213 protein-coding genes, 1 other RNA gene, 3 pseudogenes and 1 other annotated feature (1 of these 218 cut by a window edge) are annotated in these 230,686 nt (G+C 36.9%); of the genes and pseudogenes, 57 read left to right on the forward strand and 160 right to left on the reverse strand.

The features are described from left to right. Positions 1-261: 261 nt before the first annotated feature. The 5 genes from ctaF to cyoE all read right to left on the reverse strand — a co-directional run bounded on the left by ctaF (position 262) and on the right by cyoE (position 5,231). The gene (gene ctaF / locus OR571_RS21065; protein ID WP_142537616.1) at positions 262-597 is read right to left on the reverse strand and encodes a cytochrome c oxidase subunit IVB; all 336 of its coding nucleotides are present in this window, start codon (positions 595-597) and stop codon (positions 262-264) included. Between the two features lies 1 nt (position 598). After that, on the reverse strand, positions 599-1,225 hold the full coding sequence (locus tag OR571_RS21070) for a cytochrome (ubi)quinol oxidase subunit III (protein ID WP_142537615.1): 627 nt from the start codon (positions 1,223-1,225) through the stop codon (positions 599-601). A gap of 2 nt (positions 1,226-1,227) precedes the next feature. Next, entirely contained in the window at positions 1,228-3,090 is a 1,863-nt protein-coding gene (locus OR571_RS21075; RefSeq protein WP_282245779.1) for a cytochrome c oxidase subunit I, read from the reverse strand. A gap of 33 nt (positions 3,091-3,123) precedes the next feature. Further along, a complete protein-coding gene (coxB, locus tag OR571_RS21080) occupies positions 3,124-4,206 on the reverse strand; it encodes a cytochrome c oxidase subunit II (protein WP_282246326.1) in 1,083 nt (360 codons plus the stop codon). Positions 4,207-4,307: 101 nt separating this feature from the next. Further along, positions 4,308-5,231 (reverse strand): heme o synthase, encoded by a 924-nt coding sequence (cyoE, locus tag OR571_RS21085; protein ID WP_282245781.1) that lies wholly within the window; start codon positions 5,229-5,231, stop codon positions 4,308-4,310. A gap of 323 nt (positions 5,232-5,554) precedes the next feature. Between cyoE and OR571_RS21090 the strand changes: the two genes are divergently transcribed. Further along, positions 5,555-6,466 (forward strand): COX15/CtaA family protein, encoded by a 912-nt coding sequence (locus tag OR571_RS21090; RefSeq protein WP_282245783.1) that lies wholly within the window; start codon positions 5,555-5,557, stop codon positions 6,464-6,466. A gap of 640 nt (positions 6,467-7,106) precedes the next feature. Here the strand turns inward: OR571_RS21090 and pyc are convergent. The 3 genes from pyc to OR571_RS21105 form a co-directional block, all read right to left on the reverse strand. Then, positions 7,107-10,547: a pyruvate carboxylase gene (gene pyc / locus OR571_RS21095; protein ID WP_282245785.1), complete on the reverse strand. Its 3,441-nt coding sequence runs from the start codon at positions 10,545-10,547 to the stop codon at positions 7,107-7,109. 13 nt (positions 10,548-10,560) lie between these two features. After that, positions 10,561-11,727, reverse strand: a complete 1,167-nt coding sequence (locus tag OR571_RS21100; protein ID WP_282245787.1) for an FtsW/RodA/SpoVE family cell cycle protein — start codon at positions 11,725-11,727, stop codon at positions 10,561-10,563. 66 nt (positions 11,728-11,793) lie between these two features. After that, positions 11,794-12,075, reverse strand: a complete 282-nt coding sequence (locus OR571_RS21105) for an Fpa/YlaN family protein (protein WP_142537609.1) — start codon at positions 12,073-12,075, stop codon at positions 11,794-11,796. 177 nt (positions 12,076-12,252) lie between these two features. On the opposite strand from OR571_RS21105, the gene OR571_RS21110 reads away from it, so the two are divergent. Beyond that, positions 12,253-12,750 carry a peptidyl-prolyl cis-trans isomerase gene (locus OR571_RS21110; protein ID WP_282245789.1) on the forward strand — a complete coding sequence of 166 codons (498 nt, stop codon included), beginning with the start codon at positions 12,253-12,255 and terminating at the stop codon, positions 12,748-12,750. An 11-nt stretch (positions 12,751-12,761) separates the two neighbouring features. Continuing rightward, positions 12,762-12,965, forward strand: coding sequence for a YlaI family protein (locus OR571_RS21115; protein WP_142537607.1), 204 nt, complete (start codon positions 12,762-12,764; stop codon positions 12,963-12,965). A 140-nt stretch (positions 12,966-13,105) separates the two neighbouring features. Here OR571_RS21115 and OR571_RS21120 read toward each other — a convergent pair whose 3' ends face one another. Next, the gene (locus OR571_RS21120) at positions 13,106-13,432 is read right to left on the reverse strand and encodes a YlaH-like family protein (protein ID WP_282245792.1); all 327 of its coding nucleotides are present in this window, start codon (positions 13,430-13,432) and stop codon (positions 13,106-13,108) included. A gap of 22 nt (positions 13,433-13,454) precedes the next feature. Beyond that, positions 13,455-15,302 (reverse strand): translational GTPase TypA, encoded by a 1,848-nt coding sequence (typA, locus tag OR571_RS21125; protein WP_282245794.1) that lies wholly within the window; start codon positions 15,300-15,302, stop codon positions 13,455-13,457. 103 nt (positions 15,303-15,405) lie between these two features. On the opposite strand from typA, the gene OR571_RS21130 reads away from it, so the two are divergent. Further along, positions 15,406-15,591, forward strand: a complete 186-nt coding sequence (locus OR571_RS21130) for a YlaF family protein (protein ID WP_142537605.1) — start codon at positions 15,406-15,408, stop codon at positions 15,589-15,591. Positions 15,592-15,623: 32 nt separating this feature from the next. Here OR571_RS21130 and OR571_RS21135 read toward each other — a convergent pair whose 3' ends face one another. Both OR571_RS21135 and OR571_RS21140 read right to left on the reverse strand, forming a co-directional pair. Beyond that, entirely contained in the window at positions 15,624-16,415 is a 792-nt protein-coding gene (locus tag OR571_RS21135; protein WP_282245795.1) for an inositol monophosphatase family protein, read from the reverse strand. A 242-nt stretch (positions 16,416-16,657) separates the two neighbouring features. Next, positions 16,658-16,855: a hypothetical protein gene (locus tag OR571_RS21140; RefSeq protein ID WP_142537603.1), complete on the reverse strand. Its 198-nt coding sequence runs from the start codon at positions 16,853-16,855 to the stop codon at positions 16,658-16,660. A 156-nt stretch (positions 16,856-17,011) separates the two neighbouring features. Here OR571_RS21140 and OR571_RS21145 point away from each other — a divergent pair, with 156 nt between their 5' ends. After that, positions 17,012-17,641 carry a YktB family protein gene (locus OR571_RS21145; protein WP_282245796.1) on the forward strand — a complete coding sequence of 210 codons (630 nt, stop codon included), beginning with the start codon at positions 17,012-17,014 and terminating at the stop codon, positions 17,639-17,641. A gap of 40 nt (positions 17,642-17,681) precedes the next feature. Here OR571_RS21145 and OR571_RS21150 read toward each other — a convergent pair whose 3' ends face one another. After that, positions 17,682-17,951 (reverse strand): UPF0223 family protein, encoded by a 270-nt coding sequence (locus tag OR571_RS21150; RefSeq protein ID WP_282245797.1) that lies wholly within the window; start codon positions 17,949-17,951, stop codon positions 17,682-17,684. 10 nt (positions 17,952-17,961) lie between these two features. Continuing rightward, positions 17,962-18,921, reverse strand: coding sequence for an NAD(P)H-dependent flavin oxidoreductase (locus OR571_RS21155; RefSeq protein WP_282245799.1), 960 nt, complete (start codon positions 18,919-18,921; stop codon positions 17,962-17,964). Between the two features lie 296 nt (positions 18,922-19,217). On the opposite strand from OR571_RS21155, the gene OR571_RS21160 reads away from it, so the two are divergent. Then, positions 19,218-20,687, forward strand: coding sequence for an aminotransferase class I/II-fold pyridoxal phosphate-dependent enzyme (locus OR571_RS21160; RefSeq protein WP_282245801.1), 1,470 nt, complete (start codon positions 19,218-19,220; stop codon positions 20,685-20,687). 39 nt (positions 20,688-20,726) lie between these two features. Here the strand turns inward: OR571_RS21160 and OR571_RS21165 are convergent, their stop codons facing one another. From OR571_RS21165 to OR571_RS21195, 7 genes are all read right to left on the reverse strand, one after another. After that, a complete protein-coding gene (locus OR571_RS21165) occupies positions 20,727-21,404 on the reverse strand; it encodes an LrgB family protein (protein ID WP_282245803.1) in 678 nt (225 codons plus the stop codon). Next, positions 21,401-21,766 (reverse strand): CidA/LrgA family protein, encoded by a 366-nt coding sequence (locus OR571_RS21170; protein WP_282246328.1) that lies wholly within the window; start codon positions 21,764-21,766, stop codon positions 21,401-21,403. The genes OR571_RS21165 and OR571_RS21170 overlap by 4 nt, the downstream gene beginning before the upstream one ends. 320 nt (positions 21,767-22,086) lie before the next feature. After that, the gene (locus tag OR571_RS21175; protein WP_282245805.1) at positions 22,087-22,914 is read right to left on the reverse strand and encodes a polysaccharide deacetylase family protein; all 828 of its coding nucleotides are present in this window, start codon (positions 22,912-22,914) and stop codon (positions 22,087-22,089) included. 86 nt (positions 22,915-23,000) lie between these two features. Then, a complete protein-coding gene (locus OR571_RS21180; RefSeq protein ID WP_282245807.1) occupies positions 23,001-23,786 on the reverse strand; it encodes an SDR family NAD(P)-dependent oxidoreductase in 786 nt (261 codons plus the stop codon). Between the two features lie 197 nt (positions 23,787-23,983). After that, positions 23,984-24,853, reverse strand: coding sequence for a hydroxymethylglutaryl-CoA lyase (locus OR571_RS21185; RefSeq protein ID WP_282245809.1), 870 nt, complete (start codon positions 24,851-24,853; stop codon positions 23,984-23,986). Between the two features lie 15 nt (positions 24,854-24,868). Continuing rightward, on the reverse strand, positions 24,869-26,047 hold the full coding sequence (locus OR571_RS21190) for an acyl-CoA dehydrogenase family protein (protein ID WP_282245811.1): 1,179 nt from the start codon (positions 26,045-26,047) through the stop codon (positions 24,869-24,871). Positions 26,048-26,086: 39 nt separating this feature from the next. Then, entirely contained in the window at positions 26,087-26,869 is a 783-nt protein-coding gene (locus OR571_RS21195; protein WP_282245813.1) for an enoyl-CoA hydratase/isomerase family protein, read from the reverse strand. A gap of 159 nt (positions 26,870-27,028) precedes the next feature. Here OR571_RS21195 and OR571_RS21200 point away from each other — a divergent pair, with 159 nt between their 5' ends. The 3 genes from OR571_RS21200 (at position 27,029) to ytzI (ending at position 30,580) form a co-directional block, all read left to right on the forward strand. Continuing rightward, the gene (locus tag OR571_RS21200; protein WP_282245815.1) at positions 27,029-27,907 is read left to right on the forward strand and encodes a LysR family transcriptional regulator; all 879 of its coding nucleotides are present in this window, start codon (positions 27,029-27,031) and stop codon (positions 27,905-27,907) included. 685 nt (positions 27,908-28,592) lie between these two features. Then, on the forward strand, positions 28,593-30,368 hold the full coding sequence (locus OR571_RS21205) for a GGDEF domain-containing protein (protein WP_282245817.1): 1,776 nt from the start codon (positions 28,593-28,595) through the stop codon (positions 30,366-30,368). 59 nt (positions 30,369-30,427) lie between these two features. Continuing rightward, entirely contained in the window at positions 30,428-30,580 is a 153-nt protein-coding gene (gene ytzI, locus OR571_RS21210) for a YtzI protein (protein WP_282245819.1), read from the forward strand. Positions 30,581-30,848: 268 nt separating this feature from the next. Here the strand turns inward: ytzI and rlmN are convergent, their stop codons facing one another. Beyond that, positions 30,849-31,916: a dual-specificity RNA methyltransferase RlmN gene (gene rlmN / locus OR571_RS21215; protein WP_282245820.1), complete on the reverse strand. Its 1,068-nt coding sequence runs from the start codon at positions 31,914-31,916 to the stop codon at positions 30,849-30,851. Positions 31,917-32,138: 222 nt separating this feature from the next. Between rlmN and OR571_RS21220 the strand changes: the two genes are divergently transcribed. Further along, positions 32,139-32,507, forward strand: coding sequence for a hypothetical protein (locus OR571_RS21220; RefSeq protein WP_282245822.1), 369 nt, complete (start codon positions 32,139-32,141; stop codon positions 32,505-32,507). Between the two features lie 50 nt (positions 32,508-32,557). On the opposite strand, the gene OR571_RS21225 is transcribed toward OR571_RS21220, so the two are convergent. Both OR571_RS21225 and OR571_RS21230 read right to left on the reverse strand, forming a co-directional pair. Continuing rightward, on the reverse strand, positions 32,558-33,370 hold the full coding sequence (locus OR571_RS21225) for a sulfurtransferase (protein WP_282245824.1): 813 nt from the start codon (positions 33,368-33,370) through the stop codon (positions 32,558-32,560). A gap of 13 nt (positions 33,371-33,383) precedes the next feature. Next, positions 33,384-36,980 (reverse strand): dynamin family protein, encoded by a 3,597-nt coding sequence (locus OR571_RS21230; protein ID WP_282245826.1) that lies wholly within the window; start codon positions 36,978-36,980, stop codon positions 33,384-33,386. Between the two features lie 249 nt (positions 36,981-37,229). Here OR571_RS21230 and speD point away from each other — a divergent pair, with 249 nt between their 5' ends. Continuing rightward, positions 37,230-38,054 carry an adenosylmethionine decarboxylase gene (gene speD, locus OR571_RS21235; RefSeq protein WP_282245828.1) on the forward strand — a complete coding sequence of 275 codons (825 nt, stop codon included), beginning with the start codon at positions 37,230-37,232 and terminating at the stop codon, positions 38,052-38,054. 64 nt (positions 38,055-38,118) lie between these two features. Here speD and OR571_RS21240 read toward each other — a convergent pair whose 3' ends face one another. Beyond that, positions 38,119-39,468, reverse strand: a complete 1,350-nt coding sequence (locus tag OR571_RS21240) for an alkaline phosphatase (protein WP_282245830.1) — start codon at positions 39,466-39,468, stop codon at positions 38,119-38,121. Between the two features lie 516 nt (positions 39,469-39,984). Between OR571_RS21240 and OR571_RS21245 the strand changes: the two genes are divergently transcribed. The 4 genes from OR571_RS21245 (at position 39,985) to OR571_RS21260 (ending at position 43,367) form a co-directional block, all read left to right on the forward strand. Continuing rightward, positions 39,985-40,437, forward strand: coding sequence for a chemotaxis protein CheX (locus OR571_RS21245; RefSeq protein ID WP_282245832.1), 453 nt, complete (start codon positions 39,985-39,987; stop codon positions 40,435-40,437). 641 nt (positions 40,438-41,078) lie between these two features. Further along, positions 41,079-41,201, forward strand: a complete 123-nt coding sequence (locus OR571_RS21250; protein WP_142537164.1) for a cytochrome c oxidase subunit 2A — start codon at positions 41,079-41,081, stop codon at positions 41,199-41,201. Positions 41,202-41,221: 20 nt separating this feature from the next. Continuing rightward, complete coding sequence (locus OR571_RS21255; RefSeq protein WP_142537165.1) at positions 41,222-41,698, forward strand: cupredoxin domain-containing protein; 477 nt, start codon at positions 41,222-41,224, stop codon at positions 41,696-41,698. 1 nt (position 41,699) lies between these two features. Next, on the forward strand, positions 41,700-43,367 hold the full coding sequence (locus OR571_RS21260; RefSeq protein WP_282245835.1) for a b(o/a)3-type cytochrome-c oxidase subunit 1: 1,668 nt from the start codon (positions 41,700-41,702) through the stop codon (positions 43,365-43,367). A gap of 57 nt (positions 43,368-43,424) precedes the next feature. On the opposite strand, the gene OR571_RS21265 is transcribed toward OR571_RS21260, so the two are convergent. The 4 genes from OR571_RS21265 to OR571_RS21280 all read right to left on the reverse strand — a co-directional run bounded on the left by OR571_RS21265 (position 43,425) and on the right by OR571_RS21280 (position 48,297). Then, positions 43,425-44,168, reverse strand: coding sequence for a CsxC family protein (locus OR571_RS21265; RefSeq protein WP_373287581.1), 744 nt, complete (start codon positions 44,166-44,168; stop codon positions 43,425-43,427). Positions 44,169-44,424: 256 nt separating this feature from the next. Further along, entirely contained in the window at positions 44,425-45,186 is a 762-nt protein-coding gene (locus OR571_RS21270) for a CsxC family protein (protein ID WP_142537167.1), read from the reverse strand. A 140-nt stretch (positions 45,187-45,326) separates the two neighbouring features. After that, on the reverse strand, positions 45,327-46,067 hold the full coding sequence (locus OR571_RS21275) for a CsxC family protein (RefSeq protein WP_373287580.1): 741 nt from the start codon (positions 46,065-46,067) through the stop codon (positions 45,327-45,329). A 253-nt stretch (positions 46,068-46,320) separates the two neighbouring features. Then, on the reverse strand, positions 46,321-48,297 hold the full coding sequence (locus OR571_RS21280; protein ID WP_282245836.1) for a BC_2427 family protein: 1,977 nt from the start codon (positions 48,295-48,297) through the stop codon (positions 46,321-46,323). Between the two features lie 756 nt (positions 48,298-49,053). Between OR571_RS21280 and OR571_RS21285 the strand changes: the two genes are divergently transcribed. Genes OR571_RS21285 through OR571_RS21295 form a run of 3 tightly spaced genes read left to right on the forward strand, consistent with a single transcriptional unit; the run spans position 49,054 to position 50,901 of the window. After that, positions 49,054-49,431: a GntR family transcriptional regulator gene (locus tag OR571_RS21285; RefSeq protein ID WP_282245837.1), complete on the forward strand. Its 378-nt coding sequence runs from the start codon at positions 49,054-49,056 to the stop codon at positions 49,429-49,431. Next, the gene (locus OR571_RS21290; protein WP_282245838.1) at positions 49,431-50,312 is read left to right on the forward strand and encodes an ABC transporter ATP-binding protein; all 882 of its coding nucleotides are present in this window, start codon (positions 49,431-49,433) and stop codon (positions 50,310-50,312) included. Before OR571_RS21285 ends, OR571_RS21290 begins: the two co-directional genes overlap by 1 nt. Next, on the forward strand, positions 50,293-50,901 hold the full coding sequence (locus OR571_RS21295) for an ABC-2 transporter permease (RefSeq protein WP_142537171.1): 609 nt from the start codon (positions 50,293-50,295) through the stop codon (positions 50,899-50,901). The genes OR571_RS21290 and OR571_RS21295 overlap by 20 nt, the downstream gene beginning before the upstream one ends. A gap of 93 nt (positions 50,902-50,994) precedes the next feature. Here the strand turns inward: OR571_RS21295 and OR571_RS21300 are convergent, their stop codons facing one another. The 10 genes from OR571_RS21300 to OR571_RS21345 all read right to left on the reverse strand — a co-directional run bounded on the left by OR571_RS21300 (position 50,995) and on the right by OR571_RS21345 (position 62,440). Continuing rightward, positions 50,995-52,494 carry a carboxypeptidase M32 gene (locus tag OR571_RS21300; RefSeq protein ID WP_282245839.1) on the reverse strand — a complete coding sequence of 500 codons (1,500 nt, stop codon included), beginning with the start codon at positions 52,492-52,494 and terminating at the stop codon, positions 50,995-50,997. 24 nt (positions 52,495-52,518) lie between these two features. Next, positions 52,519-54,414 carry an ATP-dependent DNA helicase gene (locus OR571_RS21305; protein ID WP_282245840.1) on the reverse strand — a complete coding sequence of 632 codons (1,896 nt, stop codon included), beginning with the start codon at positions 54,412-54,414 and terminating at the stop codon, positions 52,519-52,521. 95 nt (positions 54,415-54,509) lie between these two features. Beyond that, positions 54,510-55,637 (reverse strand): THUMP domain-containing class I SAM-dependent RNA methyltransferase, encoded by a 1,128-nt coding sequence (locus tag OR571_RS21310; protein WP_282245841.1) that lies wholly within the window; start codon positions 55,635-55,637, stop codon positions 54,510-54,512. After that, positions 55,637-57,358 carry a putative bifunctional diguanylate cyclase/phosphodiesterase gene (locus OR571_RS21315; RefSeq protein WP_282245843.1) on the reverse strand — a complete coding sequence of 574 codons (1,722 nt, stop codon included), beginning with the start codon at positions 57,356-57,358 and terminating at the stop codon, positions 55,637-55,639. The genes OR571_RS21310 and OR571_RS21315 overlap by 1 nt, the downstream gene beginning before the upstream one ends. Before the next feature lie 115 nt (positions 57,359-57,473). Then, positions 57,474-57,858, reverse strand: an RNA gene (rnpB, locus tag OR571_RS21320) — RNase P RNA component class B. 63 nt (positions 57,859-57,921) lie between these two features. After that, entirely contained in the window at positions 57,922-58,215 is a 294-nt protein-coding gene (gene gpsB, locus OR571_RS21325) for a cell division regulator GpsB (RefSeq protein ID WP_282245845.1), read from the reverse strand. Positions 58,216-58,283: 68 nt separating this feature from the next. Continuing rightward, a complete protein-coding gene (locus OR571_RS21330) occupies positions 58,284-59,579 on the reverse strand; it encodes a ribonuclease H-like domain-containing protein (RefSeq protein ID WP_282245846.1) in 1,296 nt (431 codons plus the stop codon). Further along, positions 59,569-61,848: a DEAD/DEAH box helicase gene (locus OR571_RS21335; protein ID WP_282245847.1), complete on the reverse strand. Its 2,280-nt coding sequence runs from the start codon at positions 61,846-61,848 to the stop codon at positions 59,569-59,571. The genes OR571_RS21330 and OR571_RS21335 overlap by 11 nt, the downstream gene beginning before the upstream one ends. Further along, a complete protein-coding gene (locus OR571_RS21340) occupies positions 61,835-62,209 on the reverse strand; it encodes a YppE family protein (RefSeq protein ID WP_282245848.1) in 375 nt (124 codons plus the stop codon). Before OR571_RS21340 ends, OR571_RS21335 begins: the two co-directional genes overlap by 14 nt. A gap of 75 nt (positions 62,210-62,284) precedes the next feature. Beyond that, positions 62,285-62,440, reverse strand: coding sequence for a hypothetical protein (locus OR571_RS21345; protein WP_170206427.1), 156 nt, complete (start codon positions 62,438-62,440; stop codon positions 62,285-62,287). A gap of 648 nt (positions 62,441-63,088) precedes the next feature. Between OR571_RS21345 and recU the strand changes: the two are divergent. Next, positions 63,089-63,687: pseudogene (gene recU, locus OR571_RS21350) on the forward strand (Holliday junction resolvase RecU). Positions 63,688-63,708: 21 nt separating this feature from the next. Next, positions 63,709-66,435, forward strand: coding sequence for a PBP1A family penicillin-binding protein (locus OR571_RS21355; RefSeq protein WP_282245851.1), 2,727 nt, complete (start codon positions 63,709-63,711; stop codon positions 66,433-66,435). Positions 66,436-66,726: 291 nt separating this feature from the next. Here the strand turns inward: OR571_RS21355 and OR571_RS21360 are convergent, their stop codons facing one another. The 12 genes from OR571_RS21360 to OR571_RS21415 all read right to left on the reverse strand — a co-directional run bounded on the left by OR571_RS21360 (position 66,727) and on the right by OR571_RS21415 (position 77,238). Further along, positions 66,727-67,011: a YpoC family protein gene (locus OR571_RS21360; protein WP_282245853.1), complete on the reverse strand. Its 285-nt coding sequence runs from the start codon at positions 67,009-67,011 to the stop codon at positions 66,727-66,729. Beyond that, positions 66,998-67,654, reverse strand: coding sequence for an endonuclease III (gene nth / locus OR571_RS21365; RefSeq protein ID WP_142537182.1), 657 nt, complete (start codon positions 67,652-67,654; stop codon positions 66,998-67,000). The genes OR571_RS21360 and nth overlap by 14 nt, the downstream gene beginning before the upstream one ends. 11 nt (positions 67,655-67,665) lie before the next feature. Next, on the reverse strand, positions 67,666-68,376 hold the full coding sequence (locus OR571_RS21370) for a DnaD domain protein (RefSeq protein ID WP_348775074.1): 711 nt from the start codon (positions 68,374-68,376) through the stop codon (positions 67,666-67,668). A gap of 43 nt (positions 68,377-68,419) precedes the next feature. Further along, a complete protein-coding gene (asnS, locus tag OR571_RS21375; RefSeq protein ID WP_282245857.1) occupies positions 68,420-69,715 on the reverse strand; it encodes an asparagine--tRNA ligase in 1,296 nt (431 codons plus the stop codon). 27 nt (positions 69,716-69,742) lie between these two features. Then, a complete protein-coding gene (locus OR571_RS21380; protein ID WP_282245858.1) occupies positions 69,743-70,231 on the reverse strand; it encodes a cell wall elongation regulator TseB-like domain-containing protein in 489 nt (162 codons plus the stop codon). Positions 70,232-70,234: 3 nt separating this feature from the next. Then, positions 70,235-70,405 (reverse strand): YpmA family protein, encoded by a 171-nt coding sequence (locus OR571_RS21385; RefSeq protein WP_093273022.1) that lies wholly within the window; start codon positions 70,403-70,405, stop codon positions 70,235-70,237. 22 nt (positions 70,406-70,427) lie between these two features. Continuing rightward, entirely contained in the window at positions 70,428-73,184 is a 2,757-nt protein-coding gene (gene dinG / locus OR571_RS21390; RefSeq protein ID WP_282245862.1) for an ATP-dependent DNA helicase DinG, read from the reverse strand. A gap of 437 nt (positions 73,185-73,621) precedes the next feature. Next, the gene (panD, locus tag OR571_RS21395) at positions 73,622-74,005 is read right to left on the reverse strand and encodes an aspartate 1-decarboxylase (RefSeq protein ID WP_282245863.1); all 384 of its coding nucleotides are present in this window, start codon (positions 74,003-74,005) and stop codon (positions 73,622-73,624) included. Between the two features lie 3 nt (positions 74,006-74,008). Continuing rightward, on the reverse strand, positions 74,009-74,854 hold the full coding sequence (gene panC / locus OR571_RS21400; protein WP_282245864.1) for a pantoate--beta-alanine ligase: 846 nt from the start codon (positions 74,852-74,854) through the stop codon (positions 74,009-74,011). Then, a complete protein-coding gene (panB, locus tag OR571_RS21405; RefSeq protein WP_282245865.1) occupies positions 74,829-75,689 on the reverse strand; it encodes a 3-methyl-2-oxobutanoate hydroxymethyltransferase in 861 nt (286 codons plus the stop codon). Before panB ends, panC begins: the two co-directional genes overlap by 26 nt. Positions 75,690-75,976: 287 nt before the next feature. After that, on the reverse strand, positions 75,977-76,147 hold the full coding sequence (locus OR571_RS21410; RefSeq protein WP_282245866.1) for a hypothetical protein: 171 nt from the start codon (positions 76,145-76,147) through the stop codon (positions 75,977-75,979). A gap of 104 nt (positions 76,148-76,251) precedes the next feature. Beyond that, entirely contained in the window at positions 76,252-77,238 is a 987-nt protein-coding gene (locus tag OR571_RS21415; protein WP_282245867.1) for a biotin--[acetyl-CoA-carboxylase] ligase, read from the reverse strand. A gap of 172 nt (positions 77,239-77,410) precedes the next feature. Between OR571_RS21415 and OR571_RS21420 the strand changes: the two genes are divergently transcribed. Beyond that, positions 77,411-78,268: a manganese catalase family protein gene (locus OR571_RS21420; protein WP_282245868.1), complete on the forward strand. Its 858-nt coding sequence runs from the start codon at positions 77,411-77,413 to the stop codon at positions 78,266-78,268. Positions 78,269-78,483: 215 nt separating this feature from the next. Next, positions 78,484-79,023 (forward strand): MEDS domain-containing protein, encoded by a 540-nt coding sequence (locus tag OR571_RS21425; RefSeq protein ID WP_282245869.1) that lies wholly within the window; start codon positions 78,484-78,486, stop codon positions 79,021-79,023. 191 nt (positions 79,024-79,214) lie between these two features. Here the strand turns inward: OR571_RS21425 and OR571_RS21430 are convergent, their stop codons facing one another. Genes OR571_RS21430 through OR571_RS21450 form a run of 5 tightly spaced genes read right to left on the reverse strand, consistent with a single transcriptional unit; the run spans position 79,215 to position 83,088 of the window. Then, positions 79,215-80,414: a CCA tRNA nucleotidyltransferase gene (locus tag OR571_RS21430; protein ID WP_282245871.1), complete on the reverse strand. Its 1,200-nt coding sequence runs from the start codon at positions 80,412-80,414 to the stop codon at positions 79,215-79,217. 1 nt (position 80,415) lies between these two features. Beyond that, positions 80,416-81,546, reverse strand: a complete 1,131-nt coding sequence (gene bshA / locus OR571_RS21435; RefSeq protein WP_282245873.1) for an N-acetyl-alpha-D-glucosaminyl L-malate synthase BshA — start codon at positions 81,544-81,546, stop codon at positions 80,416-80,418. Between the two features lie 12 nt (positions 81,547-81,558). After that, the gene (gene mgsA, locus OR571_RS21440) at positions 81,559-81,966 is read right to left on the reverse strand and encodes a methylglyoxal synthase (RefSeq protein ID WP_142537195.1); all 408 of its coding nucleotides are present in this window, start codon (positions 81,964-81,966) and stop codon (positions 81,559-81,561) included. A 10-nt stretch (positions 81,967-81,976) separates the two neighbouring features. Then, positions 81,977-82,753 carry a 4-hydroxy-tetrahydrodipicolinate reductase gene (gene dapB / locus OR571_RS21445; protein ID WP_282245877.1) on the reverse strand — a complete coding sequence of 259 codons (777 nt, stop codon included), beginning with the start codon at positions 82,751-82,753 and terminating at the stop codon, positions 81,977-81,979. 2 nt (positions 82,754-82,755) lie between these two features. Next, a complete protein-coding gene (locus OR571_RS21450; protein WP_282245880.1) occupies positions 82,756-83,088 on the reverse strand; it encodes a nucleotide pyrophosphohydrolase in 333 nt (110 codons plus the stop codon). A 107-nt stretch (positions 83,089-83,195) separates the two neighbouring features. On the opposite strand from OR571_RS21450, the gene OR571_RS21455 reads away from it, so the two are divergent. Continuing rightward, positions 83,196-84,065 carry a YitT family protein gene (locus OR571_RS21455; protein WP_282245882.1) on the forward strand — a complete coding sequence of 290 codons (870 nt, stop codon included), beginning with the start codon at positions 83,196-83,198 and terminating at the stop codon, positions 84,063-84,065. Positions 84,066-85,117: 1,052 nt separating this feature from the next. On the opposite strand, the gene lpdA is transcribed toward OR571_RS21455, so the two are convergent. The 6 genes from lpdA to OR571_RS21485 all read right to left on the reverse strand — a co-directional run bounded on the left by lpdA (position 85,118) and on the right by OR571_RS21485 (position 91,349). Beyond that, positions 85,118-86,530, reverse strand: a complete 1,413-nt coding sequence (gene lpdA, locus OR571_RS21460; protein WP_282245883.1) for a dihydrolipoyl dehydrogenase — start codon at positions 86,528-86,530, stop codon at positions 85,118-85,120. Between the two features lie 3 nt (positions 86,531-86,533). Continuing rightward, positions 86,534-87,868 (reverse strand): dihydrolipoamide acetyltransferase family protein, encoded by a 1,335-nt coding sequence (locus tag OR571_RS21465; RefSeq protein ID WP_282245884.1) that lies wholly within the window; start codon positions 87,866-87,868, stop codon positions 86,534-86,536. Between the two features lie 29 nt (positions 87,869-87,897). Next, entirely contained in the window at positions 87,898-88,875 is a 978-nt protein-coding gene (locus tag OR571_RS21470; protein WP_142537588.1) for an alpha-ketoacid dehydrogenase subunit beta, read from the reverse strand. A 3-nt stretch (positions 88,876-88,878) separates the two neighbouring features. Further along, positions 88,879-89,991 (reverse strand): pyruvate dehydrogenase (acetyl-transferring) E1 component subunit alpha, encoded by a 1,113-nt coding sequence (pdhA, locus tag OR571_RS21475; protein ID WP_142537587.1) that lies wholly within the window; start codon positions 89,989-89,991, stop codon positions 88,879-88,881. Between the two features lie 426 nt (positions 89,992-90,417). Continuing rightward, a complete protein-coding gene (locus tag OR571_RS21480; RefSeq protein WP_282245888.1) occupies positions 90,418-90,549 on the reverse strand; it encodes a hypothetical protein in 132 nt (43 codons plus the stop codon). Positions 90,550-90,704: 155 nt separating this feature from the next. Beyond that, the gene (locus OR571_RS21485; RefSeq protein WP_282245890.1) at positions 90,705-91,349 is read right to left on the reverse strand and encodes a YkyA family protein; all 645 of its coding nucleotides are present in this window, start codon (positions 91,347-91,349) and stop codon (positions 90,705-90,707) included. Between the two features lie 133 nt (positions 91,350-91,482). On the opposite strand from OR571_RS21485, the gene def reads away from it, so the two are divergent. Beyond that, positions 91,483-92,040 carry a peptide deformylase gene (def, locus tag OR571_RS21490; RefSeq protein WP_282245892.1) on the forward strand — a complete coding sequence of 186 codons (558 nt, stop codon included), beginning with the start codon at positions 91,483-91,485 and terminating at the stop codon, positions 92,038-92,040. 131 nt (positions 92,041-92,171) lie between these two features. Here the strand turns inward: def and OR571_RS21495 are convergent, their stop codons facing one another. Both OR571_RS21495 and OR571_RS21500 read right to left on the reverse strand, forming a co-directional pair. Beyond that, the gene (locus OR571_RS21495) at positions 92,172-93,104 is read right to left on the reverse strand and encodes a carbohydrate kinase family protein (RefSeq protein WP_282245894.1); all 933 of its coding nucleotides are present in this window, start codon (positions 93,102-93,104) and stop codon (positions 92,172-92,174) included. A gap of 10 nt (positions 93,105-93,114) precedes the next feature. After that, the gene (locus tag OR571_RS21500; protein ID WP_282245896.1) at positions 93,115-93,888 is read right to left on the reverse strand and encodes a Cof-type HAD-IIB family hydrolase; all 774 of its coding nucleotides are present in this window, start codon (positions 93,886-93,888) and stop codon (positions 93,115-93,117) included. A gap of 440 nt (positions 93,889-94,328) precedes the next feature. Between OR571_RS21500 and OR571_RS21505 the strand changes: the two genes are divergently transcribed. After that, positions 94,329-94,538, forward strand: a complete 210-nt coding sequence (locus OR571_RS21505; RefSeq protein ID WP_142537582.1) for a DNA-dependent RNA polymerase subunit epsilon — start codon at positions 94,329-94,331, stop codon at positions 94,536-94,538. 4 nt (positions 94,539-94,542) lie between these two features. After that, positions 94,543-96,210, forward strand: coding sequence for a ribonuclease J1 (gene rnjA / locus OR571_RS21510; RefSeq protein ID WP_282245903.1), 1,668 nt, complete (start codon positions 94,543-94,545; stop codon positions 96,208-96,210). Positions 96,211-96,263: 53 nt separating this feature from the next. On the opposite strand, the gene OR571_RS21515 is transcribed toward rnjA, so the two are convergent. After that, on the reverse strand, positions 96,264-96,923 hold the full coding sequence (locus OR571_RS21515) for a potassium channel family protein (protein ID WP_282245905.1): 660 nt from the start codon (positions 96,921-96,923) through the stop codon (positions 96,264-96,266). 87 nt (positions 96,924-97,010) lie between these two features. Further along, the gene (locus OR571_RS21520) at positions 97,011-97,451 is read right to left on the reverse strand and encodes a TlpA family protein disulfide reductase (RefSeq protein WP_282245907.1); all 441 of its coding nucleotides are present in this window, start codon (positions 97,449-97,451) and stop codon (positions 97,011-97,013) included. 166 nt (positions 97,452-97,617) lie between these two features. Here OR571_RS21520 and OR571_RS21525 point away from each other — a divergent pair, with 166 nt between their 5' ends. The 6 genes from OR571_RS21525 (at position 97,618) to OR571_RS21550 (ending at position 103,611) form a co-directional block, all read left to right on the forward strand. Continuing rightward, positions 97,618-98,160, forward strand: a complete 543-nt coding sequence (locus OR571_RS21525) for a helix-turn-helix domain-containing protein (protein WP_282245909.1) — start codon at positions 97,618-97,620, stop codon at positions 98,158-98,160. Positions 98,161-98,495: 335 nt separating this feature from the next. Further along, positions 98,496-99,602, forward strand: a complete 1,107-nt coding sequence (locus tag OR571_RS21530; protein WP_282245911.1) for an ABC transporter ATP-binding protein — start codon at positions 98,496-98,498, stop codon at positions 99,600-99,602. Continuing rightward, complete coding sequence (locus OR571_RS21535) at positions 99,592-100,413, forward strand: ABC transporter permease (RefSeq protein WP_282245913.1); 822 nt, start codon at positions 99,592-99,594, stop codon at positions 100,411-100,413. Before OR571_RS21530 ends, OR571_RS21535 begins: the two co-directional genes overlap by 11 nt. Continuing rightward, on the forward strand, positions 100,400-101,203 hold the full coding sequence (locus tag OR571_RS21540) for an ABC transporter permease (RefSeq protein ID WP_282245915.1): 804 nt from the start codon (positions 100,400-100,402) through the stop codon (positions 101,201-101,203). The genes OR571_RS21535 and OR571_RS21540 overlap by 14 nt, the downstream gene beginning before the upstream one ends. Beyond that, positions 101,200-102,273, forward strand: coding sequence for an ABC transporter substrate-binding protein (locus tag OR571_RS21545; RefSeq protein WP_282245916.1), 1,074 nt, complete (start codon positions 101,200-101,202; stop codon positions 102,271-102,273). Before OR571_RS21540 ends, OR571_RS21545 begins: the two co-directional genes overlap by 4 nt. A gap of 150 nt (positions 102,274-102,423) precedes the next feature. After that, on the forward strand, positions 102,424-103,611 hold the full coding sequence (locus tag OR571_RS21550; protein ID WP_282245917.1) for an MFS transporter: 1,188 nt from the start codon (positions 102,424-102,426) through the stop codon (positions 103,609-103,611). A gap of 315 nt (positions 103,612-103,926) precedes the next feature. Here the strand turns inward: OR571_RS21550 and OR571_RS21555 are convergent, their stop codons facing one another. From OR571_RS21555 to OR571_RS21605, 12 genes are all read right to left on the reverse strand, one after another. Continuing rightward, entirely contained in the window at positions 103,927-106,527 is a 2,601-nt protein-coding gene (locus tag OR571_RS21555; protein WP_282245919.1) for a VWA domain-containing protein, read from the reverse strand. Next, entirely contained in the window at positions 106,511-108,268 is a 1,758-nt protein-coding gene (locus OR571_RS21560) for a vWA domain-containing protein (protein WP_282245921.1), read from the reverse strand. The genes OR571_RS21555 and OR571_RS21560 overlap by 17 nt, the downstream gene beginning before the upstream one ends. Positions 108,269-108,279: 11 nt before the next feature. After that, entirely contained in the window at positions 108,280-109,155 is an 876-nt protein-coding gene (locus tag OR571_RS21565) for a DUF58 domain-containing protein (protein ID WP_282245922.1), read from the reverse strand. Beyond that, complete coding sequence (locus OR571_RS21570; protein WP_282245923.1) at positions 109,152-110,144, reverse strand: AAA family ATPase; 993 nt, start codon at positions 110,142-110,144, stop codon at positions 109,152-109,154. The genes OR571_RS21565 and OR571_RS21570 overlap by 4 nt, the downstream gene beginning before the upstream one ends. A gap of 12 nt (positions 110,145-110,156) precedes the next feature. Further along, positions 110,157-111,551, reverse strand: a complete 1,395-nt coding sequence (locus OR571_RS21575) for a hypothetical protein (RefSeq protein WP_282245924.1) — start codon at positions 111,549-111,551, stop codon at positions 110,157-110,159. A gap of 13 nt (positions 111,552-111,564) precedes the next feature. Further along, a complete protein-coding gene (locus OR571_RS22865; RefSeq protein WP_348775075.1) occupies positions 111,565-111,729 on the reverse strand; it encodes a hypothetical protein in 165 nt (54 codons plus the stop codon). Beyond that, positions 111,729-112,406 carry an ABC transporter permease gene (locus tag OR571_RS21580; RefSeq protein WP_348775076.1) on the reverse strand — a complete coding sequence of 226 codons (678 nt, stop codon included), beginning with the start codon at positions 112,404-112,406 and terminating at the stop codon, positions 111,729-111,731. The genes OR571_RS22865 and OR571_RS21580 overlap by 1 nt, the downstream gene beginning before the upstream one ends. Positions 112,407-112,408: 2 nt before the next feature. After that, complete coding sequence (locus OR571_RS21585) at positions 112,409-113,338, reverse strand: ABC transporter ATP-binding protein (RefSeq protein ID WP_282245925.1); 930 nt, start codon at positions 113,336-113,338, stop codon at positions 112,409-112,411. Next, positions 113,335-115,743, reverse strand: a complete 2,409-nt coding sequence (locus tag OR571_RS21590) for a DUF7408 domain-containing protein (protein ID WP_282245926.1) — start codon at positions 115,741-115,743, stop codon at positions 113,335-113,337. Before OR571_RS21590 ends, OR571_RS21585 begins: the two co-directional genes overlap by 4 nt. Before the next feature lie 49 nt (positions 115,744-115,792). Beyond that, a complete protein-coding gene (locus OR571_RS21595; RefSeq protein WP_142537564.1) occupies positions 115,793-116,668 on the reverse strand; it encodes a LysR family transcriptional regulator in 876 nt (291 codons plus the stop codon). Positions 116,669-116,734: 66 nt separating this feature from the next. After that, complete coding sequence (gene cbpB / locus OR571_RS21600; RefSeq protein WP_142537563.1) at positions 116,735-117,187, reverse strand: cyclic-di-AMP-binding protein CbpB; 453 nt, start codon at positions 117,185-117,187, stop codon at positions 116,735-116,737. Positions 117,188-118,234: 1,047 nt separating this feature from the next. Further along, a complete protein-coding gene (locus OR571_RS21605; RefSeq protein WP_282245930.1) occupies positions 118,235-120,292 on the reverse strand; it encodes a GGDEF domain-containing phosphodiesterase in 2,058 nt (685 codons plus the stop codon). Between the two features lie 179 nt (positions 120,293-120,471). On the opposite strand from OR571_RS21605, the gene OR571_RS21610 reads away from it, so the two are divergent. Further along, positions 120,472-120,939: a YkyB family protein gene (locus OR571_RS21610; RefSeq protein ID WP_282245932.1), complete on the forward strand. Its 468-nt coding sequence runs from the start codon at positions 120,472-120,474 to the stop codon at positions 120,937-120,939. A 577-nt stretch (positions 120,940-121,516) separates the two neighbouring features. Here the strand turns inward: OR571_RS21610 and OR571_RS21615 are convergent. The 8 genes from OR571_RS21615 to OR571_RS21650 form a co-directional block, all read right to left on the reverse strand. Further along, positions 121,517-122,422 carry a chemotaxis protein gene (locus tag OR571_RS21615; RefSeq protein WP_282245934.1) on the reverse strand — a complete coding sequence of 302 codons (906 nt, stop codon included), beginning with the start codon at positions 122,420-122,422 and terminating at the stop codon, positions 121,517-121,519. Between the two features lie 68 nt (positions 122,423-122,490). After that, complete coding sequence (locus OR571_RS21620; RefSeq protein WP_282245936.1) at positions 122,491-123,360, reverse strand: NAD(P)-dependent oxidoreductase; 870 nt, start codon at positions 123,358-123,360, stop codon at positions 122,491-122,493. A 152-nt stretch (positions 123,361-123,512) separates the two neighbouring features. Next, a complete protein-coding gene (locus tag OR571_RS21625) occupies positions 123,513-124,184 on the reverse strand; it encodes a hypothetical protein (RefSeq protein WP_282245938.1) in 672 nt (223 codons plus the stop codon). 176 nt (positions 124,185-124,360) lie between these two features. Beyond that, the gene (locus tag OR571_RS21630; protein WP_282245940.1) at positions 124,361-124,741 is read right to left on the reverse strand and encodes a hypothetical protein; all 381 of its coding nucleotides are present in this window, start codon (positions 124,739-124,741) and stop codon (positions 124,361-124,363) included. Further along, complete coding sequence (locus OR571_RS21635) at positions 124,741-125,895, reverse strand: DUF58 domain-containing protein (RefSeq protein WP_282245942.1); 1,155 nt, start codon at positions 125,893-125,895, stop codon at positions 124,741-124,743. The genes OR571_RS21630 and OR571_RS21635 overlap by 1 nt, the downstream gene beginning before the upstream one ends. Next, complete coding sequence (locus OR571_RS21640) at positions 125,892-126,830, reverse strand: AAA family ATPase (RefSeq protein WP_282245944.1); 939 nt, start codon at positions 126,828-126,830, stop codon at positions 125,892-125,894. The genes OR571_RS21635 and OR571_RS21640 overlap by 4 nt, the downstream gene beginning before the upstream one ends. A gap of 21 nt (positions 126,831-126,851) precedes the next feature. Continuing rightward, positions 126,852-127,007, reverse strand: coding sequence for an aspartyl-phosphate phosphatase Spo0E family protein (locus OR571_RS21645; protein WP_282245946.1), 156 nt, complete (start codon positions 127,005-127,007; stop codon positions 126,852-126,854). Positions 127,008-127,075: 68 nt separating this feature from the next. Continuing rightward, positions 127,076-127,264: a hypothetical protein gene (locus OR571_RS21650; protein WP_282245948.1), complete on the reverse strand. Its 189-nt coding sequence runs from the start codon at positions 127,262-127,264 to the stop codon at positions 127,076-127,078. Between the two features lie 126 nt (positions 127,265-127,390). On the opposite strand from OR571_RS21650, the gene OR571_RS21655 reads away from it, so the two are divergent. From OR571_RS21655 to OR571_RS21665, 3 genes are all read left to right on the forward strand, one after another. After that, positions 127,391-127,579, forward strand: coding sequence for a YkvS family protein (locus tag OR571_RS21655; RefSeq protein WP_093264291.1), 189 nt, complete (start codon positions 127,391-127,393; stop codon positions 127,577-127,579). Between the two features lie 68 nt (positions 127,580-127,647). Then, the gene (locus tag OR571_RS21660; RefSeq protein ID WP_282245954.1) at positions 127,648-128,199 is read left to right on the forward strand and encodes a CPBP family intramembrane glutamic endopeptidase; all 552 of its coding nucleotides are present in this window, start codon (positions 127,648-127,650) and stop codon (positions 128,197-128,199) included. A 113-nt stretch (positions 128,200-128,312) separates the two neighbouring features. After that, entirely contained in the window at positions 128,313-128,963 is a 651-nt protein-coding gene (locus OR571_RS21665; RefSeq protein ID WP_282245956.1) for a hypothetical protein, read from the forward strand. A gap of 38 nt (positions 128,964-129,001) precedes the next feature. On the opposite strand, the gene OR571_RS21670 is transcribed toward OR571_RS21665, so the two are convergent. Together OR571_RS21670 and OR571_RS21675 are read right to left on the reverse strand one after the other, a co-directional pair. Further along, positions 129,002-129,445: a MarR family winged helix-turn-helix transcriptional regulator gene (locus OR571_RS21670; protein WP_282245958.1), complete on the reverse strand. Its 444-nt coding sequence runs from the start codon at positions 129,443-129,445 to the stop codon at positions 129,002-129,004. Positions 129,446-129,521: 76 nt separating this feature from the next. Next, complete coding sequence (locus OR571_RS21675) at positions 129,522-130,598, reverse strand: ATP-binding protein (protein ID WP_282245960.1); 1,077 nt, start codon at positions 130,596-130,598, stop codon at positions 129,522-129,524. Between the two features lie 175 nt (positions 130,599-130,773). On the opposite strand from OR571_RS21675, the gene OR571_RS21680 reads away from it, so the two are divergent. Then, complete coding sequence (locus OR571_RS21680) at positions 130,774-132,534, forward strand: B12-binding domain-containing radical SAM protein (protein WP_282245961.1); 1,761 nt, start codon at positions 130,774-130,776, stop codon at positions 132,532-132,534. A gap of 24 nt (positions 132,535-132,558) precedes the next feature. On the opposite strand, the gene OR571_RS21685 is transcribed toward OR571_RS21680, so the two are convergent. From OR571_RS21685 to OR571_RS21710, 6 genes are all read right to left on the reverse strand, one after another. Continuing rightward, on the reverse strand, positions 132,559-133,914 hold the full coding sequence (locus OR571_RS21685; RefSeq protein WP_282245963.1) for a TrkH family potassium uptake protein: 1,356 nt from the start codon (positions 133,912-133,914) through the stop codon (positions 132,559-132,561). A 92-nt stretch (positions 133,915-134,006) separates the two neighbouring features. After that, a complete protein-coding gene (locus OR571_RS21690) occupies positions 134,007-134,798 on the reverse strand; it encodes a TerC family protein (RefSeq protein ID WP_282245964.1) in 792 nt (263 codons plus the stop codon). A gap of 322 nt (positions 134,799-135,120) precedes the next feature. Next, entirely contained in the window at positions 135,121-138,201 is a 3,081-nt protein-coding gene (locus tag OR571_RS21695) for an efflux RND transporter permease subunit (protein WP_282245965.1), read from the reverse strand. A gap of 284 nt (positions 138,202-138,485) precedes the next feature. Then, complete coding sequence (locus OR571_RS21700) at positions 138,486-140,060, reverse strand: peptide chain release factor 3 (RefSeq protein WP_282245966.1); 1,575 nt, start codon at positions 140,058-140,060, stop codon at positions 138,486-138,488. Positions 140,061-140,085: 25 nt separating this feature from the next. Continuing rightward, complete coding sequence (locus tag OR571_RS21705; protein ID WP_282245967.1) at positions 140,086-141,195, reverse strand: M42 family metallopeptidase; 1,110 nt, start codon at positions 141,193-141,195, stop codon at positions 140,086-140,088. Positions 141,196-141,280: 85 nt separating this feature from the next. After that, on the reverse strand, positions 141,281-142,669 hold the full coding sequence (locus tag OR571_RS21710; protein ID WP_282245968.1) for an aldehyde dehydrogenase: 1,389 nt from the start codon (positions 142,667-142,669) through the stop codon (positions 141,281-141,283). A 318-nt stretch (positions 142,670-142,987) separates the two neighbouring features. On the opposite strand from OR571_RS21710, the gene OR571_RS21715 reads away from it, so the two are divergent. Both OR571_RS21715 and OR571_RS21720 read left to right on the forward strand, forming a co-directional pair. After that, complete coding sequence (locus OR571_RS21715) at positions 142,988-143,131, forward strand: hypothetical protein (protein ID WP_282245969.1); 144 nt, start codon at positions 142,988-142,990, stop codon at positions 143,129-143,131. 141 nt (positions 143,132-143,272) lie between these two features. Continuing rightward, the gene (locus tag OR571_RS21720; RefSeq protein ID WP_282245970.1) at positions 143,273-143,953 is read left to right on the forward strand and encodes a thermonuclease family protein; all 681 of its coding nucleotides are present in this window, start codon (positions 143,273-143,275) and stop codon (positions 143,951-143,953) included. A 118-nt stretch (positions 143,954-144,071) separates the two neighbouring features. Here the strand turns inward: OR571_RS21720 and OR571_RS21725 are convergent, their stop codons facing one another. Further along, complete coding sequence (locus OR571_RS21725; RefSeq protein ID WP_142537541.1) at positions 144,072-144,656, reverse strand: phosphatidylglycerophosphatase A family protein; 585 nt, start codon at positions 144,654-144,656, stop codon at positions 144,072-144,074. Positions 144,657-144,822: 166 nt separating this feature from the next. On the opposite strand from OR571_RS21725, the gene OR571_RS21730 reads away from it, so the two are divergent. From OR571_RS21730 to OR571_RS21740, 3 genes are read left to right on the forward strand one after another with little or no spacing between them, the layout of a single operon-like run. Then, positions 144,823-145,545 carry an alpha/beta hydrolase gene (locus OR571_RS21730; RefSeq protein ID WP_282245972.1) on the forward strand — a complete coding sequence of 241 codons (723 nt, stop codon included), beginning with the start codon at positions 144,823-144,825 and terminating at the stop codon, positions 145,543-145,545. 58 nt (positions 145,546-145,603) lie between these two features. Next, a complete protein-coding gene (locus OR571_RS21735) occupies positions 145,604-146,119 on the forward strand; it encodes a YjcG family protein (RefSeq protein ID WP_282245974.1) in 516 nt (171 codons plus the stop codon). Between the two features lie 3 nt (positions 146,120-146,122). Beyond that, entirely contained in the window at positions 146,123-146,551 is a 429-nt protein-coding gene (locus OR571_RS21740) for a GNAT family N-acetyltransferase (RefSeq protein WP_282245976.1), read from the forward strand. Positions 146,552-146,898: 347 nt separating this feature from the next. Here OR571_RS21740 and OR571_RS21745 read toward each other — a convergent pair whose 3' ends face one another. Next, on the reverse strand, positions 146,899-147,306 hold the full coding sequence (locus OR571_RS21745) for a hypothetical protein (RefSeq protein WP_282245978.1): 408 nt from the start codon (positions 147,304-147,306) through the stop codon (positions 146,899-146,901). 226 nt (positions 147,307-147,532) lie between these two features. Here OR571_RS21745 and OR571_RS21750 point away from each other — a divergent pair, with 226 nt between their 5' ends. Together OR571_RS21750 and OR571_RS21755 are read left to right on the forward strand one after the other, a co-directional pair. Then, the gene (locus OR571_RS21750; RefSeq protein WP_282245980.1) at positions 147,533-148,618 is read left to right on the forward strand and encodes a CotH kinase family protein; all 1,086 of its coding nucleotides are present in this window, start codon (positions 147,533-147,535) and stop codon (positions 148,616-148,618) included. A 15-nt stretch (positions 148,619-148,633) separates the two neighbouring features. Further along, on the forward strand, positions 148,634-149,008 hold the full coding sequence (locus OR571_RS21755; protein ID WP_282245982.1) for an SET domain-containing protein: 375 nt from the start codon (positions 148,634-148,636) through the stop codon (positions 149,006-149,008). A gap of 311 nt (positions 149,009-149,319) precedes the next feature. On the opposite strand, the gene OR571_RS21760 is transcribed toward OR571_RS21755, so the two are convergent. The 11 genes from OR571_RS21760 to OR571_RS21810 all read right to left on the reverse strand — a co-directional run bounded on the left by OR571_RS21760 (position 149,320) and on the right by OR571_RS21810 (position 157,293). Further along, complete coding sequence (locus OR571_RS21760; RefSeq protein ID WP_282245984.1) at positions 149,320-150,678, reverse strand: arsenic transporter; 1,359 nt, start codon at positions 150,676-150,678, stop codon at positions 149,320-149,322. A 416-nt stretch (positions 150,679-151,094) separates the two neighbouring features. Continuing rightward, on the reverse strand, positions 151,095-151,772 hold the full coding sequence (locus OR571_RS21765; RefSeq protein ID WP_282245985.1) for a DUF2642 domain-containing protein: 678 nt from the start codon (positions 151,770-151,772) through the stop codon (positions 151,095-151,097). Positions 151,773-151,829: 57 nt separating this feature from the next. After that, complete coding sequence (locus OR571_RS21770) at positions 151,830-153,293, reverse strand: hypothetical protein (protein WP_282245987.1); 1,464 nt, start codon at positions 153,291-153,293, stop codon at positions 151,830-151,832. 114 nt (positions 153,294-153,407) lie between these two features. Beyond that, on the reverse strand, positions 153,408-153,923 hold the full coding sequence (locus OR571_RS21775) for a hypothetical protein (RefSeq protein WP_282245989.1): 516 nt from the start codon (positions 153,921-153,923) through the stop codon (positions 153,408-153,410). Positions 153,924-154,104: 181 nt separating this feature from the next. Further along, on the reverse strand, positions 154,105-154,410 hold the full coding sequence (locus OR571_RS21780; protein WP_282245991.1) for a hypothetical protein: 306 nt from the start codon (positions 154,408-154,410) through the stop codon (positions 154,105-154,107). Between the two features lie 182 nt (positions 154,411-154,592). Beyond that, entirely contained in the window at positions 154,593-154,838 is a 246-nt protein-coding gene (locus OR571_RS21785) for a stage VI sporulation protein F (protein WP_142537535.1), read from the reverse strand. A gap of 33 nt (positions 154,839-154,871) precedes the next feature. After that, positions 154,872-155,009 (reverse strand): YjcZ family sporulation protein, encoded by a 138-nt coding sequence (locus tag OR571_RS21790; protein WP_142537534.1) that lies wholly within the window; start codon positions 155,007-155,009, stop codon positions 154,872-154,874. Between the two features lie 68 nt (positions 155,010-155,077). Continuing rightward, entirely contained in the window at positions 155,078-155,443 is a 366-nt protein-coding gene (gene spoVAE, locus OR571_RS21795) for a stage V sporulation protein AE (protein WP_142537533.1), read from the reverse strand. A 1-nt stretch (position 155,444) separates the two neighbouring features. Beyond that, on the reverse strand, positions 155,445-156,452 hold the full coding sequence (spoVAD, locus tag OR571_RS21800; RefSeq protein WP_282245995.1) for a stage V sporulation protein AD: 1,008 nt from the start codon (positions 156,450-156,452) through the stop codon (positions 155,445-155,447). Then, positions 156,446-156,901, reverse strand: coding sequence for a stage V sporulation protein AC (gene spoVAC / locus OR571_RS21805; RefSeq protein WP_282245998.1), 456 nt, complete (start codon positions 156,899-156,901; stop codon positions 156,446-156,448). The genes spoVAD and spoVAC overlap by 7 nt, the downstream gene beginning before the upstream one ends. Then, a complete protein-coding gene (locus OR571_RS21810; RefSeq protein ID WP_282245999.1) occupies positions 156,901-157,293 on the reverse strand; it encodes a hypothetical protein in 393 nt (130 codons plus the stop codon). The genes spoVAC and OR571_RS21810 overlap by 1 nt, the downstream gene beginning before the upstream one ends. Positions 157,294-157,426: 133 nt before the next feature. Here OR571_RS21810 and OR571_RS21815 point away from each other — a divergent pair, with 133 nt between their 5' ends. After that, the gene (locus OR571_RS21815) at positions 157,427-157,948 is read left to right on the forward strand and encodes a CotY/CotZ family spore coat protein (RefSeq protein ID WP_282246001.1); all 522 of its coding nucleotides are present in this window, start codon (positions 157,427-157,429) and stop codon (positions 157,946-157,948) included. Between the two features lie 356 nt (positions 157,949-158,304). Here OR571_RS21815 and OR571_RS21820 read toward each other — a convergent pair whose 3' ends face one another. From OR571_RS21820 to OR571_RS21845, 7 genes are all read right to left on the reverse strand, one after another. Beyond that, on the reverse strand, positions 158,305-158,706 hold the full coding sequence (locus tag OR571_RS21820; RefSeq protein ID WP_282246003.1) for a hypothetical protein: 402 nt from the start codon (positions 158,704-158,706) through the stop codon (positions 158,305-158,307). A gap of 50 nt (positions 158,707-158,756) precedes the next feature. Then, positions 158,757-160,115 (reverse strand): magnesium transporter, encoded by a 1,359-nt coding sequence (gene mgtE, locus OR571_RS21825; protein ID WP_481900427.1) that lies wholly within the window; start codon positions 160,113-160,115, stop codon positions 158,757-158,759. 230 nt (positions 160,116-160,345) lie between these two features. Further along, positions 160,346-160,912, reverse strand: a complete 567-nt coding sequence (locus OR571_RS22870) for an RluA family pseudouridine synthase (RefSeq protein ID WP_348775077.1) — start codon at positions 160,910-160,912, stop codon at positions 160,346-160,348. 28 nt (positions 160,913-160,940) lie between these two features. Next, positions 160,941-161,213: an RluA family pseudouridine synthase gene (locus tag OR571_RS22875; RefSeq protein ID WP_348775078.1), complete on the reverse strand. Its 273-nt coding sequence runs from the start codon at positions 161,211-161,213 to the stop codon at positions 160,941-160,943. A gap of 40 nt (positions 161,214-161,253) precedes the next feature. Continuing rightward, positions 161,254-162,063: an NAD kinase gene (locus OR571_RS21835; protein WP_282246007.1), complete on the reverse strand. Its 810-nt coding sequence runs from the start codon at positions 162,061-162,063 to the stop codon at positions 161,254-161,256. Next, positions 162,063-162,740, reverse strand: coding sequence for a GTP diphosphokinase (gene yjbM / locus OR571_RS21840; RefSeq protein ID WP_282246009.1), 678 nt, complete (start codon positions 162,738-162,740; stop codon positions 162,063-162,065). The genes OR571_RS21835 and yjbM overlap by 1 nt, the downstream gene beginning before the upstream one ends. A 19-nt stretch (positions 162,741-162,759) precedes the next feature. Then, on the reverse strand, positions 162,760-163,143 hold the full coding sequence (locus OR571_RS21845) for a UPF0738 family protein (protein ID WP_282246011.1): 384 nt from the start codon (positions 163,141-163,143) through the stop codon (positions 162,760-162,762). Positions 163,144-163,242: 99 nt separating this feature from the next. Between OR571_RS21845 and OR571_RS21850 the strand changes: the two genes are divergently transcribed. The 4 genes from OR571_RS21850 (at position 163,243) to OR571_RS21865 (ending at position 165,801) form a co-directional block, all read left to right on the forward strand. Then, positions 163,243-163,818 carry a CYTH domain-containing protein gene (locus OR571_RS21850; protein ID WP_282246013.1) on the forward strand — a complete coding sequence of 192 codons (576 nt, stop codon included), beginning with the start codon at positions 163,243-163,245 and terminating at the stop codon, positions 163,816-163,818. A 6-nt stretch (positions 163,819-163,824) separates the two neighbouring features. Beyond that, the gene (locus tag OR571_RS21855) at positions 163,825-164,475 is read left to right on the forward strand and encodes a lytic transglycosylase domain-containing protein (protein ID WP_282246015.1); all 651 of its coding nucleotides are present in this window, start codon (positions 163,825-163,827) and stop codon (positions 164,473-164,475) included. A 109-nt stretch (positions 164,476-164,584) separates the two neighbouring features. Next, the gene (locus OR571_RS21860; protein WP_282246017.1) at positions 164,585-164,980 is read left to right on the forward strand and encodes a globin domain-containing protein; all 396 of its coding nucleotides are present in this window, start codon (positions 164,585-164,587) and stop codon (positions 164,978-164,980) included. Then, complete coding sequence (locus OR571_RS21865; RefSeq protein ID WP_282246018.1) at positions 164,980-165,801, forward strand: ClpXP adapter SpxH family protein; 822 nt, start codon at positions 164,980-164,982, stop codon at positions 165,799-165,801. The genes OR571_RS21860 and OR571_RS21865 overlap by 1 nt, the downstream gene beginning before the upstream one ends. A 1,003-nt stretch (positions 165,802-166,804) precedes the next feature. On the opposite strand, the gene pepF is transcribed toward OR571_RS21865, so the two are convergent. The 12 genes from pepF to OR571_RS21925 all read right to left on the reverse strand — a co-directional run bounded on the left by pepF (position 166,805) and on the right by OR571_RS21925 (position 180,990). Further along, the gene (pepF, locus tag OR571_RS21870) at positions 166,805-168,625 is read right to left on the reverse strand and encodes an oligoendopeptidase F (RefSeq protein WP_282246019.1); all 1,821 of its coding nucleotides are present in this window, start codon (positions 168,623-168,625) and stop codon (positions 166,805-166,807) included. Between the two features lie 62 nt (positions 168,626-168,687). Then, entirely contained in the window at positions 168,688-169,842 is a 1,155-nt protein-coding gene (locus OR571_RS21875; protein ID WP_282246020.1) for a competence protein CoiA, read from the reverse strand. A 69-nt stretch (positions 169,843-169,911) separates the two neighbouring features. Next, positions 169,912-170,577, reverse strand: coding sequence for an adaptor protein MecA (mecA, locus tag OR571_RS21880; protein ID WP_282246021.1), 666 nt, complete (start codon positions 170,575-170,577; stop codon positions 169,912-169,914). Between the two features lie 208 nt (positions 170,578-170,785). After that, a complete protein-coding gene (gene spxA, locus OR571_RS21885) occupies positions 170,786-171,181 on the reverse strand; it encodes a transcriptional regulator SpxA (RefSeq protein WP_282246332.1) in 396 nt (131 codons plus the stop codon). Between the two features lie 385 nt (positions 171,182-171,566). Then, positions 171,567-172,775: a putative glycoside hydrolase gene (locus OR571_RS21890; RefSeq protein ID WP_282246022.1), complete on the reverse strand. Its 1,209-nt coding sequence runs from the start codon at positions 172,773-172,775 to the stop codon at positions 171,567-171,569. A 302-nt stretch (positions 172,776-173,077) separates the two neighbouring features. Next, the gene (locus tag OR571_RS21895) at positions 173,078-174,064 is read right to left on the reverse strand and encodes a sensor domain-containing diguanylate cyclase (protein WP_282246023.1); all 987 of its coding nucleotides are present in this window, start codon (positions 174,062-174,064) and stop codon (positions 173,078-173,080) included. 5 nt (positions 174,065-174,069) lie between these two features. Continuing rightward, positions 174,070-174,900: an alpha/beta fold hydrolase gene (locus tag OR571_RS21900; protein WP_282246024.1), complete on the reverse strand. Its 831-nt coding sequence runs from the start codon at positions 174,898-174,900 to the stop codon at positions 174,070-174,072. Positions 174,901-175,109: 209 nt separating this feature from the next. Then, positions 175,110-176,048, reverse strand: a complete 939-nt coding sequence (locus OR571_RS21905; protein ID WP_282246025.1) for an ABC transporter ATP-binding protein — start codon at positions 176,046-176,048, stop codon at positions 175,110-175,112. Next, positions 176,048-177,112 carry an ABC transporter ATP-binding protein gene (locus OR571_RS21910; protein ID WP_142537512.1) on the reverse strand — a complete coding sequence of 355 codons (1,065 nt, stop codon included), beginning with the start codon at positions 177,110-177,112 and terminating at the stop codon, positions 176,048-176,050. Before OR571_RS21910 ends, OR571_RS21905 begins: the two co-directional genes overlap by 1 nt. Before the next feature lie 15 nt (positions 177,113-177,127). Further along, complete coding sequence (opp3C, locus tag OR571_RS21915; protein ID WP_282246026.1) at positions 177,128-178,147, reverse strand: oligopeptide ABC transporter permease; 1,020 nt, start codon at positions 178,145-178,147, stop codon at positions 177,128-177,130. Next, on the reverse strand, positions 178,147-179,079 hold the full coding sequence (gene opp3b, locus OR571_RS21920) for an oligopeptide ABC transporter permease (protein ID WP_142537510.1): 933 nt from the start codon (positions 179,077-179,079) through the stop codon (positions 178,147-178,149). The genes opp3C and opp3b overlap by 1 nt, the downstream gene beginning before the upstream one ends. Positions 179,080-179,277: 198 nt before the next feature. Further along, positions 179,278-180,990: a peptide ABC transporter substrate-binding protein gene (locus OR571_RS21925; RefSeq protein ID WP_142537509.1), complete on the reverse strand. Its 1,713-nt coding sequence runs from the start codon at positions 180,988-180,990 to the stop codon at positions 179,278-179,280. A 237-nt stretch (positions 180,991-181,227) separates the two neighbouring features. Here OR571_RS21925 and OR571_RS21930 point away from each other — a divergent pair, with 237 nt between their 5' ends. Then, the gene (locus OR571_RS21930; protein WP_282246027.1) at positions 181,228-181,572 is read left to right on the forward strand and encodes a DUF3899 domain-containing protein; all 345 of its coding nucleotides are present in this window, start codon (positions 181,228-181,230) and stop codon (positions 181,570-181,572) included. Between the two features lie 40 nt (positions 181,573-181,612). Continuing rightward, positions 181,613-181,828: a binding site (T-box leader), on the forward strand. Positions 181,829-181,917: 89 nt separating this feature from the next. Beyond that, positions 181,918-182,902 (forward strand): annotated as a pseudogene (trpS, locus tag OR571_RS21935) (tryptophan--tRNA ligase). Positions 182,903-183,147: 245 nt separating this feature from the next. On the opposite strand, the gene OR571_RS21940 reads toward trpS, so the two are convergent. From OR571_RS21940 to OR571_RS21970, 7 genes are all read right to left on the reverse strand, one after another. Beyond that, entirely contained in the window at positions 183,148-185,013 is a 1,866-nt protein-coding gene (locus OR571_RS21940) for an oligopeptide ABC transporter substrate-binding protein (protein WP_282246028.1), read from the reverse strand. A gap of 70 nt (positions 185,014-185,083) precedes the next feature. Beyond that, entirely contained in the window at positions 185,084-185,989 is a 906-nt protein-coding gene (locus OR571_RS21945; protein WP_282246029.1) for an ABC transporter permease, read from the reverse strand. A gap of 31 nt (positions 185,990-186,020) precedes the next feature. After that, a complete protein-coding gene (gene opp4B / locus OR571_RS21950; protein WP_282246030.1) occupies positions 186,021-186,983 on the reverse strand; it encodes an oligopeptide ABC transporter permease in 963 nt (320 codons plus the stop codon). 1 nt (position 186,984) lies between these two features. Beyond that, the gene (locus tag OR571_RS21955; RefSeq protein ID WP_282246031.1) at positions 186,985-187,932 is read right to left on the reverse strand and encodes an ABC transporter ATP-binding protein; all 948 of its coding nucleotides are present in this window, start codon (positions 187,930-187,932) and stop codon (positions 186,985-186,987) included. After that, a complete protein-coding gene (locus OR571_RS21960; protein ID WP_282246032.1) occupies positions 187,929-188,942 on the reverse strand; it encodes an ABC transporter ATP-binding protein in 1,014 nt (337 codons plus the stop codon). Before OR571_RS21960 ends, OR571_RS21955 begins: the two co-directional genes overlap by 4 nt. A 399-nt stretch (positions 188,943-189,341) precedes the next feature. After that, positions 189,342-190,577, reverse strand: a complete 1,236-nt coding sequence (gene fabF / locus OR571_RS21965; protein WP_282246033.1) for a beta-ketoacyl-ACP synthase II — start codon at positions 190,575-190,577, stop codon at positions 189,342-189,344. 28 nt (positions 190,578-190,605) lie between these two features. Further along, entirely contained in the window at positions 190,606-191,541 is a 936-nt protein-coding gene (locus OR571_RS21970) for a beta-ketoacyl-ACP synthase III (protein ID WP_282246034.1), read from the reverse strand. Between the two features lie 168 nt (positions 191,542-191,709). On the opposite strand from OR571_RS21970, the gene OR571_RS21975 reads away from it, so the two are divergent. Further along, positions 191,710-191,898: a YjzD family protein gene (locus OR571_RS21975; RefSeq protein ID WP_282246035.1), complete on the forward strand. Its 189-nt coding sequence runs from the start codon at positions 191,710-191,712 to the stop codon at positions 191,896-191,898. A 71-nt stretch (positions 191,899-191,969) separates the two neighbouring features. Here the strand turns inward: OR571_RS21975 and OR571_RS21980 are convergent, their stop codons facing one another. Then, complete coding sequence (locus OR571_RS21980) at positions 191,970-194,096, reverse strand: ATP-dependent Clp protease ATP-binding subunit (RefSeq protein WP_282246036.1); 2,127 nt, start codon at positions 194,094-194,096, stop codon at positions 191,970-191,972. Positions 194,097-194,250: 154 nt separating this feature from the next. Here OR571_RS21980 and OR571_RS21985 point away from each other — a divergent pair, with 154 nt between their 5' ends. After that, positions 194,251-194,934, forward strand: coding sequence for a Crp/Fnr family transcriptional regulator (locus OR571_RS21985; protein ID WP_282246037.1), 684 nt, complete (start codon positions 194,251-194,253; stop codon positions 194,932-194,934). 250 nt (positions 194,935-195,184) lie between these two features. Here OR571_RS21985 and OR571_RS21990 read toward each other — a convergent pair whose 3' ends face one another. Beyond that, the gene (locus OR571_RS21990) at positions 195,185-195,493 is read right to left on the reverse strand and encodes a metal-sulfur cluster assembly factor (protein WP_142537496.1); all 309 of its coding nucleotides are present in this window, start codon (positions 195,491-195,493) and stop codon (positions 195,185-195,187) included. Between the two features lie 48 nt (positions 195,494-195,541). Then, the gene (locus OR571_RS21995) at positions 195,542-196,300 is read right to left on the reverse strand and encodes a prolyl oligopeptidase family serine peptidase (RefSeq protein WP_282246038.1); all 759 of its coding nucleotides are present in this window, start codon (positions 196,298-196,300) and stop codon (positions 195,542-195,544) included. A gap of 137 nt (positions 196,301-196,437) precedes the next feature. On the opposite strand from OR571_RS21995, the gene OR571_RS22000 reads away from it, so the two are divergent. Both OR571_RS22000 and OR571_RS22005 read left to right on the forward strand, forming a co-directional pair. Further along, entirely contained in the window at positions 196,438-197,259 is an 822-nt protein-coding gene (locus OR571_RS22000) for a Cof-type HAD-IIB family hydrolase (RefSeq protein ID WP_282246039.1), read from the forward strand. Between the two features lie 13 nt (positions 197,260-197,272). Next, positions 197,273-198,124, forward strand: coding sequence for a DegV family protein (locus OR571_RS22005; RefSeq protein WP_282246040.1), 852 nt, complete (start codon positions 197,273-197,275; stop codon positions 198,122-198,124). Positions 198,125-198,190: 66 nt separating this feature from the next. Here the strand turns inward: OR571_RS22005 and OR571_RS22010 are convergent, their stop codons facing one another. The 9 genes from OR571_RS22010 to OR571_RS22050 all read right to left on the reverse strand — a co-directional run bounded on the left by OR571_RS22010 (position 198,191) and on the right by OR571_RS22050 (position 211,510). Continuing rightward, the gene (locus OR571_RS22010) at positions 198,191-199,627 is read right to left on the reverse strand and encodes an alpha-amylase family glycosyl hydrolase (protein ID WP_282246041.1); all 1,437 of its coding nucleotides are present in this window, start codon (positions 199,625-199,627) and stop codon (positions 198,191-198,193) included. A gap of 229 nt (positions 199,628-199,856) precedes the next feature. Continuing rightward, a complete protein-coding gene (locus OR571_RS22015; protein WP_282246043.1) occupies positions 199,857-199,988 on the reverse strand; it encodes a hypothetical protein in 132 nt (43 codons plus the stop codon). A 22-nt stretch (positions 199,989-200,010) separates the two neighbouring features. Further along, positions 200,011-200,373: a YisL family protein gene (locus tag OR571_RS22020; RefSeq protein ID WP_282246334.1), complete on the reverse strand. Its 363-nt coding sequence runs from the start codon at positions 200,371-200,373 to the stop codon at positions 200,011-200,013. Positions 200,374-200,693: 320 nt separating this feature from the next. Beyond that, the gene (locus OR571_RS22025; protein WP_282246045.1) at positions 200,694-201,590 is read right to left on the reverse strand and encodes a fumarylacetoacetate hydrolase family protein; all 897 of its coding nucleotides are present in this window, start codon (positions 201,588-201,590) and stop codon (positions 200,694-200,696) included. Positions 201,591-201,663: 73 nt separating this feature from the next. Beyond that, a complete protein-coding gene (locus OR571_RS22030; RefSeq protein WP_282246046.1) occupies positions 201,664-202,833 on the reverse strand; it encodes a DUF418 domain-containing protein in 1,170 nt (389 codons plus the stop codon). 12 nt (positions 202,834-202,845) lie between these two features. Next, positions 202,846-206,553, reverse strand: coding sequence for a helicase-exonuclease AddAB subunit AddA (addA, locus tag OR571_RS22035; RefSeq protein ID WP_282246047.1), 3,708 nt, complete (start codon positions 206,551-206,553; stop codon positions 202,846-202,848). Next, positions 206,540-210,034 carry a helicase-exonuclease AddAB subunit AddB gene (gene addB / locus OR571_RS22040; RefSeq protein ID WP_282246048.1) on the reverse strand — a complete coding sequence of 1,165 codons (3,495 nt, stop codon included), beginning with the start codon at positions 210,032-210,034 and terminating at the stop codon, positions 206,540-206,542. The genes addA and addB overlap by 14 nt, the downstream gene beginning before the upstream one ends. Before the next feature lie 292 nt (positions 210,035-210,326). Next, on the reverse strand, positions 210,327-210,878 hold the full coding sequence (lepB, locus tag OR571_RS22045; protein WP_282246049.1) for a signal peptidase I: 552 nt from the start codon (positions 210,876-210,878) through the stop codon (positions 210,327-210,329). Next, the gene (locus OR571_RS22050; protein WP_282246050.1) at positions 210,875-211,510 is read right to left on the reverse strand and encodes a TVP38/TMEM64 family protein; all 636 of its coding nucleotides are present in this window, start codon (positions 211,508-211,510) and stop codon (positions 210,875-210,877) included. Before OR571_RS22050 ends, lepB begins: the two co-directional genes overlap by 4 nt. 112 nt (positions 211,511-211,622) lie before the next feature. On the opposite strand from OR571_RS22050, the gene OR571_RS22055 reads away from it, so the two are divergent. Beyond that, entirely contained in the window at positions 211,623-212,345 is a 723-nt protein-coding gene (locus tag OR571_RS22055) for an AzlC family ABC transporter permease (protein ID WP_282246051.1), read from the forward strand. A 4-nt stretch (positions 212,346-212,349) separates the two neighbouring features. Then, on the forward strand, positions 212,350-212,658 hold the full coding sequence (locus tag OR571_RS22060; protein WP_282246052.1) for an AzlD domain-containing protein: 309 nt from the start codon (positions 212,350-212,352) through the stop codon (positions 212,656-212,658). Positions 212,659-212,823: 165 nt separating this feature from the next. On the opposite strand, the gene OR571_RS22065 is transcribed toward OR571_RS22060, so the two are convergent. The 15 genes and pseudogenes from OR571_RS22065 to secA all read right to left on the reverse strand — a co-directional run. Continuing rightward, positions 212,824-213,078: a CsbA family protein gene (locus tag OR571_RS22065; RefSeq protein ID WP_282246054.1), complete on the reverse strand. Its 255-nt coding sequence runs from the start codon at positions 213,076-213,078 to the stop codon at positions 212,824-212,826. Positions 213,079-213,086: 8 nt separating this feature from the next. Then, the gene (locus tag OR571_RS22070) at positions 213,087-214,256 is read right to left on the reverse strand and encodes a PDZ domain-containing protein (RefSeq protein ID WP_282246056.1); all 1,170 of its coding nucleotides are present in this window, start codon (positions 214,254-214,256) and stop codon (positions 213,087-213,089) included. An 82-nt stretch (positions 214,257-214,338) separates the two neighbouring features. Continuing rightward, positions 214,339-215,763, reverse strand: a complete 1,425-nt coding sequence (locus OR571_RS22075) for a S41 family peptidase (RefSeq protein WP_282246057.1) — start codon at positions 215,761-215,763, stop codon at positions 214,339-214,341. Positions 215,764-215,834: 71 nt separating this feature from the next. Further along, a complete protein-coding gene (locus OR571_RS22080; protein WP_282246059.1) occupies positions 215,835-216,413 on the reverse strand; it encodes a redoxin domain-containing protein in 579 nt (192 codons plus the stop codon). Positions 216,414-216,550: 137 nt separating this feature from the next. Beyond that, positions 216,551-217,858, reverse strand: coding sequence for a murein hydrolase activator EnvC family protein (locus tag OR571_RS22085; protein WP_282246061.1), 1,308 nt, complete (start codon positions 217,856-217,858; stop codon positions 216,551-216,553). 39 nt (positions 217,859-217,897) lie between these two features. Then, positions 217,898-218,785, reverse strand: a complete 888-nt coding sequence (gene ftsX / locus OR571_RS22090; RefSeq protein WP_282246063.1) for a permease-like cell division protein FtsX — start codon at positions 218,783-218,785, stop codon at positions 217,898-217,900. Then, positions 218,775-219,461 carry a cell division ATP-binding protein FtsE gene (gene ftsE, locus OR571_RS22095; protein WP_282246064.1) on the reverse strand — a complete coding sequence of 229 codons (687 nt, stop codon included), beginning with the start codon at positions 219,459-219,461 and terminating at the stop codon, positions 218,775-218,777. Before ftsE ends, ftsX begins: the two co-directional genes overlap by 11 nt. A gap of 390 nt (positions 219,462-219,851) precedes the next feature. Further along, positions 219,852-220,211 (reverse strand): cytochrome c551, encoded by a 360-nt coding sequence (cccB, locus tag OR571_RS22100; RefSeq protein WP_282246065.1) that lies wholly within the window; start codon positions 220,209-220,211, stop codon positions 219,852-219,854. A gap of 53 nt (positions 220,212-220,264) precedes the next feature. Beyond that, a complete protein-coding gene (locus tag OR571_RS22105; protein WP_282246067.1) occupies positions 220,265-221,134 on the reverse strand; it encodes a YitT family protein in 870 nt (289 codons plus the stop codon). A gap of 171 nt (positions 221,135-221,305) precedes the next feature. Next, positions 221,306-223,111, reverse strand: a complete 1,806-nt coding sequence (locus tag OR571_RS22110; protein WP_282246069.1) for a carbon starvation CstA family protein — start codon at positions 223,109-223,111, stop codon at positions 221,306-221,308. Between the two features lie 130 nt (positions 223,112-223,241). Then, positions 223,242-223,979 carry a LytR/AlgR family response regulator transcription factor gene (locus tag OR571_RS22115; protein WP_282246070.1) on the reverse strand — a complete coding sequence of 246 codons (738 nt, stop codon included), beginning with the start codon at positions 223,977-223,979 and terminating at the stop codon, positions 223,242-223,244. Beyond that, a complete protein-coding gene (locus OR571_RS22120; RefSeq protein ID WP_282246337.1) occupies positions 223,957-225,738 on the reverse strand; it encodes a sensor histidine kinase in 1,782 nt (593 codons plus the stop codon). Before OR571_RS22120 ends, OR571_RS22115 begins: the two co-directional genes overlap by 23 nt. Before the next feature lie 142 nt (positions 225,739-225,880). Then, positions 225,881-227,344: a methyl-accepting chemotaxis protein gene (locus OR571_RS22125; protein ID WP_282246072.1), complete on the reverse strand. Its 1,464-nt coding sequence runs from the start codon at positions 227,342-227,344 to the stop codon at positions 225,881-225,883. Between the two features lie 89 nt (positions 227,345-227,433). After that, positions 227,434-228,537, reverse strand: a pseudogene (prfB, locus tag OR571_RS22130) (peptide chain release factor 2). A gap of 123 nt (positions 228,538-228,660) precedes the next feature. Next, positions 228,661-230,686, reverse strand: partial view of a preprotein translocase subunit SecA gene (gene secA, locus OR571_RS22135; RefSeq protein WP_282246075.1) — the 3' portion only. It continues 485 nt past the right edge of the window; only the last 2,026 of its 2,511 coding nucleotides appear in the window; the start codon falls outside the window, past its right edge; the stop codon is at positions 228,661-228,663.

Consider the following 230,686-nt stretch of genomic DNA (forward strand, 5'->3'; position numbering starts at 1 on the left):
GCTGGACAGTGGTAAATAAATTAAAGAGCTTTTTTGCATTTAATTATGGATTAGTCAGCAAGTTCTATTGATGGAAGCGCAAGGCGGCGACACCTGCTGGCTCACCGTCCGCCTGGAGCGGAAATCAATTACCTTTGCCGTATCTCTTTACCGCGCAGTTTCCCTAAACAGTTATTTCCTTTATAATATCTGAAACCATTCTCCTAATCAGAAAAAAAGCCGAGCCTAAGAATACTCTTAGACTCGACTTTTTAGTTTGGATTAACCCCACCAGATGATCGTTAAGAACGTAAGGATGAAGATAAATCCGAAGAATGCCCCAACAAATAAGAAATACATTGGAACGTTATGATTTTTTTCACTCATATGCATGAAGTAAAAAAGTTGTAATGCCACTTGAACTGCTGCTAGTAACAAAATTACAGGTGCTATTAAGTATTTAGAGAAACCAGCTGCAACAGTAGTGAATGCAATTAGTGTAAAGAAAATCATAATTGCAAAAGTTGTTATCTGGTTGCGCATATCTTGTCTTCTCTTTTGCTTAATATAATTAAATTCAGCATCAGACTTAACATAAACTTGAGCGTCGTGAGACATATTAACCAACAACTCCCATCAAGTATACTACTGTAAAGATGAATACCCACACAACGTCAATGAAGTGCCAGTATAGAGAAGCAGTATAGTATTTTGGTGCATTATACAAGCTAAATCCACGCTTCGCATTACGTACGATTAATAGTGTAATCCATACTAAACCAACTACAACGTGCAAACCGTGCGTTCCAACTAACGTAAAGAAAGCAGATGAAAATGCACTTTGACTATAATTAAATCCTAAATGTACATAGTGATTAAACTCATAAATCTCTAAAGCTAAAAACGCTAGCCCAAGAACAACCGTAATTCCCAACCAAAGCTGCATACCTTTAAAGTTATGGTTTTTCATATGATACATTGCATAAACACTTGTTAATGAAGAAGTAAGAAGTATCATCGTCATAACGAATACTAGTGGTAATTCGAATAATGACTGAGTAGAAAACTCCATACCACTTGGTCCTTTATTTTTAAGCGCTAAATAAGTAGCAAATAAACTTGCAAACAGTACAGTTTCTCCACCTAGAAACAGCCAGAAACCTAAAAACTTGTTCTTACCTTCCATTGTAACTTGTTCTGGGTGATCTGGCCAAGTTTGTGGGGTGTACTTTTTATTTAAGTCCATTATTATTTACCCCCTTTTTCATTCATCAAATCTTCTTTGTGAATATGGAAACCATGATCATCTTTTAATGAACGAACAGCCATTGAACCAAAAGTAATAGCGAATCCAAGTACTAATACTGGAATAGACCATTCTTTTTCACCGTGATAAAGAGCTCCGAAACCAGCGATAAATAAACCAACTGTCATTACGAAAGGAATAAATGAGTTGTTTGGCATATGGATATCAGAAAGAGGCTCTGCATATGTCATACCTTCTTTATTTCCTTCTTGTTTTTCAATCCAGAACGGGTCAAGTCCACGAACAAGTGGAGTTTGTCTAAAGTTATAAAATGGAACTGGTTGTGGAATAGCCCACTCTAACGTACGTCCATCTTCCCAAGGGTCATTGCCAACTGGTTCGTTTCTAACAGCCGTAACAATGATATTATATACAAGAATTATTACACCAATTGCCATGAATGCTGCACCGACCGAGCTGATTAAGTTGAATAAATCCCAACCTTGGTCTGCTCTAAACGTAAATACTCGACGAGGCATCCCCATTAGTCCTAAGAAATGCTGAATAAAGAATGTTAAATGGAAACCGATAAAGAAGAACCAGAAAGTCCATTTACCTAATTTTTCGCTTAACATTTGGTTAAACATTAAAGGCCAATATAGATGTACTGCTGCTAAAATTGCAAGCACAACCCCACCTACGATTACATAGTGGAAATGGGCAACGATAAAGTAAGAATCATGTAATTGATAATCAAGAGGAGCAGCCCCTTGCATTACACCTGTTACCCCACCAGCTACGAATGAAGGAATAAATCCTAAAGCATAAAGCATTGGAGTCGTAACTTTAATACTTCCTCCCCACATCGTAAGCAACCAGTTAAAGATTTTCATACCAGTAGGTACAGCGATTGCCATTGTAGCAACTGCGAAAATAGCGTTTGCTGTAGGTCCTAAACCAACTGTAAACATATGGTGAGCCCAAACCATGAATCCTAAGAAACCGATTAATACGGTCGCAAATACCATAGATGAGTAACCAAATAGACGTTTACGAGAAAAAATAGTGAAAATTTCTGAGAAAATACCGAAAGCCGGTAATATTAAGATATATACTTCAGGATGTCCAAATATCCAGAATAAATGCTCCCAAATAATTGTATTACCACCCATTGTATGGTCAAAGAAGTTACCTCCGAACATACGGTCAAGGATTAAGAAGAATAATCCGATTGTAAGTGGTGGGAAAGCAAAAAGAATTAACGCACTTGCAACAAATGTAGTCCATGTGAATAATGGCATACGCATATATGTCATACCTGGTGCACGCATATTAATAATCGTTACAAGGAAGTTAATACCACCTATGTAAGTACCAGCACCAGCTATCTGTAGTCCGATTGCATAAAAGTCAATACCATGACCTGGTGAAGCTAAAGATAACGAAGCGTATGAAGTCCATCCTGCGTCAGGTGCACCGCCCATAAACCAAGAAAGGTTAAGGAATAGACCACCAAATAGGAATAACCAAAAACCAAGTGAATTTAAGAATGGAAACGCAACGTCACGTGCCCCAATTTGAAGTGGCATAACAGCGTTCATAAAACCAAATAATATTGGCATGGCCGCAAGGAAAATCATCGTTGTTCCGTGCATTGTAATAATTTCATTAAACAGACCAGCACTAACAAAATCGTTATCTGGCTTCGCTAATTGAATACGAATTAGCATTGCCTCAATACCGCCGATTACGAAAAATAATCCACCAGCAATGAGGTACATGACCGCTATCTTTTTATGGTCGACTGTTGTTAAGTAGTCCCATAAAGTTGCGCCAAAGCCCTTTTTCTGTGCGATTGAACTCACAACTTTAACCTCCCTCATAATTATCTACTGAAATTATTTTTCAATAGACAGTCCCATTAAATATTCTGCAAGAGCATCTAATTGCTCTTCACTAAATTCTTCGCCATTGTTAAGTTGTTTTGGCTGAGGCATTAAGTTACCTGGTTTGTATTTCTGTGGATCAGAAATCCAGTTTTTAAGATCTTCTTCTGTATGATCCATAAATCCAGCAACACGGTTACGATCTCCAAATGTCGCTAAGTTAGGGCCAACTCCACCAGCAGTTCCTGCAGCAGAAGTCGCATGACATGCGATACAGCTTGTATTAAAGATTTCTTCTCCTTGAGTAGCAAGCTCACCGTCTGCAACAGCTTCAGTTGTTTTCGCTGCTTCTACCCAAGCATTAAAGTCGTCACGATTCAATGTTTTTACTTTGAAATCCATTAAAGCATGTGATGGACCACAAAGCTCAGCACATTTACCATAAAATACGCCATCTTTTAATCCAGCAGATTCTTTATCGAATTCTAAGTAGAATTGGTTGACATTCTCTACGTTTGTATCCATCTTACCACCAGCTGCCGGGATCCAGAATGAGTGTTTTACATCAGCTGCTTTTAAGTTAAAGTAAACTTTTTCCCCTGTAGGAACTACAAGTTCTTGTGCAGTTACAACGCCTAAATCTGGGTATTCAAACTCCCACCAATATAGCTTTGCAGTTACATTAACAGTAACAGCAGTTTTGTTTCCGTCTGCATCCACGTGATCCATAGCCGCTACATCCGCGTGCTTATAAGTATAAATTACAGTTGGAACAGCAAGTACAATCAATAGAAGAATTGGAATAACTGTCCAAATTACTTCTAGTGTATGACTTCCTTCTACTTGTTTAGGAATAACATTTTCTCCAACTTTTTTGCGTCGGAATTTCACTAGCGCAAGTACATAGATAATTACTACTACGATAACAACAAATGTCATGATAGCAGATGCTAAAAGTAGTAAATTAAATTGATCTCTTCCGACTTGTCCTGCAGGTGTAAGTGTCGATAGATATTCCTCGCCACAACCCGATAAGAAAATCGTTAGAGCTGCTAACAGTGAAAAAAGACGCCATTTTTTAAGCCCTTTCATCATAGCTAAATCAAACCCCTCTTTCATAGTTGTATTCATGTGCATTTAGACGGTCGTTCTGTTTTATATGAATTCTTATGGACTTTAAGAAAGAATTCCCGAAGTTAGATAAAGATAGAAAAGATAATCATTGATACAAACAGGATTGTCATATAATTTAACGAATAAATAAACATACGTGTGGCCCATTTAATATCATTTTCTGTACGAAAACCTTTAATAGATAGCAATAACCAGCCAATATTAAGCACTGTTGCTAAAATAATAAAAATTATTCCGAGATCCATTAATAAAAAGGGTAGTGGGAACAAAAGTAAAATCCATAAAAGCATCGATACTTTTGTACGTTTGAAACCCTTTACAACAGGTAACATCGGAATGTTCGCTGCTCTATATTCTTCCGTCCGCTTCATTGCAAGCGCATAGAAATGCGGAGGTTGCCAAGCAAACATTATTAAGAATAATGCAATCGCACCAAAACTTAATCCCGGTTCTACTGCTGCCCATCCGATTACTGGAGGTATAGCACCTGAAATACTACCTACTACCGTATTACTAACATGTTTTCTTTTTGACCACATAGAGTATAAAACAACGTAACTAATGATACCCGCCAGTCCCCAAACTCCCGCAGAAGTTGAAGCCATAAATAACAAGATTTCACCTACAATTAAAAACGAAAAGGAAGTTATCAGCACGGCTGATGGTGTAAATCTTCCAGTAACAGTAGGTCTACCTTTCTTACTTTTCATGACAGGGTCAATATCACGATCGATATAGTTATTCATCGCTGCAGATCCTGCAATTATAAGTGCTGCACCAAAAAGCGTATAAAATAACAAATCTAACTCATGTAGAAAGTTTCTGTTAGTAATTTGAAATGCTAGCCACAAACCAGTAAATGTCGTTACTAAATTGGAATTCACAATCCCAATCTTAATAAGCGACAGAAAATCTTTCATAAATGAACTGGATACTGGTTCTGTTTCAGTTTCGGTAGTAGCGGTTATTGAATGACCATTTGACATGCTGCCCCTCCTTTCATTTTTGTAAGCATATTCCGCTACCTTTTACTATAGCGAAAATCTTTCCCAATTTCTATAGTGAATAAAGATTTTCGCACAATAAGTTCTAAAAAAATGTAAATTATAATAGAACATATCAATAGTAAATCATTTTTTGTCACTATTTGTGAAGGTTCGGGCACGAATTTATGAACAATTTGTGAAATGGTAATTTCGCCTTCATGTGTTCAAAGTATATACATTGTAATTTTTCTCATGTTTCGATATTATCTAGTAGCAGATATCGTCTTACATAGACGAACAAGATACATAAAGTAGGTGGCGCATTGCACATTCATAAATATTTAAAAGCCCTTGCAATTGCCTCAACAGTTGGTATGTTACTTATCCTGTTAGGAGGAGCACTAGTCACGAAGACTGACAGTGGCATGGGTTGTGGACGACACTGGCCCGGTTGTAATGGACAACTTATTCCAGATGTTATTACGACAGAAGTATTAATTGAATTTTCTCATCGTCTTGTTACAGGAGCTGTCGGTATTTTTATTGTCGCTTTAGGAATTTGGGCTTGGCGTTCTTTAGGACATGTTCGGGAAACAAAATTCTTATCATTCATGGCAATCTTTTTCTTAGTATTACAGGCACTTATTGGTGCTGCACAAGTAAAATGGGGACAAGGAGATTTTATCCTCGCACTTCATTTTGGTATTTCTCTTATTTCATTTGCGGCCGTTTTATTATTAACTCTGTTAATTTTTGAAGTCGATCGAAAATTCGACACGGATAAAATTAGAATAGGTAAAACACTAAGATTTCATACAATTGGTATTACACTTTATTCATACGTAGTCATTTATACGGGCGCACTTGTACGACATACGGAATCTAGCTTAGTCTGCCGGGATTGGCCATTATGTCGAAATGACGAGTTCTCTTTACCTACTAACTTATATGAGTGGGTTCAAATGGGACACCGGACAGCAGCAGGATTAATTTTTCTTTGGATACTAATCGCTGCAATTCATGTTATTAAAAATTACAAATCCCAACGTGCAATCTACTGGAGCTGGATCATTGCACTTATCTTAGTAACATCTCAATTACTCTCCGGAATGTTCGTTATTCTAACTAAGTTAAACTTGTATGTTGCACTATTACATTCATTGTTTATATCCTTACTTTTTGGTCTACTATGTTATATGATTCTATTGTTATCTAGAAGTAGAGGAGAAAATTAAGTACATCATTGTTTTCAATTCCCTAAACACCAAAAGAATAAACAATTAATGGACACATCTTGTTTTAGATTAACAAGATGTGTCCTAATTATTTTGACTAAGACATTAAAGTTAATTGCTAGTCTTGGCGCATCCCGCAAGTCGTGTGCAAACTCGAGTTAGATACAAGTGAGTCTCATGGGGAGGATAAAATGGAATTACGCGCATATTGGGGAAACTGGAAGATAGTAAGTAGAATGAAGTGTCCGCTAGGATCCATAAGAAATAACGCTAGTTAATTAGCGTCACTGTTTATCATTAAAACTCCGGGGCTATTAGGACAAAGTTAATCAACCGGAAGCTCTTTTGAATAAAGTGAATGTATTAGCTTTAGTAAGTAATCCTAAATAACGCTCCCTTACTATTGTTGTCTCAGTCCAAGTAAACTTGTTTTATGAAAATTGGTTGCACACAAGATCAATTTGGTTGCTTTCAGTCTAGACTAGTTGCTCTCAACAGACTTTTGGTTGCTCTCAAACTAGAACTGGTACATGACCCTCCTTATGATTTTTGAAAATGTTTCCACATGACTAAATCTTCTATAGTCACCTAACACATTAGAAAAGGCCGTTTGACAAATGTTTGTCAAACAGCCTTTTTTCTATTCTTTGTCCATTACGATTAATAGATCACCAGTTGAGATTGCTTCTCCTGCCACAACGTGGATCTCTTTTATGACACCATTATATGGTGCCTGTACTGTTGTTTCCATTTTCATTGCTTCTGTAATTAGCAAATGCTGGCCTCTTTTTACTTTGCTACCAATATCTATAGCAACTTTTAATACTGTACCAGGCATAGTTGCACCAATATGATTTTCGTTAGTTACATCTGCTTTTTGTTTTGATAAATGGCTAACTTCAATATTCATATCTTGAATAATGATTTCACGTGGCTGACCGTTCAACTCGAAGTAGATGACGCGATTACCGTCTTGCGTTGGTTCACCGATAGAAACCATTTTAATGATTAACGTTTTTCCAACTTCTATTTCCACTTCAATCTCTTCACCAAGTCGTAAACCATATAAGAATGTAGGCGTATCTAGGACAGACACATCACCAAAATTCTTTTCTGTTGCACTATATTCTTCAAATACTTTTGGATATAAAGTATAGGCCAAAATCTCTTGGCTTGTTACAGGACGACCTAGTTGATTAAATAACAACTCTCGTACGGTTTCAAAATCAACAGGTTCTAGTAACTCTCCAGGACGAACATTAATTGCATGTCGATCTTTTAATATTACTTTTTGAAGCTCTTCTGGGAAACCACCATACGGCTGCCCAATATAACCTTCGAAAAACTCGATTACAGAATCTGGGAAGTCTATTGTTTTTCCTCTTGTGATGACGGATACTTCATCCAAATTGTTCTGAACCATGAACAAAGCCATATCCCCTACTACTTTAGATGAAGGTGTAACTTTTACAACATCACCGAATAATAAGTTCACACGAGAATACATTTCTTTTACTTCTTCCCATCTCTCGCCGAGACCTACCCCTTTTGCTTGTTGCTGAAGATTGCTATACTGCCCACCAGGCATCTCATGTACATAGATTTCTGTATGCGGGCTCATCATTCCACTTTCAAAATCCTGGTAATATTTACGAACATCTTCCCAGTAATAAGATAGCTTTTCAAAAGCGTCAATATCCCCGATGACTTCTCTATTAGATCCTTTCATCGCATAACTTAAACTACTTGCACTTGGTTGTGAAGTTAAGCCTGCCATAGAACCTAATGCAGTGTCGACTATGTCTACTCCAGCATCTATTGCTCTCGCATACATATAAATACCGTTTCCACTTGTATCATGGGAGTGTAAATGAATTGGCAAATCAACCGTGCTCTTTAGCTCGCTGATCAAACGATATGCAGCTTCTGGTTTTAGTAAGCCTGCCATATCTTTAATCGCTAAAATATGAGCTCCTGCCGCTTCTAACTCTTTTGCCATGTCTTTATAGTACTGAACTGTATATTTAGCTCTAGAATCATCTAAAATGTCTCCAGTGTAACAAATAGCTGCTTCTGCTATTTTTCCGGATTGTCTCGTTGCATCAATGGCAACTTCCATTCCTTTTATCCAGTTTAAGCTGTCGAAAATTCGGAATACGTCAATTCCTGCTTCTGCAGACTTTTGAATAAATTCGCGAATTACATTATCTGGATAGTTTTTATATCCAACCGCATTTGCCCCACGGAATAACATTTGGAACAACACATTCGGAATCATTTCACGCATTTTAATCAGTCGATCCCATGGGCTTTCTTTTAAGAAACGATATGCAACGTCAAAAGTTGCACCTCCCCACATCTCAAATGAGAATAGATTATTCAGTCCCTGCGCAGATTCTTTCGCTATACCAAACATATCATGTGAACGTACACGAGTTGCAAGTAAAGACTGGTGAGCATCGCGGAATGTTGTGTCTGTTAAAAGTACGCCTTGTTGCTCTTTGACCCACTTGATAACTCCTTCAACACCTTCTGACTCAAGGATTTGTTTCGTTCCACTCGGTGGTGCTTGAGAAATATCTAATGTCGGTTTTCTTGGAACGCCAAATACTGGTTTCGTTTGTTGCTGCACTCCCGGGAATCCGTTCACCGTAACATTTCCAATATAGTTTAATAATTTGGTTCCTCGGTCTTTTCTATTTGGGAACATGAACAATTCAGGGGTTGAATCTATAAAACTAGTATTAAACTGTCCTGAAAGAAAACTTGGGTGTTTGACAACTTTCTCTAGGAATGGAATATTCGTTTTAATTCCTCGAATTCTAAACTCCTGCAAGTTTCTGTTCATTTTAGCTGCTGCCTCTTTAAAAGACATACCCCATGTAGAAACTTTTACTAACAATGAATCGTAATAAGGTGTGATGACCGCGCCTTGGAAGCCATTACCTGCATCTAAACGAACACCAAATCCACCACCCGAACGATATACCATTAGTTTTCCTGTATCTGGCATAAAGTTATTTAATGGATCTTCTGTTGTTACACGCGATTGTATGGCGAAACCAAATAGAGGAATATTTTCTTGACTTGGAACTCCCATTTCTTCACTTGTTAGTGCTAAGCCATCTGCGATTTTAATCTGTGCATGGACAATATCGACACCCGTGATCATTTCTGTAATCGTGTGCTCTACTTGAATACGTGGATTTACTTCGATAAAGAAAAATTCCTCTTCTGTTACTAAAAACTCTACAGTTCCTGCATTTATGTATGATACATTTTGCATTAATTGAACAGCAGCTTGACAGATTTTGTTTCGTAATTCAGCACTTAATGAATTAGATGGAGCAATTTCCACTACTTTTTGATGTCTTCTTTGGATCGAACAATCTCGTTCATAAAGATGAATTAAATTACCATGCTTATCTCCTAATATCTGAACTTCGATATGTTTTGGTTGATCAATAAATCTTTCCACATAAACTTCGTCTGATCCAAAAGCAGCTTTTGCCTCTGATTTGGCACGTTCGTATGCACTTTCCAACTCATCTTGCGTTTGAACGACACGCATCCCTCGACCACCACCGCCAAGAGAAGCTTTAATCATCAGTGGGTAACCATGTGTCTCACCGAATGCCTGTACCTCTTCTAAGCTTTCAACTGGCCCATCACTACCAGGAATAACTGGAATACCTGCTTTTACTGCTTGCTCACGGGCCTTTACTTTATCTCCAAACATATCTAAATGTTTGGAAGTAGGACCAATAAAAATAATTCCTTCTTCTTCACAACGTTTAGCGAATTCTAAATTTTCAGATAAAAAACCGTAACCTGGATGAATAGCATCTGCATTGCTCTCTTTAGCAATTCGAATGATATCCTCAATATCTAAATAAGCGTCAATCGGCTTTTTACCTTCTCCGACTAGATAGGATTCATCCGATTTAAAACGGTGAAAAGAACCGCTATCTTCCCGTGAATAAATCGCAACGGTACGCAGATTTAACTCCGTACACGCGCGGAAGATTCGAATAGCGATTTCCCCTCTGTTTGCAACAACAATTTTTTTAATGTTCTCCATCCATTGGCACCCCTTATTCTTTTGTTTTTTCATGCTTAACAAACATAGATACATTCATTAATATCCCTATTGCAGCGGATAGTATAATGATAGATGTACCTCCAAAACTTATAAAAGGAAGTGTAACTCCTGTAAGTGGAATAATCCCTAACATTCCTCCTAAGTTTACGAATGTTTGAAAACCAATAATACTAGAAATACCAGCAGCAATCATACGAGCTTGTGGATCTCTTGTAGATAAGGCAATCATGATTCCCTTTAACACAATAAAAAACAATCCACATAAGACTATTAAAACTCCTATAAGCCCAAGCTCTTCCGCTATAATAGCCATTATAAAATCTGTATGTGGTTCAGGCAAGTATCCAAACTTCTGATTGGAATTTCCTAATCCTAATCCCTTTAAACCACCTGAGCCTATCGCAATATATCCATTTACTATTTGGAACCCGTAATCTAGCTCATAGTCGAACGGATTAATAAATGCCTCTAATCGTCCAAGTCTGCGCGGAGTTATCAAGGTATCCTTCATAAAATAGATCGCAAGTAGTCCCATTGTTATAACTATACCAATTAATCCGACAAGTTTGGAGAAAGATTTAAATTTTATGCCACTTGCAGCGATTACTGAAATCGCTACAAAGCTAATAATCATTGTATTTCCAACATCTGTTTCCATCATAATTAGTACAAAAACAAAGAACAATACTATCAATGGGGGTCCCACTGATTCATTCAATTTGTTCAACGTACCATTTTCATATTTTTTCGTAAAAATACCGGCAAAATATAATACTATTACTACTTTCGCAATTTCCGAAGGTTGAATATTACCAAAACCTAAATGAATCCAACTCTGAGATCCACTCGCCCCACCAGTTCCGATAAAATGAACGAGTATTAGTAAGGTAAACATAACAAAAAGCATCAGTTGCATCATGAAGCGTCTTTTATAATGTTTATAAGGGAAAAAGGCCATTAAAAAAAATACTGGGATAGCTAGTGCTAAGTTTATCTTTTGTTTGCCGAAAAAATAGTCTGGCTCCCAGCCATAATTGAGAACTGCCCACCCCATACTAGCACTATAAATCATTACTAACCCAAACAAACATAATGCTAAGTAAACAAAAAACAAAGCATAATCAAAATTTCTAAAAAATCGTTTCAAATATGGAATCATGTCAAAACCTCTATTTCTTCCGTTAGAAAAAAAACTCAAACAGTTAACTTCGTTTGAGTTTTATTATTATTTTTCTGTATGGATATCATGTAAAACGGATAACTCTTTTTCTAGTGAAGCAATAATTTCTTTTCCTTCACTTTTCTCTAAAAGTCCGAGTTTGACCGCAAAATCAATTTCGCGCGATAGTCCAAACATCTGAGTATCCAAAACCTCTTCGTAAAGTGGACATTGAGGCATCGTTAAGTTGTCCATTTGAACTTTTATTAATTGCGCAATCTTTTCCGCATCTTTTCTTAAAAGCTCTAATGCTTTTTCTTGATAGGAAAGCTGTATTTTAGTATCCATGAGGACGCCCCCATTATTATAATTTCTACTTATTTACCTCCCTAAAGTGTATCTTTTGATGAGCAAAATTGCAAGTGTTCTCTCATCATAGTTTATAAAAAAGTGAATTATTCTTTAGAAATTTCCATTTTAGCGATATACTAAGTTAGATTAGAAAGATTAGAGGAGGCAATTTCTGTGGAATTTATCATACCTGTTAAAGGTGCAGTTAAATTTACTATTACGCTTGATCCAACTGTTTGGATTTTTGATGATCGAAAAATTGATTTGGACGAATTTTTCTCAGGAGAATATGAGTATAAAGATGAATTAGAGGAGTATACAAAAGTGACGTCTGCCCATTGGTCACGTGAAATTATAGAAGGCGCTACTGTACCTCCAACTTTACAATCAGAGAAAAAATACGAACGAACAAAAGCACTGACTAGTACATTTGGTGTAGAACTACAACCATTTATTCAGAATGCAGAGCCTCTAGAAGATGCTTCAACATTAGTCATTGAAACAACAGAAGGTGAACACTCTTTCCCATTAAACGAATTAGATACTTTATTACTAAAGTTTAGTCATAAAGGAAAACCACTTCGTGAGGATGGTCCTGTGCATGTTATAAAAAAGGATGGTTCTAATATAAACAATCCGATCAAATTTGTTACTGCATTTCGCGTTGAATAGGAGTTGATTTTATGAAAGTACAATGTGTTATATGTGATCGAATAGACATACTCTCAGATGATCTACCATTAGCAAAAAAGTTAAGAAATCGACTTATTCACACATATATGTGCCCAGTCTGTCATGACCGTATCGAAGAAAAAACGAATGCCAGATTAGCAACAGGCAAATTCATCTTCTACAAAACATCTAAACTTATCGAAAACGAGTTTTAAAAAATACAGAAGAAAAAAATAGGACCCTTCTTGTTTTTCATCGAACAAGAGGGGTCCTATTTTTTGTGCTATAGAGATACTGGGACTTTGTGTATTAAATGAAGTATCCCTTTGATGCAAAAAACAAAGCTCATCTACAATTAAGTAGTTGAGCTTTGTTTCTTTTCAAGTCGTAAACGAATCTTATAAATGATTAAGATTAATGCTGCTACGATTAACCCTTCGACCACTGGAAGGAAAAACGCTAAAAACGTTAACATCAAACATCCTAAAAATAAGAAGACGTATATGACTATATTTTGTCCCACACGCAATTTCTTGGCAAATCCTAGCTTGTACACAAGCACAGATAGCAAGAAAATTATCAAAAATAATACATAACCCGCTATGTCGAAATTTGGCATAATTTCATAAATAAGCTTAGATATACTAGACATTCTACCAAATACGAATTGCTGTTCTTCCAAGGTTGTTCACCCTTTTCTGATTCTATTCAAGTTCTGCATTTTTTAATTTTTTCGTCACACGTTCACGTTCATTTTTCTCAAGAATCTGTTTACGCAGACGAATTGACTGAGGTGTTACTTCTAAATACTCATCATCACCTAGGAACTCGATTGCTTCTTCAAGCGTTAAAATACGAGGTCTTTTAATAACGTTTGTTTGGTCTTTGTTAGCAGAACGAATATTTGTTTTTTGTTTCATTTTTGTAATATTTACAGTGATGTCATTATCACGAGTATTTTCACCAACTACCATACCCTCGTAAATTTCAGTACCAGGCTCTACAAATAGTGTACCACGGTCTTCAATTTGCATCATCCCGTAAGTTGTCGCTTTACCAGTTTCCATAGAAACAAGAACCCCTTGGTGACGTCCACCAACACGACCAGATACTACTGGTTGATAGCTATCGAATGTATGGTTAATGATACCAAAACCTTTTGTAAGGGACATAAACTCTGTTGAATATCCAATTAATCCACGAGCAGGAACCATAAAGATTAAACGAACTTGGCCATTACCATTGTTGACCATATCTATCATTTCACCTTTACGTAATCCCATTGATTCAATAATAGAACCTACACTATCTTCAGGTACATCAATTTGTACTCTTTCGATTGGTTCACATTTTTTCCCATCAATTTCACGGATAATTACTTTTGGTTTAGATACTTGAAGCTCAAAACCTTCACGACGCATATTTTCGATTAAGATTGACAAATGAAGTTCCCCACGGCCAGAAACAATCCATGCATCTGGAGATTCTGTATCATCTACACGTAATGATACATCCGTTTGAAGTTGAGAACGCAGACGCTCTTCTACTTTACGTGAAGTAACCCATTTTCCTTCTCTACCAGCAAAAGGAGAGTTATTTACTAAGAAAGTCATTTGTAATGTTGGTTCATCAATACGTAATGGAACTAATGCTTCCGGATGGTCTGTAGGACAAACTGTTTCCCCTACATTAATTTCTTCCATACCTGATACAGCGATTAAATCCCCAGCTTTAGCTGATTGAACTTCTACACGTTTTAATCCGAAGAAACCAAATAATTTGGTTACACGGTAATTTTTAATAGATCCATCTAATTTCATTAAAGAAATTTGTTGACCTACCTCAATTGTACCACGGAATACACGGCCAATACCAATACGACCTACATAGTCATTATAATCTAATAATGCTACTTGGAATTGTAGTGGTTCGTCTGAATTATCGATTGGTGCTGGAATTGCTTCGATAATTTTTTCAAATAGACATTGCATATTTTCTTCTTGAGATGCAGGATCTGGATCTAAAGAGGCAGTACCATTTACACCTGAAGCGTAAACTACTGGGAAGTCTAATTGATCTGCATCCGCATCTAATTCTATAAATAATTCTAACACTTCGTCTACAACTTCAAGTGGACGTGCAGAATCTTTGTCTACTTTATTTACTACAACGATTGGTGTTAACTTTTGTTCTAACGCTTTTTTTAATACAAAACGCGTTTGTGGCATACATCCTTCATATGCATCAACAACTAGTACAACTCCGTCTACCATCTTTAAGATACGTTCTACTTCACCACCGAAATCGGCATGTCCAGGTGTATCAAGTATATTAATACGTGTACCATTGTAGTCTACTGCTGTATTTTTAGCTAAAATCGTAATACCACGTTCACGTTCGATGTCACCAGAGTCCATTGCTCTTTCATCAACATGCTCATTTGAACGGAAAGTACCCGATTGTTTTAGTAATTGGTCAACTAATGTCGTTTTCCCATGGTCAACGTGTGCTATAATTGCAATGTTTCGTAAATCTTGACGTAAATTTGTCATATTTCCACTCCATATTCTTTTTTCGAGTCCATAACTGTGTTATTATATCACAAGTGAAACTAAAGTAATAATATTTTTTTATCATTTTTTGGAGGTAATTGGATTGAGTAATATCAAATGGATTTTTGTTCTGTATTCTCTCGGCGCCATTTTATCGATGGCACTAATTGGAATCGCTGTTGCACTACGAAATATTCCACTCGTTTTCCTATTTCTTGTAATGCTTTTTATCGTAATGGGCTTTGGTTTCAAAACTAAGAAAAAAATGCGAGACCAAGGACTTTTGTAATCATGATCGGCAAGATCCTTCTTGCCGTTCTTTTACTTCAGTTTTACATAGTTCCCTAAAATCTCTTCATGTAAACCGGGTTTTGATACGATAAACGTATTTTGTCCCATTAAATTTATTGGCTCATTTGCAAGCGTTGTTACATTAGCTCCTACCTCATTTGCAATTACTATTCCACCCGCGATATCCCATGGCGATAAACGCATCGATACATAAGCATCTAATCTACCCATAACGACGTACAATATTTCAATTGCAGCAGATCCATATGATCTCGTTCCTCGGACTTTATTCAAGAGTTGAATCATTCCCTCATGTTCAATGTATTTATTCGGTACAACCCAGCTAGCATTAATACTGATAATAGATTGTTCCACCTTGGCATGCTCAACTCTTGGGATGCGCTGATCATTGAAAAATGCACCTTCTCCTAAGGCGGCAGAAAGTAAATCATCTCCCATTACATCATAAATATACCCGAGTATACCTTCACCATCCTTGAAAATACCTAAAGAAATGGCGAAATTCTTTTTTTGATGGATAAAATTCATCGTTCCATCAATTGGGTCGAGAATCCAAACATAGCCACTTAAATCTTGTATATCGTCACCAAACCCTTCCTCACCCATAATGCGGTGATCCGGAAAGTTCTGTTTTATATTTTTTATAAAAAATTGTTCTGTTTCTTTATCAATATTAGTCACTAAGTCATTTGCTTCTGATTTCGATTCAATGATTAGCTCTGTAGTAAAAGAAGCTCTGATTCTTCCTGCCGCTTCCTTAATTAATGATTTCGCAACTTTGTCCAATTTATGTATATTCACGTCAACAACCCTTTCTCTGCCTAATTTCCCCTAATCCGCTTCTCTACTGTCTAGCTACAGCGCCTTGCCCCTCGGGGTCAAATGTGAAAAAGCTGTGGTGGTTGGAGAGCTGCCTCCTCGCTTTTCCCCATTTGCCTGTCGGGGCAGACATAGGCGCTTTCGCTTTTCTACAGTATAAAGAAAAAAACACCGGCTGTCTTGCGATTAGCAGGTGTTTTTATGGATTACTTAAAAGTAAAGCATTAATCAAGTGCATCTAGTTCTTCCAAAAGGCGGTGAATTTCAGTCAATTGCATTTTCGCTTCAGTTATTTCTTTTTCATCTTGGTTACTTAATGCATCATATAAAGTAGCAAGCTGATAATCCAGTTCCAATTTTAGCGTTTGAATTTTTTCTTTTTCCATATCATTTTTACGAATAATGTGCACTACCTGTCTCATAACTAACACCCCTTCTTTTTATTATTCCGTAATTTTCAGAAGATTTTTAATATTTTATGCTGATAATGAAATATTGTCAACTGAAGGAATACTACTTACATGATTTTTACCCATATTTCCTATAAAATAAACATGGAAAGCGAAAGGAGTTTACAAATGAACAAAACATTTTGGGAAGCCAAAGACTTTGATGTATTCGAAGTGGATGGTTTAGAAAATAGAATGAATGCTCTTATAGAAAACGTTCGTCCAAAATTCGAAAAACTAGGAATGCATTATAGTCATTATTTTTCGGGTACTCTAGGGAACGAGTTCTTTCCACATGTAGCCAAACATGCTAGACGCTCCGTCAATCCCCCAAACGATAGTTGGGTCGCGTTTGCACCATATAAAAGAGGTTATAAAGCGTTACCACACTTTCAAATTGGACTGTGGGGAAGCCACTTATTTATCATTGTAGCTGTCATTTACGAAGCACCTGATAAAGTAGCTATAGCGGAAAAATTGTTAAAGAAGAAAAGCTTTTTCAATAAGTTACCGGATGATTTCATAGTTTCTGGAGATCATATGAAACCAGATGCTATTCCTTTGAAAAAAGCTAAAAAAGGGGAATTAAAGGATTTACTAACGCGACTACATGATGTGAAAAAAGCCGAATTTTTAGTAGGGCGTCATATCTCTAAAGAAGAGGCAATCAAATTCTCAGAGGACGAATTCTACCAGTTGGTTGATGAAACTTTCGAATACCTATTACCTATTTATAAAACGATGATTAATATGAAATAGAATTTTTCTCCTATAGCTTTCAAGCTATAGGAGAAAAGCTTTATCCTTTAATAATATTGAGATCGCTTTTTTCTTTCATCATTTTCACTATTGGATAACTTGCATAACCGCTTTCTTTTTCGAATTCTCGAAAATATGTTTTTTCTTCTGCCATAGATGGCACAATTTCTTTAAAGCGTCTGTATTTCATTAATAATTCTTCTCGCTTTACACCCTTTTCATACGCTTTTTCAATTGCTTCAAAAAATTGGACGACATCCACTATTTCCTCTGTAGACCAATCTATAGAAAACGGATATGTGTATTCCATTATTCTCCTCCTACTGTTGCCATTTTTGTCTTATTTCTATTGCTTCTTTTACCATTCGTTCTATTAGTTCTTCCGTTGAGGGTATATCATGTATCAGTCCAATAGACTGCCCAGCCCAGCCAAACCCTTTTTCTTCGTTACCTTCATAGATAAACTGCTTATTTGCTTTGCCGCTAATGTGTTCTTTTAATGCATCATATGTTGGATTTTCAGATTCAATACGTAAAATTTCTTGTGTCCATTCATTTTTAATCGCTCTGGCTGGTGCACCAATAGATCGTTTAATCACGGTAGTATCCGTCTCCTGGCTTGCGATTAATGCTTGTTTATATGCTTCTGAAGCATGAACACATTCCTTTGTTGCGATGAATCGAGTACCCATCTCAATTCCTTCTGCACCAAGTGCGTGAGCAGCCATCCAACCTCTACCATCTGCAATTCCTCCAGAAGCTATCACTGGAATTGACACTGCATCTACCACTTGAGGAATCAAAACGATCGTACCAATATCGTCCCTTCCTAAATGTCCACCACCTTCTTGACCTACAACCATCACAGCATCTGCTCCAAGCTGTTCCGCTTTTTGAGCTTGGCGTTTTGCAGCAACGAGCACTAATTTTTTTATAGAAGTGTTTGCAAGCTTTTCTAAAATAGGCGCTGGATTTCCTCCGGTCATGGAAATAGCTGGAACTTCCTCGTCTATTGCCACTTGTAGCATATGCTCGTAAGGTCTTCCAGTTTGCCCGATAGCGAAGTTAACTCCGAATGGTTTATCTGTTAACTCCCTTACCCTCCTAATTTCCGTTCTCAATTCATCCGGCGTTTTTAAGCTCATAGCAGTTACTTGACCTAGACCTCCCGCATTTGATACAGCTGCACAAAGATCAGAATAAGCCAAATAAGCAAGTCCACCTTGAATGATTGGATATTTTACTCCCAATAAATCGGATGCCTTTGTCTGAAAATTCATTCTCATCCCTCCTACTTTTCAGTATAGAAGAATTATCCATCTGATTCAATTGACAAATATTTTTTATAGTCATGAAACTGGGAAAGTGCTATAATTCATTTGTTTTAAGAAATGTGTAAGCGCCTATGACTGACCCGACAGGCAAATGGAAAAAAGCGAAGAGGCAGCTCTTCAGCCACCACAAGCGATTTTGTTTGCGACGAGCTTGCGCAGGAGCAGCTTTTTCCCATTTGCCACCGAGGGGCAAGGCGCTGAAGCAAGACAAAAAATTATTTTAACTAGAGGTGGTATTAGCGTTGTCACAATTAGAAACTCCTTTATTCGATGCCTTACTAAAGCATCGAAATCGTCATCCTATCCAGTTTCATATTCCTGGACATAAAAAAGGGAAAGGGATGGACCCAGCATTTCGTGAGTTCGTTGGAGATAATATACTTTCTATAGATTTGATTAATATTGCCCCTTTGGATGATTTACATTCTCCTAAAGGTGCGATAAAAAAAGCACAACGTTTAGCCGCAGAAGCTTTTGGGGCAGATGAAACTTTCTTCTCTGTTCAAGGGACAAGCGGTGCCATTATGACGATGATTCTTACAATTTGTGGTCCTGGAGATAAAATTCTAGTACCGCGGAATGTTCATAAATCTATTATGTCAGCAATCGTTTTTGCAGGTGCTATTCCCGTTTTTATCCATCCAGAAGTAGATAAAGAACTTGGTATATCTCATGGAATTTCCGTTGAATCTGTTGAAAAAGCATTAGACGTACATCCAGATGCAAAAGGGCTACTCGTTATTAATCCTACCTATTTTGGACTAGCTGCAGATCTAAAAAAAATCGTAGATATCGCGCATGAAAGAGGTATTCCTGTAGTAGTGGATGAAGCTCATGGCGTACATATTCACTTCCATAAATCCCTCCCTGTTTCTGCTATGGAGGCTGGTGCAGATATGGCTGCTACCTCTGTTCATAAATTGGGTGGTTCTATGACACAGAGTTCCATTTTAAATGTGCGGGAAGGTCTTGTTTCTACTAAACGAGTGCAATCGATATTGTCTATGCTAACAACTACATCTACTTCCTATCCTCTTCTAGCATCATTAGATACTGCTAGAAGACAATTAGCTATCCACGGTGAGGATTTGATCGGAGAGGCGATTAGAGTTGCAAATGATGCGCGTAGTCGCATTAACGAGATTCCTCATATTCACTGCGTTGGAGAAGAGATTCTACAAACATCCGCAACCTTCGATATGGATCCTACAAAGTTATTAATAAGTGTGAAAAACTTAGGTATGACTGGATACGAAGCGGAGATTTGGCTTAGAGAAAAAGCGAATATCGAAGTGGAGCTTTCCGATTTGTATAATATTCTTTGTTTAATCACAATCGGAGATACGGAAAAAGAAACGAACTTACTTATAAATGCCCTTTCTCGTATGGTGGAAGCGCATGAATCAGAGGCAGTTGTAATAGAGCCATCTGTTACATTACCAGATATTCCTGGACTTGCTATGTCGCCAAGAGATGCATTTTATGCAGCTACCGAGCAGATTCCATTAAAAGAGGCAAGTGGTCGTATTTCCGCTGAGTTCGTCATGGTTTACCCTCCTGGTATTCCTATTTTTATTCCCGGGGAAATAATTACACCAGGAAATATTAACTACATTACAATGAATTTAGAAGCCGGTCTACCTGTGCAAGGACCGGAAGATGATACTTTAGAAATGATTCATGTGATAAAAGAACATCAAGCAATTTTTTAACCATAAAAAAGGAGAGATTATACCTACATCTCTCCTTTTTTAATGAAAAAATAACGCAAAAATAGGACCCATAAAAGCTCCAATAATCGCACTCAATGTCATTGATACTGTTCCCATAGACAACGCTTTTTCTCCGTATTCCGTAAGTTTAGACACCCCAATTCCATGTGAAGCACTCCCCAAAGATATTCCTCTGCTCACAGACTTCTCTATATGAGCTATTTTAAAAATAGATGGACCGAGTAACGCACCAGTTATACCAGCGATAATTACAAATACAGCAGTTAAAGAAGGAAAGCCTCCAATAGCTTCACTAATCTGCATTGCTATAGGAGTCGTAATCGATTTTGGCAATAGAGATAATATATAATCGTTACTTAAATTTAGTAGTTTAGCAAAAATGATAATACTCACTAATCCTGAAAGCATAGCAACGACAACACTAGTTAAAATAGAAAACATATTTTGCTTAATAATATGTCGTTGGGCATATAATGGATAAGCCATACTAACTACAGCTGGCCCAAGCATTGCATCTATCCATTTAGCTCCAGTCATATATGTTGCATATGAGAAAGAGAAAGATTTTAATAAAATAATAATTAAAATAGTCGCTGTGAGCACTGGTAATAGAAGAGGAGTTGAAAATCTCGCGTTTAGTTTTCTCATGAGTAAAAAAATTACAATCGTTCCGATCATCATACTAATTGCTATCATTGTGCTTCTTCCTCTCCTGCTTTCCGACCTTCTAAGTACTGACATAATTTTCCGGTTACCAAAATCGTAAGCACTGTACTAATAATCACTGAAAAAACAAGTAATATACCGTTAATAGATATCAACTCTGGATAATTCATTACTCCGACAGTGGACGGTATAAAAAATAAAGCAAGTATTCCTAATAAGAAACCTGCACCTTCTTTTATCACTTGAATATGAATTATTTTTAAGTGCAAGCACCCTAGAAGTAATAATAACCCTACGATACTTCCCGGAAATTTAATATGTAGCATTTCGACAATAAAATTACCTAAAAAAGAAAATAAATATAATATACAAATTTGAAGAACTATGCGAATATATTTTTCATATGGTTGCTTTAAAAGGCTATTCCTTTAAAGTACTCACCTCCAAAATTATCAATAGGAATCATTTTACGCTCGTTTACCCTTTACGTCCAGAGTAAATTCTTATTTAGGATGTAAATAAATACCAATCTACAACTTTATTCGAGCTACATTTACAAGGAGGACTAGCAATATTGTTAGTGAGCCTTAAACAAATTATGATTTTATCATAGTAATCATGACGCTATTTCTAATATAACTCTGTTGTTCCATCACACTGAATACATACAAAAATGGTTACCGACAAATTCAGTCGATAACCGATGCTTGTGCTATTCTATTCCTTTTATTGTATGAGGATCTATAAAGTCATAACCTTTTGCACGAAAACCTTCTACAATTCCAGGTAATGCCTCTGCAGTCCATTTTCGATCATGCATTAATAAATTTGCACCATCTGTTAAATATTCCGTGTTAACCATTATATCTTTAAGACTTTCCGCATTCATATATTCTTTTTCCCAGTCATACCCATACGTCCAATTCATTAGTTGCATTCCTTCATTTTCAACTAGTGATCTACTAAAATCTGTGTTTATACCAAATGGTGCGCGGAAAAACTTAGGCTTTTCTCCAATAACGGCTTCCACTGTTTCATTAACTTTTAAAATTTCTTCTTGTTGCTGTTCCTCCGAAATGTCTTTCAGATTAGCATGCGTCTGTGTATGGTTTCCAATAGCAAAGCCCATATCAGAGATTTCTTTTAGATTCGCTTTTTGTTCATCTGTTAAAAGGAAGTGACCATTTACGAAAAAAATGGCTGGTACATCTAAGTCTTTCAAGGTTTTCGCCATTTCTACAGCATATTTATCTGGAGCATCATCAATTGTAAGTAATACTACCTTTGGATTAGCATCTCCAATCGGTTGTAATGTCCAGTTGGCTGGATTTAATTCATACAGTGGTTCTCGAATCTCTTCTGTCGATTCTTCTATTGGTTCTTCTTCCACTATTTCTTGTGTTACTTCTACTTTCTCTTCGCCACTAACCTCTGTTGTTTGTTCACTTTCTTTTTCTGTAGTATTTTTTTCTTCTGCAAGGCCGCATGCTGAAAGTATAAGTATACAAACTGCTAGTAATATCCATGCTGTTTTTTTCAATCTGATCACCATTTCCTTTCAATCATGTTGAATATGTAATAGAGAAAGCCGTGTAAAGAATTTCTACACGGCTTCTGTTGTCTAATTTAAAGTGTACCGCCAGATCCACCATCAATATTAACTGCTGTCCCTGTCACGTACGACGCCGCATCTGAAACTAAAAAAGTAATGACGTTTGCAGCTTCGGTTGTTTCACCAATTCTTCCAAGCGGAATTGACGGCCCGACAACCTTTTTAGAGTATTCTTCCCAAGAAAGCTCCGGTTCCTCATTTAACCAACGCTTTTCTAACTGGTCACTTCGTATTAACCCGATACATACTGTATTTACTCGAATATTATCTTTCCCTAAATCCTTACTCATCGCTTTAGTTAGAGCCATACCGGCAGCTCGACTTACCGTTGTAGGTAATGAAGAGGCAGGTGGTGTTTTCCCTAATACCGCAGTCACGTTTACAATCGCTCCTCCCCCCTCCTTTCGCATATAAGGAATGGCAGCTTTCGAAGTATGTATCGCTCCAAATACCTTTAAATCTAAATCTGTATGCCATAACTCCGTATCAACAGACTCGAAAGGATTCGCTGATGAAGTCCCAGCATTATTTATCAGGATGTCTAATTTTCCATAATGCTCGATAGTTTCTTGAATAATTTTTTGACATTCTTGCTCGTTTGTAATATCGGCAGATACTATTAATACTTCTTTCCCTGTTTCATTTTTTATAAACTTCGCTGCCTCTTCCAATTGTTCTTTCCCACGCGCGCAAATAGTAACAGATGCGCCTTCTTTAACTAACTGTAAGGCTGTATACAAGCCAATTCCTTTACTTGATCCCGTTATTACCGCTACTTTCCCTTTTAGTCCTAACTCCATTTTAGTTCCTCCTAAATTATTATTTTTACTCTCTTATTTATTATAGATTCAATTTTCATATTTCGGGCAGTATTTTCATTTTATTTATGAAACTTGAAAAATATTAAGAGGGACGAGAAGTGATTGGTCACTTTCCGTCCCTCTTTTATTCGTATTCAAAAACTAAACAACCAATCATTTTTAACTTTAAAGTGCTTTCAAACAGGCTGCAGACGACTAGAAAGGGACTTAGCAAAAGGAACAATTTTATTAATATCCTCTAACTTTAAACTTGTTTCTACACCCATTTCCGAGAGCATCAACGCCACTTCTTCAGTAGCCAAATTTCCGGTTGCCCCCGGTGAAAATGGACAGCCACCTAGCCCTCCAATCGAGCTATCAAACTTATCGATTCCAGTTTGCATAGCTGCTAGCGTATTAGCCAATGCCATTTTCCGTGTATCGTGGAAGTGGCCGACAAAAACAGTGTCTGGATATAAGTCTTTCAATCTTGCGAATCGGTCATAAACAATCTTAGGATTCGCGTAACCATTTGTATCACCTATGTCGATTTCATCTGCCCCTAATTCTACAAAACGTCGACAAACATAATTTAACTCTTCAAAAGAAACTTTCCCTTGGTATGGACAAGCAAACGACATGGAAACGTAAGCTCTAGTGAAAATCCCCTGTTGTTTAGCAAGCGCAAACATTTTTTCTGTTTCTAAAAGTGATTCCTCTGTTGTCTTATTAATATTTTTTTGGTTGAACGTTGAACTCGCCCCAATGAATACAGCAATTTGTGGAACATTTGCTTGGATTGCTCGTTCGAGTGCGTTTAAATTTGGAGTTAAGGCTATATACGTAATGCCTAATTCATTGCAATACTGACTGATCTCATCTGCATCAGCCATTTGTGGTACCCATTTAGGGCTTACAAATGCAGCAGTTTCCATACGTGAAAACCCTGCTGCTGCAAGTTGACGGATCAGGTCCTTTTTAGATTCTGTCGAAATTGGATTCGGCTCATTTTGTAACCCATCTCTTGGACCGACCTCAATCAATTCTATTTTCTTAGGAATATTCATCATACACCTCCGATATTAATAAGATCTTGGCATGCCGAGCACATGCTGTGCAACATAAGATAATATTAAGTTTGTCGAAATTGGTGCTACTTGATATAATCTTGTTTCTCTAAATTTCCTTTCCACATCATATTCCTCCGCAAATCCAAAGCCACCATGGGTTTGAAGACAAGCATTCGCCGCTTCCCATGAAGCATCAGCAGAGAGTAATTTAGCCATATTAGCTTCTTTCCCGCACGCTTTTCCTTCATCATACAATCTAGCTGCTTGGAATCTCATTAAGTCTGCCGCTTCTAAATGGACATAGGACTTGGCAATCGGAAACTGAACGCCTTGATTCTGACCAATTGGTCTATTAAAGACTACTCTTTCCTTCGCATACTTGGCTGCGCGATCCACAAACCAATAGCCATCCCCTATACATTCCGCAGCTATTAGAATGCGTTCAACGTTCATACCGTCCAGAATATAAGAAAAACCTTTTCCTTCTTCACCGATTAAATTTTCTACAGGAACTTCCAAATCTTCAATGAAAAGTTCTGTCGTAGCATGATTCATCATCGTTCGAATAGGTTTTATAGTGATACCGTTTCCAACAGCTTCATTCAAGTCAACTAATAATACAGATAAGCCTTCTGTCCGTTTTTTCACTTGATCAATTGGGGTTGTACGGACAAGTAAAAGCATAAGATCCGAATATTCAGCACGTGAAATAAATACTTTTTGCCCGTTTACGATATATTTATCTCCTTTACGAACAGCTACCGTTTTTAATTGGGTAGTGTCTGAACCTGTATTAGGCTCTGTAACTCCAAAAGCTTGTAGTCTTAGAGATCCGTCAGCAATTTTAGGTAAGTATTTTTGCTTTTGCTCTTCAGAACCATGACGTAATAAAGTTCCCATCGTATACATTTGTGCATGACATGCACCTGCATTCGCTCCTGAGCGGTTAATTTCTTCCATAATAATGGAAGCATCTGTAACTGATAATCCTGACCCACCGTATTCTTCTGGAATAAGTGCAGCTAAGAAACCTGCTTCTGATAGAGCGGTTACAAATTCTTCAGGGTATGCGTTCGTTTCATCTAACTTTCTCCAATATTCATCCGGATAATCTTTACAAATCGTTCTTACACTTTGACGAAGCTCTTCTTGAAATTCAGGTGTGCTAATGTGCAATTCAGTAGTTTTCATGTATAAATTCCTCCATTTTTTTGATGTTTTATGAAAAACTTATTTTCCAGCAAATTGAGGAGCACGTTTTTCAACAAACGCTAAAACTCCTTCCAAGCGATCTTCTGTATTTACACAATGATTGTAAAATACGAGCTCCTCTTGTCTTGCTTGCATGTCTTCCATTCCAAATAAAGAATCCACGGCTTTCTTGCAATTTTGAACAGCTATTGGTGCATTTTTTGCTAGCATTTCCGCAAGCTCATACGCCTCATCTAATAGCTGCTCGGAGGTTGTCAGTCGATTAAGTAAACCGGCTTTCTCCGCTTCCTCTGCGGTAACCATTCGGCCGGTACATACCCACTCTTTCGCAACATGGACTCCGACCCTTTTAGGAAGCAATCGTGTTCCACCACCCCCGGGCATAATTCCGCGCGTCGCTTCAGGAAGTCCAAACGTAGCAGTTTGTGCAGCAACGACAAAATCACAATTCAAGACGATTTCAAATCCTCCAGCAAGAGCAAAACCATCGACCGCAGCAATTACAGGTTGTGGTAGATCAGCAATTGCATAGAACATTTCCTCAAACAGTTTATGTTGCGCTTTCCATTCTTCCTCTGTCATCCCATTACGTTCTTTTAAATCGGCACCTGAACAAAATGCTTTCGGATTGCTTGATGAGATTACTACTACTCTCACATCAGATTTAGAGATCGTTTGAAGGGTATTTAATATTTCCGTTGCCATTTCCGTATTAAATGCGTTACGAGCTTCTGGGCGATTAAATTTAATTACAGCGATTTGTTGGTTTGTTCCAGTTCTACTAATTTGTAAATAAGTCATTTTTCCACTTCCTTCAGATTATTTAAAGAATGAACATTTATTCCTAATTTATTTTATCGAATTTTAAGAAAATTCTTCTGATAATTAAATTGACGTTAGCCCCAATAGAGTGTAAAACTATACTAGACTATACAATTCCAACAACCTGGGGGGATTAATGTGGATATAACGCAATTACATTACTTTATTGTTGCTGCAGAGCAAGAACATATGACAAGAGCTTCAGAAATTTTAGACTTGTCGCAATCTGCTTTAAGTCGCTCCATAACATCTTTAGAAAAAGAGTTAGGCGTTCCTTTATTTGATCGAAAAAACAGAAAGGTCTTGTTAAATAGATATGGAAAAGTATTTTTAAAGGATGCCAAAAAAATTGTGGGTCAAGTAGAAATTTCAAAATCAAATCTATCTCAACTTATTCATCCAGATTTCGGTAATATTTCTATTTCATTTGTTCATAGCTTGGGATTAAACTATATTCCTTCATTATTAAAGGAATTTCAACTTGCAAATCCTGGTCATACAATTACATTAAATGAAGACAAAGCCCCTTTAATTGTTAAAGATTTACTAACAAATGAAGCTGATTTAGGGTTTGCGACCCAATACCAATCTTTTTCCGATTTAGACTATAATCCCATTTTCAAAGAGAAAATCGTGTTAATCGCCTCTAGCCAACATCGGTTCTCCCAAATGAAACATATTCAGCTAGAAGAGATTGAGCAAGAGAACTTCATCCATTACAATGCGGATACTGAATTGAGAAAATTAATCGATTCTATATTCTTAAAATACAATGTAGATATTCATATTGCCTATGATGGATTGGAAATTAATAGTATCATTGGCTTGGTTTCATCCAATATGGGCATCGCACTTGTACCAGAATCCGTCGTTCAAAATTTCAATGATATAAAAATAATTCCCATTTTAGATTTGAATATCGATCGAACGATATACTTAATACATAAAAAAGAAGGATATATGTCAAAAGCCGTTCTTTTCTTTAAAGATTTTATTTTTTCCTATCATGAAAAATAAATAAAATGGAATGATCAATTACGCTTTTCGCGTAATTGATTTCAGCCTTCTTGCTGGTCGATATAATTCCTCCCCTCACTTACTAACAAACCATTCAATACCTCTGCCAGTTACTTTTTACCACAAAGGAATACTTCTTATTACTAATTATAGAGTTCCTCTCTTTCAAAAGACAAAGCAAATTACACATCATATCTATGTATAATGCGCATAATTCGGATTGTTCTGAATACTAAAGCATTCTTTTTTGATCAAACTAGTTCGATGTGGAAATCTGATTGAGAGAGTCTTTATTGATAACTTGCTTGTTGTTGCTCTTGATCGTTTTCTGTCTTCTATACTTGTTAAAAAAACAAAATTGCAAATGCAACTTTCTTTGGCCGATTAGCTCCTATGAACAATAAAATGGAATAACGCACTTTATAGGGAAACTGCGCGGTAAGGAACTATGCCATACATGTATGTAAACGATTTACTCAGATTGGATTGGATTAGAGTAAGTTAGCAATACCTCTTTTGAACTCTAGATTTAGTTATTAATAAATTATCTAGACCAAAGTAATTAGTAGACGCATTTGAACACTTTGCTGTTACTGATTATTTACATGCACTTTACACTAGCTAGATATTTCGAAACTATAATATAGATTGAACAGTGTCTGTTCATTTAGGGGGAATTAGTAAAATGGCAATTGAAGATCATGATTACGGAGAATTATTTTCCTATATATTAAAAGAGCGAGCAATCCAAACAGTCTTTCAACCTATTATTTCGCTGCATAGTGGACAAATCTATGGTTACGAAGCGTTATCAAGAGGGCCTGCGAATACAGTATTACATAACCCGGAAATGTTATTTGATTATGCATTAAAAAATGGACAGCTTTGGGAGCTTGAAAACTTATGTCGAGCAAATGCTTTGAAATGCGCGCATGATTTAAAAGCGGAAGGAAAATTGTTTTTAAACGTTAATCCTAATATTATGAACGACTCTAAATTCAAGCAAGGTTTCACTAAAGAATATTTATCTAAGTTTCACATGGATGCAGATAGCATTGTATTTGAAATTACAGAAAGAGAAGCGATTAACAATTTAAAAGATTTTATCAGCACAATCGATCATTACAAAAACCAATATTATCAAATTGCAGTAGATGACGTAGGAGCGGGTTATTCGGGGTTAAATGTTATTACGGATGTGCGCCCGCATTATATGAAACTGGACATGAAACTTATTCGGGATATTGACCGGGACCGAACGAAACAATTACTAGTGAGTTCTTTAAGTGAATTTGCAAATTACTCTCAAATAAATATTATCGCCGAAGGAATAGAAACAAAGGACGAGCTTCGTACATTAATTGATATCGGGGTGCATTTTGGACAAGGCTATTTTATACAAAAACCAGCGACACAATTATATCCAGTACGTGAGGAAGTTAAAACAATCATCAAAGCAGAAGTTTCTAGAAAGAATCGCGTTAGTAGAAACCGTTTAACGGATACTTCTATCGAACAAATAGCGACTCCGTTAAAGACCATTCCCAGTCAAATGCCTATTTCTAAGGTAAGCAATTTAATGGAAGCTAACGATTTACTCCCTGGTTTTTGTATTCAAGATGACAATAAATTGATCGGCGTTATAACTAGAAATAAACTGCACCTCAAGTTTAGCGGCCCATATGGATATAGTTTATATAACAAAAAGCCAATCGCTGCGATCATGAGCCGTAACTATATGAAAGTAGATGCAGAAACCCCGATAGATGTAGTAGCAAAAATAGCAATGAAAAGAGATCCGCTTCATTTGTATGATTTCATAACTGTGACGAAAGATGATCAGTATTTCGGTGTTGTGACAGTAAAAGATCTGCTCGAAAAAAGTATGCAGCTAGAAATAGACTACGCCAAGCATTTGAATCCGCTTTCTGAGTTGCCTGGTAATCTGATGATCGAGCAGCAGCTACAAAGCTGTATGGACGCAGATACAAATATGACTGTTTTATATTTCGATATTGATAATTTTAAGCCTTATAATGATGTGTATGGATTTGAAAAAGGAGATAAAGTCATTATGCATTTAGCAGAGATTATTGAGAATAGCTGCCCGCTTGATGGATTTGTAGGTCATATTGGTGGGGATGACTTCCTTTTAATAACGGCGGCTTCCAAAAGTAAACAGCTTTGTGAAAAAATTATTGAGGAATTCGATAAATCCGTGGAACAATTCTATCATACTCAGGATTTTTTAAAAGGATATATCATGTCCAAAAATAGACACGGAATCGAGGAATCATTTCCACTTCTAACTATTTCTATCGCAGGAGTGTCTAATAAAAATACTCAATCTATTTATGAACTGTCCGAGCTTGCAAGCCAGATTAAGAAACAATGCAAACAAATCCCTGGCAGTAACTATTTATTGCAGGAACCGAATGCCGTTGTTACCATGAAAGGTTAACATTTAACTTTTAAACATGCTATGATAGTTGTATACATAGTTTGTACGGAGGGAATTGTATGACAACCGTTTTTATCATTGGGGCACTTACGTTTATCATTATACTTGCGCTTAGCATCTATACTGTTAACAAAGGCTATGCATATAAGCATACAATTGATGAACGTCCAGCTAAACAGGATGAATCTACAGAAAAAACGCATCGCCCATAAGGCGAATGCGTTTTTTATTGTCCAGACTTCAGCGCCTTGCTCCTGCGCACAGCTCGTCGCAGAAGAACGTTCCCCCTAGGGTCAAATGGGAAAAAACTGCTCCTGCGCAAGCTCGTCGCAAACAAAATCGCTTGTGGTGACTGAGGAGCTGCCTCCTTGGCCCGCACGATGCGGGTTATGTCTGCTTTGCCACAGGATGTGGCGTAGTTTGCAGACCTACCACGTACCCATTTGGTTGTCGAGGTAGAAATAGGCGCTTGCGCTTTTCTTAGTTCTTCACTTTTTCTTTTTTGATTTGTTTACTACGTAATTGTCCACATGCTGCATCAATATCCGTTCCTTGTTCCATGCGAACTCCACAGTTAATTCCGTGATTTTTCAGCGTTTGGAAAAAGGCACTGATTGATTTTTCAGAGCTACGTTGGTATTGTCCATGCTCGTCTACTGGATTGTATGGAATCAGATTGACGTACGATAGATGACGTTTGTTTTCGAGTAGCTTCGCTAGTTGCTGCGCTTCTTCCACATGGTCATTTACGTCTTTTAGTAAGATGTATTCAAATGTAATACGGCGATTTGTTTTTTCTAAATAATAATCTACTGCTGCCATTACTTTTTCAATTGGGAATGCTTTATTGATCACCATGATTTTTGTACGTAATTCATCATTTGGTGCGTGTAATGATACTGCAAGATTTACTTGAATATTCTCGTTTGCAAAGTCCATAATTTTTTTCGCAAGTCCACTTGTCGAAACGGTAATATGACGAGCACCGATAGCTAGACCTTTTTGATCGTTGACAGTGCGTAAGAAACTCATCAGGTTTGTATAGTTATCAAATGGTTCTCCGATACCCATAACAACGATATGACTTACACGCTCGTCTTTTTGCATTTGGTCTAAATGCTGTTGCACTTTCATAATTTGTCCAACAATTTCGCCTGCGTCTAAATCACGATTTTTCTTAAGTAATCCACTTGCACAGAAACTACAGCCGATGTTACAGCCGACTTGAGTTGTTACACAAACTGATAAACCGTATTTAAAACGCATTAGTACTGTTTCGATTAAGTTGCCGTCTTGCATTTCAAATAGGAATTTAATCGTACCATCCGCTGATTCTTGTTTTACAGATTCTTTTAGCGTTTGGATCACAAAGTTTTCTTTTAATATTTCTAAACATTCTTTGCTTACATTAGTCATGTCATCAAAACTTTGTACTCGTTTAATATATAACCAGTCCCAAACTTGTTCGGCACGATATTTCTTTTGTCCATGTTCTAATAACCATTCTATTAACTGGTCTCTTGTTAGACCATATATTGATTTTTTCATTTTTAGCCCTCATTTCATCCGTATACAATTCGCCTATTATACCCCAATTGTTTACATACGACAACTTATTATAACGGAAATGAACGATAAAAGAAATCATTTTGTTTACTCGTGAAATTTTTCGATATCAGTAGATTAAAAAATAGTGGATTAATTGTAATTTAGCTTGAATAGAATAATAAGAGATTTTTCATTCAGTGAATTTACAAGGGGTTGATTAAAATGGCTAAAAGGATTAGAAGGATTGTTAATAAAAGAGTACGCAAAGGGCTATTAAAGTTGGGATTACTCATCGTCGGAATTTACGCTTTTTTACCTACTTATCTTTTAGAATCAAATATACAAAATTATGAGAACGATTCGGAGAAGGATTTTGCAGCGTATGCATTAGAAACGACTGCAGACATATTTAGTAACACGCTGGAACAGTCATTGATCGTTTCATATGCAATTGAATCGATTGAGGAAGTGGAAGGTGAACCACTGTCTTCCGTCATTATTGCTTATACTGCTTTTGGACTTCCTTACGCTGAAATTATTGTTAACGAAAACGTCGCATACGTAAACAAAAAGCTACTGTTTCAAAAATAGGCAAGTACAGGCCCCATATCTACGCTAGTAGTCATGGGGCCTGCTTAACATCAGTCTTGCTCTACTTCATTTTCTCGGATCCAGTCACTATAACTTCCTACATATAATTTTACATTAGAATAACCAGCCTCTTTTAATCCGGCATATAGTGGTGCTGCAGTAACGCCGCTTCCGCAATATGCGATGACCGGCTTGTTTTTATCCGTTACATGCTGCATCTGTTCTGCAAGCATTTCCTTTTCTAAAAACTTGCCACCTTCTTTCAACTGCTCCCAATCAAAATTAACGGCAGTCGGAATATGCCCGGCAATAGGATCAATTGGTTCACTTTCTCCTTTAAAACGAAAAGCCGCACGAGCATCTACAAGCTGTCCCTCTAGCTCTCCTGCTACTACTTTCTTTACATCTTCCACATCGAGATAAATAGCATCATTCCAATTTGGTTCTGTATCGGAAAGAGATATCTCGGGCTCTTCTTTTGAAATTGGGAATAACCCTTTCACCGCCTCATATCCTTCACGCAATACATACACATTCGTAAATCCAGCCCATTCCAGTAAAAAGTACGCTCTTAACGCAAACGGAGAAGCACCTTGATCATAAACAATAATAGCGTCATCTAGTTGAAGTCCCGCTTGTCTGCATAGCTCTGTCATTTTGTCTTTTGAAATCATCGGATGACGACCCTTATTACTTGTCATATCGGATAAATCCTGTTCGAGATCCCAGTAAATTGCCCCTTCTAAATGACCTTCTTTATACATATTTGGACCTGCCGTTTTATTGGCTAAATCAAATCGTGTATCGATGAAACGTACTTTTTCCGGCTGTACATCTTCCCAATTAATAAAAACGTTCGTCATATAACTCGCCCCTTTAGTTTGAAATTATAGCATACAGTTCTTTCCATTTTGCTAGCATTTCCTCTTGCTCTAATAGTGAACGCTCAGCATCTAACTGACTAATCGAATCGTTTAACCATTTCAAACGAACTGCTTCCGCTTCCATATCAGCATATTGCTCTGCCCACTTAAAAAGTCGCCCTTGTTGCTCGTTTAGATAGCTTTCCGCTTCCACTTTTGTTTGTTCGGAAAGAGAGTCACGCAATTTTTCTTTGTCGTTTTTCTCGAAAAAGGATTTGTTGTTTTTATACAAGGATTTTACTTGTTCATATTTTTGAATATGCTGGAATGGGCCTTCAAAGTCCAGTAAATCTTGATTTTCAAATTCATGTGGCGTGTAGGTAAAGCTTGGATTCCAGTCTTTTAACACGCGCATCTCTTCTTTTTCTAGCTCCGTCATTTGTTTTTGGATAAATTGCAATAAACGGAAGTTGGTTACACGTAACTCTTGTTCGATATCAAAACGCAGCATATTTAATATATCTTTCAATGCGATTTCGAGAGCGACATTGGCTGACCTGTTTGAAAATAAGGACGGGTTATACGCTTCCTTAAAAAATTCATTGAAACGGTAATAGACTCTTTGCAATAAATAGTAAAGCAATGTTTCCAGCTCCTGCTTCGCTTCTTTTGCAATTAATGCGCCTTTAGAATTGGTGTAACGCTTACGAATATTTTGTTCTAACGTGCGTAATTCTCCTAGCCTTTCATCCTTCCTAGCTAAGTTCATTTCTGTTTGTTCAATCATCTGGTGCAATTTCATTTGTTGACGCGTTGTTTCTTCTTCCAATGTCGTTACTGCCATTCGTTTCAAATCATGTGCTAAGAATTGATAAAATGCTTCTTGGAATTGGAACATTCCTTCATGTAACGGAGCATTCGTTTGTTTTTCATGTAAGGCTTGTAGGCTTGAAACACCATATACCCGAGGGAATCTGATGCCAAATCTTTGTAACTCACCTTGCACATAATTTTTGACAAGCGCTTCCTCCTCCTCATTTGCGGCAAGATCGATCGCGTTGACGACGAAGAACATTTTATCTAACTCAAAGGAATCCTTCACTCGACCAAGCTGAATTAAAAATTCCCGGTCCGCTTTTGCAAACGCATGATTGAAATACGTCACAAACAGAACGGCATCTGCATTTCGAATATAGTCAAATGCAACACCAGTATGTCTAGCGTTAATCGAATCGGCTCCTGGTGTATCAACTAATGTAACACCAAGTCTTGTTAACTCACAGTCATAATAGAAATCGATAAAATCTACAAAGCAGCTGCGAGATTCTTCCGCGACAAAGCGATGAAATTCTTCCGCATCTACACGTAACGTTTGCCCAAGATTTGCTTCGAATTCTGCAAACCCTTTATGAAAGGCTACGATAAATGATTTATGAACCTCTTCTGCTACGGATTGCTCTTTTATAGTTGGCGCTTTTTCAAAAGCTTCTTTCAATGAGGAAACCGTCACACCAAGCATACTATAGGCAAATTGGACATCCTCTAATAGCTGCTGCTTTGTTTTTAACGTCACATCTGCTGTATTATGAGGATGGTCCTTTGTAACTGGTTGAATTTTATTGATCGCAGCAGTCGTTGGATTTGGCGATACTGGCAATACATTTTCTCCCATTAATGCATTGGAGAAACTAGACTTACCAGCACTAAAGGCTCCAAATAACGCAATTGTAAACTGTTGATGCTCCACTCTACTTGCTTTTTTCTTCAAATAACTTGCCGCTTCTTTAAATGCAGGAAGCTGTCCGATTGCTTCTGCCATTTTGTTGGCTCTTCTAAGTACAGCTTCTTGAGAGAAATCCACTTCTTTCACTTCTTGCTGCTTTTCTTCTATTACTTGTACAACGTTTTCTTCTATCTCTTGCTTAGTTTCATCATATTCCGTAATAGCATTTTCAAATGCAATTCGTTCTTTCTCCCATTCGATGAGTAGGGAATCCCGTTCCTTCCGAATAGCAAGTGAAGGAGTTTTGATTTCCTTTGTAAATGCCTGCAATTTGTCTTCCATTTCTTCTATTGTATGAATGGCCAGCAATTTCTTATTTAATTGAAGAATTTTCTGCTCTACTTTTTCGTTTTCTTCCATTGGATGTTCATTTATTTGTTTCGCCATTTCAATCTTCCAACTATCTGTTTCCCTTACGAAAAATCGATTGATCGCATCTTGTACACGGTTGGCAAAATGGAGTATTGCATCTCCAGAAGTATTCGCACCTTCATGAAGTGATTCTTTTATAATGGATATTGGTAATGGAAAAGTTGTATTCTCTATTTCAAGTGCTTTTTCATCTGAGAGTAACGACACATTTTTTAGCATATGTTTCATCAACTGTTTTAAATGGGAAGTAATATTTGTCTCTACAATCTTTTCTAACAGGTCGCTCGCTACTTGCAAGCGAGTTGCTCTTTCCTCTTCGGTTTTCTTTTTACTGTTGAAAAATCCTACTTTAAATGAGCTTTGCATCGCTTCCGCATATATTTTAAGCGCTTCTCTCATTTCATAAGGCATGACGGAAGCATTTTGTAAAAGCGATTTTCGACCCTCTTCGAATTCAGTTTTCCAAAGACCTGCATCTTGCAATTTTACATGCGTTTCGGATAGCTCTAATTGTTTTTTTAACTCTTCTTTGTTTTCCCATTCTCCTCTTGTCAGCTCTTCTTCGAAAGTTTCGAAGCATGTTTCTTTTTCATCTTCCAAGAAATGCATATGTTCATCTTCTAGTTTCTTAAGCGTGCTTTTCGCAGAAGTGATAAACAGCTCTTCTTTATGATCAATGGAATGCTGCACGATATGCTGAACCTTCGGAAAATCATTATGTATAAATGCTTTGTCTTTTAAAGAAGTAAAAAATATATCCTTTGGCTCCACTGACCAAGCGAGAAACGCATTGGCTACCGATTGTTTAAATGCTTCAAAGGAAAGCTCTTCTTCTCGATGTTTATCCACTTGGTTTACGATCAGATACACATTTTCATTATAATGAAGTAATTGCTTTGTAAATTGGAAATTAAGCTCGGATTGGACATGATTATAATCCATTACATAAAATACGATATCAGCTAAATGGAGTGCAGATTCAGTTGAAACTCGGTGCGCATCATCTGTAGAATCTACTCCAGGTGTATCCATCACACTAATACCTGCAGGTAACCCTGAAGATTTATGACCAATTTCAATTTGAGAAACTTGGCTGCCATCCTTGGAATATTTTTTTACTAACCCAATATCATATTCACCTGAGAATTTAACAGGAGCTTGATCAACAAAGTGAACAAGTGCATAATTTTCTGCAGTTTTTTGAACGGTAACTATGTTTGCAGAAGTAGGTATTGGGCTTGTTGGTAACAGCTGTTCTTCTACTAACGCATTGATCATGCTCGATTTTCCTGCGGAGAAATGCCCTGCAAAAGCAATGGTGAAAGTCCCTTGCTCTAATTTCTGCGCAAATAGTTTTGCCTTCGCAAATCGTTCTTCATCTTGTTGCTCGTGAAATAATGCAGCTAGTAATGCGTTTTGTTCTTTAATGTTATGTAATTCATCTGAATTGACCATTTGAAAAAACTACTCCTTTATATTTCGACAATATAGTTTATATCATAGCAGAAAATGTTCCAAAAATAGACCCCATTTGTATGGACAAAGAAGATTGTTTAGCTCAGACACTTTAAAAGCAGTACCAAATGTTTTAGAAAAAGGGCTTTGTGGAAAGATAAAGATACGGGTATCTGAAATTAGTTTTAACGCATACTTATATATCGTTTCAACTATACCCAAAATTATATGAAAGAGAGGAGTTTCAAAATGAGTTTAACTCCTAAGCAAAGAATTGAGTTACATGGCTTTAATAACCTTACTAAGACTTTAAGCTTTAATATGTATGATATTTGCTATACGCGTTCAAAAGAAGAGCGAGAAGCTTATATTGACTATATCGACGAACAATATAATGCGGATCGTTTAACCGAAATTTTAACGAAAGTGGCAGATATTATTGAGGCGAATGTTTTAAATATTGCCAAGCAAGATTATGAACCGCAGGGAGCAAGTGTCACTATTTTAGTTTCGGAAGGACCTGTTGATGATACTCCCGTCGATTCTTTTAAAGAATCACCAGGACCGTTACCTGAATCAGTCGTCGGTCATCTAGATAAAAGTCATATAACTGTTCATACTTATCCGGAATATCATCCGGATGAAGGAATTAGTACCTTCCGTGCGGATATTGATATTTCCACTTGCGGTGAAATTTCTCCTTTAAAGGCATTAAATTACTTGATTCATTCATTTGAGACGGACGTCATGGTAATGGATTATCGGGTACGTGGCTTTACTAGAGATGTAACAGGTCATAAGTTATTTATCGATCATGATATCAATTCTATTCAAAACTATATTCCCGAAAGCTTACAGGAATATTATCAAATGATTGATGTGAATGTATACCCAGAAAATATTTTTCATACAAAATGCAAGCTAAAGAAATTTGACCTAAATAATTATCTTTTCGGATACCGAGAAGACGAGTTAACAGAGGAAGAAAAAACAGCTATCACCAAAAAATTGAAAACCGAAATGGATGAAATTTTTTACGCTAAAAACATGGCAAGAACAGAAGAAAAGTATTAAAAAAAGACTGTAGTCAACCCCGATTTTCTCAGGGCTTGTCTACAGTCTGATTATTTTTCTAGATTTACTTAAGCTTCATCGCTTCCGAAATAATTTTTGGCAGGTCTGTATTGTCGTGGAATCCTACAAATTTATATGATTGCGGACCGAATGCAAAAACAGGAACAGGCGCTGCAGAATGGCCGTATCTAGTCCAGCCAATACCTGCACGTTCACTTAACACTTTATTAATAGCAGGCTTTGCATCTTCTGCTTGTTGAATAGTTCTTTCTTCCTCCACTGATAATTCAAGTCCAGTATATTCTAAAATGACCTCTTTTACATTTAAACGGTCTTTGTTTAATTGGCTAGCCATGAAGCCACCAGTAGCTGTTACATTTTTAAGAATAGCGGCTGCAGCATCAGATGAAGTAGCTGAACCAACTGACATACCGCCAGTCTCATGATCTCCAGCGACAATTACTAATGTTTTGCCATCTTGTTCTGCAAATTCAATCGCTTCCTGCACTGCTTCTTCAAAAGCTTTTGTATCATGCATTGCGTATCCAGCATCGTTTTCCTCGCCTGCCCAGTCTATTTGGCTTCCTTCTACCATTAAGAAGAAACCATCTTTATCTTGATTTAGAGCATCGATTGCTGTTTCAGTCATTTCTGCCAAGCTAGGCTCTTCAGTTTCCGCTCGATCAAATTCAGGAGCTAGTGCTCCGTCTGCAAATAGACCAAGTAATTTATCGCCTTTTTCTACATTTATGCTTTTTGCATTCCCTAATTGTTCACGTGTTTCAACAAATTCAAATCCTTTTTCTTGTGCTTCATCGATTAAGTCTAATTCCGTTTGCTTGCCCCCTTCTGAAACAGGTACAAAATTATTTTTACCACCGCCTAAAATTACATCTACACCGCTTTCTTGGATGTATTGGCGAGCAATTTCTGTTTCATTACTACGATGTTCTACATGTGATGCAAAACTAGCCGGAGTTGCATGTGTAATTGTAGAGGTTGCAACTAGGCCGGAAGATTTCCCTGCTTCCTCTGATGCTTCCAGAATTGTCTTCACCTTATTCCCTTCTGGATCAAATCCAATAACACCATTGTTTGTTTTAACGCCAGCTGCCATTGCCGTACCAGCAGCTGCAGAGTCTGTAATATCAGCGTTTGCTGAGTATGTAGTATACATTCCTTTAATATGTGAATCCCATACTGCTTCTTGTCCTTTAAAAATACGGTAATTTGCTGCATGATTTGCTCCAAATCCGTCAGGGATCATATAAATAACATTTTCTACAGGTCCGTTCTCATTCATTTTGACTTTTGAAGTATTAACCTCTTTTTTTGCAGCATCTGCATTGCTTAAACCTACTCCCGAAAGGACAAGTCCGGTACTTAGTGCGATAAAGCCAACTTTTTTAAACATGAAAATCTCTCCTCAAAATATTATTTTTGTTGCTATTAATAGTTTATTAGGTACGTATTAACAGCAAATTAAGGAGCGGTAAATGTTTAATGACAAATTTTTATCCTTTATACCTACATAATCTTATTTTAATAACCGAAATTCATTACTAAAGAATCTGCTATTAGGGATATTTAGTAAGATATTATATTCACTAATAAAATTAGTGATTTTTTTCTTAACAAAATTTACATTTGAAATTTATAAAAAATCGACTTAAATGCCTCTTTTGATTTAAATCGTAGAATTATTTTGGTTGTGGGGCTATAGAACGTAACACATAGGCTGTTATACCACTAAATAACAAAACAGAAGAACCAATGAATAGTGCTAGCATATAAATCATCCTCCCTACATTTGAAAACCATTCTCATTTACAACATAACACATTATTTCACTACTTTCTACAATTTCTATTCTTTTTCCCGCTTTTTCATGCTAAAATTGTACTATCTATATGTTAAGGATGGGGAAAAAATGAGTGCTTCAAAGCATATACAAACAATATTAAATGGAACAATCCAATCATTAAAATCAGTTATCCCTCTTTCGATGGATATAAAGTCCCCTTCTCTTATGGTACAACCTTTTGAGCAAACAGAAATGAGTGTACTAATAGGAATTATTGGTGATATTAAAGGTCGAATAATAATAGATTCTACTTCTAATGGTTTCTCTAAAATCGGAGCTACTATGTTCGGAATGCCTTTAGAAGGAGAGATGCTCGAATCATTCACTGGAGAATTAGGTAATATGATTGCTGGCAACTTATGTACGACGGTAGTGGCAAATGGAGTGGAAATTGATATTACTCCCCCTACCGTTATAGTTGGGACATCTAGATTATTCGGATTTCAACATGCTTTCCAATTACCAGTTGAAATTGCGGATGTTGGCGAAATAACGATTATTTTAACGATTGATGAATAGTAAGCAAACAAAAGAACTTCCTTTTAAAGGAAGTTCTTTTTTTATTGGTTAAAAACTATAGAAGGTTTTGAGAGACTACTAAGCAAATTGCTCGTCTTCGTGCATGGCACCCTACAATAAGTATAACCATCTTATTGATCTTGGAAGGCTGTCTAATAAAAATGCGTCAAAATTATGCGCAACATTGTAGGGCATTCACACAACATGAGGTTCGATTTTTAAAATTTATTAATAATGCGCCATTGTCAACCTTGTCTCGTTCAAAGGAGATTGTTATTTAGGAGCGGATTGCTTTCATTGACTTGATTAATTGTCCTTAATCATTAACTGGATAATAAAGCAGTTGAGATTCTTCCTATTAGAGAGTTACCGAGTCGTAAGCCAAGCAAACTGGCTATAACAGATCAATTAGTACAGTCTGTCGCTTTTCGCCGTTTATTGTAAGTGAATTTACAAATAATGGGATTTGAAAGAATATGCATAATCAAATAAACAATCAACTTCCTTTGATCTTCTCTGTAGGCTAATTCTTCACATTTAGTTCACACAATCGGTTGTAATGTGTGACTTTTATCACATCATCTATTTAAAAATGTATTTATGATATGACTATACAAGAACAAAATTTGGAGGTGTATAAAATGTCGAAAAAACGTGAGAAAGAACCAGATTTAAAAGGTACACTTTATTCGGTTGGTGTTCTTGGCGCATTTATTATAATCACATGGTTTATGGCATTTTATTTATTTATTGATCGATTTTAATTTATTGGAGGTTTGAAGCTATGCATATTCATAAATATGAAAAATGGTGGCTCACATTTGGAATTAGCTCACTTGTTTTATTTTTAGTTGTTGTTGGATTTAGTGCTTTCCATTACGGTTCCCATCCGCCAAGTGCAAAAGTTTACGTGGATCCTGAGCGGGTCGATGAGATTGCACCATTTAATAATCCGGGAGTTCATAAAGTAGAAGGAAAAGATTGGGATTACGAGGTTGTCTTTGTTGCTTCGGCATTTTATTATAATCCACCTGAAATTGAAGTCCCACTCGGGTCTACCGTTAAGTTTATTGCAACAACGAAAGATGTAGTACATGGTTTCCAGGCAGCTGGAACAAATATTAATATGATTTTGGAACCTGGCTATGTATCTGAATATATAACAACTGTTGATAAAGCAGGAGAATATTTAATATTATGTAACGAATATTGCGGGGTTGGACATTCGTCCATGACGTCCATGCTAAAGGTGGTAGAGTAAAATGGCAACTGTAGCTGAAAGAGCAAAAGATTTAGTAAAAGTAGATAGAAGAGATGGTAAATTAGCTCTGGCACATATTTACGTCGCCTTCATCGCATTAGCGATTGGTGGACTTTGCGGTCTATTACAAACATTAGTACGGTCTGGTACATTTACACTTCCTTGGGGAATTGGCTATTATCAAATTTTAACTGTTCACGGTGTATTACTCGGACTTGTATTAACAACTTATTTCATTTTTGGTTTCCAAATTGCCGCTGTCAGCAGAACATCTGGCACATTGACAGATAAACAACGTATGTTAGGTTGGGTCGGCTTTTGGGTAATGACCATTGGTACTATCGCCTCTGCAACAATGGTTCTGCTTAACCAAGCATCTGTGCTTTATACTTTTTATGCACCACTCCAAGCTCATTGGATTTTCTATGCAGGCTTGGCATTAGTCATTGTTGGTTCATGGATCGGCGGAGCTGGTCAAATTGGTAAATATATAGAATGGCGCAAAGCGAATCCTGGACAATCGAGTCCCCTACTTACTTTTATGGTAGTAGTTAACTTGTCTATGTGGATCGTATGTTCACTAGGAGTGGCAGTGGAAGTATTATTCCAACTACTCCCTTGGTCTTTAGGATGGGTAGATAAAGTAGATGTACTGCTTTCCCGTACACTGTTTTGGTACTTCGGTCATCCACTCGTTTACTTCTGGTTATTACCGGCTTATATGGTTTGGTATGTAGTCATTCCAAAAGTTATTGGCGGAAAAATTTTCTCTGATGCACTTGCTAGATTATCCTTTATGTTGTTTTTGTTATTTTCAATTCCAGTAGGATTTCACCATCAATTAGTGGAGCCTGGAATTAGTTCTTTCTGGAAGTTCCTACAAGTAGTATTAACATTAATGGTTGTTATTCCTTCTTTATTAACAGCGTTCTCCATGTTTGCTACTTTTGAAATTAGAGGGCGAGCTTTAGGCGGAAAAGGTATTTTAGGCTGGTTCAAAAAATTGCCATGGGGTGATGCACGCTTCCTTGTACCGTTTATCGGGATGGCTGCTTTTATACCCGCAGGTGCGGGTGGTATTATTAACGCTTCTCACCAAATGAACCAATTAGTTCATAATACCATCTGGGTAACGGGGCATTTCCATTTAACTGTTGCCACTACAGTTGTGTTAACATTTTTTGGAGCTGCTTATTGGTTAATTCCCCACCTTACTGGTCGAGTTTTAACGAAACAAATGAACAAGCTTGCAATTATTCAAGCAATCGTTTGGGCGTTCGGTATGTCCATCATGTCAGGAGCGATGCATATCGTTGGACTATTCGGCGCACCAAGACGTTCAGACTTCTCTACTTATGGAGGATCTGCACAAGCAGCTGAGTGGATTCCGTATCAAATTGCACAAGCGGTCGGTGGTACTATCCTATTTATCGGAATCGTGTTAGTTCTTTATATCGTTGCAAATTTACTTTGGTTTGCTCCTAAAGGAGAAACAGAATTCCCAGTTGGTGAGATTTCGGAAAATGCTGAGAAAACACCAATGGCATTGGAAAACTGGAAAATATGGCTGACAATTTGTATCGCATTGATATTGTTCGCTTATACCGTTCCAGTAATCGATATGATTCAAAATGCACCTCCAGGATCAAAAGGATTTAAATTGTGGTAATGATAAAAACGCTTGGTTTTTTTTACCAAGCGTTTTTATATGCAAACTAATCTGCTATTAGCCTAAACCTAAAGCATCCACTCTCACTTGTCTTACTTGCAGTACTTTTAGTGTAAGATCCACTACGATTTTCTCACGTAAAACACTAAACGATTCACCTACATTTGCAGGACATGGTGAAAAATCAAGCTCAAAGAAATCAGCACTTATTAATTCGCAATATGGCTGCTCATTATAATAGACATTATTTTCAAAGAAGAATTTATCCAAACGTGGGGTATGACCGTTTTTCGGATTAATAAACCGTGATCTGCTTTCGGATGAAGACCCAATTATCGGGAAAACAAAAAATTCCCCAGGAGTTAATTCTGCAAAACCAGAAAATGGTACAGTAGCAATTCGATCACGAATAACGCCATTACAATTCGAAGTAGCATATTCTATATCCTTTCGAATATACCCTTCTACAAACAATTTAGCTCTTGTAACTGTACGAATATTACCATCACATGGATCCGTTCCAAAACGTACAGGAATTAGTTTACATTGCGTGAGAAAGACATCTTTAAACACTCGTTTAATTTCACTTGCTGGTGGATTAAGGGGAATATTCGCTTCTACTACGATTTGAAGTGTAGTTTCTGCTAATACAACAGGAATTTTAATGATTGGATTAACATTTGATGGAACTAAACAAGGTGTTGCTACTTCATCAGCTAGAGGTGTTAATGTCACTGCCTCAACCGGGCATGGGTTAACAATTGGACACTCTCCATTACTCATACTATTTTGTTCACTCATTAAAATCACCTCCTCTCCTCTTTTGCAGTTTATTATCAATCATTTGATTGGAAATACTGCTCGTTCAGTCTATAGTATGCGGTTTATCACTTACTCTCTAAGCTATTGTAATTGGTATTGTAAATAATATTTGTTATAAAGTTCCTATCATTGGTTTGTTCAAAAAGCATAACTAGAATCTAATAGAGAAAATTAAGAACATTATTAAAACGCTTGGTTTTCACCAAGCGTTTTTATATAAACCAATCTGCTGGAGCTAGTCTTTTGAATGATGTTCTCCCAAACCTAAAGCATTAACTCGCACTTGTCTTAATTGTAATACTTTAAGAGTTAGATCAACTACAATCTTTTCACGTAAAGTATCAAATGATTCACCTACACCTGTTGGACATGGTGAAAAATCAAGTTCAAAAAAATCAGCACTTACTAACTCGCAATATGGCTGCTCATTATAAAAAACATTATTTTCAAAGAAGTATTTATCTAAACGTGGAATATCACTGTTTTTCGGGTTAATGAATCGGGATCTGCTTTCGGAAGAACCTCCTATTGTTGGGAAAACAAAAAATTCTCCAGGAGTTAATTCTGCAAAACCAGAAAATGGAACAGTAGCAATTCGATCGCGAATAAATCCATTACAATTTGTTGTAGCATACTCAATATCTTTGCGGATAAATCCTTCTACAAACAATTTTGCTCTCGTTACTGTACGAACATTACCTTCACATGATTCCGCACCAAAACGTACAGGGACAAGCTTACATTGCGTGATAAAAACATCTTTAAACACTCGTTTAATTTCACTTGCTGGTGGGTTAAGCGGAATATTCGCTTCTACAACAATTTGAAGAGTCGTTTCTGCTAATACAACAGGAACTTTAAGGATTGGATTAAGATTTGCTGGAACTAAATTAGGTCTTGCTACTTCATCAGATAGAGGTGTTAGTGTCACAGCATCAACCGGACACGGACGAATAATGGAACAATCTCCACTATTTGTAATATTTTGTTCACTCATCAATATCACCTCCTTTCAAATTCTCTATTTTCAGTGCTCACTCACTTGAACAAACACAATATTTATCTTATAGTATGCGGTTCATCTCTTTAGTCTCTAAACTTTTGTAATAGGTAATGTCTTTTTATTTTGCTTAAAGATTATAGCCCTAATGCGGTAACTCTTACTTGTCTTATCTGAAGTACTTTTAATGTAAGATCTACTACAATTTTCTCTCGTAAAATACTAAATGATTCATCTACATCTGTAGGACACGGTGAAAAATCGACTTCGAAAAATTTTGCACTTACTAGCTCGCAATATGGCTGCTCATTATAAAAAACACTATTTTCAAAGAAGAATTTATCCAAACGTGGAATTTCACTATTTTGCGGATTGATGAATCGCGATCTACTTTCTGAGGAATCACCTAAAATAGGGAAAAGGAGAAAGTCGTTATCTGCTAAATCAGCAAAACCAGAAAATGGAACTGTGGCAATTCGATCACGGAGTACATCATTACAATTCGTTGTAGCATACTCAATATCTTTACGAATGTATCCTTCTATAAACAATTTTGCTCTCGTTACTGTACGAACCGTATCATCACACGATTCTTCTTCAAAATGCACAGGGACAAGTTTACACTGTGTCATAAAAACATCTTTGAATACTCTTTTAATTTCACTGGCTGGTGGATTAAGAGGGATATCTGCTTCCACTACGATTTGAATGGTTGTTTCTGCCAATACCACAGGAACTTTAAGGATTGGGGTAGCTGGCGGTGGAATTATACAAGGTTTTGCTCGTTCATTACTTAATGGGGTTAATGACTTTGCCTCAACCGGACATGGAATAACATCAGGCCAATACTCATTGCTTGTTTTGATTTGCTCACTCAAAGTATTATTTCCTCCGTTCATTCTTCCTTACGTTCTAAAGTATGTTATAAACGAAATTGGGATATAAGCAATTAACACAGAGGAAAGGGAAATAAAAAGTCCTCTTATTGATACAAATAATCTGCGTTTTGATTTAACTACAATTAAAAGTAAAACAAAAGACACCTTTACATTCCCTATTGGAAAGAAGGTGTCTTTTTTGTAAAATTATTAAATTAATCTTGAGCATGTATTCTATTCATTTAGCTAAAATTTAAGTTAACTGCTGATTAATAACCGTTTGGACTTGTAGCAGTTGGATTATTAATTCTATAACAATGTTTTGATGAATTGAATGAGAAAATTGTTCCTCTTTTAACGACTCGGAATTTTCTTCTCCTTTTATCCTTGGAAGATACTCAATACTTTGATGAATATTTCCTTCCAAAAATAATTTCCCTTTTAATGCAATACGGTTCTTACCGGTCGATGAAGGAGAATATTTAGTTGGAACAAACTTGCAATTTGTTAATTCAACTACTTTAGAAATTTCTTTTACTTTATAAACTTTCTCTTTAAATAAAACATCTTCGTCTAAACAGACTTCTACATTATATTCCCCTACTATTACCGGAACTCGAGTATATACATACTTGTGATTGGGATATGTTTTATCTGTTTCTCCTTCTTTCATTGAAATTGAATTATGAATTGAGACGACAACAGCCCGATGGTACGCCTTCTGCTTGTTATTACTCTCTCGTTCAACACTTTTCTGACTCGTAGTAAAGATAAGTTCATGTGATTTAAATCCAATTAGGTGGCAATATGGTTGTTCATGAAGATAAGTGACTGTATCAACTAATTTTGTGTCCAATTGAGGGGGCTTATTATCAGATGGATCAATAAAAGTAAATGTCTTTTGATCTGTACTTCCGAATAACGGAGGATGGAGAAAGTTATCGATTTCTACGAAGGTAGAGAATGGGATTGTTAACTTTCTTAAACGTGTCTCAGTCTGTCCACTTAACTTATTTGATTGGTTTGTTTTATCGTCTTCATAGTTATTTTGATAATCTTCATTTGAATCATCTACAATAGTGTCTGATGCTATTATCTCTTCCATTTCAAGATTAGGCTCAGACGGCGACACTATCTCCTGCTCCGCTTGATCTTCGATTTGTGGAACACAATTAGTATTCGCTTCGGTTGAGATGGGAGGATAAAGAAAATTATGGATCTTTTCAAAAAGAGAGAATTGGATTTTAATAGTCTTTTTGGACATTTTGTTGAGTTGATCAGTTTCATTTTGAAGATTGAATTCTTGTGTATCTTCTAGAACATCTAGCACTACCTCATCTTCCAATTCAAAGTTTAGCTCAGACTTGGATACTATCTCCTGCTCCACCTGAGCTTCGATTTGTGGAACAAAATTAGTATTCGCTTCGGTTGAGATGGGAGGATAACGAAAATTATGGATCTTTTCAAAAAGAGAGAATTGGATTTTTATAGTCTTTTTGGACATTTTGTTGAGTTGATCAGTTTCATTTTGAAGATTGAATTCTTGTGTATCTTCTAGAACATCTAGCACTACCTCATCTCCCAATTCAAAGTTTAGCTCAGACTTGGATACTATCTCCTGCTCCACCTGAGCTTCGATTTGTGGAACAAAATTAGTATTCGCTTCGGTTAAGATCGATGGGTAACGGAAATTATGGATCTTTTCAAAAAGAGAGAAAGGAATTCTTATCACTTTTTTACTTACTTTTGGATATTTATCAGGGTCATTCGTAAGATTAAATTCTAGTGAATCTTCCATTTCATGGTTAGATTCAGACTTAAACACTACGTCTTGCTCTGCTTTGACTTCGATTTGATAAACACTGTTCGTATTCGCTTCAATCGAGATTGGTGGATAACGGAAAGTATGGATTTTCGCAAAGAGGGAGAAAGGAATTTTTATAGACTTTTTGCTGACTTTCGGATGCATAGCAGATTGAATAGTAGGCTCTTTTTTTATGTCAACGACAAAAGTTTCATATTGCATCTTTCTCCTATGGCTTTCTCGTTTTTTGGGGAGATCGGCAGTTTCGTTCCTTTTATACGCAACAAGTTTATCCTCTGTTTTTTCTGCAGTAAGTGAAGCTAAAACAGTCTCACATCCCTCTTTTTCCTCTGCTGGCAAATCATGAGTAGCCCCGGTAGCTGAAAAAGTAAAAACATTTTTTTGTGAAACATGCCTCTTTTGCATAGTTTCCAAGTCAAACCAGGGAAGGGGCAACTTCCCCTCGTTGTTCATATTATGAAAATCATGAGTAATAGAAGTCACGCTTACTTTTTCGGGATTAAATTTTATTCTTGGTATAGATCGACCGTTAAACATGTAATTTTCATCCCCACCTTACTTATAAATTAACAATTAGAAGCCGAATTGCTTTAGCTCTTTGTATATAAAGTGAAACTTCAATTAGTGTGGGTTTTTCGACGCACAGGACGTGCTAGTGGGGACGTTGCGACATGGAGTCGCGCTTTGGTCCCCGTCCTACCCCACTGATTGTTAGTTGTGTCCTACACGATGTGGGTCACACAGACGTTGCAAACGCTCTTTTATTTTGCGACGAGCTTTGCGCAGGACCAACACGATGTTACGTACTTAGTCTGAGATCATTTCATTGGGCGCATGCCAGCAGTTGATCTCCCACTTATCTTTTCGCTTTTCTTCAATCTTAAAGTCGGAGTCTTACTGCCAGTATAGCGGGATAAATGTTTTTCAAATTTGAGGATGTTTTAGGCCATTGTATTATTTATTCTATGCATATTCCCTAAATTAGTTCTTCCCTTAATAAAGCATCGCTCCAATTTTCACGAGACAAAAAATCCACTCTATGTATGACCATTCTCCTATAAATGCCCAGTAAATAATTTCTTTAAAAACATTGAAAATTAATTAACTATCGTATATAGTGTATATAAAGTATATATACACTAATTAAAAAGAGGTTTTTGCATGCAAATTATAATCTCGAATTATTCGAAAGAACCAATTTACGAACAAATTTATACGCAAGTGAAGAAACATATTTTGACAAATGAATTGCAGCCTGGTCAGTCCCTGCCCTCTATGCGCCAATTAGCGAAGGATTTAGATATTAGCGTCATTACAACAAAAAGAGCATACGAAGAACTTGAAAAAAATGGTTTTATTTATTCAGTAGTCGGAAAAGGATCATATGTATCCGAACAAAATATTGAAATGATAATGGAGCGAAAAATGAAAGTAATCGAGGAACAGTTAATGACTGCAATTCAAAATAGTAAAGAAATAGGGGTTGAATTATCCGAGTTAAGGGAACTGCTTACATTGTTATATAAGGAGGAAGCATGATGGAAAATATAATTGAACTGCAAGGTGTAAATAAGTCGTTTAACGGATTTAAACTACAGGACTTCACTATATCGGTAAAGAGAGGGTTTGTTACTGGGTTTATTGGTGGAAATGGAGTAGGAAAATCCACCACGATTAAACTAATTATGAACTTATTGCAACCTGACAGTGGAACCGTTTCTATTTTTGGCTTGGATTACAAAAATCACGAAAAAGAAATAAAACAACGAATCGGTTTTGTGTTCGATGAAAACATATTATATGAAAATGTCACCTTAAATGAAATGAAGCGAATTATTAAACCTGCCTATAAAAACTGGGACGATGCATTATTTAACCAGTATGTAGAAAAGTTTGAACTACCCTTGAATAAAAATATAAAAAACTTTTCCAAAGGCATGATGATGAAGGCTTCTTTAACGATTGCATTATCTCATCATGCAGAATTAATCATAATGGATGAACCAACATCGGGACTAGATCCCATATTTCGTCGAGAACTTTTAGAGCTTCTCCATGAATTAATGCAAAATGGGGAGAAAACAATCTTTTTTTCCACACATATTACAACAGATTTAGATCGGATAGCTGATTATATAACTTTTATTCATAATGGAGAGCATATATTTACTAAAGAGTATTATAAAATCGAAGAAGAATATGCGATTGTAAAAGGGGAAACGAATCTATTAGATCGTGATACAGAACGAGAATTTATTGCTATTCGAAAATCCAATTATGGTTTTGAGGCATTAACGGGAAATAAACAGCGTACAGAAGAAGTTTTTGGAGATGCGGCCATTTTAGAAAAGCCGACACTGGAAGATATTATGTTATATACAAAGAGAGGAAAAGATAAATATGTTGAATCTCATTCGTAAAGACATTGCTTTACAGAAAAAAACATTAATAATTTTGTTACTACCTCTATTTGCTTATTTATTTTTTGGCAGTTCTACAATCTGGATAGGTGTTTTGTTTTGTATCGCCATCATCATGCAAGGTTTTTCAATGGATGAAAAATCCTCTAGCAATCTTTTATTCAATTCTTTACCTTATACTCGAAAAGAAATTGTTAGTTCTAAATATGTAGGGGCATGTGTTTTTACTTTCCTAGTTTTGGCCACTATTTTCATGGGAAATTTGATTATTCATAAAGAAATGATTCAATTGGAACAATTATTGTTCACTATGAGTATCGTGATGCTATTTATTTCATTCGCTTTTCCATTTTCGTACTTACTTAATAGTCAGTATTTAATGATTGCCTTTGCAGTTTTATTTGTCCTTTACTTTATTATAGTCAATATGTTTATACCAAATTTGAATGATCGAATAAGAGAGCTCGTTCAAACCGCTTTATCCTTTGATAATTCCCTTTTGTATTTAATTGTTGTAGTTTCCGTTTTACTTATCTATATTGTTTCATGGATGCTCTCCATCCGAATTTACAGTAAGAAAGTATTTTGAAACGTTTGCTTAACATGATACTTCTAGCTAAAAAATCCATGTGTTTTGAAAACACATGGATTCTTGTCTTTTATATTATTTCATTAGAATCGATTAGAGCTGATAGATTTTCGTATATTTCTGTTCTAAATAATCTGCCAGGTAATTGCCGTTAAGCCCTTCTCCCGTTGCATCTTTTAGTATTTCAAGCGGTTTTTTCAACGCTCCATATTGGTGCACATTTTGAGTAAGCCAGTTTTTGATTGGAGACAGATCGCCTTTTTCAAATAACTCATCAAAATTAGGTATATCTTTTAACATAGCCGCTTTCATTTGAGAAGCATACATATATCCAAGGGCATAGGAAGGGAAATAGCCAAAACTTGCGCCAGCCCAATGTACATCCTGTAATATACCTTCCGAGTCATTAGAAGGACGAATTCCTAAATACTCCTCATATTTTGCATTCCAAATTTCCGGTAAATCTTCTACTTGCAAGTCCCCATTGAACAAGCCTTTTTCAATTTCATAGCGAATCATAATATGAAGTGCGTATGTGAGTTCATCTGCTTCTATTCGAATTAAAGAAGGCTTTACTTCATTAATAGCTCGTAAAAATTCTTCCATCTTAACATCCCCGAATTGCTCTGGTGAATAGCTTTGTAGCTTTTCATAATTCTGCTCCCAGAATTTCGGATTGCGCCCTATGAAGTTTTCATAAAAAAGCGATTGGGATTCATGAATTCCCATAGAAGCCCCACCTGCTAAAGGAGTCCCAGTCATATCTTCGCTAACGTTTTGTTCATAAATCGCATGTCCGCATTCATGAATTGTTCCAAAAACAGCGGAGCGGAAATCGGATTCATCATATTTTGTAGTGATTCGCACGTCTCCACGATTTAAGCCTGTAGCAAAAGGATGCACGGTCTCGTCTAGTCTTCCAGCGTCAAAATCATAGCCCAACTGTTTTAAGACATCTAAACTAAATGCTTCCTGTTTCTGTTTATCAAAATGTTTGAATAAGAAATCCGTTTTCGGCTGGTTCGGAGAATCTGTTATTTTCTTTAATAATGGAACAATTCGGCTTCTTAATTCACCAAATACTTTATCTAAAACGTCCGTCGTCATACCTGGCTCGTATTGGTCTAATAACACATTGTATGGATTATCATCTTTTACTCCCCAATAGTTAACAAACTGCTTTAACGTTGCGACCATTTCTTTTAAGTAAGGCATGAACATTGCCCAATCATTGGTTGCTTTTGCGTCTTCCCAAACAGATTCAGATTTAGATTGAAGAATGACAAACTTTTTATATTCCTCAGCGGGAATCTTTTTACTCATATCATACTCTTTCTTCACTTCTTCGTAAGTACGTTTCGTTACAATGTCCGCTTGGTCAAGAGTTGACTCTACCTCGTCCAATAAACCTTTTAGTTCCTCTGAAGTAGACAAGTTAAACACGTCGGTAGCAAGTATCCCTACTACTTCCGAACGTTGATCAATCCCTTTTTTGGGAGCCCCTGTGCGCATATCCCAATATAAAACCCCTAATGCTTCATTGTAGGCACCAATCTTTTTTACGTAATCTAAAAATTGTTGTTCCACTGTCATCCCAATTCCCCCTTGTTAGTCACTTTATATTGTTGTTGGCAATATCCCTGTAAAACGATTTTCAAGTTTTGCTTCTTCTTCATTTAATAGAAGATGAATTTCCCCGTGGTCACTCGAAGTACGGATTAAACGTCCAATTCCTTGCTGCAGTCTAAGCAGCATAAACGGTAACTCCACTTCTTCAAAGGGATTATTTGAAAATGATCTTTTTGCATCAAATAGTGGATCTGCTAATGGGAATGGCAAATCGTAAATAATTACTCGGGTTAAAGCTTCTTGCGGCAAATCAAGCCCTTCCCATAAGTGATACGAGCATAGCGTTGCATAATCACCATTTTGGAACTCTTTTACAATCGTCGAAAGCTCACGATCACCTTCAAATACAATATTAGCAGAAATAGCCGTGTGAGAGCGGAAATGCTCCATCGCTGTTTTTGATTTAAACAATATCAACGTTTGCTGCGTATTTTCTAATAATGCATCCACTTTCTTCACTTTGTCTTCTTGACTTGTCTTATGAGTATAAATTTTCATTACTTCATCGTAGTCAAAAGGAGATTCAACTGAAAATGATTGGTACTTTTCAATCCCTAAAGAATCTGCTATATACGTAAAATCTTTTTCAATTGATAAAGTTGCAGAAGAAAAAACAATTGGTAATTTAGCTGTAAATAATTTTTCGTGCAAAATATCTGTGACTAAACGTGGCATCACAATTAGTGTTTCGTGTCCATCAATGATTTCCAGCCACTCAACACCGTCCCCTTTTTCCGTAAATAAACGTAAAGAGAATGCATATTGCTCCAAAAATTCCTCCACCATACGAAGTTCATATTCAGGAATCGTAAACAACTCGGATTCAAATACAAACTCCTCTAGCAAATCGTCTGTAATTCGAATCGCTTGTTTACACATTTGTATAAGCTCTGCTGTTTTATCGATTTTCATCCGTTCACTTTCTTCTTCCGTGCTGTTTTTTCTTAAAATGCCGAAAATACGGTCATGTGTTTCTTGTAGCACTTCCATTAAATTCAAAGTTTTTTCACGAACTCCATCGACCATCACACGTTCTAATAACTGAATTAGCGTTTCACTTTGTACTTCATACGTTAACGCTTTTTGTGCTGCATACTCAAGTAAATGCCCTTCATCTAACACAATCATCGACACATCTGGTAAAAGTGGCATTTGCCCTTCTCGCACACGAGACTCTTTCGTCCAAATATGCTCCATTAGAAACTCATGCGAACAAATAATTATATCCGTTGACTCTCGATAGTTTTGACGATGAATCGTTTGACCACATCGATTTCTTAGATCACAAACTGTGCATTGCTGTGTCGGATGATAATTTACCTTTTGCCAGTCAGTATCACTTACACCAGGAAACTGGCTTCGTTCGCCATAAGGATAAATTTTTTGAAGCGAGGAATGCCCATACACAAAATCGGGAATTAGATCTTCAATCTCTTCTATAAAGAAATCATTATCTCCATCCTTTTGCGCTTCCTCTAAACGCTTCATGCATAAATATTGGTCGCGTGATTTAGCTAGACGTACATCTATTTTAATATCTAAATAATTTTGTATTTTGAAAATGTCCCCAGCTTCTTTTACTAGCTGCTCGATCAGCGTTTCATCCGCACAAGCGATTAACGCTGGTTTCCCAGTATAACGTGCGTAAGATATTGCAGGAAGTAAGTAAGCAATCGTTTTGCCTGTACCTACGCCTGCTTCTGCAAATAGTACATTTTTTTCTTTTAATGTTTTTTCGATTTGATAGGCCATGAAAATTTGTTCGTCGCGGCATTCAAATCCTTTTTCGGGTAATTCATCATATAGAACGTCCCCCATCCAATCTCCTAATGACTCGAAGAAAGAACGGTCTTTTGATAATTGAAACGGTAACGCATTTTTCATTGTAAAACTCCCTACTTCCATCAATTTTCCTTCGTATCTAAAATCCAATATGGGAATAACGTAAAAGAAAGGGAGAACCAAGTCTCCCTTACTTTTTAAGAACGTTTACCCCAAAACTGATAGTAATCTGTTCGGATAAAACCATTAAATAATTTCCGCTTTTTCGTTGCTTTTCTTCCATATGCATTTTCAAAGTTTTCCATAGAAGAAAGCATATAAACGGACCACGAAGGATATTGTCCCATCAAATGGCCTAAATCACTAATGACTTGCTCAATTTCTTCGATTTCCCCAATACGTTCACCGTAAGGTGGGTTTCCAATCATAACCCCATCTGTCAACGATGTGGTAAAATCACGTGCTTGCATTTGCTTAAACGTGATTATATCGGCAAAGCCTGACTCAAATGCATTTTGCTCAGCCATTTGAATCATTTTATGGTCGATATCAGATCCAATTATTTGAAGCTCTTGATCATAGTCAGCAAGATCCTCTGCTTCATTGCGTACATCATCCCAGATCGTCTTAGGCATCCAAGACCAAGCTTCACTATGAAAATCACGATTGAAGCCCGGAGCAATATTTTGACCAATCATCGCTGCTTCGATTGGAATCGTTCCAGATCCGCAAAATGGATCTACGAATGGACGATTAGGACTCCACTTGGAGATTTTCACAAGAGCAGCAGCCAATGTTTCTTTTAATGGAGCTTCCCCTTGGTCTTGACGGTAACCACGCTTGTGAAGACCTGCTCCACTCGTATCGATTGTTATCGTCGCAACATCTTTTAAAATACTTATTTCAATTTTATAAGTTGCACCAGATTCATCTAAAAATCCAATACGTTTATATGCAAGTTTTAAGCGTTCTACAATCGCTTTTTTCACGATTGCCTGACAGTCGGGAACACTGAATAACGTAGACTTAACAGATTTCCCTTGTACCGGGAATGCTGCATCTACTGGTAAGAACTTTTCCCACTGTATCGCTTTTGTCCGTTCAAAAAGCTCATCAAATGTTTTTGCAGGGAACTGAGCAGCGACGATTTTCACACGATCTGCGACACGTAGCCATACGTTTGCACGTGCAATAGCACGTTCGTCCCCTTCAAAATATACTTTTCCGTTTTCCGTCGTTGTTTCATATCCTAGTGCTTTTACTTCATCGGCAACGATGGATTCTAATCCCATCGCAGCTGTCGCTACTAATTTAAATGTTGTCATTATATAGTCCTTTCTTGCTTATGGATCTCCCATAGCTCTAAAAAATCCAAAAACGCTGCACTTGATATCGGTTTGCTAAAATAATACCCTTGCACAATATCGCAGCCCATTTCCTTTAAAAGTTTCACTTGATCTTTCGTTTCTGCGCCTTCCGCTATTACCTTTATGTGTAATCGATGCGCCATTAATATAATGGTATCTACTATCGCTTGCTTATCTTGTAATTCTGTCATCTGTTGAATAAAGCTACTATCAATTTTTAAATAGTTTAAAGGGAACCTATTTAAATAACTTAAGGAAGAATAGCCTGTTCCAAAATCATCAATTGATAGTTTGAATCCCATACGCTTTAATTTCACTAATTTATGGACAATGCTTTCAGAATCCTCCATCACCGTTCTCTCTGTCAGCTCCAGCTCTAACTGCTGTGGACTACAATTATACTTCGTAAGAATTGTATTTATTCGTTCCATAAAATCATCTTGTTGAAAATGAAGTGCTGCAATATTAATAGAGACCGGTATATGATGTATACCTCGTGAACGCCAATCGACTATGTCCATGCATACTTTTTCTAAAATAACTTCACTAATTGGAATGATTAACCCACTATCCTCCGCAAACGGGATAAACTCTGCCGGTGACACAACGCCTAGTGTATCGTTTGACCACCTAACGAGTGCCTCCACTCCAATTATTTGGTTCGTATCTAAAGACACTTTCGGCTGGTAATGGATAACAAACGCTTTTTGTTGAATCGCATTTCTCAGTTCTGATTCTAACAAAAGTAATCGTTCTGCATCTGTCTGTAATTCATCAAAATAAAACGCATATTGATTTCGTCCGTTTTGTTTGGCAAAATACATCGCTTTATCCGCTTTTTGTATAAGTGTTTCTACTTCTACTCCATCTTGCGGATAAAAACTAATTCCTATACTTGATGTAATGTAAATATCTCTACCATTTATATAAAAAGGCTTATTTAGTAACTTATTTAGCTTATCTGCGAAGTGTACAGCCTCTTTTTGAAATTTCAAATCGGTAATCGTAACTAAAAATTCATCTCCCCCGTATCTAGAGACTAAATCGTTAGCCCGAACAATGGAATTTATTCGATCGGCGACTTGTGTTAATAGGAAGTCCCCTACTTCATTTCCCAATGTTTCATTTATTTGTTTAAAGCGATCTAAATCTACTACTAGCATCGCATGTTCACTGTTTTCCGTTGATGTTGCGATCAAATCTTCTAGTTGTTCATAGAATGTGTGTCTGTTCATCGTATTCGTCAATGAATCTGTATTCGTCAATTCTTCTATTTCTTTTTCGATAACTTTACTATGTGATATATCAGAAAAAACGCCAAAATAGTTTGTTACTATCCCTTCTTCATTAACGATTGTATGTATCGTTAAGCGTTCCGGGTAGATTTCTCCATTTTTGCGTCTGTTCCAAATTTCCCCTTGCCATGAACCTTTCATTTTTATGTCTTTCCACATATTTTGATAAAAGCTGGCATCTTGTTTTCCAGATTGGAGTATTCGGGGCGTTTTTCCTTTTACTTCTTGCAACGTGTATCCTGTCAATGATTCGAAGGCAGTGTTGACAAGTGAAATAGTCATCTTATCGCCTGTAATCATGATGCCTTCCTTGGTGGAGTGCAATATTTGATCAATGACCTTATCTGGCAAAGATGAAAATTTTTCAGCTGATAGTTGTTTCACTTAAGTACACCTGCCTTTTTATCAAAATAAGATACCGCTAATTTTCTTATGTAGAACAGAAAAGCTCTCCTAGATTGGAGAGCTTTGTAATTATTAAGTATAAGCCACTCATACACCCAATAAGCCATGTTTTGTTTCTACGGTACTCAAACGGTGCCTTACCTCGTACGATGTAGATGGCAATCATCTATCTACGAAAATTACTTCTCGTTCTTCTATCCGTTCATTTCCTTCAAGAAAATTCCCCTACCATAATTTGGGTTTCTCACTCGTGGGGTTTACCTCGTTCCACCTGTAAAGTTTCCAATACAGCTTCGTCACTGTGGCACTTTCAGAGATTGTCAACCGTATCCTAAGACTTAGGTCTTCATCCCGCCGTCAGCTAAATTAGCTGCCTTAGTTTATTTTTTCACTAAGCACGAACACTACATTCATCTCAGAATTGTGTGAGCATGGACTTTCCTCTACAATTTCAAGTATTGCAGCGATTGCCCGGATATATAAGTGGTATACCTAGTATATACGATGTGCTTGTTAGATTCAATCGATGTGAATAAATATAATTATTCGTACAATTTACTGCCGAATACATGCTTTTCTAAATGGGAAAGCCTTTTTAAAATATCAAAGTTCGTCGCTCCTGCTTGTGGTGCTGGCGCCGTTCTTTTAGGTGCTTCTGCAAGTTCCTCTTTCAGTTGGTTAATCTCTGATTGTAGTTGGGCAATTTTCTTTTCAAATGCCTCATAATCTTGAATAATATCGTCTAAGAAAATATCAACTTCTTCTTGGTTGTAGCCTCTTAAGCCCGTTTTAAATTCTTTTTCAAGTATATCTGAAGTTTTTAATTTTGTTTCCATATGGTATCTTCCTTCCGTCTGTTCACTTAATCGTATTATAGCATAGTGATGTCGAATAAAGGAGCATTTTAAGACTGGAAAACTCGCTTTTTGTTAGGTTGTGCGCTTTCCCGGGAAATAGTTAATTTCCGAATTATTCTCGCTTCTCTCTTTTGTAGGTCCTCATGCAGGCGTAATTGCTGTTTTTCACTTCCCACATTTGGTGTTTTCGCTAGATAATCTGCGCATTCCCTCGTCATCTCTAATGCCTTCTCTAAATATTTTAGCTGATGTTCGTAAAGTTTTGCTAGTTCCATATAAACATCGATACGATATTTCCCAACTATTTCTGTTAAGGATGCGTGAAATGCTCGGAGACTTTCATCAAATAAATGCTTTCTTTTCAGGTGCAAGCCGACGTAATAATAAGCAATACTTACTTCATCGTCTGCAAATTTTTCAATCACAAACTGGAACCAATCTTGACTAGCGTCCACCGATTTTAAATCACGAAACCATTTCCCAATATTCGTATACGTGACAGAAGACTCTACTACTCTATCTTCTTTTAATAACTTCACAGATAAAATATATAAAGTTACCAATGATAAAATATCCCACTCATTATGCTTTAAAACTTTCATCAAGTTTGCGGGATCCCCATGTTTCACCGCATCGAAATAAATGATAGGTGCAAGATGACCAGGGATATCATTTTCCCTGACAAAGCCTAGCTTTTGTTCTTCTAACTGTTTTAACTTAAATCGCTCTAAATCACCTTTCCAAATTCTTTTAGAGGAGTGCATTAAATCAATGTGCTGATGTTCCTGTAGCGGAGGAATGGTATTTCGGTTCATCGTCCATCTTGATACAAGTTGTGGGAAATCGAAACTTTTCCCATTGTATGTAATGATGGACTGCGACGTTTTCCAAAACTCAGAAGCCAATAAAAACGAAGCCTCTTGACCCGGTTCCGCTAGCACATACTGCGTTAACAAAAAGCCATTTTCCACTTGCTTTAACAAACCATTTAAAAAAATGAGTACACCTGTCCCTTTCAATCCTGTTGTTTCTGTATCGTAAAAACAAAAAGGGGTACCTTCCGCTAAAGTAAGTGGATGATTAGGATACTTTTCCTGCATGAACGTTATTGCTTCATGCAATTGATGTAGCCCAATGTTTCCATGTATATGCGACTGCTCATAAAAAGTTTCTTTCACAAACAAAAAACCTTTTTCATTTTGGATTAGTTTTAGTCCTGCTGTTTTCCATTGTTCCGTATAAAAAGGAAGTGTTGGTATAGGCACTTCCTTTTTAGGCTCTTCATTTAATGGTTTCTTTTTTACAAGACCTTTCATTTGCATCAGTTTTTTTTCATACGACATGCTCATCCACCTGCAATAAATGAAATAATTTGATCACTTCTTTTTTTAAATTTAACTCGGCGTCCTGAGCACCAATACATGCAGGACACCCATTTGAACAGGGGCAAGCCTCTACTTGCTCCGTCACTTTTGGAACTAAAGCATTCCATAAATCAAACATTCTTTCCGACAAACCTATTCCACCAGGATAGCTATCGTATATATAAAAAGTTGGTTTCTCTACATTAACAGATTTTACTTGTGGTACAACATGAATATCCTTTGCATCACAATGGATAAACAACGGAATAAATGCATGTAACGCATAAGCAACTCCAGTCATTGCATCCGATAATAACGTATCTGTCCAATCACTAGGCTTGTCAAAACTAAACCAAGTCGAAGATGTATGCAATTCAAGTGGAGGTAAATGAATTTGCCCAGAGCCGATATTGTCATGCGTATCAAACTTTATCTTTTTGAAAATCGTTGGCTGTGCTAAGACGATAATATCGCCAAATCGCAATGTTCCAATATTCGCTTCTCTTTCCTTATCTTCACTTAACACTTTTAACTCTACTGCAATATTGGCATCTGTGAAATAATCCACATCCACTTCTTTCACAAATGCTTTCTTTTCTTCCCAATCGAGTATTTCCACTTGAAACTGAGTCCCTTGATGCAAATATATCGCTTCTTCATGGAGTAAAGTCATGGCACTATATAAATCCATTTCTCCGATTACTCTCGTTTTAGTTGGAATCGTTTGGTCGATAATAATAACGTTTTCCTGGGAAGCAGACCGCAAGCTAATATTACTTGCAGGAAAGCTTTCCGACATCCAATGCCATTTATCGGATGTTCGCAATAAAACCCCTTCGCTTTCTAAATAAGCAAGCAGTTCTTGAATCGAAAACTCTGCATAGGAATCCAGCGTTGTAAAAGGAAGCTCAAATGCTGCACATTTTAAATGATCCATTAAAATAATCATATTATCAGGATGAATACGTACTTCTTCAGGCGACTGACCTAGAAAATATTCCGGATTTTTCACCACGTATTGATCGAGAGCAGTTGACTGTGCTACATATATAATGAGCGCCTCGTCCTGTCTTCTTCCAGCGCGCCCGGCTTGCTGCCAAGCACTCGCAATATTTCCCGGGTAACCTGTCATAATACATGCCTGTAGCTGGCCAATATCGACACCAAGCTCAAGGGCGTTTGTACTAACAACCGTTCGAATAATGCCGTCTCGTAACCCTTTCTCAATGGTCCTTCTTTCAGAAGGTAAGTAACCACCTCTATAGCCACGAATCGTTTGGTCATTAATCTTTTTGCTAACCAAAGCTTGTAAATAAGTAACAAGCATCTCCACGCGGACGCGACTTTTCGCAAATACAATTGTTTGAATACCATTTATATACAGTTCCTGAGCGATATCTCGCACTTCTAGAATGGCGCTTCGCCGAACATTAAATACAGGATGAACAATTGGTGGATTGTAAAAGACAAAATGTTTTTTCCCAGATGGTGCTCCATTTTGATCAATTAATTCATGGGGTGTATTCGTTAGGCTTTCAGCTAATTCTTTTGGATTTTTAATCGTTGCGGAAGTACATATAAATTGCGGATTGCTACCGTAAAACGCACATATCCTTTTTAATCGTCGTATAACATGTGCCACATGACTTCCAAATACACCTTTATATGTATGAATTTCATCGATCACAATATATTTTAGGTTTTCAAATAGGGAGACCCATTTAGTATGATGAGGCAAAATCCCCGAATGAAGCATATCAGGATTGGTTAAAACGATATGACCTGATTTACGTACTTTTTGTCGAATCCCAGGCTCCGTATCTCCATCATACGTAAAGCTTAATATTTCTTCCCCGCTTGCTTTAATCAGATCATTTAAATCACTTTTCTGGTCTTGAGCTAATGCTTTTGTTGGAAATAAATAAATAGCGCGCGAGGTTGGGTCTTCTAATATCGATTGAAGAACCGGCAGATGGTAACAAAGCGACTTTCCGGAGGCGGTTGGGGTTATTGTTGTATAGGATTTCTTTGCTGTTGCCGCATCAAACGCTAGCCGTTGGTGGAGATATAATTGTTCTACCCCGCGACTCTTTAATGCTTTTTGAATGGATGGATGCATGTTTGCAGGAAAAGGAGCATATATTGCTTCTTTCTCTTCTGTTACATGAATATGCTCGATTCTAGAAGACCTATTTGTATCGACTTTCCAGTCATCTAGCAATTCCTGTATGCTTTTATTCGCTCGCATTCTCATCCCCCACTTCCTTGATCGCATGAATGATTGTTTCTAATGTATATTTGGATGAATGAATCGATTTTAAAAATCGTTTCTTACTTGTCCCTTTATAATACGATTGAACGATGAATTGCTTCATGGACTCAAGTAAAGAGTCAATCTGACTTGGATGCACATATTTTGGACGCTTCACTTGAATCCATGTTCGTACGAGTTTTTCCCATTCGAGCAATAATTCATCTAGTTGATAGGCATGTGGTTTTACATCATTAAAAAAATCTGGCTCTTTATCTTCTTCTCTATAAAATTGAAAACGTAATATGCTTTCATCACATTCTTTTAGTAATTGTTCAGTTAAACGCAATAACGACATTTTAATCCCCCGCATTCTAGTAATAGTGTACCAAATTATAGCTCATATTACTAGTTGCAAACGAACGTACATTCCTTATAATTGGTTCTCGATTTTTTCTAATTTACCAAGCAATCGAAAGGATGATTTACTAAAGTCTTTTTCAAACTGATCTTGTTCATCACTTAGCCGGTCTTCCAGTAAAAATTCTAATAGCTCCAATTGGTCAATAATACGTTCGATTTTGTTCATGTTTGTTACCTCCCTTTTTAGAGTATGTTCCCTCTTTTTTTAGAAATCCCTTCCCACTCGACAAACGTTCTTTCTAATGGACAAAACTAGTAGAATGTCGACAAGTTTTTGCAGAATCATAGCTTTGCGCCTTGCAGGTGCCAACTGTACTATCCCGCGAATGGATCTTATGAAAGCGGCACTTGCGCCAAGTTCTCTACGACAAATTCATTTGAACTATTTAGAAGAATTGATTGCTTTCACCAGCAATTTGGCTGCTCTTGTGCTGGTTTAATTGCTCTCAGGTAAGAAGGGATTGCTTAGGATGATTGGTTGGTTGCCCTAAGCCATTTACTGGATATACGTAACGAAAAAAAACGAATAAGGCGATACTGAGTAAACAAGCAATTTATTTTATTTCGTAGCAGGTGGCGCTCTTACACGCAAGCAGTGAAGGCTCATCTCGTAGAAGGCGTTCTATAGTAGCAAAAACGCTACAACACACTATTCCTACATTACCCAGAAAAACTTAGAATACACAGTGAAACTAAATAGAATCGATTGGCGTCTAATTATCTTGTGTTGGTCAACAACCCCTTCATTTGGCGATTAAGAGTGGAGTCTTATCACCTAAAAGTGATAAACTAATAGTATAGAGAGGTGAATATCTTGGCTATTCGTTATCCAAACGGGAAACTATACACGCCCAAAAAGGAAACTGAGACTAAAAAAGAAAAGATTATTCCTTTAGTAATAGGGGTAAAACATTAGAAGATGAAATCAGCGATGCAAATGAATACTATCTCGTTCATGAAATCGCAGTCATTTATAAAAAACCAATACCGATACAAGTCGTGAAAGTCGATTATCCAAGCAGAAGTAGCGCCGTTATTAAAGAAGCATACTATCGAACTCCATCTACAACCGACTTTAATGGTGTATTTGAAGGGAAATATATTGACTTTGAAGCAAAAGAAACGGAAAATAGAACAGCGTTTCCTTTAAAAAACGTCCATCTTCATCAAGTCGAACATATGAGTAAAGTAGTGAAGCAGCAGGGTATCAGTTTTTTACTCGTGCGTTTTTCTACAGTTGACCGTTATTTTTATTTACCTTTTGACCAATTAAAGGAATATTGGGATAGAATGCTAGCAGGAGGTAGAAAGTCTATTGCTTTAGCGGAATTCGAGGAACACGCAATAGAAATAATACCCAAATATGCACCTAGGATTGATTATTTAAAAATAGTTAATGACTTACATGCATAAAGTGAAAGTGAGGAGAAGTTTATGAGTGAGCAAAGACAAACTCGTGAACAAAGAAGAAAGCAATTACAACAAAAGAAGAAAAAAACGTCCAATACACCAGCTAAGATCTGGATTAAACGAATATTATTAGCAATAGTCGCAGTTGGTATCGTAGGTCTTATTGCAGGAGGGTCACTTTTTGCTTATTACGCGAGCTCAGCTCCTAAATTAGATGAAAGTTCATTAAAAGACCCAATTAGTCCTAAACTTTTAGATGCCAACGGAGAACTATTTGCGACTCTTGGCGCAGAAAATAGAGAATATGTACCTTTCGATGAAATACCTCAACAAATGCATGATGCAATTATCGCTACCGAGGATTCACGTTTTTACGAACATTTTGGGGTGGATTTTTTACGATTAGGTAAAGCTGTACTTGCCAATCTCACCCATGGTTTTGGTGAACAAGGAGCTAGTACGATTACGCAACAAGTAATCAAAAACTCTTTTTTAACAAATGAAAAAACGTTAAAACGTAAAGCCCAAGAAGCATATTTATCAGTTCAATTAGAACGTAAATATGAAAAAGAAGAAATCTTTGAAATGTATTTCAATAAAGTACTGATGTCCGGAAGAGTTTACGGATATGGAACGGCTGCCAAGTATTTTTATGGTAAAGAGCTTAAAGATTTAACATTAGATCAGTACGCACTTTTAGCGGGTATATCGCAACGACCAAATGCATATAATCCGTTTAAAAATCCTGACCTTGCTGAAAAACGTAGAAATACAGTGCTACATTTAATGAATCTACATGGAAAAATAACAGATGAAGAAATGAAAGCTGCACAGGCAATTCCAATAGGGGATTCTTTACTTCCTGAGGAAGAACGTGTAGCAAAACAAAACACAAAATATGATGCATTTATTGATGTCGTTTTGGATGAGTTAGAAAAACATGGAGATGGTGATACCATTTCAGAAGGAATTACTATTCATACAACACTTCAACCAAATGCTCAAAAACAAGTGGAAGACACATTAAATTCAGATATGTTCCCTACAGAAGATATTCAATCAGCTGTGGCGGTTATTGATACGAAAACAGGTGCAATTGCTGCAGTTGGCGGTGGCCGTAATTACGGGGTAGAACGTGGCTATAACTACGCATATGATATGAAAGTTAGATCTCCAGGTTCAACTATTAAGCCGTTGCTCGATTATGGTCCAGCGGTTGAATTTTTAAATTGGTCTACCGGTCAAACGATTGTAGATGAACCAATGAAGTATACAGGTACGGAACAAAATATACGCAACTTTGATGGGAAATATAAAGGTGCGATGACTATGCGTGAAGCACTTTATAACTCTCGAAATGTTCCTGCCGTGAAAACTTTAAAAGAAGTTGGCACGAAAAACGCGAAAGAGTTTATAAATCGTTTTGGAATCGATTTAGGAGAAGTGCATGAAAGTTCTGCAATTGGTGGCATTGATAAACCGATGTCCCCTGTTCAAATGGCTGGTGCATACGCAGCATTCGGAAACGGCGGTGTTCATACAGAACCTTATGCGATCAACAAAATCGTCTATCGAGACGGAAAGACTGAAAAAGATTACCGTCCTGAATCAAATGCGGTTATGAAAGATTCTACTGCTTATATCGTAACGGACGTTTTACGTGATGTATTAACAAAAGGAACAGCTAAAACTGCTGCAATAAGTGGTTTAGATATTGCCGGCAAGTCAGGTACTTCTAACTATGACTCTAACCAAATGAAGGAATGGGATTTACCAAGCAGTGCATTTCCAGATGTTTGGTTCGCTGGTTATACAACCAACTACTCGATCTCCGTTTGGGCTGGTTATCCAGATATGAAAACACCAATGACAACGAATGAAGAACGTTATTTGCCACAAAAGATTTTCAAGAAAGTAATGGCGAATATTTCAGAAGACAAGACTACAGAGAAATTTAGCAAGCCAAATTCAGTTGTCGAAGCGACAATCGAAAAAGGTACGAATCCACTTCAATTAGCAAGTGAATATACGCCAGATGAGTTAAAAAGAACTGAGTTATTTGTAAAAGGTACAGAACCAACAACAGTGTCCGAGGAATTTGAACAATTAGAGCTAAATGCTCCAACCAATTTATCCGTTGATTTAGACGAAACTGCTTTAACCGCAACATTAATGTGGGACTACGAACAGCCTGAAGATACTGAACAAGAAGTACAATTTGAAGTATCCGTAGCAGTTGATAACGGACCTTCAGAAATTTTACAAACAACCAATCAAACAGGGTTAATTGTACAAAGTCTCATCCCAGGAAGTACGTATGTATTCTCTGTAACAGCAGTTTCTGGTGAAGTAAGAAGTGAACCTGCTTCCGTGTCACTTACATTAGAAGGATATGAAGAGGAGAACATGGAAGAAGAACCTCCTGCTGAAACCGATGAAGATGAAAATTCCGGCGATTGGAATAATAACGGAAACGGGAATAACAACGGCAATGGTAATAATAACGGCAATGGTAATAATAACGGCGGCAATTGGAACAACAATGGCAATAACAATAACAACAATAATAATGGCAATTGGAACAATAATGGTAACAATAATAACGGTAATAATAACGGAAGTGGCAACAATACTGGCAATGAAAGCAATGACACTTCCGATGGAGAAGCAAATCCTGATGACCATACGAATCCGGATGGTACGGATGGTACTAATGGCACCGGAGAAGAAAATTCTAGCTCCACTCCATAATATTGAAAAAGAGCAATCCAGCACTGGATTGCTCTTTTTTGGTCGCCTTGATATTCTTCTTAGATGTAGTGGCTGGTTGCTCTGATAAAACATTTGGTTGCTTTCATGCATGAAATGGTTGCTTTCGTTAAGAGTTTGATTGCTCTCATCGCTATATTGGTTGCTCTATTCCAGATATTTACTTTTCCGCTCGTTATGTTTATTGTTTTTGGTTGGTAACTCCCAATATTGAATTTAATTTCAGCTTGATCCTTGTTAGCTTTATCCACAAAAAAAGAATGAGCCATGTGCTCATTCTTTTTTCTGTGCTCGAAGACGTGCAATTTTTTTCTTCGTTTCTTTGAATAACTCGTCCAATTGCCTAAATGCGGTATAATTATGTTTATTGTTACGAATAAAAGTAAAGCGCTCTGCAAAATTAATAGGAGCTGCTTCCCCTTCTTGTTCTACGATTACTTCTAGCAGCTGAATACCTTGCTCCATTAGTTCCAATCTAGCAGTATCTTTTTCTTTAAAAAGTACCACTAACTGAATTTGCAAATCGTTCCACTTGTCCAATTCATTATGCAGTGACAATTTTCTTCATCCTTTTAGCACCTTCTCGACAGACAGATAGCAAAGGACATTCAGGACAGTTCGGATTTTGAGCCTTACAATGATAACGACCAAAGAATATCAGCTGATGGTGTGCCTTTGACCATAATTCGATTGGCGTTTTTTTCATGAGCGTTTCTTCCACCTGAAGTACAGAATCTTTCCACCTACATAGTCCTAATCTTTTCGTCACACGTTCTACATGTGTATCGACTGCGATTGCAGGAATATCAAACGCAACAGAAACGACGACATTCGCCGTTTTGCGTCCTACACCCGGAAAAGTCGTAAGTAAATCTCTGTCTACAGGTACTTCTCCATCATATAAGTCGATCAGCTGTTGACTTAAAGCTTGAATATTTTTTGCTTTGTTACGATAAAGTCCAATTGATCGGATATCATTTTGTAATTCTTCAATCGGGACGGCTAAATAATCTTCGGGCTTTGTATATTTTTGAAATAAGTCTTTTGTTACTTTGTTCACCAGTACATCTGTACACTGAGCGGATAATAACGTTGCAACTAATAGCTCAAATGGATTTTTATGAACGAGTTCACAATGCGCATCTGGGAACATTCGCTCCATCTCATCTAGGCAATAATGCCATTGTACTTTCGTAAGCAAAATTCTTCCACCTACTCTCTCTCTTCTAACCAGTTATAAAATGAAACTTTTGTAGTCCTAGTTGGCAGTTCCATTTGTTTTTGAACTGGTATTTGCTGTCTAAATTGTGCAGTCTGATTTTCGGCTGCATCTACCGTTTTAATATTTTTCTTTTTCCATTCAAATAAAATACGATCAATATAACGCAGGCTTAGCTTTTGTGATAACACCGCTTCTTTTAATGCTAGTCGAATTAAAGCTGCTGAGTGTTTATCTTGGTCAAACCACATACCAATTGTTTCGTATTCCATCGGTGATAACAGCCTGCCAAATTCTTGTTCAAACAGTTTATAGATTTCGCCTTCTTCTTCTTTTACTTGCTCGTTTTCGACTCGATTTTCTTCTTGTTCCACATGATCTACCAAAAGCTCCCATAAATGATGGAAAGCATAATATTCATAGTGAACTCCGTCTGCGTCCATATGCTGATCAATTTGCACAAGCCCTTTTTGAACGAGACGTTGTAAGATAGTGACTACTTTATTTTCATTGAAATGCGTGCGATCTGCTAAATTTTGTGGCGTTGGAAAATGATTTCCTGCTTCTCCATAAGCGATTAAATGCAATAAAAGAATCGCTTCTTCATCTTTAATATTAATCGCTTTGTAATGACTAAAAAAAAGCTGGGAAATGGTTACATTTCCCTGCTCAGTCCAGATACGGAGTCGATCTCGCTTTTGCATACCCATCGTCTCCTTTTTCTTAAATTGCAATGTGAATAAATTATTACGGATATAAACGGTTTAACAGACGTGGGAATGGAATCGTCTCACGAATATGCTCCACTCCACTTAGCCATGCTACTGTGCGTTCTAAACCTAGTCCAAATCCAGAATGCGGTACAGAACCTTGCTTGCGAAGATCTAAATACCAAGCATAAGCAGCTTCATCTAAACCATGCTCTTGTATACGTTGTTTTAAAAGATCATAATCCCAAATACGCTCGGAACCACCAATGATTTCTCCATATCCTTCTGGAGCGATTAAGTCGGCACATAATACAACATCATCGCGTGTTGGATGTGGTTGCATATAGAATGGTTTAATCCCTACTGGATAATGTGTGATGAATACTGGTTTATCATAACTTTCAGCAATTGCAGTTTCATGAGGAGCACCGAAATCATCTCCCCACACAATGTCATCGAACCCTTTTTCATGTAAAAGTTTAATTGCATCATCATAAGTAATACGAGGGAACGGCGCTTGAATATTTTCTAATTTCGATAAATCGCGACCAAGACGCTCTAACTCTATTTTACAGTTTTTCAAAACAGCTTGCGCGATAAATGCGACATATTGTTCTTGTATTTCTAAGTTTTCTTCTAGTTCACAAAAAGCCATTTCTTGTTCAATCATCCAGAACTCGATTAAATGACGACGTGTTTTCGATTTTTCTGCACGGAAAGTTGGTCCGAAAGAAAATACTTTTCCAAGTGCCATTGCGGAAGCTTCTAAATATAATTGACCAGATTGAGAAAGATATGCATCTTCGTCAAAATATTTCGTATGGAATAATTCGGACGTTCCTTCTGGAGATGATCCTGTTAAAATCGGCGGATCCGCTTTAATATGACCACTATTATTAAAAAACTCATACGTTGCACGAATAATTTCGTTACGGATTTTCATAACTGCATGTTGTTTTCTTGAACGTAACCATAAATGACGGTTGTCCATTAAAAATTCAGTTCCATGCTCTTTTGGTGTAATAGGGAAATCAACAGCAGCTTGGATAACTTCAATTTCTTTTACTTGTAATTCATAACCAAATGAAGATCTTTCATCTTTTGTTACTTCTCCAATTACATACATAGAAGTCTCTTGCGTTAACCCTTTTGCTTTTTGGAAAATATCTTCTCCCACATCTTCTTTTACTACTACGCCTTGTACAAAGCCGGAGCCATCACGCAATTGTAAAAAAGCAATTTTTCCGCTTGAACGCTTGTTAGCAAGCCATGCGCCAAGTTTAACTGTTTCGCCTACATGGTTAGACATCTCATTAATCATTATTTTCTTCATAGTTTCCTCCACAAGTCAAAAGTTTAGTTATAAATTCGAGATTTTCTTCCACCAATCTCCATTATCAAATAGTAGATATACATAGTTGAGATTGTTTTTTTCGTTTACATACGTTATTTCCCAAACAGGACCAACTTCTTCTACGCCGAGCTTTGCATGCAATAATTCGCCATTTTTTTCATTACTCATTGCAAGTTCGATTGCTTTCTCTTTAGATATGCCATCCTTTAATTTTACTTCCATTATCGCGTCATCTGTTTTTTTCTCTGGAAGAAAGAACGCTTTTTCTTCTCCCTTTGCTGTTTTACCGATAACGGTATGGAAAGTATTTGTACTATTATACACATAGGAATCATCTACTTGAGCGAGTAAATGGTTTTTCGTTACATAAGTTTCTGCGTTTTCATTTGCTTCTTTGAATGGTATTTTCGCTTGAAAATAAATAAGTAAACTAAGTATCACGGTTAAGCTTAATGCAAATACAACGATAAATAGGAGCCATCTTTTAAGTACCATATGTTAAGTCCTATAAATTGTAAAAACGCACTTTTCTTGGTCTTCTTTATCAAGTGCCAAGCCAAACATCAAATCTTGCTGTTTTAATGTTCGATTTAATGCATCTACTAGTTTGTATAAGTCCGATTGATAATTGACAGTCACAGTAGATAGCACTTCAATTTTGTTTTCCATATTTATACCCGCTTTCTAAATCTCATCCTTCATTAGTATACCAATTTTCAAGCTCTAAGACCATATTTTCGAGCGTAACTTTCTTAACAGGAATATTAGGAATTGCCTGTAAAAAGTCACTTCCATAGGATTTTGTTTCTATTCTTCTATCTAAAACGATAAATACTCCTTTATCATTCGATGAACGTATTAAACGACCGAAACCTTGTCTAAATCGTAAGACAGCTTCTGGCAACGAATATGCGGTAAACGGATTTTGACCGTTAACACTAAGCAATTCTGCACGTTTTTTATATAAAGGGTCATCTGGTGATGAAAATGGCAGACGAACCATAATAATAACCGATAGAGCATCCCCCGGAACGTCCACTCCTTCCCAAAAACTGTTCGTGCCAAATAAAACAGATTTCGAGAAGCGTTGAAATGATTTTAATAGACGCATTCTACTTCCTGAAGTCATCCCTTGAGCGAATAACATATAATCTTCAAGTAAATTAGTATCTTGAATGATTTCTACTGTTTTCCTTAACATATCTTGAGATGTAAATAAAACAAAGCATCTGCCTTCCGTTATAAGTACAGTTTGAACAATTGCTTCAGCCACAGCCTCAATATAATCACTTTGAGAAACTTGCTTAATATCTGGCATATCTTCCATGATCAATAGCTCTGCTCCATTGTAATAATCAGCAGCCGCTCTATATTGCTGAATCGGAATATTCGTACTTAACCCTAATTGAGACGTTATAAAATGACGATTAGATGGCACAGTGAGCGTACCAGAAGTCCAAATAACTGCACCAGATAGTCTCAATGGGTCAACTGCTTCTTTAATATCTTTTTGGTAATTTAGAGGTCGTTTGATAATGGTCAAACTGCCCGGAATACTTCTTGTATCAATTTCTAACCATTTAGCTTCCACCGCTTCATCAATTAAGAAGATTTCATCCCATTCGCTTACTTTAATCTCAAGCTCTCTTATCCAATATTCCCATTCGTTTAATAGCACAATTGCTTGATCATCCAGCTTATTTTTTGCATAAGTAGCTAATATTGATTTGGCAGAGAATATATACGTTTGCATCGCTGTAGCAACTGCACGGAAAATCGATGTGTCCAAGTTCAAATCTTCTAAGATCGCCGTTCTTTTTGTACTTTTTGAATAGCTATTTGTAGGCGGTATAGCATCTGTAATAGATGAAATAGCTTGATCAAATGTCTCAACTACATCTACATATTGCTTTTCCAATCGAATTCGTAGTGCTAAAGGTATATGTAGAAGTGCCAGCCTACTGAGCAGTTGGTCCGTATCTAGTGTTCCAAACTGGCCTAATACATATTTCCATGTTGTATAAGAAAAAACGCGTTCTTTACGGGACATACTTGCATGAATGACTTGATGAGCTTCGTCTATAATTGTTGCACAGCCGTGTGCCAATAATTTTTTCTCTCGTTCTCGGTCTGCCATAATCATGGCATGATTCGTAACTAAAATATCACATTTTTCGCTTTTACGAAGCGCTCTTTCATAGAAGTCTAATTCCCGCTCTTCCAATACTTTCGAAAGCGACGTTTTTCTAATCTTATCTACGAATAATTGTCCACCGCCAGAAACATTTAACTCTGTTAAATCCCCTTCATCCGTTAACGTCAGCCAAACTAATATTTGCATAATCGTAAATGTTTCGTCGTACGATTCATCGTCTAGTTGTACATGCTGCCAGAATCGATACAAGTCTATATAATGTTGCATTCCTTTTAGTTTTGCTACACGTATTGGAGTACCTAAAATAGATGTTAATTTCGGGATTTCCTCTAACACTAGCTGGTCGATTAAATGAGTTGTATAAGTACTTATAATGACTGGCTTTTGATGACTCAGCCCGTATATGGTAGCAGGTAATAAATACCCTAAAGTTTTACCGATGCCAGTCTCTGCTTCACATACCGTTTCTGTTTTATTATCTAGCGCATGTTGAATTTCATCCATAAATGCAAATTGCCCTTGTCTTTCTTCAAAACGGGAAAGTCCTTTTTGAAACAAGTCAATTTTTAGCTCTTTTGTTCGTGGAAAAGGAATCGATATATGACTTGCAATATGTTCTTTTTCTACTTCTTTTAATGGAATTCCTCGGTACATCAGATAATTAGTAGCATCATATTGCTTTCTTTTCTCCGCTAATACATCAAAAAATAAAATCGATAAATTTGATTTTAACTGAAAGGATCTTTTATGTAATAATTCGATTGTTTTTATAGGCAAGCTTTCTAATCGCTCAATACATTTCAATAATAAATAGGCAGTAGCTAACGCATCGTCGTCCGCTCGATGTGCTGCCTCTAATGGAATATGTAATTCGGTTGCAATATCTTGCAGTTTATAGCTATACAGATTCGGAAACATAAGTTTAGCAAACTCTACTGTATCCATCGTCTTGCATACAAGCTTTGGAAGCCCTACACGTTGTAATTCTTTCTGCAAAAAGGGCAGGTCAAAGTGAATATTATGTGCAACAAAAATATGGTCTTGCAGTAAATCTAACACTTTTGATCCGATTGTTTCAAACAATGGTGCATGCTGTACATCTTTGTCTTTAATTTTCGTTAAATCTTGTATAAAAAAAGGGATTGGTTTTTTCGGATTGATAAAGGTTGTAAACGTATCCACTATGTTGCCATTTTCAATAAATACAATTGCAAGTTGAATAATACGGTCACCACTCGTCGATGAATGGCCTGTTGTTTCAATATCAACAACTGCATATTTATGATTTTCCATTATTCCTCAACTCGCTATCCATTATGTTCTAAAAAAATTGTACCACATTCGAGAAACAGAAACGAAAAATATGCGAAAAAGAAAAGTTGGTTTTTTAATGATTGAGGAATGAATAATTCCATAAAATGGTTAAAGGCAACCAACCAACTGTTGTAAGCAACCAGTTGAAGTCTGAAAGCAACTAAATCAACTCTGAGAGCAACCAGCTGTTAATAATTCAAGTTGTTTACTGAGTGAGACGAGGATAACTGTTACAACGTTGCGCAAATGGCCGACAATGTTGCGCATATGCCATTCAACATTGCGCGTTGCGGATGTTATGTTGCGCGTTTATAAAAGTGAGCATACTTTGCCATACGACGCATTATTTCTATAAAGTTACTCTAAAAAAGCAAAAGCTCCCGAAATTTAATCTTCGGGAGCCTACTTTACCAATATTACATTACTGTCGCTTCTGGTTCATAATGAATAATCTGTTTAATGGTGTTGTCTTCATTCATAATGGCAACTGTAGGTTGATGAGTTGACGCTTCTTCGTTCATCACATAGGCATACGATAGTATGATCACAATATCTCCTCGTTGTACGAGACGAGCAGCTGCTCCGTTTACGCAGATTACTCCGCTCCCTCTTTCTCCAGCAATAATATATGTTTCAAAGCGGGCACCATTATTATTGTTTACGATATGCACTTTTTCATTTGGCAACATGCCTACAGCGTCTAAAATATTTTGGTCAATCGTAATACTTCCTACATAATTTAAGTCCGCTTCGGTTACAGTTGCACGGTGAATTTTACCGTTTAACATCATTCTTAACATAGCTTACACTTCCTTTACATCTACAAGAATATTATCTATCAAACGCGCTTTTTCAAAGAATACAGCCGTTGCAAATAAGAGCTGGTCCGCATGCTCTGAAACTTGTTGCAATAACGGATATGTTACAACTTCCAAATAATCTATTTTGCCAGATGTATTTTCCTCGATATGGGCTTTTCCTACCTCAATTGCTTCAGCCACATTCTTCGTTTGCTTCCAGTGCTCCGTTGCTAATGTAAGAGCTTGGTTTAAATGAATAGCCTCTGCTCTTTCCACTTCACTCAAAAATACATTTCGAGAACTTTTCGCAAGTCCATCTTCTTCACGAACTGTTGGAACGCGAACAATTTGAACCGGGAAATTATATGCTTGCACAAATGTTTCGATGATGGCTAGCTGCTGCGCGTCTTTTTGACCAAAATACGCATTTGTTGGTTGGATAAGATTAAATAATTTAGTGATTACTTTTAATACACCGTCGAAATGACCTGGTCTACTTTCTCCACATAGTTTGGTAGAGAGCTCCCCTACTTGAATTGTAATTCCACTTTCAAATGGATACATTTCTTCTGGAGTTGGGTTAAATATAAGATCTACACCAGCTTCTGTAGCAATTTTCAAATCGCGCTCAATATCTCGTGGATATCTATCTAAATCCTCATTTGGTCCGAATTGGGCCGGATTGACGAAAATGGTCGCAACTACGAATTCATTTTCTTTTCTTGCTCTATTTAATAATGCTTGATGACCTTCGTGTAAATAACCCATAGTTGGTACAAGGCCGATTGTTTGATGTTTATTTGCTTCGAGAATAGTTTTTAACTCATCGATTGTTTGAACTGTTTGCATGAGTGGTGCCTCCGTACAATTGGTTTAGTTGCTCTTCTTTCATTGTAAAGGAATGCTCTAAAGCAGGAAAAATTCCGCTTTTCACTTCTTCCACATATTGCTGGATTCCTGCTGCAATCGGCTCGCCGACATTAGCAAATTCCTTTACAAATTTCGGAATATGATGCGTGCCGTATTTTACTAAATCGTGAAATACTAATACTTGACCATCCGCTGTAGCACCGGCACCAATACCAATAGTCGGGATGATTAGCTCTTCTGAAACTTTTGCAGTTAACTGATGTGGAATACATTCTAAAACGACAGCGCAAGCACCCGCCGCTTCACATTTTTTCGCGTCATCGATTAATTTTTCTGCAGCTTCCGCAGTTTTTCCTTGCACTTTATATCCACCAAGCACACCTGCTGATTGAGGCGTTAAACCGAGATGGGCTACAACTGGGATTCCTGCTGAAGTCAGCTTTTCAATAACTAATATAACATCGTCTGCACCTTCAACTTTTACCGCCTGCGCTCCTGTTTGTTGCATAATTTTCACCGCATTCGCAAGAGACTGATCTAGTGAGCCGTGATACGTACCAAATGGCATATCCACGACTAAGAACGTATTCGGTGCCCCTCTTCTTGCTGCTTTTCCGTGATGGATCATATCATCCATTGTAACTAATACAGTAGAGTCATATCCTAGTACAACCATTCCGACAGAATCTCCAACCAATAGCATGTCGATTCCCGCTTCTTCCGCAAATTTGGCAGTCGGATGGTCATACGCTGTCATCATCGTAATCTTTTCTTCTTTTTTCTTCATTTCTACAAAATTGCTCGTCGTTTTCAATGAAATTCCTCCTCTTTTTAAGTGGAGAGAAAACCAACTAAAAAGCCCTCTATTCCAAAAGTGGACAGAAGGGCAGAAAATGTAGATTCATAGGTTTTCTCCGTCCCTGTCATATGCAGATCAAGGCAGACTATTCAATTATTTGCTCGTTGAAACTGGTGCAGTTCAACAAAGGATACTGCCCAACGGTTATAGAATAACAGAAAATGAGTTTGCCGTCCAAATGATTTTACTTAATCTAAAATTTGAATACATAAATGGAAAAAGACCAATATATGTTCAACCAATTAAAAATGAGGTGAAAGAATGAATACCATGTTACTAGCATTCATATGCTTATCTTCTTTTCTTAACTTCCACTCCCCGACATCCATCATTACCAACCAAGGATTATTAGACTCTGAAATCTCCTCTTTCTCAGGTCGAATATCCGGATAACCAGAGTAAAACTTTTGCAAGGAAAGATGAGTTTTATGCCAAGTTAGATAAGAAGCTCTACATGGAATATGCTTTCTAAAACGCGAAAAAGCTCCCGAAATTATATTTTCGGAAGCTGCTTGGTCTATTTATTCATTAAATGGATATCCGCCGAGTAAATGCCGCGTATTTCGCCATTATCTAGTTTAAGCTCTAGCACGCCATCATTGGTAATGCCCATTGCCACACCCTCTAAAGTCTCGCGTAACATATTGGCGCGAATTCGTTTACCAATAGTACAATTATAGCTTTCCCAAAGTAATTTAATCGGCTCGAAGCCATTTTCCACATATATATCTGCGTACTTCTCCAAATAATATAGTATTTTAGCAACTAGCTCCGCACGGTTTACTTCCTGTCCAGTTTCCATTTTTAATGAAGTCGCAATGGATTGAATCGATTCATCAAATGCCTCTAACTCTTGGTTGACATTTACGCCTATGCCGATAATTATTGCTTGCACACGGTCCATATCTGCTTGGAGTTCGGTCAAAATGCCAGTCACTTTTTTACCTTTGATCAATAAATCATTTGGCCATTTGATTGCTGGAGAACAATCTGTCAGGTCTTCTATTGCGCGTGTAATCGCAACTGCGGATACTAATGTAAATTGAGCCGCATACTGAGGACTGATTTCTGGGCGGATGATAACACTCATCCATATTCCTTTACCCGCAGAAGAATCCCACGGGCGTTCTAGTCTACCGCGACCTGCTGTTTGCTGTTCGGTAATGATGACTGTTCCATGAGCGGCATGATCACTTGCTTTTTCAGTTGCAATCGTTTGTGTAGATTCACAAACAGGATAATAAATTATATTTCTTCCTATAGACTTCGTATCTAAATAAGAGGAGATACGTTCTGACGACACAATGTCGGGTATAGACTGCAAAACATACCCCTTTTTCTTAATTGCCTCAATTACATATCCGTCTTCCTCAATGCCTTTTAAGTGTTTCCAAATCATCGTACGGGAAATGTTTAATTCGTCCGCAAGCTTCTGACCTGAAATTGGTTCACCATTTGCATTAATAAGTTGGGAAAGTATCTTTTCTTTTATGGACATGTTCACGAAAAAATCATTCCTTTATCTGTTTGTATTGTCAATTCATCAAGACTTTAACCTTATCTTAATGATGAATAATCCTTTGTCTCATGCACAACCTATTTCCGTGAATGAAAAAATTTCTGCTGTTACCCATTTACACATTATTTAAAAAACAAACGGAAAAGAGGAACGCTAATTGTATTACTACAAAGAAGAATTAATAAATGTTATCGCACCAGACCGACCAGATCCCGCAGCTGCTAAAGTATTACAAGAGACATTAGGTGGACATTACGGTGAAATGAGAACGATGATGCAATATTTTTTTCAAAGTTCAAATTTCCGCGGGAAAGAAACTCAATATAGAGACTTAATTCGTGGGGTTTTCCTGGAAGAAATCGCTCACGTTGAACTTGTCCAAAATACCATCAATCAATTACTAAATGATTCAGGTGAATCTGCTGTTCCGGGTAACGCTGGTATCGACGGGGCTCCACTAAACGACGCCGTAAGACATGCAAACCCTCACCACTTTATTGTTGGTGCGCAGGCTTCCCTTCCTGTTGACGCAGGTGGTATGCCTTGGAACGGATCTTGGGTCTATGCACATGGAAACTTGATCGCAGATTTAATGGATAATCTTGTACTGGAATCGACAGGTGTACTGCAAAAAACCCGTATTTATGAAATGAGTTCCAATAAAACACTTCGAGAAACGCTTGGCTTTCTAATCGTTCGTGATAATGCCCATCAAAATGCATTTGCTAAAGCCCTAGAAACACTCGGTGTAGATTGGGGTAAACTATTCCCAGTACCGAATTACGATATAAATAAGTATCCAGAGTGTAGAAAGTATGTCGAGATGGGATACCATAATGCACAATTCAACTTTAGATTGGATCCTACACGCATCGGTGAAATATTCCAAGGTCAAACTCCTAGTAGAAATAACGAAACACTTTCCGTAATAGATCCTCCAGCAGGGTTTCCGGTACCATTAATGCCCGAAATGCCAAATGAACATAGCCCTGGTCTTCAAGATATGAATAACTAATTATTTCATTAGCTCCCTAATTGCCTTCGGTGATTAGGGGGTTTTTAATTTAATTCACGCATACAAAGAAAATTTATCGATATTTTTGAAATAATCAAAAAGTTATAGTATTATATGGTATGCTAGTATAAATGATTTTTTAATCAATTTTTTTATCTAAATAGAAAGCACTAGTTTTTTCTAATAGAGGTGAAATATGGGCGTACTATCTGAATGTGAATATAAAAAATTCTATGGGGCATATTTATTATCGTTTTATGGACGAGAAAGCATACATAGATAATATTTTTTCTTTTATTCAATCTGGTATTGAAAATAACCAACAAATACTTATTATCGAAAATATGCGAAACCTACCAAAGGTACAAGCATTTATTGATTCGTCTTTTAAAGAGAATAAAAATTCTAGTATTAGGTTGGTTAATAACTATGAGTATTATTTATCTAAAGGAGATTTTAGTACACAGAACATCGTTAGCCATTTTGCAAAAGATCTTTCCTATTTAAATGATTGTAAATCAACGATTCGGACTTGGGCACATGTAGAATGGTCTTCATCAAAACCAACTGAAGAGTTGGTCAAAGAATTTGAGTGTGTTGCAGATGACTTTGTAAAAGATTCAAAAATACTTTCTGTTTGTGCATATCCATCTGCAAGGCTAAACTCAAATTTAAATTTAGCACTTGAGGAATTTCATCAATATGTTATGACTGATAGTACTTTATCTTTATCGTCCATCTATCGCAATCTTTAACAAAGTTTCGACTTCCATTTTACATATTTATACAAATAATATACTTAAGTAGTCTAGAAGGGGTCTATCCCCTTTCTGTATCATTTATAAAATTCATTGGATAATAAAAGTATAAATAGCTAGTGACAAGAAAGCGATTCAACAGATTGTAATCTCTTCCTTGTCACTTGCCCGATCATCCATTGTTTAAATTAAATTTGAAGGTCATCGTCAATATATTCCTGAAAAAACCATTCCATTATCTCAGCCTTATCATTGACCAACTTACCGTTTACAATCATCACTGTTATTTTTTCCATAGCTTCCCGAATCCATGGACCTCTTTTCTTTTTTGTCCACTCCATTAGATCATTGCCATTTACGACTACTTCTTTAGCGGATGAAATAGGAAGCTTAGCCTTTGTTTGCTGAATTTGTTCTGCTGTGTATACTACTTCGATGTTTAATAGCTGCCTAGCGTAGCTTGAAGCAGCAATAAGCACCTTTTCCGTAAACTGAAAAAAGCTATAAAGATTCCAGCAGCCTTTTTCTAGCTGTTCAAGTGCCTCTAACACCTGCTTCACATGTGTTTTTTCTGCGTTTGAGCATTTATAATAAGACAGAAGAGATTCAACTTCAGCATGTGGCTGCATAATTGCAAAAAAAGCCCAGCCGTTTGCAGTGTTACCGAAGCTCGAAAAACCTCTCCAGCAATTTCGATACGTTTCCCAATCGCCGGGAAAATTATCAGACAAATGACTGGAAACAAATAACTCCATGCCATTCCCCACAAAGTCACTGATCCAAATTTTTTCTAGTTCCACTTTCACACGCTCCATCGAAACATGTGCAACCAAATGATGCAACGATTGAATGGCTTCCATTGTTTCTTGTTCAAGAGAATAATTCAGTTGCGCGGAAAAACGAATAGCTCGTAGCATGCGAAGTGCATCCTCTGCAAAGCGCTGCGCTGGATCTCCCACAGCTTTTATAATTTTATTTACAATATCTTCCCTGCCGCCAAAATAATCGATCAGCTCGTCCGATTTGGTTAGTGCCATTGCATTCATCGTGAAATCACGGCGCTTAAGATCTTCCTGAAGTGAACGAACAAACGTAACGGCATCCGGTCTTCGAAAATCGGTGTATGTAGTTTCGGATCGAAACGTTGTTACCTCAATAGTCTCACTTAAAACGACAAGGACGGTACCATGTTCGATACCTACATCAATGGTATGCGGAAATAACTGTTTGACCTCATTCGGTGTAGCATTTGTTGTCACATCCACATCATTTGCATCCACGTTTCGAATAAAATCACGGACTGCACCTCCGACAACATAAGCTTGAAAACCAGCATTCTCTAGTTTTTCAATTACTTTATAAGCTTCTGGCCACCGAGTTTTCATCATCCTATTTCTTCGCCACTCTTTCGTACATCACTTCGTACTGTTCTACTATTTTTTTCGAACTAAATCGTTCTTCGATAAATATTAACGAAGTTTCCACCATTTGTTTATGTAAAATAGGATCTTGCAGCAATCGAATCCCATATTCCGCTACTTGTTGAACATCCCCAAGCTCTGCTAAATAACCGTTTTCACCGTGAATAATTACTTCAGGGATACCTCCGACATTGGTGCCAATACATGGTACTTCACACGCCATCGCTTCTAATAACACTAAACCAAATGATTCCTTTTGTGACAGAAGGAGCATTAAATCCGAAATAGCATAGAGCTCAGACAAATTTTCTTGTTTTCCAAGAAATAGTACATCGTCTTCAAAAGAAGTTCCTTTTACATATTCCATTACTGGATGTTTTTCAGGGCCATCCCCTACTAACAGAAGTTTTGCCGGCATTTCTTTGCGGATCAGTTCAAAACTTTTCACGATATCTGGAACGCGCTTCACTTTTCTGAAGTTAGAAACATGAATGACTACTTTTTCATCGGGACGTATCCCTAATAATTCTTTCAAATTTCCCGCATCTTTTTTGGAATATTCTTGTTCATCTACAAAATTGTAGATTGTTTCAATTTCTTTTTGTGGAGCGATTAGTTCCATCGTTTGACTAACTAATGAATGTGATACCGCTGTAACAATATCCGATTTTTCAATACCATACCGAATAGCTCCAGATAAGGAAGAATCATCTCCTAAAACAGTAATATCTGTTCCATGCAAGGTCGTCACAATACCTATATCCGATTTTGCCATATCCTTTGCCAAAATAGCACATACAGCATGGGGCATTGCATAATGCACATGCAGTACGTCTAATTCTTCATCAACTATTACTTCTGCCATTTTATTTGCCAAGGCAATATCATACGGGGCATATTGAAACACAGAGTAACTATTTACTTCTACTTGATGAAAAGTAATGGATGGATACATTTTGTTCAAACGAAAAGGCATACTGGAAGTGATGAAATGTATTTCATGTCCTTTTTCCGCAAGCATTTTACCAAGTTCTGTTGCGATTACACCGGATCCTCCTACTGAGGGATAACAGGTAATCCCTATCTTTAATTTACGCATATAATCACTTCCTTATCGAGCACGTCTTTCTTCCAATAAACGCCAATCTAAAAATCCTTCTTCAATTCCTTTTAATAAAATCTCCGCTGTTCCCATATTCGTTGCAAGGGGAATCTGGTATACATCGCAAAGACGGATAAGTGCAGATACATCCGGTTCATGTGGCTGCGCAGTTAAAGGATCTCGGAAAAAGATAACCATATCCATCTCATTGTTTGCGATTGCCGATCCGATCTGTTGATCTCCACCGAGTGGCCCAGATTTATATCTAAAAACCGATAATCCAACCTCATTAATAATGCGCATTCCAGTCGTTCCTGTTGCAAATAATTCATGTTCTTCTAAAATAGATTTATAGGCCGTTACAAATTGGACTAAATCTTCTTTTTTCTTGTCATGTGCTACTAATGCAATTCTCATACCTTCACTCCTATAAAATAATCTCTTCTAAGCCGTATATAAGTGTATTTCGCTTCATTACTTCATGAATCGACAAAACTACACCCGACATGAACGAAGTACGATTAAACGAATCGTGACGCAATGTGAGGAGTTGCCCATCTCCACCAAGCAAAACTTGTTGGTGTGCGACTAAACCAGGCAAACGGACACTATGAATATGCATCCCCTCAATATTAGCTCCTCTTGCTCCAGCAAATATTTCTTCTTCTTCCGGGTGGCCCTGTTCAAATGGATTTCGAGTATCTTGAATCATTTGCGCAGTTTTGATCGCCGTGCCTGACGGAGCATCTACTTTTTGATCATGATGCATTTCGATTATTTCTACATCTGGCAAGTATTTTGCTGCTGTTTGAGCAAATTTCATCATAAGAACCGCCCCAATGGAAAAGTTTGGAGCAATAATACATCCAACTTGCTTTTCTTCTACCTTGGTGCGTATCTCGTCTAATTGTAAATCAGTAAAGCCCGTAGTACCAATAACTGGCCTTACTCCATATTGTAGAGCAGTCATAGCATGCCCATAAACAGCTGTTGGAATCGTTAAATCTACTAACACATCGGGCTCTGTTTGTTCAATGAGCTCCTCCAGTGAGGTGAAAATTGGAATCATATTTCCTAAATATTCTTCTTCTTTTTTATGATCTAATAAACCGACTAAAAGAAATTCCTCGTTTTCAATAACGGTTGCCACCGCTTCTTTCCCCATTCTACCTCTTGGTCCTGCTATTGCTACTTTGATAACCATAGTTAGTCCTCCTTTTTAGTCCATCGATCTTTATCACGTGTATTGTATTTATGTAAAACGTTTTGTAAAGATTGCTGTAAATCTATACCCTCCGCATTGGCTAAACATATTAGAACAAAAAAGAAATCTCCCATTTCATCAGCAAGTTCTTTCTCTACTTCTGTATGCTTCTTTTTCTTTGTGCCATACTTATGTTGAACTTCTCGTGAAAGTTCTCCAAGTTCTTCTGTTAATCTTGCTAATAGCTCCATTGGAGGAAAGTAACCTTCTTTAAATTGACTTATGTATGCATCGACTTCATGCTGAAGTGCAGATAATGTTTTCTTTTCCGACATATTTTTCACTCTCCTCTATTCATCGTAATAAATTTACACACCAGTTGTCAAAAGCTATTAAATAAAAGATAATAACTTTAGTATGGACTATTGAAAGAGGTGGGACAATGGGGCTTGGCTTAAAATTAAAAAATATTATTATGATTGTAATTGGTTCTGCCATTTATAGCTACGGATTTGTTCATTTTAATATGCAAAATGAGCTTGGAGAAGGCGGTTTTGCAGGGATCACGTTAATCTTATTTTTCGTTTTTAAATGGGATGTAGCGTTAATGAACCTGTTATTAAATATTCCTATGTTCATCATAGGATGGAAGCTTTTAGGCAGAAAAGTGTTTATGTATACAATCATCGGCACTGTAGCTGTCTCTATATTTCTGAAAATATTTCAGATTTACGAAGTACAAATTGGGCTACAAGATGACATGTTTCTTGTTTCTTTATTTGCAGGGGTATTTGTCGGGGCTGGATTAGGTATCATTTTCAGATTTGGTGGAACTACTGGTGGCGTAGATATTATCGCAAGACTTGGGCAAAAGTATCTCGGCTGGAGCATGGGGAAAACGATGTTCATGTTTGATGCAATTGTCATTTTACTTTCCTGGCTCACGTTCTTAGATATTAGATCGGTGATGTATACGCTAGTTGCAGTTTTTGTCGGAGCACGTGTGATCGATTTCGTACAGGAAGGCGGCTATGCAGCGCGTGGAGCATTTATTATATCTGAACATCAAGATGCAATTGCAAACCGTATAACGAATGAAATGGATCGTGGAGTGACAGTGTTAAAGGGATATGGGCATTACACAAAGAAAGAACGAGAGATTTTATATTGTGTTATTGCAAAGAATGAAATCGTTCGCCTTAAATCGATTATTACAGCAGTCGATCCGCATGCTTTTGTATCCGTAACAGAAACGAATGATGTGATGGGTGAAGGATTCACACTAGATGAAGAGAAAAGGCCGATTGATTGAGAATTTGCTAGAACAAAACCTGTATTCTATCTTTCACAAATGTCTTCGGACAAACTTATCGCTATATTATAAACGATTGATTCTAGAGAGGCTGGTCGTGACTAACGTCACAATCAGCCTCTCTTTAATTGGTAATCTTATGGCTTATTTATGTCCTGAGCCCTCTTTCAACAATATGAAAAAGGTTAAGTTCTTTTTGGTTAATTAGTGAAAGAATCCTTTCTAACTCATAAAGTAAGCACCTGAAGATGAAATTTCAGGTACTTTATCGCTGCTCTATCCAATAGATACTAACTATTTTACTCGTACAAATTACATTATAAATTTTTAAATTTTTTTAAGGAACAATTAAATTAAGATTAAAACAATTAAAGTGAAGAACATCCTGTACAAAAGTGCTCAAGGTTCTGTCTCCGCTCCAACGTAGTGCAGGGGAACGATTAATTGGAATGAAGCACATAATAGGGAAACTGTGCGGTAGTGAGTTAAATGAAGTGTCCGCTGGGATTTCCGCTACAGGGTGGACGCTTTCCGCGGGCACGGCTTCAATCTCCTCGTCGCTTACGCTCCTGCGGGGCTTTCAGCACATGCTGTTCCCGCTGGGGTCGCCACCCGTCCGCTACAATCCAGTAGAGTTTGCTAATTACTAAGACATAATGCACTAGATCTAGTACTACATTGTTTTTTCTACAGGGAGAAAACCTATGGTTAATTGAATAAGACATACTTTATAGTGATTATTAGTAGGTTCTATTGATTGGAGTGCAAGGCGGCGACTCCTGTGGGATTAGCGAGACAGGTGAGACCCCGCACGTAGCGTTAGCGGAGGAGGAGGCTCACCGCTCGCCCCACGGAAAGCGTCCGCCTGGAGCGGAAATCATGGCGAACATCTTAAGATCTTTACCGCGCAGTTTCCCTATACAACGATTAAATTAAAGCATGCCATTCCTTATGCTCCTTGAAAATAATTATCCCCCCTCTAAATCTTCTATAGTTTCCTAACCAACAAAAAAAGCCTCCCAAAGTAAGAACTTTGAGAGACTCTATCTATCTTATTTAGAAAGAATATGAATCGGGTGACCCATAACTACTTCCGCAGCTTCCATTGCAATTTCACCTAAAGTTGGGTGAGCATGAATAGTCATTGCGATATCTTCTACTGTCATACCGGCTTCAATTGCTAAACCAAGTTCAGCAATCATATCAGAAGCTCCTTGACCAATGATTTGTGCTCCAAGTAGTAAACCGTCCTCTTTACGAGAAACAAGTTTTACGAAACCATCTGTAGCGTTAAGTGCAAGTGCACGACCATTTGCTCCAAATGGGAATTTCCCAGCAGCAACGTCATAGCCTTGTTCTTTTGCTTGTGCTTCGTTTAAACCAACTGTAGCCATTTCTGGGTCTGTAAAGCACACTGCAGGAATTGCTAAGTAATCTACAACCGAAGTTTGCCCTGCAATTGCTTCAGCAGCAACTTTTCCTTCGTAAGAAGCTTTATGTGCAAGTTGAGGTCCTGCAACGATATCACCGACAGCAAAGATATTCTCAATGCTTGTGCGGCATTGCTTATCTACTTCTAATAATCCGCGTTCCGCGAATTTAATACCTAGTTCTTCTAATCCGATTTCATCCGTGTTTGGACGACGGCCTACCGTTACTAATACATAGTCAGCTTCCACTTTTTTCTCTTCTCCGCCAACTTCATATGTAACTACTACGCCAGTATCAGATTCTTCCACACCTTTTGCGGAAGCTTTAACTGCAATTTCTACGCCTTTTTTCTTTAGGCCTTTTTTAACGATAGTTGTCATTTGCTTTTCGAATCCAGCTAAAATATCGTCTCCGCCTTCGATAATTGTTACATTTGAGCCTAAGTTAGCGAATGCAGAACCAAGCTCAGTACCAATGTATCCTCCACCGATTACAACTAATTTTTCTGGAACTTCAGATAAACTTAATGCACCAGTTGAGCTAAGTACACGTTTTGTAAATTTAAATGTTGGAATTTCTACTGGACGAGATCCAGTTGCGATAATTGCATGTTTAAATTTATACGTTTGTGCAGAATTTTCATCCATTACACGAACTGTATTTGCATCAACGAAATATGCTTCGCCCATTACTACATCGATTTTGTTTCCTTTTAATAAACCAGAAACACCACTAGTTAATTTCTTTACAACGCCATCTTTGAAAGCTTGAGCTTTTGAAAAGTCAATTTTCACATCAGTTGCTGTAATACCCATGTCATCTGAATGTTTTGCATGCTCAAAACGGTGACCCACAGAAATCAAAGCCTTAGAAGGAATACATCCTACGTTTAGACAAACTCCACCAATATGCTCTTTTTCTACCACTACTACTTTTTGTCCTGTTTGTGCAGCACGAATTGCAGCTACATATCCTCCAGGGCCTGAACCAATTACTAAAGTATCTGTTTCGATCGGGAAATCTCCAACTACCATTTTTTACGCCTCCATTAATAATAGTTCTGGACTGCTAAGCAAACGTTTAATATGGTTCAACGCATGTTGTGCAGTCGCACCATCGATCATTCGATGATCAAAGCTCAATGATAATGCTAACACAGGAGCAGCTACAATTTCACTATTTTTTATTATTGGTTTCTCTGAAATTCGACCAATTCCGAGAATTGCAACTTCCGGATGATTAATTACTGGCGTAAACCATTGACCTCCAGCAGAACCGATATTTGTGATCGAGCATGATGCACCTTTCATTTCTGCAGGAGCTAATTTACCGTCACGAGCTTTTGTAGCAAGTGCATTAATTTCGTCTGATATAGCAAACACAGATTTGCGGTCTGCGTTTTTAATAACAGGCACGAGTAATCCTTTATCTGTATCCGCTGCAATACCGATGTTGAAATAATGTTTTTGAATCACTTCATTTGTTTCATCATCATAAGATGTATTTAGTTGCGGGAATTCTCTTAATGTACTTACAAGTGCTTTTACAACATAAGGTAAGTAAGTTAACTTAATATTTTTCTCTGCTGCAATTTCTTTGAATTTTTTGCGATGGGCAACAAGCTCTGTTACATCTACTTCATCCATCAACGTTACATGCGGAGCAGTATGTTTTGAATGTACCATTGCTTTGGCAATTGCTTTACGCATTGGTGAAAGTTTTTCGCGTGTTTCTGGGAATTCTCCTTCAAGTACTACAGGAGCAGCAGTTTTTTCTTCTGCTTTCGACTCTTTTTGAATAGGTTCCGCTGTTTCTTCTGAAGCGGAAACCTCCGCAGGTTTTTGGTCTCCAGTTAAAAATGCTTCGATATCTTCTTTTAAAATACGACCATTTTTCCCTGAACCAGTTACATCTGCAATATTTACTTCTTTATCACGAGCAAATTTACGAACAGAAGGCATTGCGATTACGCGTGTTTCACCTTTTGGTTGTTCAGTTGTTGCTGCTTCTTTTTTAGCAGGAGCTTCCACTGCTTCTTTGTCAATCTCTTGACCACCTTCAGCAGTAGCTTGTACTTGTGCTTCTGTTTTTTCTTCCCCATTGTCTTGTCCTTTAAACTGAAGATCCTCATATCCAGGAGCATCAATTTTAATAAGCACATCACCAACAACTGCAACTGTTCCTTCGCTAACTAATACCTCTGTTACTTTTCCTTTAACTGGAGAAGGAATTTCTACCACTGCTTTATCATTTTGTACTTCACATAAAATATCGTCTTCTTGTACTTCATCGCCGGCCTTCACAAACCATTTAACGATTTCGCCTTCGTGTATACCTTCACCGATATCTGGTAATCGAAATTCAAATGCCACAGTATTCACCCTTTCTATTTTTAATTTTTTTAGAACGTTAAAACTTTTTTCGCTGTTTCTACTATATCCTTAACACCAGGTAACCAAACCGTTTCTGCTTGAGAGAATGGGTAAACAGTATCTGGAGCCGCAACTCGTAAAACTGGAGCTTCTAAACTTAAAATAGCTCTTTCCGTAATTTCAGCAACTACATTGGCAGCAATACCTGCTTGTTTTTGTGCTTCTTGAACAACGATCGCACGGTTTGTTTTTTCAACAGATGCAATAATTGTTTCAATATCAAGTGGTTGAATCGTACGTAAGTCAATAACTTCTACTGAGTGTCCTTCTTTTTCTAACTCTTCAGCAGCTTTTAAGCTTTCGTGTACCATTGCACCATAAGAAATGATCGTTAAATCTGAACCTTCACGTTTTACATCTGCTTTCCCTAGTGGAATTGTATACTCTTCTTCCGGAACTTCCCCTCGGAATGAACGATACAGTTTCATATGCTCTAAGAAAATAACAGGGTCGTTATCGCGAATCGCAGAGATCAATAAACCTTTTGCATCGTATGGAGTAGAAGGAATAACTACTTTTACACCTGGTGTAGATGTCATAAGTAACTCTAAACTATCCGCATGCATTTCTGGTGTATGAACCCCTCCACCGAATGGAGAACGGATTGTAACTGGCGCATTATATGCTCCTCCTGTACGGAAACGCATACGAGCAAGTTGTCCACTAATAGAATCCATAACTTCAAATACAAAACCAAAGAATTGAATTTCAGGAACTGGACGGAATCCTTGAAGTGCTAAACCTACTGCAAGACCACCAATACCAGATTCAGCTAAAGGTGTGTCAAATACACGGTCTTCTCCAAATTCTTTTTGTAATCCTTCCGTCGCACGGAATACTCCTCCGTTAACGCCAACGTCTTCACCGAAGACTAGAACGTTTTCATCATTTTTAAGCTCGGTACGGAGTGCTTCCGTAATTGCTTGAATCATCGTTAATTGTGCCATCGGTTACTTCGACTCCTTCTCAGTATAGTAAGCTAATTGCTCATCTAAATTATATGGGTTTTCTTCATACATAATATTGATCAAGTCTGTTACTTTTTGTTTTGGAGCAGCATCTGCTTTTTTGATTGCTTCTTTAATTTCTTCTTTTGCTTTTTCAATGATTTCTTCTTCTTTCGCTTCATTCCAAATACCTTTTGCTTCTAGGTACAAACGGAAACGAACTAATGGGTCTCTCTTTTCCCAAACAGAATCTGTATCAGACGTACGGTAACGAGTTGGGTCATCCCCAGCCATCGTATGAGGACCGAATCGGTAACATACAGTTTCAATCAAGCTTGGCCCTTCACCATTAATTGCGCGCTCTCTTGCATCTTTTGTTGCAACATAAACTGCTAATGGATCCATTCCATCTACTTGTACACTTGGAATCCCTGCTGCAATCCCTTTCTGTGCAATTGTTTTCGCAGATGTTTGCAACTCACGTGGTGTTGAAATAGCGTATTGGTTATTTTGTACGATGAATACAGCCGGTGAACGATATGCTCCAGCAAAGTTAATACCTTCATAGAAATCACCTTGAGATGAACCGCCATCTCCTGTGTACGTTATTGCAATCGCTTTCTTTCCACGTTTTTGCATTCCTAGTGCTACACCAGCTGCTTGGATGAACTGTGCACCGATAATAATTTGTGGTGGGAATACATTAACATCTTCTGGAATTTGGTTCCCCATGAAATGTCCACGAGAAAATAAGAATGCTTGATATAAAGGTAGACCATGCCATACGATTTGAGGTACATCACGGTAACCTGGTAAGATAAAGTCTTCTTTTTCGAGCGCGAATTGAGATGCAAGCTGAGAAGCTTCTTGTCCAGCAGTAGGTGCATAGAATCCTAGACGACCTTGGCGGTTTAGTGAAATAGAACGTTGGTCTAATATTCGTGTGAATACCATTCGACTCATTAATTCAACTAATTCCTCATCTGATAAGTTAGGATTTGCTTCTTCGTTAACAATTTTCCCTTCCTCGTTTAAAATCTGGAACATTTCAAACTTTTCTTCAATTTCTTGAAGCGTTTTCTTTGGGTCTAACTGCTGTGACTTGTTTGCAGCCATATAGCAACTCTCCTTTTCTTCTGTATTAAAATTTCTTGTGATATAAGTAATACAACTATCTTTCCTTTTCAGTATACTCAAAGATAAATCTGCGGTCAATCATCTAAAATCATTGGTTATCCTTAATAGAATATTAAAACTATTACACTCTGTACTAGTCATCAATTATATCTGTATTATATCAGTTTCATAAATTCATAAGAGTTTTACATCGTCCAATTAGAAATTCTTCTAGAATTAACTTCTCTAAGGCAAACAGAAAAAGTTGGCGTAGGATTTATTTATACAGTAAGGGATACAGTGTTTTTAGGAATGGATAGTGAGGCCTCACCGCTTTAGCCATATGGTTCCCCTACTTTACCTCAAGCCTCAAATTATCGGCTGTATTTATTCATTGAATATTAACCATCAAGTTCATATTCATTATCAACTCACTTCAAGTAAACTTGTTATTTTGATGATTGGTTGCTTCCAAGTGCCAATTGGTTGCTTTCTCAAGTAATTTGGTTGCTCATAAACAGATCTAGTTGCTTTCCACATAGAATTGATTGCTTTCAATGACTAATTGGTTGCTCTTATCCATTAACTGGATAAGAGTAGGAGCGAAAAATTCATCCACAAGGTATATTTCCAAAAGTATAAAAATAGAGTATAGGAATCTTTGAAATTCCCATACTCTATTTTTGCTTTTATAAGCTCTACTATTCTCTTTATTAATTTTCCTTTTGAAGTGAAGTAAATGTTTCTTCTTTTACTTTATTAAGCTCCGCTGTCAGTTCGTTAAACTTTTCAACTGATTGTTGTACTGCTTCGTTTTGTTTATTCACTTCATCAACTTGTTTTTGAATGGTCGTTACTTCTGCTTCATCTTCGATCAACATGCTATATAACTTTTCTTGTAAACTAGCAAGTGTATTATATTGTTCTGTTAAATCGGTGTAGGCAGTGTAGCGATTTTTTAATGCTTCCTCGATTTGTTGAATACTTTCTTTTTCAGATGTTACGTCTGTTTCCGAGATAAGAACATCAATATCCTTCAATTTTTCAGATGCACTTTTAATAGAAGCTGCTTCTTTTTCCACTAAAACAAGTCTTTCTTCCAGTAGCGCAGCAGTTTCTTCCACTTGTTTCGTAAGCTCTTCTTTTTGATCTTTCGTTAACTCCATCATGCTTTGAAAATTAGCTTGTTCTTTTTGTTCCGTTTCTGCTAACTGCGTTTGTACATCTCTATAATCTGCTTCTAAATTATAAATTTCCGTTAAGATGTTAGATAATTTTTTTTCGGTAGTTTCACCAAAAGAACATGCAGATAGAAGTAATACAAAGCATAAAGGAACTACGTATTTCCATTTTTTCATCACGTAACCTCCTCTAATCATTTCACTATAATTGTTCTGGCTACTAAATTCAACCGTACAATAGGCTTTTTTTGTTTAGCAAAAGATAATTTTTCGGTATAATAGGACTAGGAACTCGGAAAGGACGATAAATATGATTTTAATGAAAGATATTGTGAGGGACGGTCATCCAGCACTTCGCAAAAAAGCAACAGAAATGACTTTTCCTTTATCAGAGGCCGATAAACAACTCGCTAATGATTTATTGGAATATGTGATCAATAGTCAAGATGAAAAAATGGTAGAGAAGCATAAATTACGTCCTGGAATCGGGCTGGCAGCTCCTCAAGTAAACGCTGATAAAAGAATGTTCGCGCTACATATACCAAATGCAGAGGATGGGGACATCAGCTTTGTTGCAGTCAATCCCAAAATAATTAGCCATTCCGTAGAAAACACTTATATCCCTTCTGGGGAAGGGTGTCTTTCTGTGGATGAAGTGATTGAGGGATATGTACCAAGACATGCACGTATTACCGCAACTGGCTTTTATCCGGATGGTACACCCTTCAAAAAACGATTAAAAGGTTTAGCAGCAATTGCATTTCAACATGAGCTAGATCATTTAAATGGCATCATGTTTTATGACCATATTAATAAAGTAAACCCATACGCAGAAATACCAAATTCTGTTCCGTATGAACGAGCGTAATTAAAATGCGTAAGTGTCTATGTTTAGTTAGGGTTGCGCGACCTCGCGCCGCAATGACTGATTGCCCTTTAACGTGCGTATCTACTATAGAAAAATATGAAAAGCCTGTGCGCATGTGCACAGGCTTTTTCTTATAAATCGGCTGCTCTTGGCATAGCTGATAGAGCTCCAGGTTTGGTTGCACAAATTGCTCCTAGTCTATTGCCAAAAGAGACATAGTCTATCCACTCTTCTCTTGTGCTTGGTTTTCCGCTCATATTAATTTTAGACAGAATACCTGCCATAAAAGCATCTCCAGCACCCGTTGTATCGACCGGTACCACCTTCTCCACTTTTACGTGGATCGTCTCCTCATCGATTACAATATATGTGCCTTCTGCTCCAACTGTAATAAGGACGATCGGAATTTGATAATCCCGAAGTTTTTGAATCCCTTCTTCTCTCGTTGTTGTCTCCGTTAAGAAGAAAAGCTCCTCTTCTGTTAGTTTCAAAATATCCACTTGTTTAAAAAAGGAACAAATGGTTTCTCTACAAAGTGCTTCGCTTTCCCATCTTAGTGGACGAATATTAGCATCGAAAGATAATAACACTTTAGATTTTTCCATTTGATCAACTATTTCGCGAGTCGTCTTGCGTGCTATTGGATGAAATAATGTTCCTGAACAAAAATGAAAAATGGAGGCTTGCTGAAATGCTTCTTTTTTCAATGTAGTAAAATCCACTTGTAAATCCGGTGTTTCATCCACGTATGTATGGAAGTGTCGGTCATTATTTTCCGTTAAATGCACATATACACCACTTACTCTTTTTTCAGGAACAATCTGAGCGAAAGTTAAATCTACTCCTTCTAATGTTAACTCTCTTCTCACAAATTCTGAGGTTTCGTCGTCTCCTGAAATTGTTATAAAAGAGGAAGAAGCCCCAAGTCTTGCTACTCCTGCTGCTACATTTACTGTCGCCCCGCCTAAAAACTTTGTAAATTGTTTATTTGATTGATCATCTGCAATATAGTCTACAAATACATCACCATATATCAGCACAAACTTATTCCTTAAATCGTTCATAAAAACTCCTCTAGATTAATTGTAATTTTTTCATGGCATTCACTAAGCCATTTTCTGAAACATGGTCCGTGACAAAGGTAGCGCAGTTTTTTAATTCTTCTACTGCGTTCCCCATCGCCACACCAGTTCCTACATATTGAAGCATCTCTATATCATTAAAACCATCACCAAAAGCAATCGCGTCATCAGGAGTTTTATTCATATAGCGCAGTAATAATTCAATTCCTTTTGCTTTAGAAACACCTTGTGGAAGGACATCACAAGATATCCGATGCCAACGAACAAACTTTAAGTTAGGAAAAGCTTTCTCATATTCTTTTTGAACATCCATATCGCAAAAGATAAGCGCTTGATGTATATCATTCGTTAAAAAGAAGTTTTCTTCCGTTCTAGGTAAGGCCATTTTCAAGGAAGAGATGCTTTCGTATACATCCTCGTGATCAGGGACATTTGATACAAATTCTACATCATCCATATAGACAATTGGTTGGTCTCGTTCCATCGCAAAATCCGTTAAATGCTGTAGTTCCATTGTATCGATAATTCCTTTATGAATAATCTTCCCCTGTAATTGGACGATTTGACCATTGTAGCATATGAATGAATCTATTTTAAGTTGTTCTAAAATTGAGTTTGCTGTAAATGGGGCCCTTCCGGTTGAAATAACTATTTCGTGCCCATTTGCTCTTGCTTGTTGAATAGATTCTACAACACCTGGTGGAATATTTTTATCATTATCTAAAATAGTCCCATCAATATCAAAAAATAAAACTTTATTTACCATCAAAAAAAACTCCTATTCGCTACGCTAATTATTTGACTTTTCAGTAAGAATCCTTTACACATCTCTATTTTTCGTATATAATATATTGTAAGGAGTGAGTTACCATGTTGAAACGTCTAAGAAGAAAATGGTTAAGACGACTCGGTGGAATGCTCAGAAACAAAACGATCGCGTAAAGTGAAACTTCATTTAAGTAGGGGGTTTTACTACCTCCCCTTACTTAAATGTTAGTTGAACCACTTGGACCTTTACAGGCAGTTTATCTCCACTTATTTTTCCTTGGTTTCCTTGAAATCTTGATGTGGGGATATTACTGCCCGTTAAGGCGGGATAAATTATTTGCCCTTCGAAAAATGGAGGGCTTTTCTTTATTTTAAAGAAGTAGCGTGATAATATAAAGAGAATTGATTTATTTTGAACGTGAAAAAGGAGAGTATAATATGATTTATAAAGTTTATTATCAAGAGAATGCATTGGAAGTTTCAGTTCGCGAAAACACGAAAAGCTTATATGTAGAGGCAGAATCTGAGCGTGAAGTACGTTCAATTCTAAAGGATCGCAATTATAATATTGAACTAATTCAATTGCTTGAAGGTAATCATTTAGCATACGAGCAAGCAAGCCCGAATTATAAAGTAGAGAAGAGATAAACATATGAAATTTGTAAAAAATGATCAAACTGCTGTTTTCGCCCTCGGCGGACTAGGTGAAATCGGCAAAAATACGTACGCTGTACAATTTCAAGATGAGATTATTTTAATAGACGCAGGGATTAAGTTTCCCGAAGATGATCTATTAGGTATTGATTATGTTATTCCAGATTACACGTATCTAGTGAAAAATGTAGACAAGATTAAAGGATTATTTATCACTCATGGCCACGAAGATCATATCGGTGGTATTCCTTATTTATTGAAACAACTAAATGTTCCGGTATATGGAGGAAAACTTGCACTAGGTTTACTGCGTAACAAGTTAGAGGAGCACGGCTTACTTCGTCAAACAAAAATGCATGTGATTGAAGAAGACGACGTAGTGAAATTTAGAAAAACAGCAGTTAGTTTCTTCAGAACAACACATAGTATCCCGGATGCTTTTGGTATCGTTGTCAAAACTCCACCAGGTAATATTGTGCATACAGGTGATTTTAAATTTGACTTTACGCCAGTTGGGGAGCCTGCTAACTTAACTAAAATGGCAGAAATCGGTCGTGACGGGGTTCTATGCTTACTATCAGATAGTACGAATGCAGAAGTTCCGAATTTCACTATGTCCGAACGTAAAGTCGGCGAAAGTATGGATTCTATTTTCCGTAAAGTGAATGGACGCATCATTTTCGCTACATTCGCTTCCAATATTCATAGACTTCAACAGGTAACGGATGCAGCTGTGCAACATGGCCGCAAAATCGCTGTTTTTGGTCGAAGTATGGACAATGCGATTACAATCGGTCGTGAGCTTGGCTATATTACAGCTCCTAAAGAAACATTTGTAGATGCGAGTGCGTTAAATCGATTACCTGCCAACGAAGTGCTTATATTATGTACAGGCAGTCAAGGTGAACCAATGGCCGCTCTATCTCGAATTGCTAATGGGACACACCGTCAAATTCAAATTCAACCAGGCGATACGGTTGTATTTTCTTCTTCACCGATTCCAGGAAATAGAGCAAGTGTCAATCGTACTATTAACTTACTATTCCGTGCAGGTGCAGAAGTAATACATGGTTCCCTAAATAATATTCATACATCAGGTCATGGTTCTCAAGAGGAACAAAAGCTGATGTTACGACTTATGAAACCAAAATTCTTTATGCCAATCCATGGTGAATATCGTATGTTGAAAATTCATACGGAACTTGCCGTAGATTGTGATGTATTACCTGAAAATACTTTCATTATGGAAAACGGTGATGTGTTGGCATTAAGTGCAAACGAAGCGCATGTTGCTGGACGAATTCCATCTGGAGATGTGTATATTGATGGTAGTGGTATTGGAGATATTGGGAATATTGTTCTTCGAGATCGTCGAATCCTTTCTGAAGAAGGACTAGTAATTGTTGTTGTAAGTGCAGATATGGAAAGAAAGAAAATTGTTTCTGGTCCTGATATTATTTCACGTGGATTTGTGTACATGCGTGAGTCGGGGACGATGATAAATGAAGCTCAACAGATGTTAAACAAGCATTTAAGGTTCACTTTACAAGATAAGCCTGCTGAATGGGCTGAATTGAAAAATGAGATTACTGATGTTCTTAGCCCTTATTTATACGAAAAAACAAAACGTCGTCCAATGATCTTACCGATTATTATGGAAGTTTAAACGTTTTATCCATATAACAAAATGCCAGAGGGATTTGCTTCCTCTGGCATTTTTTATGACAAAACTTTCTTTTCAAATCGGTTAATATCAACATCTGCACCAATCATAATTAGTACATCATTCAACTGAAGATTTTCATCTGCCGGCGGTGAAACATTGATACTATTTCCACGCTTGATAGCTACGATATTAATGCCATATCTTGCACGGATATCTAAATCAACTAATGATTTTCCTGCAATTTTTTCGTTCACTTTTATCTCCATAATCGAATGCTCATCAGAAAGCTCTAAGTAATCCAGTACATTTTGCGACAGGATATTATTCGCAATACGAATTCCCATATCTCGTTCCGGATGCACCACTTGGTCAGCACCAATCTTACGTAATACTTTTTCATGGTAATCATTTTGTGCTTTTACCGTAATTTTCTTTACGCCAATTTCTTTTAACATAAGCGTTGTTAAAATACTCGATTGGATATCGTCACCAATTGCAACAATGACATGTTCAAAATTTCGGATGCCAAGGGATTTTAATACCGTTTCATCTGTCGTATCCGCCACTACCGCTTGTGTAGCAATTGTAGCATACTCATCTACTCTTTCTGTAGCTATATCGACAGCCATTACATCTGCCCCTTGATCGATTAACTCCCGGACGATACTCCCACCGAATCGTCCTAAACCAATTACTACAAACTCTTTTTGCATAATAGTGCCTCCTGCTTACTAATCGGATGCACTTAGTTTACCATACCATTTCTAAAAATAGATACTTCATTCGCGAATCCGGTATCACTAATCTTTCATTAAAAGGATTAACCTTTTTTCTAACATCCTAAAACCGCTTTCTCCCGTTTGTACGTGACGAAGCAATCCCTTCTTATCAAACAGATAAAAAGATGGAACAATTCGATTTTGAAATTTGTCAGAAACAACTAAATCGTGATCTAGGTATATGGAGTTCGTCATACTCATTCGTTCAGCCTTTTGTTTTATAAGAGTATTATTTACATCTTCTTTTGTTATTGGCATATGAATGCCAACTAACTGAAATTTATCACCATATGTCTTTTTCCATCTATTTATAATCCCGTAAGTTTTGTCGCATAGATGGCAACTAATAGACCAAAAGTGTATTAATAAAGGTACTTCCCCAATTAATTTTTCTTTCGTTACACTTCCGTTCAACCATTCCATGTCACTTGAAAACTCGGGTAACTCCTCTCTTAAACGCAATGGTGTCTCCCCTTTTCCTTTTCGTCCATAGCTAGTGTATGCGTAGCGATAAAAACAGAACGGGACAAAAACCATTTTTTTTTGAATTTATATGAATAAGTTGTTAAAGTAAACTTAAAGTTGTGTTAAAATAAACTTTGTTTTTCAAGGGAGGAGGGGAACAGTATTGCAAATTGGAAAGAAGATTAAACGATTACGACTGAAGAAAGGTTTAACCCAAGAAGAATTAGGGGAAAGAACTGATTTAAGCAAGGGCTTTATCTCCCAGCTAGAAAGAGATATAAACTCCCCTTCCATAGAAACACTTTTTTCTATTTTAAATGTACTTGGCTCTAAGCCTAGTGACTTTTTTGATGACGAACAAGTGCGTACTAAAGTCGTTTTCGAAGCTGCGGAACAAACAATTTACATAGATGAGGAAAAAAACTATCAGCTTCACTGGCTCATCTCTGAGTCCAATGAAAATGAAATGGAACCAGTCCTCATCACACTAGGTCAAAACGGTCAATTTAAACAATTTGAACCTTCCCTTTCCGAAACGTTTATATATGTTTTACAAGGTCGCGTCGAATTAATACTCGGAAAGCAGCAATACTTTGCTTCTAAAGGTGAATCTCTCTACTTTGAAGCAGCTGATGATCATTTATTAAAAAATGCGGCGGATGAAGAAACACAAGTAATTTATGTCGTAACAAATTCTTATTTATAAGAAATGCGGAAGCGCCTATGTTAGAGGAATACAGTCTAAATTCACGACATCGTCTCGAAACGACTGCATGACCTGCTTCGTGCAGGCCTCCGACAGGCAAATGTGAAAGGAGTAGGTCTGCAAAGTACGCCACATCCTGTGGCAAAGCAGACATGACCCGCATCGTGCGGACCCAGGAGGCAGCTCCTCAGCCACCACAAGCGATTTTGTTTGCGACGAGCTTTGCGCAGGAGCAGCTATTTCACATTTGACCCCGAGGGGTAAGGCGCTGCAGCTGGACAAATACTAAGTAAGAAAGCCTTCCTTTCTTACAATACACAAATTGGAGGTACATTATGTCTGAGACACCTATCATTCGCTTTGAGAACGTCACCAAATACTATGATGCTGAAACAACCGTGTTAACGGATATTAACTTTGAATTAGAGCGTGGTAAATTCTATACGTTACTTGGTCCATCCGGTTGTGGGAAAACAACCATTTTGCGATTAATCGCAGGATTTATGCAGCCTTCTAGTGGAAATATTTATTTTAATGGAAAACTAATCAATAATGTTCCTGCAAATGAACGTCAAGTTAATACAGTTTTCCAAGACTATGCACTATTCCCTCACTTAAATGTGTTTGAAAATGTAGCATTCGGTCTTCGTATAAAAAGACTAGGAAAAAAAGAGATTGAAGAAAAAGTGTTAGAGGCACTAAAGTTTGTTAACTTATCAGGTTATGAAAAGAGAGAAATTGTAGAGATGTCTGGTGGTCAAAGACAGCGTGTTGCAATTGCTCGAGCAATCGTAAATGATCCGGAAATCATTTTACTTGATGAGCCGCTTTCTGCTTTGGACTTGAAACTACGTTCGGAAATGCAATACGAGCTTCGTGAGCTTCAACAGCGATTAGGCAAAACGTTTATCTTTGTAACGCATGATCAAGAAGAAGCCTTAGCTATGTCCGATGAAATTTTTGTACTGAATGCAGGAAATATAGAACAAAGTGGAACACCAATGGATATTTACGATGAACCGATCAATCGATTTGTAGCAGATTTTATCGGAGAATCGAATATTGTTTCTGGCACAATGGTTGCTGATTTCCGTGTACGAATTGGTGAAAAAGAATTTGAATGTGTTGACCAAGGACTAAATCCGAATGAAAATGTCGATATTGTCATTCGACCAGAAGATTTAGAAATTACCTCTGTTGAAAAAGGAAAAATGAAAGTAAAAGTAGATACACAATTATTTAGAGGAGTTCACTACGAGCTATCTACGTACGATGACGAAGGAAACGAATGGCTAGTCCATTCCACGAAAAAAGCAGAGGTTGGCGCATTTATCGGACTAGACTTTGATCCTGAAGCAATTCATGTTATGCGTCTGAACGAAACAGAAGAAGAATTTGATAAGCGACTTGAGTCTTACGGAGAAGACGCATATGCAAACTAAAAACACCAAAACATTTTATTTAATACCTTATTTTGCTTGGATAATATTATTTGTCATCGCACCAATTGCTTTAATCGCTTATTACTCCCTTTTTGATTTGAGCGGAAATTTCACATTTGATAATTATAAGAACTTCTTCACTTCTATTTATTTAAAGTTAACACTTAGCTCATTTTGGTATGCATTTCTTATAACGCTATTTTCCTTACTTGTTGCCTACCCAACAGCTTACTTGCTGACAAAAACGAAGCATAAACAGTTATGGTTATTATTAATCATTATTCCATCTTGGATTAATTTATTATTAAAAACGTATGCATTCATTGGAATTTTTGGCTTATATGGACCTATTAACGCATTTTTAAATGTATTTGGTTTTGGAGAAACACAAATTTTATTTACAGACTTTAGTTTTATTTTTGTATCAGTTTATATTTTTATTCCATTTATGATTCTGCCTATCTTTAACGCTTTGGATAAATTAAATCCATCACTGATCGATGCGAGTAGAGATTTAGGTGCATCTAGTTGGACAACCTTTTCAAAAGTCATCTTTCCATTAACGACGAATGGGGTTAAAGCTGGGATTCAAGCAGTGTTTATCCCTTCCCTTTCCTTATTCATGATTACTCGACTAATCGCTGGAAATAAAGTTATTACACTTGGTACTGCTATTGAGCAACAATTTTTAGTTACGCAAAACTGGGGAATGGGTTCGACTATTGCCGTATTCTTAATTATATTTATGGTCATTGTCATGATCATTACCGGACAAAGAGATAAGGGGGCTAATACTAATGGAAAGAACTAGTAAAACAGCGAAACTTTATTTAGCCCTTATTTTCATTATTTTATATGCACCGATTTTGTATTTGATCTTTTATTCGTTTAATAGTGGCGGTTCCATGAGTAATTTCGAGTCGTTTACTTGGGAGCATTATGGTGCTGTGTTTTCCGATACTCGACTGATCATGATTTTGATCAATACAGTCATTGTTGCACTGCTGTCTGCTCTACTCGCAACAATCATTGGAGTATTTGGTTCGCTAGGCATTGTATATATGCGCAACAAGTCTATACGTAATTCTTTGTTATCTTTAAACAATGTATTAATCGTTAGTCCAGATGTTGTCATTGGGGCATCATTCTTAATCTTGTTTACAATGATCGGCGTTAAATTAGGATTCGCATCTGTATTAATCTCGCATATTGCCTTTAGTATTCCGATTGTTGTATTAATGGTATTGCCGAAACTTCAGGAGATGAATAGCTCTTTAATAGATGCAGCAGCAGATCTTGGTGCAACTAAAGGAGAAATATTACGACGAGTCATTATTCCTTTTATTAAACCAGGGATTTTTGCAGGGTTCTTCATGGCCCTTACGTATTCACTGGATGATTTTGCTGTTACTTTCTTTGTAACAGGAAATGGATTTAGTACGTTATCTGTGGAAATTTACTCGATGGCACGTGCTGGTATTACATTAACGATCAATGCATTATCAGGCATTATCTTTATCGTGACATTATTCCTTGTAGTGGGCTATTACTTCATTAGCCAAAGAGGGAAAAACCCTGTAGGAATGGGGGTAAGAAAATGAAAGACATCGTAAGAGCAGCACTTACTATCATTTTCGTTTGTATCGCACTGTTTTTTGTGAATGACCTATTAGATAAGAATTCAGGAAAAGCTGGTAGTGATACCGTAACAATCTATAACTGGGGAGAATATATTGATCCAGATTTAATAGCCCAGTTTGAAGACGAATCAGGTTATCGTGTAGTATACGAAACGTTCGATTCGAATGAAGCAATGATGACAAAAATTGAACAAGGTGGGACTTCTTACGATATTGCAGTTCCATCTGAGTATGCAATCGAGAAAATGAAAGAGCATGATTTACTACTTCCGATTGATCACTCGAAGATTCCTAATTTGAAAAATATCGATCCATACTTCTTAGATTTATCGTTCGATCCCAAAAATGAGTTTTCTATTCCCTATTTTTGGGGAACTGTAGGTATTGTTTTCAATCCTTCCTTACTGGATGGTCAAACATTTGATAGCTGGGACGCACTATGGGACCCTTCCTTAAAAGGACAAGTGTTGCTAGTAGACAGTGCTCGTGAAGTTATTGGAATGGGGTTAAATAGCTTAGGCTATTCTCTAAACTCTACCAATGAAAAAGAATTGCAAGAAGCTTCTGAGAAACTAAACAAACTTACACCGAACGTAAAGGCAATCATTGGAGATGAAGTAACACAGCTTATGGTAAACCAAGAAGCTGCTGTTGCTTTGACATGGTCTGGCCAAGCTGCAGATATGATGTGGGAAAACGAAGAACTTGACTATTCTGTTCCTGAAGAAGGATCTAATTTATGGTTCGATAATATGGTTATTCCTAAAACTGCAGCGAATATAGAAGGTGCTCATGCATTTATAAACTTCATGTTGGATGCTGAAGTAGCCGCTCAAAATGCAGATTATGTTGGTTATTCCATACCAAATGCAGCCGCTGTGGAATTGATGGATGAAGAAGTTACATCAGATGAACGCTTTTATCCTACCGAAGAAACAAGAGATAATTTGGAAGTTTATAATAATCTAGGTCTTGAAATGCTTGGAGTTTATAATGAGTTATTTTTAAAGTTTAAAATGGGAACAAACTAACAGATAGAGTTGCCTTCAACCGGGCGGCTCTATTTCTTATTTTCCAAATTAACAAATATTAATTTTTCGTGTCGCGAAAGTTTTTATTATCTTTATAATATGGTAGAATCGATAGACGCATACTAAGTATTTTAAGAAAGCAGGAATCATATGGCGAAGAAACCATCACAATTTGCACTATATATATTGATGTTTAATATGTTTATCGCTATGGCAGGAATTGGACTAGTTATTCCCGTCATGCCGCAGTATCTAGAAACGTTTGGCGTAGCAGGTCAAGCGCTAGGATTTATCATTGCATCATTTGCTTTAGGACAGTTTTTATTTTCACCATTAGCGGGTGATCTATCCGATACTTTTGGACGTAAAAAACTTATTATTGTTGGATTAGTTATTTTTTCAGCTTCTCAATTTTGGTTCGGCATGGCAACTCACGAATGGATGTTATATGCTGCACGCTTTATAAGCGGTATTGGGGGGGCTTTTTTAATCCCCGCTACGATGGCATTTGTTGCCGACATTACCTCTCTTGAGGATCGCGGAAGAGGAATGGGCTTACTTGGAGCCTCGATGTCTTTAGGATTCATGATAGGTCCAGCGATAGGCGGATTTTTGGCAAAAGTTAGTTTAACTTTTCCTTTTTATATGGCTGCTATTGCAGCAATTCTTTCAGCTGTAATTTCTTTTGTCATTTTACCGGATATCAAAAATGCGATTTCTGTAAATCCTGAGATGAAGAAAAAAAGAGAAAATATACTTGTTCAAATGAAAAACTCGATCAAAACTCCCTATTTTATGATGCTCATCATTATTTTCGTATTCTCTTTCGGGATTGCAAATTTCCAAACAACTTTTTCTCTTTACGTAGATCATAAATATAATTACACTCCGCAAGATATCGCTATTGTATTAACGGTTGGAGGATTTGCCGGTGTTATTGTGCAAACCTTAATTGTTAATAAATTATTTAAACGATACGGTGAATTGAATGTAATTTTAGTCAGCCTTGTCGGTGCAGCATTATCCTTATTAGCGTTTTTCTTAGTAGACGGTTTTGTGCTAGTATTGTTAATAGCTACTATATTCTCAACAGCAACTACTTTAATCCGCCCTGCTGTTAATACAGTCGTATCGAAGCTTGCCGGAGATGAACAAGGGTTTGCAGCTGGGATGAATAATGCGTATATGAGTTTAGGAAATATGGTTGGACCAGCACTTGCAGGAATGTTTTTTGATATTAATATTAACTTTCCTTTTGTCATAGGTTCTTTCATTTTACTTTGCTCTTGGGGAATCACTATTATTTGGATTAAGAGGAAAAGACCAGTTATTGCTTAAATTTAATAGAGTAAATGAAGCGAGCAGAAAGTGATTATTTCACTTTTCTGCTCGTTTTTATTGACGAATATGTGTAGCGATTTCCCTAAAAACCTCCGCCCATATTAAGACCCTAGCCGAGCATAAATCAATGCCATACGAGCCCCCCTTCACCCGTATTAAAATATTTCCCTCTTAGAAAAGCAACAAACACCCGAAGCAAATACGCTCATTTGCATCGGGTGTTTTTCATTTGGTTGCTTAAGTAGCAAATTTGGTTGCTCTCTACTTCAAATTGATTGCTTTCAATCCTAACTAGTTGCCCTTAACCATTTACTACCTTTTCTTTTTTCCTTTCACAAGCTTTTCCACATAACTGGTACTAGCCGTGCTCTCTACCATTTTCTTTTTCTTGCCTTTTATATTAAATGGTGCGAGTAATTGTCTAAAGCCAAATCTTCGAATCGTAATATCGATGAAAAACAATAGGATTGCCGCCAGGATGAGCATTTGCTGTATCGATTGTCGCTCTGAGCTTTTTAAATCGATTGTTCGGAATACTTCAGATGCATCGGTAAGCATTTTGCCGCCCGCTCGATTTGCAATCGTTTCTAGCTTATTTGTATTTGGCTTTTGTACTTTGTATTCTTCACTATATGGAATAGAAATACCAGCTTGATAAACAGCATCTTCCTCATTGGACACTCGGAAAAATACAAGACCTGGATCACTTTCCACCGTTACACGTGATTTACCTGGTGCAAGTGGTTCGGATGAAACTGGTAGCTCTTCCCCTTTTTCATTTACTGCTGCTACTTCTAGAAAAGAAGATTTCCCCGAGGGATCTGTTACTGTGTAACTACCATCGCTGGCTTTTTGAATCGTAAAAGGTACTTCGCTATAAGCTGGTAACAGACGGGATACCGCAGTGTTCCAAAAGTCTCCCCAATGATTCCATCTAGCAAAATCACCGCTCCATTCCCCAGTAGAATCGGAAGTGAACGCCATTGTTCTTCCTAGTCCATACATCCACTCTATAAGCACTGGATCTTCTTTTTCACTTTCGGCAATAATGGATGCCGTTTGCTTTGGTGTAGTTGCAATATATGCGTTCATTTGCGGTACTCCATCTGTAAACAAACTTGTCCAAGCAGCATCGCCATAAATAATCGGATAGAATGGATTATCCTCGATATAGGTTCGGGAAATCATCGCCGTCTCCGTAGACATAATGGCTGGGATAGTCGATTCATCCGCTACATCGTAAAATGTTCCTCCGCCCATTTCGGCTAAACTTTCAAGTAGCGCTCGATCGGCATCTTGCCCAACCGCTACAGTTGTAACGGTGATTAAATCTTTGGAGCCTTCTTCAATTAATGTTTGGTAATCGCCACTTGAAGCGGATTGTCCATCTGTCAATAAAATGACATGCTTACGTTGTAACTTTAAAGGTGCCAAGTTTTCATAAGCTAATGCTAAACTCGAGTAAATTTCGGTTCCACCGCCTACTCCAACGGATAATATGGTGTCTAATGCTTCTTGCTTATTCGAAAGAGGTGCCGTTTCGATTATTTCCCAAGGACGATCATCAAATGCGATAAATCCAAGATTATCCCCTTCTCGAAGCATTTCGACTGAACGAGCTGCCGCTTCTTTTGCATATTCGAATTTAGAACCACTCATACTGCCTGAACGGTCCATTACGATAACTAAACCGAGCGATGGCATCTGGTGTTTTCCTTTAATCTCCATCTCAACGGGTAATAATTTTTCGATAGGCGTTTTAAAGTATCCACCTAACCCAAAACTATTTGTTCCTCCGACCATCATAAAGCCGACTCCGAAGTTTTTCACCGCTTGTTCAATTACGGTCATTTTTTGTTCGCCTACTGCATGGCCTGGTACATTATCAAAAATAATCGCATCGTACCTTAAATAATTCGAGAGATCAAACGGCAGTGCACTTGTATCTATCACATCCGTTTGAATGGCAGCTTGGTCAATGACAGTTGGAATATTAGAGCGATTTCCATCATGTGTGACAACTAAGAGATGAGGAGAACTTTCCACATTTGTTACACTTGTCAATTTATTGTTCTCGATTAATCCATCGCCACTCACGACAACTTGAACTTCATATTTTAATAAACCTTCTCCACTAGAAGCATTCCTAAACGTAAAACTATTCGCTCCTTGTTCTAGTGTTATTTGTTCACGAGATAATAATTGATCGTTTTCATATAGTAGTAGTTCACCAGTTGTATTAGTTGTCGCCTCTAACTTGACATTTAGTTGTTGCTGCTCCCCTTCAAATGCAATTGGTGGTGTTTCAAATGAAGTAATCGCAACATCCTCAGAAGAAACTCGTTCAAGTTGTACGACATCAATCGTCACGTTTCCACCAGTAATTTTCACTAGCTCATCTTGTACGGAGCCACTCGTTTCCAATCCATCTGTGAAAAGGACTATCCTTGTCGCTTTCGATGGTTCTACAATTCCGGTTGCTAATTGTAATGCTCTTGCTATATCTGTGTTACCTGGCGCTTTCATCGGTGTAAAAACAGGTAAATTTACTTCCCCTGCAGTTAAAGCCACCTCCGACTGGAAGTCTTCCGCAAATGTGTACACACCTACGAGCTGTGTGTTTTTTCGCGATGATAGACTTTGTTCGATAAACGAAGTCACCTGGCTGTCTGTTCCTTGTACAGAAGCAGATCGATCGACTAAGAAAAGCACCTGTTCCTCTTTAATAGGCAATAAAAGATAAGGATTAGTTAACCCTAAAATTAAACAAAAAATAGCAAGAAGGCGAAGAAAAAATACCACTCTTCCTTCTTTTCGAAAGACTTTCTTCTCTTTTTTCCATGTCCACATAAAATAAATAAGAATAGGAACTAGTAACAATAGCCAAAGTGGTTGGTCAACTCGTAAATCCACGTCTTCTTTGCACCTCCCACTCTATGACAAATAATAACAGCAATAATAGTAAGATATATGGAACAAATGAATGTTGTGAATAATTTTCACTCATTTTTATTTGCTCGCCGCTTACTTTGTATGTTTCTCCTTTTTCTATTTCTTTTTCTTTTTGAGATAAAGCAACAGAAAAGTTTTTTTCAATGTCATTGGAACGAAGAACGTATAGCCCCGGTCTCTTCGGTGCTATAAAGGCTCCACCATTTTCGATAGAATATTGATAGGAATCCTCCATCGTGTAAATTTCCCATTCATTTACTGTACTTCCTAGTGATTGTGGTCTTCTTTCATTAGGCGTAAACGTGCCTAAATACGTATTCCCAGCAGAAAGCTGTTCCTTTACGCTCCACATAAAGAGTGGGAAGGAAGGATGAAGCGGCCAATCGGTCATTTGGATATCCGCTAATACGACAATATCTCCTCTAGGAGATACTTGTATGAACGGCTCATCTCCCACCGTTGCAATCGTTGTATAGCCTTGAATTTCCGGATAAACACTACTCACATAAATATCAGATAAATTAGCGAAAGAAAAAAGCGCATGTTCACTTGTTTGTACTCCACCATTTACTTCTATTGGACTAATGTCGTTTCTTCCGATGAATAATGCAGGACGTTCTAGTTGATCTACTAGACCAAACTGATTTGTGACAACAATTCCTTCTTCCGTAAGTAGTCCTATTTGTTCAGTTGGTACGCTGCTTACTTCAATATCCATTGACTGAAATGCAGTTCTCACTAGCGCATGTAGCCCACTATCGACAAATACGGTCGATAATTGGTCCTGCATAAAAACTGTCATCGTATTGTCTAATGCATATCCATCATTTGCATGAAGGGATGCCTTTAAAAAAGTCGATTCCGCTAGTTCATCAAATGATAACGTAATTGTTTCATTTGGTGGAATGGTTACGTTTTCTTTCAAAAGCTCCTTTTTTTCATTCGCTAATACAAGTGCGGTTGTTTGCTCGTTGTTCGATTGATTTTCTAATTGGATTAATGCAGAAATGCCCATATTTGTTTTAGTTGCACCGAATCGTTTAATCGAAAGGTTCACTACTTCTGACGTTAGTCCTTCAACTTGCCAAGTTACATTTTCATATTGCAAGGGGAGTTCCTGTCGATCTAGTACGTCTGTAAAAACATAAACGGAGGTCGATAAATTTTGAAAAAATGATTGGGCAATATCCAAGGATTTTGATATATTTTCCTCTTCATAACTGACTTCCAATTTTTCAATCTCGCTTTTAATTTGATCGATATTCGTTTCCGCACGCAGTACCACGGTCGGTTCATTGCCAGTTGTAATGATGGTGAGCGGCTTGCCAGACAAGCTTTCTGCAAGTTGTAACATTTGTTTTTTATGTGTGTCGAAAAGAGTGGTTTCGTTTGTATTTACTTCCATCGATGCAGAAGTATCCACGATAAACACAATTTGTTCCCCCGCTAGTGCCTTCGTTTTCCAAAAAGGCTGAAGTAAAGCAAAAACAAGTAAAATCATCGCGATCATTTGTAAGTAAAATAAAGCATTCCGCTGTAAATGCTGCAAATAAGGAGATGCTTTTGTTTCTCTCATTATTTCTTGCCAAAAAAGCGTAGAGGAGACAGGTTGCTTTGTATATTTTTTTCGAAAGAAATAATAAAGTAATACAGCAATCGGAAAAATAGCAGTCCATAAAAATAGTAGTTGATTAAAACCCAAGTAATCTCACCTCATTGCACCCAATTTGCACGTAATAGCTGTTGAAACAGTACATGCGAAATTCCATCATCAGCATTTACTTGAAGTAATCTTGCACCGAATTTATTGCACAGTAATTCCAGTCCATGCTGATGTAGTTTTCTTTTTTCTTCGTACGAATCGAGCACTCGCGAAGAAATAGAAACATTTAACTGATTGGAAGTTTCTACATCTACTACTTGCACATCCCCAGTATAGGCTGGAGCTAATTCGTCATTTGTTACTACTTGCAAAATACGAATATCTCCTGCAAACTTTGGCAGTTTCCGAAGTAAACTTTCCCAAGATTCCAAACTCTCCAAGCAGTCTGATATAACAAATAAAACCGTACTATCCTTCGGTAAAAAAGGAACTGCGTTTTCTGCAAATGAGGCCGTCATCATAGGTTCATTTAAATCAGAAATAGTTTTCGTAAAAGCTTTCCGATAAGTAGCACCTTTTCGTCTAAACGGTGGCTTCAAATAATCACATACAGCTGAAAAAGACAAACGATCATCTCGTTGTAAAACGAGTATACCTAGAGATACCGCAAGCTGTTTTGCAAATGTCCATTTCAGTGGGTCACTCATGGATCTCGTACAATCAAGCAAAATATGTACGCGCATTTCTTGTTCATCTAAAAAACGTTTTATAAAGTACTTATCCGTTCGTGCATAGACATTCCAATCTATTTGGCGCACATCATCACCTGGGCTATACTCTCTAAAATCGGAAAAATCAAGAGATGCTCCGAAGCGCTGTGAACGATGTGAGCCTTTATGCTGTCCACGCAATTTGGATTTAGTAGAAATAGATAATCTACTCAGTTTACCTGCCCAATCTTTTGGCACTAGATGCTCAGTACTCATACGTTTTGTCCCTGTTTAATCGTTTGCATCACGATATCTATTAGCTCATCTGCTGTTTTTCCTTCTGCTTCTCCTTCGTAATTAAGTAATAAACGATGTCTAAGCACCGGTTTTGCAACAGATTTAATATCTGCAATCGATACATGATAACGTCCAGCAACTAACGCACGCGCTTTCGCTAGTTTGATAAGACTTTGCAAACCACGTGGCCCACTTCCATACTGAACATATTGTGCAACCTCAGGGATGATAGCAGCTTCGGGATGTGTAGCAGCTACTAGATCTACTGCATATTCCAGCATATCATCTGCTATTAGCACTTCTTTTACCATTTGCTGTGCATGTACGATTTCTGTCGCATTCATAATTTTATTCAACTGAATGGACTCCCCGCCCGTCGTTCGCTTAGTAATCTCCATCAGCTCTTCCTTAGATGGATAGGAAACAAGAATTTTACATAAGAAACGGTCCATTTGAGCTTCTGGTAATGGATATGTCCCTTCCATTTCAATTGGGTTTTGTGTAGCAAGAACGAAAAAAGGTTTATCCATTTGCTTCGTTTCTCCAAGAACTGTTACCGTTTTTTCCCCCATTGCTTCTAAAAGCGCACTTTGTGTTTTCGGTGTTGCTCGGTTTATTTCGTCTGCTAAAACCATTTGACTAAAAATAGGTCCTTTTTGAAATGTAAATTGCTGTTTACCATTTTCCAATCTTTCGATCATACTCGTTCCCGTTATATCGGATGGCATTAAGTCTGGTGTAAATTGAATTCGCGAAAAGGATAAATCGAGCACTTCAGAAATTGTCCGAATAAGCATAGTCTTTCCTAGCCCTGGCAGCCCTTCAAGTAGCGCATGACCATCGGCTAATACACAGTAAATGGAAAACTCTACAGCTTCTTTTTGACCTACGATAAAGTGACCTATTTCTGCTCGAACTTCCTCTAAACGTTTACTTATATTTGTGTAATCCTCTGTTGTAAAAGTCATCATTATCCTCCCTTATTCACTATTTTCAACGGTTGAAAAATAATCCTGAACGATTCGCTGTAAATCTGACGGCAGTTGCAAGCGCTCAGAGCTTTTTATATAGGAATCTGCATACTCATTAACAACTTCTTCATACGGCTTCGCTGAACCACGTGTCACTGGTACCTCGCCAGGTTGCTCACTAGCGGCTTCTCCCTCTCCTAGCTCTCCTCCATCTACAGAAGTGTCACCAGTTCCTCCGATTCTTGATGGAATGGAAAGAAGATCCCTTCCACCAGAACCCTTACCTGCTCCTTGACCTTGACCTTGGCCCTGACCTTGACCCTGTCCTTGGCCTTGTCCCTGACCTTGGCCTTGTCCCTGACCTTGGCCTTGTCCCTGACCTTGACCCTGTCCTTGGCCTTGTCCCTGACCTTGACCCTGTCCCTGGCCTTGGCCTTGGCTCTGACTTTGGCCTTGTCCTTGATTTTGTCCCTGGCTTTGGGTAGACTGATTAGGATTTTTTGGCGTATTGGCGTTGGAACTACTCTGCGCTATTTGATTAGAAGTAAAAGGAAACGATTTTCCCATCTTGCTTAAAGCGGTTTGGGAGGTAGCTGCACTTTTTGATAAAGCGCTTACTGTATCTTCTAGAGAAGCAAGCTCTTTTTGTTCCTCTGCCGATAGAGATGATTCAGTTGAGTCCCCTTGCTCTGCAAGCTCCTTCTTCTTTTCTAACTTTTGTTCTTTTAAAGCTAATTCTTTTTGCTTTTTCACCATTTCACGTAAAGCTTCTTCTGCAGTTTCTACTTCTTTAAGCTTCTCTTTTAATTCTTTTATTTCTTTTTTTACGGGCTTTGCTAGATTTTTTTTCTCTAATTTATCTACTTCTTTTTTCATTTCCTTCACAATTTGATCTTCTTTCTCTATATCCTTCGCTTCCAACTGGGTTGCTGCTGGAAATGCATATAGGACAAGGGCTGCAGTAAAAGCAATGACAAATCCAATAATCCATTTAGGCTGCATATAGCGCTTTTCTCGTTGCTTAAATTGTACAAATGCTTTTTCACTACTTTTCTCGGCTTTATCAAGTAACTCCTTAATGATTGGAGATTTCTTGTGCAAGAAAGAAACTGCTGTTAACAACAAATTATCCGGAAAGTAAGCATCCAGTTTTCGAGCCGCAGCTTCCTTAGAAGGTCTTTTCCAAAATGCATACAGAAAAACAGCAATAAAAACAATGCTACCAACAAGCACAGAAATTCGAATATAATATGGAAATACAAATAACCTGGAGACGAGTAGAATAGCCGCAACAGAAGTAAATCCATAAAACAATGCCGCTTGGAGCATTCTAATATAATGCTCCAATGCGAGACGACTTTTAGCTTTTCCGATATAACGAATTAACTTGTGTGGGCTACTCATCTTAACTTCCTCCTCATCTCGTACGTTTCATATTGACACGTAATTTTTTCACAGCAATAAAGATCGAGAAAACTGTTATACATATATAGAAAATCGTATATCCAATCCAAATCGGAAGATCCACTTTCGTTGATTCTGTTATAAAGCTATCCGAACCTGGCGAAATTAACGTAAGCATTAAAACAACTGGATTAATACTTGCAAAAAATGAGCAATAGGTGATGAAGCTAAAGTTCCTGCTGCCATGCTATTCATACCAGTTATAACTAGGTAAATAAATCCGGTAACTGCAGTGAAAAAAATCATCGTTCCATAGGTCGCGATCATCGCAACAATTGTTTTACGAATTATAGTGGAGTACATAATGCCGATCCCACCGATAGCAAGCATCGTTAAAAAGAAAAACAAGAAAATAATCCCTAGTTGCCCTGGAGATACCCCTCCAAAAAGGAAAACTAAACTATAAATAGGTAAACCCGCTACAACCAATAACAAAAGAAAAGCAATGGACGAAGTTAGCTTTCCGAAAATAATTTGAAAAGAGGTTTGGGAAGTTGTCAGCAAAATATTTAACGTTTGCTTCTCCCGCTCCGAACTAATGGCACCTGCAGTCAAGCCTGGTGTGATAAACAGAATGAGGCCAAGCTGAATATAGGAAAGCATTGCAAACATGAAGAAACTTTCTTCTGGTCGGAAATAACCAGTACCAGTAAACGATGTAGTCAGCATGATAAAGCCGAATACAAATATACACATTGCGATTAAATAAAAGAGAATACCCGTAAAGCTTTTTAACGAGCGAAAGCGTAGCTTTATTTCCTTTACTAATACGGGATTTGCAAGTAATTGCTTCATCCTTATTTCACCCCTTTCGTAATTTCCATGAACACATCTTCTAAGTCCGTCTCTGTTTCTGAAAAAGAAATAATTTTCAAGGATTGGTCTAGTGCCTTTCTCAGCAAATTAATTTGATCCTCTTCTGTACCTCTATAATTAAATGTAATGGAATTTTTCTCCACCTCTAATTCTACTTTAGAGACAAAAGGATCCTCTTCGAAAAACTGAACAGCATTTTCTAATAATCCTTTTAGCTTCACCGTTATTTGTTTTTCTCCCGCAAGCTGCGCTTGAATATCTGCAACGGATCCATGCGCGATTAATCTTCCACCATCGATAACGCCAATTTCATCACACATTTCTGCTAGCTCAGGCAATATATGAGAGGATATAAGAATCGTTTTGCCCATTCCTTTTAATTGTCTTAGAATATCTCTCATTTCAACGCGAGCTCTTGGATCTAATCCAGAAGCCGGTTCATCCAGGATTAACACCTTAGGATCATGAATAAGTGAACGCGCCAAACATAAGCGTTGCTTCATCCCCCGAGAAAGCAGATCAACATAGTCATAGCGTTTATGGCTTAAATTCACAAGCTCTAGTAATTGAGGTATTAAAACTTCTCTTTCTTTTTCTGAAATACCGTAGCTCGCTCCATAAAAATCTAAATACTCATTTGCTTTTAATTGGTCGTAAACACCGAAAAAGTCAGGCATATAACCAATTTGTTTTCGCACTTCATGTGCATCAGTTTTTACACTTTTTCCATTAACAAAAGCATCGCCAGAAGTAGGTTGAAGTAGTGTCGCCAATATTGAAAAAGTAGTGGATTTTCCGGCTCCGTTTGCTCCTACAAATCCAAAGACGGTACCTTCTTCTAAAGTAAGGTTTAAGTCATTCAATGCATAAAAAGAGCCGTACTTTTTCGTTAATCCTTTTATTTCAATCATTGCGTAACATCTCCTTTCAAACGTACCTCTGGAAGTCTCGAATATGAATCACCTTGGACCGATTTTTTTTGCAATTTATAATATATTTCGCCTTTATCATTGATATAATTTTGGATGTTTTCCGTATTAGTGAATCTGCTTTCCGTTATTGCTTCAAAGCTCTCTGTTTCCATATTCCATATTTCAATTGTTTGGGAATTTCGATCTGTATTAGCAATTTGTAATTGTGTCCAATTTACTCGATCTAATGGGATTGTATCAGGGATTTTCCAATACACATTATACTCTCCATCATCTAAATACCACTCCAAACTATTGTTCATTACTGGTTCCATATGTTTCCCATATTCATCCGTATTGACATTAACAGTGAACATATTCGCAGGTAATACAAATTCTCCCGCAAAGACTGTTTCTGCTGTGAATGGCTGTATGAGTAAATGAAGAGCGGACATCTCAACTTTTTTATCCTTTAACGTAATAGGCACAATATTATCCTCTGCAAAACCAGTAATTACAGGACTCTTACCATATTGGTCTCCCATTAGGCTAGCTGAATACATCGATTGCTTTCGTTGTTCTATTAAATCAATGGAAGTACCTGAGTTTATTCCATAGTTTTGATTGATATATGGATTTGAAATTGGCATTAACATAACTGAGCTTAACTTTTTATTTACTTCCAGTTTTTCTCCTGGTTCAAGATCACCAAGCGGGATTAATTTACTTCCAGACCATACGGAGACTTCTTTTACGACAAAAGGAAAATTATTTTGTACAGTTCCAGTAAGCTGGCTTGCCTCTACTCGAAGGTCTACATCAAAATTTCCTACTTCCGGTATTTGGGTTTCTCCGAACAAGGAGGAAACGGACCAATAACCTACGTCTCTAAATGTTAGCTCACTATTCGATGCGTGTTTTTCCATAATTGCATTTTCATGTACATTTGGCGATTGTCCTGTAAATGTATTAAAATTCCGCTTTGCAACCATGGTAGTAGTAGTCGGAGCTTCAAACGTGAAATCACCACTTTTGTTACTTAAAAGGGACTCAGCATAATAGCCTTGCAAGCTTTTATCCTCATTTACATGTAAAAAGGAAGATTGTTGTACTTGAGGACGTGCAATTCTATCTCTTGCCCCATAACCGAAAATAGCAGCAGAAGCAATGATTGCTGTGAGTGGTATAATTCCCCAAGCATACTCTCTCTTGTCTTTTCTTTTCAATATGATATAGAGCAGAGGCACAATAATTATCATATAAACGACTACAATTCCAATCATCAATGGAGTAGAAACTTTAAACGAACTAAATAAGGAATTCGTGTCTCCTAATTCATAAACGAGTTGGTCTTTACTATTAGTATAGCCGTACATATTTGGTGTATTTTGTACATTCACTGACTGTAAAATAGTTGACATCAAATCACTATAAACTGGATCTTTCGCTAATGGATCGTCACCAAGAGAAAAGGTCGTTTGGATAATCGCACCACTGCCCATTTGTTTCTTTGCAGCTAGGATGGTTCCATCTACTTTAAATAAAGGTGTGGCACCTTCGTTTAATTTTGCATTATGCACAGTTAAATCATTCGTTAATGTATTATTTGCAGTAAATGCGCGCATCTTCTCTGGCGTTAAATTTTGAGTTGTTGTTTCTAACGTTAAAGGCAAGTATTCCCCTAACTTTCCTACTTCGGCTATTAGATTATCAGAAGCGCCTATTACGATATTTCCGCCTGAATTGACATAATCAATAAGTGCTTGTTGCTGTGCATCAGCTAAATCTGCTAATACAAATTCATCTAAAATAATATAGTCAGCCATTTCCCATGCTACCGCCTCGTTTGGTAAAGAAAAATTACTTAGCTGGGCAACATGGATCACTTCATCATTTATTTGGTTTGGTTGTTTAATCTGATTCAAAGCCTTTAGTCGGTCCGCACTGTCTGTCAGCGTAAGATAAAAAATAGTCGTAGGATCATAAAAGTTTGTTCGTAAATTTTTGGTTCCCTTGAAATCGATAGATTTTCCTTTTTCCCATCCACCTTCAAAAAAATGTATCAACTGAACAGTTGACCCTTGGTAACTATAGTCTTCTCCCAAGCCACTTACCGCAACTTGAACAGTTTTCGTTTCTCCTGCTCCGATTTCAAACGGAATAGCGATTGCATTTCCTAGGTTGTACGATTCCACAGTATCTAACACGAGATCTCCAGAAAATGCCTCTCCCTTGTTTTCAACAGTTAAGGTAATCGGTAAACCTTCCCCATATTTTGCTTTTCCATTGAATCCAGTCGTCACCTTAACATTCAAGTTAGGTGCTGCAAGGACACTTACTGTTGGTAATATTGTAAAATAGATAAATAGTGCTGAAATAAATAACGTTAACTTCCGAATATGCATCATTTTTCCCCCTTTACTTCTTAGTACGCTATTAATGGGGGAAAGTTCCTTATTGAAAAATTTGTGCATGTTTTTTTACAATACTTACGAAAGCTTCCACTTGGGGTAGTTCAAAGGCTGCATCGTAACCAATAAGCCAAGTATCTCTAGTTAACTCAAACTGCTCTTCGTTATTTGTTAACGGAATTTTATGCACATCTTCCTGCCCAGTCAAAGTAATGGATGGCAAAATGGCATAACCAATCCCATTTAAGGCCATTTGCTTACATGTCTCAATTTGATCGACAATTATTTGTCTTTTTGGATTGCTAGAGAAATGTTTTTGCCACCATTGCTGAATTTCCTGATAATAGTTTGAATCACTCTTAAATTGAATAAATGGCTTATCTGTTGTTAGCACATCGTCTATAGAAGTCATTTCTTTATCCACTAAATAAAGTGTATCTCGAAAAAGGTGTATTTTATTTCCTTTCCAGTCTGTTTGCCCACGCACAATACCAATTTGCGCCTCTCCATCATAGATGGCTTTTACAATTTCTGAGCTCCAGCCAGTTAAAAGAGATACCTTTGCTTCTGGATATGTTTGGACAAAATCCTTCAATACTTTTGGCAACCAATTTTGCCCGACTATCGAGGCACAAGCAATTTTTAGCGTCCCATGCACTTTAGAGGTTAGCGATTGAATTGTTTCATATAGCGCTTCTTTTTGTTGAATCATATTTGACGCAAACTCAATAACCAATTCGCCTTCTGGTGTAGCAGTCAACCCTTTTTGAGAACGTAAAAAAAGCTTGGTATTCCACTCTTTCTCAATCGTTTGAAGTCGTTGTGAAAGTGCAGGCTGAGACAAAAATAACCGCTCTGCTGCTTTTCGCATATTTTGTTCTTCTGCCAATGTTTTAATAACTAGAAAATCAGAAGTCATTTTTTATCCTCCTTACATGAAAAAGAAGGCCCTTAATCGTAAGAGGCCTTCACTACTTTTACATAATTATACTTGAGTTTCTTGTGTTTGGTATAAATACTTTTTCATTTGTTTTAAGATGACTCTTCTTGTTAAAATTCCTAAAAAAGTTCGCTCGTCATCTATTACGCATATATAAGGATTATTCACTAACAAATCTAATCCTTTTTGAAATTTTTCTTTTATGTGAATAACCGCTACGTCTGTTTTCATTATATCGTCAACTTTTAGTTCAGGTAATCGTTCATATTCAATATGTTCAAGTCCTAAAATTTCATCAGTGATTTGTTGTGAGCTTATTAATCCATGTAGTCTGTATTTCACGTCTAGAACTGGAATAGAAGAATACCCAGTTTTAGTTAATACTAATAATGCATGTTCTGCGTTATTACCTAGTTGTACATGTGCTACTTTTTCTGCTGAAATAATATATTCCTCTATTGGAATTTGTAAAAAATCTTTACTGTTTGCGACTATCATAGCATTCTACTCCTTTGTCTGTTTTCGTTTTAAGAAAACATACCCTATGAAACTATGATAGCATATGAATGGATAAAAAAACTATGGAATCGCTTACATTTATTTTTTATTTTTTGTGTGATATGACTAGACATTTCATTTCGGCCATTCTTTTCAATGTACTAAAAAATTCTGATTATCAAAATGGATTAGTCAAACAATACTGTGGCATTCCACTGATGTCATTGCTGGATGAAGATCGATGTAACTTAATGACTATGATAACTGTAACTAGGTTCTAACCGCTTTTTTCGCAGTCTAGAGAAACTGTGCGGTAGTGAGTTGAATGAAGTGGACGCTTGGATTTCCGCTACAGGGTGGACGCTTTCCGCGGGTACGGCTTCCATCTCCTCGGAGCTCCGAAAACAAATGCTCCTACGGTTACTCGTCGCAAAGACATTGGTCAAACAAAGTTCGACCAATGTCTTTCCTGCGGGGCTTTCAGCTCGTACTGTTCCCGCTGGAGTTGCCACCCCTTCGCTACAATCCAATAGAGTTTGCTATTTACTCCATAATGAGACACTAAATTTAGTACTATGTTGCATTTTCTATGGGTGAAAACCTTTGATTAGTTGAAAAGATATACTATCTAGCGATGGTTATCTATTGTTGGGACCCATTACTTGAATAGCTAATAGCAACTTCCCTATAATTTATACTGTACATAAAATGATTTTAAATAAGAAACAGCTGGACAGTGGTAAATAAATTAAAGAGCTTTTTTGCATTTAATTATCGATTAGTCAGCAAGTTCTATTGATGGAAGCGCAAGTTGGCGACACCTGCGGGATCAGCGGGACAGGTGAGACCCCACAGGAGCGTGCGACGAGGAGGCTCACCGCCCGCCCCGCGGTAAGCGTCCGCCTGGAGCGGAAATCAATTCCCTTTGCCGTATCTCTTTACCGCGCAGTTTCCCTATACTCCAAATCACAAAAGGGTCAACTAGTTGTCGTTTGGTAAAAGCTAAGCTCCCTAAAATACAAAAAAACCGTAAATTTAAAGTACAATTTACGGTTGGGTAGTTGTCATATAGGATTGGTTAATGTCGTCTATCGGTACTGGGCGACTAAAAAAGTAACCTTGAGCTTTTTGGCAATTGGCCGATTTTAATATTTCGACCTGTTGGTCCTTCTCTACGCCTTCTGCAATAACCTCCATACCTAAACTATGGGCTAGTTGGATGATTGTCGTGGCGATAGCCGCATTTTTTTCATCCAGCTCCATATCCTTTATAAACGACTGATCAATTTTAATAATATCGATAGGATACTTTTTTAAATAGCTAAGGGAAGAATAACCTGTTCCAAAGTCGTCTATCGAAATAACGACTCCAATATCCTTTAATTCTTTTAGCATGGCAAAAGTATCTTGCATATCTGTCATTGCACTTTCGGTAATTTCTACTTCTAATGAATCTGGAGTAATCCCATGTTTACCTATTTTTTCACGAATTTTAATCGCAAAATTTTCTTGTTTAAATTGTTTAGGTGAAATATTAACAGCAATCCGCACAGGACGATACCCCTTTTGCTGCCAGTATTCTAATTGCTTACATACTTCATCTAAAACCCAATCGCCAATTTGCATAATTATCCCTGACTCTTCAGCGAGCGGGATAAAATTCATCGGTGACACATAACCAAACTTTCGATTATTCCAGCGTAACAATGCTTCAAAGGAGTTGATCTCTCCAGTAGCTAAATTTACTTGTGGCTGATAATGTATGGACAATTCTTCTTTTTCAATAGCTCTTCTTAAATGAGATTCCATTAAAGCTTCATTTGGAAACGATAAATTCATCTGTTCCTGAAAATAACGGAAATGTGCCCTTCCTCTATCTTTTGCCACAAACAAAGCTTGATCTGCTTTAATAAGCAATTCATCTAAATTCTTTCCATCAATCGGATACATAGAAATACCGATAGAAGCAGTCACAAAATATTCTTGATGATCTAGATAAATGGGTTTGGACAATTCACTCAATAGATTTTCAGCAAAACTACTAGTCTCTTCACGGGTTTTATCTTTCAAAATAAATACAAACTCATCGCCACTTTGTCGATACAGGTTAGATGATTTATTGATAAAAAGACTTAATCTATCAGCTATTTTCTTTAGTAAATCATCGCCATGATTATAGCCTAGTGATTCATTTATCAGTTTAAAACGATCCAAGTCAATCCGCATAATCGCTATTTGAGTTTTTTTATTGATAGCGTCGATTAAATTATCACGCAAATGCTCTTTTAACGCACGTCGATTCCATAAACCGGTTAAATGATCGTGATATGCCAAATAATATAATTGATCTTTATCGTTTGCACTTATTGACAGATCTCTTAGTACTAGATGAAATTCTTTTAGATTCCCTTGGTCGTGAATAGGAATTGCTTTTAAGTATACGTTTACATAATGACCGTTCACATGCTTAAAAGAACATTTTTGCAGTTCAGTTGGATAGCCACTCAATGTTTGCTTGATCATAAGCTGAAAATTGCTTAGCGAATTACTCTCGATAAATTGTTCAATCGGTTGATGGAGGAGTTTATCTAGGTCGTATCCTAACACCTTTCGTGTAACGACGTTTGCAAATTGAATTATTCCTCTTTCATTTATTAAAAAAACGGAATCGGTATTATGATTTAACAGGGACAAATATTTTTCCTTTATATCTACTAAAGCTTGATTTTCAACTAAATCACTTTTATTATCGTGCATTGTTAATCCATAAAAAGGTTTATCTTTATTTTGTAAGGAACAAATAGAAATACCTACTGAATATAATTGTTTTTGCAATGTAAGGTTCAAACTAGTATGTAGAGTCTTTTTCTCGATTTCCAAGCTATCTAATAGTACATATAACTGAGTCCACACTTCTGCTGAAAAAAACTGTTGTGGTTCGCTACTTGTATTTTCAAAAAAGCTTGCTGCAGCGTGATTAACATAGATTACAGATAATTTTTTTTCGCTTTGTCTTTCTAATAAAATAAAAGGTAGTGGATTTTCATCCATTAGATCACCTATATAATGATTCATCATAAGTTTTGGTTTTACTGAGTTGTCCATGGAATCCTCCAATTTGAATCATAACTAGCTAGAATGAAACAGTTCTTCACCTTATATTATCGACATTATTGAGCATATCTTTAGTCCAGCACCAAATATTGCTTTTTTAATTTGTGTATACAATTTAATTGGAAATTGGTATGATATACTAAATATAAAATATATTGAGGGAGGATCTTATGACAACCAGCACAGAAGATGAACGAATAGCGACAGCAATTTATACAGTCAATCGCCATGCCAAAACTGCCATTGATAAAAAGCCGTTATACCTGTTAAAAAAACTAGCTATTGATAAAATGTTGGAAGAAGACAGAGCACAAAAGATGGGTCTACATTTTGTTCGAAATCCAAGGAATAGCCAACAGCAATCCTCCGTATTAATTCAATGTGCAGACTACTACTTTCATATGATCCCAACAAAAGAGGACTTTAAACAATTGCCGCATCTTGGACATCTAGATGATACTTATAGAAATCCTATAAGGAAGATGAATTTAAAAATGGCAAAACAAGTACTTACTGATTACATTGGACCTCAATCTACGTTGAAGAATCCCTCTAATCAACCTACATTATGCACGCAATCATATGCAAGACAAACCAATCGAAGAAAACAAACAATGAAATCATACTTAGATTCTTAATGTTCCATGTCTCCAAAAGACATAATTAAATATACAGTGAAACTCAATCAGTGGAGGTTTTTCGACGCACAGGACGTGCTAGTGAGGACGTCGCGCTTTTAGTCATCCTCCACTGATTGTTAATTGTGACCCACACGATGGGGGTCACACAGACGTTGCAAACGTTCTTTTATTTTGCGACGAGCTTTGCGCAGGAGCAACACGATGTTGCGTACTTAGTCTGGAATCATTTCATCAGGCGCATGCCAGCAGTGGATCACCCACTTATCTTTTCGTCTTTCTTGAATCTTGAAGTGGGAGTCTTACTGCCGTTAATGCGGGATAATACAAGTCACTAGCTATATGATGCTTAAATGTATACGGAATGCTTTAGACCGAAAGAATTCTACACCATTCCCGTAACTTCTTAATGCGAAAGAGATGCGATAAACGCACAACTCTTTCGCATTTTTTGGATAACCCTATGAAATTCAGTTGTTGCTCTAACTAGCTCCGTCCCTCTCTATCCTACCTTTAATTAGCCAAAAAAAAGACACTTCCTGCATATCGAACAGGAAGCATCTTATCTCATATAGATTTATAAAATATATTGATCTATCTTTAAAACTAATTCTGCAATTTCCGGTTTACTAATTTGATCTTCTGCCCCTACTTGATCGCCTTTATGACGAAGGTCATCGGTTATGAGGCTAGAGAAAATGAGGACTGGAAGTTTAGCTAAATTGCTATCCTCTTTTATTTTGCGAGTTAATGCATGTCCATCCATTTGGGGCATTTCAATATCTGTCACCACTATTTGCACTTGTTCCGCGATATTAGAAGACTCTTTTTCTAAGCTTTCTAAGTAGGCTAATGCATCTTTTCCATTTTCAAAAAAATCTAGGTTAACATAGCCCGCTTCATGCAATGTGTCATGTAAAAGCTTGCGAAGTAATGGTGAATCCTCTGCAATAACGATTTTTTTATTGGAACGCTCTCGTTCGCCAAGCTTTTTGACTGATTCAATACTTATCCCCGATCCTGGACTTATATCTACAATTATCCGCTCGTAATCTAATAATAGAACCATTTCATCTCCGCGTTTTATGACTCCGATGACATGAGAAGTACCACCTTGATAAATATCACTTGGCTTTTCAATTTGCTCCCAAGAGATTCGGTGAATTTGCGTCACATTATCCACATGGAATACTACTCGTTGCTTGTTAAATTCGGTTACTATATATTTTTCTTGGTCCTTTTTGTTTAATTCCGGGAGACCAAGTACCCTAGCCATACTTACTACTGGCAGCACTTCTCCTCGTAATTGTACAATTCCCTCCACATGTGGATGTGCATGCGGGATAAATGTAACCGGAATTGGTTGTATTATTTCTTTTACTTTAATAACATTAATACCGAATTTGCTAGAGCCAACTTGAAATTCTACTATTTCTAGCTCATTCGTACCGCTTTCTAGCAATATTCCTTTATGATCGTTCATATGATTCGCCCTCTCTATTAACACTACTATAGCTCGATTGTATCATAAAGTGGTTAATAGTTCCTACTTCATTCGTATGATTTTATAAGTGCTTGTGTCCCATTTTCTTCATAGCCTTTTGCAACGAGTTCGTCATACATAGATTTTGCTAGTTGTAGACCTGGAAGTTGTAAATTCATTTTTTCTGCTTCTTCTAACGCTATTTTCATATCTTTTACAAAATGTTTAATATAGAAACCAGGTTCAAAATTACCTGCTATCATGCGAGGCGCCAAATTACTTAAAGACCAAGAACCAGCTGCACCAGTTGAAATAGAAAGTAACACTTGTTCTAGATCGAGTCCAGCTTTTTGACCGTAAGCTAATGCTTCACAAACCCCTATCATTCCAGTTGCAATCGTTATCTGGTTACACATTTTTGTGTGCTGTCCCGCCCCTGCGGTACCTTGATATAAGATCGTTTCACCAAAAAGGTTTAGTATAGGCAAAACTTTCTCAAAAGTTTCTTTCTCTCCCCCACACATAATCGATAATTTCCCTAATTGCGCCCCAATATCTCCTCCCGAAACCGGTGCATCAAGGGCATGCATTCCTCTTTCTCTTGCAGCCACATCTATTTTTTGAGCGAGAGTTGGAGTAGATGTCGTCAAATCGATGATCACTAAATCTCTATTGTCCGCAGCAAAAATGCCTTCTTCTCCAAAATATATCTCTTCCACATCATGCGGATACCCTACCATTGTAAATACTAATTGCGTATTACTTGCTACGTCACTCGCACGCTCTACCCAAGTAGCTCCAAGTGAAATAAGTTCATTTGCTTTTTCCTTTGTTCTCGTATAAATAACTACTTCATGGCCAGCATTTAGTAAATGCTTAACCAAGCTTTTCCCCATTACACCCGTACCGATAAATCCAGTTTTTAATTTTTCTCCCATGTCATTACCCCCAAATCATATTTTCATACCTCTAGTGTACCAAAAAAGAGAGATATCCAAATAGCTTTTGGATGATCCTTAAAAGGGGGAAATGAGAATGTTGCTGTGTTCTTTATTACTATGCCCGTTTCTCCATTTATTAAACATCTTTTTTAAAAAATTTTTCTTTTTTTTATGGATTCTAAGTTTTCAACGAACAAAGCTGCCTTTTCAGAGCTAATTGTCTTGCTACCATATCTTATTTCTTCGTACGTTTGAAAAAATGTGGTATCTACTTTCCATTGTTGACGTTTAAACCACTCTCTAACAGTTTCGCTTTTATTTCTAATATAGTCATGTGCATGTGCTTCTATTTCAAACTGTGCGTATTTCTCTCGTAAAAAAGAAGTTTCTACTTGATATAAAGAGCTATGATACGTTGTTTCTTTATCTTCTGCATCACTTATTTGTTTATTTTCATACTGTATATTTTGTAACTCTGCATTTAAATGCATTGGTTTATTTTTTAATAAATATCGAATAAAAAAGAGAATTGCAGCAATAGCTAATCCAATAAAGATCCATTCAAATGGAAAATTTATAAGCGATTCTTTCGTTGTAAGCTCCTTTTGCTCTATTTCTGCTAGCTCCTCAGCTGGTATCCGTATGATCTCTTCTTCCTCTTGTACTGGTAATCCTTTAATAAAATCTTCTAAATATCCTATTAACGGAGCAAAAGGAATGAGTGCCACACGGATAACCTTCTCAAATAACTGATCGACTACTTTCCGAAAGAATGGCACTAAAAGATAAATCACAGCGGATAGACTGAAAACGCCAAACATGCTAAGCAGGTAAATGCTAAAGAGTTTCGTTTTTTTTATTGTATTTTGAGAGTTTGCGTTCATAGAAATAGCGAATAATCGAACACCAACAAAAAGCGCTACTCCGATGAGAAACACTGCGTAGAGGAGAAATTGGTATCCCTCGTAGCCTAAAAGAAAACTGACAAAGTGGACTCCTAAAAAAGTAAAAAATAATAAAGTGTAAATGGACTATCCATTGTTTGTTCCTCTTGTCGCGTATTAAATCTTACATGTATGCGCCATGCGGAAAAAACAACACTTCCTAAAAATAGCCATATGGAAGAATTAAATAAAAACAAAGATAACAGAATAAAAAAAGGAATAACAAAAGGGAAGATCCTATTCGGACCGGTTTTTCCGAAAGTGAATAAGCTAACTATTGCGACAATTAATTGCAGTAAAATCCATATAAGAGGTAAATCTACCGTCGTTTCACTTCGTATCAATACAAACAGTAATGCTACAAACCAAGTATCTCGCAAATAGTTTCCAAATGATTGGGCTTGAATCTTAATACTAAAGGGTGAATTATGCATTATAAGACTCCCTCCGAAATGATACCGGTTTCATATAAAACGTTTGTACGCTTTTCTAAACGGTTTAGTAAGGCCACATACTTTTCTACATGATGTGTCATAACATATACTGTTACGGGTAACTCTACATTTGTATCTATATAGGCAAGAACCTTTTCAAAAGGTATTAAATTATCTGCCCGAGACAAAATAGCAAGAAGTTCTAATGCTTGCTTTCGATGAATATCTCCACTACCTAAAGGTAAATAAACTAAAGGAAATTTACCATATGTTCTTACATTAATTGCAAAAGAATAAGGGATATCATTTTTATAGCATTCCTCTAATCGAGAAGCCAGCCACTCAATTTTTTCTTCAAAATCTATCACTACCCCATGTCTCTTCTTCACATTTACAACAAATAAAATAGAGACATTTGCTACTTTAGTAAATATTTTAGTTTGGAGCTGTTGCGATTTAGCGCTAGCCTTCCAGTGTATATGATGGAATTGGTCTCCTGGTGTGTACTCTCTTGTACCTATCGGAAAAAAGGGATCTTCATATAAGGATGAATTCAATTCCAAATAGCCTTCTTTTAACTTAGAGGGAGTAAGTTTTTCATTTACTTTAGAAATTTGCGGATATACAATAGCATCCGTTAAGATCATCGGTTTAAATTCGAGCGTAACGGATCCATCTGTAAATGGATGCGGGATTTGAATTTCCAATTGTTTGATCTTAGCAAGTCCTCTATGAACTCCCTCAATTGGAATCTTAATAGTTACTTGCTTCTTAAAACCAATAGAAAAGGGCAATTTTACTTCGTGAAAACCAGCTGTAGTTATATGTTCGATTCCATTTGGAGCTATACTAGTTTGGAAAGATATTAAAAGAGTTGCATTCCAAATAGGTAGCCCTTTGTTTTGGAAAGTGAGTACCAAATTAGATGTTGAATGCTTCAGTAAACGTACTCTCTTTTTTTCATTGACTAGTTCTAGCCTTTCGCCAACATGCCGGTAATAATACAAATTTAAACAATCAATAATTAGTAAGAATGAAAAAACAGCAAAAAGTATATATTGCTTAAACAAGAAACTAGCTATTAAAACAACAGTTAAAATTTGGACATAGTTTTTTGTATTATTCGTTCCAAAATCCCTTCGAAGCCAGTTCATCGACTATTTGCCTCAACAGGTGCTTCAATTGTCTTTAAAAGTTCTTTCATCACTTCTGCAATGTCGTGAATTAACATTCCTTCTGTGGATAGTTTCATTCGGTGTAGACATACAGGCTCTATTACGCTCTTAACATCATCCGGAATAACGTACATCCGACCTTTCATAAATGCACTTGCTTTAGCTGCCTGAAGAAGCGCCAGTGATGCTCGGCTGCTTAGACCGAGTTCTATGTACGGATGATTTCTAGTACTATGTACAATTTGAATTATATAAGTCAAAATGTCATCATGCACAGATACCTCTTTGACCTGTTCCGACCATTTTCCAATTTGCTCTAGCGTAACGACCTTTTGCAAGTGTACTTCACCCGGTGATCGTCCAAATTGCTGTAAAATCATTTTTTCCTCTGCAATTGTTGGATAACCAATCGATAACTTAAATAAAAAACGATCTAATTGAGCAGCAGGCAGTGGAAATGTTCCTTGCTGAGATTCTACGGGATTTTGAGTAGCGATGACCATAAAAGGTGACGGCAGTTTAATCGTCTCCCCATCAATCGATACTTGTTTTTCTTCCATCGATTCTAGTAGGCTAGACTGCGTCCTTGGAGTTGCACGATTAATTTCGTCAGCAAGCAGTATATTACTCATAACCGGTCCTACTCGAAGGACAAACGATTGTTGCTGCGGATGAAAAAAACTAATGCCAGTTACATCTGAAGGCAATACATCCGGTGTAAACTGTAATCGTTTGAACTCCCCTTGTATTGCTTCCGCAAAAGCTTTTGCCATCATTGTTTTTCCTGAACCAGGCACACTTTCTAAAAGAACATGCCCCTCGAGTAATAACCCCATAAGCATGAAGTCAATTTCCTTTTCTCTACCTACAATTGCTTTATTCAATTCTTGTTGTAATAGCTTTATATTTTGCATCCACATTTCTCCCTAAGTGAGCTATTTTAGTTTTTCTTCTGTTTCATATTCATTTAATAGTTTATCGAGCTTTTCACTAAGTTCAATCGTTTCTTTGTGGGAAACTCCTTTTTCCAAAGCGACTTGTATCATTTTTTCTCTTGTAAACTCTACTTTTTTTAAAATTGTCTCTACCATCCTTAAGTACCCCTTTACAAAACATATATTATTGTACAATATACCTTTTGTTTATTAAATCTAAACCTTTAGCTTCTAGCGACCTGTAAATACGTATAAATTATTTTCCCGCCTTGCTTTGCCTCCCCAGAAAAATGTTTGAAGTCCTCTCTTTTAACTAATACTTCTCGGAATGCTAAATAGTCCTCTTTGGAGATTTCTAACGTGTCGATGTCACCGCTTTGTAACATATTCAGTTTTTCCTCGTATGAATGCATATAAACCGTTCCTTTCTGATGTCAAATCGTGTATACTTTCAATACTTTTGGTTAAAATACTTTACGTACTCCTTATTTTAGGGCAAACTGTATACTAATAAGTTCTAAAAGGGGATGGAACAATCTATGAAAATAGCTGAAGTTGGTAATGTTGTTGAGTTTAAAGATGGTTTACAAGGAATAGTTGAGAAAGTTAATGAGAATTCTGTTATAGTCAATTTAACTTTCATGGAAAATTTTAACGAGCTAGAAATGGAAGAGAAAACTGTGATTAATCACAAGCGCTATAAAATATTATATAGTAATGAAGATTAAACGTCATGCCGTTCCTCTCAAAATATAGAAGAACGGCGTTTTTGAATTATAGTTAGGATGTGCTTTATATGTTTCGTCAAATACCAATTACACGATTAATAATTCCCCTTATTTTGGCTTATGCTTTTGCTTGGCTAACCTTTTCAAATGAGAAAGTATTCTGGTACTTCTATACCTTTACTGCGTTATTTCTTATGTCACTCGCTTATTATTCCATTAAAATAGAAGATGAATTAAAGACATTTCATTATTTTATTCTTAGTATAGCTTTTGGAGCGCTCACATATGCCCTCTTATTCATTGGTTTTAAATTGGTTGACCTTGCTCCATTTATGTCCACCAAAAGTATCAATTCTTTTGTAAATAAATTTGGGCCATCGTCCATATGGCATTACTTGCTACTTTTATTTATCATAGCACCAGGTGAAGAGCTTTTCTGGAGAGGATATATACAGCAACAATTGAAAAAATATCTCCCTCCGGTATTCGCAATTATAGTAGGTGCAGCACTATTTGGCCTTTCTTTTGTTTTTAGCGGATTTTGGTTAGGCATACTGGCGGCCTTTGTCGTCGGTCTAGTGTTCGGTTTTTTATACGAATGGAAAAAAGTATGCCATTAATCATCTTAGCTCATATCATCATGCTAGTACTACTTTTTCTAGTAATCCCATTTACTTGAAGAAGAAACATTATTCCAACTAAAACGTCTATTTAAAAAAGGAGCTGAATCAACGTGAAAAAAATCTATACGTTACTATCCATTCTTTTATTGACAATCTTACTTGCCGCTTGTGGAACTGACACCGTCAACGAAAGTGTAGAACCGGTAACGCCAACGGATGATACCGCAACTACCGAGGAAACAACTCCTGCAGAAGGAGAAACAGGAAACGTTGAAGAATCCACTCAGGCTGAAGGGGAAACTGAAAGTATCGCTTTACCTACAGAAGAGCTTGAAGGAACACAAACAGAAAGTGAAACACAAAACTATACACTTACAGTGATGGAAGGTTTTGAGCTAACAGCTGAAGAACCAAATAAAGATTTATTATTCAATCAAGAAAATGATCAACAATCAATGCGAATAGAGACATTTAGCAAAGAGGATGCAAAGATTGAGGATATTACCAAAAATTTAACGGATACAGTACAAGCTTCTAACGATAATGGAACATTAGAAGAAATCACTGATCAAAGCCTAATCCCGATAAACGAATCTATTGAAAATATGAATGCTTATCAAATAGATACACCTGAAGGAAAAGTTTATGGCTATGCATTTGAACGAGAAGGTTTACTGGTCAAACTCACTGTGTTTGACACAACTGAAGTACCAGCAGTTCAGAACTTTGTAAAAATGGCTTCTACTATACAAGCAAAATAAAACTTCGGGCCCTCAATTGGGCCCGAAGTTTTATTTTGCTAAGAAAGGTTTTTAATAGATAATCCTAATTTTTTTAGAAGTTCTATCATGTGAGCCTTTTCCTCTTCGGATAAAACATCCATCAATTGTTGTAATTGTTGCTCATGTCTTGGAAAAAGTTCGTCCATAAATGCACTACCCTCATCTGTGATTTCAGCAAATGTAACTCGTCGGTCTGTGGGACTAGAGACTCGGTTAATATACCCTCGTCCTTCTAATTTATCTACTACATAAGTAATGGAGCCACTTGCTAGCAAAATCTTATTACCAATCTGTTGAAGTGGTTGTTTTCCTTTATGATAAAGTAGCTCTAAAACCGCGAATTCTGTCGGATTTAATCCATTTTCTTGAAAAAATTGATTCGTACATTCGTGGATTACTTTATGGGCACGAGACAATACTACAAATAGCTTTAGTGCATTGTTCGGTTGTTCTTTTGTCATTCTGAGTCATCCTCACCTATAAAATTGACATTAGCTTTCATTATATAGGTTATCCTATAATCTTGTCAAAATAGGCTTATATTTCTTTTTGCAATGGAAGTATAAATTTAAAGCTTGTTCCTACTTCTACTTCGCTCACCACTTCAATTGTACCACCATGGGATTTGATCACTTGGATACTATGAGACAACCCAAGTCCTGTCCCTTCTGACTTCGTCGTAAAAAAAGGATCAAATATCTTATCTATTTTATCTGCTTCTATACCTTGGCCTTGGTCTTTTATCTCAATACAAACGTCCTTCATCCCGATATTTGAGATGGTAATAAAAATATTGCCGCCCTTTGGCATAGCTTCAATAGCATTCTTTATCGAATTCATAAAAACTTGCTTCATTAAATTTTTATCACCTAAAAATTTGAATTTACTTTCTGGTGTTAGTGAAATAATTAATTCAATATTTTTCATTAGTGCTTGTGGCGCCATAAAATTAGCGACTTCCAATATAAGTTCTTTTATATCAAAAGAATTAAATTTATTATTTGTTGGTTTTGACACTTCTAAAAACTCGGTCAAAATTTCTTCCATTCGCTTTATTTCTTCGTTAATGACGGCTAAATATCTTTTTCCATCCTCATTTGTCGTTTGGTGTAATAATTGGGTAAATCCTTTTAGGGATGTCATTGGATTGCGAATTTCATGCGCAATGCTTGCAGCTAACTGGCCTATGGTGCTTAATGATTCGGTATGATTTAAGCGTTTTTTCATTTGAATCTTTTCTGATTCGTCGTGAATCTCTACGAGGTATATATTAGAGTCTTCTTGCTTAGATACTTTTATATATATATATTTTAAATCTCCTAAAAAAGTGAGTATTTCCGTGCAAAGTTCCGCTTCACCAAATCGCAGTGCTTTTGCAATGAATTCTTTGTTACTTTCATATGAATTTACAAACAAATCCATAATTTTAACGGCATGATAGCCGATTACTTCATTCTTATTTATTTGTAGTATTTCTTCCATTTGCGTATTCATTTCTAGTACTATTCCTTCTTCATCGATTAAAAGGAGACCATTCGAAAAAAACTGAAATATATGTTCAAATTTTTGTCTATACTCATACTCCACAGGCACAAACTTCACCAAACCTCTCATTGCGAATGTATTACTCCCAAAAGATTAATACTATATAATAAATACAATCCAAAAAGTGTTTATTAATTCTGATTATTCCATATCACTTATAATTTTGATATGATACTTTTTTCCTATATTGTCGACATCGATTTTCACTGATACAATGATTATACTACAGAAGGAGTTATGAACAATGAATATAATATTAACTACGTTGAATGCAAAATTCATCCATACAAATTTAGCATTACGCTGTTTAAAAGCTTATGCTGAACCAGAGTATTCCCCCCTATTAGTCGAATACACGATTAAGGATCCTACATTTAATATCGTTGCAGATCTATATCAAAAGAAGCCTAATATAGTTGGATTTAGTTGTTACATCTGGAATATCGAAGAGACGATAAAAGTTATTAAAACATTAAAAGCTATAGACCCCTCTATCCAAATCATTTTAGGCGGCCCCGAAGTTTCATACGATACGAATGTATGGCTACGTCAAGTGAAAGAAATAGATTATATTATTGTAGGTGAAGGCGAACATGCATTTAAAGAGTTGTTAAACTTCTTACATGGTAAGCAAACACTAAATGATGTTCCTGGTGTAGCTTATGTGCAAGACGACAAATTTATGCTAAATCCGCTACCACCAAAATTAGATTTACGAGATTCTCCTTCTCCTTTTCGCTTTACAGAAGATCTTCCAAACTTATCAAAGCGAGTTGTTTATATCGAGACGAGCCGTGGGTGTCCATTTTCATGCCAATTCTGCTTATCTTCAATAGAAGTAGGCGTTCGATATTTCAATCGAGATAAAGTGAAAGAGGATATTCGTTTCTTAATGGCAAATGGTGCGAAAACGATTAAGTTTGTCGATAGAACGTTTAATATTAGTAGAAGCTATGCAATGGAAATGTTCCAATTTCTCATTGATGAACATCTACCTGGTGTTGTTTTTCAGTTTGAAATAACTGCAGATATTATGCGACCTGAAGTTATCCAATTTTTAAATGATAATGCACCTGCCGGACTTTTCCGCTTTGAGATTGGAGTTCAATCTACCAATGATTTAACAAATGAACTAGTAAAACGAAGACAAAACTTTGAAAAACTTCAGCGTACCGTAACTATGGTGAAGAGCGGCGGGAAAATTGATCAGCATTTAGATTTAATTGCAGGATTACCAGAAGAGGATTACCAGTCGTTTAGAAATACATTTAACGAAGTTTTTGAAATGCGACCTGAAGAGCTACAGCTTGGTTTCCTAAAATTACTACGCGGAACTGGGTTGCGTGTAGAGGCTGAAAAATACGGCTATGTATATGTCGATCAAGCACCTTATGAGATTTTCTCCAATAATGTATTAACGTTTGACGATATTCTTCGTATTAAACAAGTAGAAGATGTACTCGAAAAATATTGGAATGCTCATAGAATGGATCATACGCTTGAATATTTATTTGCTCATATCTTCGAGACGCCATTTGACTTTTTCCAACAATTCGGTACATTTTGGGAAGAAAGAAACTGGTCGAAAATTGGTCATCAGCTAGAAGATTTATATACTCGTTTATTTTCATTTTTAGAGGGTCTAGAAGATATTTCATTGCCAATTATTCAAAGTGTAATGAAACTCGATTATTTATCGAAACAAAAATTCCAACCGCGTAAACCTTGGTGGAAAAATGATATCGTTAAAGAAGAACAATCTTCGATATATAAACAGCTAGAGGAGAATCCTTCGATTGCAGGAGACGAGTTTGTTGCATTCGGACTTAATGAGCGCGAATTATATAAACAGACATTTATTACTCCTATTTCTATTTGCGTAGACGCTTATAAAGATGGAATTATAAAAGAAAAAGAAGGTTTTTTACTAACTACTTTCGGTAAAGGTGAAACTCCTCATTTTTCAATGATAGAACTAAAACAACCAAGCAAAGCAGTCCATTAAGGGACTGTTTGCTCGGTTGTTTTTTTAACCAATAATTACTCGTTCTTTTGGATAATGATATTTGGTTTTATTGCTTTTTCCTCCCAGTGAAAATAAGAAAGAAAGCATGCCTACACGACCTATAAACATTAGAACCATCATCGTTATTTTTCCTATATCCGACAACTCAGTTGTAACTCCAAGCGTCATTCCGCATGTTCCAAAAGCAGAAGTAATTTCAAAAATTAGCATGGTAACTGGTATTTCTGGTTCTGTAACAGAAAGTAAAATAGTTGCTGCAAAAACCATTATTAATGCAAGGATAATTACCGCAAAGGCTCGAAAGACATCAATCAAATGTATTTCTCGGTTAAAAACTTGTAGACTGTCTTTTCCTCTTGAAAAATTGATCAAAAACAATAAGGCCACGGCAAAGGTCGTTGTACGTATTCCTCCACCTACAGAACTTGGAGAAGCTCCGATAAACATCAGAACACTCATTAAAAATTCCGTTCCCTCGTTAAATAGCGTTATATCCATCGTCGTTAGTCCAGCAGATCTTGTTGAAACGGAGTGAAAAAAAGCCGCAAAAAACTTTTCATGCCACGGCATCTCTTTAAAGGAATTGAACATTTCAAGTAAAAAAATCATCACTGTTCCAAATAGCAGAAGAATACCATATGTAATCGTAGTAAGTTTCGTAAAAAGAGAAAAACGAAAGTTTTTATTTTTATTCTTTAAAAATGTTTTTACTTCTATTAGAACTGGGAATCCAATAGCACCGAAAACGATTAAAAAGCTAGTTATAATTTGGATAAAATAATCATTATGATATGGCACTAATGAATGGCCTGTAATATCGAATCCCGCATTAGTAGTGGCGGAAACAGAAGTAAAAATTCCTTGCATCATCGCTTGCTTAAATGAATCATAATACTGTGTAAAATATAAAGTTAATAAGATTGCACCGATTAACTGAATTAACAGCAGAATCTTTATAATTTCCCTTATTAAGTGCACGACACCCGACATAGTTGACTGGTTGTGGTCGACCATTATAAGTTGTCGTTCTCGCAAGCCAATTTTTTTACCAGAAATAAGCCAAATAAAGGTTCCCAATGACATAATTCCAATGCCACCAAGCTGTAAAATGAATATAATCATCACATATCCGAACACGCTGTAAGTTTCCGATATATCAATGGTTGTTAGTCCGGTAACACTTACTGCACTTACGGCAGTAAATAAACTATCTATAAACTCTACTTCTACTCCTGGCTTATGAACCCCAGGTAAACTGAGTAAAATAACGGAAACTGCAATGGCGATAAAATAATAGGTCACAATTGCTTGTGCGGGGGTAAATTTAGATTTCAGTTTTAGTTGGGATGATTGTTTCATACATATTAGTTCCTTTCAGACATTCCTGTTAACCCATTGTAAAAAAAAAAGCATAAAAAGATAGTTAAAACTATCTTTTTATGCTTTACATATTATTTCTTTGCTTCAGTATTTTTATATTTCGCTACTCCTAGTACATAACCACCAATAGCAATGATAAATAATACAGTCCAGAATATGATACTCCAAGTTGTAGAATGTGGGAAATGCTCATCTAATACGCCAACACCTGGATGTGAAAGTGTTAATACCGCAAGTTTAACCCCTACCCAACCAACGATTAAAAATGCAGCTGTTTCAAGCGTAGGATATTTCTCTAATAATTGAACAAATTTATGTGCAGCAAATCGCATAATAATCAGTCCAACTACACCACCAAAGAACATAACGGAGAATTGTCCCGCATTAATGCCACCAATATCAAAATTACCTACATGTGGTAAAGTAACGGCAATTGCAACAGCTGCAAGCATAGAGTCAATTGCAAAAGCAATATCCGCTAGCTCAACTTTTAAAACAGTCATCCAGAAACCAGAACCTTTTTTCTCTTTTCCTTGAACTGCATCTTCCAAACCATCGGATTCCTCTTCGTCTCCACCCTTACGCTGATCATAAATATGCTTAATGGAGATGAACAACAAGTAAGCTGCTCCGATTGCTTGCACTTGCCAAATGTTCACTAAAAATGTGATCATAAATAAAGCTAAAAATCTAAATACAAAGGCACCGAGTAATCCATAAAATAATGCTTTTTTCTGCTTATCCTTTGGTAAATGTTTTACCATTACAGCCATTACGACTGCATTGTCGGCTGCAAGTAACCCCTCTAAACCGACTAGTACAAGTAATACCCAACCATACTCCAACAAAATTCCTAAATCCATCAATATCCTCCTTTTTTGCAAATAAAAAGACCCTTGCCTAAAAAAAGGCAAAGGTCTTGCTAAGCAAAATTAATAATTGCTATCATAACCGATGGCAAAAGCCATGTAATGACGACTATGAAATAGGTTTCCCTATAGCTACTCCCCTTTGACATACGTCAAAAGTGTATTCTATTATGACATTAATTATACTGGCTGTTTTATCATTTGTAAACATATATTACTTAATTGTAAGGTCACTTCTGTTGATACACAAATTTACACTTTATAATTGTCGTTACCAAAAGCGCTCATATTTAGAAACCTAAGTTGTAAAAGTAATTTACTGACTACTTTTCGTTCTATGGGATGAAGCTTTTTTTCTCGTTTCTTTATCAAATAAACTGTAAATCACCGGTACAACATATAACGTTAAAAATGTTGAACTGATCAGACCACCAATCACAGTAATACCCATCGGCTGATTAATTTCCGTTCCTTCTCCTATTCCTAAAGCGAGTGGTACTAGCCCAAGAATAGTTGTGAGTGCAGTCATTAATATAGGTCGCACTCGGTCTTTTACCGATGTTGTAATCGCTTCATATGAACCTATACCTTGTTCTTTCCGCTGATTAATATAGTCCACCAAGACAATTCCGTTATTTACGACAATACCAACGAGGATAAGAATTCCAATTACCGCTGAAATACTAATCGGAGTAGCCGTTGTGAATAAACCGATAAATATACCAATAGTAATAAGAGGTACTGTAAACATAATGACAAATGGATATTTATAAGATTCAAATTGTGCTGCCATCACGATATACACTAGCACAACTGCTAATACAACAGCCAAAATCATATCATTTTTCGCATTATCCAATAACTCTCTATCTCCACCAAAAGAGACACTTACATTGTCTTCTAATGCAGCTTTGTCAATTGCTTCATCGACCATATCAGACATATCCCCTAACGAATAAGTTGACTCATACTTAATCGTAAAAGTTACCGCTCCTGCCTGATCCACTCTTCGTATCGTCAAAGGTCCTTCTGCAATTTTAACATCCGCCACATCCTGCAACGTAATATATAAACCTGAAGGAGTTCTTAGTTTTAATTGTTTCAATTGATCAACACTGTTTTTAAAGGCTTCATCATATTGCACATAAACCCCATACACATCTTCTTGCTCCGAAATAATTTGCGTAGCAAATGCTCCTCTTGTTACGTTATTGACAGTTTGAGCTATTTGAACTGGCGCAAATCCATATTCTAAAGCAGCTTCTCGCTTTACAGTAATTTGTACTTCTTCAATAGTCTCTGTTAAATCATTTCTAAAGCTGATAACACCTGGCATTTTTTCTACTTCATCGATAATTGCATGCAATGATTTATTAAGCTGTTCGTTGTCTACAGAAGATACGGTGAAAGAGATTGAATTTGGTGCTGAACCTGCAGCAGTTTGCATATTAAAGTTCACTTCGACATTTTCTCCAACTATCTCTTTTACTTTAGGCTGTACTTCATCAACAAAGGTGAAAATAGAACGCTCTCTTTTTTCTAAAGGAATCATTTTCACATATATTTCTGCCCGATTGGACATAGATGTTCCTCTGGACTGCCCTTCTTGAGTACCTCCGACAAAGCTTACATACACTTCTACGTCCTCTTCTTTTTGTAATTGCTGTTCTATTTTCTTTACTACTTCATCTGTTGCCGCTAAGGCAGCGCCATTTTCTAGTCTTACAGCAATTGTTACAAAGCCTTCATCCGTCACCGGTAAAAATTCTGTACCAACACGGAATAAGCCAATCGTAGAAATGATTAATAAAACAGTCGTAATAGAAAGGATTATTAAACGATGAGATAAAGCCCATCTGACCGATCGCTCGAAATTGTTATACGCCTTTGACCGACGTCTTTTTGCTTCAATATTCCCTCTTGGCTTCTTCAACATTCTACTCGCCATCATAGGAACTACCGTTAATGCAACTATTAGCGATGCAAATAAACTAAACGAAATGGTTAAAGCAAACTCTGTAAAAATTTGACCAATCAGACCAGATAAAAATAATACTGGTACAAAAACTGCAACCGTTGTTAATGTCGAAGCAATAATTGCACCTGCAACTTCTTTTGTTCCAATCGAAGCTGCTTCTTTTGGATTTTTTCCTAGACCTAAATGCCTTTCAATATTTTCAATTACGACAATAGAATTATCCACTAGCATACCAATGCCGAGCGCTAGTGCTCCTAAAGTCATAATGTTCAAAGAGAATCCTGCAAAATAAATTAGAACAAAAGTGACAATAACAGAATAAGGGATAGCAATTCCAATAATAATAGGGCTTTTAATGCCTTTTAAAAAGACGAATAGCACAAGCATTGCTAACACTGCACCTGATAAAAGGCTTGTCCCAATATTGTCGATGGCTGCTTTTACATAGTCTCCTTGATCAAATAGTATATTTGCTTTTATATCTTTATAAGCTTCTTTCGCAAGCTGCTCGTCCAATGCTTGTTGAAATGCTTTGGAAACACTGGCTGTATTTGCCCCTGATTCTTGAAAAACGGAAAGTAAAACGGCTGGTTCATCATTCGCCCTTGTATCTGAATTCTGTTCTTGTTCAGCTAGCTCTACAGTAGCAACATCTGCAATCGTTATTTTTTTACCGTCCAACGGGTTGACTGTGATAACGAGATTTTTAATGTCTTCCACTGTTGTAAGTGTACTAACAATTCGAGTAGTAAGGTATTTTTTATCTGCAGTTTCGATTGGATTACCAGGGAGCGATATATTATTTGCTTGGATTAATTTCACAATATCCGCTTGGGTAAGTCCTTTTTCTTCTAACTTTTGCTGGTTCAGTTGAATTTGTACTTCTTCAACTATCGAACCAGAGACATTAACACTTGCTACACCTTCCGTACTTACAAGATCCTTTTCTAACTTTTCAGCTACTAAGCGAATATCTTCAGATGTACTCGATCCACTTAATGCGAGTTGAATTACTGGAAACTGAGAGGGATCAAATTTTATAAACTGTGGTTTGATCGCATCTTCCGGTAATACCGTCATATCTAGTCGTTGCATCACATCTAGTTCAACGTCATCCATATCGGTTGACCATTCAAATTCCAGTAATATAAAATTAGCGCCTTCCTGAGAAGTACTTCTTATGGATTTAATCCCGGGCAACGTACTTAACGAAGACTCTAGTGGCTTTGTAATTTTTTCATTCACTTCTACTGGACCTGCCCCAGGATAACTCGCTACTACAACCGCTACTGGAGGATTTAAGTCTGGGATGAGCGTAATTGGTATTTTGAAAAATGAAACTCCGCCTAAAATGATGATTAAAAACATGATGACCGTTGTAAATACCGGCCTTTTTATAGAGAAATTACTTATGTTCATCGTTGGGTCCACCTTCTCTTTTGCTAATACTATCATATGCTTTAGGCGGAAAGAGTTCAAATTTAATATGGAGAAAAATAATGAGGAATGCTGTGTGAAAGGTGGATCTTGCGATATGAGATGGCTATCTTGCGATTCTTGAGGGCTATCATACGATTTCTGGAGTCTACTTTGCGATTTTAAATATATACCTTCCGATTCAAGATTTCTATCTTAAGATTGAACAATCTCTCTAACAATTCTCCAAAAGAAAAGACCACCATTTAAAAAGGCGGTCTTCTTGCTTAAAGTAGATTATACAATTTAATATGCTCATATTTATCTTGGAACCAGCGTGTTGCAAACTCATTTTCAAATAGGAATACATAGTTGTCGTAGCGATCTTTTACAAGCATGCTTCGTGGACCAGTCATTGATTCTTTTACATCTTCTTCGTTTTCAATCCAACGAGCTACTTTCGATCCAATTGGTTCCATGCGAACTTCTACATTGTATTCGTTTTTCATACGATGCTCAAATACTTCAAATTGAAGCTGTCCAACTGCTCCTAAAATAACTTCTTCCGTGTGCAGTGTTTTGTAATATTGAATCGCACCTTCTTGTACTAATTGTAAAATACCTTTATGGAAGTGCTTAGATTTCAATACGTTTTTCGCGGTAACTTTAACGAATAACTCTGGTGTAAATTGAGGTAGCGCTTCATATTGAAATGCCTTCTTCCCGCCAACTACTGTATCTCCGATTTGATAGTTACCAACATCATAAAGGCCGATAATATCTCCCGCTACAGCCGTTTCTACTGTTTCACGGTCATCCGCTAAAAACTGCGTAGATTGCGTTACTTTAAATGTTTTTCCTGTTCGAGCAAGTGTAATTGTCATACCTCTTTCAAACTTCCCTGAAACAATTCGAACGAATGCAATACGATCTCGGTGAGCCGGGTTCATATTTGCTTGAATTTTGAAAATGAAACCAGAGAATTCTTCATTTAAAGGATTCACCTCTTCCTCATTGTTCGTGTGACGAGGTTGAGGTGTCGGTGCGAATTGTAAGTATGTTTCTAAAAATGTTTGGACCCCGAAATTGGTTAAAGCACTGCCGAAAAATACTGGCGTTAAATCTCCTGCAAGTACTTTTTCTTTATCAAAATCATTTCCTGCCTCATTTAAAAGCATAATGTCTTCCATTGCTTGCGTATAATAGGAAGTTTGTTTCATGGAATGATCGACCGCTAGCTCACCTTCTTCATCTAAAGGCAGGAATCGTTCCTCTTCTTCCGTACGGAATTGTTCAATTCGGTTATTATAGCGATCATAGATTCCTAAAAACTCTTTACCCATACCGATTGGCCAGTTCATCGCGTAAGACTGAATCCCTAGTACTTCTTCCAACTCTTCCATTAGCTCTAGTGGCTCTTTCCCTTGGCGGTCAAGCTTGTTAATGAATGTGAAAATCGGAATTCCACGCATACGACAAACTTTAAATAATTTTAATGTTTGTGCTTCAATCCCTTTTGCAGCATCCACAATCATTACTGCACTATCGACAGCCATTAAAGTACGATACGTATCTTCACTGAAATCTTGGTGACCAGGTGTATCTAATATATTAATCCGGCAATCATTAAAGTCGAATTGCATAACGGATGATGTAACGGAAATACCACGTTGTTTCTCAATTTCCATCCAGTCTGATGTTGCAAATTTCCCTGACTTCTTCCCTTTTACTGTTCCTGCATCACGAATTGCTCCACCAAAGTATAAAAGCTTTTCCGTAATAGTTGTTTTACCAGCATCCGGGTGAGAAATGATTGCAAAGGTTCTTCTCTTTAATATTTCATCTTGTGTTTTTATGTCCATTCTGTTATATCTCCTTCTTATTCACTTATTTATCATATGGATTTAAGGCAAAAAAAACAAGATAAAGAATCGGTTTTCGCCGATTCTTACAAATTTTTGAGTTCACATAAGCGAATAGAAGCTCTGCTGTATTCTTTAGTGAATCTATATGTGTACGCTCGTATGCATGGGAAGCTTCAATTCCCGGCCCAAATAGCGCATGCTTCACATCAAAACCTGCACGAATTGCAGCTGACGCATCTGAACCATAATAAGGATAGATATCTAGTTTGTAATCAATATTTTCTTGCTGTGCCATACTCACCAATTGTCGCGTCAATTCGTAATGGTACGGACCTGAAGAGTCCTTCGCACATATAGATACAGTATATTCGTCAGATGTTTGACCATCTCCGATTGCCCCCATATCTACTGCAATATATTCTACTGTTTGGGCAGGAATATTTGAGTTTCCACCATACCCTATTTCCTCATTGTTGGATATATAAAAATGCGTTGTATGCGGTAATGCTACATTACTCTCTTTTAATGTTTTAATTAGCTGTAATAATAGTGCTGTACTTGCCTTATCATCTAAATGACGAGATTTAATAAAACCTGTGTCTGTCTCCTCGAAGCGTGGATCGAATGATACAAAATCTCCTACTTCAATGCCAAGTGCTCTTGTTTCTTCTGCATTTGTTACTTTTTCATCGATTCGCACTTCAATATTTTGTTCATCTCTTGGTAGAGCACTTGCGTTTTTATATACATGGACGGTTGTTTGATGCATGAGAATCGTTCCACGAATTTTTTTACCACTTGCTGTATGAATCGTGCAATATTCACCTTCGACAGCATTCCAATTAAAACCGCCAACCATTGTTAGTTTTAATCTTCCGCTTGATTTTACTTCCTTCACCATTGCACCTAATGTATCGGTATGAGCTGTCAAGAGACGATGTTTTGAATCATCTTCTCCTTTAATAGTAGCGATTAACGCTCCTTTATTTGTTCGAATATAAACAACTTGAAGGTCTTTTAATATATTCTCCATAAACTCCATAATTTCTTGTGTATATCCGGACGGACTTGGTATTTCCACTAATTGTTTTAATAATGTAACAGTTTCTTCTTTGTTAAAGGTAAACGACATTTCCTATTCCCTCCTAGTCTTCTTTCTATAGTAACAAAAATCTTTTCTATCGTAAAAGTGAACTTTCGCTCTGATGTTTCTCTTATTATTTCAAAAGAGTACGCACCAGTTTCACTTTGTTTTTATAAGGTGGGAACACTACATTTACGGGTAGCTTTGTACTTTTTTTAATAATGGATTTTTGGTGTGTAAATAAAGTGAAACTCGCCTCGCCGTGATACGCTCCAACCCCAGAATTAGCTACACCTCCGAACGGTAAGTATGCACTTCCTGCATGCGAAATCGTATCATTTATACAGCCACCGCCAAATGGAAGTTCCTCCAAAAAGTATTGTTGTGCCCGTTCATGCTCACTAAACATATATGCAGCAAGTGGTTTTGGCAATTTACGAATTTGACGAATAATTGCTGGCAGATCGTTATAACCTATGATGGGTAATATTGGACCAAATAACTCATCTTCCATTGAGGGACTTGTGAAATCTACTCCTGAAAGTAAAGTGGGTTCTATATATAAATCCGTACAATCTGTACTTCCACCGAAAATAATTTGTTCTTTCTCATTTTCTATAACGGCTTGTAAACGGTTAAAATGATTTGTATTCACAATTCTACCAAGGTCCGGGCTATCTTGGATGGACTTTCCGTAAAACTGAACAATAGCTTTTTTTAAAAGCACGATAAATTTTTCTTTCACTGTTTCTTCTACGACTACATAATCAGGAGCAATACAAGTTTGTCCTGCATTTACGAATTTTCCCCAAACAATTCGCTTCGCTGCTAGTTCTAAATTAGCTGTATGATCAACAATTGCTGGGCTTTTTCCACCTAGCTCAAGGGCAACTGGAGTGAGTCTTTCAGCAGCTGCTTTCATGACTAATTTTCCTACCTTCACACTTCCAGTAAAAAATATAAAATCAAATGGAGCATGGATTAGTAGAGAAGTTTCTTCTTTCTCACCTTCCACTACTCGAATATAGGTCGGATCATAAGCTTCCCCAATTATTTTTTGTATGATTTTTGTTGTATGCGGCGTTGCTTCAGAAGGCTTTATCACTGCACAGTTTCCTCCAGCTATTGCCCCAAGTAATGGCTCCATTACTAATTGGAAAGGATAGTTAAACGGCGCAATAATTAAAACCGTTCCATATGGATCATGTACCATAAAACTTTTAGAAGGCATTAATGCAAGCGGTGTTTTTACTTGTTTTGGCTCCATCCATTCTTCTAAATGTTTTATCATAAATGCAATATTGTCATACACTAAACCAATTTCTGTTGTATAGGCTTCAAACTCACTTTTTCTAAGATCTTGATAAAGTGCCTGTATGACATCTTTTTCATATTTTTTAATCGTCTTTTTTAATATCGTTAATTGATCTATTCGAAATTTAGTTGTTTTGGTTATGCCGGTATCAAAAAAATCTTGGTGTTCCTTCATCATTTTATCTAATTGCTGAAAGTCAAAATACATGCAAACATCTCCTAAAAGTATAACTTCCTTTAAAAGAATCATACTACTTGTTACTAAATTGGGAAAGGATATTAAATCTCCATTTATTTATGCATTAAAAACTTCTTTTTTTGTGTCATACATGAGAAACACATAATGTGGAATACTTCTAAATGTAGAGAGATATATTTTTTTATCCATCCCACTCCGTTAGTCTATAAGTCTTACTTTTTGGTGCATGATATTTGATTCATCTTTCAGATCTTTAGTTTATTTGTGAAACTGGTTAGGGTATATACTTATCAAATGGATAACAGAACACTAAAGGAGGAAATGAACATGACAGAAACAGATACTTGGTGGGAACCTATTTTTACAGGTGCATTTGAGTTAGGTCTTAACAAAGAACGGTTATCAGAATTAGACGAGGAAGCATTCTTATATTTTAAGGAAGACCTAGTCGAAACGGAGAGTAATAATTGAATAAACTTTCTACTTAAAAAATCAGCTTTTTCTTCAGTAAAAGAAAAGCTGATTTTTGCATTATTTTTCTCTTCATTTATTTATGCTAAACTTATTTATGGTGATTGAATGAAAAAGATAATTTTACTTATAATTTTTTGTATGCTATTCGGTTGTGAAGTTATCTCTTCCGATGAAAGCACAGAAACTAAGCAAGCATCTCCCGTTGAGGTAATAGATGTTATAGACGGGGATACAATTAAAGTAATGTATAACGGAAAAGTAGAGATAATAAGATACTTACTAATTGACACACCTGAATTACATCATCAAACACTTGGAAAACAACCATACGGAGAAGAAGCGAAGTCCCGCAACAAACAATTGCTCGATAGTGGAGAGGTTACAATTGAATTTGATGCTGGGGATCGATTGGATGATTACAATCGAATGCTTGCTTATATTTATGTGGATGGTGTCAGTGTCCAAGAAACACTTCTAGAAGAAGGGTTAGCACGCGTAGCATATGTCTTTCCTCCAAACACAAAATACATAGATGTTTTTGAAAAAGCAGAAGAAAGAGGAAAAAATGAAAAACTTGGTGTTTGGCAAACGCCGGGCTACGTAACGGATCGAGGATTTAACACTGCTGTCCTAAATAATAACCAAAAGGTCCCTTCTGAAACAAATGGAAAATGCCTTATAAAAGGAAATATAAATCGGCAGGGCAAGAAAATTTACCATATCCCGAGCGGTAAGCATTATGAGGAAACTAAACCGGAAGAATGGTTTTGTTCTGAACAGGATGCAGTGAAAGCTGGCTTTAAAAAATCTGGTGAGTAACTAGTAACTGGCTTATCAATATTGCAAGTGTTCTCTCATTTATTCAATATAATCCATAAATCGGGCTGAAAAATAACACCCAAGCTGTTTATAAAGCCGCTTGGGTGTTTTTCAATTATTAAGTTCTAACATCTTTTATTTTCGATTCAGGTGCAGTTTCTTCTGGCTTGATATCTTCAAATGTTTCATTTGCTTCTTCTAGATCTCTTGTGCGATGTGCTAAACGAGAAGCAGCACTTGCAGCTATACTACATACTAAATCATCTAAAAAAGTATGCACTCCGATCCCTATTTTCGTGTCAAGCTTGGATATAATTCCAATTTTATTTTTATCTAAATGACCAAATGTAGTCACAGCAATACTACCGTAAGTAAACACTGCTCCTAGGGCAATTGTTTCATCTACACCAAATAACCCTTCATCTGCTTCTACAATTTGTTGTAAAGGTGCAGATAGCATCTTCTTCTCTGCAAGCTCATCTAATTCGACACCTACTAAAATAGCGTGCTGCATTTCTCTTTTTTTCAAAACACTTTTCACCGATTCCACACAGTGATCGATCGTTAACCCTTTATTATACGGTGTTTGCATTTCGTAAACAATTTTAGCGATTTCCTCAATTGTTACCCCTCTTCGTAGCAATGCATCATTTGCAGCTTTTTCCACTACTCGTGAATGTACTCTTGACGTCTGTCTATCCAATTAAACTGCCCCCTTTAGTAATTTTTTCGATGCTTTAATTCATTTTTAGTATGCAAGCACTTGGTTTTACTAAACACAATGTTTCATGTGATGGATGTTTATTATACCTCTGTTCATGTATATGTTACAATTTCTATACAACATGATTACTTGTAGGAGGTTCTATATGAACAGAGGAGTTGTACAGGACTTAACGCTTTTTAGTAATGCATTGCAAGAAGATATGCAATTACTTATTTACTTACCACCCAATTATTCCCCACTATATAAATATTCTATTCTTATCGCAAACGATGGAAAAGATTATTTTCAGTTAGGGCGTATTACACGAGTAGCAGATGAATTATATGAAAAAAAAGAAATCGAAAACTTAATCATTGTTGGTGTTCCCTACAAAAGTGTAAAAGATCGTAGAGAAAAATATCATCCGGATGGTGAAAAGCATCAAGCATATATTCGATTTTTAGCACAGGAACTTATCCCATACATAGATGCAAACTACCCTACTTATCAAATTGGAATGGGACGTGCATTAATTGGCGATTCTCTTGCTGCTACTGTATCTTTACTCACAGCGCTTCAATATCCGAATACATTCGGTAAGGTTATACTACACTCACCGCTAGTAAATGAGTATGTATTATCTCAAGTGGAAAGTCATAAAGTTGTTCATGCCTTCTCTCTTTATCATGTCTTCGGAAAAGGCGAGACAGCAGTTAAAACAGGAGACGGCTTATTAACCGATTTCGTCACCTCCAATCGAAATTTGCATAATTTAATAATAAAAAAAGGATTTTCCACGTTTTATGACGAATTAGATGGAGACCATACTTGGAAGCTTTGGCAGCCAGATATGAAAAGATCACTAAAAAACAATTTCGGCTTATAAATAATTTTTTGTTATACTGATTAAGTGGAATATTAAAACTTCGAGGAGGTAATGAAAAATGAAATACGGTATTGTTGCTTTCCCATCTAAAAAAGTACAGGACTTTGCTAACTCCTATAGAAAGCGTTATGATCCCCATTATGCATTAATCACACCGCATATGACGATTAAAGGAGTATTCGAAGCAAACGAAAACGAAATCAAGAAAATTGCAGAAAATGTAGCACATGTTGCAAAAGATCATAAACCGTTTACGCTAAAAACGTCTAAAGTAAGCTCGTTTGCCCCTGTTACAAATGCTATCTACTTTAAGGTTGAACCAACAGAGGATTTAATCTCCTTACACAAAAGCTTAAATGCAATTGGATTTAATGACGATGAAACCTATGCATTTGTGCCACATATTACAATTGCACAAAAAATGAATGCTAGTGAACACGATGATATTTATCCTCAGTTAAAAATGATTGGGGCCGAATTCGAAGAACAAATCGATCGCATTCATTTATTGTATCAACTTGAAGATGGTTCTTGGACCGTTTATGAAACATTTAGATTGTCTGGAGCTGAATAAGTATTGGTTATTGCGAAGAAAGTAGAAACGGAAAAAGAATATCAAGATGCAATCCTCGTTCGACGAAAAGTCTTTGTAGAAGAACAAGATGTGCCACTTCATCTGGAATTAGATGAATATGATGCGGATGCAGTTCATTTTGTTGCGTATGATGGAGAAACACCTTTTGGCGCAGGTCGTATTCGCTCGACTGAACCATCTATCGGTAAAGTAGAACGTGTTTGTATTTTACCTGAATATAGAGGCAAAAACTTTGGCAATTTAATGATGCAATGTATGGAAGATTATGCTTTTTCGAATGGTTTTCAAAAGCTGAAGTTAAATGCCCAAAGCTATGCTATTCCATTTTATGAAAAAAGACAATACACGATTACTTCTCCTGAATTTTTAGAAGCAGGAATTCCGCATCGTGCGATGGATAAAAGTTTATAGTTGTAGCTAATAAAAGTGGAATGCACGAAGGATGCATTCCACTTTTATAGTTTAATATTAAAAAGAACAAGTATTTAAATCAATTTCATGATTACCGTTATTAAAATGTGTAGAGTATCAGCAACGACCAATGCAATTGCCAACATGCAGAATGTTGCTAACGGATCCTTGGAAAGAAAATATGCCACCGTATTTTTAGGTGGCATGCTTTCTTTTAATTGGAGTAACTCCCTACTTTCCCGGATAGATTTTGAAGTGAGGATGTTTTACCTAAAATAACTTCGATATACACTATGCTATATGAGTCAATTGTCCACTTAATAATAAATGAATTGCGTATTATAAAACTAATCTGTTATTAAGGAGGTGCCCGTTATGCCAGGAAAAAAAGGGAATAGCAGTAGTTCATCCTCAGGTAGTTCATCTTCAGGAAGTACTTCTTCAAATAGTTCTACTACTTCAAGTTCTTCGACTCGTAGCTCGTCTTCAAGTAGCTCTTCAGGAAGAAAAGGAAGAAGTACATCTTCTTCAGGAAGCACTTCTTCAAGTGGTTCTACTTCCACACGTTCTTCGACCGGAAGCTCGTCTTCAAGTAGTTCTTCAAGAAGGAAAGGAAGAAGTACATCTTCTTCAGGAAGCACTTCTTCAAGTGGTTCTACTTCTACAAGTTCTTCCACTGGAAGCTCGTCTTCAAGTAGCCATTCAGGAAGAAAGGGAAGATCATCTTCCTCAGGAAGTACATCATCAGGAAGCACTTCTTCTTAATATATTTACTTAAAAAAATTAAAAGCTTTCCTTTAATCAATATTTGATCAATAAAATAATCAATATGATCGATTAAGGAAGGCTTTTAAGCCAGCCAAATATTGAAAATCTGACAACTAACATAGCTATTGTTCATCTTGTCTGCACAATAGCTATGTTAGTTGCCAGCACATTAATAACTGCACAATCCATCATTAATTAAAAGGAGGTGAATATATGTCAAATCTCATTCCTTCTTATCATTTAATGATTGAGGAAGATGACTTGAACCGATTAAGAAAAAACTTAACGAATGATAAATCTATTTCCACCAAATTGAAAATAGAAAATACTATTTATGATATTAGTATTGCTTATCGTGGCTCTTATACAAGAAAATTCCGAAAAAGATCTTATTTAATTGGTTTCGATGATCCCGAAGAGTTTGCGGGTGTACGTAAAATTCACCTTAATGCGGAGTATAGAGATCCTTCCCTTATTCGCAATAAACTTTCATTGGACTTTTTTCAAGATCTTGGAGTATTAGCACCAGATAGCCAGCATATTAATCTTTACAGGAATGGTTCATTTAAAGGTGTATATTTACAATTAGAGTCCGTAGACGATATGTTTCTGAAGAAGAGAGGTCTATCAACAGGTCCGATTTACTATGCCGTAAACAATGATGCGAATTTTTGCTTCACAAGAGACGATCAACCCAAAGAGTCAATATTGTCGGGCTATATCCAAGCATATGGTAACCCTTCCGATGATGAATTTCTTACAGAGTTAATTTCAAGGATAAATACTACCTCCAAACCTAAATTCCTCGGTGAAATCTCCCAACACATGAATATGGAGCAATTCATACTCTGGTTAGTTGGAGCAATTTGTACAATGAATAATGATGGTTTTACACATAACTATGCTCTTTATCGTAATAGTGACACTTGTTTATTTGAAGTGCTTCCTTGGGATTACGATGCAACATGGGGGCGAAAAGTAAGTGGCGGACTGATGGAGCATACTTACGTCCCTATCGAAGGAAAAAAGGGAAATTATCTTTGTTCGCTTCTTATGCAGTTACCAGAATTCCGCAAACGATATAAAAAAGTATTAAAAGAAATTCTTGATACAAAGTTTACTGTGGAATATATGGAAGATAAAGTATTATCACTGCATGAATATGTACGCCCCCACATTATTCTAGACCCCTATAAAAAAAATAAAATAGAACAGTTTGATGAAGAACCAGAAATAATTTTTCAATTTATACGTGATCGTAGTAATTATTTAAGAGAAAATCTTAGCAAATTAGATTAAGAAAGGAGTTAAGCATTGCTACCGATTTGTATAAAAGATACTGCAAAGTATGGGCGAGGGATATTTGCTACACGTGCTATTAAAAAGGATGAGCTGATAGAAGCATCTCCTGTTATAGTATCACCAAAAGAAGAATGGAAATATTTAAAAAAGACAGTCCTTTATTATTACTGCTTTCACTGGGGAAAAAAAGATACAGCCATCGCATTAGGATATGGGGCATTATTTAATCATTCTTACACTCCAAATATAAGATTTAAAAATAATAAAGAAAACTTAACTATAGATTTTCACGCCTTAGAAGATATTAAAGAAGGCGAGGAATTAACAATAAACTACTCCGGAGATCCAGCGGATATGTCTAAGTTATGGTTTGATGTGATTGAATAATGTTTTGACATTCCCCTCTTTAAGGATGTTAAAAATTTTTTATACAAAAAACTACTCTATCACTATCTAGATGGAGTAGTTTTTCAATTTATTTTGAATGAGAGTTTTGAAATCTTGCTCAGTCAGTTTGACAAATTATTTCGCAGCACTACAGACTTGTTGCTTTAAACTATGAATAAATCGAACTTTGCAAAAACCAATTCTTGTGTACAGTAAATCGAACTCTCCCGATAATCGCTCTATCTCCTTTAAAAATCATAGCAATCACTTGATCAGCCTCTTTAGAGAATCTATTTGCTGAAAATTGTAGCTTAATTGGCAAAAATAATCTGTACCCAAAAAAACAACATTGCCAATGTTACAATTGTGGTAATTGGGACAACAATAAGCGTTACACTTAAATAGTCTTTCCAGGTGACTTTAATCTTATTTTTTCTTAGAATATGCATCCAAATAAGTGAAGCAAGTGTACCAATAGGTAGTAATAATGACCCCATATCACTCCCAATAATGTTGGCAAGATAAATTGTTTTTAATGTGATTGGATCTAATCCCATCTCCGTTAAAGTAATTGTTCCAACCATTAAAGCCGGATGGTTATTGAACAAGTTGGAGAGTACGGATACAAGGCCCCCCATCATAAAACTTGCTTGGAACAAACCTTGGTTAACAATAGGTTCAAACCATTGTACAAGCAAGTGGGTTAACCCCACGTTATTTAATGCATAAATAATTACGTACATAGAGAACGCAAATATAAGTATGTGCCATGGTGTTTTCTTCAAAATATCCAGTGGATTTGTGCCTAACTGATACCATCTCCACAAAAGCAGGACTAAGGATCCAATTACTGCTACAAATTCAATAGGTATGTTAATATAAGATGCTACAAAAAGTAAGCAACGTAGTATAAAAACAAATAGTAGTATTTTCAACATAAATTTTGTTCGTTTCTTTTTGGATTCTACAGAATTTTTCTTTTGAAGAGGATGGAAGTTTTCCGTAAAAAATGACTCCTCAATATCTATTGATGCATCTGGCAATGTCTTGGGTAACTTTTTCTTAACCACGAGATACATCAAGAATGACATAAACAGCAAACCTAATGTAGCAGGAACAAACATCATTGCCGTATGCATCCATAGAGACATTTCAACAATATTTAAAGCGATCAAGTTAACAATATTACTTACACCAATAGGAGCACTTGAAGCTGTAGCAATAAGTGCTCCACTTAATAAATACGGAAGTTGCTGATGGCGCTTTAGTCGGAGATTATGGAGCAGCAAGATCAGAATCGGGGTTGTTATTAAAATACTTCCGTCATTATTAAATAATAAGGTCATCAAAAAACATAGCAATTGAATATACCAATATAGTCGGTAACCAGAACCTTTCGCTAAATTGGCAAGCCTTGCAGCTGCCCAGTTGAAAAATCCGAAACTCTCTAATATGACAGCCATTACTATCGTTGCGATAATTGTTATGGAAGCACCACCAATTTTACTAATGATATCCATAATATCAGCCTTTGATACAATGCCCGCAAGTAAAACAATCGCTGCACCAATTGATGCTGGCCATGCCTCATTTAGTCCTTTAGGTCTCCAAAAAATGACTAGCATAGTCGCTAGGAATACCAAACTGGCGATTCCTATCTGTAAACTCATACATGTACCATTTCCTCTCCTTTTTTGTTTGTCCATTCCATGTATGTATATTCATTTTAAGCTGATTGACTTGAGATGTATGTCCATAAGGCATTGGAATTTCTTGAAAGTACACGGCTGTTTATCGACCAATTTCTACCATTAAAATTTGATGAATGTGCAAGGATCCTATTTTCCACTTGTATGATATAAAAGGTGAAAATAATATTGAGAGGGACTGCGCAGTCACAATTCTATCTATGGCTACTTTTATCTTACCAGGAATTTCGTTCCCAAAAGCTTTGGCACTGGAGAGCGACGTACACTTCCACAGGATTACTGAAAAGAATGCCTGGCCATTGTTGAAAGAACATAAATAGCAACTGCAAGAAGCATGCACTTTTCATACTTCTTGCAGTTGCTATTTTTACTTTTTGTTACACTAAGTGGAGGGTTTTTATATGATTAGTATTTAGGTATATAGCATTTGTCCTAACTTTTTGAACTTCTATTATTTGTTCATCGATACTAATTATTTTACCATTATGACTTTTTACACCGCCAATATTTAATACAACGATTCTATTGATAAACTTTTCAATTTGCTTTTTAAAAGTATGCGCATACACTCCACTATTAGATCGCACTATTCTATTTTTTTCATTTAATCCATAAAGGCTTTCATTTTGAGCAAATGGAATTAGCCATTTAAGATGAGCTATTGGAATATACATCGTTTTATAGATAGGGGAATAAAATACGAAATAATCATCTTGAACATTTGTTATTTGACCATGCAGAGGTTGGTTGTCTGTCACATAGATCTCCACATTCCTACCTATGGAAATTTCCAGCGTTTCTTTAAACGTCAAATCTTGCTGTTCTTCAGTAGCTTTAATACTCGGGTCTTCCGTAGGGCCCTGAATCTCTTCTTCATTGTTTTGATCCATTTCCAGTTTTTGAATATGCTCCAAAGGGATGTACATAAAATTTTTACCGTTAAACAGTACTAGCAAATCACTACCCAAATCAATAATCGTTCCACTAATCAGTTTTTTTCCTGAAACTTCTACTTTAACGATTTCCTTGATAAGACTTTGAATAGTTTTATTCAAGGGCACATCTCCTTTTAATTTTTATCAATATTGATAATGAAATAAGCTATTTTCATTTTAATAGTCACGCAATTGACGATACATCTTCGCTGCATGCCTCATTAAAGAATTGAATTGTTTCTCTAACATCGCTTTTTCGCCTTTTTTAAGTTCTTGTATACGAATTTTATTAAATTCATCACTCTCTAGAACGTTGTTTGCCTTATTTTCTAAAGGGGACGGATGGTGGGAATCATTTATTGCCAAAGGGTGCTCCAAATTGGTAGAACTTTGTTCTGCATGTCGCATCAGTGCATAGTATTGCTTCTCTAGCATTGCTTTTCTCTCCCGGGGGTCTATTACTGTGACAGTTGTGTGTGTGGCAACTAGTTCAGTAGGTTCTTGCGATTCCATTGTTACATTTACTTCTTCTGTTTTAGGTGCTACATTTGTTGCAAGTAAATTTTGCTCTTCCTCCAACAACAGCTGGGTATTCTCTTTTGGGGTTTTTACATTTTTTGAACTTTTTTTAGTTTTATTTGGAGCGATAGCAATTGTATTTTGATCGTAATTCATTTTACTCCAAGGTGTTAGAAGTATTCTTCTTTCGTTTTTTGTTATTGGAGGTTCTGTTTGGATGTTTGTCTCTACTTTTATTTCAGTAGTAGTTGAATCCACTACTTCATCCAAATGTGTACGCACTTCTATTTTTTCTTCGAGTGAAGCGTGAATGTGTTCAATCTTTTGAACAGTTGTTTCCTGAATAGCATCTTCACTATTTGTTTGTGTATGATGTTCGTATTCGTTATTTGTACTAAGTAAATTCTCCTGATCCATTTGCAGTAAATTGTATTCATATTTAGTGTTAACCATGTCAAGAGATTGGGCTATTGAATTAAGAAGTTCCAAAAGGTGTTTAATTAGATTGATATCTGTTTTATTTTTAAGAACTGATATATTTTGTTCCTTGGCCGAATTTTTCTCTTTTTCTTCTTTTGAATCATTTAGTTCGTTTATTTCATCTATTAAACTAGAAACAACCTCTTGTATCGTGTTTTCTTTACTGATTTCTGTAGTTTTCTCCGTATTCTTACTTATCTCCATGTTTGTCGCTACTTTTTCTATATTTAACTTTTCTGTACTTCTTGCTATGTTTTTCTCCTTCTCGAAGATTCCTTTATGAATATTTGCTATATGTGATTTAGCTATATAGTGCAGCTCCTGATGATTAATTACAATAATAAAGTCTTCAAAAATATTACTTAGTACCCCGAATAGTTCTTGATTACCTAAACTATTAATAGTTACCCAATTGTATTTTAATTGCTTTAAAACACCTATTAAATCAGAACTGTTTAGATAATTTATAGCATTTTTAGGTAAAACATGGAAGTCTTTCGCATTATTCGATATAGCTTGAATATGTTCTAGTGTGAAGTAGCATACTTTTCCATCTATATTAACAGCAATATGATCTTGTTTTACATCTAATAAAATACCTTCTATAAATAGGCTGTTCTCTAGATATAAACCAATTTTCATACTCATAAGGGAGCTTAATACTGTTTTCATATTTTTCTCTCGCAATTTGAGAACGCCTCCTTCATAGAATATTCGTCGCTTCTGAGTTACAGGAGCGACGAATGTATCAGCTATTTATTCACTATCTTTTTTGGAATCATTTTTACTATTTTTTTCTTTTGCTTGATTGTTTACTGATACATTTGCATTAGCAGCTTTTGGTACCTCAAGTTTTACCCCATAGCTAATGTTTCGAATATGGAACAAAGAAATCCGTACTATTTCTTCGTTCGATACAATTGTAATATAATCGTCATCTACAAAGTCCATTACACCTTCCAGTGTTTCTGGTCCGCCACGGTTAATTTTTACCCACCGTAGTGCTAATTTTCCCAAAACACCTTTAAAATCATCCGCTTTTATATAATCAAAACCTTTTGGAATATCAAGTCCGAGTTGCGATTGATTTTTTGTATTAATCGTTAAGCTTTTAATATGTTGTGTATTATAATAAATGATTCCGTCTTCGGCACCAAGTAATGTAAAGTGATCATCTTGTACGGCAAGAAGCTTACCTACACGGGACTCTGGCCCACCTCTATCTACTTTTACTTCTTTATCGATAAGTGAAAGTAACATCTTCTTATTCATAAATTTTCTAACCTCCTTTTTTAGTATCCTAATATCTATATGTATCCTGGGATTGTGCGAAGTAGTCAAATGCCTAGTTTTGAATTATAGTTCAAGCCTTCCTAAGTTTTTTCTTTTTTATTTTTGAATGAACGAATTGGACATAAATAAAAAAATGCCAACATACATATTGGCATTTTCATCATATATAACGATTTATAGTATTTCCTTTACCGCTAATTTCCGCGATAATTGGTGATAAATTGATAGGGTTTGGTTGGATAAAGCTTTTATATAATGGTAGATCAGTTGGTTCTTTTGGTTCCTTTAATTGTTTTTCTTCGTTTTCTGCTAGTTCTTGCTCCTGCTTATGTAAATGTTCCTCAAAACTTGTCTTCATCCTAACGCCGTCCACATTATTAATGTACGCAAAATTATAATTATCCATTAGCATTCGGTTAGCATAAATCTGAGACTGTATCGGTTGATTTGGAATAATATAGCCCATCTTTTCCACCTCCATCTATTTATATTTATTCCTTACCCGAAAATAATATGCTTTAAACCACTTAGCCTCAGAAAATTTGAACTTATATTTTATCCAGTTTATCGGATAAAATATAAGTCATCTTCCTGAGGCTTTTAGTGTTCACTTTTTTGTCGAAAGAGAATTCAATTTTCAGTTGTTATCTATAAAAGCTTTTCTATATCTTTTAAGCTTAACGAGCTTCCACTTTGTAAAATGGACTTCGTCAATTCATCTTCCATTTGTTGAGAAACTGGTTTATTCGCTAGCTTGCCAACTTTGCGTACAATTTTACGTACTTGTTTTTCATCCGTAAAATCTGCATATGAGATGGCATTGGCAAGCGTAAAAAGGTCTTCCATAGATACTCCAGTTTTGTTTTCAATTGCTTTAAATAATGGATTTTGCACTTCTTTTCCCCCTCACATTATGATTGTTTTGGATTAAGGGAGAAAACTTGCTCCTACAATTATTAATAAGATGAATAAAACAACGATTAAAACGAATGTTGAGCTACGATTTCCACCGTAACCATAGCCTCCGCCATAGCCGGGATATCCTCCACCACAGTAGTCGTACATATCCTTTCCCTCCTCTCCTCTTCAACTTACTATATGCAAAGAGGTGACTTAGAAAAAGGGCGTTTTAACTAGTAGGTCGTATTCCGATTTTGAAAAAGAAATGCACCGATTACACCGAATATGATGGCAGCGCTAATTCCAGAGCTTGTGACCTCGAACATTCCTGTTATTACACCTATCAGTCCATGCTTTTCTGCTTCGATTAGGGCACCATGTGTTAATGAATTCCCAAACGAGCTAATAGGAATGGTTGCACCTGCTCCTGCAAAATCAATTAATGGTTCATATAAACCAATACCGTCTAAAATAGATCCCACTACTACTAGCGTACTTAAAGTATGAGCAGGCGTAAGTTTTAAACCGTCCATTAAAATTTGACCTACAACACAAAAAAGGCCACCAACAATAAATGAAGTAATTAATGAAGAAATCATTTTATCCCCTCTTTTCCATACGGCATTCAATGGCATGCGCAATACAAGGAATGGTTTCACCTTGTTGAAATGTTAAAGGTGATAATAGCGCTCCTGTTGCAACGAGCAATACACGTTTATAAACACCATTTTTTAATTGTTTGTATATATGACTAAAAAAAACGGCAGCTGAACAACCTGCCCCACTAGCTCCTGCATTGAAAAAAGAATCGTCTCCATAGAATTGTGCTCCTGCATCTTGTAGAATCACTCCACTATCTTCATCTTGAAACATTTCCTTTAAGATAGACAATCCTATTTTTCCTAAATCACCTGTCATAATAACGTCATAATCAGATATTTTACTATTAGTATTTTTTAAATGCCTTTCAATGGTATCTCTAGCTGCAGGTGCCATCGCTGCTCCCATATGTAGTGGGTTTTGTTGACCTCCATCGACCACTCTTCCAATCGTGGCATGTGTAATAATCGGCGCATTTTTTGCATGATTTTGAAGAAGTGCAAAACCAGCACCAGTTACCGTCCATTGAGCTGTTCCAGGTTTTTGCGCTCCGTATTCTAATGGATATCTAAACTGCCTTTCCACTGCCGGATGATGACTAGATGCCCCTGCTAAAATGGACTTTGCATTTCCTGATTCTATTAAAAGGCTACCAAGGATCACTGATTCCATGGAGCTTGCACAAGCGGAAAAAACACCTAGAAAAGGAATAGCTAATTTCCTTGCAGCAAAATTGGTAGGAGACAATTGATTGATCAAATCGCCACCAATAAACATATCGATATTTTCCATTTGCTCACGGCCCTTTTGAACAGTCACCGAGCAGGCTTTTTCGATAAAACGTGTATTGGCTTGCTCATACGATTCATCTTTTTCATTCTCTAATGGAAGAATTTCATCAAATGAAGCAGCAAAAGGACTATCTTTTTCCATTGGTCCAACAACCACACCAGTGCTTGCTATGCTAGGTTTTTCTTTAAATTGAATTGTCCCAAATGTATTCACCATGAGACCACTCCCATTTTCACTAAAATTGTTTTAATAAGTGCCACACAGAAAGCTGAGAATACTCCGAAGACGATAACGGAGCCGGCTAACTTAAAAATGTTCCCTCCAACACCTAATACATAGCCTTCTGATTTATGTTCAATTGCAGCTGAAACGACGGCGTTTCCAAAACCTGTTACCGGCACAGCCGAGCCAGCTCCTCCAACTTGAGAAATCTTTTTGTATAATCCGGTTCCCGTTAAAATCATTACAATGAAGATCATTGTAGCTACTGTAGGATTTGCAGCCGTTCTTTCTGTGAAAGGGAAAAATCGTATATAAAAAAAAGTAATTAGCTGCCCTATCGTACAAATAGCTCCTCCTATTAAAAATGCTTTTAGTATACTAAAAAACATTACGGGTTTAGGGGTCTGTCTTTCGACTATTTTATCGAATTGTTTTTGGTCCATTATGTCTCTTCCTTTAATAAAGATTTTATTTCGTCGACTGATTTAGTTAGTTCGTCATTTTTTAAATTTTGCTTCATTATTTTTTCTATTTCCCATTTTAATTTCAAGTCATTTGATACAAGAAATTCTTTATCCGGAAATTTTTCTTCTAATTCCTTCTCAATGTTTTTTGCTATTTTGTTTTCACTAAATTGATGCATCCTCCGTATATCGATTGAAACAAGTACATCATCTTTGTTCATCACACTTCGATATCCATAAACTGCTTCTTTACTGTTCAATACTTGTTCTAACTCTGGTAAATCATTTTCCGGATACATCACTTGGTTCGTCTCATTCGAACAAGCAGTTAAGAAAAGTAAAAGCAAAAGTGTATATTTTATCTTTATCATCGGCTTTTTGCTCCTTTTAAATTAGTATGACCTAGCAAAAATGAAATATACGAAAGACACTAGAGATATTTGCCCTATTCGAAGTAGGGAGCTTACATAAGTTAGAAAGAGATAACAAAGGAGGTGAAACAAAATGGGTTGTGGAAGAAATGAAGACGTAACTGATGTTACGAGACATGACAGAGGATGCGTTTGTGATGTTGTTCGTGCTATTAAAGACATTCAAGATCAAGCAACAAATGATGATTGTCCGCAATGTCCTACAAACTGTTTCTTAGAACCACTTGGAGGTCTTGTAAGTCCTGCTGCTCGTCATCGAGCGGACACACGAGTTTTCATGTTGTTAACTAAAGATGGCGATCCTTTTAAAGCATTTTTCCGTGACACAGATAACTGCGATAATGATTGCATCTCTGTCTTTTTCCGAGTGGAAGATATCTTTGACGGTTGTTGTGCAACATTACGCGTTCTTGAACCACTTGATGCGAACAGACATGAAGTTGATTTATTGAACGAGTATGGTACTCAAATTAATTTAAGAAAACTTTGTAAAGTACGCAATTTTAGATTGACAGGTAGCTGTATTACAGTAGATTTAAATTGTTTCTGTGCAATTGAATGTGTAGCAGATGTATTTTTAAATGTATGTGACTGATCGTTTCATCTCGTAGTGTCTATTCCGTTCGGGCCAATCCCGAACGGTTTTGTTGTAGAATTTTATACATATATTAGGGAAACTGTGCGGTAAATATCGGTGTCTCCCCCTAGCAAACTTGTTATTTTAAGAAATGGTTGCTCTCTTCGCCAATTTGGTTGCTTTCCCAACGTACATCAAAGCGGTGGGGATGGCTCATCGCTCACCCCACGTAAGCGCCCGACTGCAGCGAAAATCAAAGCGCATTCTTCAGTCATCTCGTTACCGCACAGATTCACTAAGATATCTATGTAAAATTGGTTTGATTATCTTTCTTATACAAAAAACTATCCTGTTATAAGGATAGTTTGCTCTTTTTATTTCATTTCTACTCCACGCCATATAATTCTTTCTACTTGTTCAACTGGATACGTCATAAGTTCTCCTGCTCCAACAAAAAAAGTTACTCGCCCGTCTTCTACTTTTTCCACTTCACCTTGAAGCAGCGAACCATCCTCAAAATGGAATACTAATGGACGATATACTTTTCGCTGAAATGGCTTCGCTAAAAATTTCAGCTTTTCAAAAATGGCTACTGTCTTATCGGTCATACTCGTACGTAATTCATAGATAGAAGTGCTTTCATCTTGCACTCGTACTTGTTCTTGGACTTTTTCTATCACTTGCTCTTCCATTTGTATATCTACTTTTTCACGAGGAGGAAGATGGAAAACCGGCGGACCTTTTATATAGATTAAAGGATCATTATAAATGTTCACAGCCACATCCTTTTTCCTTTACTTTATGCATTTAGCTAAAATAATGTGAACTACACCTGTAATGAAGAAATAAAGACCGTCGCAAGGCCAAGATAAATTAATATACTAATGACGTCATTGATCGTAGTAATAAACGGTCCCGATGCAACAGCTGGATCTATTTTCATACGCTGAATCAATAAAGGAATAAACGAACCACAAATTGTCGCTACAAAAATAGAAACAAAAATCGCTGCCCCGACTAATAATCCAATTAATAGATCATGCTTCCAGAAGAAAACAATACCTACTACAATAATTCCACATAATATTCCTGTAGTTAAACCAGTCCCAGCCTCTCTAGCAAGCAGTTTCAGCTTACTTTGCTTCTCGATATCACCTGTAGCAATCCCTCTAATAGCAACAGCTAAAGCCTGAGTACCACTATTTCCAGCGGTACCTGATATTAATGGGATAAAAACTGCGAGTAATGCAACTTTTTCTAACGTTTCTGTAAACACACTCATCAGACTTGCGGTCATCATCCCTAAAAATAGCAAAATAATAAGCCATGGCAGTCTTTTTTTTGCTGCTTGAAATGGATTTTTATCAAATGTATCCATATCCGATACACCGGCAAGTTTGGAGTAATCATCCGATGCTTCTTCATCTAATACGTCGATAATATCATCGACTGTAACGATCCCAAGTAGATGTTGTTCAAAATCGACTACCGGTACTGCTAAGAAATCATAGTCTTTAATCATATGTGCTACTTCTTCTTGATCAGCACTAACTAAAACGCTAACGACGCGTTCGTTCATAATATCTTTAATAAGCGTATCTTCATCTGCAATGATTAAATCACGAAGGGAAATAACCCCAGTTAATTGATGATCCTCACTTACAACAAACATATAATAAATAGTTTCAGCTTTGGGTGCTTCGTTTCTAAGTATGGTCATTGCAGACCGACATGTGGAGGTTTCTGGAATGGCAACATATTCAGTTGTCATAATTGATCCTGCTGTATATTCCTCATAATGGAGAAGGTCTTTAATCTCTTGTGCAGATTCTACATCCATTATACTTAAATAGCTAGCGACTTGATCTTTTCCTAACTCATTCAGTACGTCAACTGCATTATCAGCGTACATATAGGAAAGCATGTCTGCTGCATAGGTTTTATCCATTTCCTTTAAGTAAAAGTCATATTGTTCTTCTTCAAACTTTGTCGCTTCAAATAGCTCGGCCATTTCTTGAGGAGATAGGTAATGAAAGATTTTCTTTCGTATTTCTGGATCCACCTTTTCAAAAAATAGCGATTGATCGTATGGATGTAATTGCATAAATTCTTCTCTAAATGCATCCATTAAATCATTACTTAAGAATTCAATTAAATTTGATTCTTCTAATTGTAGTTGATTCATTTCTTCTTTCACACTTTTCCCTCCTTCCAATGTTCCTCTCTCATTGTATGGGCTTAAAAACGAATAAGCAACCTCTTTCACATAAAAAGGGTGTTGCTCCAACTTGTATTATTCCCCGGGAAATCATTCCGAAACGCTCCTCCTAGAACCGCCAATACAATTTAGCGGCTCTACTACGTAGTATCCCCACACTAAATGGAGAAAACCACTAGATTCCCTGTTAGACAGGATTATTTAGTGGTTTTAAAAGGTATAATATTCTCCATATCTTGTGGAAAAGGGGAAGTTATTTTTAATGATTCGCCTGAAAATGGGTGGATTAATTTTAGCTCTCTAGCGTGCAATGCTTGTCTTTGTATGAACTTTAAGCTGCCACCATATAAATCGTCTCCTATTAAAGGATGTCCGATTGACATCATATGTACACGAATTTGATGCGTTCTACCAGTATGCAACTGCAATCTAACATGTGTAAGTTCTTCACCTTCCAAGTGAAACCGATTTAAAACTTGTACAGAGGTTTTAGCATATTTGCCTTCTGGCGATATGAAACGTTCAATAATACTGCCATCTTTTCGCCCGATCGGAGCATCAATAGTAAAGGCATCTTCTTTTATAAATCCATGTACAATTGCTTCATAGTCTCTGGAAATGGTGCCTGCTTTTTGCATCTCACTCAATAAATGATGCGCATGGCGATGCTTTGCTACACAGATTACTCCCGAAGTATCTTTATCTAGTCTGGTCACGATATGAACAGTAGAGGAGATGCCACTTTCAGCAAAATAGCCTGCCACGAAATTCGCAACTGTTCCGCGTGGATGTTCACGTGAAGGGATCGTGCTGACGTCCCGCCTCTTTTGAAAAAATTAATATATGATCATCTTCAAATAGAATGGGGAAATCTCCTTTTTGCGAGATTAAGCCTTCGCTTTTCTTCTCCTCTGGAAATATGATTGTCACGATATCGCCGGTTTCCAAAGTATGCCTAACCGTTTTTTCTTCCCCGTTAACAAGTATCTTGCCGCCTTCATATTTAATACTAGTCAACGCTTTTTTCGAAATACCATACTGTTTAATGGCATCTCGAAGTATCACTGGAGCTTCTTTTATTTCGAAAGATAAAGTTATTCGTTGATTAATCATTTTTCAGGTCACTATCAATGAAGGAATCGTGAACTCGTTGCCAAAACGGAAAAGATCTGAACCTTGCAAAACGAATTTTTTCGTCCGCTACCCGGTATTTTATCGACTGCACATCTTTGTGTAGTAAATGTAAATGATCAATCGTCACCATAAAATCTGGGCCTTTTACCGGCTTCAATAAACAGGTATGATGTTTAGGTAATACAAGAGAAGATCCAACTGTCCGGAAAACCCGATTATTAATAGATGCAATTTCTGCAAGTTGCATTGCTTCTAAAGAAGGATGCACGATCGCCCCACCTAGCGCTTTGTTATAGGCTGTACTGCCAGATGGTGTTGACATACATAGCCCGTCTCCTCTAAATCGTTCAAAGGGCTTGCCATTTAACTCAACATCCATCACTAATGTTACATCCGGAGATTTTACAGTCGATTCATTAACAGCAAGATACACGGAGCTATCTTCTTCATGTCGATAGTTAATCGTAACTTCTAGGAGAGGATATTCAATGACTTCGAATTCTTTTTGGGCAATGCTAATGACGAGCTTTTCGATTTCCACTGGTTTCCAGTCTGCATAAAAACCTAAATGCCCCGTATGAATTCCAACAAAAGCAACAGTACGCGTTAAATGCTTATATTTGTGGAAAGCATGTAATAACGTTCCATCTCCTCCTATCGATAAAACAATATCAGGGTTTTCCTCATCCAATACTAATCCAAAATCAACTAAATACTTTTTAGCCTTTTCCATTAAGCGATTGGATAAGTCATCATTTCGTGATTGAATAAAAAATTTCATCACGCACGTCCCCTTTCTTCTTTTTGGCCTTCATGAATTCTTGGTGTAGATAGCTCTTTATATTCACTAAAATATTTTTGGGCATCTTGTATTTCACCGCGTATTAACGACATTTCCTCATCTAAACGAAAAGCTGCTTCCGCTGCATACTGCAGACGTTTTTTTATCTCCTCTGGAAATATCCCTTTATACTTATAATTTAGCGAATGTTCAATTGACGCCCAAAAATTCATGGCAAGTGTCCGGATTTGTATCTCCGCTAAAATATGGACTTCTCCATGAATTGTTTGAACCGGATAATCAATAATGACATGATATGACCTGTATCCGCTTTGCTTTTTATGAGAAATATAATCTCGTTCCTCTACCACTTTAATATCTTTTCTTGCACGTAGTAGTTCTACCACATGCTCGATATCATCGACAAACTGGCACATCATACGAAGGCCCGCAATATCAGGTATTTCTTTTGCTAACGTCTCGGAAGGTTCGAATGCGATACCTTTAATAAGTGACTTGTCATAAATACTTGCAAGCGGCTTAACACGTCCCGTAACAAATTCTATTGGCGAGTTTGTATTTTCAATTTCATATTGTGTGCGCATTCCTTTTAGCTTTACTTTTAACTCGGAAACTGCTTGCTTGTAAGGCTCTAAAAAACGTTCCCATTGACCCATATACTCACCTACATTTCACTCATGCTTTTAATATTTCTTCAAACGCTTCTTCTACCGCTTTGGAAAATTCGACACCATAGTTATCATTTCCTTCAATATTAAAAATCAGCATTTCCAGTTCTTCCTTAAAATTTATTAAGGTTAGTTCAATATTTCCGAACTGTAATGTCGGATCATCTTCCGCTTTTAATGTATTAACTAATAATGGCCATACAGCTTGTCCAAATTTTACATAATGATACCCATCTTCATCTTCTAATAGGTACACAAATGACAACGAGTCGGAATCGGTAATCATTCGGCCTCCCGCATTTATACTTGGTTTGTCCGGTGTTACCTCTAATGTAAAACGTATATCATTTTCTAGTTGCACGCCACTGTGCACGTTATAAGTAATAGGCAAAATAAATCTTTCCTTTCTGTCCATTCTTTCACTATTTTAACATATTGAAACTCCTTGCAAACCGTCTATAATAGAAATAATAAGAAAGGTAGTGAAATTGTGCACTCTGAACGTGAAATCGAATTTAAGAACCTACTTACAAAAGAAGAATTTCAAGGATTAGTTTCCTTTTTAGGCTTAACATCTACCAACTTCCAAACACAAACAAATTACTATTTTGATACACCAGAAAGCTATTTTAAAGAAAACAAAATGGGATTTAGATTACGTGTATTACCTAACCGCAATGAATTAACTTTAAAAATACCAGTACAGGAACATGTAATGGAAGAAAAAACTGTCGTACTATCAAATGATGAACGTGATGCTATTATTGACGAATCACGCTTCCCAGCTGTCTCATTTTTGGAGCAAATAAAAGATAAAGGACCATTAACATGTATCGGACGTATGCAAACAGATCGAGCAAAAATCGCGTACAAAAAGGGGACACTTTTTTTGGATCACTCCTTTTATAGTCGTATAGAAGATTTTGAGGTAGAATATGAATGTGGAGATGTCGAAAATGGGCAGAAAGTTTTTCTACAATTATTAGAAGAAAACCATATTCCCCTCCGAACTACTGATAAAAAAATTGCTCGCCTTATGAAATATAACAATTCGTTGAAAGGTTGATACCTAATGGATATTCAATCCCTTAAAACACTCATGGAAATAAATGCAATGCAGACGCTCGGAAGTGTACAAAGTTCGCTAAACACTTCACCTGCTTCCTTATTTTCTGACATGTTAGGACAGGTACTACAAAGCGATGAAAATAATACGGCTTTGGGCAACGGGAACTCCTTCTATTATAATGGCAATTCCCCTGTTTTTAAGCCTTCAAACCTTGCATTTCAAAATGAAAGTTTAATGAATGCTATTGCTAATTATGCACCTTCAGAAACGATGAAATCCTCCGATTTTGATGACATTATAAAGCGTGCAGCGAAAAACTATAATGTACCAGAAAAACTAATATCATCCGTCATTAAACAAGAATCTAATTTTAATCCATCAGCTGTAAGTTCAGCTGGTGCATCAGGTTTAATGCAATTGATGCCTGGTACAGCAAAATACTTAGGTGTAGCGAATATTTTAGACCCTGAGCAAAATGTAATGGGCGGTGCAAAGTACTTACGCCAAATGCTCGATCAGTTTAATGGGGACACCGAAGTAGCACTCGCTGCCTATAACGCAGGACCGGGAGCAGTAAAAAAATATGGCGGAATCCCCCCATATAAAGAAACACAAAATTATGTTCAAAAAGTATTAAACTATTACCAAGCATAATATCGCCACGACCTTTTTAGGTCGTTTTTATATGGCAATCTAATTATTTGAGATAATTCTTTGGGATTGATAGAATGATATTAGTGCTAAAACAAAGGAGTAACGAATTATGACACAAAAACCAATACTTCCTTACGATGAGATTGGAGCAGAGAAACTATCCGAGCTTGTCGATACGTTTTACAGTAATGTTGCAAAACATCCATTGCTAAAGCCTATTTTTCCAGATGATTTAACCGAGACCGCTAGAAAACAGAAACAATTTTTAACACAATATCTGGGTGGTCCCAATTTATATACAGAAGAGCACGGACATCCAATGATGAAAATGCGTCATAATCCGTTCCCGATTACACCTGAAAGAGCAACAGCTTGGCTTTCTTGCATGAGAGCTGCAATGGACACTGTTGGTCTAGAAGGTAAAGTGCGTGAAACTTTCTATCGAAGACTGGAGCTTACTGCCAACCACATGGTCAATCAAATGAGTCATGAGGAGGAACAATAGTGACAAGAATACTCATTCCGACTGAACCGATTACATCTCCTTTAGTAAACAAGCCACTTGAAATGTATGTATTTCTAGATCCCCTTTGCTCAGCTTGTTGGGAAATGCAACCGATTATTCGGAAATTGCAAGTTCAATACGGACAATATTTTACGATTAGAACGGTACTAAGTACACAGTTGAATAATTTAAATACTGTCTGCAACACGTCAAAGGAAGAAAAAAAGCAGATTCATTGTGAGTTTCCGGATATAGAGCATTCTGTATTCCCTTCCATTGCAGTAAAAGCTGCAGAGTTTCAAGGGAAAAAGGCTGCGCTTCGTTTTTTCAATAAAATACAAGAATACCTTTTCATTAAAACAAAAAATGTTACTTCCCTTTCTGTTTTGCAAGAAATAGCAAGTAAAGTCAACATTGATGTAGAAGAGTTCACACAAGATTTTAAATCAAGAGAATGTGCACGCTCTTTCCAAAGTGATTTATCCATCACTTCTGAAATGGATGTCACCACATTTCCAAGTATCGTATTTTTTAATGAAAACATAGAAGATGAAGGTATAAAAGTATCAGGCATTTATCCTTATGAAATTTATGTACAAATATTACAAGAAATGCTCTATGAAATACCGGAAGTACAACAACCACCAGCACTCGAAAAGCTTTTTGATCGATTCCATTCCCTAACGACAAATGAAATTGCTAGCTATTATAATATTTCCGAACAACAAGCTGAACGAGAACTGAAAAAGCTACTTTTACTTCAAAAAGTTGAAAGATTAGTATTACCCGATGTTGTCATATGGCGATTAAAAAATAACTAAAAAAAGCTCCTCATCTACAATCGATGAGGAGCTTTTCTTTGCCCGATTTCATATATGTATATACTTTTTCCATGTCTGTTGATTAACCAATTTTCATGAGGCATTGGCATTTAATCAGAATCCCATTTTCCGATTGTATGTTTTTAGTATACTTTAGATCCTGAGCATATCACTATTTTCAATTTATCTTGTAGGGAAATTGAAACAATTTCTTTTTCCAATAGAAAAGACCCTTTCCTCAGTTAGGAAAGGGTCTTTTCGTTTTACAAAGGGGATGGGAGAAATGTTCACGTTCAAACAAAGGGGTGTATGTTATCTTGTGATTTATTTCACACTCTTACTTTAACATGCTCCCTAAAGAAATACAATATATTAGCTTGCATTTTCACAAATTCGTCATACATTAGACGTCATACCTTTTTAAGTCTTCAGATGACTGGATTTTAGGTGAGCTTTAATGCCCTGGTTGATCGGATAATGCACATAATAGGGAAACTGTGCGGTAAGGCTTCATTGGGTGTCCGTCGTGATTTTCGCTACAGGGTGGACGCTTTGTGCGGGCACGGCTTCAATCTCCTCGTCGCTCACGCTTGAGTCGCCACCCTTTCGCTACAATCCAGTAGAGTTTGCTAATTACTAAGAAATGATGTACTTGATCTCGTACTAGATTGTTTTCTATAGGGAAAACCTATCAGTATTTGAATAAGATTTACTTTAGATTATTAGCAAGTTCTATTGATTGAAGCGCAAGGCGGCGACTCCCGTGGGATTTAGCGAGACAGGTGAGACCCCGCACGTAGCGTTAGCGGAGGAGGAGGCTCACTGCTCGCCCCACGGAAAGCGTGCGCCTGGAGCGGAAATTATGGCGGACATCTTTACCTCGCAGTTTCCCTATAATGCTATTCTAAAAAAGTTATCTACATATCTAAATATTCCACAGTTTTCTAACCAACAAAAAAGGCCAAACTGGATGAATCTTCAGTTTAGCCTTCTTCAAACTATTTTATTCTGCTAAAAGTAATTGTTCTAGTTCATTTAGCTTTTCTTCAAATACTCGACATGCTTCTTCGATAGGAGCAGCTGTGTTCATATCGACGCCAGCTTTTTTCAATACTTCAATTGGAAAATCCGAGCAACCTGCTTTTAAAAATTCATTTATATAACGATCTACAGCCGGTTTACCTTCTGTTAAAATTTGATTGCTTAATGCGGTAGCAGCACTTAAACCAGTTGCATATTGATATACGTAATAATTGTAGTAGAAATGAGGGATTCTCGCCCATTCTAATCCAATTTGCTCGTCGATGACGATCTCATCGCCAAAGTATTTTTGATTTAATTTGTAATACTCTTCCGTTAGCTTATCTGCTGTTAATGCTTCCCCGTCTTGGTCCAGCTGATGGATAATATGTTCAAATTCTGCAAACATTGTTTGACGGAATACAGTTCCACGGAATCCTTCTAACCAATGATTTAACAAGTAAATTCGTTTTTTAGGATCCTCAATTGTTTTTAATAAATAATCATTCAGTAATGCCTCGTTACAAGTAGATGCTACTTCTGCTACGAAAATGGAGTAATCACCATACACATACGGTTGGTTTGCGCGAGTATAATAACTATGAATACTATGGCCAAATTCATGTGCTAATGTAAACAAATTGTTTACATTATTTTGCCAGTTCATCAAAATGTATGGGTTTGTACCATACGTACCTGAAGAATATGCTCCAGAGCGCTTCCCTTTCGTTTCAACTACATCTACCCAGCGATTTTCTAAACCTTGTTTTACGATTGATACATATTCTTCTCCAAGCGGTGCAAAGCTTTTTAACATTGCATCGCAAGCTTCCTCATACGTATATTCCATTTTTAATTCTTTTACAAGTGGTGTGTATAAATCCCACATATGGAGCTCATTTAATCCTAGTACTTTTTTTCGTAAGCTAACATATTTATGGAGCAGATGAACATTTTTATTGACCGTTCCGACTAAATTATCGTAGACGCTTTCAGGAATATGATTTCCCGACATAGCTGCTTCACGAGCAGAAGCGTATTTTCTAATTTTAGCGTTTACATTATCCCCTTTTACATTCCCAGCTAAAGTAGATGCAAATGTATTACGGAACTTGCCATATGTTTCATACATCGCTTTAAATGCGTCCTCTCGTACACGACCATCTTCACTTTCTAAAAAGCGTGAATATCGTCCGTGAGTGAGTTGTACTTCATTGCCATCTTCATCTTTGATCGATGGAAATTCCAAATCAGCATTGTTTAACTTACCGAATGTATCCGACGGTGAACCAGCCACTTCTGAAAACTGTGCAAGTAATGCTTCTTGTTCTTTAGGAAGCACGTGCGGACGTTCTAGATTAATTTCTTCTAAAAGTTGGCGGTATAATTGTAAATCACTGTTTTCAGATAAGTAGGTAGAAAGAGTTGACTCATCTAATGATAAAATTTCCGGCACTAAAAATGATAGTTCCGTAGAAACTTTTACATATAGCGATTTAATACGGCTGTCCATCGCTTGATAAGTACTATTTGCTGTATCTTGATCAGAGCGCATATGAGCATACGTATAGAGCTTACGTAAACGCCCTGTAAGTTCATCACGATAAGTTAGTACCTCTAACAAAGCATTCGCACCATTTGCAATCGTCCCTTGAAATGCTGCTGCTTTCTCAGCTAATTTAGCTACATCTTGGAATTCTTTTTCCCAAGCGTCATTGGAAGGAAAAATGTCTTCTAATTTCCAAGTTAGATGCTCTTCTACTTCCTCACGCGTTAATACTTTGTTGTTTGTTTCTGTTGTCAAGATGAACTCCCCTTCCATTTGTTACGAAATTCGTATCACTAATTATTTTCTCAATTTTCAGGTCACTTTGCAAGGAAATCACTGTATAGAAGCTTATACATTTTTGATCTATTAATCTTCCATTTATAAATGTCAGCGTCTGATTTTATGAGACATTCCTGTAGGATCCACAAATAGGTTTGGACTGCTTCTAATTGGATAGGAGAAGGCTGTTTAAGACCTATTGGACGATATTGTAGAAATACTTCACAATGTGCTCGATTCGCTTCCTCAATAGGGACTTTAATTTGATTTAAATAGTCAATCCATTGTATTTGCCACTCCACTGCATGTACATTAAATGATTCTGCAAATGCAGTAGGAATTCCTATGAAAATAGGTATTTCTCTGGGAGACTTTCTCCATCTATAGCATACTTCTAAAAACGGATTTTGAACTCCTTTTCTATTATAGAAATACAAGTTATTTATATGCATAAAACGTTGCTTTCTATACATTTTGAAATACATGGCGTACTCTTTATCAGATAGCCGTTTGACAACTGCAAATGGCCAAGTTTGCTTATCCATCGGCAGCTTTTTTACTTTGACGATATACTTATTTGATTGGATATGAACTGGATTGGAAATATAGTGAAAGAACTTTGTTTGGGGACAGTAGGATATAATCATTTTCCCATTGGTGGGGGTTTCCAGGAAAAATTGCTGACGAAATGCAGATAATTGCATGATTCCTATTTCTTGAGGAGGGAACTCTGAAATGGATGGTGTCCTCAATATCCATAGGGGTTCTATTTGGTGCTGCTTATAGCCTCTATTACGATCTTCAATGATAGTAGGTAATATGTGGCTACATTGATATTCAACAGCTACCTTGGAATGATTGTAGTGAACTAAAATATCTGGTCTTTGTTTAATATTTGGGATGTATGGCTCTAGTTGAGGCTTGCTATTACACTGTTGGAAAAACGTGTGTAATTGTAATTTGCCATTCAAGTGGTCTTCACTTTCACCTTCTGAAAAAGAATGTATACATTTAGACCTTCGCTTATGTGCAAAATGGGGAATTTTTAAGGGGCCGCTTTTCAATATTACTTCTTCCTTACACTGAATGCACTGAAATGTACTTTTGCGTTTTAAATCGTTTAAAAACTGTCGTGAATAGTTGGCAGATATGATTATTTCACCTTGTTTTGTTTGTGCAGTTAGTATGGTCATCACCTCTACTCACTAATGTACGAATTTTCAATGAAAAAATCAAGAAAAAAACCTTCTTTTTACGGAAGGTTAAAAATGCCTGTTTAGCTCTTGGAATACGTCATTTACAATGATTTCTTTTCCATATTCTTGAATCATATGAATAGTAGTTTTTGTACTACTTGCAAATTCAGAAATAACGCTTAGTGTATTTAAAACAGTTTCAAATTCTGTTGTTTCCGAATTAAAAATTAAATGTAAGTGATACTTTTCTTCATAATGATATAAGGATGTTTGGAAATCTACTTTATCCATTTTTTTTGATAGAACTAGTAAATCATCAAAGTTCTCAAACACGAATGTGTACTCTGAAGATATTTCTTCCCCATCATCCATGTAATGCGAAAACTCATCAAATTCGTGAGTTCCTAAAGAACTAGAGACACCATTTTTGAAAATTTTATTTGACAGGTCATCCATTTCAAAATCATCTGATCGTTCCTCATGTTTTCCTATTTCCGTTCGAGTGACAATCACTTCCAAGCCTTTTTCCATCGCATGAACTTGTATCCATAACGGGCCATCTAATTCTTCAAAATGGTCATCATCATGAACCTCATCCATCATCTCCCAAAAAAGCTGCTCGCTCTTATCTTTGTTAAACCATATTTCATCTCGGCTGAAGCCTCTTTCTTCAATGTCGATGTATGAAATGTATACTTTGAAAGTGTTGTCATTGATACGTTCGATATCCATTTAACACATCTCCTTTCGCTTCCTACCGTCTCAATCATGTAGTGTCTACTACTATTGTATGTTGTTTGTGAAAAAAAGAAAAGGATTCCAACTTTTCTTTTCAAATAATTAATCACAAATGAATTGTAAGAAAATTTATGCTTTAATGCAAGCAAAAAAAAGCTGACTATTTTCAAAAGTTCTTTGAAAATAATCAGCTGATTAACTTTTAGTTCACAAGCCTTTGTGCTTCAAGTAACTGATATGCACGAACTTTTCTAGGTAAAAATCTACGAATTTCGTCTTCGTTATAGCCAACTTGTAGACGTTTTTCATCTAATATTATTGGTCTACGAAGTAGTCCAGGATGTTCTTGAATTAGCTCATATAAACGTTGTAAAGGAAGGCTTTCCACATCTACATTTAGCTTCTGGAATATTTTAGAACGAGTTGAAATAATTTCATCTGTTCCATCCTCTGTCATTCGTAAAATTTCTTTTATTTCGCTTATTGTAAGTGGTTCAGAAAAAATATTACGCTCCATATATGGAATATCATGTTCTTCTAACCATGCTTTTGCTTTTCTACATGAAGTACAACTTGGTGAGGTAAATAACGTAACCATCATTTAAAAACACTTCCTTTCAATTGTTAGTTGTGTTATATGAAGTAGTTTATAATTAATTTAATGTAATTCTTTACTTTTTCAGTATACACCAAATTATAGTCATTTAAAATATGTTTATAAGAAAAATTTACCCTCTAAATGAAGCTGTCACAAATTCGTTGAATATATAAGCTATACTTACATTCTAGAAAGAATTTTTATAGATGCTTTAATTATACCCTTCTTTTTTCTGTTATAAACATTATAATGAAATTTTTTTACATTCTCATTTAGAAGAAGGCTAATGAAAATAACTGTTACACTAACTAATACGTTTTTCATGAAATAAAGTTTCATAAAAATAAAAAAGATAGATTTTTTTTATAATCCTATCTTTTCTTATTTAAGGTGTATAATCAACGCCAGGAGAATACTTATTTCCTGCATTCCAAAGTAGGAATTCCTTAATACCTGCTTCATTTAATGCTTTTATTTGTTCTTCTACTTCCTCTTTACCATATGTTTGATAGTTGCCAGCACCTAGGTACGAAGCAGTAAAATCTTGAAGCCATGGCCTTGATACTGGTGGGTTTTCTAATTCTGCTAATTTTGCATTTTCTACTTTTGCATATTCTTGTACTAAGCGATAAGGCTCTAAATCCGGTTTTGCTATACCAAAATAAGGTGTCCAATGACTTGGATAAATCATGGAAGAAATAACGTCTACATTTTCGGATATCTTAGAGAAGTTTTGTCCAATTCCAGGCGCTTCCGGTAATGTAGCAGAGTATCCGAAAATATCTACTGATACTTGTACACCATAAGGTTTTAGCTTTTCTTTTGCATATGCAACAAAATCGGTAACCGCTGTAACTCTTCGTTGAACGGGGTCTTCTTGAGATTTTTCATATTTTCCCATGGAGTACTTTAATACATCTTCTCTATTTTCAAATCCCTCAGGAAATCGCACATAGTCAAATTGGATTTCTTTAAAGCCCATCTTCGCGGCTTCTATAGCAATTTCGACATTATAATCCCATACTTCTTGTAGAAAAGGGTTTACGAATGATTCCCCTCTTCCATTTTTCCAGACGGAAGATCCTTCCACAAACGACCATTCGGGCTTTCTTTCTGCTAGCTCCGTATCTTTAAAAACAACAACACGTGCTATTGGATATATTTCTTTCTCTTCCAATGTTTCTAGCATAGTTCGTGGATTTTTTATGTATGGCTTACCAATCTTATATTTCGTAAGCGATGATTCTTCATTGGGAATATAGGTTAAGTTACCAAAGTCGTCTTTAATATCAATTACCATCGCATTTAGCTCTGTCGCATCTAATAAATTGACTAAATCCGCAAATCTGGAGCCACCTGCTGAATGTCCCGTTACATATACTCCTCTCACCGCATCAGGATAGTTAAATGTTAGTCCGGAGTCGTATATGAATAGTTTGGATGTTGTAACGACCTTCTCATCAATCGGTTTTAAACTAAACTCTTTTGTGGAAAAATCTTTTGCGAATAGTTTAGATTCCGCAAATACAGTTGTAGGTAATAGTACAGCAGCTGCTACACTTAATGAGGCTAGTATTTTAATAGGCTTCTTCATAAAATTCTCCTTTCTTTCCTTAGTGTTCCTTTATTCTAACAATACTAAACCATCAATGAAAGAGAAATAGTGCTTATAATGTTACGAACACTTCTCCTAGGTTGTGCTTACTTAATAGAGATAATACGTCGTAAAAAGTTCTATAAGAGAACCACTTTCCATCACCTGTCTATTAGTAAATACCTTAACTACAAGAGGAATAAACAATTACTATTCTTAGGTCATACACAGAAAAACGGAGTAGCCCGTAGACCAACTCCGTTTTTCTTCTATATTTATGTTCCCCTTCACAGGCATTGATATTAATCATTGTAGTGGTTAGCATGCGTGACCTGGTTACGACCTCGTTTTTTTGAGGAATAAAGTGCCCGATCAGCTCGGGATTGAAGTGAACTTACTGTATCTCCTGTTATAAGTGTTGCAATTCCAATACTTATGGTGACAGGTTGGTTTATCCAGCAAGCACCCTCTACACGCAACCGAATTCTTTCAGCTATTTTCTGGGCAATCGCTTGATCCGCATAAGGAAGAATCAATGCAAATTCCTCTCCACCATAACGAGCTGCAACATCTCCTTCTCTTAACTCCTCTTTCAGGATTATTCCTAATCCTTGAAGAACCTTGTCACCTGTTAAATGCCCATAGTTGTCGTTGATCTTTTTGAAATGATCCAAATCTAATAGCAATAATGAAAGGGATTGCGATTTTTTTGTAAATAAAGCGATATTAGAGGCTAAATCCTCTTGTAAACTTCGCCTATTCTTAAGGCCAGTCAGTCCATCGGTAGCAGCTAACTTTTCTAATTGTGCGTTTACTTCTAGTAGTTCTTTTTGCTTAAACTCCAATTCCCTTCTCAGAAGATCTAACTCGGCTATTTGCTCTCTCTTAACACGGTTGCGTGCTTCTGTCTCCTTTTTGACCGCAAGGAGGGATTGCTCATACTCGTAGCGTTTCTTTATTTGAAACAACATACAATCATTGACAATTTCACCATTTCGATTTTTGCGTATTGCATTAAGAAGGAATGGAATATCATCATTGGTTTTCGACTTGAATGTAAGGTACATCTCCTCTACGCGTTCCTGTAGCTTAATAATAGGAAAAAAGTAAAGCTGATAAAATGATTTGCTAGGAACCGTTAGAATGGTGTTAACGTGTTTTCCCTTCAACTCATATTGGTCATCAAAGCCAAGTAAACTAAGCAAAGTTTGATTGATTGTGCGAATGATGCCCTCATCAGAAAGTGATAAGTAACCACATGGAGCATAATTCAATTGTTCATCTATCAAATAATCTACTCCTTACTAAGTGTACTCACATAGCCGACAGTCAAATATTCTCTAATTAAACGAATGGTTTCTTCCGGATGGCTCATATGTGGACAATGCCCAGTAGCCTCCATAAAACATAACGTGTTTTTTGGCAGATGGCGATTCATGTAATTTCCTACTTCAATTGGAGCAATTACATCCTCAGAGCATTGAAGAATAAGCGATGGCACCAAAACTTTTTTCAAGTCTTCTCGGTTATCAGAAAAGAAAGTAGCAATTGCAAATTGACGAGCAACCGTCGGATCTGTTGAACAAAAGCTTTCCTCTAATTCTTTCGAAAGCTCTGGACGATCAGGATTTTTCATAATGACCTTTGAAAGATAATTTGACCAGCCGATATAATTCATCTCCATCATATCGATCAACCCTTCCAGTTCCTCTCTCTCAAATCCACCATTATAATCAGGTTGATCATTCAGATAACGAGGCGATGGTCCTATCATGATGAGATGTTCAAATAGATTTGGCTTTTGTATAGAAGCCAACATTCCTATGGTGCTACCAACTGAATGTCCAACAAAAGTTATTTCTTTCAAATCCAGTGCAGCACATATTTCCACTAAATCGTTTGCATATCCATAAAGATCGCTATATTTACTAGGATCGTATGCATTATAATCAGATTTCCCTGAACCCACATAATCAAAAAGAATGATACGATAGTTTTCTTCGAAAGCAGGAGCCACTAACCTCCACATATTTTGGTCACATCCGAAGCCCGGAGCAAACAACATTGTCCGTGTGCCTTTACCGGAAATATTTACGTTATTACGGAAAAGAACATCTTGATACATAATGAATCCCCATCAATTCTTATAATTTATATCTATTTAATTTACAATAGTCTACAAAATAATTAGTAACTTTATTATATACTATTCTAGTTATACCAACAATTAAAGACTGTGTTGAAGAGATTGCGGTCACTTTATAGAAATACACTAATATTTTAGTTTATACATAAAAAAATCGGCCATTCTAGTATGAATGACCGATAGTTATATTATTTGGAACTGGAAAGAGCTCTTAATGATTCTAACTCTTTTTCAGAGCAATAAACAAAATGTCCAGGCGTTACTTCTCTCATCGCAATTTCTTCCCCATCTTGATAATTATGATTGGCAGGATCATACGATTTACGTACACGAGTGCGCTCATAATCTGGATCAGGAAGTGGAATAGCTGATAATAGAGACTGTGTATATGGATGCATTGGATTTGCATATAATTCTTCCGCTGTAGCTAACTCGACAAGTTTACCAAAATACATTACACCAATACGGTCAGAAATGTATTTTACCATGGACAAGTCATGTGCGATGAATAAATAAGTTAATCCTTTTTCTTCTTGTAGTTCTTTTAGTAAGTTTACAACCTGTGCTTGAATCGATACATCAAGTGCAGAAATAGGCTCGTCCGCAATGATAAATTCAGGATTAACAGCAAGCGCTCTTGCGATTCCTAGACGCTGACGCTGTCCACCTGAGAATTCATGTGCATAACGATCCGCATGCTCACGGTTTAACCCAACTGTTTCCAAAAGTTCTACTACCTTTTCTTTTCGTTCTTTTGGATTTTTCACAAGCCCGTGAATATCCAAACCTTCCGCAATAATATCCAATACTTTCATACGTGGATTTAATGATGCATATGGATCTTGGAAAATCATTTGCATTTTACGGTTGAATTCTTTTAAATCTTTTTTCGATTTCTTGTCATGTACATTTACACCATCGTAAATTACTTGACCATCAGTTGCGTCATAAAGACGGATAATTGTACGCCCTGTCGTTGATTTACCACAACCTGACTCACCAACTAGACCTAATGTTTCCCCTTTATAAATATCAAAGCTTATATCATCTACCGCACGAACTTCATTTGGCTTACCTTGATTGAAATATTGCTTTAAATTTTTAATTTCGAGTAATTTTTCAGCCATTAGTAAGTACCTCCTTCCGTTCCTTCGTAGTAACGACTACCTGGATATTTTTTCATACGCTCGCGTATTGCTAAAGGTGGATCTACTTGCGGAGCATCTGGATGTAATAACCAAGTTGCTGCATAATGCGTATCACTCACTTTGAAAAATGGTGGAACTTCCTCAAGGTCGATTTTCATCGCATAATCACTACGAAGAGCGAAAGCATCACCTTTAGGAGGTGACAATAAATCTGGAGGTGTTCCCGGGATTGCATAAAGTTTCTCTTCTGCCGTATCAAGGGACGGCATTGAACTTAGTAATCCCCATGTATATGGATGTTGCGGATTATAGAAAATTTCATCTACTGTTCCGATTTCAACAATTTTCCCACCATACATAACAGCAACTCTATCTGCGACATTCGCTACTACACCAAGATCATGGGTAATAAAGATGATTGATGTATTAATCTTCTTTTGTAAATCCTTCATTAACTCTAAAATTTGTGCTTGAATCGTTACGTCTAGAGCAGTAGTCGGTTCATCCGCAATTAATACTTGTGGATTACATGCTAATGCAATGGCAATTACGATACGTTGGCGTTGCCCACCAGAAAACTGATGCGGATATTGCTTCATACGAGCTTCTGGTTTAGGCATACCTACTAGACGAAGTAAATCGACTGCTTCTTTATGAGCCACTGATTTACTTACATTACGGTGCTTTAAAATCGGTTCCATAATTTGTTTTCCGATAGGCATCGTAGGATTCAAAGAAGTCATTGGATCTTGGAATATCATTGAGATATCTTTTCCACGAATCTTTTGCATTTCTCTGTCTGTCAGCTTCGTTAGATCTTTGCCGTTAAATAAAATCTGCCCATTTTTAAATTCAGAGCTATGTTCAGGCAATAAGCGCATAATTGACTTAGTTGTTACGGATTTACCTGAACCAGACTCTCCAACGATTGCAAGCGTTTCTCCTTTTAATAAATCAAAGTTAACGCCACGAATTGCTTTCACTTCTCCTGCAAACGTATGGAAGGAAAGCTCTAGGTCTTTTACTTCTAATATTTTCTCCATTTTCGCTTTCCTCCTTTAGTCTTTCATCTTCGGATCAAATGCATCACGTAAACCATCACCAAGTAAGTTAAATGCAATCATTAACAAACTTAAAATAATCGATGGATACAATAAAATGTGCGGTTGGAAGCGAATTACTTTATACCCATCATTAATAAGTGTACCCAAAGACGCATCTGGTGCCTGAAGTCCTAATCCGATAAAACTTAGAAAGGCTTCAAAGAAAATCGCCGTTGGAATGGTAAACATTGTATTAATAATGATTACCCCTAAGATATTCGGTAAAATATGCTTGGATATGATACGTCCATTACCCGCACCCAAAGTTCGTGAAGCAAGCACAAATTCTTGGTTCTTAAATTTCAAAACCTGCCCTCGGGCAATACGTGACATACCGATCCAACCAGTGAGCGTAATCGCAATAACTATCGCTATGACACCTGGTTCCATAACTAATAACATCAAAATTACGATAACTAATGTAGGAATACCATATAGTATTTCAACAATACGTTGCATTATATCGTCGGTACGACCGCCGTAGTAACCAGAAATACCACCATATGCGACACCAATAACCATGTCTATTACCGCTGCTACAAAAGCGATTAATAATGATATTTGCGTACCTTCCCAAGCTCTTGAGAACATGTCTCGTCCTAATCCATCCGTACCAAACCAATAATACGTATCTACTTTTTTCATTTCATATAAATCTACTTCTTTACCTGCTAAAGTACCAACACCATCGAAGATTCCTAGTTTCTCCAGTCCAGGAACTTTTGGAGGTAGGTTGGCATGTGTAATCGTTTGCGTCTCAGCATCATGGGGACTAACCATCGGTCCCACAAATGCCATAATAATGATAAACAATAATATAAATATGCTTGCAATAGCAGCCTTGTTCTTGCGAATTCGTAACCAAGCATCCTGCCAAAAACTCAAAGACGGTTTCGTAATTCTTTCTGCATGACTACTATCGATATGAACTCTTTCAAAAGATTCAGCAGGTATTTTTTTAATATCTAAACTCATTATTTACTACCTCCTGATAAACGAATACGAGGGTCAATTATTCCATAAAGGACGTCTACTACGAATATTATGACAATTAACAATACAGAGTAAAATAATGTTGTTCCCATAATAATCGAGAAGTCATTAGACGTAATCGCTTTAACAAATTGTTCCCCGATACCCGGTATTGCAAAGATTTGTTCAATTACAAGCGAGCCTGTAACTAAACCAGCAGCAAGCGGTCCTAAAACAGTGACAAGTGGAATTAATGCATTACGGAAAGCATGCTTGAATGCAATTTCAAATCCGCTAGCCCCTTTAGATTTTGCTAAAGTAATGTAATCTGAACTCAACACTTCAATCATTTCTGTTCGGATAAATCGAGATGCTGTTGCAAGTGGCCCCATTGCTAATGCAACAGAAGGCAATATGCTCGACATCCAACCATCTTTCCATAAGCCTACAGGGAAGAGACCCCATTCAACTGCTAACCAATATTGAAGCAATGTTGCAAAAACGAAAGATGGAATAGAAATACCGATGATAGCTATTAACGTACTACCATAATCCCATACAGTATTCTGCCTTAATGCTGCAATCATACCTAACAAAATACCTATAGCTACACCTAGAATCAAACCTTGTGTTCCAATTAAAACAGATGGTCCTAAACGGTTCATGATTAATTCTGTTACACTGGCATTTTTAAACTGGAATGAGTTACCTAAGTCACCTTTAGCCAAGTTGAGCATATATTTTGCGTACTGCACAGGAACTGGTTCATCTAATCCATATTTCGCTTCCACCATCGCAAGTTGTGAAGGGGATAGTTTTGGAGCAGAGCTAATCGGGGATCCTGGAAGCGCCTTCATTAAGAAAAATGTTGCTGACGCAATCAAGAAAAGGGTAATAAACATATAAACGATACGTCGAATCATATATTTTGTCATCTTTGCACCTCCTAAATAATATATTTCTATAATTTTAAAACTCTACTAGTATATATAAACAGATAAACTCTATTATTGTCAAAACTAAATTTAAAAAATAAAATATTTCGTGAATTCTGATTCATTTAAAAAGAGAGTATATGGCCCCAAATGGATACCATATACTCTCAATCTATGTGATTTTAAACATTCACTAAATTAGTTTTTACCTTCGATATAAGCCCATTTGTAGCTATAGTCTCCACCGAATGGGTGAGCAACAATACCTTTAACATATGGTTTTTGAAGGAACATTAATCCACGTTGGTAAATTGGTCCGATTCCGAAATCTTCATCAATCAGAAGTTTTTCAGCATCAGCAAGTGCTTGCCAACGAGCTTCTGGATCTTGAGCTAATTCATTAACAGAAGAAGTTACAAGTTTATCGTATTCTGGGTTAGAATAAGACATTTGGTTATTACCGCCGCCAGTTAACCATAAGTTCATGAATGTATAAGGATCTTGGTAGTCAGGTCCCCATCCAGCAATTTGCATTTCATAATCTTGGTTTGTGTCAAGATCTAGACGTACGTTAAATGGAACTTCTTTCAATTTAACAGTTAAACCTGGTAGGTTTGTTTCTAATTGATTTTTTAGGTATTCACCCATTTTTTTAGCTGACTCAGTATCTCCGTTTAGAAGTTCGATCTCTAATTCAGAAACTCCTAGTTCAGATAAACCTTTATCAAATGCAGCTTTTGCTTCTTCTGCATTGAATTCAGCCATGTCTCCGTTAACGTCACGGAAATCATTTGCATCTTCATCGAAAGTAAAGTCTTTTGGTACTAAGTAGTTAGCTGGTACAGAACCATTAGCTAAAACTACATCTACTAAATCTTGTTTATTGAAACCTTTAGACATTGCTTCACGAATATTTACGTTAGCAAGTGGAGTTTTTTCTCCAAGGCGTTCTTGATTGTATTTGAAATAGAATACAGATGTTTCTGATTCGTTAATTAGTTCTGGATCAGCAGCATATTGCATTGCAAATTCACCAGTAAGTCCAGCACGGTCTTTTTGACCTTCCGTATACAAGTTTACAGCTGTACCTGGTTCTTTAACAACATCATAGTTAATTTCAGTTAATTTTACAGTGTCTTTATCCCAGTACTCTTCGTTTTTAAGTAGTTGCCAAGATAATCCTGTTCCATCCCAATTAGCAAGTGTAAATGGTCCGTTGTATAAAAGTGCTTCAGAATTTTTCGCATAGTTTTCACCTTGCGCTGTAACGAATTCTTCTTTTTGTGGTAAGAATGTTCCAAATGACATAAGTGATAAGAAATAAGGTGTTGGTTTTTCAAGTGTTACTTCTAATGTTTTTTCATCAACAGCTTTTACACCTAATTCAGTGTACTCAGCAGAACCTTCCATAATTGCAGTAGCGTTTTTAATAACGCCATCCATCATATATGGACCGTACTCAGATGCAGTATCTGGGTTCATAGCACGTTTCCATGCAAATTCAAAGTCATTCGCAGTTACTGGAGAGCCATCAGACCATTTAGCATCACGTAATTTAAATGTGTAAACTAAACCGTCTTCAGAAACTGTTGGTTCACCTTCAGAAATTGCAGGCTCAGCAACGTTATCTTGATTTAAACGGTATAAACCTTCATTTACGTTGTTAAGTAGATCAAATCCAACCGCATCTGTTACTAAAGCAGAATCCATTGTTGGAATCTCAGCAGTCATGATTAAGTTAAGAACTTGTTCCTCGTCAGTTGCTACTTCTTCTGTTGTTGCATCTTTTTCTTTATCTGTTGTGTCTGTAGTTGTTTCAGTGCCTTCTTCTTTATCGCCGCCACAAGCAGCTAAGAAAAGAGCAACAACTAACATTAGGCTTAAAAGCCAAGCAAACTTGCTATTCTTCAAAAGAATAACCCCCTTTTAAATTGTCTGAAAAATTCATTACAATAATTATTATACATTTTCAGAGAAACTTGTACAGGTTTTTCGAGAATATTTTTACAAAATAGTAACAAAATCATTACATAGACCTAACATTTGAGAATCATTGGTAATTAATTTGTTCATTTCTGACATTTTGAATTGTCTAATTTTTGATTATTTTAAGTGAATCTTCTATAATTTATTTGGTCGAGGTGAATTATGAAGAGAAAAGTTATTTATTTTTTAGCAGCACAGCTTATAATTTTTATACTTATGTTCTTCACATACGGTTCTTTTTCGCTCAGTTCTTATATAAATATTTCCTTTTATATTGGAGGATCTATTACATTTCTTGGGCTAATGACGTATGTAGTTGCTGGTGGATTTTTCGATCTTTTTGTGACAAGCACACGAAAAGTGTTTACACCTAAGCACATGAAGAAAACAGCAAATGAAATGCGGATGCCATCCGAAATCTTATCGTTTCCTTATAAGCCGATCGTCTATTTAGGCTTGAGCTGTCTAGTTTGTATGGGCATTGCTTTAGTTGTTTATTATGCTTGATTTTTGCGTTTCTTCTATAATATAATTATCAAAACAAAATAATTGAGCTTTGACGAAGAAAAGTACATTTAATCCGGTATGACAAGAGATTCTGTGGTCGGTGCAAACAGAACATACGGTAAATGGAATGGGCTTCCGAGCAGTTTATGTGAAACTTGTAGTAGCATAGACCGTGTCCTTCACGTTATGAAGAAGAGTGGCTAATTATTTTAGCAAGCTGGGTGGTACCACGGATTTTACATCATTCGTCCCTTTTTAGGGATGCATGATGTTTTTTTATTTTCTTCAGTGGAAATATCCTTCTGAAGAAAGTAAATGGATTAATAAAAATCAGGAGGAAATAACATGAAGAAAATTTTTTCAGGCGTGCAGCCAACAGGTATTATTACACTCGGCAATTACATCGGTGCATTTAGACAGTTTACTGCTTTGCAGGACGATTACGAGTGTGTGTTCTGCATCGTAGACCAACATGCGATCACTATTCCACAAGATCCAGAGGAACTACGCAGTCATATTCGTTCCCTTGCAGCTTTGTACATTGCAGTAGGGATTGATCCTAATAAGTCCACATTATTTATCCAATCCGAAGTTCCAGCTCATGCACAAGCCGGATGGATTATGCAATGTATTTCTTATATCGGCGAGTTAGAAAGAATGACACAATTTAAAGACAAATCAACAGGAAAAGAGGCTGTCTCCGCAGCATTATTAACGTACCCGCCACTTATGGCTGCAGATATTCTTCTGTATCAATCGGATATCGTACCTGTTGGAGACGACCAAAAACAACATGTTGAGTTAACACGTGACTTGGCGGAACGTTTCAATAAAAAGTACGGAGAAGTTCTGACGATTCCGGATATCCAACTTCCGAAAAACGGAGCACGTATTAAATCGTTACAAGATCCATTAAAGAAAATGAGTAAATCTGATCCAAATAAAAAAGCGACGATCCGTTTACTGGACACACCAAAAGAAATTGAAAAGAAAATAAAAAGTTCTGTAACAGATTCGGAAGGAATTGTTGCTTTTGATCTTGAAAATAAGCCTGGCGTTTCGAATCTACTTACTATTGAAGCAGCTTTAACGGACGTTTCAATAGAAGCACTTGTACAAAAATACGAAGGAAAAGGCTATGGTGATTTCAAATCATCTGTGCGCAAGTTATCATCGATCATCTACTCCGATTCAGGCGAGATACGAAGAATTATTAAACTCTTCTGAGCTCGACGACATATTAGATCTTGGAGCAGAAAAAGCAAATGCATTAGCAAATGCAACCTTGACTAAAATGGAAGCCGCAATGGGCCTCGGAAGAAGACGATAATCGTTAATGCTAAAAAGGATCCACAAAGCATAATAAATTCCTTTGACTGAAGCATGTACATGAGCACTGAATTCAATGAATAACCTAACGATAAAAAGTTTAAGAATAATAACAAATGAGAACAACTAATAACTGCGATTCCGTAACTGATTAAAAATAATAGAATTCTTATATGTATCACATCCTTCTTAAACCATATGAAAAACCGTTCCTAAACTTTCGTTTAGGAACGGTTTTTTTATAAATTATTTTGTAGATTTAACTGCAGTGTCTGATACTAATTCAATATCTTGTAATTCAGTTGGATTAGCATAATCGATATTCCAGTTTTTCACGCGTTTGTTTACTGGTACTAACTCATAACGGTACATAGTTGGAATAATTGGCGCTTGCTCAGCCATATATTCTTGCCATGCGCGGAATTGTTCCGCACGGTAATCAGCATCAAATGCTTTTGGTGAGTCGATATTTGTTAGTGTTTCCTCTAAGAAATCAGAAGAGTAACGGCTGAAATTATATTCTGCTGTTTTAGAATATAAACCTGCTGGAGATGGGTTTGTTCCAGTGCCCCATGCAGCCATGAAAATATCAATTTCTGGATCATCTGCTTGAACTTTATCATAGAAGCTGTTGAATTCGATTGTACGTCCTGTTGTTAACGTTACATTTAAGCCAACATCTTTCCAGTTTTGAATATAGAATTGTGTAATATCTTCTGCAACGTCATCGCCTGACATCGTTGCAAATTTAATTTCAAATGGCTTGCCTTCTTTATCCTCACGGATTCCATCGCCATCCACATCTTTGAAACCAGCTTCGTCTAATAATGCAGCTGCTTTATCTGGATCATACGTATATCCTTCTAATGAATCATCATAGAAAGATGCAAATACTGGTGGGATTAGTGAGTTTGCACGTTCACGTAAGTTATTATAGAAAACTTCTGCAACTTGCTCTACATCAAGTGCATATCCCATTGCTTGACGTAATTTTACGTCTCCCATTTTTGAACCTTCTACGTCTGTTACTACAACACTATTATCATAATCGTATTTCCCTAGCTTGAAACCAAGGTAAGAGTAGTAAAGCTCTTGACGACCTAAGATATCGATATTATCAAAGTCTTTTACTTCTTCCATTTTAGAAGCATTAAAAGAGATAGCTACATCATATTCTCCTTGTTGTAAAGCAACTGAAATTGAGCTTGTTGGTACAACTTTAATTAAAACTCCATCTAACTTTGGTTTTCCTTTCCAGTAGTTTTCATTTGCAACTAACTGAACAGATTCTCCTGGTACAATCTTGTCAATGATAAATGCACCTAATGTAACTGGGTTTTTACGAACTGCGTCAGATTCTACTAACTCTGCAACAGGGATATCTTTAACAATATGACTTGGTTCTGCGTAAGTCCAGATTCCATCTCCACCACTAAAGATAGCTGGAGATAATTTATTGAATGAAATTTCTAATGTTGTTTCATCTAATTTTTTAAGACCTGAGATTGTATCTGCTTTACCATCATGGTACTCAACAGCACCAACAATGTTTTGGAAATCTACGTCATAACGAACACCTGTGTAATCTTTATGACCAATGATTAAGTAAGGTTGGATTAAGTCTTCGATTTTCAATGGTTCACCATCAGACCATTTTACGCCTTCACGGATTTTTACTAATACTTTATTGTTGTCTTGATCTACTTCAATACTAGCAATACCTTCATCAGTTAATAAGAAATCTCCATCTGTTTCGAAAAGAGAGTTTGATGCATACGCTAAAATTTCCGCATCATAAGCGTCTTCATACAATACATATGAAAAAATACCTTGGAAAGGCTCATCCTTAGACATAGCAACTTTTAAAGTACCACCAGAAATTGCGTCTCCTTCGTTTTCAACAGATAATGGGAATAATGCATCTGAATCTTCTGCAGCTGGTTCTTCTGCATCTTCCTCAGTACCTTCTTCATTACCTTCACTCTTAGTCGTATCTTCTGTTTTTGTTCCTTCATTAGTACTACTAGTTTCTTTCTCATCACCGGTACAAGCAGCAAGTACAAGCATAAATGCAAGTAGCAATGCCAGCAATCCCCAAAGCTTTTTACTCATTTCCTTTTCCTCCTTTTTACTCTCTATTTTCATATATATCAAACGTCCATGCGTTTAATACCAAAAACAGTTATCCTAAACGTTGTTTCGCGTCTGCCGAACGGCGTAGCGCCTGCCCTACGTAGTTTATCCCCAACATCATTAGCAAGATAAAGAGCGATGCAGGTAACCAAACCCACCACTTATCCTGTAATACAAGTGGGTTATTTGCATAGCTTATAAGGGTTCCTAGACTTGGGGTCTGTGGGGGCAATCCAAATCCAAGATAAGTTAACCCTGTTTCAATCCCTACATTTCCTGCAAAATTTAATGTCAATTCTACGATTAATATGGAACTTAAATTTGGCATAATTTCTTTGAATATGATTAAAATACCTGGGGTTCCCATTGTTTTTGATGCATTGACATAATCCCGTCTACTCTCTGATAATGCTTTACTCCGGACAAGACGCGCAGTACTAGTCCAAAGAAATAAACTCATGATCAAAATAAATTCCTTAACCGTATATTTTGGAATAATCGTTACAAAGACGATAATTACCATTAAAGAAGGAATGGTAATAAAGAAGTCGATAATTCGCATGAACATGTTATCGATCCATCCTCCAAAGTATCCACAAACCAAACCAACGATTATCCCGAAAGAAACTGTTATTAAAGTGATTGCTATAGCAATAGCGATGGAATTGCGAGCACCAGTTACTAATTGACCTAAAATATCTTTTCCACCTTGGTCAGCTCCTAGAAGGAACTTCTCTCCGGGTTCTGCATATTTATCTCGTAAACTAACACGCATTAAAGCCTCTTGATCAATAAACCATGTCCATATAAAGACACCTACTATAACTACTACTAATGAAATCAGTGAAAACATTGCCAATCTATCTTTTCTAAACTCTCTAAAAACAACTTGCATACCTGTTGGAGGAGAGTTTATTTCTTCTTTTTTAATATCAACTGTCGCTTGTTTAGCCATGTTATTTTTCTCTCCTTAACATTTAGTTGAACTATTCGATCCTAATTCTTGGGTCGACAATACTCATGATGATATCGGACAGTAGACTACCTAGTAATGCTAAGAAGCCAAATAACATAACAAGTGCAGTAATTACACTATAGTCACGTGAGACTAGTGAGGAAATAAATAACTGTCCCATTCCTGGATAACCAAAGATCGTTTCAATGAAAATAGACCCTGCTAGTAATCCAGTAATCGTAAATCCTAAAAAGGCAGCAATTGGAAGTAAGGAATTTCTAAAAATATGTCTTGAATAAACTTTGTTTACTGGAATCCCTTTACTTCGAGCAGTTCGTACATAGTCTAAAGATTTTGCATCAATAATTTCAGACCTCAAATATTGTACAACGGCAGTCGTACCTAATACCGCGGTGGTGAAAGCTGGTAACAGCATATGATATAGCTTACTCCAGAGGTATCCAACAGTTCCTGAGTCATATTTAATATCTACACTACCTACCGTTGGAAACCAGTGTAGTTGATAACCAAATATAAATAAGAAAATCAGAGCCAAAACAAATGTTGGAATGGCATAAGTGACAAAGCTGTAAAAGACGACGATTTTATCTAGAAATGTATCTTGGTAACGTCCAGCTAAAACACCGAGCGGAATTGCTATAAGATATAATATAATTACACTTACAAGAGATAGCCAAAATGTATTTAAAGCTCGCTCTCCAATGAGTGTGGATACTTTTATTTTATACGTATAACTTTTCCCTAAATCTCCTTGTGCCGCGTTTACAATCCAGTTCACGTATTGTACATACCAAGGATCATTTAAACCTGCAAGTTCCCGGAGTTCTTCAATTCGATTAGGATCTGTATCAGGTGTAAGCAATCCTGTAAATGGATCTCCCGGTAACTGTTTAGCCATGATAAAGATTAATAGACTTAGAACAAATAATTGGGGAATCATGATTAATACTCGTCTAACTATTGTCTTCCACATATTAAATGCCCCCTTTCTCGTGAGCACTCATCGCTACAAAATGTGTCATGGATAATTTTTTCAAATCGTATACTTTTCCATTTTCATCATAGTAATTTTTATGATTAGCAGCATAGTGTGATTCTACTTCGATTCGTTCCTTTTTTCGCTCTTCACGCCCTACTGGATTCACATCTGGAATCGCTGATAGTAATCGTTTTGTGTAAATATGTTGTGGATTTGTATATATGTCTTGACGATTTCCAGATTCAACAAAGCGCCCTTTGTACATAATTGATATATGATCACACATATGCTTCACTACCCCAAGATCATGTGAGATAAATAAATAGCTCAGTCCAAATTCCTGCTGAATATCTTTCATGAAGTTTAGTACTTGTGCTTGAACGGAAAGATCTAGTGCAGATACAGGTTCATCCGCAATTATGAGTTTTGGATTACAAGCAATTGCACGAGCAATTCCAATACGCTGCTTTTGTCCCCCAGAAAACTCATGTGGATATTTTAATTTTGCATCTTCATTCATTCCTACAATGGCAAGTAGTTCATTAATTCTACGCTTTTCCTCGTCTGGCGAAAGTTTCAAAAAGTTTCGGATCGGCTCCGCAATGATATCTTGCACCCTTTTACGAGGGTTCAAACTAGAATGAGCATCTTGGAAAATCATTTGAATATCTCGATTGTAGGAAGATCCACGCCCTCTGCGGTTATGTGTAACATTTTCTCCTTCGTAAATAATGCTTCCAGAAGTAATTTTCTCTAACCCAATAATCGATTTACCAGTCGTCGATTTACCACACCCAGATTCACCAACTAAGCCATATGCTTTTCCTTTTTCAAATTCTAAGGAGATCCCATCTACCGCTGTTACTTGGTCTACAACTGTATTAAAAAATCCTCCACGAATTGGATAATATACTTTTAGGTCATTTATTTGCATAAAGCTCATCTTGCTATTCCTCCTTCTTCACTTTGGAAGTCAAAGTGCTGCCAGCAAGTACACCTAACTAGGTGACCTGGAGAAACTTCGTGCATTGATGGATTTTCTTCATGCATCTTTTCTGAAATCCATGGAATACGTGCAGAAAATCTACAACCTGTTCTTGGCAAATTCGTTAGAGATGGAACAATTCCTCGAATTACTTGTAGCTTCTCATTCTCACTATTCATTTGTGGAATGGAGTTGAATAGAGAGCGAGTATATGGATGCAATGGATTTGCAAATAACTCCTCTACAGGAGCTTCTTCAATAATTTGGCCGGCATACATAACGGCAACTCGGTCTGCTACTTCTGCTACTACCCCTAAATCATGGGTGATTAATATAATTCCTGATCCCGTCTCTGCTTGTAAGTCTTTTAATAAATCCAAAATTTGTGCTTGGATTGTTACATCTAGTGCTGTTGTTGGTTCATCTGCAATGATTATATTTGGCTTACAGGAAATTGCGATGGCAATAATGACCCGTTGTCGCATACCACCTGATAGTTGATGTGGAAACTGTTTTGCAATACGCGCTGGATTTGAGATTCCTACTTGTGTTAACAGCTCTAAAACACGTTTGTCTCGCTCTTCTTTAGACATCTTTGTATGAAATGCTAAACCTTCCTCAATTTGATCGCCAATTCGCATTAAAGGATTCAATGCAGAAAGGGGATCTTGGAAAATCATTCCGATCTCTTCCCCGCGAACTTCGTTAAACTTCTCTTCATCCAACTTTGCAAGGTTAATCCCTTTGTAAATAATTTCCCCTTCTACTCTCGTCTTGTTATGATCATGCAGTCCAATAATAGATGTAGCTAGTGTTGACTTGCCACATCCAGACTCACCAACGATGGCAAGGATTTCGTTTTTCTTTAGCGAAATTGATACGCCATCGACTGCATCAAAATATGTATCCTTTATCCGAAAACCCGTATGTAAGTTATTAATCGATAAAAGTTGCTCTGTGCTGCTCAAAGTAATTCTCCTTTCATGCAATCGATTATTGTCCCTTTAACATTAAAAAAAGTTAATTAAATTGTTACACTTTTCAGTTTTGTTACCTTAATTACAAAGTCTATTACAATATCTTTACAATCGCAATAATTATTTTTTATCAATTCCCTTTATTTACTCTTTTTAGAAAATTGACAACAGGTTGAAAAACCAGTGTTTCCAAGTGTTTTAGCTATTTTAATTCAATAATAATATTTTTAAAAATTTGTGAATGGTCCATCATTTTTCGACATAATATATCAATAAAATATCATTCAACTCGCTATATCACTACTAAACTACCACTTTAACTCATCAAATTATTAATATATAAAAAAAAACATTTCCAAATTTTAACTTGGAAATGCTTTTTTTATATTTTTATAGTTTTTTAAATAATATACTCGCATTATGTCCACCAAATCCGAGTGAATTACTCATGGCATATTCGATATCTGCTTTTCTTGCAGCATTTGGTACATAATCTAAATCACATTCTGGATCTGGTGTTTCTAAATTCATTGTTGGTGGTAAAATACCTTCTTTTAATGCAAGCACTGTAAAGATTGCTTCTACTCCACCAGCAGCTCCTAATAAATGACCCGTCATGGATTTAGTAGAACTCATCGCAAGATTGTACGCGTGTTCTGCAAAAACAGATTTCACGGCCATTGTTTCAAACTGGTCATTATATGGAGTACTAGTTCCATGTGCGTTAATATAATCTATTTGCTCTGGGTTTATACCTGCATCATCAATTGCTTGTTGCATCGCACGAGCAGCACCTTCTCCTCCTGGTGCTGGAGCTGTAATATGATGAGCATCTCCTGTGGAGCCGTAACCGATAATTTCAGCATAAATTTTCGCTCCACGGGCAACTGCATGTTCATATTCTTCTAAAATAATAATTCCTGCCCCTTCTCCAATAACGAATCCATCACGGTTCGCATCAAATGGTTTTGATGCGGTTTGTGGATCTGTATTCAATGAAAGCGCCGTATTAGAACAGAAACCTGCAACAGACATATGTGTAATAGGCGACTCTGCCCCACCTGTTATCATTACATCTGCGTCCCCACGCTCAATTACTTTAAATGCGTCCCCAATAGAGTTTGTACCGGAAGCACAAGCAGTAACCGAACAAGAGTTAATTGCTTTTGCTCCAAAATAAATAGATACCTGACCAGCAGCCATATCTGGAATCATCATCGGCACAAAAAAAGGACTAACTCGACGAGCACCTTTTTCTAAAAATACACGGAATTGATTTTCATATGTCTCCATACCACCAATACCAGAACCAATCCATACACCAGTTCGAAGACCTACCTCTTCTGTGATCGTCAAATTAGCATCTTCCACTGCCATGATAGAAGCAGCAAGTGCATAATGAGTGAAACGGTCCATTTTGCGTGCTTCTTTTCGTTCAATGTATTTCTCTATATCAAAATCTTTTACTTCTGCTGCAACTTTTGCTGAGAACTGACTTGCATCAAGTCTTGTCAGCATACCTACGCCTGACTTACCTTCTTTAATACCAGACCAAGTTGTCTCTATATCGTTACCAAGCGGTGTAACAGCACCTATTCCTGTTACAACAACCCTACGTTTCGTCATGCATATTCATCCTTTCAAGATTCATTTATTATCTTCCCCATTTTAACGTAATGGCACCCCAAGTTAAGCCGCCACCAAAGCCTACCATCACTAGGATATCATCGTCTTTTACTTTCCCATTGTCTAATTCTTCTTTTAAAGAAAGTGGGATAGATGCCGAAGACGTATTTCCATATTTATTAACTGTTTTAGACATTTTTTCTGTTGGTAATCCTAATCTTTCTCTAGAAGCATCCATAATACGAATATTCGCTTGGTGTGGAATTAACATATCGATATCATCTTTGGAAAGTCCCGCTTTTTCAATTACATTGACAGCCGACTCACCCATTTGTCTTACAGCAAACTTGAATACTTCTCGACCATTCATAGCTAAATGTGCACCATCTTGGTATAAATGTTTACCGCCACTTCCATCGGCACCTAGTTCGAATGATAAAATTCCACGGCCTTCTGAAACTTTACTAACTATAGCAGCTCCTGCTCCATCACCAAATAACACAGCAGTATTACGATCTTCCCAATCCGTAATTTTAGAAAGCTTTTCTACACCTACCACAAGTACATGTGAATACGTATCTGACTCAATAAATTGTTTGGCAGTTATTAATCCGTACATAAATCCAGCACAAGCTGCCGAAATATCCATTGCTGCAGCATTTGTTGCCCCTAATTGATCTTGTAGCATGGAGGAAACACTTGGAAACGGAGTATCCGGTGTTACAGTTGCTACAAGGATAAGTCCAATTTGTTCAGGTGAAATTCCTGCATCCTTAATCGCTTCTTTCGCAGCTTCAAATGCTAAATGTGATGTATCTTGATCATCGCTTGCTATTCTTCTTTCTTCTATACCAGTTCGTGTTCGAATCCATTCATCTGAGGTATCTACCATTTTTTCAAGGTCTTCATTTGTTAATACTTTTTCAGGTGAGTATGTTCCTAACCCAATAATTCCTGCATTCATGAAAGTTCCCCTTTTCTTATAATCTATTATTAGTACCTGGTATTAATAATAACGAATTTATGTACAATTTTCAACAATAGACTTTCATAATTCAAATATTCTTTTGTAAAAGCCTTTTGTTGTGATATGATAAATATAAGTAAAAATTAGCTTCTGAGGTGAAATTACATGCATTATATTATGACGTTTATTTGGTCAGCTATTTTAGTTTCTATGTTAAATTACGTAGTAAGTTCTGTACAAAATGTAGAATTCGTGTTTAAAGATGGGCTTATTATGTCAATACCAGTTGCTATTATGGTTTTTATCATTACAGCAATTATTCCAAACGATCCGCTTCCAAAAGAACAACACTAAAAAACAGCTCCCGAAATTGGGAGCTGTTTTGTTTTTTTAACGAACCGCAAGCAAGTAGGTATCATCACGATTTACTTAATAACTAATTCCCCATCTTCTATCGTAGCTACTACTGTTCCACCTGGAAGTACATTTCCTCCGATTAACAGTTTTGCTACCGCCGTTTCCAAATTGCGTTGAATGAACCGTTTTAATGGTCTAGCACCAAACGCCGCGTCTGTTCCTTCTTCTACTATCCACTTAATAACCGAATTTTCAACTTGTAATGTAATCTCTTGTTCCAGTAAACGTTTTTGCAACTGTTTCACATATTTCGCTGCAATTTTTTCAAAATGATGCGTAGTTAAGGAGTGGAACATAACAATGTCGTCCATACGGTTTAATAGCTCTGGTTTGAAATGGTCACGTAGAGCTGCCATTACTAGTGCCTCTTCCTCTTCACCGACAACACCTGTTGTATTTGCTAGATATTGTGAGCCGATATTGGAGGTTAAGATAACAATAGTATTTGTAAAGTTTACGATTCTACCTTGGCTATCTGTAATTCTTCCGTCATCCATTAATTGCAATAAAATATTCGCAACATCTGGATGTGCTTTTTCAATCTCATCCAGGAGGACAACTGAATATGGGTTTCTACGCACTGCTTCGGTTAATTGACCGCCTTCTTCATAGCCAATATATCCAGGAGGTGCTCCGACAAGTCGAGAAACACTATGCTTTTCCATATACTCAGACATATCAATGCGGATAAAATGCTCTTCCGAATCAAATAAATTAGCCGCTAGTGACTTCGCCAGCTCCGTTTTCCCCACACCAGTAGGACCTAAAAATAAGAAAGAACCAATTGGTTTATGCGGGTCTTTAATACCTGCTCTTGCACGCCAAACCGCTTCTGTTACTAATTGAACCGCTTTATCTTGACCTACTACTCGTTCACCAAGTGTTTCTTTTAAACGGAGCAGTTTTTCACGTTCTCCTTCTACTAATTTTGTTACAGGAATTCCTGTCCATCTTGAAACAATGGATGCTATTTCTTCACCAGTAACTTCTTCACGTAATAATCGATTACTAGTGTCATCATTCACTTGTTGCTCATATACATGTAATTCTTTCTCCAATGTCGGAATTTTACCGTGTCGCAGCTCGGCTGCTTTGTTTAGATCATATTTATTTTCCGCATCTTCTAGCTCTCGACGATAACGGTCTAATTCTTCTCGTTTTTGTTGAATGACTTGAATAGACTCTTTTTCTTCTTTCCATTTATTGCGCATTTCGCTAGAAGATTGCTCTAGCTCTTTTAAGTCTTCACGTAATATTTCTAGGCGTTTTTGACTTGCTGCATCTTTTTCTTTCATGAGTGCTTGCTCTTCAATTTGTAATTGCATCATTTTTCTTGTCACTTCATCAAGCTCTTGTGGCATTGAATCGATTTCTGTTCGAATCATTGCACACGCTTCGTCTACAAGGTCAATTGCTTTATCTGGTAAAAATCTTTCTGTAATATATCGATTCGAAAGCTCCGCCGCTGCAACAATAGCACGGTCGTGAATACGTACACCATGATGCAACTCAAAGCGTTCTTTTAATCCCCGTAAAATAGAAACGGTGTCTTCAACAGAAGGTTCACGAACTAATACTTGTTGGAATCGTCTTTCAAGCGCCGGATCCTTCTCGATATACATACGATATTCATCTAAGGTCGTAGCACCAATACAATGCAGTTCACCACGAGCAAGCATCGGCTTTAGCATATTCCCTGCATCCATTGCTCCATCTGTTTTACCAGCACCAACAATCGTATGGATTTCATCGATGAATAAAATAATTTGTCCTTCGCTCTCTTTTACTTGCTTTAAGACAGCTTGCAGACGTTCTTCGAATTCCCCGCGGTATTTCGCACCAGCAATCAGTGAGCTCATATCCAACTCAAAAATTTCTTTTTCTTTTAACCCTTCCGGAACGTCTTTTCGAACGATTCGTTGTGCTAATCCTTCCACAATTGCTGTTTTACCAACACCCGGTTCACCTATTAACACTGGATTATTTTTTGTTTTTCTTGATAATATTCGAATGACATCCCGAATCTCTTGGTCTCGTCCAATTACAGGATCCATTTTTCCTTCTCTTACCGCAGTAACTAAGTTACGTCCGTACGTTTCTAAAGGTGTTTTTTCATCTTGTTGTTTCATTTGCATAACCAAACATCTCCTTACTGAAATTGTTTGACCTTCTTTGACTAATTCAATTATAATATCTTTCATTCAAATTTGTAAAGAAAAGTGATTTAAGCTAAATACTTTTAGGGAATATGCTATTATAAATTTATCGAAGGGAAGGTTGTGATTTTATATGAACGCACCCCAAGGTATTTATTCATTATTTGAGCAATTTGGTTCCATTCATAAAATAGAAAAAAATCGCCCTGTTTTCCTAGAAGGAGAACGTTCGGAGGATGTCTACCTTATCCAATCGGGCTCTGTCAAAATAACGAAAGATACAGAAAGTGGTCAAGTGTTAACGATTCGTATTGCTGGTCCAAATACTTTTATCGGGGAAACCGCTGTTTTTTGCGAAGTTATTTATCATTCCGTTTCAGCCCATACGAATGAACCCACTCACTTATTAGTAATACCCCGGGAGCAGCTTGAGAAACTTTTATCCTCCTCTTCATTGCTAATAATGGAGTGGATGAAGATTATTCAAACACATAACTTAAAAAATGAAACTCGCTTTAGAGATTTATTGCTGCATGGCAAAAAAGGTGCTCTCTATTCCACACTAATACGTCTTACTAACACATATGGCGTAGAACAAACGGATGGTAGCGTGGTAATCGACTATACCTTAACAAATCAAGAACTAGCAAATTTTTGTGCGACAAGCCGGGAAGTAGTCAATCGTATGTTAAATGATTTAAAAAAGCTCGGCATCATTTCTTTTGTTAAAGGAATTATCACAGTACATGATCTCCAATTTTTGCGTACCGAAGTAGAATGCGACAATTGTCCATTACATATTTGCCGCATTGATTAAATAAGGCACTTTTCATGCTTTTGCATGGAAAGTGCTTTTTAATTTGGCGTTGATTGCTCTTGTTGAGTGGTTGGTTGCCTTCGCTTAGTGATCGGTTGCACTCACTGCTGATATGATTGCTTTCCCCAATGAATTGGTTGCCTTCAACTTAATCTAGTTGCCCTTTGCCACTTATTCCCTCTAACAATGTATTTCTTTCCACACAAAAAAGCGCAAGGCAATCAACAGAGATGCCTTGCGCTTTTTCTATTTATCTAATGCCAAGAGCGATTTTTGCGTATCTTGACATGTTTTCTCTCGACCATGGTGGGTTGAAGACAATGTTTACTTCTGTTTCTTTTACTTCTGGTAATTCACCAAGCGCTGTTTTGACTTGATCTACAATCATCGGACCCATTGGGCAGCCGATAGAAGTTAGCGTCATTGTAACGTTTGCTGTACCTTCTTCTGTCAAATCTACATCATATACTAAACCTAAATTGACAATATCAACGCCCAACTCAGGGTCAATTACATTTTCTAGGGCAGCCATCATGCTGTCTTTCATATCTTGATCCATTTGAAATCCTCCTTTATCACTTTCATTCATCATAACAAACAAGTGTACTTATGCCAAACTGTTTGCAAGCCATTTTGTTGCGGCTAGCATTCCTTTGCGTGATACCGCATGTCCTGCTGATTTTTCTCTGACAAATTCAATCGTTTGGTCACCATACTTTTCTTCAAAAGTTTTAATGAATTGTGCAGTAGGTGCAAAAGGTACAACTGGATCTTTCTCTCCGTGCCAGAAAAACAGCGACTTGCCACTTAGTTTTTCCATTTGATTTGTTGCGTCAAATCTAGATAAAGTATCAAGCATATCTTTTCTTTCTTCTGCATTTAATGGTATTTGAAAGCCTTTTTCCTCCACTTGTGCCATCTGTGCTTTTGCAAGCTCTACATAACCCGGCGTTCCCATTAAGATAACCGCAGCATCTATCCTAGGATAAGTAGTTAAGCAACCAAGCGTTGTGATCCCACCCATAGATGTTCCTGCAATCCCGATTTTCTGGTTGCTTAAATAGCCTCGTTTTTGTAATTCTTTCTGTAATATACCGACTTCCTCTATAGAAGTTAATACCGTTTCCCAAAAACGCAGGCTAATCTCGACCTGGTCTAATTGTTCATCGCGTTCCCCGTGTAAGTGGGCATCCGGTAAAATGACACGACATCCATCATGCACTAATTGATATGCGTAGTGGAGATTATGCTCTTTTGCGCTTTCAAAACCGTGTAGAAAAAGGACGATTGGTGCGTTATTTTGCGTTTCTTCATGATAAATATGTAATAAAGGAATATTACTCCAGCATTCTTGTTGTACAATCATTTACTTCCCCCACCTTTTTGGATATATTATTATTCTAACAAAGCATTTCAAAATTTACAAAAAGCATAAACTATACATTTTGACCTTCTTCTGTGAACACGATACACTTTATATAAGAATAGAAGGGAGTTTTTCAATTGCAACGTCATTTAATAGTATTAGATTTAGATGGAACTTTATTGACAGATGAAAAGGTTATTTCAAACAAAACGAAAAATACACTTCTTCAAGCAAAAGAAGAAGGCCATGAAGTCATGATTGCAACTGGAAGACCGTACAGATCGAGTGAAATGTATTATAAAGAGCTTGGTTTAAATACACCAATCGTCAATTTTAACGGAGCATTTGTACATCATCCAATGAATAAGTCATGGCAAACTGTACATAAACCGATTGAGTTGAATGTTGTAAAAGAAGTAGTGGAGGCTGTAGAAAGCTATTCCATTAAAAACATGCTTGCAGAAGTGCTAGATGATGTCTACTTACATTATCACGACGAACAGATGATGTCTGCATTTGCATTAGGCAATCCTAACATTACGACCGGTGATTTACGTACTATTTTACAAAAAGATCCTACGAGTTTACTTATCCATGCAGAGGAAGACTCGGTCGACCTAGTTCGCAAGCATCTACGCGATGTCCATGCAGAAGTGATCGATCATCGTAGATGGGGAGCTCCATGGGATGTGATTGAAATTGTTCGTCACGGCTTAAACAAAGCAGTTGGGTTATCTCATGTTTCCGCTTATTTGGATATACCGCAAGAACGAATCATTGCTTTCGGTGATGAAGATAATGATTTAGAAATGATTGAATATGCTGGAGTTGGGGTTGCGATGGGTAATGCCATCAAACCATTGCAAAATATCGCAAATGAAATAACGAAAACAAACAATGAAGACGGGATTGCTGACTTCTTAATAGAAAGATTAAAATTAAAGCAAATAGCTTTTTAGAGGGGGATAAAAGATGAAATTATTTGCAGATAGTGCTTGCGACTTACCTAAATCTTTTTATGCAGAACATCTTGTGGAATTGTTTCCACTTCGAGTTCATATAGGTGAGCAAGAATACGAGGACGTTATTGGAATCGATTCGAAACAAGTGTATGAAGAAATTCGGAAAGGAGCCCATCCAAAAACTTCTCAAGCTTCACCAGAAAACTTTTTACGAGTGTTTGAAGAATTAGCAAAATCTGGAGAAGAAGGATTGTATGTCGCCTTTTCATCCGCACTTTCTGGAACGTATAGCACAGCGGTTATGATGCGAGAACAGGTGATGGAGACATATCCCGATTTAAAGTTAACCATTATTGACTCTAAATGTGCATCTCTAGGTTATGGCCTGCTGGTACAAGAGGCAGCTCGTTTAAAAGAACAGGGTTTGAATTTACAAACGATCGAAGAAAAAATTAGATTTCAAGCGGAGCATATGGAGCACCTATTCACCGTAGAAGATTTAGACTATTTAGCACAAGGCGGAAGAGTTTCTAAAGCTAGCGCTTTTATCGGTGGATTGCTTAACATCAAACCCCTTCTTCATGTGGAAGATGGTAAACTAGTGCCTATTGAAAAAATTCGCGGGCGTAAAAAAGTAATCAAGCGCATGATTGAAGTGATGGAAGAACGCGGTGAACGTTTAGATGAACAAGTTGTTGCGATCAGTCATGGAGATGACGAGGAAACAGCCCTTGCCCTAAAACAAATGATTGAAGAAAAGTTCAACCCGAAAAGTATTGAAATTTATCTGATTGGGTCCACGATTGCTGCACATACGGGACCTGGCACATTGGCATTATTCTTCTTAAACAAATTAGATTAAGAGAGCGAATTTATAAAAAAACTGCTGTCTATGTCCACGCAAATGTACTTAGGCAGCAGTTTTTATTTATTTCTTATTCGTTTGTTCATTTTTTCGTTGCTTACCTTTTTTCCATACGATTACTAAAAAGGCAAGGAACAATATATACGATAATGCCATTGCGAAAATATATGATTTGTTTAACCCTTTACGATCGGTTATTTGATAGACTTCTACGATTTCCCGATCAAGTACTAATCTGTATTCCCCATTATCATCTGCACGAACAATATCGGATTCGAATAAGCCATGAAGCTCTTTGTTTTCACCAACGATATCCTTTGTTAAGTCAATTCGCTTTGTTTGGCTCGTATTATTAATAACAACAATAAATTGTTCGTCGTCTGAATAACGTTTATACACTATATAGCCATTTTCATTTTCTAACAGTTCTATTTTTCCAGTGCGCATTGTTTCCGATTTATTGCGAATGGAGTTAATGTCTTTAATATACTCAATCAACTCTTCATCTACACGGAAGTTCATGACTTGGTGACTTTCCTGTGCATTTTGTCCATTCATTGCAATTTCCGTACCATATGTCATATATGGTACTCCGGGCATCGTTAACATTGCGCCAAGCGCTGTTTTTATACGAGTAGGTGGGAACATATTTTCCAGCGCACTATAGTAAGTAAATCTTTCCGTATGTAAATCATCGATCAAAAGTAAGTCATTATAATTGGTGGACACAATATTTTCTGTTGGTAAATCTGTATTTTTAAAAGCATTTCGTAAATTTACCTGTAATTCTTCAGAATAGTTGACGTCAAAATTTGCATCCGATTCCTCTAGTGCAATCACATACATTGGATCTCGTACTTCTTTTACACTTGTAATTATTTCGTTAATAAATGAGGTTGGAGCACCGTTTAATTCGGACAATTTTATACCATCAACCCCATATGTATTTGTAAATTCGACCAATGTATTGATGAGTGCTTGTTGTACTTCTGCATTTTCCAAATCTAATGTCAAAACATCATTGTCAGTGCTTAGAATCCAGTCTGTTTCTGCATTCCAAATATGGTTTAAGCTATAATTGTTTAGCGGAAATTCAATCATAATCTTTAAATGATGTTTATGTGCTTCATTGATTAGTTGTTGGAATTCTTCAGGTGTTCCGAAACGTTTTTCTAGTGCATTAAAATCCAATACTCGTTTACCATCATAGGTTTCTGTGGCGAATACAGGTCCAATGGAAATAGTTGTAAAACCCATATCTTTAATATGGTCCATTTTTTCGATAATTCCTAAAAAGTCGCCACCAGCAAATGCATTCGGATCTTTTGCATTTACATCATAGTCATTGGTAATTACTTTATTGAAATAACGATCAACATATAAATCATAGATACTTTCATTTTGAATAGAAGCATCTGCTTCGGCATTTGTTGGCTGTGTCGATGTAATCCACAGTCCACTCAACACTAATCCGGTCATTAGCCATTTGTTAAATTTCAAGGTAAATCCTCCTCTATCTAGGAAAGAGCATATTTATAGATAAAAACATATCACAGTTATTTTATCAAAGCTTATTCGTAATCGCTATCGTTTCAGCACGAAAGCCCCAAAAACAGCCGATAATTCGTCCAAACTGTGACATAGCCTAGAATTATTCCAGTAATTTTTCGTTAGTTGGAAAAAAGCGAACTTAAGTTGGAAAAGCAATAATCATAACAAAAACCACCAATCATTTTGGTGGTTTTGTGTTATGGAGAATATGATGATGTAAATCTTCTTCATCCAATGATTCCGCTTGTACTCGGGAAATCTTGTAGGAAGCAGCAATAAAAATAATCATCAATACAACGACAAAAATCAAAAAGGATATTCCCATCGTTCGCTTACGCTAAAAAGTTGATGTTCATTGGTAATTTGAAGCCTAGGAAAAGTGTAATGAAGAAGAAAACGAAAAATAATACGACAAATGTTGTAAATGGTTTTCCTTTTTTCTTTTTCACTAAAGACATTTCCATCATTCCGATGACTAAAATTCCAGCTAAGAATTTGAGTCCATACAACATGCCTTGACCGTAGTCCATACCTTTCATAAATAACGCAATTCCAGTGATAATGATCAAAATATAAAATAAGCGTAAAATCATGTGCACCACTTTTGGATTTTTAATTGCTAATGCTACTAAAAATAGGATGATCGCAATTACCCAAGTTGTAATGTGTAAATGTGGTGATGCTAAAAATTCCATTTGTTTCACCTCGATAATTTTATCAAATTCGCCTTGGCGTATTTGCTTCCGCTTCACTTTGTTCAGCTCCGCAGGAAAAACATTGCTTCCGCTTCACTTTGTTCAGCTCCGCAGGAAAAACATTGCTTCCGCTTCACTTTGTACAGCTCCGCAGGAAAAATATTGCTCCTGCGTAAAACTCGTCGCAGAAAACAGTGCGTCCAAGTTTTTATCGTGTTTGCACAATAAAAACCTGTGACATCCGCCGGGGCTTAACTTCATTCAGTTTTTTTCCAACCGCGTGAAGTTCACCTATATATCTTACCATCAAATGAAATATTTTACTCGAATTTGTTCACTAAAGTACCGATTCCTTCAATAGAAACTTTCACAATATCGCCTGAATTTAAAAACTTAGGCGGATTAAATCCTTTTCCAACCCCAGCAGGAGTACCTGTTAGGATGACATCTCCAGGCTCTAAAGTAACGGATTTAGAAATTTCCTCAATGATTTGCTCGACCGAGTATACCATGTCGGAAGTTTTACCATCTTGGCGGATCTCATCATTTACCTTTGTTACGATGGAAAGCTCCTGTGGATTAGGTAACTCATCTTTAGTCACAATATATGGTCCCATTGGGCATGAGCCTTCTAGGCTTTTCCCTAAGAAAAACTGTTGATGCTTTTTTTGCAAATCTCTTGCAGTTAAATCATTTGCAATCGTGTATCCGAACACATAATCATATGCAAGTTTAGAGGGAATGTCTTTTCCCTTTTTACCTATTACAATCGCTAGCTCCCCTTCATAATCATATGAATCTGTCTTATCGGCATGAATGGAAAGCGTTTGTTCATCAGCTGCAATGGAAGTTGATGACTTTGTAAAAACGACAAAATCATTCGCCACTCCGCCCATTTCTTTTGCATGCTCCGCATAGTTTCTTCCAATGGCCATTATATTTTTTGGTGTACGAGGTATTGGAGATAACCACTCGATTTCCGTAAATTGTTTTTTGAAATCATTTGCATTTTCCTCTTTTAAGGCAGCTTCTACTAGTTTGCGAGTTTGTTCAATAAAATCCATTCCTAATGCGACACCTTCTACAATAGTAGCAGGAAAATCAGGAAGCACTTGGAGCGTCTCTTGGATGCTTAATACATCCCACACTGCCTCTTCTTTTTTTACTTTTGGTCCGAAGTAAATTTTATCATTCAAACGGTATGATAATAGTTTCATCGCTTTGACACTCCTCTAAGTATTTTAATAGCTTTATCTTAGTCTATTACAAACTGGCTTTGTTTTCATCTTTTTACGACAAATTATTTCGATAAGTCAGTTTTCTCCACAATACCTCTACAGGACCCTGTTTAAACTTCATAAACCAAACTTCTGCAAATACTAGCTGCAGTACATAAATACCTACCGCCATCCATGTTCCAGTTCTAATATCCACTTTGCCATATAAGCCAAATCCATATGCATAAAAAATAGTCGTGGCGATAATCGACTGCATCAAATAGATTGTCATTGACATGCGACCAGCTTTAGCCACTGGGGATAGTAATTTTTGCATGAACGGGATAGTACAAACAAGCGCTAATATACCTGCATATGCGATAGCTTGAAGTGGTCCCCCAAATGTATCTTGCACAGTCATCGTAAGAACATTCGGCTCTGTAAGATAAGGCAGCCACTTAATAGCTGTTCCAGCTCCCAGTCCCACTATAATGGCAATTATCCAAAAGACTTTCAAACTTCTTGCACGTTCGATTAACTTTAGCTTTGCTGCTGCTGCACCAAGCAATAAAAACGGCACAATCGTAAATAAAATCATCAGAACTACTAGTCCGTAGCCACTCATATAAATCCAGTCATTTAATCGTTGGGAGAAAATATCTCCCCATGAACCAAGAGAATAGGCCATAATAGATTTCTCTATCTCTTGAATGCCAGTAAAAATAATTAAACTTTCAGGATCCAACTTCCCAAGAAAATACAATAATCCATTTAACAGCCCGTTAGGTAGTAAAAATAAAAGCGCACTTATTAAAACTAACCAAATCGGCTTCAATCGAATCATTAATATTAAAACAAATCCTGCAATCGCATATGTGATTAAAATGTCCCCTGACCATATAAGAAAGGCATGGATACAGCCGATCACAAGTAAAATGGTCAGTCTACGTACAGCTAGCTTCGTAAAGGACGTTCCTTTCTCTTGCGACTTCATAAACTGCATCGCAAGTCCGTATCCAAAAAGCATGGAAAACAGCGGATAAACGCTACCTTGCACAAAAATGTCGATCCACTTATGCGTTTCATAATCTCCCGGAACTTGAAACCAAGTATATGGATTTATATAAATATAGGGACTATGAAAAAACAGCATATTAACGACAAAAATCCCGAGTAGCGCAAATCCTCTCATCACATCAATCGATATTACTCTCTCTTTCTCCCCTACTGGACGAATTAACAAACCTTTTTCCTCCTATAACAAAACCGTTTTGTTTATATCAAATAAATAAAGTATTTTTTCTTTAATCTCTACTTGCAAAATGGATTCTATCGCTTGTGCATAAATAGATAATTGGATCGCATACCGTTTATTCATTTCTTGCTGTAACAATGCTTCATTGTTTGCTAAATGTTGAACACGATCTGTTTTATAATCCAATAATACAAAGCGACCATCTTCTTCTAAAAATAAACAATCGACAACCCCTTGAATAATTTGCTTATCCCCATCTCGATCTTCCATCGCATACGTAAAAGGAAATTCTCGCATGACCCTTTTGGCAACTCGTAATCTCTCTGCGATTTCCGAATGGAAAAATGGCATGATTTTTTGGGGATTAATCGCTGCTTGTTCTGCTTTTGTTAATATTTCACGATCGTAGAGCTCGCTTGCAAATGCCTTTACCTGTTCAGTTGTTTTTACTTCCATTAAATCGACATTTTGCATAAAGGCATGGACGGCTGTTCCAACTTCTGCTCCTGTTAGTTTCGCCTCTTGCTGTAAAAAGAATGGTCGTTTTGCAACTTTGGAAAGGCTGTTTGAAGTAGGTGCCAGCTCAAAATAGGCTTCTTCTTCTCTTGCCAGGAGCTGCTCTATTTTTTTCATTTCACTTACGCTTTGTTTTGATCGTTTTTGTGTCGAAAGTTCATAAGGATACACTGTATCAAAACGAGCTCTCACCTGTGGCAAAACAGTTGTTTTTTCCTTGTTAATCAGTTGATCGATCGAAAGCTTTTCTTGCTCTTCAATTTCTGCCGACAATTTTAGCTCATCGACACATTTTGCTATAATACGCCATTTGGAATCACTTTCTACAATATTAGCTTCGTTGATATTTGAAAGTTGCTGAAAATCTGTGTGTCTTGCAATTGCTGGTCCTATCCAGTCTAGGTAACTTTTTGCTTTTGCTCGAATGTATTCTGGGAGCATCTCATCCGACAACAAAGCTTGTGCATCTTCCCAACTTGCAAGCGTCTTCTGTAAATCTTTAATAGATGCTATAAGATACAAATACTCCTTCGCCCTTGTCATCGCTACATACAGCACGCGCATTTCTTCTGCTTTCAACTCCATTTGTTTCTTCTCTTTCATCGATAGAAACGGCAATGAGGTGAACGATATCCGCTTTTCCGGATCAATGGCTTTTACCGCAAGCCCAAAAGATTGGTCAAATAAGTAGGGCTCATTAAAATCCATTTGGTTGAATGGTCTACCCATTCCCGCCAAAAAGACGACTGGAAATTCCAATCCCTTCGAAGCATGAATCGTCATAAGCCGCACGACATTTTCTTTCTCACTCATTGCACGTGCCGCTCCTAAGTCATCACCTCGTCTTCGCATACGCTCGATAAAGCGTAGGAAGCGGAATAACCCACGGAAAGACGTTTTCTCATATTCTACTGCACGATCATGTAAAATACGCAAATTCGCTTGCTTTTGCATCCCACTTGGCATAGCACCAACCATTTCGTAATAATGCGTATCCAAATAAATACGCCAAATTAAATCCGCAAGGGACCCTCTTCTACTCATATCCCGCCAATCCTCAAATTGCAACAGAAAACGTTGTAGCTTTTCACCGGTCTCTGGAGATATACCAGCTCCCCCATTTGCTACAAACTCTTTTAGCGCATCGTAAAAAGATTCTTTTGGTGCGGCAAGGTGAATCGCGGCAAGCTCCGATTCTGTCAGTCCGACAAAAGGAGCACGAAGAACCGATGCTAGCGATACATCTTGGTACGGATTATCAATTGTTCGAAGGGTATGTAGCATGATGAGCACTTCAATCGCTTCAAAATACCCTTTCGAAAGCTCTGCATATAACGGAATACCGGCTTCTTTGAATTGGTCTGTCACTTCTTGTGACCACGTCATCGACCGCATTAATATAACGATATCGCTATACTCGACAGGGCGACTAGTTTTTTTCCAAGGGTCATATACAGTTGCTCCTGAATCCATCAATTCTTTTATTTTAGAAATAATATAACGAGCTTCTGCTTGTGATTTCTTAAGCTCTTCCTCTGCAATGACCATGTCATCTTCTTCTACAGATTCGACACTTCCATCTTCCACTTCATATAAAAGGGACAATTCGACTGGAGCTATTGTTTCGTTATACGGTGCTTGCGGCTTTAAAGAAGCATCATCGTCATAATTAATTTCCCCTACTTTTTCCCCCATAACTTGCTGGAAGATATAGTTAGTTGCATGCAGTACTTCTTGTCTACTTCGGAAGTTGGCATTCAAATCAATTTTCACGCCCGAATCTTTTGGTAGGTCGCTAAATGCTAGGTATTTCCCTAGAAACAGCATAGGTTCGGCTAGGCGGAAACGATAAATGGATTGCTTCACGTCCCCAACCATGAACATATTGCCAGTTTGTTCGTCACCACTTTTCACTAATTGTAAAATCGTTTCTTGTAGTAAATTCACATCCTGGTACTCATCCGTCAGTACTTCCTTAAAACGGGTCTGATACTCTTTAGCAATTTCGGATGGAACAAGCTGCCCATGTTCGTCATGCTCTGTTAAAATGTCTAATGCATAGTGCTCTAGATCGGAAAAATCAACTAATCCTCTATCATTTTTGGCAGCGGTATATCTCTCACCATACGTAATGGCAAGATCAACTAACGTTTGTAATTGCGGAGCCATCAGTCGCATTTCTTCCAGCAAACGTGCTGGTGTTCTAGTGAAATAATTGTCTTTTAAGTCATTAACTATCTTCTTCACTTTTGTACGTTTAGCCGTAGCTTGTTTTTTTAATGCTTCATCGCAGGAGTCTTTTTTGATGGACGCTGCTTTTACCCATGAAAGACTACTAAAATAGTTAAATGCATCTTGCCAAGTACTCATTTTTATCAGTCGAATAGCTTCTTGGATCATCTCTTGATCTTTTAACGCAGTTTCGGCAAGTGGGGCGGGTCCGTTAGGCATATTTGCTAATGTTCGAATTTCTTCCGCTACGGCAATTGCTTCTTCTAAGTGATGAATGATTGCAAGTTTTAACGGTTCAATAAAAGAAAGTTCATCTATCGTTATATCTTCTGGTAATGTATATGCTTGTGGAATAGCCAGTAACCATTTCTTAGGTTCTGGGTGCACTCGTGCATATGTATATAGTTTTTCAATCATTGTCTCAATGGATTGATCGTCTCTATCTGATGTGAAACTGTCTGATAGTCTATACATCGCTTCTGGGTTTTCTACTTGATATGCTTCCTCTAACACTTCTGCTAAAATATCATCCCGGATAAGCGCAGCCTCTGCTTCATTCGCGATACGAAATCCAGGATCAATCGTTAGCATATACGAGTATTGTTTAACAATATTTAAGCAAAAAGAATGCAGCGTTGAAATTTGAGCCTTACTTAACAGACTAAGCTGCTTGCGTAAATGGGTAGATGCTGGATCAAGTGCAATTGCTTTTTCAAGTGCTTCTCCCATCCGGTGGCGCATTTCTGCTGCAGAAGCATTGGTAAAAGTTACGACTAATAACTCATCGACGTTGATCGGATTCTCTTTGGCGATTACTTTTTGGATAAGCCGGTCAATGAGGACAGCCGTTTTACCAGAGCCTGCCGCAGCAGAAACGAGGACGTCTGAACCGGTTGCCCATATTGCTTTCCACTGGGCAGGTGTCCATGTTAACTCTGCTGGCATATCAGGAATGTTCATCCGTACTCATCTCCTTTCGAATTTTTTCAGTGACGATATCTGGTTGCTCTACTTTTAAATTTCGTACTGGCTGTGCAGGATCTTGAGGGTCAAATTGACAGACACTTCGATACGCACAATACGTACAAGGCATTTTATCTTTTATACGATACGGATAAACACGAGTATCTCCTGCATTCATACCATTACCAGCTTGTTCATGTCTTTTACGTACAAACGACTGAAGAAGTTTCATCTGTTCAGGTTCTACTACTTTGGAGGACGATTTTGACAAGTTTCCGTCTTTGTTCATACGTACTGGAATAATCTTTGAAAATCCTTCGATTTGTTCATCCATTTCCATAATCACTTCTGGGTCATCGAGTAGTAATCCATTCATCTTATACGATTTATAAATCTCTTCTTGTAACTCGGCGTCACTCATTTCCTTTTGCGTCTTAATAAAAGGATTATGCATATGCACATATAAAACACCTGCTGGCTCAGCGCTCTCCTGTAGCCAAATATCCGCATTTTCAATCGCAACGTCTAAATACGTTAACATTTGAAGCGATAAACCATAATACACTTCGTTCAAATCAATCCCTTTGCGTGACGATTTATAATCAACAATCCGAACATATAGATTGCCATTGACATTCGATGCATCTACTCGGTCTATACGTCCACGCAACTGCATTTTGCGCCCACGCTTTAAAGGTATGTCTAGCGCAGGTAACGCTTCTCCTGGACCAAAGCCGGCTTCAATAGCGATTGGCACGAAGGTCGAAGCTTTGGAATGCTTGCTCAGCGCAAAAAGCGTAGATGCTACAATTTGCTCTAGCTTACGCTGAATATAACGGTAACGATTCGTACTTAGTAAAAGTTGATGGACAAATACTGGAACGATTTGATCCACCGCTTGTTTTGCAAGTCCTGCACATTGCTCTCTGGACAGCTGTGCCCATGCTAGGCCCAGTCTTGCCGTTTCGTCTGCAATCCATTTTAGTGCAGCATGGAATAGATCCCCGATTGCCGGTGCCTCTAGTCGATATTCCGCTCGTTCCTCCAGCTTTAATCCATATGCTGCATAATGGGCAAAAGGACAGCTATAATAGCGTTCTACGCGAGAAACACTTGAAATCATCGTTTCACCGTATAATGCGGATGTTATTTCCTGCGAGAGTCTTTCTGTTTTATTGCCATCTATTAAAGGTTTTACAACACGTTTTAAAATAGTGGACCAGTATGGATCTTCCAAATAATATTGATAGACCGATTGCCAAACTTCTGGTAATTCTCCAGTTTCCAATGCTTTTCGAATTTGCATCACAACATATGGTAATGTTGTTCTTGGATGACTAATCGATTGGAGATCAAAGGCATTATCTGGGTGATCAGTTGGATCTATTACAGCTAGCTCTATCGGGACATCTGTGATAAGTTGTTGGAGCTTTTTAATATACATGGATGGCAGTAACGCTTTTCCTTCGCTATCTGCAATCGGATATGAAACAGCTAAATAATGAGAAGCTGTGACGAATGCTTTATAGACTAAATAGTTTTCATCTAGCAAGCGCATTTTAGATGTTGGCGCTAACTCAAATCCTACTTGCGTAAACCATTCGCGCTCCGTATCCGACAGCAAGCCTTCATGATCCATTCGTTTTGGGAATACACCATCATTTACCCCAACGACAAACACAGCTTTTATATTCGTTAATCGAGCAATGTCCACATTTCCGACGATTACTTGATCAATTGCTGGGGGGATGCGTGAAAATGCTAATTGGTCATATCCTTCATCTAAAATTTTCGCAGCTTCCTCCACGGTCATCTCTTTCTCACCAAACATTAATACGAATTGATCGAGTACATTCACCCACTCATTCCAAGCTTGTTCATGCTCAGAGGCAAGTAATAATTGACCATTTTCTTCTTCCGCTTTCTTCAAAACTTGGAGTTTCTCGTAAACTTGAAGCGACTCCATAAATGTAAATAATGCAGCAGCCATCTCCAGCCCTGTTTTACTTTGTGCAAGAGTATCTGCCAGCTTTTTTAAAGGTTGTACAACTATATCACGCGCTGCATGCAAATCTGCTTGCATGCTTAACTCCTCGTCAGTTTGCACCTTCGAGTAAAATTCTAACCCACGATACTTTTTATACACCCAACGTCGATCATCCAACCATCTATCCCCGTAAATACCAAATGACAGGACAAAATTTTCTAAACGGTCTGCCCGTTCTCGCCATTTACTTTTAGACGCTTCAAATGGGAAAAATAAGTCCGTTTTAATCGCTCGGAACATTGGTTCATACTTCCAACCAGTTCGAATAACTTCTAGTACCGTTCTGCTTAACTCGATTAACGGATGATGTAGCATCGATTTTTTTTGACTAATAAATACCGGGATATCATATTGTGGAAAAATGGTTTCAATTAGCCCTTCATAGCTTTCCGAATCCCGATGCAAAATTGCCATTTCTTTATAGCGGACTTCTTTTTGTTGCATCATTTCTCTTATTTGTCTTGCTACCGCATGTATTTCCGCCCGTCTATTTGCAGCTTCTGTTATTCGTAATTTACCTTCCGTTTTCATCTCAGCGGGTGGTAGCTGATCAAAATTGGCTTCAATATGAGCAAGTTCCTTTGAAACAAACCGTTTTTGTTCCGCTTGATGTATGATTTCTTCTATTTCTACTCGTTCTGCTTGAGCTATTTCTATTAATCTAGCGCATGTATTTGCTGGTTGGTAAAATAACGACTGCTCATCCTGGCTATCTGCAAGTGTTTCCATCGGAAGAGCGATCGTAATGCGCTTTACTTGTTTCATTAAAGCTTGAATAATTTCTAATTCTCTTGTTGTAAACGATGTAAATCCATCGATGTAGAGTTCTGTTTTCTCAAGCAGACTTGAGTCTTTTATTTTCTGGGCAAGCAAGGTTAAATACCCTTCCCCGTCAATATAGCTTGTCCCTAATTTTTGCTCCATTAAATCGAGCATGAGCATAAGATCAGCTGATTTATCAAGTAGTGTTTTAGGTGCTTGGATCGTTTCTAATTGATTTAATGCGTTTGCCATCGTGGCATGGTCTAAACAATATCGGCTGAATTCTTTCATCAAGACTTCTATTTGATCGGTAAAACCTCGTTTGGTTGCGGCTCTATTAAATAATGTAAATTCATCTTTGTGATCTTCTAGTAAACTTCTGATAAGCATGCGATACCCAAATCCGCTTATTTCCTCTTTCGCTATTCCACCAGTTTCTTGTAATACACGCCAAGCTAACCGTTTAAATGTCGTCACCTGTGCACGTATTAACCCTTTGAGCCCTGCTCCAGCCGCAAGATCGTACTCACTAGAAAATGACATTTGGTCAGGCACTATATAAAACAACGGATCCCCAAATGGGTTTTGTTGTATAGCGTGTACTATTTCTTGCTGCATAAAAATGGTCTTCCCTGTTCCTGAACGCCCACTAATAATCCGTAATGACATATTTAAACTCCTCTCTTGAAAAGCGTAAGCGCCTATTTCTGCCCAGACAGGCAAATGTGGATGGGGTAGGTCTGCAAAGTGCACCACATCCTGTGGCAAAGCAGACATAACCCGCATCGTGCGGGCCAAGGAGGCAGTTTTTCAGCCACCACAAGCGATTTTGTTTGCGACGAGCTTGCGCAGGAGCAGCTTTTTCACATTTGACCCGATGGGCAAGGCGCTGAAGCTAGACATTAAAAAATCCGAATAACCCCTTTACTCTATTGTACAAAACATCCAATAGGGAAGGAAATTATTCGGAACGGAAATTCACCTTAAAATCGGAAAGTGGCCAGTAAATTAGCTTCACTTCTCCAATAACTTCTTTTTCGTCTATAAAATGAAAGTAACGACTATCTAAACTGGAAATTCGATTGTCCCCTAAAACGAATAACTTGCCAGGTGGGACGGTTTTAGTTCCAGTCAGTTTTTGTAAATCAAAATTCTCCGTGAAATTTGTTTCTGTATTGATATAGGCTTCATACGAACTCAAAAATGGCTCTTCGATTTTTTGATTGTTAATGTATAGTTCATCATTTTCATATGTAATCGTATCGCCAGGCAATCCAATGACTCGTTTCACATAATCTTCTTTCTCATCGCTATGAAAAATAATTATATCCATTCGTTTAATCGTAGAAAGTTTGCTAATGATGACGTGATCATGGTCATGAAGTGTTGGCATCATTGACTCTCCAACGACTTCATAATTTGTGGCAACAAATGATCGAACAACTAGAACAACAATAATTCCGATCGCTAAAGACATCAGCCATTCTATTAATTCTTTCTTCGTTTTAGTCATCTCCTTTCTTCCCTTATTTTTCTGTTGCTTCTAAAATGACGTAAATCTGCTTCTACCTTTTTATCAATTCGTTTCTCTACTCTTTTTCCAACAAACCAAAGAATACCAATAATAATGACAACAATCGCCGTCCGAACCGGTTGAGTGATTAATGCTTTTATATCCGAACCGATAAAACTAACGATGAAAATCATAATGAGCTTCCCTAATGTAACCGTCCATAAATATGTTTTCTTTTTCATATTGGAAAGTCCAGCAACAATATTCACAAGTGCGGAGGGAGTAAATGGAAAACAAATAAGTAAAAAAAGTGGGCCGAATCCATTCCTCTCTACCCATAATATTAATTTTTGAATCTTTTCATGTCTTGTTATAAAGCCAAGCACACGTGCTCGTCCATATTTGCGAATAACTAAAAAAACTGTATATGCCCCTATTACAGAGCCTGCCCACGATATCAAAAATCCAAAGAGCAACCCATAAGCAGTTACGTTCGCTACGATAAACACGATGAGCGGTAAAAAGGGCAAAAAAGCTTCTAAAAAAGGCAAAAGGATACCAATTATCGGTCCTAGTGCACGATAATCTTGCGTTAAATTTGTTAACGTATCCCATGAAAACCAATCAAACATGTTGCTCTCCTCCAAAATATGTATGTTTATACTATTCCCATATTTCATATTCATAAAACTATTCGGTTATAGTATAATTTGTCTATTATGTTTTTTTAGGTGGTGACTATTGTTGAATAAGAATTCATTTGTGCTTGGATTAAAAGCAGGATTAAGTATTGCAATCGGATACTTCCCAGTCGCTCTAACATTTGGCTTACTGGCCAAAACATCTGGACTTTCTATTTGGGAAGCTACTGCAATGAGTATCTTCGTTTATGCCGGAGCATCACAATATATGTCCTTAACGCTAATTTCAAAAGGGGTTGACCCTATTTTAATCGTTTTAAATACATTTGTCCTAAATATACGTCACTTCTTAATGACGGCGGCGCTAAACGAAAAGATGCAGAGCGAAAAGAGATGGATTAAAGGGATTTATGCTTTTGGCATTACAGATGAATCTTTTTCTGTACTCGCAACAAGAAAAGAGGAAAAAATCGGCACTTCCTTTGCATTTGGTGTGGCTTTGATTGCATATAGCAGCTGGGTTGTTTTCACAGCTGTTGGACATGTTATTGGAGCCAATCTTCCACAGTTTTTACAAGCCGCAATGTCGATTGCATTATACGCGATGTTTGTCGGATTACTTGTACCATCCATGCGAGGCAATCGTAAAGTAGTGATGCTCGCACTGATTGCAGCTGTTATTAATGGATTTTTTTATTGGACCGGAATTCTATCGACTGGATGGTCAATCTTGGTTGCAACATTAGCATCCTCTATTTTTGTGGAAATTATTTATGTCAGACACGAAAATCGAAAGCGTATTTCCGAGAAGTTGAAAGGAGTTTAAATAAATGGGAGCATGGTATTGGTGGACATTGATCGGCATGGCAATTGTGACATATATTCCAAGGGCTGTCCCTCTGACTTTTTTAGAAGGAAAAGAGTTGCCCCCAGTTGTTTCTGGTGTCTTGCGTAATATTCCTTACGCTGTTTTAGGTGCATTAATATTCCCTGCTATTTTGTATGTTCAAGAAGGGAATCTTTTATTTGGGCTCATTGGGACGATTGTTGCCTTTACTTTAGCCATTCTTTTTTCTAATTTGATGGTCATAGTTTTAGGTACGATTGGAGTTTTAGCTATTTATAGTTTGTTATTTTGATTACATAATGATTGGGTTTAGTGTGAGGATCTTGCGATTTGGAGGTCCTTTCTTGCGATTCTGGGGTTCTATCTTGCGATTCTAGGTATCTATCTTGCGATTCCGGCACTCTATCTTGCGATTTTACCCCTCCTCCTTTATTTTTCGCCATACAAAAAATCCGCCTCACTCAGAAGCGGATTTTTTCTTTGTATTTTTACTTTTAGTAGCATACCAGAATCCTACGGTTAGTGATGCTGCGTCTAATATATAAATCCACCATCTGTGTGTGTAGCCCGCTTGTACCGATGCAGCGAATAATGCGACTGTCAGTATGAGCGCTACATAAGGATTAAATGTTATACGGGTAAAAAGAACGACGAGTAATGCAGGTGCAAAAATGGCTAGAATTATTTGTGTTGATAAAGATAATGTTTCCATAAGTTCTCCTACCTTACCAGGATCAGCCCTAATCGATAATGATCATGTCTAAACAAAACATGTTGACGTAAACGAAGCTCACCGCTGAAATCCAATACTTCTAGACGACAGTGCGCTGCATTTATTTGGACCGCTTCATATAATTCTTGTTCGTTCGTCACTTTTTGTCCATTCACTTTAACGATACGCTCCCCGATGAGAAGCCCCATTTTTTCTGCTGGGGAATCAGAAAGCACTCCTGCTATCATAACACCATCTGACTGCGGAGACACTGCAAACGCTCCAGACGTCTCTTTCTTATATTCTATATAACTAATGATAACTCTACCTAATACACCAAGAGCAATAGCAATTACACTTATTAGTGGCATTACAAATCCAGCAGCCCCAATGATTGTGATCAATAGACCAAGTTGCCAAACCTTTTTCCCTAACCTTGGGAAAAATTGAACCGGTAGTGTATGTCTACTTTTCTGCTGAAATCCTATTACGAAAGGAAACAGTACTAGGGAAAACGTAGATTCTCCTAACGTAAATTGTGGCCAATATGGAATATACGAACCAATCGCATCACCTGGGATAACGAGTACGATCGGCAATAACCATAATCGTTTCGTTATATATTCCATCGCTTCTATCCCACGTGCGGTTGTTACTAACCTCGGAGAAGCATGACTTGAACCGTACTTTTGAATGAGTGCCCCTTCTGCAATTAATAACAATCCGGCTAAAATGGCAATTGGAATGATTGCATCATTCATGATATTTAATCCCGCCAGATTCCATGAAAATAGATGGAAAGACCAGTTGTATACATCCATTATATACAACGTAGCTGCGCCTAAAGCAATGGCATAAATGGCAGAACCAGCTTGATACATAAACAATAATACAAACAAAATCATCCATGCACTATATATGAAAACCCAGGAAACTGGTAGTACAAGTCCTATCCCAATACTTAGCACTGACAAAATGATTGCCCAAATGTACCCATCTAGAAGAAGTCTCTTTGCTTCTGTCCATCCCCATAAAATTCTTGTTCGCAACTGTCTTCTTTCTCGTTTCACGCGGTAATAGCCGATTAGAACAGAGAAAAGGATCGTAATATAAATTGCTGGATGAAGGAAAAATCGTCCGATTCCTTTACCCAATTCGATTAATAACTCCTGTATCATACGCATCCTCCTCGCTTGCACATATCCTTCCTATTATTGTAACAAACGAGGAGCCTTTTGCGTATAGGATTTTCGTATAATCTTATTTACTTAAATCATGGATTAAATAACTGATACCCATTTGTAATTGCTTGTCATTTTCTTTTTGGGTTTTATATGCTTCCACCGTTTCCGTTAAAGATTGGAATAATGCGCCGTTTATTTCGCCGCCTTCTTCTAAGCTTCTTTCTTGGCGATACTTTTCGACTGCATCTTCCGTATCTTCGTCAAAATAGCCATCTTGCCTACCGATATTATAGCCGAGCGCGCCTAAGACTTGCTGTACATATTTTACCTCTTCACCGTAATCACCAACTCGGAATTCCCCGCTCAAGTATTTTTGATCCATTGCAAACAATTCTTCCTGTTCCACTTTTAAATCCGCTTCAATTCCTTTATGATGAATCCATTCTTGTTTTGGAGTAAGCCATTTATGTGTAGAAATTTTCAACTTACCACCATTTGATAATGGATGTGTTTCTTGTACCGTTCCTTTACCAAAGCTTTTTTCGCCTACAATTAGCGCACGATTATTATCGCGTAACGCTCCAGCAAGCACTTCACTGGCAGAAGCACTTCCCCCGTTTTGCAATAAAACAGCTGGTACTTTATTTAAATAAGGTGCCTCTTTACTTTCTGTGTTTAACATTTCTAATACACCTTTTGCATTTTGCATATAAGCAAAAGTCGTTCCATTTTTCATTAACGTGCCAATCACAGAAGAAACACTAAATAAATAACCACCAGGATTTCCCCTTACGTCTATGACTAGTCCGTCAATACCACGCTCTACGAGTGATTTTGTTTGCTTTTCCCATTCTTCTCCCGTTTTTTCACCAAATAATGAAATCGTCACTATTCCAATGGGATGATTATCCACTTCATATATTTCACTCGAAACCGTATGCATTGCAATTGTTTCCCGTTTCATATGTAACTCTACATGGCGATTTTCACTTGCACGATAGATCGTCATTTTCAACGAAGTACCCTTTTCACCACTTAATAATTGGACTAGCTCGGCCATCGTCTTTCCATCTACTCTTTCTTCATTCACTCGGACAATTTCATCCTGTGACTTTAACCCTGCCTTATAGGCTGGCGAGTCTTTAAGTGGAGCAACTACGATAAATTTCCCTGCAGATTGCATAATTTCTACACCGATTCCAACACGTTCTTCTGCAAGAGATGCTTCTTGGTTTGCAGCTTCTTCCTTTGTCAAATACGTGCTATGAGGATCTTCTAGCGCTTCGGTCATTCCCCGTATCGCGCCTTCTACTAGCAGCTTTTCATTTTTTGAAAACACAGCCTCCTTTTTGATCAATTGAAATGCTTCGTCAATTACTTCACTATTACTAACACTACCCTCTGTTTCTACTGATTTAGTAGATTTTCCGTACCAAAAATAGACTACCCCAAGCAAAATAATGAATAACAAGACATATAAAAAAATCCGACTTTTGCGCAAGTTCAACCTCCTACTTTTCCACTAATATATGTGTGGAAATAGAAATTTAATACTTGCCCAAAAATCGGCGTTTATTTTAATTTGCTTACATAGTCTATAAGCATCTGTTCATCCATAGGTCCAACAATTTTGTTTTGAATCGTTCCCGTCGTGTCAATCATATACGTAGTTGGAATTGTAATCGCTTGATACGTTTTCCCAACATCTCCTTCTTCATCTAAAGGAATTGGAAAGCTAAGTGCATAATCTTCTTTAAAAAGTTTTACTTTATCGATACCAACATCGGAGCTCGTTAAGTTAACTGCTAAAATTTCTACATTTTCTTGTTCTGCCATATCTTCATAGTAGTTTTGCATATGAGGCATCTCCGCTTTACAAGGAGGACACCAAGTTGCCCAAAAGTTCAATACAACTTTTTTCCCTTGATAATCTGCAAGCGACACTTCTTTTCCATCAAGCGTAGTAAGTGTAAAATTTGGGGCACGATCGCCTTGACCTATTCCTTCATTTGCAGGGTTCGCTGCCATATCGGTTCCCATTTGTTCTCCGGCAAAAGCTTCCGTTTCGTCTACATTATTTTTTACAAAAGATATGGTTGCGATAGCGACTAAGCAACCTACGATTAATAAGCCTATTAATTTTTTTTTCACTTCTTACCTCCATTAATGCATTTTCAATACATATCATCGCTCTTATTATAAACTGAATAGTCACTTGTATACCAATGGAATGTTTATGACAAAAGAAAAGACGCCTTCCTAGATAGAATAGGCGTCTTGACATGAAATTATAGGGAAATATATCTCAATGGATTTACTGAGTTATTTGCCATACCACTCCATGTACCGATATGGATTTCAAAATGTAAATGAGGTCCTGTCGAATTTCCTGTCGTTCCAACTGCACCAATCGATTGGCCTTTTGAAACGGCTTGTCCAACACTTACTTTAATACTACTTAGATGTGCATATAAAGAAGTAAACGTTTGACCATCTATAGAGTGTGTTACCATAATCACATTTCCATATGTGCTAAGTGGTGATGCATAAGATACTACTCCATCTGCCGCTGAAACAACTGTAGTACCTGTCGGAGCTCCAAAGTCGATCCCATAATGCATTTTCCCTTTTCCATATATAGGATGCATACGATATCCGTAACCAGAAGTAAGACGTCCTGATGCTGGTCTTGTCCAATCTCCTGAAGAGACTGCTGGAATTGCTGTAGATGACCCACTTGCTGCTTGTTGACGTTTTCTTTCTTCCGCTTGTTTACGTTTTTTCTCTTCTGCTAGTTTTCGTGCAATTTCTGCTTGGCGTTTTTGTTCAGCAACAATTTTATTTGTCACTTCTTCGCTTAAATTTAATACTTCATCGTACTCTGATTCCATTTCTTGTTTATCAGCTTGTAATTTTTTTTGTTCCACTTCTAATTGATCTACTAAATTTCCTTTAGATGCTTTCTGTTTATCTAGCTCAGCCTTTAAATTTAGTAACTCATTTTTGCTTGCTTCTTGTTGTTTTAATTTATCTTCTAAGCTTGCTTTTTGCTCTTCTAGCTGTTTTTTATCATCAGCCTGTTCTTTCAAAATCGTACGGTCCGCTTCCATCAATGTATTTACTGCTGAGAAACGGTCGATAAAATCGATAAAACTATTTGCACCTAGTAAAACGTCTAAATAACTAACAGATCCTCCGCTAACTTGAACTGCACGGATTCGCTCTTTCAACAGCTCATCACGTTCTTCAATTTTACGCTCTAACTCTGCAATAGAAGCTTTTAAATTTTCTATTTCTGTCGTTGTTAACTCTATTTCATTTAGCACTTTAGATATTTTATCTTCTGTCGTTATAATTTCTGTATCTAAAGCTTGAATTTGAGCCATAATTTGTTCGATTTTTGATGCGTTATCGTTAATCTTACCTTCTGTTTCTTTAATATTTGAGTTTATCGTATTTTTCTTTTGTTCAAGTTCTTTTTGCTGACTTTTTAAATCGTTCAATGAATTAGCAAGGGCACTTGGTCCTGTGAATAAAAGCGCGCAAGTAGTAGCTATCGCAAAGACGCGTAGCACCCATTTAGACTGTTTTCTCAAAACTTCTTGCTCCTCTCAATTTTCCTTCATAGTTCCTTTTTATACACGCAAAAACTTTCTTACTGACATGAAACTTCCCCAGACACCTATAAGTACTCCCATCAATAAAATCAACGCATTTACTTGATAGATAAATGGTGAAAAATCGAGCAGTTCAAATAAGTTTCCTTGTGCAAGTTTCGGTGCTAGCACTTTATGAATATTGTAATAGAGTGTCGTTACGAGCGTGATTGGAATAATTGCCCCTAGAATACCTAGCCACATTCCTTCTAAAATGAAAGGAATACGGATAAACCAATTGGTTGCACCAACAAGTTTCATAATTTCGATATCTCTTCTTCTTGCAACAATCGTAATGCGAATCGTATTCGATATTAAGAACATTGCCGTGAATAATAATGCTAGTATCAGTACTAATCCTACATTTCTACTAGTGTTCAAGAAAGAAAATAGTTTTTCAATTTTTCCTTCTCCATATTTCACTTCGAATGTGTTATCTAAACGATCCAGTCTTTTAGCTACTTTTTCTGTGTCTTGCGGATTTGCTGCTTTTGCATAAAACACATTATGTAATGGATTTTGCTGTTCAAACAAACGCAAGTCTTCCCCGAAATCCAACACTAACTTATTCAGCTCATCTTCTTTTGGAGAATATTGTACTTCTGCTACACCTGATGTATTTTTAATCTCATCTTGTAATGCTGTGATAGCAGCTTCGTCAGCTGTTAATTCGACAATTACTTTAATTTCTACATCTTTTTCAAGATCATCTGCTACTTTGTTTAAATTCATCATGATCATGACGAACACGCCGACTAATAGTAACGTAACAGTTACCGCACTCACCGAAGCAAATGTCATCCAACCATTTCGACTGATACTTTTCAAGCTATCTCTGAAGTGCCTACCTGCTGTTCTAGTTTTCATAACCGTATTCCCCTTTGTCTTCGTCTCGAGTGATTAATCCACCCTCAACAGCGATAACACGGTGTCTAATGGTATTTACAATTTCTCTATTATGTGTTGCCATTATAATTGTAGTTCCTCGAGCATTAATTTCTTCGAATATATTCATAATTTCCCAGGATGTGTCTGGATCAAGATTTCCCGTTGGCTCGTCCGCAATGACAAGCTTTGGAGTGTTGACAATAGACCGAGCGATTGAAACACGTTGTTGCTCGCCACCAGAGAGCTCTGTAGGAAACATTCTTGCTTTATGTTTTAGACCTACAAGTTCCAAAACTTCCATTACCTTTTTGCGAATAACAGTTGGCGTTTCTTCAATAACTTCTAATGCAAATGCAACATTTTCATATACATTTAGTCGTGGTAGTAATTTAAAGTCTTGAAAGACTACTCCTATTTGTCTTCTCAAATAAGGAACTTTATTGTTTTTTAATGACGATAGATTAGTACCATTGATGAAGATATCTCCAGATGTTGGTCGTTCTTCTCGATACATCATTTTGATGAATGTCGATTTTCCTGCACCACTGGGTCCAACTACGTATACAAATTCTCCTTGCTTAATTTCTATATCAATTCCATTTGCGGCAACAATTCCGTTTGGATATTTTTTATAGACATTTTTCATTTCAATCATTTATAAACCACCTAATTAGTTTCGTTTAATTAAAAATGCGACATGCCTATTATAACATTAGACGCTTCTTATTTTGTTACAATTACATTTCATTTTATAGGCAATACTAGGTAAAAATTCGTTGATTCGATGTATTTTTCAATTTTAATAGGTAATAATACCTCAGTTCAAATGACCTACCGTTGTTATTTTCTACATCGTCCGCTTAGATTCCTTCTTTTCTTTATATTTTCTTTTTTCATAAAATTGCTGTAGAAAATTTACTTTTCGGAGAAAACAAGCTTTTGTGTCGTAATTTGGAGGTAGTTTTTCGTGTTCGGGGTTAGTTTGAATCTCCTTGAACAAAAAAAATCAGCTGCCCGAGATGAGCAACTGATTTTTTCTTACATATTATTTTTTAGCAGCTAACCATGCAGCTACTGCTTGTGCTTCCTCGCCTGTTACCAGTCCACCTGGCATAGCGCCTCTACCATTTTCAATAACATTTAAAATTTCATCTTCAGATAAACGTGATCCAACATCATTAAGCGCTGGGAAGTTACCTTGTCCTTCTAAATTACCACCGTGACAGCTAATACATTTCGAACTAACAATTTTTTCTGCATCTGCTGAAGCATTTTCAGTAGTTGGAGCAGTACCTGTGTCAGTGTCAGTCGCCGTGTCATTATCATTTGCTTCGTCATTGCCACCGCCACAAGCAGCTAGCATTAATCCTGCACCAAATATTACAGCTAATAGTTTTTTGTTCATTACTATTACCTCCCTCAAAGTAAATTTGAACCTCATACTTTATTATACCACTGTTAATACCTTTTGAAACCTTCACCAAGCACCTCGTAGGCATCGGAAACAATGACAAAAGCTGTTGAATCAATTGTCTTAATGACATGTTTCAGTTTTGTGAACTCTGTTTGGTACGCTACAACCATTAAAATTGGTCTTTCTTTATTCGTATATCCGCCAAAAGCAGGAAGTTTTGTCACCCCACGATCTATCTCTTTATAGATAGCATCCCTTATTTCATCCTGTTTATTCGTAATAATATAAATCATTTTCGATTGGCTAAAACCTAATTGGACGATGTCGATTGTTTTGGTCGTCACAAATAATCCAATTAGCGCATAAAGTGCTTTTTCAATATCAAAAACGAATGCCGCAGTAATAACGATCAAGCCATCTATCAACAAAACACTCGTTCCAAGCGAAAAGCCTGTATACTTCGTAATAATTTGTGCCGCCAAGTCAGTTCCTCCGGTAGAGGCACCTCCACGAAATACAATTCCTAGTCCAAGACCAACTGCAATCCCGCCAAACAATGCACCTAATAAAGGATTATTTGTCCAAGGATCCCAACTAGAAGTTAACAAAACAACTGCTGGCAATGTTAATGTTCCAACAAATGACTTAATGCCAAATTTCGCCCCTAAAAAGATTAAACCTGCGATAAAAAGGGGAATATTAAAAGCATATTGCACAATCCCAGGTTCCCACCCAAAAACACCCTTTAAAATAGTACTAATACCGCTAACTCCACCGGAAGCAATTTGGTTAGGCAATAAAAAAACATTAAAGCCAATCGCAATAATCGCTGCACCAATAATAACGTATATATAATCTCTGACATGCTCCACTATTGGAGGTAGTTCTTTATGTAGTCTGTGATTAGTTTCCATTGAATATCCTCTTTCGTTGTCATAGATGGCACTAGTATAACAACTGAAACAACATTTGTGAACTTCAGCAAAGTATCGTTTTAATCGACTAAAGTAATAAGATATAACGCCAACAAAAAAAGCTCCAAGCTCAAAACGATTTAGAACCGTTTTAAACCTTGGAGCCTGATATTAGATTGTGCCTTTCGCTGCACGCTCAACTAACACATCTTGTGGTAGTTTCCCTAGTTGCAGCCACTTGCGAATCGAAGTGATGAGAATAACGAGACCGAGTATTAACATAATAACAGAAAGCGTTCCGTTTAAGAAATTGAAGCCAGGACTTTCTGCATTCCAATAAACGTTTTTCACCATCCAGTAACCCGCTACATTTACAGTTACATACAGATAAGCAAGAGGGATTAAACAAGTAAGTATATACCAACGTTTATCTGCTATTTTCAGTACAATTGTTACACCGATGATTAATCCAATAGAAGCCATTAACTGATTGGATACACCGAATAATGCCCAAACCGAACTGATATCTCCGGAGTAAAGTAAATATCCCCACATAAAGCAGGCTAATGCACTTGCAAAAATATTCGCCCATAAAGAGTTTGTCTTTTTTAAAGGTTTAAAGAATGTGCCACCGAAATCTTGAATAAGATAACGAGCAACTCGTGTTCCTGAATCTATGGCGGTCAGTATAAAGACGGCCTCAAATAAAATAACAAATTGATAGAAAAATGATGCCATTTTTTCAAATATAGGAATTTCCGTGAAGATATATGTCATTCCAACTGCTAGTGTAACTGCTCCGCCTGTTCTTCCTTCTAAATCCATTCCGATTTCTTCGCTCAGTTTATCTAAATGGACTGTTTCCATTCCTAATGTTGCAAATTTTTCTGGTGTTGAGTTGATTGCAAAATAATCGCCTGGCATTAATGATACCGCAGCGATCAATGCCATAATCGCAACTAAACACTCTACTAGCATTGCTCCGAAAGCAACACCTTTAATATCGCTCCATCGATTAATCATTTTTGGAGTTGTACCTGAACCAACAAATGCGTGGAATCCAGAAATCGCTCCACATGCAATCGTGATTGAAACGAATGGCCAAACTGGACCGGCGATAATTGGACCGCCTCCATTAATAAATTCCGTTAATGCTGGGAATTGAACGGCAGGATTTACATAGAATACCCCAATGATTAACGCGACAAATACACCAATTTTCATAAAAGTACTTAAATAATCGCGTGGTGCAAGCAATAACCAAACTGGTAATGCAGCTGCAAAAAAAGCATAAATCGGTAATGCTAAAGCAATTGTACTCTTTTCTAAAGTTAAGAAATCACCAAGAGCTGTACCTTGAATATTTGGTCCCCAAAAAATAGCCGCCATAATAAGTGCAAAACCAACGATTGTAGCTACTTTTAAGTTCCCTGTTTTTTTATGGTACAATCCAACACCCATTGCAATTGGAATCGTAATTCCTACCGCAAAAGTTCCCCATGGATTTCTCTCTAAGGCGCTTAGTACAACTAACGATAAACCAGCCATTGTAATTGTAATGATGAATAACATTGCGAGTCCTGCACAAAATCCTGCAACAGGACCGAGCTCTTTTTTAGCAATTTCTGATAAAGATTTTCCATCTTGACGCATGGAAGCAAAAAGCACGACCATATCGTGAACCGCTCCCCCGATTACCGCACCAATCAAGAGCCAAAGTAACCCAGGTAAATACCCGAACTGTGCTGCAAGTATTGGACCAACTAGCGGTCCCGCCGCAGCAATCGCCGCAAAATGGTGACCAAACGTGACCCATTTGTTCGTGGGTACATAATCTTTCCCATCCTCCAATTCATGCGCTGGAGTAGGTTTAGAATCATCAAGTTTTAAAACCTTTGCTGCCATGAACGTACCGTATAAACGATAAGCTATTAATAGTATACAAATAGAACCTATTACAATTGTAACCGCATTCATTACTCTCTTCCCCCATCCTTCTATTCTATAATAATCATACTAAATACTAGAATGATAAATTCCAATTTTAGCTGAATTACAAAAATTTAAGGATGAAATGCAAATATGGAGAATTGAAATGCAGTTAACCTTAAAAACCAACATGCATTTTAAATTCTTTTATGTATGTCCTGCTTACCGGAACCTTTGATTTGTCTTTTAAAACTAAATTATAAGTGGAATTAAACCACGGATGAATTTCCACAATATGATCTAGATTCACGATAAAGCTACGGTGAACTCGCATGAATTGCGGGTGTTGTAATTTTTTCTCGATCACAACGAGGGAATCGTTAACAAGGTATTCATCCGTCATCGTCTTAATCTTACACTTTCCTTCAAAAGATTCTAAGTAGATGATTGAGTCATTTTCAAGTAATACAATTCGCTCATCCACAAGAACAGCGATTTTATCCGTACTAGCTTTTTTCAAGGAAGGTGTGATAGTGATTTTTTGAGTACCTATTTTAGCAATTTGGATAATTTTCTCTAGGGTTTGACGAATACGATCTTCATCAAAAGGCTTTAAAATATAGTCAATTGCATTTAACTCGAAAGCTTGTAAAGCATATTCATCATATGCCGTCGCAAAAACAATTGCTGGAGTTGGATTTAGCATAAGCAATTGCTTTGCTAAATCCAATCCATTATCTCCATCCAAATCAATATCTAAAAAAACAAGATCTGGTTTTTGTTTAGAAATATATTTGACAGCATCTACTAAACTCCCTGCTTCACCAACTATTTCAATTTGTTTACTTTCCATAAGCAAATACTTTAATTCATCTCTTGCTAATGGTTCATCTTCAACTATAAACGCTTTCAACATGTTGCTGTAATACTCCTTTACTATCAAGCGGAATAGAGATCTTAATAGTTGTTCCTCTATTCATTTCACTCGCTATTTCTAAACTTGCCTGCCCATTATAAATTCCTGATAAACGTTTACTAATATTATAAATGGCAGTACCCGTTCCTTTTTTAGATATAATCGTCTGTTTACCTAATATCGCCATTTTATTTATCGGTATTCCTCTGCCATTGTCTGCTACTACAATTTGCAGATTATGATTCACTGTGGAAATCTCTATCGCTATTAATCCTACACCTTCTAAATTAGTAAAAGCATAATTGATCGCATTTTCCACGAGTGGCTGCAATGTAAATGGAGGTAGCAAAACTTTTTCAATACCGGGTTCTATTTGCAGATCAATTTGATACTTGTCCGGAAATCGTGTTTGTTCCAATGATAGATACGACTTCACATTTTCTAGTTCTTTTTCTAGAGGGATGAGCATCTGTCTCGCCCCTTGCATATTCCCACGCAAAAATGAACTAAGCTCCAGTAATAGTTTTCGCGCTTTTAGAGCATCGGTACGACATAAAATAGAAATAGAGTTAAGGCTGTTAAATAAAAAATGCGGATGAATTTGAGACTGTAATGCTTTAATTTCTGCATCTTTTAATAGCTTTGTTTGTCTTTCAGCTTCCGCTAGCTCCAATTGGGTTGAAAATAGATTGGCGAGTCCTTCTGCTAGTTGCTGCTGAATATCATCCAGCTTGCTCGGTTGTATAAAGTACATTTTTAGTGTACCTGCTGTTTTATTTTGTCTCTTTAAAGGTAATACGATTGCTGCTTCCAAAGAACAATTACTGTCCGAACAATAAATTTCTTCTTTTAATTTTGCTACTGCAATTTCGCCATTTCTCAGTACTCTTTTCGTTAAACCTGTTATAAAATGTCCTCCAGGAATATGATGATCAGATGCTGCTCCTACATGTGCCAGCACTTGCCGATCATCTGTTATGGCCACAGCATCTGCATCGGTCAGCCTCAACATGATTTCTGCAATCTCTTTACATGAATTTGTGTTTAAACCTTGGCGAAAGAAAGGCAGGGTTTGATCGGCAATATGAAAGGCCTTGCCCGTTTGGTTTGCCCGGGCACGCTCCTCATCACGAATAATTGAACGGATAATAAACATAAACAGAAACATTCCTAATCCATTTACAAAAACCATCGGAATACCAATAACTTGAACGAGTATCCAAGCTTCTTCAAAAGGCTTACTTAATGCTAAAATAATCAGCATTTGAACGGCTTCTAATGTCATTCCTAAAATGGCTGCGTTGATTGGTGTAATCTTCTTCCCACTATTTATTTGTCTTCTTGAAAAATATCCTGAAGCAATTCCAGCTACAATAACAGCTAGTGAACAAGCTAGAGCTGTAAAGCCTCCTAAGGAGTATCGGTGAATACCTGCGATCAAGCCGGCACCTAAACCAACGATCGGTCCTCCCAATATTCCTCCGATGACTACACCCATGACTCTTGTATTGGCAATTGCATTATCTGGATCGATTCCAGCAAGCCATCCACTATTAACAATTATCCCGTGCTCAATCTCAACTCCTGTATAGTTACTAATAATTCCTAGGGCACCAAAAAGTAAAATAAGTATGATTTTTTCGCTATTCTTATGATCATTTTGAATAATTTGTTGAAATGATTTCAGTTGAGAGAGTAAAAAAGCAACAATAACGATAATCCCAACTTTTTCTATCATTAATGTAGCTAAAACTAAGATCATTGCTATCTCCCCTGTTTCGTAATATTCTAACATCTTTATGATACTTGAAATATGCACATAACAAAACCTTTATTTATGTAGTTGGACAACCTCTACTAAATTTAAAAAGATGCCCAAATAATTAAGGCATCTTTTTCTTCTATCTATTTATCTTTTGTGCTTCTCCATATGTTTCGTCAATATATTTTGCAATTGTTTGCTGGTCTTCTGTAATATCGAGAATGGTTGCATTCAATTCTTCCACAGTAGCAGTGCTTTCTTCAATAATCGCAGCAAAATCATTAGTGCTCATACTAATTGCTTCACTGTTTTTGGAAATCAATTCTACATCCGTGGACAAATGGACTAATTCCTTTTGTAACACTTGCATCATCTCGAATAATTCATTGAAGGATTTATTCGATTTATCAGCAGTTTGCACTTGGCTATAAATTTGATTTACACCGTTTTCCAGTTTTTGCATAGTAGTATGATTGTATTTATTTACCTCGTCTAAATTACCATCAATTTTTTCTAATGTTTGATTGGTTACACCGGCTAATTTTCGTATTTCTTCTGCCACAACTGCAAAACCTTTTCCTTGTTCACCTGCTCTTGCAGCCTCGATTGATGCGTTTAATGCAAGTAAATTCGTTTGCTCGGTTATTTGTCGAATCGCATTCGCGAATGTATTTGTTTCTTTAATTTTTTCGGATAGCTCATGGAAGTTTTTATTTAACTCAACAAAAAACACCGTAAATCGGTCAATGTCTTCTTTCATCTTTTCCATTTCTACCGATCCATTTGAAGCATTTTTCGCCGCAACATCTGCTTGTTGAACAATAGAAGATAGTTTTTCCACTATTTGTTTTACTGAAGTAGACGTTGCTTCTGTATTCTTCACAATATCGCCTACATGATCGGCTTGCCGCTGTGAACTAATACTCACTTCTCCTACAGCCGTCAGCATTTCTTGTTGCGCATTGTTCGCTGAAAAAGTATTAGTACGGATTTGTTCTAAATTGGAAGTAATAATCGAAACAGCCGTTTCCAGTCTTTGGGCTAGTGCAGCTTCTTCATTTGCTTTAACCATCACTGCTTCCGCATTACTTTCCACATTTTTAAATAATGCTTTACTTTGTCTAACTTGTAGGAAAATACCTAATGCCATTATAAACTGAACCAGAAACACATTCGCAGCTTGGTCTACTAATAAGCCTTTGTCATCTAATAGTACATTTACAATAACTGCTAGTAGGGATAAAACATATCCAAAAACGAATACAACTTGCGTATTATGCAACCCACCTACAACTAAAATAAATAAAGCGAGTACAATGGTACCGATACTTACTTCGTTTAAGACACTCGTTCCAACAGCAGTTACACCTGCAGCAAGGAGAAGAATAAACGGAAAAGCCGCAGAAATGGCTTGTACTTTTTTGGATACTATAAAAACAATGATGGCAATTAACAAAGGTACACCAATGGATATTAATATTCCTTTTTCAGCTTTTAATACTACTTGAGCAATAAAACCTAAACTACCTGCTAGACTGTAAGCTAAAAACATAATAAAGTTTTTCTTTACTAAATCATTTTTCTTTAACTCTTTCATATCCATTTATTCCACGCTCTTTCTCCTCAAATTTTTTAATAATAAAAAAATACCCCTTTGTTATTTTATTATAACATCGGGGTATTTTTCGTCTATTAATTTATGCGTGAACGTAAGAATGCATGGATGAATGGATCTATTTCACCATCAACTACTGCATGGACATTTCCGCTTTCTTCATTTGTACGATGATCTTTTACCATCGAGTATGGATGGAAAACATAAGAGCGGATTTGGCTTCCCCATCCGATTTCTTTTTGTTCTCCGCGGATTGCTGCAAGTTCGGCTTCTTGTTCTTCAATTTTTAATTGATATAATTTCGATTTTAATAATTTCATCGCATGCTCACGGTTTTTAATCTGTGAACGTTCCGTTTGGCAAGTAACAATCGTATTCGTTGGTAAATGCGTGATACGAACGGCTGAATCCGTCGTATTAATATGCTGACCACCAGCACCTGTTGCACGATACGTGTCAATTTTCAAATCTTCTGTACGAATTTCAATCTCAATCTCATCATTGAATTCCGGCATAACATCACAAGAAACAAATGATGTATGGCGGCGACCAGATGAATCGAAAGGAGAAATACGGACAAGGCGATGTACACCTTTTTCTGCTTTTAAATAGCCGTATGCATTATGCCCTTTAATAAGCAATGTAACAGATTTAATACCTGCCTCATCGCCTGGTAAATAATCGATCGTTTCTACTTTAAATCCGCGTTTATCAGCCCAGCGCTGATACATACGAAGTAAAATGGAACCCCAGTCTTGAGACTCGGTACCACCAGCACCTGGATGCAATTCTAAAATTGCATTATGCTTGTCGTATTCTTCACTTAATAGCAATTGTAGCTCGAAGTCACCTAGCGCACTTGTGAACTCTTTTAGTTCTGAGCCAAGTTCTTCTTGTAATTCCTCATCTGGCTCTTCTTTCAGAAGCTCAAGTGTCATTTCTAAGTTTTCTTGCGTAGATACTAGCTCATTGTATTGCTCTACAATAGCTTTCAGTGCGTTCATTTCATTAATTATTTTTGGGCAGCCTGTGCATCGTCCCAAAAGTCAGGAAATGTCATTAACTCCTCTAATTCTTGTATGCGAACCTCTTTGTTTTCTAAGTCAAAGAGACCCCCTAAAGTCTTCTAATTTCCCTGCTGTTCGATCCAATTCATTTCTTACTACTGCTATTTCAACCATATTAATTATTCCTCCGACTTTCCTAAATTCAAGTAACTGTTGATGATATTCTATTCAGTTACTGGCCAGCTTCAGCGCCTATGTCTACCTTGAGGGGTAGACATAGGCGCTTTTCGCATCTCGTTATTGTGCTGTTCCGTGACAGTTTTTAAATTTCTTTCCGCTACCGCATGGGCATAGGTCATTTCGTCCTACCGCTGCATCCTTACGAACTGGTTTTTTCTTAACGGGTCCTCCCTCTTCCTTTGGATTTACCGCTTGCCCTTTTGCTACTTCTTCCCGTTCAAGATTATTTCGGATCTCTGCTTTCATTGCATATTTCGCAACATCTTCTTGGATCGCATCGACCATTGCCTCGAACATAGCGAATCCTTCACTTTGATATTCACGAAGCGGGTCATTTTGCCCATACGCACGTAAATGAATACCTTGACGTAGCTGATCCATCGCATCGATATGGTCAATCCATTTAGAGTCAATCGAACGAAGTAATACAACTTTTTCGAATTCACGCATGCGCTCTGGAGTCATTTCTTCCTCTTTTGCATCATAGAAGCGAATTATTTCTTCTTTTAATTTTTCGATCATCTCTTCTGGTGATAAGTTTTCCAAGTCACTTAGTGAAATGACACCTTCTGGCAGTAAATTCGCTTGTACGTAATCTACTATTCCTTTTAGAGTCCACTCCGCTTTATTGTCTGAAGCAGTATTAGAGCCTACTAAACGCTCTATCGCACCGAAAATCATCGATTCTACAAGTGCACGCATATTTTCAGTTTCTAATACTTCGTTACGCTCTTTATAAATAATTTCACGTTGCTGACGTAAAACATCATCATATTGCAATAAGCGTTTACGCGAGTCGAAGTTATTACCTTCTACACGTTTTTGAGCGGATTCTACCGCACGAGAAACCATTTTCGATTGGATAGGCTGTGAATCGTCCATTCCTAGTTTAGACATCATATTACGCATATTATCTGAACCGAAACGACGCATCAACTCATCTTCCATTGAAAGATAGAATTGCGTCACCCCTGGATCTCCTTGACGACCAGCACGTCCACGAAGCTGATTGTCAATTCGGCGTGATTCATGACGCTCCGTACCAATTACAGCTAAACCGCCTGCTTCTAAAACACCGTCGCCAAGTTTAATATCAGTACCACGACCAGCCATGTTTGTCGCGATCGTAACGGAACCTAAGTGTCCTGCAGTTGCAATAATTTCCGCCTCATGTTCATGGTTTTTCGCATTTAATACATTATGCTTAATACCATGTTTGGTTAACAATTTGGAAATAATTTCAGAGGTTTCAATTGCAACGGTACCGATTAAAACAGGTTGACCTTTTTGGTTTCGTTCTGCAATATCTGCTGCTACTGCTTCAAATTTACCGTTCATCGAAGCATAGATTAAATCAGCACGGTCATCCCTAGCAATCGGACGGTTCGTTGGAATCGCAATAACGTTCATATTATAAATATTACGGAACTCCTCTTCCTCTGTTTTCGCCGTACCAGTCATACCAGATAACTTATCGTACATACGGAAAAAGTTTTGGAACGTAATTGTAGCCATTGTCATTGATTCATTTTGAATTTCTAATCCTTCTTTTGCTTCGATCGCTTGGTGTAGACCATCGCTATAACGACGACCTTTCATCAGACGACCAGTGAAGGAGTCAACGATCACAACTTCCCCGTCTTGAACAACATAATCCACATCTAAATGCATGGAAGCATGAGCTTTCAATGATTGATTGATCGCATGATTTAAGCGTACATGTGTCAAATCAAATAAGTTTTCAATATTAAATGCTTTTTCTACTTTTTCTACCCCAACATCTGTTAGCGTAACGCCTTTTGTAGATTCTTCATACGTATAATCCGTGTCTTTGATTAATGTACGGACGAAAGCATTTGCTTGCTTGTACAATAACGCCGCTTTGTTTGCTTGCCCAGAAATAATTAATGGCGTTCTCGCTTCATCAATTAAAATGGAGTCAACCTCATCGATTACGGCATAATGAAGTGGACGTTGTACTTTATCTTCTTTGTATAACACCATATTATCGCGCAGATAATCGAAACCAAGCTCATTATTCGTCGAATACGTAATATCCGCCGCATATGCTTCACGTTTTTCT

The organism is Psychrobacillus sp. NEAU-3TGS (assembly GCF_029955155.1).
In the GTDB taxonomy this organism is placed as follows: Bacteria; Bacillota; Bacilli; order Bacillales_A; family Planococcaceae; genus Psychrobacillus.

Excerpts from the sequence above, each read along its gene's own strand:
- ctaF (WP_142537616.1), bottom strand. The coding sequence starts at position 597 with ATGTCTCACGACGCTCAAGTTTATGTTAAGTCTGATGCTGAATTTAAT.
- OR571_RS21070 (WP_142537615.1), bottom strand. The coding sequence starts at position 1,225 with ATGGACTTAAATAAAAAGTACACCCCACAAACTTGGCCAGATCACCCA.
- coxB (WP_282246326.1), bottom strand. The coding sequence starts at position 4,206 with ATGATGAAAGGGCTTAAAAAATGGCGTCTTTTTTCACTGTTAGCAGCT.
- cyoE (WP_282245781.1), bottom strand. The coding sequence starts at position 5,231 with ATGTCAAATGGTCATTCAATAACCGCTACTACCGAAACTGAAACAGAA.
- pyc (WP_282245785.1), bottom strand. The coding sequence starts at position 10,547 with ATGGAGAACATTAAAAAAATTGTTGTTGCAAACAGAGGGGAAATCGCT.
- OR571_RS21100 (WP_282245787.1), bottom strand. The coding sequence starts at position 11,727 with ATGATTCCATATTTGAAACGATTTTTTAGAAATTTTGATTATGCTTTG.
- OR571_RS21105 (WP_142537609.1), bottom strand. The coding sequence starts at position 12,075 with ATGGATACTAAAATACAGCTTTCCTATCAAGAAAAAGCATTAGAGCTT.
- OR571_RS21115 (WP_142537607.1), top strand. The coding sequence starts at position 12,762 with ATGAAAGTACAATGTGTTATATGTGATCGAATAGACATACTCTCAGAT.
- typA (WP_282245794.1), bottom strand. The coding sequence starts at position 15,302 with ATGACAAATTTACGTCAAGATTTACGAAACATTGCAATTATAGCACAC.
- OR571_RS21140 (WP_142537603.1), bottom strand. The coding sequence starts at position 16,855 with ATGAGACAGGTAGTGCACATTATTCGTAAAAATGATATGGAAAAAGAA.
- OR571_RS21145 (WP_282245796.1), top strand. The coding sequence starts at position 17,012 with ATGAACAAAACATTTTGGGAAGCCAAAGACTTTGATGTATTCGAAGTG.
- OR571_RS21150 (WP_282245797.1), bottom strand. The coding sequence starts at position 17,951 with ATGGAATACACATATCCGTTTTCTATAGATTGGTCTACAGAGGAAATA.
- OR571_RS21155 (WP_282245799.1), bottom strand. The coding sequence starts at position 18,921 with ATGAATTTTCAGACAAAGGCATCCGATTTATTGGGAGTAAAATATCCA.
- OR571_RS21165 (WP_282245803.1), bottom strand. The coding sequence starts at position 21,404 with ATGATAGCAATTAGTATGATGATCGGAACGATTGTAATTTTTTTACTC.
- OR571_RS21180 (WP_282245807.1), bottom strand. The coding sequence starts at position 23,786 with ATGGAGTTAGGACTAAAAGGGAAAGTAGCGGTAATAACGGGATCAAGT.
- OR571_RS21185 (WP_282245809.1), bottom strand. The coding sequence starts at position 24,853 with ATGAATATTCCTAAGAAAATAGAATTGATTGAGGTCGGTCCAAGAGAT.
- OR571_RS21190 (WP_282245811.1), bottom strand. The coding sequence starts at position 26,047 with ATGAAAACTACTGAATTGCACATTAGCACACCTGAATTTCAAGAAGAG.
- OR571_RS21195 (WP_282245813.1), bottom strand. The coding sequence starts at position 26,869 with ATGACTTATTTACAAATTAGTAGAACTGGAACAAACCAACAAATCGCT.
- OR571_RS21205 (WP_282245817.1), top strand. The coding sequence starts at position 28,593 with ATGGCAATTGAAGATCATGATTACGGAGAATTATTTTCCTATATATTA.
- ytzI (WP_282245819.1), top strand. The coding sequence starts at position 30,428 with ATGACAACCGTTTTTATCATTGGGGCACTTACGTTTATCATTATACTT.
- rlmN (WP_282245820.1), bottom strand. The coding sequence starts at position 31,916 with ATGAAAAAATCAATATATGGTCTAACAAGAGACCAGTTAATAGAATGG.
- OR571_RS21220 (WP_282245822.1), top strand. The coding sequence starts at position 32,139 with ATGGCTAAAAGGATTAGAAGGATTGTTAATAAAAGAGTACGCAAAGGG.
- OR571_RS21225 (WP_282245824.1), bottom strand. The coding sequence starts at position 33,370 with ATGACGAACGTTTTTATTAATTGGGAAGATGTACAGCCGGAAAAAGTA.
- OR571_RS21230 (WP_282245826.1), bottom strand. The coding sequence starts at position 36,980 with ATGGTCAATTCAGATGAATTACATAACATTAAAGAACAAAACGCATTA.
- speD (WP_282245828.1), top strand. The coding sequence starts at position 37,230 with ATGAGTTTAACTCCTAAGCAAAGAATTGAGTTACATGGCTTTAATAAC.
- OR571_RS21240 (WP_282245830.1), bottom strand. The coding sequence starts at position 39,468 with ATGTTTAAAAAAGTTGGCTTTATCGCACTAAGTACCGGACTTGTCCTT.
- OR571_RS21245 (WP_282245832.1), top strand. The coding sequence starts at position 39,985 with ATGAGTGCTTCAAAGCATATACAAACAATATTAAATGGAACAATCCAA.
- OR571_RS21250 (WP_142537164.1), top strand. The coding sequence starts at position 41,079 with ATGTCGAAAAAACGTGAGAAAGAACCAGATTTAAAAGGTACACTTTAT.
- OR571_RS21255 (WP_142537165.1), top strand. The coding sequence starts at position 41,222 with ATGCATATTCATAAATATGAAAAATGGTGGCTCACATTTGGAATTAGC.
- OR571_RS21260 (WP_282245835.1), top strand. The coding sequence starts at position 41,700 with ATGGCAACTGTAGCTGAAAGAGCAAAAGATTTAGTAAAAGTAGATAGA.
- OR571_RS21265 (WP_373287581.1), bottom strand. The coding sequence starts at position 44,168 with ATGAGTGAACAAAATAGTATGAGTAATGGAGAGTGTCCAATTGTTAAC.
- OR571_RS21270 (WP_142537167.1), bottom strand. The coding sequence starts at position 45,186 with ATGAGTGAACAAAATATTACAAATAGTGGAGATTGTTCCATTATTCGT.
- OR571_RS21280 (WP_282245836.1), bottom strand. The coding sequence starts at position 48,297 with ATGCAAAAGAGGCATGTTTCACAAAAAAATGTTTTTACTTTTTCAGCT.
- OR571_RS21285 (WP_282245837.1), top strand. The coding sequence starts at position 49,054 with ATGCAAATTATAATCTCGAATTATTCGAAAGAACCAATTTACGAACAA.
- OR571_RS21290 (WP_282245838.1), top strand. The coding sequence starts at position 49,431 with ATGGAAAATATAATTGAACTGCAAGGTGTAAATAAGTCGTTTAACGGA.
- OR571_RS21295 (WP_142537171.1), top strand. The coding sequence starts at position 50,293 with ATGTTGAATCTCATTCGTAAAGACATTGCTTTACAGAAAAAAACATTA.
- OR571_RS21300 (WP_282245839.1), bottom strand. The coding sequence starts at position 52,494 with ATGACAGTGGAACAACAATTTTTAGATTACGTAAAAAAGATTGGTGCC.
- OR571_RS21305 (WP_282245840.1), bottom strand. The coding sequence starts at position 54,414 with ATGAAAAATGCGTTACCGTTTCAATTATCAAAAGACCGTTCTTTCTTC.
- OR571_RS21310 (WP_282245841.1), bottom strand. The coding sequence starts at position 55,637 with ATGACAACATTTAAATTAGTAGCGACAGCTGCGATGGGATTAGAATCC.
- gpsB (WP_282245845.1), bottom strand. The coding sequence starts at position 58,215 with ATGGAAACAAAATTAAAAACTTCAGATATACTTGAAAAAGAATTTAAA.
- OR571_RS21330 (WP_282245846.1), bottom strand. The coding sequence starts at position 59,579 with ATGTCGTATGAAAAAAAACTGATGCAAATGAAAGGTCTTGTAAAAAAG.
- OR571_RS21335 (WP_282245847.1), bottom strand. The coding sequence starts at position 61,848 with ATGCGAGCGAATAAAAGCATACAGGAATTGCTAGATGACTGGAAAGTC.
- OR571_RS21340 (WP_282245848.1), bottom strand. The coding sequence starts at position 62,209 with ATGTCGTTATTGCGTTTAACTGAACAATTACTAAAAGAATGTGATGAA.
- OR571_RS21345 (WP_170206427.1), bottom strand. The coding sequence starts at position 62,440 with ATGAACAAAATCGAACGTATTATTGACCAATTGGAGCTATTAGAATTT.
- OR571_RS21355 (WP_282245851.1), top strand. The coding sequence starts at position 63,709 with ATGAGTGAGCAAAGACAAACTCGTGAACAAAGAAGAAAGCAATTACAA.
- OR571_RS21370 (WP_348775074.1), bottom strand. The coding sequence starts at position 68,376 with ATGCAAAAGCGAGATCGACTCCGTATCTGGACTGAGCAGGGAAATGTA.
- asnS (WP_282245857.1), bottom strand. The coding sequence starts at position 69,715 with ATGAAGAAAATAATGATTAATGAGATGTCTAACCATGTAGGCGAAACA.
- OR571_RS21380 (WP_282245858.1), bottom strand. The coding sequence starts at position 70,231 with ATGGTACTTAAAAGATGGCTCCTATTTATCGTTGTATTTGCATTAAGC.
- OR571_RS21385 (WP_093273022.1), bottom strand. The coding sequence starts at position 70,405 with ATGGAAAACAAAATTGAAGTGCTATCTACTGTGACTGTCAATTATCAA.
- dinG (WP_282245862.1), bottom strand. The coding sequence starts at position 73,184 with ATGGAAAATCATAAATATGCAGTTGTTGATATTGAAACAACAGGCCAT.
- panD (WP_282245863.1), bottom strand. The coding sequence starts at position 74,005 with ATGTTAAGAATGATGTTAAACGGTAAAATTCACCGTGCAACTGTAACC.
- panC (WP_282245864.1), bottom strand. The coding sequence starts at position 74,854 with ATGCAAACAGTTCAAACAATCGATGAGTTAAAAACTATTCTCGAAGCA.
- OR571_RS21430 (WP_282245871.1), bottom strand. The coding sequence starts at position 80,414 with ATGATGAAAACTCGGTGGCCAGAAGCTTATAAAGTAATTGAAAAACTA.
- bshA (WP_282245873.1), bottom strand. The coding sequence starts at position 81,546 with ATGCGTAAATTAAAGATAGGGATTACCTGTTATCCCTCAGTAGGAGGA.
- mgsA (WP_142537195.1), bottom strand. The coding sequence starts at position 81,966 with ATGAGAATTGCATTAGTAGCACATGACAAGAAAAAAGAAGATTTAGTC.
- dapB (WP_282245877.1), bottom strand. The coding sequence starts at position 82,753 with ATGGTTATCAAAGTAGCAATAGCAGGACCAAGAGGTAGAATGGGGAAA.
- OR571_RS21450 (WP_282245880.1), bottom strand. The coding sequence starts at position 83,088 with ATGTCGGAAAAGAAAACATTATCTGCACTTCAGCATGAAGTCGATGCA.
- OR571_RS21455 (WP_282245882.1), top strand. The coding sequence starts at position 83,196 with ATGGGGCTTGGCTTAAAATTAAAAAATATTATTATGATTGTAATTGGT.
- lpdA (WP_282245883.1), bottom strand. The coding sequence starts at position 86,530 with ATGGTAGTTGGAGATTTCCCGATCGAAACAGATACTTTAGTAATTGGT.
- OR571_RS21470 (WP_142537588.1), bottom strand. The coding sequence starts at position 88,875 with ATGGCACAATTAACGATGATTCAAGCAATTACGGAAGCACTCCGTACC.
- pdhA (WP_142537587.1), bottom strand. The coding sequence starts at position 89,991 with ATGGCTGCAAACAAGTCACAGCAGTTAGACCCAAAGAAAACGCTTCAA.
- OR571_RS21485 (WP_282245890.1), bottom strand. The coding sequence starts at position 91,349 with ATGAAAAAATGGAAATACGTAGTTCCTTTATGCTTTGTATTACTTCTA.
- def (WP_282245892.1), top strand. The coding sequence starts at position 91,483 with ATGATTTTAATGAAAGATATTGTGAGGGACGGTCATCCAGCACTTCGC.
- OR571_RS21495 (WP_282245894.1), bottom strand. The coding sequence starts at position 93,104 with ATGAACGATTTAAGGAATAAGTTTGTGCTGATATATGGTGATGTATTT.
- OR571_RS21500 (WP_282245896.1), bottom strand. The coding sequence starts at position 93,888 with ATGGTAAATAAAGTTTTATTTTTTGATATTGATGGGACTATTTTAGAT.
- OR571_RS21505 (WP_142537582.1), top strand. The coding sequence starts at position 94,329 with ATGATTTATAAAGTTTATTATCAAGAGAATGCATTGGAAGTTTCAGTT.
- rnjA (WP_282245903.1), top strand. The coding sequence starts at position 94,543 with ATGAAATTTGTAAAAAATGATCAAACTGCTGTTTTCGCCCTCGGCGGA.
- OR571_RS21515 (WP_282245905.1), bottom strand. The coding sequence starts at position 96,923 with ATGCAAAAAGAGTTTGTAGTAATTGGTTTAGGACGATTCGGTGGGAGT.
- OR571_RS21530 (WP_282245911.1), top strand. The coding sequence starts at position 98,496 with ATGTCTGAGACACCTATCATTCGCTTTGAGAACGTCACCAAATACTAT.
- OR571_RS21535 (WP_282245913.1), top strand. The coding sequence starts at position 99,592 with ATGCAAACTAAAAACACCAAAACATTTTATTTAATACCTTATTTTGCT.
- OR571_RS21540 (WP_282245915.1), top strand. The coding sequence starts at position 100,400 with ATGGAAAGAACTAGTAAAACAGCGAAACTTTATTTAGCCCTTATTTTC.
- OR571_RS21545 (WP_282245916.1), top strand. The coding sequence starts at position 101,200 with ATGAAAGACATCGTAAGAGCAGCACTTACTATCATTTTCGTTTGTATC.
- OR571_RS21550 (WP_282245917.1), top strand. The coding sequence starts at position 102,424 with ATGGCGAAGAAACCATCACAATTTGCACTATATATATTGATGTTTAAT.
- OR571_RS21565 (WP_282245922.1), bottom strand. The coding sequence starts at position 109,155 with ATGAGTACTGAGCATCTAGTGCCAAAAGATTGGGCAGGTAAACTGAGT.
- OR571_RS21570 (WP_282245923.1), bottom strand. The coding sequence starts at position 110,144 with ATGACTTTTACAACAGAGGATTACACAAATATAAGTAAACGTTTAGAG.
- OR571_RS21575 (WP_282245924.1), bottom strand. The coding sequence starts at position 111,551 with ATGAGTAGCCCACACAAGTTAATTCGTTATATCGGAAAAGCTAAAAGT.
- OR571_RS22865 (WP_348775075.1), bottom strand. The coding sequence starts at position 111,729 with ATGCTTACGTTAATTTCGCCAGGTTCGGATAGCTTTATAACAGAATCA.
- OR571_RS21580 (WP_348775076.1), bottom strand. The coding sequence starts at position 112,406 with ATGAAGCAATTACTTGCAAATCCCGTATTAGTAAAGGAAATAAAGCTA.
- OR571_RS21585 (WP_282245925.1), bottom strand. The coding sequence starts at position 113,338 with ATGATTGAAATAAAAGGATTAACGAAAAAGTACGGCTCTTTTTATGCA.
- OR571_RS21590 (WP_282245926.1), bottom strand. The coding sequence starts at position 115,743 with ATGCATATTCGGAAGTTAACGTTATTTATTTCAGCACTATTTATCTAT.
- OR571_RS21595 (WP_142537564.1), bottom strand. The coding sequence starts at position 116,668 with ATGACTTCTGATTTTCTAGTTATTAAAACATTGGCAGAAGAACAAAAT.
- cbpB (WP_142537563.1), bottom strand. The coding sequence starts at position 117,187 with ATGATAGTCGCAAACAGTAAAGATTTTTTACAAATTCCAATAGAGGAA.
- OR571_RS21605 (WP_282245930.1), bottom strand. The coding sequence starts at position 120,292 with ATGGACAACTCAGTAAAACCAAAACTTATGATGAATCATTATATAGGT.
- OR571_RS21610 (WP_282245932.1), top strand. The coding sequence starts at position 120,472 with ATGACAACCAGCACAGAAGATGAACGAATAGCGACAGCAATTTATACA.
- OR571_RS21615 (WP_282245934.1), bottom strand. The coding sequence starts at position 122,422 with ATGAACGATCATAAAGGAATATTGCTAGAAAGCGGTACGAATGAGCTA.
- OR571_RS21620 (WP_282245936.1), bottom strand. The coding sequence starts at position 123,360 with ATGGGAGAAAAATTAAAAACTGGATTTATCGGTACGGGTGTAATGGGG.
- OR571_RS21625 (WP_282245938.1), bottom strand. The coding sequence starts at position 124,184 with ATGTTTGGCGTTTTCAGTCTATCCGCTGTGATTTATCTTTTAGTGCCA.
- OR571_RS21630 (WP_282245940.1), bottom strand. The coding sequence starts at position 124,741 with ATGCATAATTCACCCTTTAGTATTAAGATTCAAGCCCAATCATTTGGA.
- OR571_RS21635 (WP_282245942.1), bottom strand. The coding sequence starts at position 125,895 with ATGAACTGGCTTCGAAGGGATTTTGGAACGAATAATACAAAAAACTAT.
- OR571_RS21640 (WP_282245944.1), bottom strand. The coding sequence starts at position 126,830 with ATGCAAAATATAAAGCTATTACAACAAGAATTGAATAAAGCAATTGTA.
- OR571_RS21645 (WP_282245946.1), bottom strand. The coding sequence starts at position 127,007 with ATGGTAGAGACAATTTTAAAAAAAGTAGAGTTTACAAGAGAAAAAATG.
- OR571_RS21650 (WP_282245948.1), bottom strand. The coding sequence starts at position 127,264 with ATGCATTCATACGAGGAAAAACTGAATATGTTACAAAGCGGTGACATC.
- OR571_RS21655 (WP_093264291.1), top strand. The coding sequence starts at position 127,391 with ATGAAAATAGCTGAAGTTGGTAATGTTGTTGAGTTTAAAGATGGTTTA.
- OR571_RS21660 (WP_282245954.1), top strand. The coding sequence starts at position 127,648 with ATGTTTCGTCAAATACCAATTACACGATTAATAATTCCCCTTATTTTG.
- OR571_RS21670 (WP_282245958.1), bottom strand. The coding sequence starts at position 129,445 with ATGACAAAAGAACAACCGAACAATGCACTAAAGCTATTTGTAGTATTG.
- OR571_RS21675 (WP_282245960.1), bottom strand. The coding sequence starts at position 130,598 with ATGAGAGGTTTGGTGAAGTTTGTGCCTGTGGAGTATGAGTATAGACAA.
- OR571_RS21680 (WP_282245961.1), top strand. The coding sequence starts at position 130,774 with ATGAATATAATATTAACTACGTTGAATGCAAAATTCATCCATACAAAT.
- OR571_RS21685 (WP_282245963.1), bottom strand. The coding sequence starts at position 133,914 with ATGAAACAATCATCCCAACTAAAACTGAAATCTAAATTTACCCCCGCA.
- OR571_RS21690 (WP_282245964.1), bottom strand. The coding sequence starts at position 134,798 with ATGGATTTAGGAATTTTGTTGGAGTATGGTTGGGTATTACTTGTACTA.
- OR571_RS21695 (WP_282245965.1), bottom strand. The coding sequence starts at position 138,201 with ATGAACATAAGTAATTTCTCTATAAAAAGGCCGGTATTTACAACGGTC.
- OR571_RS21700 (WP_282245966.1), bottom strand. The coding sequence starts at position 140,060 with ATGGACATAAAAACACAAGATGAAATATTAAAGAGAAGAACCTTTGCA.
- OR571_RS21705 (WP_282245967.1), bottom strand. The coding sequence starts at position 141,195 with ATGTCGTTTACCTTTAACAAAGAAGAAACTGTTACATTATTAAAACAA.
- OR571_RS21710 (WP_282245968.1), bottom strand. The coding sequence starts at position 142,669 with ATGTATTTTGACTTTCAGCAATTAGATAAAATGATGAAGGAACACCAA.
- OR571_RS21715 (WP_282245969.1), top strand. The coding sequence starts at position 142,988 with ATGACAGAAACAGATACTTGGTGGGAACCTATTTTTACAGGTGCATTT.
- OR571_RS21720 (WP_282245970.1), top strand. The coding sequence starts at position 143,273 with ATGCTATTCGGTTGTGAAGTTATCTCTTCCGATGAAAGCACAGAAACT.
- OR571_RS21730 (WP_282245972.1), top strand. The coding sequence starts at position 144,823 with ATGAACAGAGGAGTTGTACAGGACTTAACGCTTTTTAGTAATGCATTG.
- OR571_RS21735 (WP_282245974.1), top strand. The coding sequence starts at position 145,604 with ATGAAATACGGTATTGTTGCTTTCCCATCTAAAAAAGTACAGGACTTT.
- OR571_RS21750 (WP_282245980.1), top strand. The coding sequence starts at position 147,533 with ATGTCAAATCTCATTCCTTCTTATCATTTAATGATTGAGGAAGATGAC.
- OR571_RS21760 (WP_282245984.1), bottom strand. The coding sequence starts at position 150,678 with ATGAGTTTACAGATAGGAATCGCCAGTTTGGTATTCCTAGCGACTATG.
- OR571_RS21770 (WP_282245987.1), bottom strand. The coding sequence starts at position 153,293 with ATGAAAATTGGTTTATATCTAGAGAACAGCCTATTTATAGAAGGTATT.
- OR571_RS21775 (WP_282245989.1), bottom strand. The coding sequence starts at position 153,923 with ATGAATAAGAAGATGTTACTTTCACTTATCGATAAAGAAGTAAAAGTA.
- OR571_RS21780 (WP_282245991.1), bottom strand. The coding sequence starts at position 154,410 with ATGGGCTATATTATTCCAAATCAACCGATACAGTCTCAGATTTATGCT.
- OR571_RS21790 (WP_142537534.1), bottom strand. The coding sequence starts at position 155,009 with ATGTACGACTACTGTGGTGGAGGATATCCCGGCTATGGCGGAGGCTAT.
- spoVAE (WP_142537533.1), bottom strand. The coding sequence starts at position 155,443 with ATGATTTCTTCATTAATTACTTCATTTATTGTTGGTGGCCTTTTTTGT.
- spoVAD (WP_282245995.1), bottom strand. The coding sequence starts at position 156,452 with ATGGTGAATACATTTGGGACAATTCAATTTAAAGAAAAACCTAGCATA.
- spoVAC (WP_282245998.1), bottom strand. The coding sequence starts at position 156,901 with ATGGACCAAAAACAATTCGATAAAATAGTCGAAAGACAGACCCCTAAA.
- OR571_RS21810 (WP_282245999.1), bottom strand. The coding sequence starts at position 157,293 with ATGATAAAGATAAAATATACACTTTTGCTTTTACTTTTCTTAACTGCT.
- OR571_RS21815 (WP_282246001.1), top strand. The coding sequence starts at position 157,427 with ATGGGTTGTGGAAGAAATGAAGACGTAACTGATGTTACGAGACATGAC.
- mgtE (WP_481900427.1), bottom strand. The coding sequence starts at position 160,115 with ATGAATCAACTACAATTAGAAGAATCAAATTTAATTGAATTCTTAAGT.
- OR571_RS21835 (WP_282246007.1), bottom strand. The coding sequence starts at position 162,063 with ATGAAATTTTTTATTCAATCACGAAATGATGACTTATCCAATCGCTTA.
- yjbM (WP_282246009.1), bottom strand. The coding sequence starts at position 162,740 with ATGGGTCAATGGGAACGTTTTTTAGAGCCTTACAAGCAAGCAGTTTCC.
- OR571_RS21855 (WP_282246015.1), top strand. The coding sequence starts at position 163,825 with ATGGATATTCAATCCCTTAAAACACTCATGGAAATAAATGCAATGCAG.
- OR571_RS21860 (WP_282246017.1), top strand. The coding sequence starts at position 164,585 with ATGACACAAAAACCAATACTTCCTTACGATGAGATTGGAGCAGAGAAA.
- OR571_RS21875 (WP_282246020.1), bottom strand. The coding sequence starts at position 169,842 with ATGACCATACTAACTGCACAAACAAAACAAGGTGAAATAATCATATCT.
- mecA (WP_282246021.1), bottom strand. The coding sequence starts at position 170,577 with ATGGATATCGAACGTATCAATGACAACACTTTCAAAGTATACATTTCA.
- spxA (WP_282246332.1), bottom strand. The coding sequence starts at position 171,181 with ATGGTTACGTTATTTACCTCACCAAGTTGTACTTCATGTAGAAAAGCA.
- OR571_RS21890 (WP_282246022.1), bottom strand. The coding sequence starts at position 172,775 with ATGAAGAAGCCTATTAAAATACTAGCCTCATTAAGTGTAGCAGCTGCT.
- OR571_RS21900 (WP_282246024.1), bottom strand. The coding sequence starts at position 174,900 with ATGTATCAAGATGTTCTTTTCCGTAATAACGTAAATATTTCCGGTAAA.
- OR571_RS21905 (WP_282246025.1), bottom strand. The coding sequence starts at position 176,048 with ATGGCTGAAAAATTACTCGAAATTAAAAATTTAAAGCAATATTTCAAT.
- OR571_RS21910 (WP_142537512.1), bottom strand. The coding sequence starts at position 177,112 with ATGGAGAAAATATTAGAAGTAAAAGACCTAGAGCTTTCCTTCCATACG.
- opp3C (WP_282246026.1), bottom strand. The coding sequence starts at position 178,147 with ATGAGTTTAGATATTAAAAAAATACCTGCTGAATCTTTTGAAAGAGTT.
- opp3b (WP_142537510.1), bottom strand. The coding sequence starts at position 179,079 with ATGACAAAATATATGATTCGACGTATCGTTTATATGTTTATTACCCTT.
- OR571_RS21930 (WP_282246027.1), top strand. The coding sequence starts at position 181,228 with ATGAAGAGAAAAGTTATTTATTTTTTAGCAGCACAGCTTATAATTTTT.
- OR571_RS21940 (WP_282246028.1), bottom strand. The coding sequence starts at position 185,013 with ATGAGTAAAAAGCTTTGGGGATTGCTGGCATTGCTACTTGCATTTATG.
- OR571_RS21945 (WP_282246029.1), bottom strand. The coding sequence starts at position 185,989 with ATGGCTAAACAAGCGACAGTTGATATTAAAAAAGAAGAAATAAACTCT.
- opp4B (WP_282246030.1), bottom strand. The coding sequence starts at position 186,983 with ATGTGGAAGACAATAGTTAGACGAGTATTAATCATGATTCCCCAATTA.
- OR571_RS21955 (WP_282246031.1), bottom strand. The coding sequence starts at position 187,932 with ATGAGCTTTATGCAAATAAATGACCTAAAAGTATATTATCCAATTCGT.
- fabF (WP_282246033.1), bottom strand. The coding sequence starts at position 190,577 with ATGACGAAACGTAGGGTTGTTGTAACAGGAATAGGTGCTGTTACACCG.
- OR571_RS21970 (WP_282246034.1), bottom strand. The coding sequence starts at position 191,541 with ATGAATGCAGGAATTATTGGGTTAGGAACATACTCACCTGAAAAAGTA.
- OR571_RS21975 (WP_282246035.1), top strand. The coding sequence starts at position 191,710 with ATGCATTATATTATGACGTTTATTTGGTCAGCTATTTTAGTTTCTATG.
- OR571_RS21980 (WP_282246036.1), bottom strand. The coding sequence starts at position 194,096 with ATGCAAATGAAACAACAAGATGAAAAAACACCTTTAGAAACGTACGGA.
- OR571_RS21985 (WP_282246037.1), top strand. The coding sequence starts at position 194,251 with ATGAACGCACCCCAAGGTATTTATTCATTATTTGAGCAATTTGGTTCC.
- OR571_RS21990 (WP_142537496.1), bottom strand. The coding sequence starts at position 195,493 with ATGGATCAAGATATGAAAGACAGCATGATGGCTGCCCTAGAAAATGTA.
- OR571_RS21995 (WP_282246038.1), bottom strand. The coding sequence starts at position 196,300 with ATGATTGTACAACAAGAATGCTGGAGTAATATTCCTTTATTACATATT.
- OR571_RS22005 (WP_282246040.1), top strand. The coding sequence starts at position 197,273 with ATGAAATTATTTGCAGATAGTGCTTGCGACTTACCTAAATCTTTTTAT.
- OR571_RS22020 (WP_282246334.1), bottom strand. The coding sequence starts at position 200,373 with ATGGAATTTTTAGCATCACCACATTTACACATTACAACTTGGGTAATT.
- OR571_RS22025 (WP_282246045.1), bottom strand. The coding sequence starts at position 201,590 with ATGAAACTATTATCATACCGTTTGAATGATAAAATTTACTTCGGACCA.
- addA (WP_282246047.1), bottom strand. The coding sequence starts at position 206,553 with ATGAACATTCCTGATATGCCAGCAGAGTTAACATGGACACCTGCCCAG.
- addB (WP_282246048.1), bottom strand. The coding sequence starts at position 210,034 with ATGTCATTACGGATTATTAGTGGGCGTTCAGGAACAGGGAAGACCATT.
- lepB (WP_282246049.1), bottom strand. The coding sequence starts at position 210,878 with ATGACTAAAACGAAGAAAGAATTAATAGAATGGCTGATGTCTTTAGCG.
- OR571_RS22050 (WP_282246050.1), bottom strand. The coding sequence starts at position 211,510 with ATGTTTGATTGGTTTTCATGGGATACGTTAACAAATTTAACGCAAGAT.
- OR571_RS22060 (WP_282246052.1), top strand. The coding sequence starts at position 212,350 with ATGGGAGCATGGTATTGGTGGACATTGATCGGCATGGCAATTGTGACA.
- OR571_RS22065 (WP_282246054.1), bottom strand. The coding sequence starts at position 213,078 with ATGGAAACATTATCTTTATCAACACAAATAATTCTAGCCATTTTTGCA.
- OR571_RS22070 (WP_282246056.1), bottom strand. The coding sequence starts at position 214,256 with ATGATACAGGAGTTATTAATCGAATTGGGTAAAGGAATCGGACGATTT.
- ftsX (WP_282246063.1), bottom strand. The coding sequence starts at position 218,785 with ATGAAAACTAGAACAGCAGGTAGGCACTTCAGAGATAGCTTGAAAAGT.
- ftsE (WP_282246064.1), bottom strand. The coding sequence starts at position 219,461 with ATGATTGAAATGAAAAATGTCTATAAAAAATATCCAAACGGAATTGTT.
- cccB (WP_282246065.1), bottom strand. The coding sequence starts at position 220,211 with ATGAACAAAAAACTATTAGCTGTAATATTTGGTGCAGGATTAATGCTA.
- OR571_RS22105 (WP_282246067.1), bottom strand. The coding sequence starts at position 221,134 with ATGGAAACTAATCACAGACTACATAAAGAACTACCTCCAATAGTGGAG.
- OR571_RS22110 (WP_282246069.1), bottom strand. The coding sequence starts at position 223,111 with ATGAATGCGGTTACAATTGTAATAGGTTCTATTTGTATACTATTAATA.
- OR571_RS22115 (WP_282246070.1), bottom strand. The coding sequence starts at position 223,979 with ATGTTGAAAGCGTTTATAGTTGAAGATGAACCATTAGCAAGAGATGAA.
- OR571_RS22125 (WP_282246072.1), bottom strand. The coding sequence starts at position 227,344 with ATGGATATGAAAGAGTTAAAGAAAAATGATTTAGTAAAGAAAAACTTT.